This window comes from Pacificibacter marinus (genome assembly GCF_018860505.1).
Classification (GTDB): domain Bacteria; phylum Pseudomonadota; class Alphaproteobacteria; order Rhodobacterales; family Rhodobacteraceae; genus Celeribacter; species Celeribacter marinus_B.
On record NZ_JAHKPU010000032.1, the window covers coordinates 115344 to 285519 of the forward strand.

The window sequence follows — 170176 nt, forward strand, 5'->3', positions numbered from 1 at the left end:
GGTTCCGAAAATGGATCCAGCCACCAAGGCCACAGCGATTGTGGCACCATACAGTAGACGGTCCCCATTCAAACGCGCCAACATTGACAGCCCTTTATAGCTTGCGATGATCGTTGTCATGACTGACCTCTTGTCGTTTTGTCGATGCCTTAGGGTATGCCAAAAAAATTAGTTGGGCTTGCACCCTGATCAAGAGGAATACTGACTGAATATGGCAAGATTAGGGCCGCACTTGGCGGCCCTTAAAGTTTTATTCATCTATTGCAGTCTTGGCCTGTGCCTATTTGCAAAATAAATCACTGCCAAGCCCCAGCACCATCATCGATAATATCAATGCCATACCCACCATCATCATCACGTTGACGGCTTTTTCAGGCAAAGGTTTACCGCGCACAGCTTCATAGGCGTAGAACACCAAATGCCCCCCATCCAAAACGGGAATAGGCAATAGATTCAACAAGCCGATGGCGACAGAAATAAAGGCAATTTTTCCAATATAGTCCGCGATCGTCGGCGCACTGCCCACGAATTGCGCCATGCCAATCGCCCCGGACATATTGCAGGTCGAAATCGCGCCCGTGATCATATGGCCGATCCCAGACAGGGACATCACGATGATGGTCCACACCTGCTCAACCGACGTCACGATGGCTTTGCCAAGGGGCATGGTTTCCGTTGCGGGCGAGAAAAAGTAAGTACCTTCAATCCCAATCAACCAGCGTTTTTCGAACCCGCCCTCTGGTAAGGGAATATCGCGTGATAAGGCGGCGAGCGTCATCTGTAACACTTCACCATCGCGCCAAACTTCCAGCGCGATATCTGCCCCCTCTTTGGCTTTTACAGCGTCTTGTAGGTCGAAAAACGTTGGCAAAGACTCGCCATCCGCGGTCATGATCACATCACCCGCTTCAATACCTGCGCGTTTTGCTGCGGATTTAATCTGAACGGTATTGACCAGCACAGGGAATGGGTGCGGCGCTGCCACAGTCTGCTCAACGCCATCGCGCAACACCGTATATTCAAGCGCATCCTTGCGAGGCAAGTCTTGGAAAAAGCTTCCAACGCCAGAGACATCGGGCACATCAAGCCCCTCAATGGTCAGCAATTCATCGCCGGCCATCAAACCAATTTCACTTGGTAAATCGGTGATGTCGTCAACGATCAAACGGTCTTGCACTTGGCCGTAGAACATCATCAAAAACACGAAAATAATCGCAGCCGAGATAAAATTGAACATCGGACCAGCCAGCACAGTCAACGTGCGTGCCCACAAGGGGGCGCCGTGCATCGTGTGACGTCGTTCTTCGTCAGACAGACCCTCTGTTGAGGCACTATCAGGGGCCGAAGCCGCATTGGCATCGCCCGCAAATTTCACATAGCCGCCCAAAGGAATGGCCGCCAATTGCCACACAGTGCCGCGTTTGTCAGTGCGTTGATAAAGCGGTTTGCCAAAGCCGATTGAAAACACATCCGCTTTGATGCCGCTCCAACGGCCAACAATATAGTGACCATATTCATGGATCGCGACGATGATCGACAGCGCGATGATGAACACCACCACCGTGAAAAGACCGCCACCGAAGAGAGATAAGAGACTGCTCATTGTCTAAAAACGTCCTGTATTACTGTAATTGGGGCTCTTTTGACCCGTTATATTGCGTCGAACGCTATGCGTTTAGGCCCCAGCCTGCAAGGACAGCACCCGTGCACGGGCTTCTGCGTCGGCTTGATACACCATATCAAGAGTGATTTGGACATCTTGATGGCCCAAATCAGGTGACATTTGCGCGAGGACGCGTTCGACCATGACCGCCATATCAGTGAACCCGATGTCTCCTGCGATAAACAGATCGAGCGCGGTTTCTTTGGCGGCGTTGAACACGGTCCCTGCCAATCCACCCGTTTGCATCACCTCGCGCGCAAGGCGCAGCGCAGGAAAGCGAACCTCATCGGGGGCTTCAAACTGCAATGATCCGAGCTTGGCCAGATCAAGGCGTTCCACTGGCAAATCACGGCGTTCAGGCCAGTGCAGCGCGTATCCGATGGCGTGACGCATATCAGGCGCGCCCATATGCGCCATCAGCGCGCCATCGTTAAACCCGACCAATGCATGAATGTAGGAGCCAGGATGAACGATGACTTCGATTTGGTCAGAAGAAATCCCAAAGTATTCTTTTGTTTCAATGATTTCCAATGCTTTATTAAACATAGAAGCGCTGTCAATCGTGATCCTTTGTCCCATATCCCATGACGGGTGTTTGCAAGCCTGCGCCAAAGTCGCGTCTTTGAGTTGCTCGGCTGACCACGTGCGAAACGGGCCACCTGAAGCTGTAATGATCACCCGTTCGACCTCAGAAATCTGTTCGCCAACCAAAGCTTGGAACACAGCGGAATGCTCGGAATCCACTGGCAGGATTCGGGCCTTATGTTTTGCGGCCTCAGCCAGCAACAGCGGTCCAGCCGTGACAAGGCTTTCCTTATTGGCCAAAGCCAGACTGGTGCCATGTTTGAGCGCTTCAAACCCTGGCGCAAGCCCTGCTGCGCCGACAATCGCCGACATGATCCAATCGGCGGGGCGTGCGGCAGCCTCTACCAGTGCCGCCTGCCCTGCGGCCACTTCAATGCCAGTGCCCGAGAGCGCATCGCGCAACGCTGGCAAATGTTCTTCATAGGCCGTGATGGCAATATCAGCAGACAGATCGCGGGCATCTTGAGCCAATTGCGTGATATTTGCGCCCCCTGTAAGCGCAATAACGTCATACGAGGCTTTATCACGCTTAATCAGGTCGATGGTGGATTGGCCGATCGAGCCCGTTGCACCGAAAATAGAAATCCGTTTCAAGACGCGCCCCACATGGTCCATGTCACAAGGCGCAAGAAAAACAACACAGCCCCGACAGCCAAAAGCGCATCAAAGCGGTCCAAAACACCGCCATGACCAGGGATGATGTTTGAACTGTCCTTGACCCCCATCCGGCGTTTGATCGCACTTTGCGCGATGTCACCCAATTGAGATGCAAAAGACAAGATGATTGCAAACCCTATGATTATTAAGCCTTCGCGCAGATCTAACCGTAAAAACAAAACAGCAATCAAGGCGATCAAGGCCGCGCCAACCCAACCGCCAAGCACGCCTGACCATGTTTTTTTAGGGCTAACACTTGGCCAAAACTTTTTGCCACCAAGAGTACGCCCTACAAAATAGCCCATGGAATCTGTGGCCACCACCAAAGACACGACGAAAATCAATCCCGCTGGTCCAGTGAGAAATGACACAGCCCAAAGCCCAGCAAGCCCTAGCACAAAAAGAATAAAATAAGCCCCGAGGGCATAGAAATCCTCTGCAATCAAACCTGTCACATCGGCTTTAAATCGTGCCATTTTGTAAAATTCCCAAACGCCGATAAGCGCGAGAACCGCCAAAAGTAATTCAAAAGCGATATGGCCAGAAATGATCACAAGAATGCCAACGCCAATCATCACGGCGGCAGAGGCCACACGCGGTCCGAGGTCACGCCAATTGCGTGCGGGCTTTGGGCTTTGCGCGCTCATGCTTTCACGCCACCAAAGCGGCGGTCCCGCACGCCGTAACGCGCGATACAGTCAGCAAATACGTCTTTGGTGAAGTCAGGCCAAAGCGTGTCGATAAACTCATATTCAGAATAGGCCGATTGCCAGAGCAAAAAGTTGGAAATACGCGCCTCGCCCGAGGTGCGGATCACCAAATCAGGGTCGGGTAAAACACGCGTGTCGAGATAGCCAGCCAAGGTGGTTTCATCGACAGTTTCTGCATCAAGTGTGCCCGCAGCCGCATCACGCGCCATTTCTTTGACAGCACGCGCCACTTCATCACGACCGCCATAGTTCAAGGCAATGGTCAAATGAACCTTATCATTTTGTGATGTCGCCTCTTCCAAACCATCCATAAGTTTGATCAGTTTCGCGTCTAAGCGCGGGCGATCCCCGATAAAGCGTACGCGTACGCCTTCAGCGACGAGGTCCTTCATTTCGCCGGTGATATAACGGCGAAACAAGGACATAAGACCAGAAACTTCGGTCTGGGTGCGTTTCCAATTTTCTGTCGAAAAGGCAAATATCGTCAGATATTTCACACCCACATCAGGACAAGCCCGCACGATTTCTTTCACGCGCTTGGCACCTGCATGATGCCCAAACAGTCGGGGTTTCCCCTTCATCTGGGCCCAGCGACCATTGCCGTCCATGATAATGGCGACATGTTTTGGGCCAGTTTGACTGTTGGACATCAACCTAAGGTCTCCTAAAGTGTCCAGTGAGGCCGTAATTGACACCGTATGGACATAAAACCAAAGACCCGCACTGATATCCAGCCCCTGCGCAGATCCAAGAAAAATACACTAAAGCGCGTTAAACCTGCATAATTTCTGCTTGCTTGGTTTCAACGGTCTCGTCCACTTTTTTGATGTGGATATCGGTCATCTCTTGGACTTCGTCTTCCCAGATTTTTTGATCATCCTCAGACATGCCATCGTTTTTGGCTTTCTTAATCTGATCCATGCCATCACGACGAATGTTGCGCACAGACACACGGGCGCTTTCGGCGTAGCCAGCGGCCACTTTGGTCAATTCGCGGCGGCGTTCTTCGTTCAATTCAGGGATTGGCAGCATAATAATCGTGCCGTTGAGCTGCGGATTGATGCCCAAACCACTTTCACGGATGGCTTTTTCCACTTTACCCACAAGACCTTTGTCCCACACATTGATGGTGACCAAACGTGGCTCTGGCACATTGACTGTGCCCACTTGGTTGATCGGCGTCATAGATCCGTAAGCATCGACCATAATCGGCTCAAGCATAGAACCAGACCCGCGTCCGGTGCGCAAAGACGCCAGTTCGACACGCAAGTTGGCAATCGCGCCATCCATACGTTTGGACAGATCATCGGTATCAAGCATGAAATCTTCGGACATAGTGTTCGCGGCCTCGGTTGTAATGGTATGTGTTTCGTGTGGTTCAGCGGTCTGAATGATGTTGTATAGAGGCTGCGCGTTCAGGGCAAGCTGCGCATATCGCGCAACATCGCCCTAGACCATCACAGCCTCTCAATCTGTCAAATCAATCAATTGACGATTGTATAGGTGCCTTCGCCTGCCAAGATACCTTTGAACCCACCGGGTTCATCCAAAGAGAACACGATGATTGGCAAATCGTTGTCGCGGGCCAATGCGATGGCAGAGGCATCCATAACATTCAAATGCTGGGCCAAAACTTCATCGTAAGTGACGTTATCATAGCGTACGGCATCGGCGTGTTTGGCTGGGTCTTTGTCGTAAACGCCGTCGACTTTGGTGCCTTTCAAAATCGCTTCACAGGCCATTTCATTGGCCCGCAGCGTCGCGGCAGTGTCGGTGGTGAAATACGGGTTGCCTGTGCCAGCGGCAAAAATACAAACGCGGCCCTTTTCCAAGTGGCGCACGGCACGGCGGCGAATGTAGGGTTCGGCAACCTCATTCATCGTAATCGCGGAAATCACCCGTGTGTGGATGCCCAAATCTTCCATGGCGGCTTGCATTCCAAGCGCATTCATAACGGTGGCCAGCATGCCCATGTAATCGGCCGTGGTGCGCTCCATACCCTGCGCAGAGCCCTGCAGCCCACGGAAAATATTGCCGCCGCCAATGACCATGCAGATCTCGACGCCCATATCATGAACCGTTTTCACTTCGCGTGCGATACGTTCAACGGTTGGCGGATGCAGACCAAACCCTTGGTCCCCCATCAGCGCCTCTCCAGAGATTTTAAGCATCACCCGCTTATATTTCTTGCTGGTTTGGCCTTGATCCTGATCGCTCATGAGGTATCCCCTAATGTGTCCGCTGATTTTTCGCAAAATGCGCCAATTCTCAGCAATATTCAATGAGCCAGTGCCAAAAAGTTGATGGTCTCGCACATAAATATCGCGGACCGGCCTTTGGCGGCCTGTCTCGTCTTAACTTTAAGGGCTTCGCATGTCTTTATCCGCGCAAATATCAAGGCACTTGGCAAACATGTCCCCCGATCAACCCGTGTTGATTGCAGGGCCAACGGCCTCTGGAAAATCCGCTTTGGCGCTTGAGATTGCCGAGACCCAAGGGGGCGTGATTGTCAATGCCGATGCGCTGCAAGTCTTTGATAATTGGCGTGTATTATCAGCCCGCCCCAGCACAGACGACGAATCCCGCGCCCCTCATGCGTTATATGGTCATGTAGACGGCACCTTTGGCTATTCCGTCGGTCATTGGCTGCGTGAAGCTGTGCCCTATTTGTCTGGCCCTCAACGCCCTATTTTTGTCGGTGGTACAGGGCTATATTTTTCAGCGATTACAGAAGGCTTGGTCGAAATCCCCCCCACGCCGGACGACATTCGCGCCACAGGCAATGCGCGGCGCGCAGATGAAGGCGATCATTTGGGGCTTTTGGCCGATTTGGACGCCGAAGACCCTGAAACCGCGCAAAAGATCGATCGCTTGAACCCCATGCGGGTGCAGCGCGCGTGGGAAGTTTTGCGCGCCACGGGCTGTGGTTTGGCCGCATGGCAAGCCATGACACCGCCGCCCGCATTGGCTTTGAACAGCGCCTACCCCATCGTTATGGATGCAGATAAAGACTGGCTGAACGCACGAATCGCGCGGCGGTTTCAGATGATGCTTGATGAAGGCGCTCTAGAGGAAGTTGAGGCCAATTTGGCAACTTGGGATCCAAAACTGCCGTCCTCAAAGGCCATCGGCGCGCCTGAATTGATCGCCTATCTGCAAGGAAAGATGACGTTGCACGCCGCGCAAGAGGCCGCAACCATTGCAACGCGTCAATTTGCCAAGCGTCAGCGCACTTGGTTTAGAGCGCGCATGAAGCAATACCACAAGATATCGCTGCCCTAACAACCTATTGCGGCACACAAGATAAAGACCATATCGCATTGTTTTAAAAGAAAAACTTGATTGACCTTATGAGGTCACGGTCTAAACTGACGCCAGTGAATAAGAAAACAGGCATGTAGCGTCCTTATGGCGACAAAAATTTTCCAGACAGCGCCCATTGGTGAGGTTGAGTCAAAATCACACCCGCGCTTAGCAAGCGCGCGCAATCAGTCTAACGATGCGCCGGACATCCCGATGCCTGCCGCCTATCGCGTGACCCCTTTGGCGCGCATGTCAGCGCCGAACACCAAATGGCGTACAGAAGCGATGCGCAGCCACCGTTCGCCAACATTACTGTGGTTCACACGCGGCCAAGGGCGGCTCACTGTTTCAGGAGTCACCCGTGGGTTTGGTGGACACAATCTGATATTTTTACCGAAGCATACGATGTATGGCTTTGAACCTATTGGCCAAGTGTATGGATTTATCGTACATCTTGCCGATGATCCCGCGCTCAATCTGCCCGAGGAACCACTTCACATGCGGTTTTCGGACTTGGCGCAACAAAACGAAGTCACTCATATGATCGAAAATCTCGCCCGCGAGATAGATCACGATGGGTCCAACAAAGATCGCGCCCTGTTTTTACAAGCGGGTTTGATTTCTGTTTGGCTTGAGCGCCAGATCGAAAACATGCCCGATTACGATATGACGCCTGATGCCTCGCGGCGTTTGGCGGCGGCCTTCACAGCTTTGGTGGAACAAGATTTCAAACAAACGCACAGTGTAAGCGATTACGCTGCGTCCTTGGGTGTAACGGCCACGCATTTATCGCGAGCCTGCAATATTGCTTCTGGGCGTCCGGCTTCGGCCATTGTTGCGGATCGGGTGTATTTTGAAGCGCGTCGTATGCTTAAAGAAACAAAATATCCTGTGAAAGCCATCAGCGAAAGCCTTGGGTTTCACTCGCCTGCTTACTTCACGCGGGCGTTTCAAAAGCAAACAGGCCTGACACCAAGTGCTTTTCGCAAAGCAGATTAAAAGGTGGTTACGGCCTAAGCCAGATAGGGCAACATGCTTGGCGGTATGATACTAGCTGCCCCAGATCACACGCACATAGTTTTTGGTTTCTTTATAAGGCGGCACGCCACCGTATTTTTCAACAGCGCCCGGCCCCGCGTTATAAGCGGCCAAGGCCAAACGCCATGTGCCGAATTTATTGTACATCTGACGCAAATACCGTGCGCCACCTTCTAGGTTTTGATGCGGATCATTTGGGTTTACGCCCAAGGTTTTTGCGGTTTGCGGCATCAGTTGTGCCAACCCCAACGCGCCTTTGTGTGATTTTGCCTGTGGATTCCAGCCGCTTTCTTGCTGAATGAGGCGCAAAAACAGATCGGGCGGAACGTTGTTACGCTGCGCGATACTGCGCGCGACAGCCAAATATTCACCTTTATAAGATCCAGAATAGGGCAAGCCCGATGCCCCAGGAATCATGGCGGTCGTGGGCCTAAGGGACACTGATCCAGAATACTGTTCGCTGGCACGCCCATCTAAGACACTCAATTGAAACGCATAAATCGACCCGCGCGATTTTGTGCCAAAGATCAGATCTTCGGCTTGTGCAGAGGTGCCAACCAAAACACTGGCAAAAAAACTCGTCACAGCTATAGAAGTGGCGCAAAGCTTGGTCGCAAGGGTCATATAAAATCGTCCACCATAAGTACCGGCGCAATATAGGACGCAGCACGTCACATTCCAAGCCCAGACATCGGCAAAGAGCGCCGATCCGCCGCTTTTTCCCTTTCAAACTGCCGCGTGGGATGGTGTAACAGACCAAACGAGAATCTAACGGGAGACGCGATATGGCGGGTTCGGTCAACAAAGTGATCATCATTGGCAATTTGGGACGCGATCCCGAAGTGCGTAGTTTCCAAAACGGCGGCAAAGTGTGCAACCTGCGCATCGCGACATCCGACACTTGGAAAGACAAAACCACAGGAGAGCGCAAAGAGCGCACCGAATGGCACTCTGTCGCGATTTTCCAAGAAGGTCTTGTGCGCATCGCTGAACAATATCTGCGCAAAGGTTCAAAAGTTTACATCGAAGGCAAATTGCAAACCCGCAAATGGCAAGACCAATCTGGCGCTGACCGCTACTCAACAGAAGTGGTTCTGCAAGGCTTTGACGGTGTTTTGACAATGCTTGACGGACGCAGCGAAGGCGGCCAAGGGGGCGGCGGTAACTATGGTGGCGGCTCTGGCGGTTACGATCAAGGCGCGTCCTCAGGCGGCTATGGTGATGGTGGGTCTTCTGCGCCAGCCGGTGGCGGTCGCTCCAGCATGGATGACGACGAAATTCCGTTCTAAAAGCAACGCGCTTGATCACTTCAAATCGATATCTTGAAAATAGGGCTGGCATACGCTGGCCCTTTTTTAGTGTGCAAGGATATTGTGAAAGGCACACAGAACGCACAGATATGTGAACGCCATAGGGGTTGTGATGGCCTGTGATGCGCCCTTTATCTAAGGCAACAAAAGGAACACGCACATGACAGCACAAAGCCAAGACCGCCAACAGCCCAAAGCCGTTCTTCACCGTATGGATTTGCCGAATTACACCTGCGGCTATGGCACTGCGGCGTTAAATCTGCTTCAAAGCAACGGTTTTGACGTCGAAGACCATGTCTTACGCACGCGTCATGAAACAGATGCCTTCAAAGACAAACATCACATCACGACAACACCGCTGATCTTTATCGATGGCGTCAAAATTGGCGGTTTCACAGATTTGCAAAAACACATCAAAGCGCAAAAACCGAAACGAAAAGGGCTTTTCTCGCGCTAAGTCTTGTTAAGGCTTGGCTCTTTCTTGTTAAGTTTCGGCACTTTAAAGGCCTAACGTGCGCGCAGACCGTCCTCGATTACCTTGAGAACAGCCTCGCGTGGAACGTCCGATGTCACAAAGCTTTCTCCGATGGAACGTGCCAAAATAAAGCGCAACTGACCATCCAGCACCTTTTTGTCTTGCGCCATCAGATCGACCAGTGCCTCGGCTGACGGTAAATCACCCTCGATGTCTTTTAGATCGCATTTCATGCCCATAGCCTTGATCTGTGCGCGCACGCGACTTGGGGCTTCCTGCGAGCACAGCCCCAGACGCGCGGACAGTTCGTAAGCCAAAGCGCAGCCAATCGCCACGCCTTCGCCGTGCAGCAATCTATCAGAGTATCCCGTGGCGGCTTCCAAAGCGTGACAAAAGGTATGTCCCAAATTCAATAGAGCCCGATCACCCTGCTCCGTCTCGTCGCGTACAACAATTTCAGCCTTCATTTCAACGGATCGTTTCACCGCATAAGTACGCGCGGCGATATCGCCAGAGGCCATTAGAGGCCCATTTGCCTCAAGCCATTCAAAAAACGCCTCGTCGCCTAGCATCCCGTATTTCACAACTTCACCGCAGCCCGATAGAAAATCGCGGGACGTCAAAGTGCCAAGAACGGACACATCGGCCAAGACCAATGACGGCTGATGAAAAGCACCGATCAAGTTTTTGCCCGCATCGGGTGAATTGATACCGGTTTTGCCACCAACAGAGCTGTCAACTTGGGCCAAAAGAGAGGTCGGAATTTGAACAAAGCGCACGCCGCGCCGCAAAATAGAGGCCGCAAAGCCCGCCAGATCACCAATCACACCACCGCCAAAAGCAACCACAACATCGTTACGTTCGACCTTTTGCGCGAGTAACCATTCGACGGATTTGGTCAGTTCAGCCCAGCATTTCGTGCTTTCACCCGCAGGCAAAACAAGCGCTTCCATTTCGATGCCCGCCGCAGCCAAACCGCTGCGCAATGTGCCCAAATGCAAAGCAGCGACATTTTCTTCGGTGATCACACAAACACGTTTTTTCTTACCCAAAAGCGGTGCAATATGTGCGCCTGCCACGGCCACCAAGCCCTCGCCAATGCGCACATCATAGGCGCGATCTCCAAGCGGCACATGCACGGTTTGAAAAGTTCCCAAAGTCTCGATTGATGCGATATCGCTCATTTGCTGTCCTTTACAATTCCGCCATGCGCCACCAATGCATCCACAACTTTTTGGGCCATTTGTTCGATACTTAAACTGGGCTCGGCATCCACAACGATGCCCGCCATTGCGTAAATTGGATCACGCATTTCGGCCAATGATTTAAGCGTCTCGAACGGATTATCCGTTTGCAGCAAAGGCCGCGTGTTTTTATGGCGTACACGCTGCCATAGAATATCCACATCGGCCTTCAGCCATACAGCAACCCCTTGGGCTGCTATGGTTTCGCGGTTCTCAGCGCTCATAAACGCGCCGCCGCCGGTGGACAGAATGCAGCGCTCGTCTTCCAACAAACGCGTGATCACTTGGGTTTCTTTGCTGCGAAAAAACGCCTCGCCATCGCGTTCAAAAATTTCTGCAATGGTTCGGTCAGCGGCACGTTCGATCTCAGCATCCGAGTCCAAAAATGGGACCTCAAGGATCTGTGCGATCGCTTTGCCAACAGCCGTTTTTCCTGCGCCCATCATCCCCACGAGTGCAACTGTTTTGTCCAACCCTTTGTACATGTTTTCCCCAGTGTCTTTGCGGGTGCGCCGCATGGCAAATTCTTGCTCACATTCATTTGTATGCCTCAATGACGTGATATTGTCGGAAATTCCATATATAAATATAGGAAAACATGTCATAGCGACAAAAAACCAGTCATACTAAATAAAAGACTGGGCAAAAGGAGGCAATCGATGCGAAAATTTTTAGGACGACTTTTGATCATGACGCTGGCGTTATGTACAATCGGATTTGTGGCCTTTGCCTATGTCGGGGATTTATCACCAACCCGCGCAGACGTCAGCCTGCCCGTGACGCTCTCGTTGCAATAGGCATGGCAATGACCATCTTTGGGGGCCAAGCGACCGCAGTTCACGCGCGCGCTGTGACACCATCACGCGGGCCCTTGTCACGTTGGACGCTTTTGACCGGCACAGCTTTGGCCTTGCTGCTGAACCTTGGGGGCCCCACAAAAGGGATCGCCCAAGACGCTGTTTCGGATAAGCCTCTGTCGGCCATCAACTGGCTAACACAGTCGCTTGACGCGCCCCGCGCCACACCAACCGCTCTTGTGCCGACCCCATCGACGCGTGATGATATTTCCGAAAACGCACTGCCAGAGGACGTCACATCAGGCCCGATAGATGCGCCGCGCATCGACGCTGTTGGCTTGCTCAGCACCGCCCAAACTGGATTGCCACGCGATCTTTGGGGGGCGTCCAAAGCTTTGGATCTCAGCCGCAGATTGACGTCTATTTCCCAAAATTCCGATCTGTTGCCAGCCTCAAGACGGTTGTTGAATACGCTTATCTTGGCCGAGCTCGACCCGCCTTTAGGGATGCAAAATGATGGACGATTGTTTCTCGCGCGCGTGGATGCTTTGTTGTCGCAAGGCTTGATTGAGGAAGCCGACGCATTGATGCAGCGCGCTGGATCAGATGAACCAGAAGTCTTTCGACGCGCATTTGACGCCAAACTGTTGATGGGCACCGAAAGCGAAGCCTGCGCACAGCTCAAAACCACGCGCGGGCTGTCCCCCGCTTTGCCGACACGGATTTTTTGTCTTGCGCGAGACGGTGATTGGCGCGCCGCCGCGCTGACACTGGAAACCAGCACCGCCTTGGGGCTGATTTCTATAGACGACGGCAACCTATTGGCGCGGTTTTTAGACCCCGAACTGTTCGAAGGCGAGCCCGCCTTGCCGATTCCTGACGCCCCGACCCCGCTGATATTTACGATGATGGATGCGATTGGCGAACCTATCCCCACGCAATCCTTGCCGCTTGCCTTTGCGCAATCGGATTTGCGCCAAACCGCAGGCTGGAAAGTACGCGCAACCGCTGCCGAACGTTTGGCCCGCGTTGGCGCGCTGACGCCCAATCGCTGGCTTGGTATCTGGTCAGAACATTTGCCCGCTGCATCGGGGGGGATTTGGGATAGAATTGAAGCATTACAACGGTTTGAGACCGCGCTGAACACAGGTGATCCCAACGGCGTTTCGCATAGCCTTGGTCGTGTCTGGACTGAGATGGGCGAATCTGGGCTGCAAATCGTTTTTGCCGATTTGTTCGCGCAAAAACTTAGCGATGCACCGCTTGCGGGAAAGGCCGCCGATGTTGCATTTGAAGTGGCGCTGCTCTCGCCGTCTTACGAAATCATCGCCGCCAACTGGGACAAGCCTTTGTCCAAAAACGCCGCATTCGCGCGCGACATTGCATTGGGAGAAGTTCCCTCAGAACGCATATTTGAGGCGCGCAAACGTGCTATCGTTGATGGGTTTCGCAATACGGGTATCCCAGTGCGCCTAAGCGGGTTGGTGCAAAGCAATCGATTGGGCGAGGCAATTTTGCGCGCCATCGAATTGCTTGAAGGTGGGGCCACTGGCGATTTGGACGAGTTGACGGATGCGTTGCAGTTTTTCAGGGCTGTCGGGTTAGAGGCCACGGCACGCCGCGCAGCGCTTGAGATATTATTATTGGAACGCCGCGGATGAGTGCAGACCACAATTGGATTTCGCTTTACGCCGAAGCCCAAGCGGCTGAACTTGGGGCCGCCGAGAATACGCGACTGTCTTACGGGCGTGATTTGCTCGGGTTTTCTGACTGGCTTGGGCGTCAAGGTCGCTCATTTGAGACAGCGGAACGCGCCGAGATAGAATCCTATTTGGTCGCTTGCGAGGCAGAAGGTTTAGCGCAATCCACACGGGCGCGCCGTTTGTCATCTATCAAGCAACTGTACCGTTTTGCCTTTGAAGAAGGCTGGCGCACAGAGAATCCCACGTTGCAAATTCGCGGACCAGGGCGCAGCAAACGCCTGCCCAAAACCCTATCCGAAGATGAGGTATCGTCGCTTTTGACGGCGGCCCGCAGCATGGGCAAAACCGCTTATGATCGTGCGCGCAATACCTGTTTGATCGAAGTGCTTTACGCAACGGGTCTGCGGGCGTCAGAATTGGTCGAGTTGCCGATATCGGCCGTACGCGGCGACCCACGAATGATTTTGGTACGCGGCAAAGGCGATAAAGAACGGATGGTGCCCTTGTCTGCACCAGCACGCAGCGCGTTGACGGATTGGTTGGTCCACCGCGACGCAGCAGAAGACATCGCACGCCTTGAAAAGGGTAAAAAGCCATCCCCATTTGTCTTTCCCTCACGCGCCAAATCTGGGCATTTAACACGCGTGGGCTTTTATCAACTGATTAAAGAGATCGCGATACAGGCTGGCCTGTCGCCAGACAAAGTCACCCCACATGTGATGCGACACGCATTCGCCACGCATCTACTGGCACATGGGGCCGATTTGCGGGCGATCCAGACACTTTTGGGTCATGCGGATCTGTCGACCACTGAGATTTATACCCATGTGTTGGATGAGCGTCTCAAGGAATTGGTGCTGACCCATCACCCTCTAGCTGACACATAAAAATATTGATCGAATTTGCGTCTGAGACTGGCCCATCCCTTGCGCGTCGTGCGGTGCGGCCCCATAACGATGCACAACACCTTGCACCGACATTGCACCTTGTCGCCCCCTGTGAAAATTGGAGCCTGACCTATGGACATCACCATGCTTGACGCCGCCTTTTGGATGACATCCGCTGCCATCTTTGGCTTGCTTGTGTTGTCAGGGTTCTTTTCGGGGTCTGAAACGGCTTTGACGGCTGCCTCGCGCGGGAAACTGCGCGCGCAAGCCGATAAAGGCGCAAAGGGGGCGCAAAAAGCCTTGGATGTCACCGAAGACAACGAACGTCTGATCGGGTCGGTTTTGCTGGGCAATAACCTTGTGAATATCCTTGCGACCTCTTTGGCGACGGCGCTGTTCACACGGGTGTTCGGCGAAAGCGGCGTGGCATTGGCGACCTTAGTTATGACCGGCCTTGTGCTTGTTTTTGCAGAAGTTTTGCCCAAAACCTATGCCATCACCAATCCTGAAACAGCGGCCGCTCGGGTGGCAAAACCCATTTCGGCTGTTGTGTTGATCTTTTCGCCAGTGGTGAGCTTTGTGCGCATGTTGGTGCGTGGCATGTTGCGTTTGTTTGGCGTTCAAACCGACCCGGACAGTCATTTCTTGGCGTTAAAAGACGAAATCGCGGGCGCGATTGCATTGGGCCACGTCGAGGGCGCTGTTGAGAAAGAAGATCGGGATCGCCTGCTTGGTGCGCTGGATTTAGGCGAGCGCACTGTTGAGGAAATCATGCTTCACCGTTCGAAAATCGAAATGATTGATGCAGATACCCCGCCACGTGATGTGCTTGAGGCCTGTTTGAAATCGCCGCACACACGTTTGCCGCTTTACCGTGATGACCCTGAAAACATCGTCGGCGTGATCCATGCCAAAGACCTGTTGCGTGGCATGTATGCCGAACGTGTCGATGCGATGGGCGATACAGAATTTGCGGCATTCGATGTCATGGGCGTAACGATGGAGCCCTATTTCGTACCCGAGACCACAACGCTTGATGATCAAATGCGTCAATTTTTGCGTCGCCAAACCCATTTTGCGCTCGTCGTTGATGAATATGGCGCACTACAAGGCTTGATCACATTGGAAGATATTTTGGAGGAAATCGTCGGCGAAATAACAGACGAATTTGACCAATCCGAAAATGCGCCCGTTAAATCCAAGGAAGGCGGCTGGGTCGTCGACGGTGGAATGACCATCCGCGACTTTAATCGCTCCACAGAATGTAACCTGCCAGATGACGAGGCCAACACCATGGCAGGTCTGGTCATCCACGAGGCTCAAATGATTCCCACAGCTGGACAAGTTTTCTCGTTCCACGGACACCGCTTTGAAGTGGTCGCACGCAAAGACAATCGCCTTTCAACACTGAAAGTGCGCCCTTTGCGCCGAGGTTTATAATGCTGTCGTATCAGCACGGGTTTCACGCGGGCAATTTGGCAGATGTGCAAAAGCACGCCTTATTAGCGGTGATGATCGAATACCTCACCCGCAAAGACAAACCGCTGTCCTATATTGAAACGCACGCGGGGCGCGGTCTGTATGATCTGCAAGGTTCACAAGCGCAAAAGACAGGCGAAGCAGAGGCTGGCATCTTAAAGGTCGCCAAATGGTTCAAGCCTGACCATCCTTATAGCCGCGCGCGCGAAACCATTTCAGACGCTCAAGGCAAAAGCATATATCCAGGGTCGCCCGCACTGGCACAGGCCTTGTTGCGCGATGATGACAATATGCATCTGGCCGAACTGCATCCTGCGGAATTTGAACTTTTACAGACATCGATGCGCAGCTCGAACTCATATGTGGGTCTGCATATGCTCAAACAGGACGGCATGGCTTTCGCGCAAAGTGTCTGCCCGCCTACCCCGCGTCGGGGCTTGTGCCTGATCGATCCGCCCTATGAAATGAAATCCGATTACAACATTTTGCCGAGCTTTATTGAAAAGCTGCACCGCAAGTGGAATGTCGGCATTATTGCACTGTGGTATCCGATCTTAGAGGGCGGCGCGCACAAACCCATGACGGATATGTTGCTAGGGCTCGATCTGCCAGACGTGCTGCATCACGAGGTGCGTTTCCCCCCAGCACGCGAGGGGCATGGCATGATCGGATCAGGTATGTTTATCGTGAATACGCCTTGGGGATTGGCCGATGAGGCACAGCGTCTGAGCAAACTGTTCAACACACTGTAATCCTGAGGCAGCAAAATCGCATAGACATGTAAAATATGCATACATTCTATGCAGTCTTGGTTGTTTATTTCCAAATTTTAAATCGATACCCATCAAAAGATTCATTCTTCGCAGTACCGCTTTGAATCTTATATCTATTTATCACAAGGAAATCACACATGGATCGCCGTTCTTTTTTGAAAACCTCAGCTCTTGGTGGCGCGTCCGCAGTAGCAACCACAACATTGGCAGCCCCCGCATACGCACAAGGCAAACGGACTTTATCAATGGTCACAAGCTGGCCACGCGGTTTTGCGGGCGTTTGGGACGCTGTTGAAGCCTTTGCAAAATCCGTCACTGACATTTCCGACGGCCAACTGACGATTGAACCCAAAGCGGCTGGCGAATTGGTCGGCGGTCTTGAAGTCTTCGATGCCGTCACAGCCGGTCAAGCCGACATGTACCACAGTGCGGATTACTATTTCGTCGGCCAACATCCAGCTTGGGCTTACTTCACAACTGTTCCATTCGGCATGTCTACACCAGAAATGACGACGTGGTATTACGGTGCTGACGGCATGCAAAAGCACCACGAGCTTGGTGAAATATTCGGCTTGAAACCGTTCATTGCTGGCCAAACAGCGGCGCAAGGTGGCGGTTGGTTCCGCAAAGAAATCAATTCTGCAGATGATTTCCTAGGCCTAAAATTCCGAATTCCTGGTCTTGGCGGCGAAGTACTCTCGAAACTCGGCGCCTCTGTACAAACCATTCCGGGCGGTGAAATCTACCAAGCGCTTTCCACTGGCGCGCTCGACGGCACAGAATGGATCGGCCCTTGGGCAGATGAAAAGCTCGGGCTTCAAGAAGTCTGTGACTTCTACTACCCAGCGGGATTCCACGAGCCAAGTGCTGCGATGACCATTGCTACGAACTTGGACGTCTTCAATGATCTGACTGCAGGGCAACAGCGGGCCATCGAAGTGGCTGCAAGTTCCGCTCATCAAAGTAGCTTTGCTCAATTCATGGCGAACAATGGCCCCGCACTAGAGCGTCTTATCGCTGGCGGAACACAAATCATGGCGTTTTCTGACGATGTTTGGGATGCCTTCGGTTCAGCGTCTAAAGAGGTTCTTGATGGTTACATGGACGACAGCCTTTTCGCTGATATCCGCGCATCGGCAGAAGCCTCTATGGAGGCAACATCTGGTTGGTCTGGCCGCTCAGACAACATTTACACCGCACAGCGTGACCGCGTTCTCGCAAACATGAAGTAAATCACTGAACACATTGAAAATATAAAGATGCGCGCCTGTTAAGCTGCGCATCTTTTCATTTTGGCCGTTCGATTTATGGCTGTCAGTTTCTGGCTGCCATTCGTCTGACAGATAAGCCTCAACGTGCCTTAAAGAGCCCGCCCAAGATACCGCGTACGATGCGCCGGCCTGTGGTGCCTTTTAGCTCCTTAATCACCAAATTGGCGACAGATTCCCCAATCGAATCCGATGCAGAAGACCGACGCGATGACGATTTCCCATAGGATTTGGTCTCGTATCGGCGCGCTTTTTTGAACTCGCGCTCCAGATCTGCGCGGTGTTTTTCCTCGGCTTTGGCCTCTTTGGCTGCGCGTTCTGCAGCCTCTTCTGCTGCCTCTGCCTCTTGTGCGGCTTTTGCGGCCTCATCAGCACGTTTGCTCAAAAGCTCAAACGCGCTTTCGCGATCCAAAACGGTCTCGTATTTGCCCGCTATCGGTGAAGTGGCAATCACCCCTGCCCGCTCCAGCGCACTCAAAGGTCCAAGCTGTGACGACGGAGGACGAATAAGCGTGCGTTCCGCAATTGATGGCACACCTTTGGCTTGTAGCATCGATGTTACAGCCTCGCCGGTGCCAACCGATTTGATCGCCTCTTCAATGTCAAAGCGTGGATTGATCCGATATGTTTCGGCAGCACGCTCAAGATTCTTTTGATCGCGCGCTGTAAACGCCCGCAGCGCATGTTGAACGCGATTGCCCAATTGGCCCAAAATATCATCCGGCACATCGGCGGGGTTTTGTGACACGAAATAAACCCCAACGCCTTTGGACCGGATCAAACGCGCCACCTGTTCCACTTTATCGACAAGCGCTTTGGGCGCATCATCAAACAGCAAATGTGCCTCATCAAAAAAGAACACCAATTTGGGTTTATCAGGATTGCCGATCTCTGGCAGCTCTTCGAACAGCTCAGACAAGAGCCACAGTAAAAACGTCGCATAAAGACCTGGCGAAGACATCAATTTATCCGCTGCCAAAACCGAAATACGCCCACGCCCGTCGGCATCAGTGCGGATGATATCGGACAGGTCCAGCGCCGGTTCGCCAAACAATTTATCACCGCCTTGGTTTTCAAGCACCAAGAGACCACGTTGGATAGCGCCGATGGAACTTGATGAGACATTGCCATACCGCAGGCTCAGATCATCAGCGTTTTGACCACACCAAACCAATAAGGCTTGCAGGTCTTTAAGGTCCAGTAATGGCCAGCCTTGCTCGTCGGAAACCCTAAACGCGATGTTGATCACGCCTTCTTGGGCATCGGTCAGTTGTAACATCCGTGACAACAAAAGCGGGCCCATTTCGGCAACGGTGGTGCGAATGGGATGGCCTTGCTCACCAAAGAGATCCCAAAAAGTGACGGGAAAACTCTCATATAGGAAGGACGTGAAATTGATCGTCTCATTGCGTGCCAAAAATGGAGCGTGCAGCTTGCCCTCTGCTGACCCAGCTTTGGCAAGTCCCGACAGATCCCCTTTGACGTCAGACAAGAAAACAGGAACGCCCGCGTTAGAGAACCCTTCTGCCAGAATTTGCAACGTGACGGTTTTTCCAGTGCCGGTGGCCCCTGCAATCATCCCATGGCGGTTGCCGTATTTCAGCAAAAGCTGTTGCGGTTCTTTGTAATCGATCCCGCCACCGCCGATAAAAATTCCGTCGCTCATCTTACTGTTTCTCCAACTGATTCCGCACCTGTTGCGGGTCACTATATCCATCGTTGCGCGCAACAATACAATTTTAACCAAATGGTGTCAGTATGATCGGTGTTCAGACCATGTCCTTCCTAGGTCTGAATTGACTTCCTCCCTGTCAGACTGGCCGCGCGTGACGCAAATCACCGCGGCCTCTTTTTTTGTCAAACCTCAAACTCAGCAAGTTTTCATCTAAATTGTCGTTGACGCCCTAAATTTTCTTGCCTAGATTTTTCATCAATGCGTCGGCCATGTCCGACAGGGAGCAAATTGATCTTACACAATGACAAGATCACCAAAGGGGTGCCACGCGAAAGCTGGCGCCCTTTTGAGACTCTTGAAGTCCGGTCACCTGTCACTTCCCTACGCAAGCAAGAGTTTGCCTGTTTTGCCAATAACCATTGTTTTCAGACGAAACCTGTAAAATCCGCCTGACACCCCAAGATCATCATGATAGAAAATGTACAAATTGACTCAAGAATTTATGGATTTCATATGAACTTCGCGAACAGCACGAAAACGTTCACCCTGAGCACCGTCATTTCATTTGGATTGTGTTTTGCTGCGACGGCGCAAGACGCAGAACCTGCCGCACCAGAGACCACCGCAACGGTTCCAGGCCTCAGCACAGGCACGCCCCTTGATGAAACTGGCGGCATTGGTCAACCTTACACGCTTGAGCAACACGGCGATTGGAACATCAATTGCCTCAAAGCGCCAGAAGGCCAATCAGACCCCTGTTCCATGTTCCAACTGTTGCAAGATGAGCAAGAAAACCCAGTGGCTGAAATGTCTTTATTCCACCTTGGCAATGGCGGCATCGACGGTGCAGCCACAGTCACCGTGCCTTTAGACACTTTGCTCACAGAGCAACTGACACTGACTGTTGATGGGGCCAATGGGCGTCGTTACCCATTCTCAGTATGCGCACCAACAGGATGCCAAGCACGCATTGGCCTAGCCACAGCAGATATAGATCTGTTTAAAAAAGGCTCCAAAGCCACATTGACGATCGTGCCTTCTGCAGCGCCTGACGTACAAGTTCCTGTATCCGTATCTTTGACCGGCTTCACTGCGGCCTATAACCGCGTGACCGAACTCAACTTGGCAGCGCGTGCCGCGGCAACACCTGCCGCAGAATAAACCACCTGCACATTAACAAAACGACCGTCGCAGATGATGTGACGGTCGTTTTTTATGGCTCATCGCATTTTAAACTAAGAGGCTTTGCGCAGGGCAATCACCGCATTCAAACCACCAAAAGCAAAAGCGTTTGACAGAGCGACGTCCACATCCGCATCGCGGGCCTCATTAGGCACCACGTCCAGCGCACATTCGGGATCGGGCTCTTCATAGTTGATCGTGGGCGCGATCACCCCATCTTTGAGCGCCATGATACAGGCCAAAAGCTCAACAGCACCAGTACCGCCAATCAAATGCCCATGCATCGATTTGGTCGAGGACATCATCACGGTATCCGCATGATGTCCCAGCGCATCCGCCACGGCAGCGCATTCGGTTTTATCGTTGGCAGCCGTGCCAGTGCCATGGGCATTGATATAGCCGATATCTTCGGGGGTGATCTGCGCATCAGCCATCGCGCCAGCAATGGCCCGCGCTGCGCCCTGCTTGGAGGGCATCACAATATCAGAGGCATCCGAGGTCATAGAAAAACCGATCACTTCGCATAAAATCTCAGCACCACGGGCTTTTGCGTGCTCATATTCTTCGAACACAAACACCGCAGCACCTTCGCCTTGTACCATACCGTTACGATTGAGACTGAACGGACGACAGGCGTCTTTCGACATCACCCGCAAACCTTCCCATGCTTTAACGCCGCCAAAACACAGCATGGATTCCGATCCGCCCGTGACCATCGCCGTCGCCATGCCGCAACGCACCATGTTAAACGCCTGCCCCATCGCGTGATTGCTTGAGGCGCAGGCCGTGGCCACGGTGAAGCTTGGCCCTTTAAGGTTGTATTCCATCGAGACATGCGAACAGGACGCATTGTTCATCAGCTTGGGCACCACGAAAGGGTGAACGCGGTTTTTGCCCTCTTCATAGACCATGCGGTAATTGTCATCTTGGGTGTTCAAACCGCCACCAGATGTACCAAAAATCACCCCTGACTTAGCTGCAAGATCACCGATAAATTCCAAACCCGATTGCTCGATCGCTTCTTTCGCTGCCGTCAACGCAAACTGCGTGAAACGGTCATACAAAGCGATTTGCTGACGGTTGAAGCGGTTTTCAGTGGTCCAGCCATGAATTTGACCGCCAATTTTGATCGACAGCCTGTCCACATCACGAAATTTCAGTTCTGATATGCCGCAGCGGCCTTCACGCATAGCCTCTAAGGTTGAAGGTACATCTAGCCCCAAAGCGTTGACTGTCCCCGCCCCCGTGATGACGACGCGTTTCATGACGATTGCTCAGCTATCAATCCTTGAACAGCTTTGACAATCGCCGACACAGAAGAGATATCAAAATCCGATTGATCTGGCTCGTTCGCGTTGAACGGCACAGAAATATCAAAGGTTTCCTCAATGGCAAAAATACATTCGACAAGGCCGAGACTGTCGATTCCAAGGTCATCTAAGTCTTGGTCGTCGCGCACGTCACTGGGCTCAAGCACGGCTTGCTCGGCGATGATCGCGATAATCTTTGTTTTGATCTCATCAGACATTTCGGTGTCTCCATCTTTCACGGCCTGTATAGAATTTAGACCGAAGCATTTGGCTGTAAAACAGAAAAATATGACAGTGGGGTGTCAAAAACGTCGCCTGATCTTAGCCCCCCTTCTTTGAGGCCAGATCTTTTAAAGCACGTGGCAAGCGCCGTAAAGATTTATACATATCAATATGGGTTTGCATAGCGACCGCAGGATAGCCCATCATCGCCTTGCCTTTCGGGACATTCGACAACACACCGGACCCCGCACCGATAATGGCACCCGATCCGATTTTGATATTGTCGGCGGCTCCTGCTTGGCCACCCATGACGCAAAAATCGCCCAAGACGGTAGAGCCCGCAATACCAACTTGCCCGCACAGCAAACAGTGCTGGCCGACAATCACATTGTGACCGATGTGCACTTGGTTATCGAGCTTGCTGCCCGAGCCGATTTGTGTGGCCCGAATGGTGCCTTGATCGATGGTAACATTGGCCCCAATCTCAACATCATCGCCAATGATTACACCGCCAATTGAGGCGATGCGCAGCCAGCTTTGGCCCTTGGCCTCGACATTGGCCCCAAGGCTTTCACGCGCTTGCTCAACGGCTGAGACCTCTTGAGTGACAAAAGAAAACCCATCCGCACCAATCACAGCCCCGGGCTGAATATAAATGCGTGCGCCAACCTGTGCCCGCGCACCAATCCGCACACCGGAATGGATCACGGCGTCAGGTCCGATGTGAACCCCTGCCCCAACAGTCACTTGTGGCGCAATCTGACAACAATCACCGATGACAGCGCCAGCGCCAATCACAACCAGCGGACCGATTGACACATCAGCGCCAATGATCGCCGTAGGATCGACCACGGCGCTGGGGTGAATGCCTTTTGCAAGGCCAAGACCTGCATCAAAACTGGCTGTGATCGTGGCCATTGCCAAACGCCCACGGCGTACCAAAATGGCTGCCTCCAATCCGAAAGACTTCCAATCGGCCCCCTCCCAAAGCACTGCCGCACGCGCAGACCCATTGGCCAGTTCTGGTGCAAACTTCGGGTCCATCGCCAAAGCGATGTGATCGGCATCAGCGGTTCTGGGTTCACTGGCAGACGTCACAAGCAATGCGCCATTGCCCTCAAATGGCGCGCCGATGCGCTGTGCCAAGTCTGAAATTGTGATGCCTGTCATGATGAAACCTTTGAGAATACATGTGTTCCTTTGACATAATGCCTCAAGACACGCATGGAAAGGACCGAGGCCAAACTTGGCAGCAAGTTTTATCGTCTCGCTTGCGCCACAAACGATAAAGGGCGCCCCGCAGGACGCCCCTTAGATCTGACAGAAACCTTAATTTAGCTGCCAACTGCGCGCAGTTGAACACCACGTTTTTGCAAAGCAGACCAAATCTTCGCATCGCGACCGTAAACATCGCGACGGTACTCCATGCCGCCTTTCGCAACAGTCGACGCTGTGCGGTAAACGATGTGCACAGGCACTTGCTCGTCCAAACCGACAACAGATTCAACGCCAGATTTCAAACGTGACTGAAACAGCCCCACTGGGTCGTTGGACTGTTTGGCAAGCAAGGCGTAGGCAAAATCAAACGGATCTTGCAAACGCACACAGCCATGTGAAAACGCGCGGGCTTCGCGTGCGAATAGGCTCTTGGACGGTGTGTCGTGCAGGTAGATATTGTATTTGTTTGGGAACATGAACTTCACCAAACCCAAAGCATTGCCGTCAGACGGTGGCTGTTTCAGGTTAAACGGAAAGGTTCTTGATGTGTATGAATTGAAGTTCACATTGGCGCGGTTCACTGTGCGACCACGAGAATCCACCAAACGCAAATGCCCTGCAGCCCCTGGGTTCTTTTGCATCAAAGGCAAGTATTCACGAACAGCAATAGAGCGAGGCACATTCCAAGTTGGGTTGATCACCATGTGCTCCATGACGTCTGAAAACTCTGGTGTGCGACGGTTTGAATCATTGGCACCAACGACAGAACGCGTTTGAAACGTCACACTGTCATTGTCGATGATCTTGGCTGAAAAATCTGTGATGTTCACCCAGATATGGCGTTTGCCGCGTTCGATATTCATCCAACGTTCACGTTCCAGCGCCACATGAATCAACGCGAGGCGCTGCTCAGGCTCGACATTCAACTCTTTCAATGTCCCTGCACCCGCAACACCATCAGCAGACAAGCCATGACGCTGTTGGAACAATTGCACAGCTTTTTGAATGTTCGCGTCATAAACAGTGCTTGCGTTGCGCTTGAGGTATCCCATCGCGATCAAACGATCACGCAAAGCAACAACATTTGCGTTGGATTGACCAGGTTCAAGCGTCTTGCCGTTGACCTGTGGTCCCCAGCCGCCTTTGCCAAGCGTTTTTTCCAGCACAAGTTTTTCTTTAAGCAACCGCGTATATTCTGGCGACTTTGGCATCAAACTTTTCAAAAAAGCGGATGGTGTAGACTTTGCGAAACTGTCCATCAGCGACACACCATCACGGTACGGAACTTGGCGCACAATTTCGCCGTCGATACGTGATGGGATCAATTGACCCGTTTGCATGTCTCTGGCGTAATCCAAAAACAATGTCGCCATTGCCACTTCAGCGCGGCCCAAATCACGTTCGGATTTGATCGCACGCATATTGGCTTTCAACAAACTTGTGTCATAGGGCGCAATACCATGTTCAGGGGCAGAATCCAGCGCACGCAATAAAGCCTGACGACGATTGCGTGCACGACCTGTATTGTCTGCAAAGATCGGCTTATAGCCCGTCGCACGATAATACTCCGACAGCTCTTTGGATTTGGAGGCCGCCTCAGCGATGGACTGCATCATCGCAGTCACTTGCTGGGCAGACGCCTTATCAGGGGCGGCAGCAATAAAGGCCATCGAAAAAATGGCAATGAAACCGAGTCGCAAACTCTGCGACGCGGCAGACGCTAAACGCGCCGCGAGCGTTGTGCGTGGTGCTAAAATGGAAAACATGATCATCCTCAAAAAAGACAGGAAACTAGCGTTCAAAGTACACGATTTCCCTTACTGTGTGAGGGGGAAACTGGCCAGAAATGCCCCGTGTGGTCACCAAGGCACACATTTTATCGTGATCAAATGCCCCCACAGTTCCCCTTGATTTTTCCCAACACGCACTAGCGCTCGGCCGTATTTTTCAATGCCTATCGAGAATTTTCAGCCAAAATGCGCAAATTCTTGCCTACTTTCGGCCATTTAATGCCACTCAAAAAAGCGAGGCTTGGAGGGTGATTCACTTTATGACATAAGACCTACAGGCATATCAGTGAACTCAGACTGACGAATGGGGTTGATCGAAGCAAAGCTTTGAAATTGTTTTGGTCCATCAACTGTTTCATCAGCGAGACTATGGTTTGCGTCCAAGACCTCTTTGAGGCAAAGCCCTGACCTTTACGTAGCCCTCTTTTGGGGACGATTTAGGTCAATATTGAAGACAGTGAATGCGTTAGAATGTCGCAAAACGGCACAAACGAACAAACCGCGTTGAGGCGGGAATGATAGAAACGGGACGCTTGAGATCATGACGACAGACAAGTCCAGTACACTTACACGGCGCACACTTTTGCGCAGCTTTGCAGCCGCTAGCCTTTCTGCTGCTCCAGTTTACGCCAATGCAGCAGGGTTTCTGCGAGGGTCTGGCGACATTCGCAGATTGCGCATGTATTCAGGTCGTACTGGGGAAAGCATCGACACCATTTATTGGGTCGAAGGCAAATATATCAAAGAAGCCCTTAAAGAAGTCACCTATTTCTTCCGTGATTGGCGCAACAATAAAGTGAAATCCATTGACGCCCGCACCATTGATATTATGGCCGCTGCGCATGGATTGATGGACGTGAATGAGCCTTATATGTTGCTCTCCGGCTATCGCTCACCCGAAACAAACAACATGCTGCGCTCTCGCTCAAGCGGGGTTGCCAAAAAATCCTTACACATGCAGGGCGAAGCTGCGGATTTGCGCCTTAAATCTCGCTCCGTGAGCCAAATGGCATCTGCTGCCAAGTCCTGCTCTGCTGGCGGCGTTGGATCCTATCGCGGCTCTAACTTTGTACATATGGATTGCGGTCCCATCCGCACTTGGAACGGCTAGACAGGCCCTCCCACTGCATCACAGCCTCAACAAGTATTGATGTCAAAAATGAAAGCCGCCCAAAGGGCGGCTTATTTATTTGTCGAAAAGTCCAGTTAGGCAACTGCGCTCATTCACTAACCAGCTCAGGCAATTCCAACTCCAGAATATCACGCACGGCATTTGCGGCCTCGGCGCCCTTTTTCACAAAATGTTCTGTATAGAACTTGATGTGATCTTCTGTGGAATGAAAATGATGCGGCGTCAAAGACACCGAGAACATCGGAACTTCTGTTTCCAGTTGCGCTTGCATTAACCCTGACACCACAGCGTCAGCAACAAAGTCATGACGGTAAATGCCGCCATCGACGACCAAGGCCGCGACAACGATGGCATCATATTTGCCAGTTTTGGCCAAACGTTTCGCCAAAAGCGGTGCTTCGAATGCACCGGGGACATTATAGACATCTGTTGTGGCGTTTGGCGCATGCTCTGTCATTTGTGCGAGAAAACCAACATGGGCTTGATCCACAATATCGGCATGCCAACGGGCACGAATGAACGCGATGCGAGGAGAAGATGTTTCGAAATTTGAAGTCATATTTGTCATTTTGGAACCCTTGAGTTTACACTGTTAGGTCCCAGAGCTCGAAGGAACGCGCACGACGAGCCAAAGCCCCCTGCCCGCATTCCATTCTCTACCATCCGGACTTTAACCGTCGGTTCTGGAATTTCACCAGATCTGCTGACCCAAGCCTTTTTACGTGCGAGGCGCTCGCGGACTATAACCGCCGGTGGGGAATTACACCCCGCCCTGAGAACTGATTTGAATTTAGGGATCGTCAAGAAGAAGGTCAAGAGCAAGAAACTGTATCCCCCACCAATAACGCAGGGTCGTTTAACATGGAAAAGGCTCGCTAGGTTTCCCCAGCGAGCCTTATTAACAATGATTGAACGAGCTAAACTTGAAGGAACTTTACAAGGTTTCTCGTTGATCCGTCTTTATCAGCGCCATCCTCAGCGCCAGCCAAAACAGGTTGCAACGCAACAGCAAGCTCTTTGCCAAGCTCAACACCCCATTGATCGAAAGAGTTAATCCCCAGGACGACACCTTCGACAAAGACGCGGTGTTCATAAAGGGCCACGATTTGTCCCAATACAAACGGGGTGAGGCGCTCGTAAGCCAATGTTGTTGTTGGGCGATTGCCCGGGAACACACGGTGGCGCGCTTGGCGTTCCAGTTCCGCCCCTTCAAAGCCTTTGGCACGCATGATGGCACGCGCCTCATCCAAGGATCGGCCACGCAACAACGCCTCGGATTGCGCCAAGCAATTGGACACAAGCAATTCATGTTGATGCTCAAGACCCGCTTCATGACCGTATTTTCCAACCATAAATTCACAAGGGACAACCCGCGTGCCTTGGTGAATCAACTGATAAAACGCGTGTTGGCCATTGGTGCCAGGTTCCCCCCAAACAACAGGGCCAGACTCGAAGGGCAAATCTTCGCCATCCATTGACACCCGTTTGCCGTTACTTTCCATTTCCAGCTGCTGCAAATAGGCCGGCAGTCGCACAAGACGTTGTTCATATGGCAAAACGGCACGCGTAGCGTGACCGCAGACTTGATTGTGCCAAATTCCCGTCAAAGCCAAAAGCGCAGGCAGGTTTTCGCCCCAAGTTGCGGTGCGAAAATGTGTGTCCATCGCTTGCGCACCACGCAAGAAATCCGCGAAATGTTGTGGACCAATCGCCAGCATCAAAGGCAGACCGATAGGGCCCCAAACAGAATAACGACCACCAACCCAATCCTCGAATCCGAACACAAGATCAGGATCAACGCCAAAGGCAGCCGTTTTGTCACGCGCTGTGGACAGTGCTGCGAAATGACGTGAAATACCCTCTTCGCCGACATGTTCAACAAGCCAATCCCGTGCGGTTTGGGCGTTGGTCATAGTCTCGATTGTTGTAAAGGTTTTAGAGGCGACAATAACCAATGTGGTCAAAGGGTTAAGCCCCTTCAACACATCATAGATATGCGCGCCGTCAACATTGGATACAAAATGACACTGCGGCCCGTCGGCGTAAGGGCGCAAGGCCTCATAGGCCATCACAGGGCCAAGATCAGATCCACCAATCCCGATATTAACGATGTTTTCAAACGGCGCATTGGAGGATGATGTGATGTCGCCGCGGCGCACACGATCGGCAAAATCATCCATACGAGCCAAAACATGACGCACATCTTTCATGATGCCCGCGCCATCGACCGTGATGTCATCGCCATCAAGATTGCGAAGCGCCGTGTGCAAAACAGCGCGCCCTTCGGTGTCGTTGATTTTTTCACCACTGAACATCGCATCGCGTTTGCCTGCCACATCGGCCTGCTCGAGCAGATCAATCAACGCAGTCTTTTGCGCTGCATCGATATTGGTTTTCGAGTAGTCAAACAAAAGCCCGTCCGCTTCGACAGAAAACGACCGAGCCCGCACGGCATCATCGGCAAACAGATCAAGAATGTGGCGATCTGCAGCCGCTGCGTTCAATGCTTTCAATCCGGAAAAATCAACGGACATGGTATCTCCTATCAGGGGGTGACCCCATTTTAGTCTTAAACAGTTTATCTGTCCCTAATGGGATGAGGCGAAATTGGCGCATAGTTTGGGCCATCTGCCACGCGTTTTATGCGGCCCAGTGCACAGTTGCGCCTTGCAAGAAAGCTGCAATCGGCGCGTCGAAAGGCTGCAATTTACGCGCTCGTTCCAAAGCGTCGCGTTTTTCGGTGCCTGTGATCAAAATATGCGTAGACACGGCTGATTTCAAAGCCTTAGCAGACAGGGTGATCCGCGGCTCAGGCGCACCGGGCGCACGCATCGCAAGCAATGTCGGTGCATCATCTGATAGACCAAGTGCGAGTTGATCGGCACCGGGGAACAGGCTCGCCGTGTGCATATCAAGCCCCATGCCAAGCACTAAAACATCAAGCGGCAATGCGGCGTCGACAGCAGGCATCAAGCCATCCAAACCCTCTTCAGGTGTTGGCACGTCCGTGTGCAACGGAATCAAAGCCGCCTCAGAGGCATGCCCAGTGACCAAGCGCCGCTTAAGCAGCGCCGTGTTAGACCGATCAGAGGTTTCAGGCACCCAGCGTTCATCATTGAGCAAAATATCGATCCGATCCCACGCCAAATGTACCCCCGACAAGGTGTCGAAAATCGGCCCTGGCGTGGTGCCGCCCGGCACACATAAAGAGGCACGATCAGAGTGATCCAGCGCCGCTCTCAATTCCCCTGCGATGATATCCGCCAAATCAAGCATCAATGCATCGCGGTCTGCATACTCTACAAAGTTCATTCTTTGATCTCCCGCCAAGCACGGTTTTCACGTTTGAGCATCAAAGCCGCGTCATCAGGCCCAGCAGAGCCAACATCATACAGCTTTGGCACATCGTTGCGCGCGGTCCAGCCGTTGATCAGCGGATCGGTCCACGCCCAAGCGGCCTCGACTTCATCGCCACGCATAAACAGCGTTTGGTTGCCACGGATCACATCCATGATCAAACGTTCGTAGGCATCTGGCACATCATCTTCATCACCCAAAGCATCGGCAAATGACATATCCAGCGGCACATCGACCAAACGCATCCCGCCAGGGCCAGGTTCTTTGATCGTCACCTGCAAAGTCATGCCCTCATTGGGTTGCAACCGAATGCGCAAGACATTGGCGTGTGTACCAGCCTCTTCGCCAAAAATCGAATGCGGAGTCTCTTTGAACACAACAGCAATTTCAGAGGCGCGCGCTTTGAGTTTTTTGCCCGTACGGATGTAAATCGGCGTATTGGCCCACCGCCAGTTGGCGATTTGACAGCGCAACGCGATATAGCTTTCGGTGCGCGATTTCGGATCGCCCGCGTCGTCGCGGTAGGATTGCTCGGTCTCGGTCGCGTCATATTGACCGCGTACGATGTGATGCGGCGCAATAGGTTCTAAGGCACGGATAACTTTTAGCTTTTCATCGCGCACAGCGTCAGGGTCGTATTTACTTGGCGGCTCCATCGCGATCAAGCACAACAGCTGCATCAAGTGGTTTTGCACCATATCGCGCATGGCACCCGCACGGTCATAATATTCACCGCGCCCGCCCACACCAACAGTTTCCGCCACTGTGATCTGGATATGATCGATGTATTGTGCGTTCCACAACGGTTCGAACAAGATATTGCCAAACCGTACAGCCATAAGGTTTTGCACGGTTTCTTTGCCAAGGTAATGATCGATGCGGTAGATCTGCGTCTCGTCGAAATGAGCCGCCAAATCGCCGTTCAACGCCTTAGCTGTCACCAAATCACGCCCGAATGGTTTTTCAACCACGATACGGCTGTCAGCATCAGAAATACCGTTCATGTGCAACCGCTCTGCAATCGCGCCGAACAGGCTGGGCGCGACTGAGAAATAGAAGGCTTTGACAACATCGTTGCGCATCATGGCTTTCAACTCAGACCATCCGCCCTCGCCTTTCGCATCGATGGTGACGTAGTCCAACTGCGCCAAAAATTCTTCGATGTTACATTCGTCGCAATCGTTCTTTTCAGAGAACTCATGTATGGCATCACGCACGAGATCACGAAACTCTGATGTGCCAAAGTCAGAGCGCGCAGCACCAATGATGCGGGCATCGCTGGGCATTTGACCAGAACAAAAACGACGGTACAAGCCAGGTAAAATTTTGCGGCGGGCCAGATCGCCCGTGCCACCAAAAATAACCAAATCGAAGGTTTCGACCGGAATGACGCGTGACACCATGATGTGTCTCCTTTGTGTGTTCAGGCGGCGCTGTTTGCGCGGATCACCTTCACCATTGTATTTCACCGCAACGACAGCTTTTTCCAAAACATCGTTAGCGCTAACGCGCAAGGTTTAACGCCCTAATTCTGCAAAGTCTAGCACCCGATGCCTCATTCGTCTGCCACTCTTTTGGCATACCACTTGCCCCACAAATAGTGACATGATCACAATACGGTAGCATGGCACAAGATGCTTTTTTAACAGGTTACAAACGCATATCACAGATAGTTCACGTCGCAACGGATGGCCCTATGAAAGACTTTAACGCCCCCACCCGAAATGGCACTATGGTGAAAAATTCATCGATCCTAATGTCATCGCCAAAAATGACAGCCGCGGGACGGCTTTTTCACCAATTTGCTAAAGCTTTGGCTCAAGACTGGCACCTTGCGTAACATCACGCCGCTCCCGCATTGCCTTGGGTCGTGAGCATGAGACATAGATTCTGTCACGCACCCTGTTCAGCGTAGACGCAGGCTTAGGCTTCCAACTCCGAATCCCAATACAAAAAGTCGATCCAACTGTCATGCAAGTGATTTGGCGGAAATTTTCGTCCGACATTGCGCAATTGCTCGCATTCCGGCGCGCGCGGCGTTTTGCGCAGCTGCATGCCGATTTGACGCAGAGATTTCGATCCTTTGCGCAGATTACATCGTTGACAGGCTGCAACGACATTTTCCCATGAAGTGATACCGCCCCGTGCACGTGGAATAACGTGATCAAAGGTCAAATTGCCCATCGAACCGCAGTACTGACAGCAAAATTCATCCCGTAAAAACAAATTAAAGCGCGTGAAGGCCACGCGCTTTTGAGGTTTGACATAATCTTTCAGGACAACAACAGACGGGATCTTAATCTCATGTCTGGGACTGCGCACCACTTGGTCGTATTCGGCAACGATTTCGACGCGATCCAACCAAACTGCTTTGATTGCTTCCTGCCATGGCCACAAAGACAGAGGATAATAGGACAAGGGGCGGTAATCCGCATTGAGCACCAAAGCGGGATGCGCCTTGCGAATATTCGGTTCTCTGACGAAATCGGTTCGAAACTCACTGTCCATCTGTACTTCCAATCGCACCTCTTGCACATATGCCAAGGCTCGGGCGTCTTTGGTCAGGCGCGCGTCCTAGACATACCCTCACTATATATCGGGGATGATAGCTGGCAAGACCCCTGTATATATGATCCGTATGGGGTGCATAATAAGGCGTGTGTGATGACGTCTGTGTGACAGAGTGCATAAAAAAAGATCGCATGGTAATCCATACGATCTTTCATTTGGTACGGTGTGACCAAAATCGGCACACCAGATATATCAAACGAACCTAAAGCTGTTCGCAGCTAAATTTTAGCGACGCTTGTCTTCGACGCGGACGCGAATTTTACGTGGCTGCTGCTGAGGGACATACGCGACGCCAGCAATCAGTAAAACAGATAGGGCGCTCAAAGTGATAATCAGGTCCATGGGACTCTCCTCCAACTGGTTCTTAACAAAATGGTAACAATGTGGCGCAGATCGTCAAGCGGTTCTGAATGTAATCGGCGAAAAACCTAAAATTATAGTCAATAACGTTAGGTCACTTGAAAGCGCGTGGCATTTCCATGTCACAGCGCCCCCACACCAACAACCTTGTGTTACGTTTATTCGTATCCAAGCCGTTCGCGCAAGAAAGCCAAAGCCACGGAAAGCCCTTCTGGGTCGATTCCATGAGCCGTGCCTTCCATAGAATGCGCATAGACTTTCTCAAATCCTGCGGCCTCCAATGCTTGCACAGCATCCGGCATAGACTGTGGCGGCACAACATTGTCTTCATCGCCATGGGCCAACAAAATTGGCATTTTCACGCGCAATTCATCTTCAAGCATCTCAGGTTCTAGCAAACGGCCCGAAAAACCAACGACACCCGCAACAGCATCTTCGCGGCGCGGGGCGACATGCAGCGCCATCATGGTGCCTTGTGAAAAACCAACCACGGCCATCTGTGCAGGTTCAAGATCAAGATCGACAAGAATATCGTCCAAATAGGCGTTCAATTCATGGGATGCACGCTCCATACCGATCCGCGATTCTTCCTCAGAAGAGCCATCGATCCAAGGAATAGGAAACCATTGGAACCCACCAGGCGCGCCAGCACACAGTTCAGGGGCATCAGGCGCATAAAAAATCGTGTCGGGCATATGTTCGGCCATGGGGTCAGCCAGCCCTAAAAGGTCCGCGCCATTGGCCCCGTAACCATGCAAAAACACCACAACGGAGTGGGCCGAGCCAGATTGGCTTTCTTTCATTTTATGGTCAAGCACAGACATCAACGTATTCCTTCACGGGTTTTCTCAACACGGTAATAGGCCCATAGAAGCCGCGCTGCAACAGATCTATAGGGAGCCCAATCTGCGGCCATGGCGCGCATCTGTGTCTCGGTTGGGCGGGCGTCCAATTCAAACAGAATTTTTGCGGCCTCTTGCAAAGCCAAATCATTGGCAGCAAAGACATCCGCATGGCCAAGCGAAAATTTGGCGTAGATTTCTGCCGTCCAGCGCCCAACGCCTTTGACTTGGGTCAGCACAGTTATGACCTCATCCGTTGAGGCATTGCGCAGCGCCTCAAAATCGATCCGCGCCTCAGCTAAAGCTCTGACATATTTCACTTTAGGCCGCGACAATCCACAAGCACGCAATTCGTCATCTGTGGCGGCGCACACAGCGGATTCGGTGTGTAACTGCGCATCTACAACCCGTTGCCAGATGGCCTTGGCTGAGGCCACTGAAACCTGCTGAGAGACAATCGCCGACATCAATTCTTCGAAACCGTCTTGGCGCAACCGCAAAGGCAATGGCCCAGTTAAATCGTAAGCCTTGGCAAAGTGTGGGATTGTTGCTGCCAAAATAGCAGCATCCGCATCCACATCTGCCTGACAGGTGATGCGCCTCATGCGAATTGCTCTGCCCATTCCAGCGCATCGCAAATCTGTTCGCGCCGCTCAATCCCTTCAGGCGCTTCGGGGCGTGTCATCATCGCCACTTGAATACCCAAAGCGCGTGCGGCGGCCAGTTTGGTTTTACCACCTGCCCCGCCTGCGTTTTTCACCACAAGCCAATCAGGTTTGAGCCGCGCGAACATGTCGCGTTCATGCGCCTCAGAAAACGGCGGGCGCCCGATGATCCATTCGCCAGTGCCTAACGGAAACGGTTCTGTCGGCGCATCAATCACCCGACACATCAGATGACGATCTTGCAACGGCCCGTAATGTTCTAGACTTTGACGCCCCGTCGCCACAAACACTCGCGCCCCTTTGGGGATCAATTGATCTAAATCTGCATAGCTGTCAGCACGATGCCAAGCATCACCTGTGCGCGAAATCCATTGGGCACGTTCAAAACGCAAATACGGCAGGGCGCGGTCTTTACAAATCTGCGCTGTGCGGGCGGTGATTTTATCGGCAAAAGGATGAGTGGCATCGATCACGGCTGTGATGTTTTCACCGATCAAAAAGGCCTCAAAAGCCTCAGCCCCGCCAAAACCGCCGATGCGCGTGGGCACACCCAAATCAATCGGATTGCGCGTTGCCCCCGCCAATGAAGCGATGCAAGCAATGTTCGCATCCTTCAAGTAGCCTGCCAAATTGCGCGCCTCAGCGGTGCCCGCGAGAAGTAGGATCATAGCATTGGTCTTTCTTAAGAAGCTGTGGCCAAAATGGCCCCTGCGCGGTCGATCACCACGATGTCATACTGAATTGTTGCGCCATCACAACCTGTTTTAAACCGCGCATTGACGGTGTCTAAGGCTGTTTCAGCCACGGTTTTTGCAAAAATAGGGCCTGCGATCTGGCTGGCCTCAAGGGCCGTATTGGCAGAGGCAATGTCAGGCAGATCAAGACGGTCTGCCCAAAATTGCAAGTCCACTTGGCCGCGTTTGGAATGCAAATCCATCTCGCCTTGGGCAAGCTTTGCGATTTTGCCGATACCACCGCCAATGGTCACGCGTGGCACAGGGTGTTTGACGATATATTTCAACATCCCGCCAACGAAATCGCCCATATCCAGCATAGCTGCATCTGTCAGCCCATGGTGCGCCTGAACAATGCGTTCAGACGTGGCGCCTGTGCAGCCAGACAGATGCGACAGACCTTCGGCACGGGCCACATCAACACCACGATGAATAGAGGCGATCCAAGCGGCACATGAAAACGGCCTCACGACACCTGTGGTGCCCAAAACGGACAAGCCGCCCAGAATACCGAGGCGCGGGTTCCATGTTTTCAGGGCGATCTCAGCACCATCAGGGATAGAGATCGTGATCTCGACATCAGGGCTTTGCCCCAAACGTGCGGCCATCTCGGTGACTTGCGCTGTCATCATTTCGCGCGGGACAGGATTGATCGCGGGTTCACCCACGCCAATCGGCAGGCCTGCTTTGGTCACGGTGCCCACGCCCTCGCCCGCTTTGAACACGACACCACCAGTTGAGCGCGATACTCTGGCGCGAATTTCAGCCCCATGGGTGACATCGGGATCATCGCCTGCGTCTTTGATGATACCCGCCTCGGCCCAACCCGCGCCCTGTTCAGTCCCTGTCGCTGTATAAGATAGAGCAAATTCAGGCCGCTCGCCCTTTGGCAAAGTGATGCGCGCCTTATCGGGAAAGCCCTCGCCCCACAGCTGCATCAAAGCCGCGCGCGTGGCGGCGGTGGCACAAGCGCCCGTGGTCCAGCCCCGGCGCAATGGTGTGGGTGTATTTGTCATTGTGCCGACTATAAAACGGGCCTGTGACGAATTGCTATGCGTTTTCTTGTCCAAAGGCGACACAAGTGCTTCTGACGGGCCTTTCCTAGCTCCGCCCGCTGCGTCATAAATCGATTATGACAGAATCAACACTCACCACACTTCCCTTGCCCAATGGCAATTGGCCCGCCATCGAACCCGGATGGGTTTGGCTCTGCGGCGCAGGCCCCGGCGACCCCGGTCTTATGACATTGCATGCGGTGAATGCGCTGCGCCAAGCGGACGTGATTGTATATGACGCACTGGTTGCGCCTGAAATTTTGCAATGGGCGCGTGATGACGCTGAAAAAATATATGCAGGCAAACGTGGTGGCAAACCGTCTGCCAAGCAGATCGATATTTCTCTGACCTTGGTGGAATTGGCACAACAAGGCAAACGGGTGATGCGGCTCAAAGGTGGCGATCCTTTTGTCTTTGGTCGTGGTGGCGAAGAAGCGCAGACCTTGATCCAACACGGGATCAATGTGCGCATTGTCCCCGGCATTTCCGCGGGCATCGGCGGTTTGGCCTATGCGGGTATTCCTGTGACCCACCGCGATGTGAACCAAGCCGTCACCTTTGTCACGGGCCACGATCAAACCGGCGAAGCGACGAAGACGCTTGATTGGGATGCTTTGTCACGCGCCTCAGGTGTCTTGGTCATCTATATGGGCATGAAACACGCGCCCTCTATTCGTGCAGGCCTGCTTGGGGCAGGACGCGGGATGGGTGAGCCGGTCGCTATTGTGTCCCAAGCGACGACACCAAACCAAAAGGTGTTAGAGACCACTTTGGGCGCAATGCTGGGCGACATCGCCAATACCGACATGGGGCCGCCTGCGATTATCTGCGTGGGGCGTTCCGTTTTGATGCGTCAGGTATTGGATTGGCAGGCTTTGGAGCGGGGCGAAAAACCACGCAATCTTGACCCTTTGGGACGCGGAAAACCCGCTGAGTTGCGCGATTGACCCGTGCCGTCTTGATCGCCGCTCCCAGCTCTGGATCCGGCAAAACCACTTTAACTTTGGGAATTTTGCGCGCGCTGACGCGACGTGGTCATGCTGTACGTGGCGCAAAATCAGGCCCTGATTATATTGATCCACGCTTTCATGAAGCTGCCTGCGGGCAGCCCTGTTTCAATCTTGATGCATGGGCGATGGGCGATGGTCGTCTGAAATCCATTGCGCAATGTGGCACTGACACAACGTTGGTCATTGAGGGTGCGATGGGATTGTTTGACGGTGCGCCAAGCCTTGATCCTGCATTGGATGGCAAGGGGGCTTCGGCTGATCTGGCGCGGCTTTTTGATATTCCGGTGATCTTGGTGATTGATGCCGCGCGTATGGCGCAAAGCATTGGTGCAGTTGTGGCGGGATTTATCGCGCATGATCCACGTATCAACATAGCGGGAATCATCTTGAATAAGGTCGGATCACAGCGTCACCGTGATATGCTTGTGCGTGCTTTGGCCCATGTGAATGTGCCAGTTTTGGGCGCTGTGCCGCGCAGCGCTGATATTATTCACCCAGATCGTCATCTTGGATTGGTTCAAGCCCAAGAGCGCCATGATTTGGATGCTTATCTAAACACTGTGGCTGACAGCCTTGCCGCTCATGTCGATCTGGAAGCTATTTTGACATGCGCGGGTGAGGTCGCCCCTGCCCCGAAACATGCCGCTTTGACGCCTCCTGCGCAAACCATTGCCGTGGCACAAGACGCCGCCTTTGCCTTTGCCTATCCGCATCTTTTGGCAGATTGGCGCTCTCAAGGCGCTGAGGTTTCGGTCTTTTCGCCTCTCGCAGATCAAGCACCGCCGCCAGTCGAATTGACCTATTTGCCCGGTGGCTACCCCGAATTATACGCGGGCCAGTTGGCAAGCAATCATCACTTCATGCAAGGCCTACGCGAAGCCGCCGCACGTCGTGCCGTTTATGGCGAATGCGGTGGATATATGGTTTTGGGCGATGGCATGATCGACGCCACAGGCCATCGGCATAAGATGGCGGGGCTTTTGGGGTTAGAGACATCCTTCGCAACACGTCAGCTGCATTTGGGCTACCGTGCAGTGCAATCTGAATGCGGGATTTTCCAAGGATCGTGGCGCGCGCATGAATTTCACTACGCCACCACATTGAAAGCCACAGGCAGACCTTTGTTTAAGGTCAAAGACGCTATGGATCAGGAATTGCCTGACACAGGATTGATCAACGGATCGGTGTCAGGGTCGTTCATGCATTTGATCGACCGCGCATAACGCCGAATGATCACAATTGTGGTGCCCCATGCGCACAATTTGTCGCGTGTTTTTTGCGCATAAAAACGTTACACACATAGGCCTGACGCCTTGGCCAAAAGAAGTTTCATCATGACAAGCCCGATTTTACCTGCCGATCACGCCCGCGCCAAACGCAATGTCTATATCTTGGTGGCGGCGCAAGCCTTTTTGGGCGCGCAGATGGCGATGATTTTCACCATCGCTGGGCTTGCGGGGCAATCTTTGGCATCGAACCTGTGTTTCGCGACTCTGCCAATCACGGCCACTGTACTGGGATCGATGTTAACGGCGACGCCGATGTCGAACATCATGCAAAAACATGGGCGCAGGGTCGGGTTTTTCATCGGCGCTGGCGCTGGCGCGCTGGGCGCGGCCATTGGTGCCATCGCTTTGCTGCAACAAAACTTTTGGTTGTTCGTTGTCGGTGGTTTGTTCACCGGCGTATATCAATCCTCCCAAGGTTTCTTTCGCTTTGCAGCCACCGACACGGCCTCAGAAGAATTTCGCCCCAAGGCGATTTCTTATGTGATGGCGGGCGGATTGGCCTCTGCCATCATCGGACCTCAATTGGTTAAACTCACATCGCAAGCCATGGTCGTGCCGTTTCTGGGCACTTACTTGGCAGTGATTGCAATCAATATCATCGGCTCGTCGCTGTTTTTATTCCTCAACATCCCCAAGCCCCCTATTGCGAAAGCGGGTGAAAGCCTTGGGCGGTCGAAATGGCAACTGTTGAAAACGCCGCGTATTGCCGTGGCGATCATCGTTGGCATGGTGTCTTACGCCTTGATGAACCTAGTAATGACCGCGACACCTTTAGCAGTTGTGGGCTGTGGCTTCACCCAAAACAAAGCCGCCGACGTGGTGTCTTTTCACGTGTTAGCGATGTTCATTCCCTCATTCTTCACCGGTTCCTTGATTGCACGTTTTGGGGTCGAAAAAATCATGGCCATCGGTTTGGCGATTTTGGGTATGGCTGGCCTCGTGGCACTGTCGGGCATTTCACTTGGCAACTTTTTTGTCGCTCTTGTGTTCCTTGGGATCGGTTGGAATTTCGGCTTTATCGGAGCCACAGCGATGCTGTCATCGTCGCATGAGCCATCAGAGCGCGGACGCGTTCAAGGCATGAACGATCTTTTGGTGTTCGGTGGCGTGACTTTTGCCTCGCTCGCATCAGGTGGGTTGATGAACTGCTCTGGCGGCACACCGCAAGACGGGTGGAGCGCCGTGAACCTTGCGATGATCCCGCTTTTGACCTTGGCGGGGGCAGCTCTGATTTGGCTGTGGATGCAGCCGAAAAAGACTTAGCCGCTTATCATTAAGAAAAAATAGGCCGAAACTACGTTTGGTCTAGCCTGTCTTTGTGACGGGCCAGCCAAAGCGCTGACACCATCAAAGGCCCCGTGTCCAACGCGCCTTGATCGGCCAAAGACATCAATTCATCAAAGCTTAAAAGCAGACTGGCGATGTCTTCTTGCTCAGATGCCAGACCACCAACGCCAACCACGGTATCAGGCAAATCAGCGATGCCCACGTATGAAGTGATGTATTCCGTCAACGCGCCTGGGGATGGGTAATAGCCACTGACAAGATGCAAATCCCGCAAGGCAATCCCCGCCTCTTCCATGGCTTCGCGCCGTGCCGTTGTGACCTCTGTTTCACCAGCATCGACGCGACCGGCAATGGGTTCAAGCAACCATGGCTGTGTGTCACCACGCACGAACGGAGCAATCCGAAATTGTTCAACCAACATCACGCGTTGGCGGATAGGATCATAGGGCAAGACAGTTACAGCATCAGCAGACACAAAAGCTGCGCGATCCATCGTGGCAGAGGTGCTGCCATCAAAACGTGTGTGTCTTAGTTTCAAATCCTCAACAGCGAAAAAATCGGAATACGGATAGGCTTTAGCGTGAACATCGACTGCATCCAGTCCACGACCACGTCGCCGCAAAGATGTGCCCTGCCCCATTGGACGCCCCATGCCAGCTCTCAGTCGACTGTCGGCGCGCACCAAAATCATGCCGCGTCGTTGGGCGACTTCTTTGGCGGGCTCAAACGGCATATACGCAAGAACTTCATGCGCGGCTGCAGTGATCAAATCAGCCGTTAGCGCGGGTTCTGATCCATCCAAGACTTCACAAAGATAAGCAATCTCGTCGTCTGCAAAACGCCCTTTGAGCGTTTCAAACGCTGAATTTACGACCATTTGCGTCCTACTTTTTCGACAATCCAGCCCCCGAACAGGCCGCCAAAGATCAACACGATCAGAATATCCCATTTCAACATTAACAAAAAGTGTTCCCCCATAAGTGCGACACAATTCGTCACCGCATGGATCGGGCCGTCATAGCGATTGCGCATCGAGCGGCGGATCATTTCTTCGAATGAGAAGTAAAACACACAGTATAAGACCAGCAAAAAGATTGCCGTCAGACCATATCCGTAGGCTGCACGCATCGAATCGCCTGCCCGCTTGCCCGCAAAGGTCCAGCCAACAAAGCCGCCGAAGCCCGCGCTGATCAAAAGCAATTTCCCAACCTGCGATCCCTCAGGAAGATAGGGAATAACCAATTGCGCCGAGAACCAGCCAACGAGGGCATACCAAAAGAGAGCTGCGAGTTTGGGCGCTGTAGGCATATGTTACCGATCCAGTTTGGACATTGTGATCTGTGTTACGTCGCAATTTCCACTGTGAAACGTCGCAGCGCAAGAGGTCAGATAAAAATTCCACATTTTACGGAACTCTGTGTCAAATCCGAGCGGTTCAATTTGATCCCAGTTGGCGTTGAAAGCCTCATACCACATGCGCAGTGTCTTGCTGTAGCTTTCGCCGAACTCTTTTGATTGCTCGAACGTCAAACCAGAGTCAGCAATCTGTGCCCGTAAGACGGTCGGGCATGGCAACATACCGCCCGGAAAGATGTGTTTTTGGATAAAATCAACGGACTTGCGGTAAATTTCAAACCGGCGATCCTGCACGGTGATGATTTGCAACGTGGCGCGGGCTTTCGGTTTCAAACACCGCCGGACCGTCTCAAAATAAACCGGCCAATATTTTTCTCCAACGGCTTCGAACATTTCAATCGACGCGATCCCGTCATACTGGCCGGTCTCGTCGCGGTAGTCTTGTAATTTCAGCGTCACCAAATCAGATAGTCCAGCCTTTTCAATACGATTCATCGCAAAGTTAAACTGTTCTTGCGAAATGGTCAGCCCTGTCACTTTCAAACCGCGATGCTTGGCTGCATATTCCGCAAAGCCGCCCCAACCACAGCCGATTTCCAACACATGATCCCCAGCTTTCACACCCATTTCATCGACCATGGAGCGATATTTGGCGATCTGGGCCTCAGACAGGGTTTCTGAATTGGTTTCAAACAAGGCCGAAGAATAGGTCATGCTGTCATCCAGCCACAGTCCATAAAACGTATTGCCCAAATCATAGTGATGCGAGATGTTTTTGCGGGCTTGGCGCTTGGAATTTGAATTTAACCAATGGCGCAGACGCTCATAGGCGCGCACCAGCTTCATACCAGGAAAGCTGTCATACATGTCGTCATTGTCGGCATGAACCAAATCCATGAATGCCTGCAAATCAGGCGTGTCCCAACCACCTTGTACGTAATCTTCACAAAATCCCAGATCACCTTCACGGATGAGCCGCGCAAAAACATCGTCATTTTTCAGCACAACAACAGCGTGAGGTCCATCGGCAAGGCCTTTGGCACGAAAAACACGCCCATCTGTCAGTACAAAATCAAGCTGCCCGCGTTCCAATCTGCTGATCATCGCAAAGGCTTGAGCAAAATAACGTGGCAGATTGCTTTGCCCCTGTGTGCTGGTCAAAACCTCGGTATCGTCAAGCGGTGTTGCAGCATAATCAAGCATAATAGCCCCTTTATCGGTTGTCGGTCCCACCTGTTTTTCAAAGGATGTCCCGTCAAATTTATCATATTTTGCGCGACTCGTCGCGTGGCAGCCCTAATTTTAGGCGGATTTTGGCAAAACACTGTATGCGTCAAGCGCACGTAATCGCCCTTCGTTCAAAGTCGCTATGGGTTTTGGGTAGCTGTCTTGCGGTGCCAAAGACCATGATTTTGGAATGGCGTCATAATAGCTAAGTGCCGTTTCACTGGGATGAACTTGACCTTCTGCAAGCCATCGGCCCAAGTACACGCCCTGCTTGTCGAATTTCTCGATCTGCCCGTCTGGATTAAAGATACGGAAATAGGGCGACGCATCTGGCCCGCAGCCTGCAACCCATTGCCACCCCATCGCATTCGCGGCGGGATCCCAATCAATCAAACAGTCCTCAAACCAAGCGCGCCCCAGACGCCAGTCCGTCATCAAATGTTTGGTCAAATATGAGGCAACGATCATCCGCGCGCGGTTGTGCATCGTGCCCGTCACATAGAGTTCGCGCATGGCGGCATCGACAAATTTGATACCTGTTTGTCCACGCCGCCAACGTTCGACGTCAGGACGCGACGCATCCGTATTCCACGGGAAATCCCCCCAATGCGATCGATAATTCTCTGTCGGCAAATCTGGTCTGTGATACAATAAATGATAGGCAAACTCGCGCCAGACCAGTTCTTTCAAAAAATGCTCTGCCCCTGCGGCGCCCTCTTCCAGCGCCCTTTGAGCTGCACGCCAGATTTGGCGGGGGGAAATTTCGCCATAAGTCAGGTTTTCAGACAGGCCAGAGCATACAGGCTCTGCCGGAAAATCACGGCGGGCTTTGTAATGGCCTATGTGGTCTTCGATAAACCGTGCAAGACGCGTTTGGGCTGCGGTCTCACCCACGTGAACATGGTGGATTACGACATCTGCCCCGCGCTTCATCGCGGCCCCAAGTTGCCAGTCTTCTAGCGCTTCACTTGCTGGCATAGGCGCAAATTTCAAAACTGGAATTGACAAGGCCGCATCTACGTCGCGCTGTTTGACCGCGTTCCAATAGGGCGTGTAGACCTTATAAAATCCGCCCTGTTTGGTCTCAACGGACCACGGCTCAAACAATAAATGCCCAGCAAGGGATTGAGCCTCGACATCATGAGCCTGCAGATTGGATTTCACATCGGTGTCACGCGCAATACATCCTGCATCATATAAGCGCGACCAAAACACCGATGTTGCGCCTGTCTCTTGGGCAAGCTGAACCAAAACATCGCGCGGCTCACCACTGCGCAGCACCACGTCACCGCCAAGCGCTTTCAGTTGATCTTGCAGGTGCTCAAGGCCCAGCCCCATGCGCCACTTGGGCGCGGCCCCCAAAGCGTCAACAATGCCATCACGAATGAACACAGGGATCACATCGCCAGCACGCACCGCCGCACATAGTGCTGGGTTGTCCGCAAGCCGCATATCGCGCCGTATCCACCACAGTGCCGTCATCAATCGCCCCAGTCGTAACCTGTTGTTTTAAAGGTTACGCAAGGGTGATGTGATTGGATCACTTTGACAAGAGATTCAGGTCATTAAGACCCAAACGGGTTGAAAACACTAAGCAACGTCTTCACGATCTTCGGCCTGTGCCGCCCACATGGCACTGTATTTCCCGTGACGTTCCAGCAACTCCTCATGCGTGCCGCGCTCTGTCACCTGCCCTTTTTCCAGCACCACGATCTCGTCTGCATCGGCCACAGTGGACAGGCGGTGCGCGATGGTTATGACAGTACGCCCCTCGCCTGCTGCTTTCAAAGCCCCCAAAATATCGCGTTCTGTTTGGGTATCTAGCGCCGACGTGGCCTCGTCCAGCAGCAAAATCGGCGGATCTTTCAACAGGGTGCGCGCGATGCCCACCCGTTGTTTTTCACCTCCAGAAAGTTTCAGCCCGCGTTCCCCAACTTGGGTCTCATAGCCATTGGGAAGGCTTAAAATAAAGTCGTGGATTTGCGCTTTTTTGGAGGCCGCAACAATTTCATCAAATGTCGCATTGTCTTTGCCATAAGCGATATTGTAGCGCACGGTGTCATTGAACAAAACTGTGTCCTGCGGCACCACACCGATGGCAGCGTGCAAAGAAGTTTGCGTCACATCGCGCACATCTTGGCCATCGATCAACAAACTGCCGCCAGAGATATCATAAAAGCGAAACAGCATGCGCCCGATGGTGGATTTACCCGCACCCGACGGGCCGACCACAGCGACCTTTTTGCCAGCAGGCACAGACAGGTCTAGCCCGCGCAAAATGGGACGTTCCGCGTCATAAGCGAAATCAACATTTTTGAATTCAAGCGCGCCGCCTGAGACGTTCAAAGGTTTCGCATCGGGCGCATCCACCACTTCCGCAGGTTGCTCTAAAAGGCCGAACATTTCTTCCATATCCACCAAAGACTGGCGAATATTGCGATACATAGACCCAAGGAAATTCAACGGCATGGTGATTTGGATCATATAAGCGTTGACCATCACAAAATCGCCCACGCTCATTGTCCCGTTTTGCACGCCCATTGCGGCCATAACCATCACACTGACCAAACCAGAGGTGATGAACACAGACTGGCCAAAATTCAAGAACGCCAAAGAATATTCGGTTTTGACCGCCGCTTTCTCATAGGCCGCCATCGCGGTGTCATAACGAGCGATTTCGCGGGCATCTGCGTTGAAATATTTGACCGTCTCATAGTTTAGCAAGCTGTCGACGGCTTTTTGATTGGCGTCATTGTCTTGGTCGTTCATTTCCTTGCGTATTTTGACCCGCCATTCAGTGACCTTAAATGTGTACATCACATAGGCCGCAATCGTAATTGCGACGACCGAAAGATAGGAAAACCCAAAAGCGCGCCACAAGATGATCAACACCATGCTCAGTTCTAGGATCAACGGAAACACGCCGAACAGCATGACGTTGAGCAAAAAGGCAACGCCTTTGACGCCGCGCTCGATAATTCGGCTCAAACCGCCGGTTTTACGGGTCAAATGATAGCGCAGCGACAGGGCGTGAATGTGCTGGAACGTCTGCAAAGCCAATTGGCGCAGTGCAGCTTGGCCTACAGGGGCAAAAATTGCATCGCGCAACTGTTGAAACCCGTTGGTCATCAATCGCGCAAATCCATAAGCGACAGTCAACCCGACAGCACCGAAAACGAGCATCATTTCAGGCTTATCCGCGACATCACCGCTGAGGACATCCACCGCCAATTTATACAAATAAGGGGCCGTGACAGAGATGACTTTTGCCGAAATCATCACCAGCAAGGCCAAAATCACGCGCACACGCGCAGGGCGATTGCCCTTGGGCCACAGGTACGGCGCCACTTGTTTGACCACGGACCATCCGTTTTCTGGACCTTTAGAACTGGTGATCGACGGACGTGGAGACATAAAGCGGCCTTTAAGAATAAGATGACATATGCGACGATAAACCTGAATTCAGGCTTAAAACCAAACAAGAAGAGGTATATAGGCGCTGACCCAATCTAAAAACAGGGGCAAATGACATGCCTGCCCCTGTTTTATTGAAATCCCGATATGTAAAACCTGCAAACTTTATTCGTCAGGTAAAACAAACACCTGTCCAGGGTAGATCAAATCAGGGTCACGGATTTGAGCCACATTGGCGTTGAACACGCGCGCAAACAAGAAACCATCGCCGTAAGTTTCAGAAGCAATGCCCCAAAGTGTATTGCCTGGCTGCACAGTGATGGAGGCAATGCGAGGTTGCGGCGCCTCTTGCGTTTTTGTTGTAACGGCCGCTGCCTGTGCCGTTTCGGACTGTGCTATTTCGGGCTGTGTGCTCGCCTCCGTCGCTTCAGAAGCCGCCGTTTGCTCTGCAACAGGGTCTGCCCCTTGTGCCAAGCGTTCAAGCACGGCGACATCTTCGCGTTTGAATGGGATTTCCACACGGCTGAGCACCTTACCAGCCTCATCCACCATATCTGCACGCAAAGAATAGATGCCCGTCGCGACATCCATCTGCGCCCGCCACTGACCATCAGTGCCGACAGATGTATCCATCAAGGCTGCATTGTTCAGATACAACCGCACAGTTGCGCCTGCCATACCGCGCCCAGATGCAAAGACAGCACCATCAGGATCATAGGTGATCGCATCGATGCTGACGCCTGTGATCGGCGCTGCCGATTGCAAGATTTTCACACCGGTCTCATCGGCCACCATAACCATTGGCGCTGCGGGCGTTTCGTTTGAAACTGTGGTGCTGACAGGCGGGGTCTCTGGTAAGGTTTGCGTTTTTGCCGTCTCAGTTTCGGTCACTTCCGCAACATCAGAATTAGCCTCAGTGTCAGGATCAATCTGCGCGGTTTCGACAGGTTCCGGTGCCCGAACAGCCTTGAAGGGGGCGATAACGATTGAACTGCTGGCAAAAACGCGGGTCTCGCCCCTTTGCGCTGCGATCTGCATCTCGCGTGGGTGATCCACTGCGGGGATATCAAACAGTGCCACGTAGTCGCCGCTTGCACCGGTTTTGACACGGGTCAATTCGCCCCCATCAATAAAGATCAAAATATCCACGCCAGCATCCGCACGTCCTGCAACGGTGGAAATGCCCTCTGGCGGAATACGCACAATATCCACCGTTGGCACAGACAAGGCATGCACAGCAGAATCTAAAGTGCTGTCGTCCGGCTTTGATGTCGAATCTTGTGCGACCTCTTGAGGCGTCTCGACAGGAACTGCGGCGGTTGTCGTTTCACGTGCAGGCGCTTGATCAACGGCTTCGGGTTCAATGTCGGGCGCAGTTATGGCGAGCGCTTCTGTCGGCGTGGTATCAACAAAATCTTCTTGCGCGGGAGCCTGCGTGGGCTGAACAGGAGTCTCCATAGGCTGCAACACAACGGGTGGTTCAACAGGTTTAGACGCCACAACCGCAGGGTTTGGCGCCGAATCTACGTTGTGACCTTCCTCGTTGCCATCTTCAGTGGTGATTGCACTTACGTCAGGCACCGTCATATCAACCAATGCATCACCAGTGGTTTCGTCAACGCGTGGCGGTGCAGACATGCTGACCGTTTCGACCTCACGTGGTACGGCAGCGTCGTCGCTTGGCGCGGCAATATAGATGACATATCCTATTGCGACTGCAATCGCGATCGCAGACGCCCCCGCGACAGGCAAAGCCGCCGACCCAAAGGCCTGTTTGAAAGGCATAGTGTTGTTCCCGTTTCCCTAAGTCCCCTCATCTTTTAGAGGGGTTGAGCCACGGTAACAATGCGCCTAACAAGGGTCAAAGACTTCCTGACCCAATCTATTGCCAAAGGACCGTAAAATGGCTGATTTTTCCCTTTCTGTCTGTGTTTTTTGCGGTGCGCGCTCTGGCGGTGATCCTATTTATGCCGAAGTCGCGGCACATCTTGGACGCACGATTGCAGATCAGAACTGGCGTTTGGTCTATGGGGCCGGCGATGTTGGACTGATGGGCACCGTTGCGCGAGCCACTCAAAAGGCTGGCGGGGCGACCTTTGGCGTGATTCCTGTGCATTTGATGAAGCAAGAAGTCGGCAAGTCTGATTTGTCGACATTTGTTGTCACTGAAAATATGCATGAGCGCAAAAAAGTCATGTTCATGAACTGCGATGCCATTGTGGTCTTGCCTGGTGGAGCTGGGTCTTTGGACGAGTTTTTCGAGGTCTTAACATGGAAACAAATCGGCTTGCACGACAAGCCGATCTATTTGTTGTCTGTGAATGACTACTGGGCCCCGCTTGAGGCTTTGATTGATCATGTGATTGCAGAAGGCTTTGCCTCTGATATCAACAAAAGTTATTATAAAACAGTCTCTTCCGTCGAAGAACTGACAGCAGACCTTTTGTCAACGCGCGCCTGACGTTCGACACGCCACGCCGTCCATGTGAACAGAGCAAGGCCTGTCCAAATCATCGGCAAAGCGATCATATGCGACGACGTCACCACTTGGCCGAATACCCAAACGGCGATGATCATCTGCAATGTAGAATTGTGGTAATTGCCAAGCCCAAGCACGATCATAGACATACGGCGCGAAGCGATTGAGAACAAAATCAACGGCACGCCCGTGACCGCTCCTGCAAGAATCAACAAAATTGTATCGCGGATCGTCACCCCGAAAGCGCCAGCGGCCTGCGTCTCTGTGCCGCCCCAGCCCCATATTTCAATCCCGATCAAATAAATCAAAGCAAATGGCGCCAAAAGCGCGGCCTCGGCGGCCATAGAAATCACAGCGCCCACAGCCAAGTCTTTTTTAATCGTGCCATAAATGACAAAACTGCCTGACATTGTCAGAGCAAGCCAAGGTGCCGCGCCAAGGCCAATCGTCAATACGACAACCGCGGCCAATCCCAACAACATCGAGACATACTGTAGCCCCTTTAAGTGCTCGCCATAAACCACAACCCCAACGCCAGCCGCCATCAACGGAAAGATGTAATAGGCCAAAGAGGCCTCAAGTGTTTGATCGGATTGAATGGCGTAGATGAACAAGAACCAGTTGAGCGACACGAGTATCGCGGCTGGCGCGATCCGGTACAGACCCTGCGCGCCGCTTTTGGGATGCAGCAAAAACAGCAGCTCGCGCGTGCGCCCTTGCAAGACAATAATAGCACCGAATAAAACAAAAGACCAAAAGGTACGATGCGCCAAAACCTCAAGCCCCGGGACGTGATTCACCTCGCGGTAATACAGTGCTGAGATACCCCATAGGGTGTAGGCCAAGAAGAGTGCGAGGAATCCGGTTTTGCGATCAGTCATGACATCAATTGGCGTGAAAGACTGCCGGCATGCAAGAGGAAATGGTATACCAAAACAACCCAGATACGCACAGCACTTCTGTAAAAAAAGTGCGACATAGGACGTCGACAAAATCCTCTGACACCTGTTTTACGCGCTCTTGTATAAGCCTAGAGAGACATCCAAAACGTCATGAAATCGTATCTAATGCGCTAAACTGGGCTCGTCAAAATTGCCAAATGCACCATTTCTATCCGCACACCTCGCAATTTAAGTTATTGTATTTAAATACCTAAACCTCCAAACCAATCGAAAGCCTAAACCGGTATTGGCGTCGTTTCTGTCTGAACACGCTCGCTCAGCAAGGCCTGCGGTGCTTGCGGTATTTGCGAGAGCAGAGTGTATTTTTATAACAAAACACCTAAACCATCTATCTTTTAAAAGGCGTTCTCATAACCTTCTATGCCAAATTGCAAACGGGTCATCAAAACCAAAAAGGACGCCCCAAGGCGCCCTTTTCTTTTATCATATACGTCAGAGCTTAGCCCAAACGGGATGCAACGTTTTCCCAGTTCACGAGCTTCTCAAGGAAGTTTGTAAGGTACACAGGGCGTTTGTTGCGGAAATCGATGTAATAGGAATGTTCCCACACATCACAGCCGAGCAATGTCGTTTGACCGAAACACACAGGGTTCACGCCGTTTTCAGTCTTAGTGACTTTCAACGCGCCGTCCGTGTCTTTCACAAGCCAAGCCCAGCCAGAACCGAATTGACCAGCACCCGCGGCACAGAATTGCTTTTTGAACTCATCGACGGAACCGAAAGATTCAACAAGCGCTTTTTCAAGCTCAGTTGGCATCGCGTTGCCATCTGGGCCCATCATTTCCCAAAACTGGTTGTGGTTCCAAAGTTGTGAGATGTTGTTGAAGATGCCGTTTTGCGCGACAGAAGATTTGTCGTATGTGCCAACGATGATTTCTTCCAAAGATTTGCCATCCCACTCCGTGCCCGCAATAGCAGCGTTGCCATTGGTCACGTAAGCGTTGTGGTGCAAGTCGTGGTGAAATTCGAGCGTCTCAGCGGACATGCCGAGATCGGCAAGAGCATCGTGAGCGTATGGAAGATCTGGAAGTGAAAAGGCCATGATGAAGGCTCCTCTATTTATCTGGTGCGTTTGACTGGCCTATACGTGATCCGATGCACGCGCGGGGTCAAGGGCAGACAGGCCAAGTTGTGCGAATTTAGCGCAAGTGGGGGCAAAGTTTAGCACGAAACGCCCCCGCGATCAGATCACCAACAGGCCATAGCGTCACATCTGCTTGATAAGGCCTTTCGTAAGCGGCACGCGCGGTCTACATCTGTGGCCAGATACGACCTGACACTGACCTAGCGCGGATACACCTTATGACCTTTTGGATCATCGCCACGATCATTGCCCTTCTTGCCACAGCGCCTTTGGTGCTGGTGTTGCTGCGGACACGTGGCTCGACCGCAGATGACATCGGCAATACAGCCATCGAATTGCGCGTCTATAAAGATCAACTGAATGAGGTGGATCGCGATCTGACGCGTGGAATGCTGACCGAAGATGCAGCAAAACGCGCCCGTTTGGAAATTTCGCGCCGGATGTTAGAGGCGGATAGCAAAAAAGACCAACACACCACCAAAGACGCCGCCCTGCCCCTTTGGGCAGCTTTGCTGATCGGTGCGATAGTTTTTTGGGGGGGCGTTTGGCTTTATACCGTCGAGGGCGCGCCAACTTATCGAGATTTACCATTGGAAACCCGCTTGGCACTGGCGCAAGAAATCCGCGAGACACGGCCCACGCAGGCCATCGCCGAAGATAGCGCGCCTGCGTCGCCACCGCTTGAGACACCGAATCCAGAACACCTAGAGTTGCTCGATCAATTGCGTGCAGCATTGGAAACCCGCCCTGATGATCTGCAAGGTCACATGCTTTTGGCGCGGAATGCTTCTGTTGTTGGTGAATACCGTGAAGCCTATGCCGCGCAAACCCGTGTGATTGCCATCAAAGGCGATGCCGCTACGGCCGAGGATTATGCCACTTTGGCTGACTTTATGATCTTGGCTGTCGGGGGGTATATCTCTCCCGAAGCCGAGGCCGCGATCACGCAATCTTTGGCCCGCGATGCAGGCAATGGCACAGCCAATTATTACGCAGGGTTGATGTTCGCCCAAACCGGACGCCCAGATATGACGTTTCAACTTTGGTCGCGCTTGCTCAGCAACAGTGCGCCAGATGATCTTTGGGTGGCGCCTATTCGGGACCAAATCGAATCCGTCGCCTTTGCCGCAGGCGAACGCTATACCTTGCCACCTCTGCCCTCTGCTGAGCTCAAAGGCCCAACAGCGGACGACATAGAGGCCGCTGCAGATATGGACACAGGCGACCGCATGGCCTTTATTCAATCCATGGTCGATCAGCTGTCGGCGCGATTGGCGAATGATGGCGGTACGCCAGACGAATGGGCGCAGCTCATTTCGGCCTTGGGCGTATTGGGTGACACCAGCCGCGCGCGTGCTATATGGGGCGAGGCACAGGTCATCTTTGGACCTGACGCCGCAGCCTTAGCCACGGTTCGCAACGCCGCCCAATCAGCAGGAATTGTTCAATGAGCGCCCAAATTTTCGAAGACATCGCTGAATTCGCGGCAACGCTACCCATGATGACATCCATTGCCGGACTTGATTTTGGTGACAAAACCATTGGCGTGGCGGTCTCTGATCGCTTTCGAACGATTTCCTCATCTGCCATGACAGTGCGTCGCAAAAAATTCACTTTGGACGCGCAAGAGCTGATCAAAGTCTTTGGCGAGCGCGAAATCGGTGGTGTTATCTTGGGGTTGCCCCGCAATATGGACGGATCCGAAGGCCCGCGCTGTCAAAAAACCCGCGCCTTTGCCCGCAATTTAAGCCAATTGATCGAACAGCCGATCACCTATTGGGACGAACGCCTGTCCACTGTGGCGGCTGAACGTGTGATGCTTGAGGCAGATATGTCGCGCGCCAAACGCGCCGAAAAAATAGATCAGGTTGCAGCAGGGCTAATTTTGCAAGGCGCGTTGGATCGTTTAGCGCATTTGAAAACCCAAGCCTGACATAAAGTATTTGATCTAAAACACATGACAAACAACACCGACAATATTTGGACGCGTGCAGAAATCGAAAGCCCCTGCACCAAAGTCTGCCAAATTCATCCTGAAACACGGATGTGTTTGGGCTGTGCGCGCTCCATTGATGAAATCGGTGGTTGGTCAACCATGTCACCTGCCGAGCGCGCCGCCATAATGGCAGACCTGCCCAATCGCGCAGCCGCCCCAACCACGCGGCGCGGCGGACGTGCTGCGCGCCTCAAACGCAAGTTCGACTGACATCGGTCAGTTGCTCAGTGTCATTCAAGCTAAAAGGTCGCCCCTATTGGAGCGACCTTTTCTTTTTGGAAACAACTATGCCAAGCGCCTTTGGCCTCAAGTCATTGAGACAACGACACGCCCTTTGACTTGCCCACTCAAGATATCCGCCCCAAGCTGCGGCACGTCCTCAAGTGTTGCTGGCACGATCATGTCTTCAAGCTTGTCCATCGGCAAATCCGTAGCAATCCGCGCCCAAGCTCGGTTACGATTCTCATAAGGCTGCATCACGCTGTCTATGCCCAACAGATTTACCCCGCGCAACAAAAACGGGATCACGCTGGCCGGCAGGCTTGCGCCGCCTGCAAGACCAATCGCCGAAACAGATCCGCCGTATTTCAACTGGCCTAAAATGCGTGCCAGCATCTCACCGCCAACGGCATCAATACATCCCGCCCACGTTTCCGCCTCAAGCGGGCGCTTCACAGTCTCATTGATCTCGGAGCGAGCAACAATCTGTGACGCCCCCAAAGATGTCAAATACGCTGCCTGCTCTGGGCGACCAGTTACACCAGCCACTTCATAGCCCAAATTGGCCAATATCGCCGTGGCAACAGACCCGACACCACCGGCAGCGCCCGTGACCAAAACAGGGCCTTTTGCTGGCGTCAAACCGTGATCTTCCAGCGCCAAAACCGCCAGCATGGCTGTGAAACCTGCCGTTCCGACAGCCATCGCTTGGCGCGTTGTCAGACCTTGCGGCAAAGGCACCAACCAATCGGCTTTCACTCGTGCTTTTTCGGCATATCCGCCCCAATGCACTTCGCCCACACGCCAACCGGTCAATACAACCTTATCACCTGGGGCATAGCGCGCATCCTCAGATGCCTCGACAGCGCCCGCAAAATCGATGCCAGGCACATGGGGGTAGTTTCGCACAAGACCGCCACCCTTGGGCGAAAGACACAGACCGTCTTTGTAATTGAGCGTTGAATATTCGACTCGTACGGTCACATCTCCGGCGGGCAATAAGCTCTCGTCGATGTCTTTGATCCGAGCCTCAGCCAGACCATCAGCCCCCTGTTCCATCACCAATGCCCGCATTGTATCCTCCCATAATCCGATGAAATTCGCATCGATTGTCCCGTTGCAGGCAAGTGTCAGGCAATTGGATATAGAGCGCAAGTCAGATATTTTGTGACGCGGCGATCACGCCCGTTCAACCATTGTTATAGCCTCGCCCCCCCTTGCAGCCTGCGCCCAGACTCCCTATATCTAATGCGTCGGGCTTGCTCGACTATGGACATAAACGCGCTCGTAATACACGGATCGGACCAGGGGGCGGTACCCTGCGTCTCCACCAATCACTCCTGTATCAACTCTCATTTGGGGTATGATGACAGGGCACATGGGGACGAAATAGGATCGACGGACGTCTAAAGGGGTTAGCTTTGTTTCGGTGAGTTACCACCGTTATCGGTACAAACTGAGTAGTTGCAAATGACAACAAAGCTCCAATGGCTCTCGCAGCGTAAGCTGTGCGAAACATTGAAATCTTAAGCCCTGTCGCCTAGCAGCGTCAGGCGGGGTTCGCAGGTACCTGGCAACAGAAACCTGCACTTAACACCCCTACATATTAGTGCCTTTTCCGCATACGACAATCACGCAGCAAATGTATGTGCCTCACCTCATTGAATCGTAAGTCTTTATTTACACCTCAATGAGTATGATCATTCAAATGTGAGCAACTGGAGTGACAAGATGACTGGCGTGGAAATTCTAAAGGCCTGGTATGCACGCGTTTGGGAACAAAACGACTTGGACGCAGTAGCCGAATACTTTGACGTTGACGCAATGGCCAATGGCCTGATGACGGATTTAGCCGCCGAACTCGAAGACTTCCAAACTATTGTGCCTGCGGTCATGCGTTTGGTTCGAAATGTCAAAATCACCATCACGCACAGTATGGAAGATGGCGACAAAGCATGGGCCCATCTTGAAATATCGGCCCTAAATGCCGAAAATCTGTCACCTGTAGCTTGCTCTGGTCAGGTTATGATTAGAACAAAAAACAATAAAATTATCGAAGCCTACAACCATTTCGACTTTATGAGTTTCTTCGAACAGCTCGGCTTTCTACCGAAAGACACGATTGCGTTGTGCTTATCAGGCGAACAGCTCTCCTGACGGCAAACCCGTTACAGGCGGATGCCACATTTTTAACCCAAAATGCCGTCCTGATTGGGCAAAGCCCCTCTTTCCTTTGGCATAGAATCCCTTATGCTAAGAGCACTACATCTTGGAAGGATGCATAAGATGGCAAAATCCATTGACTACGGAAATCTAATGCACAACGCGATGCGTGGCTTGATCCGTCAAGTTCTCGAAAACGTGCGCAAAGAGGGTTTGCCCGGCGATCACCATTTTTTTATCACCTTTGACACAATGCATCCTGATGTTGAATTGGCCGACTGGCTGTCAGATCGCTACCCCGAAGAAATGACCGTGGTGATCCAGCATTGGTTTGATAATCTTGAAGTCAATGAAGACAGCTTTTCTATCACATTGAATTTCGGCGATAGTCCAGAGCCGTTGTTTATTCCATATGATGCAATCCGCACCTTCGTGGATCCTTCTGTGGAATTTGGCCTGCGGTTTGAGACGCAAGAATCCGATGAGGATGAAATCGAAGTAGAGGATGACCACGAAACGGTCGATGCCGATGTTTCTGAGTTTTCAGCGAATCCAGCCAAAACTTCAGACGAAGCCTCCTCTCGCGAGTCCGCTCCCAAAGAAGCCGAAATCGTCTCTTTGGATCAGTTCCGCAAATAACGCTCAGACTTAATCCACACCATAACCAGCTGGTCCTTGGCACAACATGCGCCAAACCGATACGTGTATCCAGCGCTAGTGTCTGCCCTACACAATATAGTGCCTGCGCACCATACATTTCGTATGCTGCTAAAAATTTAGCGCTAACACTGGCATGTATGCAACCGTATACATTGCAAGCCCTCCTGCAAAAGCGTATATCCAACACAAATTATGGCTTCGCACCAAGGGAGAGCCCCCATGACCACCACTCGTACAGAAACCGACAGCTTTGGCCCATTAGAGGTCCCTGCAGACAAATATTGGGGGGCGCAAACGCAACGTTCCATCATGAACTTCCCTATTGGCTGGGAAAAACAGCCCGTGCCAATCATTCGCGCACTTGGTGTTGTGAAAAAGGCCTGTGCGATGGAAAACTTCGCCCAAGGCAATCTCGACAAAAACCTCGCCGACGCGATCATCGCTGCTGCCACCGAAGTGATCGACGGCAAATTCGATGATAACTTCCCTCTCGTGGTGTGGCAAACGGGGTCAGGCACACAATCCAACATGAACGCCAACGAAGTGATTTCGAACCGCGCGATTGAAATGTTGGGCGGCGAATTGGCCTCTAAAAAACCAGTTCACCCCAACGATCACTGCAACATGGGTCAGTCGTCTAACGACACATTCCCAACAGCCATGCATGTCGCCATCGGCATGCAAGCGCGTGATGTGTTGCTGCCCGGTCTCGACAAATTGGCCTCAGCTTTGGAAGCCAAATCAGAGCAATTCAAAGACATCATCAAGATTGGTCGCACACATACACAAGACGCAACCCCTTTGACCCTGGGCCAAGAATTCAGCGGCTACGCGCATCAAGTGCGCAAAGGCATCGAACGCGTCAACGCCTGCTTGCCTGATATTTATGAACTCGCTCAAGGCGGCACAGCCGTTGGCACAGGTCTGAACACGAAAAAAGGCTGGTCCGAAGCCGTCGCCAAACATATGGCCGACATCACTGGTCTGCCTTTTGTAACTGCACCAAACAAATTTGAATCCTTGGCTGCGCATGACGCGATGGTCATGTTCTCTGGCGCTTTGAAAACAGTTGCCGCGTCTTTGTTCAAAATCGCCAACGACATGCGCCTTTTGGGCTCAGGTCCACGTTCTGGTCTTGGCGAACTGATCTTGCCAGAAAATGAACCAGGTTCATCCATCATGCCAGGCAAAGTGAACCCAACCCAAGCTGAAGCGCTCACTATGGTCTGCTGCCATGTTATGGGCAATGATGCGGCGATTGGCATGGCCGGTTCGCAAGGCCATTTTGAGTTGAATGTTTACAATCCGATGATGTCTTACAACGTCTTGCAATCTATGCAGCTTTTGGGGGACAGCGCCTCTGCCTTTACAGACAACATGGTTGTGGGCACCGAAGCCAATATCGATCGCATCGACAAGTTGATGAAAGAAAGCTTGATGCTGGTGACAGCCCTTGCGCCAACCATCGGCTATGACAATGCGACCAAAGTGGCCAAGACCGCGCATAAAAACGGTACGACCCTTAAAGAAGAAGCGATTGCTTTGGGCTTTGTAGACGCCGAAACCTTTGACGCTGTTGTGCGTCCTGAGCAAATGATTGGTCCAAAAGACTAACTCATCATTTTGTTCACTCTGTTACAGGGCGGCCCACGGGTCGCCCTTTTGCATGAAACTATATCTGTTTTCTTTAGACGTCTTAAAAACACTGGCATCGCCATCAATCAATGGTATCATTGCACCCCATGAGTACAGTTATAAATCTAAATCAGTTTCGCAAACAAAAAGCGCGTGCCACCAAGCGCGCGCAAGCCGATGAAAATTCTGTGAAATTCGGGCGCACAAAAACGCAAAAGGACTTGGAAAAGGCCGAGAAAGCCAAGGCGAAGGCCTTGCTCGATGGGCATAAAACGGATCACATCGAATGACCGAGGCTTTAATCGGACGCCCCGTCAAACGCTCCCTGACCCTGCATGGTCATCGCACATCGGTGTCACTAGAAGATCCGTTCTGGACAGCCTTTCGTGACATAGCCCGAGAAACAGGCAAGCCAATCAATGTCTTAGCGGCAGAAATCGATAACATGCGCGGTGTCGAAAGCGGATTGGCCTCAGCCATTCGCGTCTACGTCTTAAGCTACTATCAAACAAAGGCCCAAGACGGTACCTGAGACACAAACGTCAAACGCAAAGACTGGCGCAAATGCGTCATGCTCAATCGTCCATCAATGACGGCGCTTGGGTCTTTGACAACGACCTTCAACAGCGGCAGATGGGTCATCGCATCATTCAACGGCGCGCGAGCGGATTTACTCAAACCTGCCAAGACGCCCCCAGAACCGCGCACAGCGTCAAGCGCTTCGGCGGCAAGGTCTGCAACGGCACTCAAGCGGCCGTCAATAAGCGGCACGCGACCCATCTCTTGCAGCTTTGGAACAGCTGCAAAATAGCGTACCAGTGCACCGGCATATCCCATATTTACCAATATGTTACAGGCCTCACTTGAAGCCCCCAGCAAGCGAGAGGCTTGCACCAAAGGCAGCGCGTAGCTGTTGGTCAAATAGATTTTAAATGCATCTATATCGTCATGCGGGTCTTTATAAATATCCCACTGGCGTGCGGTGACTGTCGCATCCAAGGCCTGTGCCGCCTCTGCATCTAAAACCCCAGCCAAAGGCCGCGCAACCTCGTGAGCGCGCGGGTCTTTGCCGTCAATTTTCTCTTGCAAAACATCGCGCCAAAACTGCAATCGCATCTCGGCGATCATGCTTTCTTTGGTCAGCCACGGTGCTTTTGCCACTTCCAAGCAAAAGGCATGAATTGGAAACAACACGTCACGGGCAGGCACAGGTGCGGCCATGGTGGCGCGAAAACGTTCTTGATCGGCGGTTTTCACCAATTCAGCACAGGCTTGGATGTCTTGCGCTTGCGCCATTATTCTGCACCAAGGGCTTGCGCCCCGTCACGCACAAGTTTCCAATTGATCGCATCAAGAAGCGCCTCAAAGGACGCGTCTATGATGTTCGACGACACGCCCACAGTCGACCAACGCCGCCCGATGCTGTCCTCGTGATCAATGATCACGCGCGTGCGCGCCTCTGTGCCACCTTGGGTTATTCTGACTTTATAATCAACAAGTTCCATGTCTTCTATCAGGCTTTGATATGGCCCAAGATCTTTGACCAAAGCTTTAGCCAAGGCGTTCACGGGTCCACCGTCAGTGCCATCCGCCATGATGCCTTCCGAGACCGACAGCAACCGTTCGCCGCCTATGTTGACCACCACAGTCGCCTCGGACAGGTGGTTCATCTCTCCACGAGAATCCAAGCGCCGCTCGACTGTGGCGCGGTAACGTTCAACAGAAAAGAACACAGGCAGCAGGCCGATTTCTTGACGCGCGAGCAATTCAAACGAGGCCTGCGCAGTGTCAAAGGAATATCCAACACCCTCTAAACCTTTGATACGATCCAAAATACGCCCCATCGCAGGGTCGCCCTTGGGCAGGTTCAACCCCATATCGCCAAGACGTTTGCGCAGATTCGATTGCCCCGCTTGGTTCGACATCGGCACGATCCGCGCATTGCCAACCAGTTCTGGCGGCACGTGTTCATATGTGGTCGGGTCTTTCAAAATCGCTGAGGCATGCAGGCCCGCTTTATGCGCAAAAGCCGACGCCCCAACATAGGGCGCGGAGCGTTGCGGCACGCGGTTTAAGATATCATCCAACATGCGCGAGACCTGCACGAGACCTTCCAAAGCATCCATCGTCACGCCGGTTTCCAGCGTCGATTTATAGGGTTCCTTGAGCAGCAATGTCGGGATCAGCGAGACCAAATTGGCATTGCCACAGCGTTCGCCCAAACCGTTCAGCGTGCCTTGAATCTGACGTGCGCCCGCATTGACCGCCGCCAAAGAATTGGCGATGGCATTGCCTGTGTCATCATGGGTGTGAATGCTCACATGATCGCCCGGAATGCCGCTTGCGATCACGTCCAAAGTGATTTTGTAGACCTCGGCGGGCAAGGTGCCGCCATTGGTATCGCACAGCACAATCCAGCGTGCGCCCGCGTCATAGGCCGCTTTCAGGCATGACAGCGCGTAGTCAGGGTTGGCTTTGTAGCCGTCAAAGAAATGTTCAGCATCAAACAACGCCTCGCGGCCATGTTTGACGAGATGTTTGAACGACGCCGAAATGTTTTCAAGGTTTTCGTCTAACGTGATGCCAAGAGCTGTGGTCACGTGGAAATCATGGGTTTTGCCGACCAAGCAAACAGCATCTGTGCCCGCGTTCATCACACCCGCTAGCACTTCGTCATTTTCAGCCGAGCGCCCTGCCCGTTTGGTCATACCGAACGCAAGAAACGTGGCTTTGGTTTTAGGCGCATTTTCGAAAAATTCGGAATCTGTCGGGTTGGCACCGGGCCAGCCGCCTTCGATATAATCCACCCCAAGCGCATCCAGCGCATCGGTGATCATGTATTTCTCAGGTGTCGAAAACTGAACGCCTTGGGTCTGCTGACCATCGCGTAATGTGGTGTCGAAAAGGTAGAGGCGATCTTTGGTCATCAGAGCAGCCCTTCTAATTTCGAAGCATCGAATTTGGGACCTGCTTCAAGTTCAACGCCCGTTTTGGAGATACGGACCTCAACGCCAGCGTCTAAGAGTGCGGTTTTGAGCGCATCGACAGGAGTGAAGTCTTTGGTTTCCATGGCTGAAGCGCGCAGGGCATGAAGTTTGCTCTCCAATTTACCAAGGTCAGGAGTAATAATCCGTTCCATGGCATTCGAAAAAGAACGATTTGCACTCATATTACCTTGGTTCAACCCAAGAAGCTCCAGTGAAGCTTTAAATACTGATAGCATTCTTTCATCACTTTGAGCTTCTTTAAACAGAGTGTGAAGTCTGGCGATAGCTAAAGGTGTGTTCAAGTCACTCGCTAAAGCCGCCACGACTTCAGGATCGGGATCGCTTTCATCTAGATTTTTGAGTACTATCCCTACTGAGGTCAAAGCGGCTCCCCACTTTTCAAGCGTCTTTCTAGCCTGATCCGCCTTTTCCTGTGTCCAGTCCATCGGCTTGCGGTAATGCGTGCTGAGAAACACAAAGCGAATGACATCGCCGGACACGCCTTGATCGAGCAAATCCCGCACGGTGAAAAAGTTGCCCAAAGACTTAGACATCTTCTTGCCTTCGACCTGTAGCATTTCGTTGTGCAGCCAGTAGTTGGCAAATCCGCCACCGTCCTCTGCGTGGCCTGACGCACAACAGCTTTGGGCTATTTCGTTTTCGTGGTGTGGGAACATCAAATCGTTGCCGCCGCCATGAATATCAAAGGTTTCGCCCAGCAAGTCCTGCGCCATGGCAGAACATTCGATATGCCATCCAGGGCGACCTTTGCCCCATGGACTGTCCCACCCAGGAGTGTCGGCATCAGAGGGCTTCCACAGCACAAAATCCATAGGATCGCGTTTATTGTCAGCAATCTCGACCCGCGCGCCAGCAATCATGTCGTCTGTGTTGCGGCCAGAAAGATCACCATAATGCGGATAGCTGTTCACGGAAAACAACACATGACCAGCGCCGTCCGCATAGGCGTGCCCTTTGGCGATCAAATCTGCGATCATCGTGATCATTTGATCGATGTATTCTGTCGCACGGGGCATGTGATCAGGGTCCATCGCGCCAACGGCTTGCATGTCGTCGAGATACCACTGGGTTGTCTCATCCGTGATGTCGCGAATAGATCGGCCTGTTTCGGCGGCCTTGGCGTTGATTTTATCATCCACGTCGGTGAAATTGCGCACATAGGTGACGTGATCAGCCCCGTAAACATGGCGCAGCAAGCGGTTGAGCACATCAAACACAATCACTGGCCGCGCATTGCCAATATGGGCGCGATCATAGACCGTCGGCCCACAGACATACATCCGGACATTTTGCGCATCGATGGGTGTAAACACCTCTTTCTTGCGGGTTTTCGTGTTCGTCAAACGGATGACTGTGTCGGTGTTCGCGTTGGTCATAGCTCTTCCTTCGGGTGTCCCCGCGGGCATATCAGCTTCATTCAATAGAGAAAAGAGACCAGAGACCCGCGTGACAATGTCAGCGGATAATGCAGCAAATAATAAGGGTGCAGTTTTGGGTCATGACATTTGTTTAGCAGCGCAAACTGGACTTGCAAAGCCCCCTATTTGACCGCAACTTAGCGCCATGACACAAAATCCAAATCGCGATCCTATTTTCGAGGTGCCCGAGGGCATCGAACAATTGCTTGAAATTATGAAGCGTCTGCGCGACCCAGAGGGCGGCTGCCCGTGGGATATTGAGCAAACGTTTGAAACCATAGCGCCCTTTTCGATTGAGGAAGCCTATGAGGTCGAAGATGCGATCAAACGCGGCGACATGACCGATTTGCAGTCAGAGCTTGGGGATTTGTTGTTTCAATCGGTGTTTCAATCGCAAATCGCCGCCGACAAAGGCCTATTTGATTTCCAAGATGTTGCCAAAACCATCGCCGCAAAAATGATTGATCGGCATCCACATGTGTTTGGCGATCAAAGCAATAAAAAGTCGTCAGAGCAACAAACCATTGACTGGGAAGTGCAAAAAGCCGCCGAACGCGAGCGCAGAGGCGAAACGCGGGTGCTGGATGGGGTTGCCATGGGCTTGCCCGCCTTGATGCGCGCGCAAAAATTGCAAAAGCGCGCCGCCCGTGTCGGTTTTGACTGGCCTGATGTCAGCCATGTGATCGACAAAATTGTTGAGGAATCCGCCGAACTGGTCGAGGCCCGCGACACCAAAACACCCGAAGATGTCTATGAAGAATACGGGGACATGCTGTTTGTGATGGTCAATTTGGGGCGCCATCTGGGAATCGAGACAGAGGAAGCCTTGCGTGCAGCAAATGATAAATTCACCAGACGTTTCAATGCCGTAGAAGACAGGCTTAAACAAATTGGCAAAACGCCATCTGACAGTGACTTGGCTGAAATGGATCAACTTTGGGACGAAGTTAAGGTGATCGACAAGCAGGGGCTTTTGTAGCGACATTTCACCACAAGCGACAATACCCGATTTTTATAATCAGGTATTGACCCGAGCAATTTTGTCAGATTAAAAGTCCCCAACAACATTGGAGCCTTTTATGACACTTCGGACAACAATCTTAGCCACGACACTTTTGGCAGCCACCCCTGCGCTTGCTGACGTAAACGTCTATTCTTACCGCCAGCCTGAGCTGATTGCCCCTTTGACAGATGCGTTTACAGCGCAAACAGGTATCCCTGTAAATGTTGCTTTTCTTGATTCAGGCCTCACTGAGCGCCTGAAAGCCGAAGGTGATCGGTCCCCTGCGGATGTGATCTTAACCGTGGACATTTCGCGCATTGCCGAAGCTGTGGACGCAGGCGTGACCCAACCCATTGAGACAGAGACACTGAAAGCCAACGTCCCCGCCGCCTACCATGATCCAGCGGGTCACTGGTGGGGTGTAACCACCCGCGCACGTGTGGTTTACGCGTCAAGAGAAGCTGTCGCAGATGGCGAAATCACAACTTACGAAGATTTGGCTGACCCTAAATGGGCAGGCCGCATTTGCACCCGTTCAGGAACAAACTCTTACATGATCGGTCTCACATCGGCCTATCTCGTCCATCACGGTGCAGAAGAAACCAAAACATGGCTCGAAGGTTTAAAATCAAACCTTGCACGCAAACCACAGGGCAATGACCGCGCGCAAGTGAAAGCGATCTGGGCTGGCGAATGCGACATCTCAATCGGCAACACATACTACATGGGCCAAATGCTGGCCGACCCAGAGCAAAAAGAATGGGCAGATGCAGTGCGTCTTGAATTCCCAGTCTTTGAAGGCGGCGGAACCCACGTGAATATCTCTGGTGTAGCTCTCACAAAAGCATCGAAAAACATCGAAGAAGCCACTCAATTTATTGAATATTTGACATCTCCAGAGGCACAGGAAATCTACGCGGAAGCCAACAGCGAATATCCAATCGCGCCGGGGTCGAAGCCAACCGATTTGGTTGCGAGCTGGGGATCGTTTGAACCCGATGATCTGAACTTGATGGCCATTGCCAACGTGCGCGCAGAGGCTCTGCGCTTGACCCAAGAAGTCGACTACGACGGCTAAGTCAAACACAGGCATCTTTGAAATGAGATGAAAGCCCGTCTTGTGTAAAAGCACGAGGCGGGTCTTTTTTTGGCTTGACCTGCCCTCGATCCTTGGGCAGGTTCGGCGCATGAAAACACCATTCGCCACAACGCAGTATTATTTCCGTTCCTCATAGGGTGCGGCTATGTGACATAACAAAAGCCGCCGCAGCAGGGCGGCTTTTGTATTTTTGGGCTCTTGCATGCGGCAATAGGAGACCAAAATGATTGAGACTTTAGAACGCAAGACCGCAGCTTCAGACATCACCATTCGCCCTGCCCGACGATCCGATTGTCGTGCCGTTGCGCGGATGATCGAAGAACTGGCCAAACACCACGGCGACGTGCCATTGATTTCCGAAGACGCCCTACGCGCCAGCGTGTTCACGACAGAACCTTGGTTGACAATCCTTGTGGCCGAGCGCGAAGAACGACTGGTGGGCTACGCTGGTTTGGTGCGCGGCTTTAAACTACACTTCGGGCAACGCACATTGGACCTGCATCACCTTTTCATTGCGCCCAACATGCGCGGTAAAGGTGTTGGTCGCCAGCTGATTGACGCATCCATCAGTACGGCTCGCGCGCTTGACTGTGTGGAATTGACCGTAGGCACGCAAAGCCACAATACAGCCGCGCAAGACGCATACGCCGCCTGTGGATTTGCTAAAGTACAGCGCGCGGGCGATGTTCAATTTGTAATGAATCTGTAATCAGGCAAGTAAAAAGGCGCAAAACCGTCAGACAGTCACCGATTTTGCGCCTTTCAAATATCGAATAAAAACGCTGCTGTTAGAGCGCGATAACATCAACCTTTTGGCCTTTGACAGCCAAGCCAATCTCGCCTTTGCACAACCGCATAGCATCATCGCCAAACACTTCAGCACGCCAACCACTGAGCGAGGGCACATCGCGCTTACCAGCTGCGATCATATCCAGCTCAGCGGATGAGGCGATCATTTTAGCCGCCACATTGGCATTGTCGGATTTGGCTTTCAGCAACACCCGCAGCATATCGGCCAAAGCAGGGTTCACTTGCAATTTGTCGCGGTCCATATCCACTTTGGGCATTTGCTCAGGAGTGTATTTGGCCGCTGCCGAGATGGCCGTAATAATACCGTCAGCGATGTCACCCTTACGGGCTTCGCGTAGCAACAGACGAGACCGTGATAGATCCTCTGCATTTTTGGGCTTGGTCGAGGCCAATTCCAGCATCGCATCGTCTTTGTAAACACGGTTGCGAGGAATGTCGCGTGTCTGCGAATACTCTTCGCGAAAAGCGGCCAGTTCTTTAACAGCCGCCAAGAATTTACCAGAGCTGGTGCGTGTTTTCACACGCTTCCAAGCGTCTTCAGGTTTGACCACATAGGTGCCAGGCGTCAACAAGATCTGCATCTCTTCGTTGACCCACTTCTCGCGATCCGCCTTTTTGATCTCAGCGGATAAAAATTCGTAAATCATCCGTAAATGCGTCACATCAGCCAGCGCGTATGTTTCTTGTGCTGGCGTCAACGGGCGGCGCGACCAGTCGGTAAAACGTGATGTTTTATCAAGACTTTGCTTGGCAATTTTGCGCACCAAAGTCTCATAACCAACTTGTTCGCCAAAGCCACAGACCATCGCCGCAACTTGGGTATCAAACAATGGCTTGGGGATTACGCCGCCTTGAATGTAGAAAATTTCCAAATCTTGGCGCGCGGCGTGAAACACTTTGACCACGTTTTCATCGCGAAACAGCGTGTAAAGCGGTTCCAAATCGATGTCTTTGGCCAGAGGGTCCACCAAAACGGCGTCTTCTTCGTTGTCGCCAGTGACCGCCAACTGTACGAGGCACAGTTTGGAATAATAGGTCCGTTCTCGAAGGAATTCAGTGTCCACAGTCACAAAAGGATATTTTTTGGCGTGGTCGCAAAAGGCTTGAAGCGCCTCAGTCGTTTTGATGGTGATCATGATGTCTTTTCTAAAGTATACGGGGTCATCCCGCAGATCGTTCCCAATTTCTACGCAACTCGGACCAGAATGAAAAGCAGATAGGTCTCGATGTCGAAAACGCGCCCTGATATAGCGCGCGTTTGCCTAAACATCGACCCGTGTGCGATCCCCCGACACAAAGCGCCGCAAAGTCTCAGGATAGAGCCTGTGCTCAACCGGCAAGACCCGTGCGGCCAAGGCATCAGCCGTATCACCTGCCAAGATAGGAACGCGGCCCTGCGCCAAAATAGGCCCGCCATCGAGTTCGGCGGTCACCTCATGCACGGAACACCCCGCCGCCTCATCGCCCGCGTCAATCGCGCGTTGATGAGTGTGCAAGCCTTTGTATTTGGGTAACAAAGATGGATGAATATTCAGCATCTTACCGGCGAAATGCGAGATAAATTCAGGCGTAAGAATACGCATGAACCCAGCCAACGCCACCACATCAGGATCATAAGGTGCGAGCGCCTCCATGACCGCCGTATCAAAAGCTGCGCGATCGCCTTTGTAGTCTTTATGATCCACAACCACTGTCGGAATGCCCAAGGCCTCAGCCTTGGCCAGCCCTCCTGCATCGGGGCGATTGGACAGCACAACGCAAGGCCGCGCAGGGTGATCGCCGGTCATAGACTGCGCCAGCGTCACCATATTAGAGCCACTGCCAGAGATCAGGATCGCAACTTTTTTCACGAAGCCTGCCCTTTTAGACCAATTTGCCAGAATAGCGCACGCCCGCACCTGCCGTCACTGTACCAAGGGTGTAAACGGTTTCGCCCTCACCTTGCAGCAATGCGATGATCGCGTCAGCTTTGTCCGCATCAACAGACAAGACCATACCAACACCTGCATTGAACGTCTTGAGCATTTCAGATTCAGCCAAACCGGCCACATCCGCAATCCAAGCAAACACAGGCGGCAAAGTCCAAGACGACAAATCGATATCTGCGCCTAAACCCTCAGGCAAAACCCGTGGCAAGTTTTCGGTTAAACCGCCGCCCGTGATATGCGCCAGCGCGTGAACGCCACCAGCACGGATAGCCGCCAAAGTTTGTTTCACGTAAAGACGCGTCGGTTTCAAGAGTTCTTCGCCCAAAGACGCCTCGCCGAATGGCGCTTTATCGTCCCAAGCCAGACCAGAGACTTCAACCGTTTTGCGCACGAGAGAATAGCCGTTGGAGTGCACGCCATCTGACGCCAAACCGATCAACACGTCACCTTCTTTGACGCCCGCAGGCAAGTCTTCGCCGCGCTCCATAGCTCCAACGGAGAACCCCGCGAGGTCGAAATCGCCGTCATGGTACATGCCAGGCATCTCGGCAGTCTCGCCGCCGATCAACGCACAGCCGGACAGCTCACAGCCCTTGGCTATACCGTTGATGATGTCTGTCGCTTGATCCAGCTCAAGTTTGCCCGTGGCAAAGTAGTCGAGAAAGAACAAAGGTTCCGCGCCCTGACAGACCAGATCGTTCACACACATGGCCACCAAATCGATGCCGATGGTGGCCATATTGCCCGTGTCAATCGCGATGCGCAGCTTGGTGCCAACACCGTCGGTTGCCGCCACAAGGATCGGATCGGTGTAGCCTGCCCCTTTGAGGTCAAACAAAGCACCAAAACCGCCCAAGCCCGCCATCACGCCTGAACGCGCAGTTTTCTTGGCTGCGGGTTTGATCCGTTCAACAAGCGCATTGCCCGCGTCAATATCCACACCGGCGTCTGCATATGTTAGGCCGTTTTTTGCGTCGCTCATGATCTATAGTCCCCAAACTCACCTGCGGCGTGTGCGTGCTCTCTGTCAGAACACACCGCTTTGTCATCATTTGCCCCGCGCTTTATCGCAGTTCTTGGCGTAAGGAAAGCAAAAGCACCGATTGCTTGTCATAGTCACGCGCGCGGGCTTTACTTAAGGTCAGCGCTGTTTCCATTTTGGCGCTATGATCACAGCCAGTATGTTCAATTTTTTAGCGGCCATAAATACAGTTTTGACGCACAGAGCTGGCAGTGTCCTCGCGCTTTTGGTTTTTATTGCATTCGTGTTGGGCGTATTCGTATTGATCGTACACGTCTTAATCATAAAATTGATCATAAACCTGCGCCTCCCCACGGCGAAATCACAACACATCCCCATCAGACTGCTAATACGAAACACTCAAGCGGATGTTTCGAGCCAGCGACTTTTCGACTGTTATAACTTTATGTCCTGTGCAGGACGGAACATCGTGACCGCAATTAATTGGGGTTCCCCGAACTTTTCTGTCTTCCCCCCCCCTTGACCCGCCTCGCAACTCGCCATATTCACGTCCTCGGCGGGCCTGTAGCTCAACTGGTTAGAGCAGAGCGCTCATAACGCTTTGGTTGCGGGTTCAAGTCCTGCCGGGCCTACCAAACATCCTGTTTACTCCTTATTTTCTAAGGGGTGAAAACAAAACCTGACGCATCGTTTAAAACAGTTCGTCACGTTTTGTTTTAATATAAATCGCTTTGCGTCCCTCCCTGCGATGAACACAGCGCGGACTTTGGCTCGATGAAAAGCTGATAGATTCGGGTTGCGTTTCCAAACTGCTGTAAATCCGCAATTGACCTTATGCCATTCTCATGGCACTCGCTCCCCATGCTTAAAATTCAAGACATCACATATTCGGTTGAAGGGCGCACCCTGTTTGAAGGCGCCACTGTCACCATCCCAACGGGCCACAAGGTTGGTATCGTCGGTCGCAACGGTGCGGGCAAGTCCACGCTGTTTAAATTGTTGCGCGGCGAGATGCCCTTGGACAACGGATCAATCGAGCTGCCCACTCGGGCGCGCATCGGTGGTGTCGCCCAAGAGGTGCCCGGCAACGAGGTGTCTCTTTTGGATACGGTGTTGGCCGAAGACAAAGAGCGCGCATCTTTGATGATCGAATCCGAAACAGCCACAGACCCGATGCGCATCGCAGAAATCCAGACTCGTCTGGCGGATATCGACGCTTGGAGTGCCGAAGGGCGTGCCGCATCTTTATTGCGCGGTCTGGGATTTACCGAAGAAGAAATCTACATGCCCTGCTCTGCCTTTTCTGGTGGCTGGCGGATGCGTGTGGCTTTGGCGGGTGTTTTGTTCTCGCAGCCTGACTTTTTGCTGCTCGACGAGCCGACCAACTACCTCGATCTTGAGGGCGCTTTGTGGCTTGAAACCTATTTGGGCAAATACCCGCATACAGTTTTGCTGATCTCGCACGACCGTGCTCTGCTCAACCGTGCTGTGGACTCGATTGTCCATTTGGAAAGCAAAAAATTAACACTTTACACAGGCGGATATGATGACTTTGCCAAGACCCGCGCCGCAAAGCGCGCTGTCATTGCGGCAGCCGCCAAAAAGCAAGATGCAGCACGTGAGCACCTGCAAAGCTTTGTGGATCGGTTTAAGGCGAAGGCCTCGAAAGCGAAACAAGCCCAGTCTCGTGTAAAACAGCTTGAAAAGATGGAAAAAATCACCGCCCCCGAAGATGCGGCGCGCGTGGTTTTCACCTTCCCAGAGCCCGAAGAATTGTCGCCCCCCATCATCAACATGGAAGGCGCCTCTGTTGGTTATGACGGCAAACAGATTTTGGGCAAACTTGATTTGCGTATCGACCAAGACGACCGTATCGCACTTCTGGGCCGCAACGGTGAAGGCAAATCGACCCTGTCAAAGTTGCTGTCAAATGCGTTGGAGCCCATGGGTGGAAAACTCAAGCGGCACAACAAGTTGCGAATCGGGTTCTTTGCGCAGCACCAAGTCGAAGAGTTGAATTTTGACGAGACCCCGTTGCAGCATTTGGCCCCCGCCATGCCCGGTGTCTTTGGTCCAAAATTGCGCGCAAAACTGGCTGGGTTTGGTTTGGGTGCGGATCAAGCGGACACCAAAGTGGGGCGTCTGTCGGGCGGTCAAAAGGCGCGCTTGTCTTTGTTACTTGCGACACTAGATGCGCCGCATTTGTTGATCCTCGATGAGCCGACCAACCACTTGGACATTGAAAGCCGCGAAGCACTTGTTGAGGCGCTGACCGCTTATACGGGCGCGGTGATTTTGGTCACACACGACATGCACTTGCTCAGCCTTGTGGCGGACCGTTTGTGGTTGGTCAAAGATGGGCGCGTGACCCCTTATGACGACGATTTGGACACCTACCGCAAGCTTTTGCTGCAAGGGGATGACAAAAACAAAGTCGGGCGTAAACCAAAGGCCAAACCCAAGCCTGCGGCCCCTGCCAAACGCGTGTTCACCCGTGATGAAATTCTTGCGCTGCGCTCTGAGGCACGCAAATGTGAACAACGCATGGCCAAAATCAACGAGATGGCGAAAAAGCTTGAAATCAAACTCGCTGATCCTGCACTGTATGATGACAAGCCCTCTGCTGTCTTATGGCAAAAAAAATACAACGAAGTCTGCGATGCCAAAGATCGCGCCGAAGAGTTGTGGATGGCCGCATTGGAGAAACTTGAAAAAGCCGAAAGCTAACCATGGACCTGAACTTCCTGCTGACAGCCTTTGTGACACTTTTTGTGATTATTGATCCAATTGGATTGATGCCTATATTTGTGTCGCTGACAGCAGGATCGAACAGGCAAGCACGCCGCACGATTGCAGTGCGCGCGATTTTAGTCGGGTTCGGTGTACTGATTTTGTTTGGTTTTTTCGGCGAAGCTGTCTTGGGCTTTGCGGGTATTTCCATGCCAGCGTTTCGCATGGCTGGCGGGATTTTATTGTTCCTAACAGCGCTGGATATGTTGTTTGAACGCCGCACCAAACGCCGCGAAGATCAAGCCAACCAACCCGATATTTCCGAAGATGACCCATCTGTTTTCCCACTTGCTACGCCATTGATCGCGGGCCCTGGAGCCATTGCGTCGATGATTTTGTTGACAGGGCAGACAGAGACGACGTTGGCTTTTGCTTCCGTTTTTGGTGTGCTTGCAGTGGTTTTACTGATCGCATTTGCACTGTTTATCATGGGCGGCTTGTTAGAACGCGCTTTGGGGCCGACGGGTGTCAATGTGATCACTCGTATTCTTGGCATGTTGCTTGCGGCCCTGTCTGTGCAATTTATTTTAGATGGTTTGCGTGAGGTGGGCGCATTGCCCTACTGACATCTGCCATCAACGCCCCTATCTATGGGGAATGGACAGTTTTGACACCGCACGTTTTTTCTATCTCGCGATCCTGCTTTGCACAGTGACCGTTTATACGCTTGTGGCCTACAGACGGGCATTGGGGCAAATGCTGCGCCACATGATTTTATGGGCACTGATTTTCATCGGCGTGCTGGCGGGCTATGGCTTATGGCAAGACATTGCGCCACGTCTTGCGCCAGTGCAAATCACCCATGGCAATGGCGTTATTGAAATTCCCAAAGATAGCAGTGGGCAGTTTGTGTTGATCGCAGAGGTGAACGGAACGCCTATCGAATTTCTGGTCGACACAGGCGCGTCTAATGTTGTTTTGTCTCATGCGGATGCTGAAAAAGCAGGGGTCAAGATTGATGATCTGACCTATACGGGCATCGCAAATACAGCAAATGGAGCGGTCAAAACTTCGGTTGTGTCAATTGACACGCTGAATGTTGGTGGCGTGCAAGACAGCGATGTGCGCGCCTATGTGACCGATGGGGATTTGTTTGGATCTTTGCTGGGTATGGATTATTTACACCGGTTCGAAAAGATTGAAATATCACGTCAGAAACTCACTCTAACACGTTGAAGTATCACTCTTCTTTAGGCTTAGGGTGCTGCGCTTTCATTTGCCATTTTCCGCTTTCCTCGGACCAATATTGCGCCTGAGTGCCTGCGGCCGTCAGGCTTTTCCATTGACCGCGCGCATGTTCCAATGCTGCCCCGTCATGACCGTCAAACAAGATACAAACGCGATCTGCTGCGGCGATGTCTTCGGGGGAAATTTCAGCGCCGCCCACACACATAATACAGCGCGCATCATTGCCCTCACTTGCCCCGTCAACAGCAGTCGTGAGCAAGATCGGCTGCGCCGCGTCATGCGCACCGCCCGCCAAACCGTGCGGAAGAAACCCCTCGTGCAGCCACAAGGCCGCATCGAGGGATTTCAATTGTGCTTCAGAGCGGCCTCGCACCTCGACACGCCACCCTGCCCCAAGCGACTTTTCGGCCAAACTTGCCAAAGTCACGGGCAAAGGATTGCGTGTGAGGTGATAGAAAAAGGCCGCCCCCATGATTTAAGCCTCGCCTGCGGCTGTCAGATCATCGATCAGGCGATTGAGCGCCAAAACACCCCATCCAGTCGCACCTTTCGGGGACAAATCTGTCGGCGCCTTAACCGAGGCCACCCCAGCAATATCGAGGTGAATCCAAGGCGTGCCATCTTTGACAAAACGCTGCAAGTATTGCGCGGCCGTGATAGACCCGCCTGCCCGCGTGCCAACGTTTTTCATATCCGCAATGTGAGATTTCAGTTGATCATCATAGGCTTGCCCCAAAGGCATGCGCCATGCGCCCTCGGATTCCGTTGATGCAGATTTGAGGAAGGCATTACAAAACGCATCATTGTTGGAAAACACACCTGCGTTTTCATGGCCAAGTCCAACGATAATCGCCCCTGTCAGGGTCGCCAGATCGATCATGCCACTGGGCGCAAAACGCTCTTGTGTGTACCACATGACATCACACAGAACCATGCGCCCTTCGGCGTCGGTGTTGATGATCTCGACAGTATCGCCTTTCATGGATTTGATCACATCACCGGGGCGGATCGCATTGCCATCGGGCATGTTTTCAACGATGCCGACCAAACCAACCACATTGGCCGGCGCTTTGCGCAGGGCCAGTGATTTCATCACGCCAGAGACAACGCCAGCGCCGCCCATATCCATGGTCATGTCTTCCATGCCACCAGCGGGTTTGATCGAGATGCCGCCTGTATCAAAGACAACGCCTTTGCCAACAAGCGCCAAAGGCGCCTCGTCTTGGCCGCCTTTCCACTGCATCACCACCACCTTGGATGGGCTGCGCGAGCCTTGGCCAACAGCCAGCAAAGTGCGCATGCCGAGGGCTTCCAAGTCGGATTCCTCTAGCACTTCGACCTCGACACCGAGTGTTTCCAAGTCTTTAAGGCGACTTGCGAATTCTGTGGTGGTCAAAACATTTGCCGGTTCGGACACCAGATCACGCGTGAAAAATACTCCTTGTGCCAAAGCCGTCACAGCATCTGCGTCGATGTCTTCGGGTTTGCTCACAGCAAATGTCACCGTTGGCACCTCAGCTGCCGGACCTTCAGATTTGTGATCTGTAAAGGCATAGGCTTTAAGCAAAGCCCCTAGCGCCACATCAGAGGCGCGTTTGACTGAACCGGACAAAACCAAGGCATCTTTTTTATTCAACGCAGCGCCAATCGCAGCCCCAGCTTTGCGGGCCAATTGCGTGCCAGCCGTGCGGTCCAATTTAATGATAAGCACGGCTTCGGCCTCTAAACCCACAGGAAAAGCGAGTTCTTGCAGACCGCCTTCGGCCAGCGCCTCAAAGGCATCACTTGCAACGAACCGCTTCACCGCGCCTTTGGTCAGCTTGTTCACCCGCTGCGCAGGTGCGCTCAACTTGCCATCGGTTGGCACGATCACAGCCACGCGGCCATTGAAGGTTGCGATTGCGTCCAGATCAAGATGGGTCACCGAAAGTGTTGCGGGGGTTGTCATGGGCGTGCTCCTGTTTGGATCTTTGAATAGATATCTTTTGTCTGGCCGCTTCGCGCCCAAACCATTCCTTTTCCCATTAGGTAGCGATCCTTTGCGCGCATTGCCAGAGGAACAAGCGCGGCTTTTTACGCGGCGCTCCGCTTGTCGGCAAAATTATATGAGCGCATTATGGGTTTCGGACAACGCGTTGTGCAGATAAAGTCATGTCACTTAAAGGCGCCTTGGGGAATATTTTGGGTAGATTCGACAAATACTTGCTCCACCAACTCTTGATGTTGTTTGGACTGTTTTCCCTAATCCTTGTCTTGGTATTTTGGGTCAATAAGGCTGTCATTCTTTTGGATCGCCTCATGGGCGACGGACAATCGATTACGACCTTTTTACAAGTGACCACCCTTGGTCTGCCCTCACTCATCTCAGATGTCTTGCCCATCACCGCGTTCATTGCGGCCGTATTCGCGATCAATCGCATGAGTTCGGAATCTGAATTGGTTGTTGTCCAAGCGACCGGTTATAGCCCGTGGCGGCTGGCGCGCCCTGTTTTGGTGTTTGGGATTCTCGTCACCTTGATGGTGGCAAGCCTCACCCACGCCCTTGCGCCACTGGCGCAGCGTGAATTGTCGCTGCGCTCCGCAGAAATTTCACGCGACATCACTGCAAAACTTTTGACCGAAGGCTCTTTTGTGCATCCCATCAAAGGGGTCACATTTTATGTCAGAGAAATTCCCCCCTCGGGCGAATTATTCGATATCTACTTGTCGGATAACCGCACGGACGGTGTCCGCAGAAACTTTTTGGCCCGCCGCGCTTTGATTGTCAAAGAAGACGACGGGCCCGTTTTATTGATGTTTGATGGCGAGTCTCATGAATATGATCGCGTCAGTAAAAAGCTATCCGTCACCACGTTCAAAAGCTTTGCCTATGGGCTTGGCGGCTTTTTAAATACCACCTCCACATCGCAACGCGCTTTGCGTGCGATTTCAACCTATGAAATGATGACATCTCGCAGCGCGGTTCTGACAGAAACAGGTGAAGACCCCGCAGAAATGCGCAAAACAATTCATGACCGAACCGCCAAAGCTTTGCTGTCGATTGTCGCGCCGCTTATAGGATTTGCCGGTTTGATTGTCGGCGGGTTTTCGCGCTTTGGCCTGTGGCGTCAGATTTTTCTGTCCTTTGCATTGTTAATTTTTGTCAAATCAATCGACAGCGTAGGTATTTCAGCCACGCGCCGCGATCCGAATGACTGGCCACAGCTTTATATGGCTGTTGGGGCTGGCTTGCTCATCACGGCTGCCTTGCTATGGTATTCTGCAAATCCAAATGTGTTTCGCAAAAAATTACCCAAAACCAAAGCGGAGACATCGCAATGATTTTGCATCTGTATTTCGCGCGCAAAACGCTAATGGCTTTGGCCACAGTCGCAGGCATTTTATGCACGATCACTTTGATGATTGAAATGATTGAACAGATCAGAATTTTCGGGTCAGCCGAGCTATCGCTTGGCACTTTGTTCTATCTATCCGTGCTGCGCATTCCATTTACACTGTACAAAATTTTTCCGATTGTCATCATCATTTCAACCTTGGTACTGTTCTTAGGTTTGGCCCGCTCGTCAGAATTGGTTGTCACCCGCGCGGCAGGTCGCTCGGCGATGCGCGCCTTAAAAGCGCCTTTGCTTATGACGTTTCTCATCGGCGTTTTGGTCGTTGCGATTTTAAACCCGCTCGCGTCTGCAACTTCACGCGAGTTTGACCGTCTCAAAAGCCAATACCTTGAAGAAAATAGCCAAATATTTTCTGTCTCTGACGAAGGTCTATGGCTGCGCCAAGGCAGTGAAGATGGTCAAATCGTTGTGCGCGCCAGCCAATCAAACTTGGATGGATCGACTTTATTTGACGTCACGTTTTTGGGCTTTTCCAATGATGGCGCGCCTGAGTTTCGGTTAGAAGCTTCCAGCGCGCGCTTGGAACCCGGCGTTTGGAAAATTAAAAACGCAAAACGCTGGCCGTTGAGTGAAGGCGGCAATCCCGAGGCATTGTCTGAAAATTTAGATGAGTTTGACTTACCCACAACCTTAACGCTTGATGAGATTCACGATACATTCAGCACCCCCTCCGCCGTGCCAATTTGGGAAATTCCCAGTTTTATTGACCGCTTAGAGAAAGCTGGCTTTTCGGCGCGGTCCTATAAGATGTGGCTACAATCTGAACTGGCCTTGCCACTGACATTGGTGGCGATGATGCTCATCGGCGCAGGGTTCACGATGCGGCACACCCGTTTTGGCAATACCGCGAGCCTTGTGGTGACAGCATTGCTTTTGGCTTTCGCGTTTTTCTTCCTACGCAATTTTGTCTCTATTTTGGGCGAGAACGGCGAAATCCCTGTCATGCTGGCCGCTTGGGCCCCGCCGATCGCCGTGATTTTGGCCGCATTGGCGCTTTTACTACATTTGGAGGATGGGTGACCGTGACCTTTGTCAATTGCCGCAAAACAACGCAAATGCTGCGCCATGCCGTCACAAACGGGCTATCGGTGCTGGCCCTGACCGGCTCTTGCTTTGTTGCCATGACCACTCCTGCTTTGGCGCAAAATGTGACATCCACACGCCCTGTGGCGCAAGACACAGCGACACAAAATGCTGCACTATTGGCGGACGCTGTGAATTTCACAGGCACGGAACTGATTGCCTCTGGCAATGTCGAAGTCCACTATGGCGATATACGGCTCTCTGCTGAGCGCCTTACATATGATCGCACCACAGGCGCCCTGTTGATCGATGGCCCGATATATCTGTCACAAAATGGCGGCGACACGGTTGTGCTGGCTTCTGCAGCCGAACTCAGTTCCGACTTGCGCAACGGCATTTTGACCTCGGCGCGGTTGGTCATTGATCAACAGTTTCAATTGGCCGCCGCCAGTATGGAGCGCATCGACGGGCGCTACACACGCTTGGCGCGCACGGTGAGTTCCACTTGTAAAATTTGCGAAGGATCATCTGTCCCACTGTGGCAAATTCGTGCATCAGAAGTGATCCACGACAGCGAAGCACGACAGATATATTTCACCGACGCCCAACTTCGTTTGTGGGATGTTCCTGTCTTTTTTCTGCCGAGATTACGCTTGCCAGACCCCACTTTGGAACGTGCAACCGGTTTTTTAGTCCCTGTTTTTAGTGACAGCTCGACCCTTGGAACGGGCCTTGAGATGCCCTATTTTATCACTTTGGGGGATCAACGGGATCTGACCATTTCGCCCTTTATCGCGACCGAGGCTCGCTCTTTGGATCTTCGCTATAGACAGGCTTACAGCAATGGCACGCTCGAAATCAACGGCGCGCTGAGCACGGATGAGACCGACAACGGGCTGCGCGGATATATGTTCGTTGATGGCCAATGGGACGTTGGCAATGATTTACAGTTTGGCATCGATCTACGCGCGACGTCAGACATTTCATACTTGTTGGACTATGACATATATGATGGCGACAGGCTGACATCGCGCATCTGGCTGGAACGGTATGGGGCAGACACGGCCTTCGATGCGCAATTGATTCACATTCGTACCCTGCGCGAGTCAGAAGTTGATATCGAAGACACGCTGCCCTTCTTGATCGGTGATACATCTTACAAACATTACTTTTCGCCTGAAACATTGGGTGGCACGGCTTGGGTGGAGCTATCCTCAAGCGCGTTTTACCGAGAATCTGACACAGATATAGATGGAATGGATGTTCTGCGCACAAGTGCGGAGCTCGGCTGGAAAGACAGTGCCATTTGGGGGCCAGGTATTCGCGTTGACGGGCAAGTCTCAGCCGTCGTGGATGCCTATTCCATTTGGCAAAGCTCCGAATACAACCCTCATGTCGGGCGTATCACACCTGCGGCACTGCTGCGGTTAAGCTATCCCTTGGAGCGTTTCACCAGCACCGGCGCATATCAAATGATTGAACCTATTGTGCAACTGTCGTGGTCGCAAAGCTATGGCGATGATGTGCCAAACTCAGACAGTATTTTGACCGAATTCGATTCTGGAAATTTGCTAGCCTTGTCACAGTTTTCAGGCAGCGACCGACGCGGCCTTGGCGCGCGTGGGGCCATTGGCGCTAAATTTTCGCATCAAGGTCCGGCCTTGTCCTACGGGGTCACTGCCGGACGCATCATCGCCGATGAAAGCGACCCAGATTACACAGCCGTGTCAGGACTGTCAGGTATCACATCGGATCTGTTGGTCGCAGCCTATGCGCAGCTGGACAGTAACCTATACCTAAGCAGCCGCGCCTTATTGGACAGCGATTTGTTCGTTAACAAATGGGAAACACGGCTGGATCTTTTACGCGAACGTTATACGTTGGGTTTGGTGCATTCTTATGTACAGGCCGACGCCGATGAAAACCGTGATACAGATTTGTCAGAACTGAGTTTAGACAGTTCAATCCAATTGAATGGCAATTGGACAGCCAGCCTAGATTACCGATATGACTTTGACCAAACACAAGCCGCCTCAGCAGGTTTAGATCTGGAATATTCCAATGAATGCGCCCGCATAAAACTGGGCATTTCGCGACGTTACACCGATACGGATTCACTTGATCCGACTATAAACTATTCAATTTCAGTCGGTTTTGGCGCCTATGGCAATCAAACAACATCATCACAGGGAACGTGCGGGTTTTAGCGTATAAATTATGCGCTTCAATTGGCCGCTTGGCGCGCAGGCACAAACCGCTTATGAAAGACAAAATGACCCAATTACAAGACGCGAGGGCGGGTATGAAACCGAAGAGCATTCGATCCAAGATCACAGGCATTGTCCATGTAGCATGTCTTTGTGCTGTGCCATTTGGCGGCAGTGTCTTACCCGCTGTTGCGCAAAACCTGTTCGCGCCAGTGGCGCAGGTCAATGACTCTGTTGTGACAGCTTACGAGTTGCAACAACGGGTCCAATTGATGAGTGTTCTCGGTGGCGGCGTGACAGAGAAAGTGGCGCTTGACGCTTTGATCGACGAACGATTGAAGGTCGATGCAGCCAAACGTGCGAATATCAACCCTGATGACAAGGCCATCGCACAGTCTATCAACGACTTTGCCTCCCGTGGGAGCCTTGCGCCGGAACAATTTTTGTCTTTGCTGAACAAAAATGGCGTGTCCAGTCAAACCTTTCGCGATTTCGTCGTGTCCGGTCTGGCGTGGCGCGACTATGCACGCGCACGCTTTGTATCCCGCATCAATGTGAGCGAAGCTGACATCGACCGTGCATTGCGCGACAACGGCCCCTCAGGTGGGTTGCTTGTGTCCATGTCTGAAATTTTCCTGCCTGCACGCACTGATGCAGAACGTGCAACCTCTGAACGTTTGGCAAAACAAATCGCAGCCAATCCATCTATTGCGGCTTTTGCGGCTGCCGCACGTGAATATTCTGTTGCGCCGAGCGGTAAAGACAAATCTGGCCGTATGACCCCCACGCCCCTTGGCAACCTGCCTGGGCCGCTGCGCGCAGCTGCGACCACTTTGAAACCCGGAGAAATCACTGCGCCCCTGTCCACAGGCAATGCCATCGGTATTTTCCAACTGCGCGGGCTGTCCGAAATTGACACCCCTACTCCACGCGCCACAAGCATTGAATACGCAGCCTATTACATCGCAGGCGGGCGTTCCGAGGCGGGCCTGAAAGCGGCAGCAAAACTGCGCGCGCGCGTTGACACCTGCGACGACCTTTACGGTGTTGCAAAAACATTGCCAGAAAGCGTCTTGGACGTCGACAGTTTGCCAATGAACGAGATTCCCAGTGATGTGGCCAAAGAACTCGCGCAGCTCGATCCAGGAGAAAGCTCGGTCGCGTTGACACGCTCTAACGGCGAAACCTTGGTGTTTTTGATGCTCTGTGAACGCAATTTTGAAAAATCCGCGAGTGCAGATCGTGAAACGGTCAAAGCGGGCCTGCAAAGTGCGCGCATTGCAGCCATGGCGGAAAGCCATTTGGCCGAGCTGCGTGCTGATGCCACCATCGTTCGCAAATGACCCAAGTGCCCCCGATTGCCCTCACCTGCGGTGAACCCGCAGGTGTTGGTCCCGAAGTTGCGATCAAAGCCGCACATGTGATGCAAGGGCGTGTGCCTTTTTTTTGGATCGGCGACCCTCGACATTTGCCCGCTGGCACGCCCTTCGCCGAAATTGCGCAGCCCCAAGACACGTTTAACACCCCCAAGGGCATCTTGCCGGTTTTATGCCATGCCTTTGCAGCCCCTGCGGTGCCCGGCGAAGCCAATTTCGCCAATGCCCAAGCGGTGATTGATGTGATTGCACGCGCCGCTCAACTGGTGCAATCGGGTCAAGCCAGCGCCATGTGTACAGCGCCTATTCACAAAAAAATTCTGCAAGACGGGGCTGATTTTGCCTATCCCGGTCACACTGAATATCTGGCAGACCTTGGCAATACAGATCACGTCGTGATGATGTTGGCCTGCCCTGAATTGCGTGTCGTGCCTGCGACCATCCATATCGCGCTTAAAGACGTGCCGACGCAGTTCACCCCCAAAGTTCTAGAAGACACCATCCGCATCACCGCTCATGATTTGGCGCGTCATTGGGGGATCACAGCCCCCCGTATCGCCATCGCAGGGCTGAACCCTCACGCTGGCGAAGGTGGCGCGATGGGCCATGAGGAACTTGATTGGATGACGGCATTGATCTCGCGCCTGCGCGGTGAAGGCTTTGATCTGAAAGGTCCGATGCCGCCTGATACGATGTTCCACGCCCGTGCGCGTGCAGGTTATGACGTGGCCATTTGCGCCTATCACGACCAAGCGCTTATACCGATCAAGACGATCGATTTCGACGGCGGCGTGAACGTCACACTCGGCCTGCCTTTCATTCGGACCTCGCCGGATCACGGCACGGCGATGGATATTGCAGGCCAAGGCATCGCCAACCCCACTTCTCTTATTGCCGCGCTGGATATGGCGTGGGACATGGCTGTACGCTGCGCTCAAGGACCCAAATCATGAAAAGTTTCGATGGGCTTCCGCCCCTGCGCGATGTGCTTCAAGCTCATAATTTGGTGCCAAAAAAGTCTTTAGGGCAAAACTTTTTGCTCGATCTCAATCTCACATCCAAGATCGCGCGCCAAGCCGGTGATCTGACAAAATGTGATGTGCTCGAAGTCGGCCCCGGCCCTGGTGGTCTGACCCGTGGGTTGCTGGCCGAAGGCGCACGTAAAGTTTTGGCCGTTGAAAAAGATAGCCGCGCTATGGGGCCTTTGGCCGAGATTTCAGCCGCCTACCCAGGGCGCTTGGAAGTGATCAACGCCGACGCATTAGAAATCAACCCGCTCGAGCAACTCACCGCGCCCGTGCGTATTGTGTCGAACCTGCCCTATAATGTGGGCACTGAATTGCTGGTGCGCTGGTTGACCCCGCCCGCATGGCCGCCCTACTGGGCGTCGTTAACATTGATGTTTCAACGCGAAGTGGCCAACCGCATTGTCGCAAAGCCGGGCAACAAAACCTACGGACGTCTTGCGATTTTAAGTCAATGGCGCACCAATCCGCGTTTGGTCATGGAGCTGCCGCCAGAGGCCTTTACCCCGCCACCAAAAATACACTCTGCCGTGGTCCATTTTGAAGCGTTGGAAAAACCGCGCTTTGAAGCAGATGCCAAAGTGCTTGAACGTATTGTTGCCGCAGGGTTCAATCAACGTCGCAAAATGCTGCGCGCCTCTTTGAAGGGCGTCAAACCTGACATCGAAGACCACTTGAACGCCGCCGGTATCAAACCCACTGACCGCGCCGAACAGGTGCCGTTGGAAGGCTGGTGTGCTTTGGCACGCGAAATCGCCAAATCTTAAGGCAATTCACCAAGAGTTCGATCCAGTGCCAATTGTCATCGGCGCTGCGATTGTCGGTGCGTCGATTGAAAAATTGAAGCCGAATAAGGCCGACCCGAGGTCGTGCTCAAATTCACCACGTAAAGTCTGCATCCCGCAGCGATGTTGCCGATAGCTGTCATCTGTAAAGCAATACAATAACCATGAAGCAATCTGCCCTCAGTTCAAACATGGCATAAAAAAACCCGCCAAATATGGCGGGTTTCATATCTCAGACAAAGATAGGTCGCTTATTCAGCGGCTTCTCCAGTGGGCTTTGGCGCTTCTTCAGCCTTATCTTTGGCCTGTTTTTCAACCTTAGGCTCGGCAACGGCATCCGCTTTTGGCGCACGTGGGGCGCGCGGTTTACGTGGTGCGCGTGCGCGTTTTGGCTTGGGAGCTTCTTCAGGTGTTTCTACAAGACCAGTGTCTGTGTCTGCCGGTGTCTCGACAACAGCGGCTGTTGCTGGTGCCGAAATGTCAGGCTGATCCCCCTCACCAGGAATAGCAGCAGCGCGAGGGGTCTCTATCGCGTTCGTGTCGTTATGATCTTTACGTGGACGGCGCGCAGGGCGTTCGGAACGCTCAGGGCGATCCCCTTGTTCGGCACGTTCATTTTGATCAGAGCGTTCAGACCGGTCACCACCACGATCGTTACGTTCACCGTTGCGCTCAGCACGCGCGGCACGTTCAAGACGTTCGGCCTCTTGGCGTTCACGGCGTTCTTGTTGTTCGCGTTCTTGTTGTTCGCGCTGCGCCTCAATTTCTTTTTGAGCGGCCCCAAGCAAACGTGTGTAATGCTCAGCGTGTTGCTGAAAGTTTTCAGCGGCAACACGGTCATTGCTCAACTGCGCATCGCGCGCCAATTGATTGTATTTTTCGATGATCTGTTGCGGAGTGCCGCGCACTTTGCCCTCTGGCCCCGAACTGTCATAAGTCCGGTTGACGATATTGGTCGCAGAGCGGTTGTTGTTGCGATTGTTCGGCTTTGACCGCGAACGATTTTTCGAAGATCTCATATGTTTTGACTTTCGCGCCTATTTGCGCCGGATCTTTGGCCCGGCTTGCCTAAAATTTGGCCTATAAACTGGCCCGTAACGCTGCTTAAGCTGCATTGGGTCCGAAGGATCCAAGATGAGCACCAGCAGAGTTTTGGGTGACTGCGAGGGGGAAGAAATCCCATCCTGCGCATGTGTGAGTAAACATGATTGGTATTTTTTTACAAGTCGTTTTGTGTGAAATGACCCTATTTATAGGACAATTGGGGCAATTTCCCCCAACTTAGAGATCAAATCCTAATGTTTTCCTTATAGAATTGAATTTGAGTGAGGGGCCACAGCACACACGATGCGATCGCGACCATCAAGATCAGGCACGATCCGCACCGCTTTGAACCCTTGCGCCAAAAGCATATCGGCGACAGCGGACCCTTGGGTCGGGCCAATTTCTAGCAATATTCGCCCACGAGGCCGCAGATGCGCCAAGGCGCCTGCGGTGATGATGCGGTAAGCTTGCAAACCATCCGCCTCATCCGTCAGGGCCATACGCGGTTCAAACGACAGCTCTGGTGACAGGTCTGGCATTTCATCCAGTGCAATATAAGGCGGGTTAGAGACAATCAGATCGAATAGACCTGTGATGTTTTCAAACCAGTCGGATTGGCTGAACCGCACACGACTGCTTAGACCCAATTGATCGGCATTGCTTTGCGCCACGGCAAGCGCCTTGGCGGATAGATCACTGCCCTGCCCTTTGGCCAAGGGCTGCTCTGCCAATAAACTCAGCACGATCGCGCCAGACCCGACCCCCAAGTCTAATACGGAAGAGAACGGTTTTTTTAAAGCTTCCGCGATCAAAACTTCGGTCTCTGGTCGTGGGTCCAGCACATCAGGGGTGACCGTGAAATCATGGCCATAGAAACTGCGACGCCCTAAAATGTGACTAACAGGTTCGCGCGCACATCGACGCGTGATGCAGGTGTCAAATGCTGTTTGCGCGCCTGTATCCAACGCCTCAGGCGCAACCAAAGTGATCCGGCTGGCATCGATTTGCAAAACATGGGCCATCAAGAGCCGCGCATCGCGCGCAGCCCCATCGAGACCTGCCTCAGTCAAACGCCGCGCAGCCAAAACAAGCGCCTGTTGCACTGTCACTTGCACGAGGTCTATTGACCCATCTCAGCCAAAAGCGTCGCTTGGTGGTCGGAAATCAAGGCATCAATGATTTCGTCCAAATCGCCCCCCATAACCGCGTCCAATTTATAGAGCGTCAGATTGATGCGATGGTCAGACAAACGGCCTTGTGGGAAATTATAGGTGCGAATGCGTTCGGAACGATCACCGGAACCAACCTGAGACTTGCGATCCGCAGAGCGTTCGTCATGAATTTTTTGCCGCTCCATATCGTACAGGCGTGCTTTGAGCACATTCATTGCGATCTCGCGGTTGCGGTGCTGGGATTTTTCAGCTGACACAACGATGATACCTGTGGGCAAGTGGGTGATACGCACAGCGGAATCTGTGGTGTTGACGTGCTGCCCCCCCGCGCCCGAGGCGCGCATGGTATCAATACGAATGTCGTTGGCTTGAATATCGATATCGACATCTTTGGCTTCGGGCAAAACCGCAACTGTGGCCGCAGAGGTATGCACCCGCCCGCCGCTTTCGGTTTCAGGCACCCGTTGCACGCGGTGCACGCCAGATTCGAATTTCATCCGCGCAAAAACACCATCGCCAACCACATTGGCGGTGACCGATTTAACACCGCCCAATTCGCCCTCAGACAGTTCGATGATGTCGAATTTCCATTTCATGTTTTCTGCATAGCGTTGATACATGCGCAACAGGTCGCCTGCGAAAAGCCCCGCTTCATCGCCACCGGTACCTGGGCGAATTTCCAAGATGGCCGAGCCATTGTCAGCGGCATCTTTGGGCAGCAAAGCAATTTGCAGCGCCTCTTCGATGACAGGCAGTTGGGCTTTTAGATCTGGCAACTCAAGCTCGGCCAGCTCTTTCATGTCAGGATCATCCAACATGGCAGTGGCATCTTCGATGTCTTGGATGACCTGAATATAGGCGCGGACTTGATCGACAACCGGGCGCAGCTCGGCATATTCGCGGCCCAAAGCCACGATATCGCCTTCGCCGGTCGACATGGAAGCTTCGATAAACTCAAAGCGCTGGGTGATTTGATGTAGGCGTTCTTCTGGTATCATGGGAAAGGTGTTGCCCGCTCAGGGCCACAGGGTCAAGGGGCCAAGGCCACCTGACCGATAAAATACATAGCGATCACTGTGCCTGCTCGACCTTTGCGCGCCATGCCGTCACGCGTTTGCCATTCACGCCCAGATCGCTTTTGCCAAAGCGCAGCCTTGCAAAAATCGCGACATCAACACTGTCTGCGGTCTCTCGCACAGCAATCGTCGTCACATCGGGGAAACCCCACAGTGCTGTGCGTGTGACAAACGACATACGACCCTCTGAGGGGGAGCCAGCCAAAACAACCGTGCGCGGTGTCGCCAAAGCCGCAGTTTTGTAAGCCTCCAAGGTCGCTATCGCGCCCATTTGAGATGAAAAACGCTGCAACACCCCGCCTTCTTTTGGAGGATCAATTTCAAATGGATCGACATGCCAACGATCTACAACCATGGGCGACAAACGCACATAGGCCAAAGCAGCGAGAAAAACGATGATAAGACAATAGATTACAATTTTCATTTCGAAGTCCTCACAGCGCCAAGGGGCGCAGATTGATGCGCGATGATGATTGTCACGCAAGATCGTCTCATCACACATGAAGTTCTGCATTTGATTTGGCGAGAGCTAAAGTGTCGATCAACGTAAAAATGCAAAACCCCCGACCCAAAAAGGACCGAGGGCCATGTGTTCTTCAGGGTAAGATATTTACCCCACAGTCACTTTAGAAGCGGTAAGCGATTTTGGCGCCCACAGTTGTTGCAGACAGGTCAGAACCGCTGTCGTCAAATTCGTTGAAGTCGTTTTGCAAAACTTCAAAGCCAGCAACAACAGCGTCAGACAAGGCGTAATCCGCACCCAGACCGTAGCTTACGCCTGTGTCGGAATAATCTGTGCCGCCGATGGTCGCGTTGGCGTAGTTTGCGCCAACGATGCCGTAGACAACAACTTTGCCAAGGTCATAACCCGCACGAAATTTCAAACGTGTCATGTCATCAATTTCGGCAGTACCGTTGTCCAAGTCTGTTTTTGCGTACTCAAGTTCGCCGCCCAAAACCCAGTTGCCGAGGTCATAGTTGTAACCACCGAACAGACCGTATGTTGCGTCGTCTGCATCATCGGCAACCTCGTCGCCCCAACCGTAGCCCGCGGACAGACCGCCGTAAAAGCCAGTCCAGTCAGTGCCAGCTGTTTGAACTGGAACGACAGCTACTGCGACAGGTGCTTCCATCGGTGCTGGATCAAGGTTTCCGGCGAATGTAGGGGCCGCCAAAGTGAGGGTTGATGCGGATGCGAGTGCAAATGCGAAACGGTTCATATCTATCTCCTGTATGCCTCTTGAGTGAGGTCATTGTGATCGGCACAGAGCGTCTTGCCCTGTGCGTCTATGGCGGAGAGATAGACTTTATTTTTCAATTGACTAGAGCCAATTTGTTCACAGTCCCGTGAGAATAATTTGATCTACGCAACCCTGCACAGTGGCTTCACACTGGCTGCACATTCGAGCTGTTTCAGAGCAATATGTCGGCCAATTTTAGCGCATCGCAAGCGGATTTCAGCCTGCGTTGCGTTCTTCCAAATCGATCCATTCTGCCTCAGCTGCCTCAAGGGCCGCTTGCCGCTCTGCCAGCACTTCGGTGGCTTTGGCAAATTTGACCGGATGATCCGTGAAAAGCTTTGGATCGGCCATCAGCTCGCCCAGCTTGGCGATCTCTGCTTCGATGCGTTCGATCTCTGCTGGCAACGCCTCTAGGCGGTGCTTCTCAGTGAACGATAGCTTTGATTTCGCGGCAGGCGCAGGTTCAACAGGTTTTGCTGATCCCTTTTGCTTGGACTTCATATTGACCGTCGTGGCCGTTTTCTGTGCTGTGGCTTTACGCTGGCGTTGGTAATCGGTCCAACCGCCCGGATAGACAGTCGCCAGCCCGTCACCTTCCATGGCGATGGTTTGCGTGGCGACACGGTCGATGAAATCACGATCGTGCGACACCAGCAAAACAGTGCCAGAAAACTCAGTCAAAAGTTCTTGCAGCAAATCCAGTGTTTCGATGTCCAAATCATTGGTCGGCTCATCGAGCACCAATAGGTTAGACGGTTTCGCCATGATTTTTGCCAAAAGCAACCGCGCCTTTTCGCCGCCAGACAGCGCAGATACGGGCGCACGCGCTTGGGAATCGGAAAACAGGAATTCCTTCAGGTAGCCAACAACATGTTTTGGATGGCCCCGCACCATGATTTGATCAGCTCGACCAGAGACGGTCAGGTTTTTCTCAGACAGTAAGGCTTCCCACAGGGTCAAATCCTCGCGGATATTGCTGCGGGTTTGGTCAAAAATCGCCACATCCAACTTGGTGCCCAGTTTGATCTCGCCCGCGTCGGGTTCAATTTCACCTGTCAGCATTTTCAACAAGGTGGTTTTGCCAACACCGTTCGGCCCGACGAAGGCGATACGATCCCCACGGCCGATCTTGATGTCAAAATTGCTGAGAATTTGTTTGTCGCCAAAGGATTTTGACACGCCGATGGCCTCGACCACGCGTTTGCCCGACACTTCGGAGACCTCCAGATCCATAGCCGCCGTACCTTGGCGATTGATCTGTGCCGATTTTTCAGCCCGCAAATCTTGCAAGGCACGCACGCGACCTTGGTTGCGTGTGCGCCGCGCAGAGATTCCTTCGACAGCCCAACGGGCCTCGGCCTTGATCTTGCGGTTCAACTTATGGCGCTGCTCGTCTTCTTCTTCCCACAGCTTATCACGCCATGCTTCAAAGGCGGCAAAGCCTTCTTCTTGGCGGCGCACTTGACCGCGATCCACCCAAAGCGTCGCCTTGGTCAAACGGTTCAAAAACGCCCTATCGTGTGAAATGATCACGTAAGCCGTGCGGGTGGTTTTCAATTCTTCTTCGAGCCATGCGATGGCTTGAACGTCCAAGTGGTTGGTCGGTTCGTCCAGCAACATCAATTCAGGTGCTTCTGCCAGCAATTTGGCCAAAGCCGCACGACGGCGTTCGCCCCCTGATGCGGTCGCGATCAAGCCTTCTGGATTGAACTTCAACCCTTCGGCGACCATGTCGACCTTATAGCTTTCCATTGGATCAAGCTGAGAGGCGGCAAATTCACCTAAAGTGGTGAAGCCATCCATCTTAGGCTCTTGTTCCATGTAGCCCACCGTGGTGCCAGGCCCAAGGACGCGGGTGCCTTTGTCGGCCTCCATCAGTCCGGCCATGACTTTCATCAAGGTGGATTTCCCCGATCCGTTTCGCCCCACTAAAGCGACACGGTCGCCTTGTTGAACCACAAGATCAAGATTGTCGAATACCGGATCGCCGCCGAATGTCAGGGAAATACCGGAAAGTTGAAGTAAGGGTGCTCTAGCCATGGCAATCCGCTACTGCGCTTGCTGGCAAAGGTCAACTGGGATTGCGCGGCTGACCTGTTTTAGCCTGCCGCTTTAAACAATGGCATCAGTTCGCCACAGTGGAAACACTCGCCATCATCCCGCAACAGCGCGCAGCAGTTTTTTGCGCGCAGGTGGAATCGCACTGATTTCCACACCCGTGAACACATGCATGGTGCCAAGATCGCGATCCACCACAGCGTGATCAGACACCCAGCCGCCCATCATCAAATAGGTCTTCAACAGCGGCGGCATCGCCAAAGCGGCGCGTTTCGCGTTGGGTTTGCGTCGCAAGCGCGCGGCAAATTTAAACACATTGGGCGCTTTGACATGGGGTAAAAGGCCTTTTGGTCCCAAATGACGGTGTTTGAGCATCGCCAAAGCATCGGCATGCACCGCCCAATCAGTGCCATGAAACGACGAACACCCAAACAGCATATCCACGGCGTTATCATCGACATAGGTGGTCATAGCCCCCCAAGCGACGCGCAAAATATCGGCATCGCGCCATTCAGGATGCACACAAAAACGCCCCATCTCGACCATCCGGCCCTTGTAAGTGGCAAGCTTATCCAAACCATAATACTGCGCGGAATAGCTTTTGCCGATATCGCCACCGTCTTTGAGGTCCAAAAACCGAAAACAGCAGACAAGCTGGCCAGATTTGCGGTCTTCAATCAAAACATGGTGGCACAACGCGTCAAAATCATCCGCGTCCAATCCGTCTTCGCGCAACTGCGCGCCTGCCTCGGACACGAACGCCATGTACCGCAAGCGCTGAGCGGCTGCGATGTCTTCTCGGTCATTGGCGATGCGGACAGTGTACCGTGATTTGCGCAAATTCAACATGGGTCGGCCTTTTTGTATAATCCGCATGTCGCGGTATGATTTAACTATGGGTGTCTTAAGAGTAGCCTACAAGGTATGACAAAAGTTTGACGCCATGTGATATCCCTACGCGCTGGTGGTTTTGGCAAAAGATACTAAGTTTAAAGCAACACGCACACTTATTATTCAGGAGACCTCATGTCCGACACACCACTCGACACCCCAAAGGTCAACAAATCTGACGCCGAATGGAAACAGGTTTTAGACCCCGACGCCTACCGTGTCACCCGCGAACAGGGCACAGAGCGCGCGTATTCACACCCCGGATTTCCAAAAGAGCCAGGTACATTTCATTGTGTGTGTTGCGGGGCAGAACTGTTCACCCAAGACACAAAATATGAAAGTCACTGCGGTTGGCCAGCCTTTTACGCTGCAAAAGACGATGCGCCTGTCGGCGAAACGCATGACACCAGCCACGGGATGATCCGCACAGAGGTGCATTGCGACGATTGTGGTGCACATTTGGGACATGTTTTTCCAGATGGCCCCAAACCTACAGGGCGCCGCTACTGTATCAATGGTGTGGCGCTGCTGTTCGAACCCAGTGACAACGCAAGCCAAGACGATTGAACGGAAACATCACGGCTAAAACGAAAAACGGCGGCCTGTTCGGGCCGCCGCTTTCATATCAAAACGCTGAAACCTGTTATTGAAGCAGCTGATCCGCAGAGACACGCCCCAAATTGCTGAACAGCTGGCTCAAGAACGTTGTGCCCTGCACATTCGAGGTCGTCACACGACGCGACAAAGCAATCACGCGCCCGTTTTCCAAGCCAAAACGTTCCACATTTGTCACAACACCGCGATCGTTGAATGAAATAGCTAAGACTTGGCGATCAATTTCTTTTGGCTCGAATGCGCCTAGATGTTGAAATTTGGAGCGCACATAGTACCAGCCCGAATCCTCTAATATGCCCTCAGCCTGCGGCGTACCAACCACTTCGCGTACGGTTTCTTTTGTATCGCGTCCCACAACGATTTCGGCCAACGTGTCGTCAGACGGCATATAGCCATGATGGCGAAACTGTGAGACACAAGCACTTAATGCGCAAACCCCCACAAGCATCAAAGCGCCCTTTGCCATGCGGCCAATCCATGATGTCGTCCGGTCGATCTTGGTCATTTTGAGCATAAGCCCCTCTTGCGTTGTGCCGTCTTGCCTTTTAATCGGCTTATACGACCACCGCGCGACGATCAAGGAGAACGCATCCATGTCTAAAGATGGTACGAAAATCAGCCTAAACACTTGGGGCGCATCTATTCGCCTCTCCGATCTGTCTAGCACACGGGAGCACAGCTTCACCTTGGTGCCAGACGCGGCGCAATTAAAGGCCTTGCGCGACGACCTTGGTCTGCTTGGTCTTAAAAAACTGCGATTTGAAGGCAGCTTTGCCCCAGCTTCCAAACGCGACTGGCATCTCAAAGCCAAACTCGGCGCCACCGCATCGCAGGCCTGCGTGGCCACACTTGAACCTGTGACCACCCGCGTCGATGTTTTTGTAGAGCGGCTTTATACCGCTGACTTCAATGATCCTGCTTTGGCCACCGCCGAAAACGAATCTGAGATCGAAGTGCCCGAAGATGACACTGTTGAGCCGATTCCCGTATCGCTCTCATTGCGAGATGTCGCCTCTGAAGCCTTGGCCTTGGCTTTGCCTGATTATCCCCGCGCACCCGATGCAGAGCTGTCAGAGACCCAATTTACACAAGAAGGCAGTGATGCAATGACAGATGAAGACACAAAACCTTTCGCTTCATTGAAAAGCCTACGTGACAAGCTGGAAAAAGGCGACTAAGACGGGCCATCAATTCGCAGCAAACAAAGGCCTTGCAACATACGCATTTCTCAGTATGTTCCCGGCCTCAATTGCATGTTGGGGTTCGACCGTTTTGCATCACGCAAAATGATGCCGGATTGCCGATTAATTCAGGGGCGACGCCCCACAGTTCGGGGCGCTTGCCCCCATAAATTCGAGGTTGTGCCAATGGCAGTCCCAAAGAGTAAGATTACACGTTCACGCGGCGGCCAACGTCGTTCACATGATTCATTGGTTGCAGGCAACCCAGCAGAATGCCCAAACTGTGGCGAGCTGAAACGCCCGCACCACGTTTGTGGCGCATGTGGTCACTACGCTGATCGTGAAGTTGTCGCGCAAGCAGACGACATCGATTACGACGAAGACGCTGCATAAGCGCGATCAATAGAGTATCAGCATGAGTGCACAGAACCCCACCGAGGCCCCTTCGGCTACACCCGAAGATGCGGATAAGGTCATGGGGCGTCTGGGCGCTCTCGCTGGCACTCAGGTCACTTTATCTATCGACGCTATGGGCGGAGATCGTGGACCGGCAGCCATTGTTGCCGGTATTTCGCGTTCTGCATCTAAAAATGACAGCGTGAACTTCATCATTCATGGTGATGCGGCTGTGCTGAAAAAACTCGTCAAAAAACACAAACGTCTTGAGGGTCGCGTCGAAATACGTGATGTGCAAGGCGTTGTTTCTATGGACGAAAAGCCATCGCAGGCCATGCGTCGGTCTGACACATCTATGCGCTCTGCCATTGATGCGGTCAAAAATGGCGAAGCACAGGCTATCGTGTCTTGTGGCAACACAGGCGCGTTGATGGCGACATCAATGATCCGCCTGCGCAAGATCGAGGGCGTCAACCGCCCCGCGATTGCCTGTCTGTGGCCGTCACGCAACCCGCAAGGGTTCAACGTGATGCTGGATGTTGGTGCAGACATCCGTGCTGATGCACGCGATCTGCTGCAATACGCAATGATGGGCGCCTCTTATGCGCGCAATGGCCTTGGGTTGGAAAACCCGCGGATCGGCTTGCTGAACGTCGGCACAGAAGACCACAAAGGCCGCGCAGAACTCAAAGACGCGCAAGAGTTGATCTTAAAGGCGGCAGGCATTGGCGGGTTCCAATATGAGGGTTTCGTTGAAGGCGGCGATATTCCAGGCGACCGCGTTGACGTCATTGTCACCGATGGTTTCACCGGCAATATCGCTTTGAAAACTGGCGAAGGCACCGCGAAACTTGTTGGCGATTTCCTTAAAGAAGCGTTCAAGGCCACGCCCTTGTCGCGCATCGCCGCCCTGCTCGCTTTGACCTCTTTGCGTCGCCTGCAAAAACGAATCGATCCCCGCCGTGTGAATGGTGGTGTTTTTCTTGGTTTACGCGGAACTGTCGTGAAATCGCATGGGTCTGCAGATGCTACGGGCGTCTCAGCCGCGATTAAACTGGCCTATGAATTGGCAGCATCTGGCTTTTCTGACCGCTTGGCAGCGCGGGTTGCATCCGCCGCAGCCGCAGCGCAAACTGACCAATAACAAATAACAAATGTGAGCAGACGCTATGACCGTTCGGGCAGTTATCAAAGGTGTAGGCCATTATCTTCCCGAGCGTGTGGTGCCAAATTCGGAATTTGAGGCAACCCTAGACACCTCGGATGAATGGATTCGCACCCGCTCAGGCATCGAGCGTCGCCACTTTGCCGCCGAGGGCGAAACCACGTCACAATTGGGCGCCCATGCGGCCCGCGCGGCCCTCAATGATGCAGGTTTAGAGGCGGATGACATCGATACGATCATCGTCGCCACCTCAACCCCAGACCTCACCTTCCCGTCTGTGGGCACGATGATCCAAAAAGAGCTGGGCATGACCAAAGGCTTTGCCTTTGATGTGCAGGCGGTTTGCGCTGGGTTCGTCTACGCCCTGTCCAACGCCAACGCGCAAATTGTATCAGGTCAAGCCAAACGCATTTTAGTGATCGGGGCTGAAACCTTTAGCCGCATCATGGATTGGACAGATCGGTCCACCTGCGTCTTGTTCGGCGATGGCGCTGGCGCGCTTGTACTTGAGGCGCAAGAGGGCACTGGCACCTCCGAGGATCGTGGCATTCTCTCTGTAGATCTGAATTCTGACGGCAATTATCGCGACATGCTTTACGTTGATGGCGGCGTGTCCACCACGGGCGAGTCAGGTAAATTGCGTATGCAGGGCAATGCTTTATTTCGCCAAGCGGTCTCGAAACTCGCCTCTACCGCTGAAACGGCTATGGACAAAGCCGGTATAATAGCCGCCGACATCGATTGGGTTGTGCCGCACCAAGCCAATATTCGTATCATCGAAGGCACCGCCAAAAAGCTGGGCCTATCCATGGATAAAATCGTTGTCACAGTGCAAGACCATGGCAATACGTCTGCGGCGTCCATTCCTTTGGCTATGTCAGTCGGAAAAGCGCGCGGTCAAATCAAGCAAGGCGACATCTGCGTGGCAGAGGCCATCGGTGGCGGTCTTGCATGGGGCGCTGTCGTTCTACGCTGGTAAGAACCGCCATTCACGCAATGCGCTATTTTGCACCTGAACGGTGCTGCCCAAGTCATTGATATTGACGGATGCTTTGCGACCTGCCACTGTTATTTCAAATCAACCTTGGGGGACAATTATGAGCAAGACTTTGACACGTATGGACCTAAGCGAATCCGTTTTTCGTGAAGTGGGCCTCAGCCGCAATGAATCTGCACAGCTTGTTGAAAGCGTGTTGCAGCATATGTCAGACGCCCTCGTTAAAGGGGAAACAGTTAAAATTTCATCCTTTGGCACCTTTTCGGTTCGGGCCAAATCTGCCCGTGTTGGCCGCAATCCCAAAACCGGTGATGAAGCGCCCATTCCAGCGCGTCGCGTGATGACCTTTCGCCCATCCCACCTCATGAAAGACCGTGTCGCAGACGGCAACAAAAGCTAAGGCACTGTTGTTAAATGAATAAATCGCCCGACGCTTTTCGTACGATCAGCGAAGTTGCCGATTGGCTCGGTACGCCCGCGCATGTTTTGCGTTTCTGGGAAAGTCGCTTTTCACAAGTCAAACCCGTCAAACGCGCAGGCGGACGCCGGTATTACCGCCCGTCCGACATGGTGCTTCTCGGTGGCATTAAAAAGCTTCTTCACGACGATGGTATGACCATTCGCGGCGTTCAAAAACTGCTGCGCGAACATGGTGTGCGTTATGTTGCGTCGATGTCTCCACAAATCGATGGTGTTGATCCCGTTGCGCCGTTGCGCGAATCTATAGGCCCTGTGCCCGCAGCCCCAATGGCCGAAAACGTGCCAACCGGCGCATTTGATCAGGTACCAGAGACGCCAGAAGAAAGAATTATTCCGTTCTCCAGACCGGATGTTCCTGCACAATCGGCCCCCAAAGCGCCATCTTCTGCTGCACCGCTTGAAGCCTCAGTTGAAGCGACACCAATCAAAGCAGAACGTCCCACGCTTGACGATGAGACCGCGCAGGATGTACCGACTGCTGCCCCTGCACAGGTCACCTTTGATTTCGGATTTGAAACAGAATCTGATGCAGTCGAAGCACCTGTGGCGGCCCCACTTATCGACGACGCAGCTTTCGAAACGGCATTGCAAGAGGCCTTGTCAAACCCTGACACTGCCCCAGACACGAATGATGACGAAGAAGAAGACGGCGCTGAAGAAACAGCTCCCATCCCAACCGTCGGATCAGAGACAGAGAACTTAGAACCTGCGCAAGATCACGTCGCACATATCATAAGCCCGTTCGAAACTGACACGGTTGTACCTGAGCCGATGATCGGATCTGCCCCTGAGGGAGAAGACCAGCCTGCACCAGCAGCGGAGTACACCACTGATGACGTGGATACGGCCCGTGATGTCGCGGAAAATAACCTGTCATCAGAGACTTTTGCCGATATCCCCGCAGCCACTGATTTTGAGGTAGATCCAACAGAAACGATTGTTCCAAATATCGAAGATGTTGCGGCTGTTGAGCCAGTCAATGATGACGTTGTGATCACTGCGACAGGCACTCACGTTGATGATGCTGATGCGCCGCTTGCCCCTTCTGACCTGCCAGAGCCTCAGGACAAGGCAGCATATGAAGACGCATCCCTTGAGCCGATTGCCGACACTCCGCAAGATCACGTCCAACCTATTGCAATGGAAACGATTCCTGATGATTTAGAGGATGACGCCTTGGGGCTTAACCTGCCCGATGGCGTCGTTGGGCGCCTCAACAAAGACGCATTGCAAATGGCCGATGCAAAGCATGTTCAAGCTATTTTTGACCGCGCGATGGCACTCAAAATCAAACTCTCGCAAGCTGGATAGGCCTTTGCGACAAAATTCAACAAGTGCGGCATGTAAATGGTCATTTCGCGCTTGCCCCGCCTGACAAAATCCTTAGAAAGGCGACAGTTCGGGCTATAGCGCAGCCTGGTAGCGCGTCCGTCTGGGGGACGGAAGGTCGCAGGTTCGAGTCCTGCTAGCCCGACCACTAAACCCCACAAAAATGCCCGCTTGCGACTATCGCAGCGGGCATTTTTGCGTTAAGCACAAGAACACTCAAAGACGGCAGAGATTGGGATAAATGATGGGCGTACTCGCGGATCAAGCAATTCAAAACATGATCGAAAACGGGGCAATATCGGCTGCACCCTCTGTCATTCCTGAACAGATTCAACCCGCCTCATTGGATTTGCGTCTTGGTAATCGCGCATGGCGCGTGCGGGCCTCGTTTTTGGCCGGCGCGGGCAATTCTGTTGCCGATCGCCTGTCCGAATTCGAAATGCATCAGATCGACTTGACCGATGGCGCCGTTTTGGAAAAAGGCTGTGTCTATGTCGTGCCTTTGATGGAAAGCTTGGATCTACCTAACACCGTACAGGCCGTAGCAAACGCGAAGAGCTCCACAGGACGCCTTGATCTGTTGACCCGCCTGATCACTGATGAGGGTGTCGAATTTGACCGCATTGCACCGGGTTACACAGGGCCGCTGTTTGCTGAAATTTGCCCTCGGTCGTTTTCAGTTCTTGTGCGCCCCGGCATGCGCCTTAATCAAATTCGCTTTCGTGAAGGCCAAGCGGTTCTGAGTGATCCAGAACTGCACGATCTGCACATGAAAAGTCCGCTCGTAGACGGTGAAGCGGTGATCGATCAAGGTCTCGGATTTTCCGTCGATCTGCGCCCTCTTGAGGGCGATCTCGTTGGTTACCGCGCCAAACCACACACAGGCGTGATCGACCTTGATAACATCGGATATTATGATCCTGCCGACTATTGGGAACCGATCCATACCAAAGACGGGCGGATCATTTTGGACCCCGGCGCATTTTATATTCTGGTTAGCCGTGAAGCTGTCCATATCCCACCAGAAATGGCGGCTGAGATGGCGCCATATTTGGCGATGGTTGGCGAATTTCGCGTGCATTACGCCGGCTTTTTTGATCCCGGCTTTGGCCACGAAAATGCCGGGGGTGCAGGGTCGCGCGGCGTTTTGGAAGTCCGCTGCCACGAGGCGCCCTTTGTTTTGGAACACGGGCAAATTGTCGGTCGCTTGGTTTATGAGCGGATGAATGAGGTGCCAGAGCGATTGTATGGTGCGGATTTGGCGTCGAATTACCAAGGGCAAGGCTTGAAGCTGTCCAAACATTTCAAATCACCAGCCTAAGCCATCGCGCACAAAACCATCGCGCCCAACAGGCATAAAACCTGTGGCGTGGTCTGTGCACAGTGTTAAATTGGCCTATTCGTTAATGAATTGCACGGCTTAACAACACATCACTGGCCACGTCTTGCGAGATTGGTTGCGACAAATCTCCGTAAAGAATCACGCGATTTCGCCCACGGGATTTGGCCACATAAAGCGCATGGTCGGCATCTTGCAGGGCCACCTCAAGCGTTTTACCAGATTTTTCATTTATAGCCGTCACACCGATTGACAATGTCACAGGCTCAGGCTGCCCATTGTTTGACCATGTGACGTTGGTTGCCACGGCGACGCGTAACACTTGGGCCACCTCCATCGCCTTATCATGGGGCAAGTCAGGTAAAAGGATCAAAAATTCTTCGCCCCCCCAACGCGCAACCACATCAAGGCCACGCACACGTTCGCGCAACACCCGCGCGATGTTGCGCAGCACCTTATCCCCTTCACAATGCCCCGCGATATCATTGATACGTTTAAACATATCGACATCGGCCATAATAACCCCAATGTAATCCACTTTAGGCACGCGCCCTTCATCGTTTCCGGTGGGACCCAAAAGCTGCATTTCACGTACAGCGCGCCGATTCAACAGACCGGTAAGCGGATCGATATTCGCCTTTCGCGTCAACTCACGTTCCAATGCACGCCGGTCGCGGTCAACGCGTTCAAACAGAGGCCCCGTGATCAGCATTGTCACCAAAAACAACCAAATCACACCACCAACAACAACTTCAGCTGCGCCATCAAAATCAGAACGAGTAGCCAGAATACCAATAAGCCAAGCACCACAGATGACGATAAGCAATTGCAACCGCGCCATACGCCCCCAAGACGACGTGGTTAAAAAATGCCGAAGCAATGGCGAACGCACGAACAACAATAGCTCAGCACCCCCAAGCGTCAACAAAAGCACAGTCGTCGCTAAGGACATTTGCCCATACAGGCCTTGGTGCTGATATGAAAACCCCAAGGCCGACACGCTTGGAAAGACCAGCCCTGTCAAAATCATCACGATGGAGAGTGATGGCGCGCGGTGCCGCATGAAGGCCCCTGTGCTCAGTAAAAACAAGCTGACTGCCGTATTCAGCCCCATCGGAATATGTTGATCAGAGGTCAATCCTAATAGGGCGTCAACACCTGATGAAAACATCAAACTGTTCCAAAAGATCGCCTCGTAAATGCGCAAAGCTGCAAGACTGGCGATCAGCGCGAAAACCATGTCACGCATATGTGTCGGCTTGCGAAAGCCCCGTCGCCCCATCACAGAAAGAGCCAGCAATACCAAACACATAGAGGTCAGTCCATGCATCTCGTTCGCGTTTAAAACAGTCGGCATAAAGTGCACATCTGCGTTGAGAAAGAAAACCAAACCGATGGTTCCAGCTGCGCCCAAAGTTACCAAAAATTTTTGGAGTTTCAGCGCCACAAGCGCAGGTCCAAACCCGACAGATCCAACGTGATCAAATCCGAATATGAGTTTTCCCATGCGCCTCATTAAAGGTCGCCTTTCACACATAACATTTTGACCACAGCTCCACATTAAGACTAAACTCACAAAGCAATATGAGATCAGTGCAGTCAAAAAGTTAACAAAGCGTAAACGTCTGGGATACTAGAATCCCCCGCCGTCAAACAGGCAAAAGATCGCTTATATTCGCAGTTTGCGATTTCAAACCTTGGGTATAAAGGCCTTAAAGACGCCGACCAATCTTTGCTGCTTGGCGCGCACGCTTAGCAGCCAATTTGGCCGCTTGTTGTTGTTCAATATCGGCAGGCGTGTTCGCTTGTGTGTTCTGTTGGTCTGCGCCACGCCCCTTTGTCACTGCGCTGATACCAGCACCAATGCCTTTATTGACAAGACGGCGCATCACTTGGTTGATCACCATATTCAAAAGACGTTCGATATTCATCTGCCACTCCGTTTGTTTCACACCACTGTGCAAAGATAGCACTTCTGGTCTGTTTTAAAGGTCTTTACACGGGCAATACGCCATAAAGATGGCGTTGAATCTACAGGCCCTGATTTTAACTTTCATCTTCGAACAAATCATCTTGCTCGTCGATGTCTTCCTCAGACATGCCTCCTATATCAGGCATTGGCCGACTTTCCAAAAGCCCTGCGGCGCGCAGCTCTTTCAGCCCCGGTAAGTCACGCGCACTCTCAAGACCAAAGTGGTCCAAAAAATTGGGCGTCACGATATAAGTCACAGGGCGTCCCGGCGTCATACGTCTGCGTCCGAACCTGATCCATTCCATCTCGATCAGTTGATCGATCGTCCCGCGAGACACGGACACGCCACGAATTTCTTCGATTTCAGCACGCGTGCAAGGTTGATGATAGGCAATGATCGCCAAAGTCTCAACTGCGGCACGCGACAGTTTGCGCGTCTCGACAATTTCCTTTTGCATCAAGAACCCAAGATCAGGTGCCGTGCGAATGGCCCAAGCCTCGTTCACGCGCACCACGCGCACGCCCCGCCCTTCGTAGCGACGTTGCAACTGTTCGACAGCAATTTTTGGATCACATCCATGCGGCATACGTGCGGTCAAATCGGCAATGCTGACAGGATCAGCAGAGCCAAACAGCACCGCTTCGACCATACGCTCTTGTTCGGCCAAAGGCGGTGCCTCAAACAGGCTTTCGCGCGGGACTTGGTCCTGTGTTGCGTCTTCGGAGACATCGTTTGTGAGATCTTGGCTCATCTGTTGTTCACGCTTCTAATTTGAATAGGGGCGAAAGTGTCGCCTTGGCGGATTTCGATCTTGCCCGCCTTTGCAAGTTCCAGCGACGCAGCAAAAGTGGCAGCGGTGGCGGAGCGGCGTTTTTTAGGATCGAGTTCCCAGCCTTCGGGTAAATAAGACGACAAATCGGTCCAGTCGCCCGCAAATGAAATCAGCCCCCGCATCCGCTCAAGCGCTTGTTCCATCGACAAAATAGACTCGCGATCCAAGACAAACGGGCGAAATTCATCCTTGGTACGAATGCGCGCGTAGCCTTGCATCAAATCCAACAGCGACGCCGTATAAGTGACATTGCGCACGCGATCCATGGTTTCAGGCACACCCCGTACAAAAAAATCACGGTTCTTTTGGTCTCGCGCCATCAATTTTGCCGCCGCCTCGCGCATGGCCGACAGTCGCGCCAATTGAAATGCCAGATGTGCGGCAAGCTCTTCGCCTGACGGGCCTTCATCTGTCGGATCAGGCGGCAATAACAAGCGCGATTTCAAAAAGGCCAGCCATGCGGCCATCACCAAGTAATCAGCCGCCAGTTCGATACGCAACTCTTTGGCTTTTTCAACAAAGGCCAAATATTGATGCGCGAGCTGCAAAATCGAAATGGTGCGCAGATCGACCTTTTGCGTGCGCGACAGGGTCAGCAGCAAATCCAGCGGCCCCTCAAAACCGTCCACGTCGACGATCAAGGCCTCGGCGGCAAGCCGTTCCTCGACACTCAGCACTTCGCTCAGTTCAAATTGATCGTCTTGTGGCATGGGCGCAGACAGGCTCCAGTTGATCGAAAACGCTTATAGAGACTGAAATTCAGCTTCCAGCCCCTTAATGTCAATGGTCTGTGTCTTTGAGCATGGTTCTGGAGGGCGCGCGGCGGCGGCAGAATCTGCACGTTTCTGCGCCCTATCGGTCATAGCACCAAGTTCAGCAACACTTTGCATCTCAATCAAATCACCATTGCAATGCAGCACGATATCACATCCCGCCTCAAGCGCTTTGTCACCGCGTTCAAACACGTTTCCCTTTAGCGCTTGCATAGACAGATCATCCGTCATGAGCAAACCGCCAAAGCCAATCTCGTTGCGGATCACATCAATACAGGCAGGGCTTTGCGTGGCCGGATGGTTCGGATCAATCGCCTCCATAACAATATGCGCAGACATCCCCATAGACAGATCATTCAAGGCTTTAAAGGGCGCGAAATCGATCTCAAGTTCCGCCTTAGAGGCAGATACACGCGGCAGGTTTTTGTGACTGTCCGCCGTACCGCGCCCATGCCCTGGGATGTGTTTCATCACCGCAGCCACACCACCAGCGGCCATTCCGTCCACCATCGCGCGGCCCATGTCGGCCACTGTAACAGGATCTGTACCATAACAACGATTGCGTAAAAACGGATGCGTCAGATCATTGGCCACATCCAAGGTTGGTGCGCAATTCACATCGATACCCACGCTCAAAAGATCATCGGCAATCAAACGCCCACGCAACCACATGGCGCGTTTAGGATCAGATTTTGACAAGATATCATCAAGCGGCGGTTCAAATTCACGCCAAATCGGGCCGCGCATGCGTTGGACGCGCCCGCCTTCTTGGTCGATCAAGATCGGCGCGTGCCAGCCCACTGAGGCGCGCAAATCATTCGCTAGACGACTTAGCTGTTCTTTCGTCTCAACATTTCGTGCGAATAGAATGAACCCCCAAGGGTTTGCATCGCGGAAAAACTGTGCCTCAAGCGGCGAAAGCGTCAAGCCCTCGCAGCCAAAGATATAAGCACCCTGCCCCATCAGCGACCGTTAGCGTTGGCGCGCGGGCACACAGGCCGCATTGCTTGCGGTCAAAGCCGCACAGAACCGGTTGCTGTCCGCCGCGTCAGCAAAGCCAAGGGCACGCAGACGATAAAATGTGCGGCCACCGGATTCGGCTGCTTCAATGATGCGGGTTTTATCTTTCATCAAAGCATCAAACTTCGACACCAGACGATCCCATTCGGCCCGTGCAATGTCTTCGTTTTGGAACGCACCGAACTGAACCAAAGGCGTGCCAACAGCCACCTGCGACGTGGGCACTTCGCCTTCTGACCCCAGAGCCGCCAAGATATCGCCAGCCACATTGTTCAAACTCGCGTCCGAAACTACAGCAGACGCAGTTGCATCTGTCGCAGCCACTGCGGCCAAACGAACGGGGCGTGCTTTTGGCACAGGTGAGCGTGTGAATGCGCCCGCCTCAGAGGCCAAAACGTCCAATTCAACGTTTGCATCCGCCGCCACAGGTTCAACATTGGACAGCTCAAGCGGCTCAGGCACGATAGGATCAGGCACAACCACTTCAGCCGACAACGGGGCGAGAACTGGTAAAGGATCTGCCGGCTGGGTGTAGGCGTTGTCTGGTTGATAATTGGACACGATTGTCACACTGTCGCCCATGGGGCGGTCTTCGTCAGTCAAAGCCATCGGACGCGGTGCCAGAGTCAAAGTATCCGCGGGCGCACCCGCCGATCCGTCTGCCGTCACAGAGTTGACAGATAGGCCTTGGTGCATCGCCAGTTGACCACCAGGGTTTTCAGGTACCAAACGCGCGCTGCCAGACATGTCGCGGATCACAGGCACACCAGAAACATCTCGGGCCATCAAATTATAGCCCCAAATGCCCAAACCAAAGATAAGTGCCAAAGACACAGCCGCCCCGCCCCATTGCGCAACCCCAAGTTTGGGGCGCAGCGGCGTGCCGTCCGTGGCAAATCCACGCCCAGAAGCGTCGTAAGTATAAGCAGGCTGCGGTACAGGAGAAGCTTGCTCATAACCGTAAGCAGCGTGCTCTTGTGCGTAAACCTGTGGCTGAGGATCACCAAAGTGATCATTGCCGTATTGATCATATGAGGGGTACTGGCCCATATGCGTGCCAGCTTGCGTGCCCGTTGAATAAGCGTCCGCCTGCGGGGCATAGCCCTGCTGCGTGCGCGCTGAATAGGTCTGCGCCATATCTTTGCCTCTACCGCTTCCCGCTTTTAAACAACGGGTTATCGTCTGCTCTTGGAGAATTTTGGAAACTAACGTCCCAATTCATTCCCCCGATTTCCGGCACAGGTGCTTATTTTTAACGCATCTCTTGTGCCGGCGTTACGCCTAGAATACCCAATCCTGCAGAAATAACAACGGCAACGGCCCGTGGCAGGGCAATTTTTGCCGATGATGCATTTAGGTCATCTTGCAAAAAGCGCAGTTCCGGCTTGTCATTGCCCTTATTCCACAGCGCGTGGAAATCTGATGCCAATTCGTACAAGTAAAACGCAATACGGTGCGGTTCATGTGATTTTGCCGCGATTTCAACCTGGCGCGGCCAATCAGCCAATTTGCGTGCCAATGTGATTTCAGCTGGATCATCAAACTGTGGTGTATCCGTCAAAACCACGCCAGCGGCCTCGGCCTTGCGCAATACAGAACAGACCCGCGCGTGCGCATATTGAACGTAGAACACAGGGTTGTCTTTGGATTGTTCCAGAACCTTGTCAAAATCGAAATCAAGCGAAGCGTCGTTTTTGCGTGTCAACATGATGAAACGGGTCACATCTTTTCCAGCTTGCTCGACCACATCATTCAAGGTCACGAACGTCCCTGCCCGTTTGGACATTTTGAATTCTGCGCCGTTTTTGAACAGTTTCACAAGTTGCACAAGCTTGATGTCGCAGGCCACTTTGCCATCAGACAAAGCCGACACAGCCGCTTTCATCCGTTTGACATAACCGCCGTGATCCGCGCCAAAGATATCAATGATCTCATCATAGCCGCGCTGCACCTTATCATAATGATAGGCAATATCAGGCGCGAAATAGGTCCAAGCGCCATCAGATTTTTGAATTGCGCGATCCACATCATCGCCGTGGTCTGTGGATTTAAACAGAGTTTGTTCGCGGGGCTCCCAATCGTCTGGCATCTGGCCTTTTGGCGGCTCAAGCGTGCCGCGATAGATCAAGCCTTTGTCTTTCAACTCAGCGATAGCGCTCTCGATCAGACCTGTATCATACAGCGCCTTTTCAGAGAAAAAGTTGTCCATCTTGACGCCAAGCATCGCCAAATCCGCACGGATCATATCCATCATCGCGTCGGTTGAAAATAAACGGAAATCGGCCAGCCAGTCTGATTCAGGTTTGCCCAGCAGGCTGTCGCCGTATTTTTCTTTCAAGGCTTGCCCGACTGGCACCAAGTAATCACCAGGGTACAGACCTTCGGCGATCTCAGGCGACAGACCGTTGGCCTCACGGTAGCGTTCATAAACAGAGCGCGCCAAGGTATCCACCTGCCCGCCACCATCGTTGATGTAATATTCGCGGGTCACGTCATAGCCAGCATAATCTAAAAGGCTCGCCAAAGCGTCCCCGAAGACAGCACCGCGTGTGTGTCCTACGTGCATAGGCCCCGTCGGGTTGGCGGACACATATTCAACATTGACTTTTTTGCCGGCGCCAAGCGCGCTTTTGCCGAATGCCGTATCGGTCAAAATAGAGGTCACCAACCCACCCCAGATGTTTTTGCTCAGGCGCAAATTGATAAACCCAGGGCCCGCCACATCCACAGTGTCAATACGCGGGTCCGCAGACAATTTATCCGCCAAAGCCTGCGCGATGGCACGCGGGTTGGACTTGGCTGGTTTGGCCAAAACCATCGCCGCATTGGTCGCCATATCACCGTGCAACGCATCGCGTGGTGGCTCAACAGCGACATTGTCAAAGGACAGACCGTCAGGCAGCAAGCCCTCGGCGGTCAATTCAGTGAGGCTATTGATGACAAGGGCGCGGATATCGGCGAATAGGTTCATGGTCTCTGTCTCTTCTGGTGAGTTGGCACGGGTTTATCATTCCCCGCGCTCAGGTCAACGCCCCAAAGCCGCACATATCCACGAGTTGCGCCCGATATAAAGACGATCCCATGAAAGTCATGCGATGCGGATCAAGTGGTCTCAGGCGGAATCAAACCGATCACACGAATGGGGGCAGCCAGACGCGCGCGCGCGGCGGCCAGTTTGGCGTCACTCATGCGGCGCATCAACTCTGATTTGGCGGTGGCGCGCAAATCCTCTGGCAAAGCGTCGATCTTGGCCTTTGCTCTATTGGGGAACAACAGCTCTACCTCGTCTGGAGATAGACGCTTGACGCTGCCATCTTCTGACAGAAGCCCTAAAATCTTGGCCTCTGGATGCATGGCTTTCCAATCGTCAAAGCCGAATTCTTTCGTCAGACCGGTGATCCGCAGCGCCCAGCCATCTGTCATAAGATCTTCGAAATCACGGAAATTCCGCCCACTCCCAAAGGGTCTGCCGCCAAGCTGCGTTGGCAAAGCGTGCTTGGCTTTGTCGCCTTTATGTGGCGCAATTTGCCATATATGTTCGCGGCCCAGCTCAGCCCCCAGATCCGTGGCCACCAGCGTATTATAGGCATCGTTTTCACTGGCCGCGATCACGGTTTCATAGGACAGTATTTCCACAGAATGTTCTGCGGCTTCAGACAAAACATCGCCATAAAACACTGGCACGCCATGCGCACGGGGTCGAATAAGACGGGCGTGATTGGTGTCAGCGACAATCACCGGTACGCCTTCTTTTTGCAAAGCCTCGCCCAAAGCCGTCGTAAACCGCGACCCGCCGACCAGCATGACCCCCGGCGTGCCTGTTGCTGCCAGTCCCAAAAGCCGCGCGAATGGCGCAAGCGTGAACCCGTGCAGCACGACCGTGACCATGACCAAAGCAAAGGCCAACGGGCCGATGAGCGCTCCGTCCGCAATACCCGCTGCGGCAAGCCGTTCACCGAACAGCCCCGCCACAGCAACCAAAACCACGCCGCGCGGGCCGGTGAAGGCGATCAAAATCCGCTCGTTACGGGGCAGCTTGGTGCCGATCAACGATATGAACACCGTCAAAGGCCGCGCCACCAAGACGATCAGTCCAACAAAAACCCCCGCGCGCCATGTCAATTGCCCTAAAGAGGCAAAGTCAAGCGAGGCGGCCAACAAGATAAACACGCCCGACACCAAAAGGATTGTCGCGTGCTCCTTGAAGCGGCGCAGTTCAACAAAGGACGGCAGGTCGGCATTGGCGATCACCAAACCCATCACCGTTACGGCCAAAAGCCCACTTTCGTGCAACAGCATATCGGGCACAGCAAAGCAGACCAAAAGTGTTGCAAATAGCACCGGAACCTTCATGTATTCAGGCACTTGTCCACGCTTAAACATGCGCGCAAGACCAAGCCCAGTGATCAACCCCACGATCAAAGCTACGATAAATCCAACCGCCAATTGCCCCAAAGCATCGCTCAGGCTTTCGGCCTCGTGAAACACCAACACGAATTCGAAGGCAAACACGGCAGCTAAAGCGCCGATGGGATCGTTCACAATAGCTTCCCATTGCAACAGGCTTGCGGGGCGTTTATCAAGCTTGGCTTGGCGCAGCAGTGGCGCGATCACAGTTGGCCCTGTGACCACCATAATGCCGCCAAAGACAGCCGATGTTTCCCAGCCAAGCCCTGCCCCGAAATGCAGAGCCAAAGCCGACAAAAGCCACCCCAAAGGCGCGCCGATACAGACCAAGCGCTTGACCCCTTGGCGTGCATCGCCCAATTTGTGCAGCTCAAGCGTCAGCCCGCCTTCAAACAAGATCACGGCCACCGCCAAGGATATCAAAGGCTGCACAATAGGTCCGATATCGCGGGCCGGATCGAACAGGCCAAACACAGGCCCGATCAACAACCCGACAGCCAGCATCACCACAATCGCAGGCAGTTTCAACCGCCAAGCAAGCCATTGCGCGCCAACGCCCGCAGCGCCGACAAGTGCAAAGGCTTGGATCGTCGTCAATCCAGCGAGGTGTTCCGTGGCCATGGCATGGCGCTCCTTTTAGGTGTCCACAATAGGGACAGCATCGCATGGGTCTTTCACAGTTGAAACTGACTACGCAGCGTCAAACAACCGCTCGTATTCTTGAATGGCAAAACGATCTGTCATGCCTGCCACATAATCCAAAACGATACGCGCCAAGTCGGTGTCGCTTTGCGCGACAGCCACCTCTTGACGCCATTCTTTTGGCAAAAGTTCAGGTTTTTCCATGAACAGCGGAAACAAAGCATTGACCATCGCCGTCACGCGCTTGCGCTCAACAATCACAGAAGGTGCGCGGTACATGCGCTTGAACAAGAACGATTTAATCGCTTTCAAGTTCTGAAAGAACGGCTTGGAAAAGCGTATAATCGTCCGGTCCATATCGCGAATATCTTGCGCCGTTTCCGGCATGGCACTGCTCAATCTGTTGTTGGCGATGGTGATCACATCCTCGACCATATAGCCGAAAATGCGCCGCAAAGCCTCATGGTCGCGCCTATTGCGATCAAGATCAGGATAAAGGCGATCCACCTCTTCATAAGCTGGCCCCGTCAAAGGCAGCTCCATCAAATCCTCAGCCGTGAACAGGCCTGCGCGCAGACCGTCATGTAAATCATGGTGATTATACGCGACATCATCGGCGATGGCCGCGACCTGCGCCTCGGCTGAGGCAAAAGTGTGCAACTCCAGATCAAACTGGTCGTTCACATCTTTCAGCGCATAAGGAACAGGTGCGTCGCTTGGGTGCTTTTTCGGGTCTGAGTTGGGGCCAATGATGGGCCCGTTGTGCTTGGCGATGCCCTCCAAGCTTTCCCATGTTAGGTTCAGCCCGTCAAAATCGGCGTAGTGTTTTTCCAACTTGGTGACGATCCGCAAGGCCTGCGCGTTGTGATCAAAACCACCGTAAGGCGCCATAAGGTCCACCAAAGCGTCTTCGCCTGTGTGGCCGAAAGGTGAATGGCCCAAGTCATGCGCCAGTGCGATGGCCTCAGCCAAACCTTCATTCAACCCCAAAGCCCCCGCGATGGTGCGCGCAACTTGAGCCACCTCGATCGAATGCGTCAAACGTGTACGATAGTAATCGCCTTCGTGTTCGACAAAAACCTGTGTTTTATGTTTGAGGCGGCGAAAGGCCGAAGAGTGAATGATCCGGTCGCGATCCCGTTGAAAAGGCGAACGAAACGTCGAAAGCGTTTCGGTATAAAGCCGGCCGCGAGTTTCCATCGGTTGGCTTGCATAGGATTTGAGCATGGACTGTCCTTGTCGTGCGTCGTTACCCACCTTATATTGAAAAATGTACACCGCGACAAACACCGAAACCCGTTCCCTTAAAGGTTTCGTCGAAATTGTCGCCAAATAAGAGCGCCGCACAGACCATGACCCTTACTTTGCCCCCCCAAGTTACCCCACGCGCCTTTGCACGGCTTGCCGAAATCAACGCCGAGCTTGGCGATGTGAAAGCATTGCGAGTGGCCGTTGATGGCGGCGGGTGTTCGGGGTTTCAGTATGACATCACGCTTGATGATCCTGCCGAGGATGATGTTGTGCTTAAAAGTGAAGGATCATCTGTGGTGATTGACCCTGTGTCTTTGCCGTTTTTAGAAAATGCTGTGATCGACTTTACCGAAGAATTGATCGGTGCGCGGTTTGTGATTGAAAACCCGAACGCCACCTCGTCTTGCGGATGCGGCACGTCCTTTTCTATGTAATATCTCATAGTGATGCGAGGCGCATGGCGTACAACGCCGTCCTGCACTTCAGGCAACCCAAACATACTAGACGCTGCGGGCCTTATATGCGCCTCACGCCTCGTCTATTCGGGGATGAAATTTATCCTGTTTAAGAAGTTGGCGCTCGACACGTGATAGGTGCTGCTTCGCTTCTTCAATATCGCCATTGTAAGTCTGTAACGACTTCTTCCAAGACCGTAGCACCGAACGCGGCGACCACGGTAACGCTGCATGCATAAGCCAAGATCGCAACTCAGTTGGCAGTTGATCATAAGCCGCCATAGAATCTCCTTTTCGCACGCGCCGCTTTAAACTGCTTTGAGCATTTCGCCTCCGCCGTGAACGCTCCATCACGCAGCCCATGGCGCGACGCGTCGATGGCGAAGCCTGTGCGATGCGCTAATCGCCTTGATGCCTATTGCCGCTAAGAACTGCATTTATAGTCTCCATCTTCTTTATGTTGATGGCCAAGTTAATATCGCCATCAAGATGGTATGTAATAACATCACATCAACAACTCAAGCAAGCACATCAAATGCGTCACATACATCACGCTGTGATGCGCGAGCCAGTTGCGTGCAAACACAATGCACAGACATCAAACGTTACACTCGTTGTTTTCAGTCTGTGCTTTTTCGCGCTCAATATGTGCATTTAAACACTCACGGAATTGTCAAATTTTGCTCTTTTTCTTGTGAACAATCAGGGTCTTACAATTTGATCCAGAGAGGCTATTTCCAGTGACAAGGCAGCAATGAAGCCACTAAGGCACGCCGCCAGACACACAAATTAATTCGTCTTGAAAGGACACACCATGTTTAACACTTCCGTAAAAACACTCGCAGCCGCAGCCGTTCTGATTGCAGCAGGTTCTTCCGCTTTCGCATCCGACCACATCTTTGCAGATCGCTCACAAGACCTGACATCATTTGTTGAACTCGATCTCGTACGTGCCTCAACAGACGGCGTTGTTGATATCTACGAATTGACAGCTGACGGCCAAGGCAAATTGCTCGGATCACAAGCTGTACACGCTGGTGCAAACCAAGATGTGCGTGTGAGCTTTAACACAATCACCAATCAAGACGTTATCGCGGTTCTCACAACAAACGGCTCAGTTGCTGCCACTCAAGATATCGACGTTTCTGTAAACTAAGAACCGCTTCAAATCTCCTCCTCCTGAAAAGGCGGCCCTCACGGGTCGCCTTTTTGCGTTTATAAGACCCGGCTTATAGGACCTGACAATGAGCCTTAGTTGATTGTGCCGTCCGGCGGCGGATCAATCCGGCAAAGCGCTATCTCCCTAGAGATGCTTTGTACGCACTCCCCCCTCAGTCTTACAAAAAGCCGAAAACCTTACACACAACCGAAGTGATTTTTGGGCTGCTTTGGTACTGCTGTGCTCAGCACAAAGCCATCACAATCAATTGGCCTAAAATCACGCTCTCTCCCCTTTTTGGCAATCACAGATTTGCCTCGTGTTTGAGTCTAAAATCTGATGACACCACCACGGTCTCACAGCAAAACTCGTTTGGGGGTATCAAAAACAATCTGCAAAGCCGCTTCAAGACCTGTCGCAAGATTCGATTAAAGTATTGAGATCTTTTTTTGGATTTTCCATGCCTTTTTTGCAGTTTTTCTCGCTCTCTTTTACTCTCTTTTTCGTGAGTATTTTGGCTTTGTTACGCACGATATTACAGTCGTATTACAATTCTGTTTCACAAGGCTTCAACGCAGCTTTCCAGCCCCCCCCATTTCGCAATATCAGTGCCGCCTCCATGCCTCTGCATCTGTAACTTTGTCCTGAAACCATCCCAGACACGCATGCCTAACCTATGGAAAACACCGTATAATTTAGCAAAGTGGCCACATCGTACACTGTGTCACATATCCATCTGCGCGCAAATGCAGGGTTTTCTCAGCATATAAGCACTCACTAAGCTGTGAGCTTTAGCTCTTTTTTTCGTGAATTATCAGCCCCTTACAATCCTCTGAAATTGGAATAGATCGTTTGGCAAGGCAGCAATGAAGCCACCAAGGCACGCCGCCAGACACACAAACTAATTCGTCTTGAAAGGACACACCATGTTTAACACTTCCGTAAAAACACTCGCAGCCGCAGCCGTTCTGATCGCAGCAGGTTCTTCCGCTTTCGCATCCGACCACATCTTTGCAGATCGCTCACAAGACCTGACATCATTTGTTGAACTCGATCTTGTACGTGCCTCAACAGACGGCGTTGTTGATATCTACGAATTGACAGCTGACGGCCAAGGCAAATTGCTCGGCTCACAAGCTGTACACGCTGGTGCAAACCAAGATGTGCGTGTGAGCTTTAACACAATCACCAACCAAGACGTTATCGCGGTTCTCACAACAAACGGCTCAGTTGCTGCCACTCAAGACATCGACGCTTCCGTAAACTAAGAACCGCTTCAAATCTCCTCCTCCTGAAAAGGCGGCCCTCACGGGTCGCCTTTTTGCGTTTCTTGAAGGCATGAAACACTTGCCTCCTTAAGCGATTTGATATTTTACGCCCCTATGAACACACAGATCCAATCCCACTATGACACGATCATTCTCGGCGCGGGGGCCGCTGGGCTGATGTGCGCTGGATTTGCAGCAGCAAAGGGGGGGCGCGTTTTGGTTGTGGACCATGCCAAACGCGCTGGCGACAAAATTCGTATTTCTGGCGGTGGGCGTTGCAATTTCACCAATATGTTTGCTGGTCCTGAAAATTTCATAAGCCAAAACAAACATTTCGCAAAATCGGCTTTGGCGCGTTACACGCAATGGGATTTCATCGAACTGGTCGCAAAATACGGCATTGCCTATCATGAGAAAACCTTGGGGCAGTTGTTTTGCGACGACAAGGCAACCCAAATCATCGATATGTTGCTGTCTGAGGCCAAAAACACTGAGATTGCTTTAAACACATCAATTGATACGATTGCGCATGATGGTATTGAATTTCGCGCAACCCTATCGGGGCGCAACGTGACAGCGACCAATATCGTTGTGGCTACGGGGGGGAAATCAATTCCTAAAATGGGCGCTACAGGGATTGGCTATCAGATTGCCAGCCAATTTGGCTTACCTCTGATTGATACACGCCCTGGCTTGGTGCCGCTGACTTTTGGCCCGCAAGAGCTGGATTGGATCGTGCCTTTGGCTGGCACGGCTTTAGAGGGCCAACTAGAGGCCAATGGCACCTCATTTAGGGAAGCGCTTTTATTCACCCATCGAGGCATTTCTGGTCCCGCTGTGTTACAGGTGTCGAACTATTGGGTTGAGGGCGATACAGTGCACGCCAACCTGATGCCAGATGCGTCGATTTTTGAAGCGCTGCGCGTTGAGCGTTCCGCAAATGGTCGCCGTCAAATGGGCACAGCCTTGGCGACGCTTTTCCCCAAAAAACTTGCCACAACTTTGGCTGAAAACCTGAAACTATCTGGCAATCTCGCGGATCAATCAGACAAGGCATTGCAGGATCTCAGTGATACCTTGCACGCCCTGCCCCTGAAACCTACGGGCTCCGAAGGCTACCGCACCGCCGAAGTGACCCTTGGCGGGGTTGATACAGATGCCCTGAGTTCGAAAACTATGGAAAGCAAACAGCTCAAGGGTCTGTATTTCATCGGCGAAGTTGTCGATGTGACTGGCTGGCTTGGGGGGTATAATTTCCAATGGGCTTGGTCATCCGCCGCCGCCGCTGGGCGCGCTATTGCAGATCAAGCCTGATCAGCGCTTTCCCTTGTGGGTTTGCGCGTTTAAACTTGGTCGCATAAAGACCAACACCACAAACACAACGGATGCGTCATGAAAATTGCCAGCTTTAACATCAACGGTATCAAAGCCCGCATCGACGCGCTCACAGATTGGCTTAAAGAATCTGATCCAGATGTGGTGGTCTTGCAAGAAATCAAATCCGTGGACGAAAATTTCCCTCGCGCGCATTTCGAAGACATGGGCTATATTGTTGAAACTCATGGTCAAAAGTCATTCAACGGCGTGGCAATTCTATCGAAAATTCCACTAGAAGACGTCACCCGTGGTTTGCCAAATGGCGCAGGCATGGGCCGAGATGGTGCGGATGATATCGAGGCGCGCTATATCGAAGCGACAGTGATTGGCGAAACGACATCACTGCGCATTTGCGGCCTGTACCTGCCCAACGGCAATCCCGTCGATTTGAACAGCGATGGCACGCCTGTTGAGGGATCGAAATATGATTTCAAACTCAAATGGATGCAAAGGTTACACGATCGCGCACAAGATTTGTTGCAGCTCGAAGAACCCTTTTTACTGGCCGGTGATTTTAACCTGATCCCGCAGTCCGAAGACGCCAAACGCCCTGATGCGTGGCGCAAGGACGCGTTGTTCCGCCCTGAGAGCCGCGAAAAGTTCCGCATATTAATGGACCTTGGGTTTACGGACGCCTTGCGGGTGAAAAACAGCGCGGATGAAACCTATACGTTTTGGGATTATCAAGCGGGTGCCTTTGATCGCAATGATGGCATTCGAATCGATCACTTTTTGCTTTCGCCACAAGCGGCGGACAGGCTGCAAGACTGCCAAATAGATGCCTATGCACGGGCCAAATCCAAACCATCAGACCATGTGCCCATTTGGATCGAAATCGATCTGTAAAAAATTTATCGAACATAACAGAAACGCGCCCGATATCTGTAGCACGCTCACATTTAGATCACGCCAACGGAATCATGCAGGGTGCATTCGGTTCAGATAAAAAAACATGAGCACAGTATGGATTGCGCTCGATCGCTCTGTTTTTATCCCTAAAATCGAAAAACGCCCACAGAGTGATCTGCAGGCGTTTTTATTTAAATCAGACACGATCAAAGCGTGTTCATTACCATTTCTTTTTATCGTCAGCCCGTGCTTTGCCAAGGTGTTTGCGCAAGCGCGAGGGCACCGATTTGGTGTTATTCTTATACGGATTGGCGTCACCTTGATCACGGAACCACAAACGAATGGGGGTACCTGGCATATCAAAGTCAATCCGCAAGCCATTGATAAGATATCGCTTATAGCTTTCGTTCAATTTGTCAGCATGGGAACACATGACAACGAAACCCGGCGGACGGGTTTTGGCTTGGGTCATGTAGCGCAGCTTGATCCGACGACCGCCTGGTGCGGGTGGTGGGTGCGCCTCACACATAGCTTTAAGCCAACTGTTCAAACGTGCAGTTGGAACGCGGCGGTTCCAAATTTCATGCGCCTTCAAGATCGCTTCTTGCAACTTATCAAGATTCTTACCTGATTTGGCTGAGACCGTCACAAGCTGCGCACCTTTGAGCTGCGGCAACAAACGCGCAAATTCTTCACGCAAGAACTTAGCTTTATTGGATTTATCGGTTTCTTCGTCCCATTTGTTCACAGCAATGACAACAGCACGACCTTCGCGTTCGGCCAAATCGGCGATGCGCAAATCTTGCTGTTCAAACGGAATGGACACATCCAGCAAAACAACCACGACTTCGGCGAATTTCACCGCGCGCAGACCATCAGATACAGATAGCTTTTCAAGCTTTTCTTGCACCTTGGCTTTCTTGCGCATACCGGCTGTGTCGAACACACGTACAGGCGTGTCGTTCCAATTCATCGTCACAGAAATACTATCGCGGGTGATGCCCGCCTCAGGACCGGTAAGTAGACGTTCTTCGCCCAAGAGCTTGTTAATCAACGTGGATTTACCAGCATTCGGACGACCAACGACGGCAATCTGAAGCGGCTTCTCGAAGGTGAACTCACGTGAAGACCCTAAAGTGTCGCCCTCTTCATCAAAATCCTCATCGGTCAAAATCACGTCAACATCAGGCGTGTCGCGCTTGGCGCGTTCTTCGAATTCCTCAGAGATCGGCAACAACATATCGTAGAGGTCAGACATGCCCTCGCCGTGTTCCGCGGATAGACGTACAGGTTCGCCAAGCCCCAAAGAATAGGACTCCAAGAACCCCGCCTCGCCCGCGTGCCCTTCGGCTTTGTTCACGCCCAAAATCACCCGCGCAGATTTGCGACGCAAAATGTCAGCGAACACTTCATCAGCCGGTAAAATGCCTGTGCGACCATCCACAAGGAACAAGCACACATCGGCCATGCCCACTGCACGTTCGGTGAGCGCACGCATTCGGCCTTGCAGGCTTTCATCGGTGGCTTCTTCCAAACCGGCGGTGTCGATGACGGTAAAGGGCATGCCTTGCAGCTTGGCCTCGCCTTCGCGCAGGTCACGGGTCACGCCGGGTTGGTCGTCAACCAAAGCCAGACGGCGTCCAACCAAACGGTTGAACAGGGTCGATTTGCCCACATTTGGACGGCCGACAATTGCAAGTGTAAAACTCATGGGTGATCCCGCTTTTCATCTCAAGTCGCCCCGATACACCCAAAGAGCCTTTGGGGTAAAGGGGCAAAGCTCAGGTCGTCGTGATGAGGGCTTAGTTCAAAGCCGCCAAATCGCCAGTTTCAAGCAAGACATACATGACACCGCCCACAACGATCGGATCGCTGGCAGCGCCAGCTGGCAAGCTCACTTGTGTAACCAAAGCGCCAGAGCTCGGCGCGAACCCACGCAGCATCCCATCAGAGGAAGCGACCCAAAGTTTGCCACCCGCCGCGATAGGTCCGTAATGTGCATAGACATCTTTACGCTTTTTCACCTTATCCGTGGTGAACAGGGGCAATTGCTGCCCCCAGATGCGTTTGCCAGTCGAGGCAGACAAACGCACCAGCTCTGCTGCATCCGAAACGATAAAGACAGACCCGCCGACAACAGATGCCGGACTATAAGCGCCCTCGCGGGCTGTCCAGCGGCGCTCACCTGTCTCCATGTCAAAGGCAGCAAAGCGCCCAGCCTGATTGCCCATGTAAGCTGTGCTACCAACGATCACAGGATCAGAGGTGATATCAGAGACATTGGCATAGACCAGCCCTGCACGTTGCCCAGCAAGCGAGGCAGACCAAAGACGCGTGCCACCTTTGCGGAACAGCCCGTAGACGTCACCCGCAGCAAAAGGCACAACGGCCAAGCGATCATTCACCGCAGGCGCAGGTGCGCCAACCCGTGAGGCAATCGTTTCAGGGCCGCTGATTTGCCATTTGACCAAGCCTGTCGTCAGATCGATGGCCCAAACTTGCGAATCGCCGCCGACCACATAGACCAGACCTCGATGCACTGTCAGGCCAGACCCGCCAGCCGCATCGATGCGCTGGGTCCAAGCGCGTGCGCCTGTGGCCAAATCAAACGCAATGATGTCACCATAAGCGGTCGCCGCCAACAATGTTGACCCAGAGATGGCCAAAGACCCGCCAGAGGCATCGCCCTGATGTTCACTGGCAGGTGTAATATCTTGGGTCCACACAGCCGCCCCTGTCGAGGCAGACACCACGGTCACATGAGACCCCGCATCAAAGGCCGCGACATACCCGTTAGCTGCCACAGGAGCAGAAGCCATACGCAATTTGCGCGTATTGCCTTGGCCGATGGGCGCGGCCCATGCCACGGTCGGGGTGGTCGCGGTAAATGCGTTATGGCCAGAGGCATGGCTGGCAGAGCCACCGGTTTGCGTCCAATTTGCCCGCGTCACCTGCGCGCCAAGTGAGATCGCAACAGAGCTGTTCGCCACATTAGCATCGCTTGCACTCGAAATGGCCAAGCCATCACGCAGATCAAGACGCTCTCCGGGCAAGATCACCTCTTTGTCACCGCAAGCCGACAGGCTGACGGCCAAAAGAAAAAGCCCTGTTTTACCAAACTGCGCGATCATATTGATGATCCCCTCGTCAAATGTCGTTTTCTTACGCTCATATTTTACAAAGCGCCCAAGCCTAGCCAGTAGACCCGTGTTATTTGGCCCTGACAACGTGCATGGCCGCAAAATCATTTACCTTGGCTTATTGTGCGATTGGATCGGCCCCAAGTGCAACTATCATCTGAAGGCTTCGGCGACGAAGCGCCTCTGTGGCGTCAACGTCTTGTGCAATCGCACGCAACCCTGCCACAGCGGCCTCTATATCGCCCAGCTCGACCTGCGCTGTTGCGATTTGCTCTTCGGCCAACAAACGATACGGCGCACCAGGGGAAGCGATGCCCGCCAATTGCGCGATACGGTCCTCAGGCGGAATGTCTGCTGCGCCGATCATTGCCGTTTTCAAAATCGCCAAATCGCGGAAAATAGCGTCGAGCGTGGCGTCAACCGTATAGGGTGCTAAAGCTGCGATCGCACCAGAGGTGTCACCCGCGGCATGCAATTCACCGCTGCGCACCATGTCTGCTATAATCCGTGCAGACCCCGTAACGCCAGCAGTCGCCAAAGCATCGGCCCGCGCCGCTGCATCATCGCCGCCTGCGGTCAAAGCCGCCGTGATCGCGTCGCCGTTGGCTTGGGCCACAGTTGCCGCTTTTGCCTTGGACCATTCATTATAGGCAGCACCGCCCACAATCGCCACAACGACAACAATCCCGATCCAGCCATACTTGCGTAAGGCCGCGTAAAGCTTGTCGCGCTGGACCTCTTCGGTCACTTCGTCGATGAAACTGTCAGTATTGCTCACATTGGCCCCCGGATCGGTTCAAACTTTGATCTATGCCCCTCATATGAGGTCGCACATATTTATCGTGTTGGCCCTCTCTTACCCCGAACCACGAACCCTTGCCAAGAGGATGTGAAACATTGCGTTGATACGACATGCCATCGCATATGAAACAGAAAACAGGACACCACAAACAGCGTAACCTTTATTAACCTCCTTCAGTTACTCCCCACGATCCTTTCGCTTCGATACAATCCCAGTACAAGAGAGACAAAAATTGCCTCTCCCGATGCTATTTTCAACACTATTTTTTACAAATATGCCCAAGGTCAGACTAAAATGGTCGAAATTGCGCCAAAGCCATCTAAATAACGATGAAAGAGACGTATAATTAAAAGGTTCAACGACACACACGCCTGCTTTGCACAGATAAGTGATGAAATGTGATCTCTCATCTTGCGAAACACATCCCTCTTCCCCATCTTGACCACAATGTTAATCTCTTTAAGACCGACGTAAGATTTGGAGCCTGACGATTGAACAGACCCAAAACAGTTACTCAATCTGCAGGCTTTCGCACACTATTTTCACCGATCAAGCCTAATATCTAAATCCGGCTCGATGCCGCCTAAGACCAACGGACACAGAAATTACCCCATGCGTATTATGTCAATCCTCATCGCCCTGCTTGTTTGTGTGGCTCTGTATTTCTTTATTTTTGAACGCGACCGTCTTACCGCTGGAGCTGGCGCGCCTGTCGTCGTGGAAGCCGCCGAAACCGAAGTGGATGCCTTTGCACCGCCCGGCTTAAAGGAAGAAGCGCAGACAAAAGCCGTACATGTGGTCGCCACACATTCTGTTGCACGTGAGTTGGACAGCGCGGTTATTTTGCGCGGCGAAACACAGGCAGCGCGCCAAGTGACCGTCGCGGCGCAAACTGCCGGTCAAGTGATTTCAGAACCCCTGCGCAAAGGCGCTTATGTTAAACAGGGGCAGATGCTGTGCGAACTTGATCCTGGAACACGCGCTTCAACATTGGCTCAAGCCCGTGCTGGTCTGGCAGAAGCGCAAGTTGGTTTGAACAATGCGCAAACCCTTTCTGAGGGCGGTTATGCGTCTGAGACCAGAGTTCTCTCTGCCGAGGCCGCATTGGAAAATGCGCGTGCCTCAGTGGCGCAAGCGCAAAAAGACATCGAACGCCTTGAAATCACAGCGCCTTTTGCGGGCCTTCTGGAAACAGACACGGCAGAATTCGGCACATCACTGCAAGCTGGTGCTGAATGCGCGACAGTCATTCAACTTGATCCGATTAAATTGGTTGGCTTTGCCCCTGAAACCGAGGTCGACAAAATCGAAGTTGGCGCTTTGGCGGGCGCGCGGTTGATCTCTGGCACAGAAGTCACAGGTCGCGTGACATTCCTCTCGCGCTCTGCAGATCCTGAAACACGCACCTTCCGCGTTGAAGTCGAAGTGCCCAATACAGATTTTGCCATCCGCGATGGTCAAACCGTTGAAATCGGCATTTCCTCTGCTGGACGTTTGGCGCATCTGGTGGCGCAATCGTCTTTGACGCTCAACAATGATGGCGTCATCGGGTTACGCACTGTGGGCGCAGATAATGTTGTTGACTTCATGCCCATCGAAGTGATCCGCGACACCCAAGACGGTATCTGGGTCGCGGGCTTGCCCGAAAACGTGGACATCATCACAGTCGGTCAGGAATATGTCAGCAAAGGCGTTTTGGTTGATCCGCACTTTGAAGGAGCAGCCAAATGACGGGAATCGTTGATTGGGCCGGTGAACGCGCCCGAATGATTATGGCTTTCATTGCGCTGACCCTAGTTTTGGGGACAACCGCATATGTGAGCCTGCCCAAAGAGGGCGAACCGGATATCGAAATTCCAGCTTTGTTTGTATCTGTGCCCTTCCAAGGCATTTCTGCTGAAGACAGCGAACGTCTGTTGGTCAAGCCGATGGAAACCGAACTGTCCGATCTTGATGGGCTGGATGTGATGACAGGCACAGCCTCAGAAGGCTATGCAGGTGTCGCGTTGCAGTTTGAATTCGGCTGGGACAAGACCAAAATCATGGCCGATGTGCGCGATCGTATGAACCGTGCTGAGGGCAAATTTCCTGCGGGCGCAGATAATTATTCGATTAACGAGATCAACTTTTCCGAATTTCCTATTCTCATCGTCAATCTGACCGGCAACGTGCCAGAGCGCACGCTGGTGCAATACGCCAGCAAGCTGCAAGACCGTCTGGAAGGGCTTGAACCCATTTTGGAAGCGGCCCTGACAGGGGATCGCGCCGAAATGCTCGAAGTGATTATCGATCCCTTGCGCCTTGAATCCTACAATGTCACCGCCGCTGAGTTGATCCAAGTCGTCACACAGAACAACCAACTGGTGGCCGCTGGCGAAGTGTCCACAGCGACGGGGACGTTTGCGATCAAAATCCCTGCCTCTTTCAATGACCAAAGCGATGTCATGGGGCTGCCTGTCAAAGTAAACGGCGACCGCGTCATCACGCTTGGCGATCTGGCATCTATTCGCCTGACGTTTGAAGACCGCGAAGGCACGGCGCGCTTTAACGGCGTTGACAGTGTCGCGCTGCAAGTTGTCAAACGCAAAGGCTTTCCGATCATCGATACGGTCGAATTGATTAAAACCGAGGTCGATGCAGAAGTCGCCACATGGCCGCAAGCCTTGCAAGAAGCGATCAATGTCGGCACCTCAAATGATCAATCCACGCAAGTGGCATCGATGGTGAGCCAACTTGAAGGCTCGGTTTTGACCGCTGTGGCCTTGGTGATGATCGTCGTTTTGGCCTCTTTGGGCATTCGGTCTGCTTTGCTGGTTGGCTTTGCGATCCCCACATCTTTCTTGCTGTGTTTCATCCTGCTTGGCCTCATGGGCATCACCATTTCCAATATCGTTATGTTCGGTTTGATTTTGGCTGTGGGGATGCTGGTGGACGGCGCGATTGTTGTCGTGGAATATGCCGATCGTAAAATGGCCGAGGGCGAAGGCCCGATGGCGGCTTTTATTGAAGCCGCAAAACGCATGTTCTGGCCGATTGTATCCTCGACCGCGACCACGCTTTGCGCCTTTTTGCCGATGCTGTTTTGGCCCGGTGTTGCGGGCGAATTCATGGGCATGTTGCCGGTTACGATTATTTTCGTGCTTTCTGCATCCTTGATCGTGGCCTTGATCTATCTGCCTGTTATGGGCGGTGTTTCGGGCCGTATGTCACGCCTGTTTGATCGCAGCTCGGCCGTTCTCAAAGCGCATCTGCCATGGCTTGTGCGTGCCGCTTTGGTTGTCCCCTCGACCTACATGGTCTTCGTAGGCTTGCGACAATTGATGAACCCCGGCTACCTGTTTGGCGGCACAGCCCCTGATGGCCCCGTGGGTCTTATTGCTGGCGCTGGGGTGTTCCTTGTAGGCTCTGCATTGTCTGGTATTACTTTGGCCGCAGCAGGTCGCGAGAAAAAGGAACAGAAAATCCGCGCCGGATACAAGCGCTCTGCCTTTGGCTGGTTCACCTATGCCATCGCGGGCAATCCGGTGATGCCTGTCGTCACCATCGCTGCGGTTATTATAAGTGTTGTGAGCATTTTCGGCTATTACGGCGCCAACAACAAAGGAGTCGTGTTCTTCGCCGACACCGAGCCAGAGCAGGCGATCATTTATGTGCGCGCCCGTGGCAACTTGTCGTTGGACGAAAAAGACGCGCTTGTGCGCCAAGTTGAAGATGTGGTTTTGACCCAAGTCGGCGTCGACAATGCCTTTGCCTTTGCAGGCTCTGGCGGATTGAACGCCAACACAGGTGGCGGCGAAGGTCCGCGGGACACCATCGGTCAAATCCAAGTGGAACTGATTCCATGGGCCGAACGTCCCACAGTGACTGAAGATGGGTTCTTGTTCTTTGAAGACACTCATGTGGCCGAAGAATACAACGGCAACACTGTGCTGGATGAGCTGCAAGAACGCCTAGACCAAATCCCTGGCATCTACGCAGAAATCCTTGCCTTGTCGGGCGGTCCTGCTTCGGCCAAACCTGTCCATTTGCGCCTTGTCGGTGACGACTTTGAGGTGCTGGATGAGGCAGTGCAAACGGTACGCAACAAATTTGAGGTCACCCAAGCCCTGACCGAAATCGAAGACACCCGCCCCCTGCCCGGCATCGACTGGAAGATCAATGTCGATGTGGCCAAAGCGGGCCGTTACGGTGCGGATGTGGCCACTGTTGGCGGTATGGTGCAACTCGTGACACGTGGGATCACCCTCGACACGATGCGGGTGCCAAGCTCGGATGAAGAAATCGACATCCGCGTGCGCTTGCCTGAAAAAGACCGTGTGATGTCCACCCTCGACAATCTCAAAGTCCGCACTTCGGGCGGCCTTGTACCTCTGTCCAACTTCATCACCCGCGAACCTGTGCAAAAGCTGGCACAAATCGACCGCGTGGATCAAAAACGTTATTTCGATGTGAAAGCGGGCGTGGCCTCAGAAACGACCACAGATGACGGCATCGCCATCACCCCAGCAGAGCGCATCGCGCTTTTGACAACTTGGCTTGAAAACGACACGCCTTTACCCGACGGTGTCACGTGGGAATGGACGGGCGATGACGAAGAACAACGCGAAACCGGTGCCTTCCTTGGCAAAGCGTTTGCCGCCGCTTTGGCCTTGATGTTCATCATTTTGCTGGCCCAATTCAACTCGTTCTACAACTCGGTTCTGGTGCTATTGGCGGTGGTAATGTCTGTCGCTGGCGTTCTGGTGGGCCTTTTGGTGATGGATATGTCTTTCGGCATGATCATGACCGGCACGGGGGTTGTCGCGCTCGCGGGGATTGTGGTGAACAACAACATCGTGTTGATTGACACCTATCAAGAATACTCGCGGATCATGCCCCGCATTGACGCCATTGTACGCACAGCCGAAGATCGTATTCGCCCCGTGCTCTTGACCACCATCACCACTATGGCGGGCCTGACGCCGATGATGTTTGGTCTGTCTTTGGATTTCATCAATGGTGGCTATTCTTTGAACTCACCCACGGCGGCATTCTGGACCAACTTGGCCACGGCTGTGGTGTTTGGTCTTGGCATTGCGACAGTTTTGACTCTGGTTTTCACGCCCGCGATGCTTGCACTTCGCGTTTGGATCTGGGTGATCTTACGCTACGTTGTGACGGTGATCGCCGCAGCCCTTGGACGACAGGGACAAACCGCGCGTGATTTCACCTTGGCACGCGAAGCCAAACGGGCCACCAATCCTGAGTTTATCTGGGATGTTGCCCCCTATCAGGCTCAGCCATTTGCTGGATTGGCCGCAGATGATCAAGCGGAGGAGGCTTCACCAAGGCCGAAAGCAATAGATCAAAAACCACCTGCGAACAGTGGCAAACCCGCATCCGCCGCAGAATAAAATAAACGCCCCCAGTTTTGGGGGCGTTTTCATTTGGGCCAGATTGTATGCAGCGGATTGGGTCAGATCACAAAACTTGTTTTAAAGATCATCCATCGCGGCCAAAGCCTCGCGCACCAATTTAAAATCAGCCCCCTCTTTATAGCCCCCTTCTGACAAGATGCGTTTCCACCGGCGGGCTCCGGGTTGGCCCGCAAAGATCCCCAGCATGTGGCGTGTGATTTGCGCCAGTTTGCCGCCTGCTGCCACATGCCGCCCGATATAGTCTTCCATCGCCAACACGATTTCGCGGCGGCTTAAAGATGTGCGCGTATCATAGTACACCAAGGCATCTGCATTGCCCAAAATATCATAGGGTTGGTGATAAGCCGCACGCCCCACCATCACCCCATCCATCACGTCGAGCTGAGACAGCATCGTCGCCTCATCCGCGATGCCGCCATTGATCGACAGGTGCAGATCAGGAAACTCAGCTTTCATCCCGTGCACCAGATCATAATCAAGCGGCGGAATATCGCGATTTTCTTTCGGGGACAGACCTTGCAGCCAAGCTTTGCGCGCATGGATGGTTAAGCGTTTGACGCCCGCGTCCTGCATTTTGGCAAGAAAAGCAGGCAGAACATCATGCGCCTCTTGCTCATCCACACCGATGCGGCATTTCACAGTGACCTCAACACTTGAGGCCTTGATCATCGCTTGCACGCAATCAGCAACAAGATCAGGCGACTTCATCAACACGGCCCCAAAGGCCCCCGATTGCACACGATCAGAGGGGCAGCCGACATTGAGATTTACCTCGTCATAGCCCTCGTCCACGCACATCTTCGTCGCCAAAGCCAGTTCAGCCGGATCAGACCCGCCAAGCTGCACCGCAACAGGATGTTCAGCCTCGTTGTAATCCAACAAATGCGCGGCACCGCCTTGGACCAGCGCGGGGGCTGTGACCATTTCAGTGTACAACAACGCGTGATGCGACATCAGACGGTGAAAATACCGACAATGCCGATCCGTCCACGCCATCATGGGTGCAACGGATAGCCTTGATGCCATGTAAGCATCTGAATTTAAATAACTATTACTCAAAGTGGTCTCCGCATTGCATCGCACATTATTGCTTATTTTCGCTTGTTTTTGCCCGTTTTTTACTGTTTGAACAATACAAGTTGTTCAAATATCCTAAAAATGTTGTTCAGATATGCCCCAGATTGTAGAACGCGAACGTAAAGATGGTTCTATCGCCTATGTTGCACAAATCAACATCAGACGAAATGGCAAATGGGCGCACCGCGAATCTCGAACTTTTGACAAGCATTCTTCAGCCGCAGCTTGGTTCAAGAAACGAATGAAGGAAATATCCGCAGCGGGCGCAGACCTGTCTAGCGTGAAAAGCAAAGGCAGAACCCTAAGCACTGCCATCGACCGCTACATCACTGAAAGCGTCAAGGAAATTGGCCGCACCAAAGCCCAGGTGCTGAGGTCAATTCGCGAGTATGACATCGCATCTATGAGCTGTAATGAAATCCAAAGCCATGACATCGTTCAGTTTGCCAAAGAACTTAGCGCGACACGATCACCAGCCACCGTTGGAAACTATATGTCCCACCTTGGGGCAATCTTTGCCGTTGCTAGGCCAGCATGGGGCATTCCACTGAACCAGCAAGCGATGAAAGATGCGTTCGTGGTTTGCAATCGCCTTGGAATAACCGGAAAAGCGAAGAAGCGTGACCGCCGCCCTACCCTAGACGAACTTGATGCATTGTTGACCATGTTCGAAGACAAGCACCACCGACGCCCAAACTCACTGCCAATGCATCGCGTGGTGGGGTTTGCGCTATTTTCGACGCGACGGCAGGAAGAAATCACAAGGGTGGCGTGGAAGGGGTTGGACCAGACGCACAGCAGAGTGTTCATCAAAGATATGAAACACCCAGGTGACAAGATAGGCAATGATGTATGGTGCGATCTGCCTTCCCCAGCCATGAGTATCGCGCTTGCGATGCCAAAAAAGAACCCGATGGTATTCCCTTTTCAGAGCGATACCATCAGCGCAGCATTCACACGAGCATGTAAAGTTTTGGAAATTCAAGACCTGCGCTTCCACGACTTACGCCATGAAGGTGTCACGCGATTATTCGAAATTGGAGAAACGATTCCTCAGGTTGCAGCCGTGTCAGGTCATCGCTCCTGGTCTTCACTGCAGCGATATACCCACATCAAACAAACAGGTGACAAATATGAAGGCTGGAAGTGGCTGGCCAAATTGTCCGATAGATAACCGAAGTAGCCATTTCCTTCACCCCATCAAAGCAAAGGGTGCGTCCTTAGTATAATCCCCGGCTAAATACGACTAAGCGATTTAGCTAAGTGATTACGTAGCGGATTGCCAAATGCTGCGCTGCATTCAATGTCGGGTTAGAGCCCAGAGTCACACATGCTGCGTGACGCATGAATGTCCGCTTTTGCAAGACAGCCAAAAACCTTCAATAACTCCCTTAGTTTTGAACGGGGTTTGTGGAGGCAGCAGGCAAAGCCTTCTCGGGACGTGCCAAAAAGGAGCGTTTTAGGAACGATTTTAGAACTGTGGCCGTTCAAATACCGTACTTCCGAAAATTATCATTTGTCTGACTAAATTTAACAGCCCAGCACATTCATTCCCAAGAATGAACGTATTAATGCTGCATTTGACTGCCAGAGACTACCAACGAAAGTAAACATCAAAACAGAGAGAATTTCATGAAAAAAACAATTTTGGGCATTTCTTTGGCAATGCTAGCAACAACGTCTGCTTTTGCAGGATCTGCATGCACACAAGTCGGCATTAATACAATTTGTAGTGACAGTAATTCAGGCACTACCAGCACTTGCACCCGAGTTGGCAGTACTGTCATCTGCAACTAAAGAAATGACCTACAAACGCCGCCCCTGTTGGGCGGCGTTTGTAGGTAAATATTCAAAAACGACCATTTTTGAACGATTTGCCAAACCAGACATTGAAGCAGTGCGGCGCGCGGCAGCTTTGTCCCGCAGAGCCACCTCTCGCCCATTTATTTGGCATTGATTTTGTTTGCAAACGCAGAGAAAGTCGGCAATGAGCCCAGACCAACTGATGCTTTGCGCAACACAAATGTCAGTTTTGTCAAATTTACGAGCATCCAAGGATTTCTTTTTGAGTGCCAGTGACAAACTTGAGAGACCTCCTTCGCGTTGCAATAAATTACATACCGTTTCGGCGAACAATGTCTTGACGATGCGTCAGACTGGTATCCGCCCTGAATAGTTTTTCTGAAAACCGACCACCATTGGTGAACTTCCAAATTTGCAGAGCAATAGACACTTTGCCATTGATCTGCATGGTCGTAGTCTTGCCGACATCATATGGCCACTCGACCCTCTGAACATGCAATGTTTGACCTGAGGACAGTTGCTTGAGAAGTCTTACTGCGGTGTTAGACCCCACGCACCCGGTCTCATCGGTGCGGATTAACTGGTAACCCTCGACGCGGACTGCAGCTGCTCTCCCAGGGAAGTCATGCCTCATCACACATGCAGCGGTGGCCCGACCGTTTGGTGCTAATAAAATTTGAAGATTTGAGAATCCGATATTCATGAAGCACAAGTTGCGCCCGCTTATCCGGTCTCGTCGGCAATTTACGAAGACACTTTCGACCGAATTGTCCGGATCAACAAATACGCTCCGATCCGAGCCGTACTTGTACCCATAGCGCGCGTTCTGCAATGTACCAACTCGGTGCGTTGAAGGTCGAACAATGCCTGACGTATCTATCCAGATTTGCTCTCCATGGCTAAAGCCATCGTCTCTGGCAGCATCTGTGACGACTGTATTGCGATCAATACGCGCCAGCACTTCGTCGGCATCAGCCGATTCCGGCTCGACCAGTGCGAGCACAAATGTAAGCATTAGCAACAACTTGTACATAAACGACATACCCCTCATACAGTTTGCTTTAGCCATCTATGATGATTGCAGCCAGATAATGTCGAGAATGTGAAGTTATGTAGACATTTGGAACCAGAGGGCAAATGTCCGCAAAGGCCGTTCACATCGAAAAGCCCCGCCTATTCTGCGCGATTTTGATCTCTCAATGTTTCTGATATGGCGGCGATTTTGGCATTGGCGCATCGGGCCGTGCCCAAGTGTTCGATTGCCAGGAGTGCCAGTTCGTTAGCCGTCGCAACCTTGCGGCTTGATATTGAACAGGGCTGCAAAAGCTCTTGATCGATCACAGGCCGGACCTCAACCAGAACCTCGCGCGGCTTAAACGCGTCACAGCCCGTTAATGAGATCAGCGAGATCAGGATGCAAAGGCGCATCTGGTATCCCTTCAATGGCTTGGCTGTTTTCAAGCAAATTGGCGTCACGCGCAGCTTGATCCGTTCGAAACTGCGCAGCTACGGCCTGCGCATGCGCCGCCGCATAGATTTGGCGTTGCGAGATCTGCCAGTTGCGATCGAGGCGCTGATTTTCGACCCGCAGCCCCGAAAGATCGGATTGCAGCGTGCTAGCCCATGCGAACAAGCATGCGCAGGCCACGATCAAAGCACAGCCCACCCATAGACCCCAAGACTTCATCACAGCGCTCCGATGCACAAATCGAATTCAGCCGCGCGCCGGTTCGTTAGACCGCGCACAACGCGGCCGCCTGCCCTGTTCCAGCGTGGCAGCTGCGCGCAGGCCCCGACGAGATCGCCGGCATTGAGCTTGCGCACCAGCGTGGATCCGCAGGCGGCAGTCACGCCCACATTGTAAGTCCATGAGATCAGCGCCACCGCCGTATCGCGCGGGATTGCCTTTTCCACATCGTCCGCGATACACGCTGAGAGCCCCGCCGCATGCGTCCGCAGTTCTCGCGCTAAAAGCTGATCGCATTCCGCGTTCGTGGCCGTATCGCCCATCCGCACACCAAGCGTCACACCGTCACAGATCGTCGCGACACCAACAACATCGCGGTATGCGTTTAAACTGCGCCCCTCAAACTGAGACACCACCGGCACCGCCGCCGCAAGCGATGCAGCAGCCATGATCCCAAACACACCACGCCGCCCGACAAAGCCGTCATCCGCCCGGTGATAAGCCTGCCAGTTTTTGCGCGCGAAGGTCACGATCTGCACAAGCAGCCAGAGTGCAGATAAGATCGGCACCAACAATACAGCCACATTGCTTGCCCCCTCTAACGTTGGCCACCAAGCTGGTAACGTCACCCCAACGGCTGAAATCCCTGTCGTTGTCTTTGTCATCATTGCCTCAAGTTTTGTCATGGTTTTGCCCTCTGCTCCTGTTTCAAGAACCTGCGCATTTGGTCGATGTGATTGAATTTCTGCCCGTTTGGTCTTTTGCGACAGCGCGCGCCGGCGCAAAAAGAATCTCGTTCAACATGCGTTGTCCTCATAAAAAAGCCCGCCGTTTCACCGGCGGGTGTGGTTGATGATTTGAGAAACTGGTTTCTAAGAAATGTGAGGTTTTGTACCTGCTAGTGACACTAGTCATCCGGAGGGTCGCGTCACCCCAAAACCCTGTTTTTGTGTAGCGTTCTGTCACGGACATGCAGCGCAAACTGAGCAGCCAGCGCGCCATATGCGAATTTGTAGAACGCAGCGTTCGGGTGGTTGTGTTGGATTAGTCCGGTTCCGTCCCCGTCTATGGTGGCGTCAGCGCGAAACATCGAATTTGGTAAAGTCGCTTCTGTGAAGTTACCGGAGGCCCACGCGAGGTCGTAGTATCGGTATTGCATCGCTTGCAAGTCCCAGAGCATTGCCCCTGCATCAGTACATGCCTGACCGATACGGAAGTTTTGTTCGTCGTAAGTGCGCCAGCCGTAATGCTTCACGCCACTGCCTGTGCGATCCATTTTCACCAGACGCTCACTGTTGGCGGGCCAAATGACACGTTCTTCGTCAACGGTAGTATTTTGGATTCTGACAGAATAGGTGCTGGTGACTGGGATTGTCTCGCTTACCGTCACAACACCAGTCGTCCAATCGATTGCGGCGATTGTGTAAACACCGGCATTGTCACCCGAAAGAACACTCAGCTTGTCGCCAACAGCCAATGTGTACCCATACGTGTTGATGGCAAGCAGTGTAATAGTGCCAGCGACAGCATCGAATGCATGGTCATCGGTGACAGCATAGGTTGTGTTGCTGGTCGGCCAAGATGAGCGGTAGCTATCAGGGAATTGCTGAGGGTCTCCACCGCCAGACAAGAAGTCTGTGTGCGGGTGGAAAGTATTTGTAATGATCGGCATAGCATTGCGGTCAACACCGCGAATGGCCGCAATCAGTTCGATATAGTCATCGTACACACTTTCCATCGTGGCAGCGCCAGAACTACTGGCAATACCACCGCTGTTCATATTGTTGAACCCGACGATTAGGTCGTAGTCGCCAGCATCCGTGCCTGTTAGTTGGGCCATAAACTGATCAACGGTTTCTCCGCCAACAGCGTTCACCTCAGCAGAGAACTCGACGTTACGCATGTAACCAAACGTCTCGTTCAGACAGTCTCGCAAAATCCGAGAAGGTGCTGACGCCCCGCCATCATCCGCACCAGCGCCAGTGTCGATAGATGATCCCAAGCCAAGAATTTTTAGCTCTAAAGGTGCGTCTTGGGTTCGAACGCCTTCGGACCAAGTGAAGAAGTTGTTCGGGTTCCGTTCACTTGTAGACCAATCAGTATCACCCGACGATGGGCCGTTGATCTTCTCAGATAGTGCCAAGGCTTCCGCTTCAAAAGACCCAGATGATCCAGAAGCACCTTCCAGGACGGTAACACGGGTATCCAATGCATCCACACTATCCGAGACTGTTTTCAGATCACCTAGGGTTATACCAGACGCCAACAAGACCCAAGGATTGCCGCCACTTGCATCATACCGCACTAAATGCAATCGGCCTTGTTCAATGTCACCTGCCGCCAAAAGCCCACCATCCGCATGACGAATTGTAGAAGCACCAATCCCATTTACATTGAGCGTCGGGCTTGTAATCGTGTTGGTCGCCACAGCCCTAAAGATCAGGATGGACCCGTTGACACGAGCAAAGTCTGTCGTCACCTCAATGGCATTCGCCGTGCCCCCAACCACGCTCGGGATCAACGACGAATTATTTGCCTTTGAGATATATTGATCTGCAATATTCAAAAGCTTGAACGCGTTTGAGGGCGCACCGGACCAGACGAGATCATAGGTCCAACCTGACTTGATCGCGCCTACACCCGGATTGCCGCCAGTTTGCAATTTCAGGTTATACGTTCCGCCGCCGTTCACTTGGATCGTCACGCCAGCCGTTGTATTTGTGGCTGTCGCGGTGAAGCGCAAGCTCAATCCAGCTACCAAGTTTGGAACGTCTGTATTCGTCAGGGTGATAGCGTTTTCTGTGCCGCCCACTGCGCAATGGAAAGACATGGCTGAAAGTATAGTTTTATCGACTTTCAGTGATAGCGGACTTTCGCCTGTGTCGGACCAATCGGTGCCGTCATATTTCCAAACATAAGTAGTGTCTCGGACCAGCGCAGTATTACCATCAACCATACCAGTCAAAGCAATAAGATCCGCGTAATTGTTTGGAGCAAAATCCCAGAGCCCCATCGCAATGAGGGCGTCAAGAGAGGCGGTCGCACTTAACGCTGACTGTGCAGCTGATGTCGCGCTCTCTTGGGTTGCAACACGGTCTTCAGTGACCAACTCAACCAATGCCAAAAGCTTCGACAGATCCGCACTGGTGCCAAACAGCTCAGCTGCGCCATCTTCGACTTTGTAATAATCAAACAGGCCGTCTTCATCCAACGACGGCACAGAAAAGACACCGCCGTTTGGCGTTACCTCAAACCCGTCCTCAACAGAGCCAAAGGCGTTGCCTGCAGAGGCCAATTCGAGCGCTTGCGAGAACAGCGCCTTAAATCCCGCATTCACGCCATCTTCCAAATCTTTAAGGCGTGCGATTTTTGGCCCGCCACCGGACACGGTGACGGAGAGTTGTGGTGCTGGCATATCTGCCTCCAATGATTAAGGATCTGTGGTTGCTGTGACGCTTGCGCTCAGTGGTGATGCGCTGGCGTAATCACCGCGTGAGCGGGCAAAATAAAAGCGCGTGGTTGCGGCTGCTAAATCGATTTCTGTGATGCTGACGAGCGTATTGGGCGACGTGTAAATTGCCGAGCCAAGCAAACTCGCAGCCGCGCCATTGTCCGTATCGGCGCCATAAAACTCGATCGCTTTAAAGTCAGCGTCATTGGGCGTGGTGAATGTGACCGTGATTTCACCAGCACCGCCAATCGCCGCGCCATCAATTGGCAGATCAAGATCAAGCGCCACCACAGGTGTGATGCCACTGATGTCGACCCAATCAGAATGCGCGCCAGATGCCAAAGCGCGCACGCGCAAATCATAGAGCTGGCCCGAAACCCCCGTCAGATATCCAAAGACATTATCCGAGCCATCACGCACTTCGCCATCGATGTAGCCACCCGTGGTGTAATCGCCGCCATCTTGACGATATTCCCATTCATAGCTGGACACGCCCGAGGACAATGACGGAGCGACCGCGAACAAAATGCGCGGGATAATCGTGCCGCCAACGTCCTGATTGACCGCCTCGCCTGTCGTGATGCTGATCTCTCCGGGTGGCAAAATGCCCGTGCGCGTGTCATCGTAGAATTCATCAAAGATGTCTTCTTCATCCGTAGCCGGGTTCCAGGCATAGATATCTGCTGAATGTTTCGTCAAAGACGCGGGCAGCCGCATCGCGACTTCGCCGCTTTCCCCAATCGGATCGAGCCCCGGATGAATTGAGCCGATTTCATAGACGCCATCCAGCGCATCATAAGGGCTCGGCAAAGCAATCTCAGCCGTGGCCCCGCCGATTAAATCAAAGGCCTCAGGCGGCAGCGTGCCCCCGATGATCTTTTCTTGCCGGCGCAACCGCAACCCGATGATTTTGCGCACGCGCATGGCTTGGGTAGCCGAGGCACAAAAAGGCAGATCCAATGTTTTGACCGCCGCCAAGCCACCATCCGCCTCAACTGCGCCAGGAATGTCCCAAGGTTGCAAATCCGCTGTCTGGTACCCGCGCGACGATGACAGATAGGACACGCGCAATTGGTTCACCAGCTGATCGCCCGGCACCATATCTGGAAACTGGAAGCCATCGCCCAAAAGGTAGTCCAGCCGCACCGTTGGCGCGCGGTAGACCCCTGAGGCATATCCCAATTTGCCTCCCACACGAATGAAGTCCGCAGCCGCAGAGACCATCATGGGAATGAGCAAATCTTCGATCTCCCCCTCTGAGAACCGAATTGTGCCCGCGCAAGTATACCGCGCCTCTTGGCCTCCGGACTTGAGCGATATGATCTCATCACATTCAGAGGCCGCATCAATAAACGAGCTGTGCAACTGATCAGACCGATATTGCCGGATCGGATTTTGCGTCAAAGCATCGCGCACGCACAGCGCATGCGTGTCAGACCATGCCCAAGTCGCTTCATCCTCTTCAGACTGAGACAGATCGCGTGGATCATAAACCTTTGACCACTTGCCCTCGACCTCAACCAAAGGCGGTGCTGAGGGCCAACGTTCGGCGCGGCTCCCACTGCTCCCCGCTTTTAGGCGCAGAAAAATGACCGTCAGACCACGCCACCCATCCGTGGTTTTCCAAAGATGCTCTGCAGCCTCAACAATGCCGTCTGGAAATTCAGGGAAACCATCAAACGGCCCACCAGGTAGAGAGTTCGCTTCCTCCTCACTGGCAGCCGCATCTTCTGAACTCACAAACGGAGCCTCATCAGTAAAAGCTGCAGGCGGCGCAACTTGATCGCCGCGCCCCACCCATGCCGTCACATGGTTTTCAAAAGGGGACTCTGTCGCGGTGGCCCCAGAGCCGTCGAAATCAAAGGCATCGCCGGTAAGTTTCACATGGCGCTTATCGAGGTAGAGATCAAAATCAGAGAGCTCCGACACGCGCGAGTTTAAGATCCAAACCCCGTAAATGAAGTTGCCTTTGATTGGCGTGCCAGCAGGCGTGCCTGTTGCGCGGCACTCGCCATAAACAAACCTATACGCAGGGCTTGTGGTCGCTTGCGCCAATTCCCGCCCCACATCTTGAGCCGATGGCGCACGCCCCATCAGCGCACTCGCCGCAAGGTTCAAAAGGTAAGATCCTGCGATTTTCAGAACAGCGCTAGAGACTGCCAACGCGCCCCCGTAGCCGATCCCCAAAGCCAATGCCCCACTCACGATCGATGCGCCAATGGCATTTACCGCCGCGACTATGAAGGGCATCGCCAAGCCCCCAAAACTTTAGAGCGCACAATGATCATGCCTGTCTCCGTCTTTGCGGCGTACTCGCCAGATTGAATGCAAATTGAAAGCGCTGCCCCAAGCGGGCCAGAGCATTGGATCAAAACCAGATCACCCGCTTGAGGCGTCTCAGTTTCCTCGATGTCAAAAATAGACCGGCACCATGCCAGATATCCGCCGGCACGCTTTAAGATCAGACAGGCCTCAACCGAAGATGTGTATGCCTGGTCAAAATGCGCCAACGGATCCACGCCGTGCAATGCCTCAAAGACCACACAGGCAGCGGTGCAATCGCGCCCTGCACGCCACTCGAACAGCTCGGACAAATGCAATCGCGCAACCGCGAACACGCGCGCTGGCGTAATCACCCTCGCCATATTACTCAGGCCTCATTACTCAGGCCACTGCTGTGCGTTAAACACGCGATTGATCGCATTTTGCACGTGACGCCCCGCAGTATCATTCGGATATTTGGACACTTGATCCTCATAGCCATGCGTGATCGAGGCCGAGGCCCGCGCACTCGGCCCGATGCCAAGCCCCAGAACCATATCATGCGACAGATTTTCATCGGCGCGCGCCAAAGATCCCGTCCGGCTGTCAAAATAACCCGCGAAGAAGTCCACGGGATCATCTTGCAAGACATTCCCTCCAGGCGTTGTGGTCGTGGCGAACCACACTTTGACCATTCGGTTGCGAATGACCTTGCCACGCTCTGCCAAGATATCTTCGATCGAGGCAGCGACCTTGATCGACGCCTCAGATGTGGCCAAGCCGCCCGCTTCTTCTGGCGCTTGAAACTGCACCAGCCAAGACGATCCCAGCCAAACCGCGCCATCCCAAACCAAATCGCCCGTGCCCGTGTGCAAGCGCACCATGCCATCCGGCCAATCCGCCTCGATGAGCAACACCGGGCAAAAATGCCCCGCCATCGTGGCCAGCATCTCAGGAGATGCGCCCCGCCTCAGCTCCATGGATCAACCACCGCGAACCCATCGGAATATTCATCCTCGAACACTTCGCGAAACTCCCATACATATTCAAAATCAGAGCTCAGACCTTGCACGGATCGTGGCACATCAATGGTTTCAAACGTGATCACCTCAGCCTCGCCGATGCTGACAACACCAGACGCGGTAAACGCCTCTGCGCGATCCGTGCGCACCAGCGCCATGCCATCCGCATCAGAGCGCACAACAGACAAGCAATAGGCACTTTGAGGATCCGCATCGCCAACGCCGACCTTGATCACATCAGACGGCCGCGCAACCAAAGTGTTTGGCGGCAAGCCTGTGACCTCGAGCCCATGCCACATCCCGTCTGCCATCGGCACACCTTGCAAAGGATAGCTGCCATAGAACCAATCCAGTTCGTCAGCATCCACGCTCCAAAGCAGATCATCATTGCCAGCCGACCATTCCAAAACCGTATTGCGCAGATCAAGATTGCCCTTTGCGCGAAACCACAACGTTGGCAAACACGTGACCCGCACCAATCGAGGCCCACCACCCCAAAGGCGATTGAGCATCCGCACATATCCCGCGCCAGCCTTGTCTGGACCAATGCCGCGCACACTGGCTTTGGCAACGCGGCGCGATCGCAAAGCAGACGATGTGCGCGCCCGTCCACCAATCAAACCGACAGAGCGCGATTGCGGGTGCAGTTCAGCCAGTTCCCACTTGGTAATCCCAAACGGAGGCCATGCAATCACATCCGTCATGCCGGCTGCCCAAACGATTTGGTGCTGCGCATTTTTGAGGACACCACGGACACGGCTTGATCGACCGACTGTCCCGCCAAAACTTGAACCCGCGCCATGATCTGCCCGCCATCCGTTAAGGTTAGATCGCCGCCGGTCACGCGTATTTCTTGCGTGCCGCTGTTAGAGGCCACGGATTGCCCCTTGGTGAAATCAATAACGCCCTCATTGGGGTGCATCATCGCCAGGAAACCGCCTTTGCCATCCAGCCCGCCCATGCGCGATCCAGATGGCGTTAGCCCGCCGCCATCAAACGAAAGAAGGCCTCCCAAGAACTTTCCCAGTCCACCTGAGCCACTTTGAGAATTGCCCAGAGCGGATTGGCCAACACTCCACAATGAGTTGAATGCCTCATCAAACTTCGCGCTGGCCATTTTTTGCAGCAACCCGCCGATTGCATCCCCAACAGATTTAGCCCCAAAGACCGCTTCCGAGAATGCGCCCCGCCAAGCATCACGCGTGGCGTCAATCTTATCCGTCAGTTTTTCAACCTTGGATATCGCATCTGTCGCACCAGTCCCTGAGCTGCCAATAATGGCGGTATCTATCGTTTCGCCCAAATCTAAAGCGGCATCTGTCGCATCTCGCAAAGAGGTTTCGCCCTCATCGCCCACGTCAGCCACAGCATCCTTCAAACGTTGAACAGAGGCCAAGGGCAAGCTTGCCAAATTGCGCAAAGCATCTGCGGTATCATAATGAGATTGCGCCACATCTTTGGCGCTTTTTGCAACATCACTCATGGATGCGGCCCAGGTCTTTGTTCCCTCAACATCAACCGTAATATCGGAACCAACGAGATCAGAAATCTTATTAATAGCTGGACCAATAAAGCCAATAAAGTCAGACCATTTTTCAGCAAGATATGCGATACCACTGACCCAAATACCTTTGATGCCACCAACGGTACCTCGAAAGTCTTCTTTGAATGCATGGGCTTGCAACTGCATGTTGACCCAAACCTCACTGGCCACGTCTTTCAAAACAGCCATCGCACCGCCAAAGCTGCCCGTTACGCGAATAAGATCTGCAAAGATGCCAATCATGCGGTACGCACCAGTGGCAACACGGACAATTGGCGCGATCATTTTATCAATACTGGCCGACAGGTCTGCAACCCATCCATCCGCATCTTTGGCACGCTTAAACGCCTCAAAAACCGCGTCAACAATGACCCCAAAGTCTTTGAAAATACTAATATAATGCCCAACTCTGGTACCGATGAAGTCTATGACCGTAGACAGTGCGCCACCAGATTTCAGCCCTTCAGTGAAGCCCGAGGCCATATCGCGCAGTGCTGGCGCGAAAGCCACGGCAATACGGTTTCCCAGTGCTTCGGTGCCAAGTTTCATGCGGCTCATTGCATCATTGGCAACTTCGACTTTTGCAGCATCAACTTCCGAAAGCGACAGCCCTAAATCCACAACCTCTTTGCGCGCTGCACGAATGGCATCGCCACCTCCGGACATCAGCAAAGCCATGTCTTTGCTGCGCACGCCCATATCCATCAAAAACTGAGACGTCTGCGCAGAAGTGAACCCCAGTGTTTTCATGCGATCGGCTATCGTCGCCACACGCTCATCGACATCCAATTTGGACAAGGTTTCCGCACTGAGCCCCACGCGCTCCAAAGCATCCGCAGATGCCCCTCCTTTCAAAGCGGCCTCCGCAAGTCGCGCGCTCATCATCTGTGCAGATTTATTCACTTCAGATGTCGACACCCCTGCATCACTTGCCGCCATTTGCAATGACCGCAGCCCGTCAATTGTACCATCGACTGAGCGCGCCATTTTCGCCTGCCCATCCACAAAAGCCAAAGAGTTGCGCGTCATAACACCCACACTGGCAGCGGCTGTCGCAGTAATGGCCGCAGCTGCCAAAGCCATGTTTCGCCCAACAGCTACCGCGAATTTCTTCGTCCGGCTTTGTGATTTATCCATACCTCGATTGAATTTTGTCGCATCCAATCCAAGCTGCGCTTTGAGCCGGCCAACTACACTCGACATTGCATCACTCTCCTTTCTTGAATTTCTTGAGGTATTCGGCCTTGGTCATCGTGGGGTGTTTGGAGGTGGCTGAGCGCAACGCGCCCTCCAAAGCTTCAGGTGGCAACTGAATCGGTGCGTCGCCTCGCAAATCCGTGATGTATTTGCGCACTTCATCCGCATCATAGTTATGCGCCACCCAAATGGCCTCGGTTGCGCGGGCTTGCTTTATGTCCTCACGCTTTTTGGCAGCCATCATGCGCTGCACAAACAAACGCGGTGTGAGCCGCCAAAAACTGTCCGCGTCAAACCCTGCGATCATGTATTCTGAGTGCAGCGCAAGAATATCTATTCCTGCGCTGCTTCGCCTTCCCCCAGCGCATCTCCCGTGCTCCCATCTTGATCTGCGCCTTCAGACTTTGAAGTGTCCTCAGAATCTGGGAAAGCCGCGCCGACTGCGTTCATCAATGCGTTAGGGGCCACAGAAATGATGCGCCCCGCATCTCGCAATGTGGCGTCTGGATGACTTTGCACCAGGCATGCCCAGATGAATTTACGCATGAGAGGCATCAATGTTGCCATACTCGGTGCATCTTTCGCGCCCCGTTGCTCAAGTTTCTCCAGAAACTCTGTCGCGTCTTGGCCCGTCTCCTCTTGGAAATCGATCATCGCGTTGAAGTCACACAACAGCGTCCAATTGGTCCCATCGACAGTGACGTTGATGGCGCCGGTTTTAAGTGTCTTAGTCATAGCCACCCCCTAAGCGACGATTTTGGCTTGAACGGTAAAGGTCGACTTGGCCATCATAATCCCCTTTGGAGAAACGCCCGTTGGCACATAGCCATTCAGGTAGGCCACGTACTCCACAGGATCCGCGCCGATGGCTGTGATCTCGAGAATGAAGGTTTCGCCACTGGCTTCCACCGCCGACAAGGCGACATCCATGTCGCTTTTGGGAACGTAGTGATGCGACAAGGCCCAAACCGCGACCTTTTTCATATCCTTAATCGCCTCTTCCGTATCATTGGGAGAGGTCAGGCAAGTGGCATCGAGGTTGTCACGCGTTTGATCTGGAAACTCGAATTCGCCAATGCCGACAATCGATGTCACCACGGGTGTTTCGCCGACTTTGATTTTGACGGTTGAGCCGTAGCCCCGCACCGCACCGCTGCTTGCTGACATGTTACCAGCCTCCTTAAGTGTTCAAGATTGAAAGAGTGAGATCCGCCACACGCTACTGCGCGACCGGATCCTCAAGTGATGTGATGACCGTGAACTGAAGGGACAACGTGCCAATACGGCTGCCCCCTTGCCCATCAACGGATGTGGTCGTGTTTTGCAAATCACAGTCCACTGAAGCCGTTCCAAGTGCCGTGATAATTGCCACTTCAACGGCATCACTCAGCACATCCAATTCGTCCTCAATGTCATCTCCCCCGAGGGTTTTGAGAACAACAACGAGATTTGTGCTGCGCATTGAACTGGAATGGCTTTCGCGTTCTTTTGCTTCAGTCGGTGTGGCCACGCCAAAGATAGGCAGCGTGTCCGCATCGATGTTTTGTGACCACGCCGACATTGATTTGAACTCAGCCAAGGCCGACAGATCAACCAAAGCCGCACGCGCCGCCGCACGGTATTCAGAGCGATAATGGGTCATTCTCGAAAAGCCTCAAGCTCGCAGACAATCATCGCATCACTTGCAGGCGAGCCGTTCGGCAAGCGGTTGATTACGAAATAAACATCGCTTGGATTGGCCACGCTAGAAACACGATCCCCACGCGCTATGTTTGGCAAAACAGTCTTAGGCACCTGAAGTGTCGGGTTCATGATCAAGATCGGATGACCATCGCCTCCCGCCACCTCAATTGGCCCTTCGCGCAAAGAGGCCTGCACTGTTGAAGGCTCCCCCTCAACAGGCTGGTAAAGCACCGGCGCACCAAAGGCCGCGTTCATAACGCCAGCCATGCCATCAAAAACCGATGTCATCAGGTCGACGTGAGAGCCGCAGGCGACGCCCCGTTCAGCCGCACGCTGCCAGTCGTATCCGCGCTCAACTGATCACTCAACGCGACACCGACGAAAAGATTGCCAGTGCCTGAGGTGGTCGTGCACGCCGTGCCATTCCAATAGAGCGCATCCCCAACGGCCCATGCTGATCCCGTCGCCTTGGCAAGTGTGAACACGCCCGTCACCGTGATTTCCAAGTCATCGCCGATCGCAGCATCATGCGCAGCAACACCGAACAAAACACCGACGCGCACGCCTGCACCACTTGTGATCGCAGCTGCTGCAACGATGGAAACCGTGTTGCCCGGTTGAAGGAAGTTTTTCATAGTCTTTTCCGTTCTTTATTCGAGAGAGTTAAAACGACAAAAGGGCGCCCGAAGGACCGCCCTTTTGTCAAATCGACATATGGTTTTTGATCTTATGCGCCGGGGTTTTTATAGCCGCCGCGATAATCAACAGCTCCCATACCAAAGTCATGCTCCAAAGACATCGCCATGCCTTGTTGGCCAAACGCTTCCTCGGTGCGCACGCGCGGAGCCTCGGCCCCTTCAAGATACCCGTGCACCCAGCAAGACCCACCGGGGCGATCCGCGCCAGCCAAAAGATGCCATGCGTTGCCTGTGATCTGTGCAGACACAATTGGCGTCAAACGGCCTGTGAAGGGATTAACATTCCCCGCCTCTTGTGGCTGAATGGTCGCCACCAGCTGCTCGGCTTCGGTTTCTTTGTCTGGACCGACAAGAATAATGGAAGGCGATAGGTTCAGTTTCTTTTTGTCGATCGACATTTGCTTACGCATCGCCGCACGGCCTGCCCCAACGCTGGCCACAGTGATGGCAGCAGCTGTGCCGATGTTGTCGTGATCGGCATGGAAAACGGTTTTCCCATCTGACAACTTGGCAGACAGCGCAAAAGCATAGAATGTTTCTTCCTCAAAATCTGCAACGGACTGACCGTAATCAGACAGCAATTCATCAATCGCCCCCAGCTCATCGTTGATCATCATTTGGCGGCTGATGCGCAACGCGACACCATAGCTGTTCAAGACAGCGGTTTCGCGAGACTCGCCAAAGCTACCGTATTTGATTTCACCGTTCTCTCCGATCGGCCGTAACTTCGGAAAGTCGCCGGCACGCACCTGAGGATGTTCGCGGAAATCCGAAAAGTTGCGTTTGCGCGAGATCTGCTTAAATGTCGGCTCTGACAGCTGGTACCGTTCAAGCAAAACTTTGTTCAAAGCATTCTCAAAGATGCCAGGGAAGTCAGATGTGGAATGGCTGGCATCCGCAAACACTTGCAGCTTTTGACCAGAGTTGCGCATCGGGCCACGATGATCGATGCACTGCGCCGCCATTTCAACCAAAGACATATCCATAAAGGGACGTGCAATGCTGGCAACAGTCCCTGCACCGGTGATTTGCGCCGTAATCGCTTGCATCATACCGGTACGGCGAGTTGTGCGTTCATCGCGGATAATACGAGCGGTTGGACCGCCATTGCGTCGTGAGGTCACGGGGCTCTCCTTACTGCGGTTTGATGTGATTTCGGCCACGGCTTGTGCCAGCGTCAGGCCGCGATTGATGTAATCACGCGCTTCGGCATCGGGACGATTGGTTGCGGCACAAATATCGAGAATTTGGACAGCAACAGGTGTGCTGTCATCACTCTGATTTTCGCCATTCGCATCCGCATCATCGCCCGCGGATGCTTCAACGTCATCATTTAGCGCCACAGCGTCATCTTCAGGTGTCTCTGTTTGATCATCCGTTTGATCGTTGTCGTTAGGCATAGTGCTCTCCTTGAGGTTTGGCGCGGGGAAACCGGCCATCATGGCCATGACGGCCTCTCTGCTTTGCTGTGCGGGAAATGCCCCGCCAGCAACGCGCAGTACTTGTGGGGCATTGGCATAAACGCGGTAATCAAACCGCGCGACAGCCGCCGCTTGTGTTTCGAGATCAGTGTGGGTGACAAAGCCAGCCTCTAAGGCTGCATCGCCATCAAAGAAGGTTTCCGCACGCATATAATCGCGCGCCTCTTCGACAGAAATATTGGCGCGCGCGGCGTATACTTTTGCATAGGCGGTGCTGATAACACTCAGGCCTTTCGCGGCATTCAAGTGATCTTGCTCTGTGCCACGTCCCTCAACCCAAGGGCTGGCAGGATCATGGATCATCAAAATCGCCCCCGTTGGCATGACGATTGTATCTCCAGCCATTGCAATCAAACTGGCAGCACTGGCGGCCACGCCATCAACCACGATTTCCACCGTATCAGGGTAATCACTCAGCATTTGATAGATTGCCTGCCCCTCACTTGCGACACCGCCGCCAGAGTTGAGACGGACGGTTAAAGGCCCACCACGCCCTTCAAGCGCATCACGCACAGATTGCGCTGTGAAAAAATCTTCATCACCAAAAAAGCTATTGCCGACGGTGCCGTACAGGTAGATCTCATTCGTCATTTTTGCTGTCCTTCGTTTCTGCTTCATCCTCAGGTGTATTGGGTTGAACAACACCGGCGCTGGAAACCGCAGCCGCATCGCTATCAAACATCAGGCCAGCAGCCGCAGCGTTCTTGGCATCTTCGGATTGCTCTTCTAGCAACCGCTCTGGATCATGGCCGAGCTTGCGCACCACGCCTTGTCGGCTTTCAAATCCGGCACGCACCGCAGCATTGAGCGCTGGTATTTCACGAGCAGGATCGACCAACATCCGATGCGGAGGCACCCAATTGAACGAACAGGCCATGATTTGATGCATGTGTTCAGCATCACACAGCGCCCATTCTTCTTTGATCCAAGTGCCAATGGGGTTCATCATTTGCGGGATCAACATCAGCCATTGCCAGCTCGACACGTTTCGATCCATTTTCATCCGCCCCATCCGGCCAGACGAAAAGTTCACATTCAGCAAATCCCCAACAAATTCCTCATATGTGATACCCAAACCTGCTGCGATCGACAAAAGCCCCTGCCGCATCACTTGGTCATAGCCACCGACATCCGGCGGATTGGCAAAGGTGATTTCTTCATCGCTGGCGATTTCTTGAATAAGACCAGGACCAAGTGTCCCTCCAAGACCCTCAAGTTGAGTTTCGCCCTCTCCGCGCGCTGTGCTGCGCCTGTGAAACGCTGAAAAACACGCGGCCACCTTTTGGCGCATTTGCTGTGCATCTTGGTATTCGCCGAGATCTTGCAAGGCGAGTGTGATCGGCGCAAACCACGTCACACCCCGTTGCTGTCCAGGGCGATCTTGGCGAAAAATGTGCAATACGTCTGCTGCCGGCACACGTCGAGATTTGCTGTTCCACCCCACGCCTCGGAACCATTCAGCCCCTGGGTGCTCATCATACAAATGATACGCGGTCCGCTGGCCTGTTTTGTCGTATTCGATGCCGTTGCGGATATAGCCGCCATCAGCAAAAGCCCGATCCTGAAGGTCATCAAGATAGTCAGGTTCTATGACGCGCAGTCGCAGATTGAACGTCTTTTTCCCGCGCGGTGCATTCTTAAACTCGCGCAAAATCAACACCTCGCCAGCATCAACAATGCAGTTCATCGCCAAGCGTTGAAGCCCGTAAAGGTTTTGACGCCCAAGCGCATCAATGCAGGTCGTATCGATAAAGTCCTCGATGAGCTTAAGGCCGCGCTTGCGCAGATCCTCACTGCCCACCATCCCTTCGGAGCACGTTATCTTTGGGATAATCCCATCACCAACCGTGTTGTTGACGATGACTTGCTGGCCACTGAGGGCAAAAGGATTATTGCGCACCATATCGCGCGACACGAATGACATGCGTTCGCGCTTGGATCCTGCAGCATCTGCATCGGTGCCCCGTGAGCGCCATGATGCCCCACGCCTGCCCACCGTTGCGGCGTCATAATGCATGATCGACAGTCTTGCTCGCGCACGATCTGCACCGATGCGCGGCGCAACCGCAGCGATTGCCCGATCTAGAAAGTTCATCCGTTCAAGTTCCCTTGCTAAACGTCGGGAAATGCTGGCGCGCACGTGGTTTTGAGGCCAATGCGCGTTCCATGACGGCGATTTGTGTGTGCATTTCTTCCAGTGATCGATAGGTGATTTCTTCACCCACGGAATTGCGCAGTTTGGTGACGCCCTTGGCAGCCGCTGCCCGCAGATCATCCAGCTGTGTTTGTGTGTACTGTGTCAAAACCAGTTTTTCCTTGGGTTGATCCAATCAGAGGATCCGCGTGATTTGCGGGCCCCATGCGTTTCAGAGTGCATTGGCGTTGGCGTTTCAAAAGTCTCAGGTTCAATCGGCTCAGGCGCGCCGGTCCAAACCGCCACCGGATTGGTCACGGCAAGAACGGCCCAACTTGGTGGATGCTTCCAGTTGATCCGCTCACCCTTGATCCAGATGTGTTTGGCGCGTGCCATAACGAGGTGATCAAGGCTTTCATTTCGCACCATGCCAGGGCGCTTTTCCCACCCTTTGGTCGTGCGCCGCTCCGCTGTGAATTCCAGCAGTTCAGCTTCACTCATCCATTCCGCAATGGCGCAGTGATTTTGCCCTGCCTCGGTCAAACGCAAAGACGTGGCCACCGCATCTTTGATCCGGTCTGTTGCCATGTTCAGTGTCAAAATATCTTTGGCCACACGTCGCTTGCCGCTGGCACTTTCAGGCGCTTTCAACCAAACGCGATCTTGCATATTGGCCCCGGACCGACCTCGCGTGATAAACCAACGATCCTGTTGCCCTGCGCGTTTGCGCCCTCGATAAAAGGAATAAGCATTGTCAGTTGTCGCGCCGCCACCTTGTTGGTCCACACTCAATGCGATTGCCTTTAAGGACCAATCACTGTCCTCAATCGGCCAAGACATATCCCCCAGTGCAATCAGCACATCCCAATCTTCGGCCACTTCAAACGGCTTTAGAGTGCGCCCTTTTCCAGAAACGCCAACACCCGGTGCAGTTGCCGGCGGTGTATTCAGCTCAAACCTGTCGATCGGCTGGTGCCGGCCCATTTCGCCCCATGCCGTTGCTCCGACAGAAAAGTAGGTCCCTTGCACATCGACTTCGACGGTCACGTATTTGGTCCACGTCGGCGCAATCCCTTTTGGCACTTTGTTCCCACGCGCTTTGTCTTTGAGGCCTTGCAACGTGACCTCCATGTCAGAGGTCGCGCCACGTGGTTGATATGGCCGCGCCTGCCCTGTGTTCATGGCCGTTTTCAGGCTCTCTTCGTCGCCCGTAAGTTTGAACTTTCGCACCGCGCTCTCATATTGCGTCACAAGCTCTTTCCAGCTTGAGAATGATGCCGCAGCCCCGTCCAACCAGTAACTCAACAGATCCGCACGGCGCACTTTGCCACTTGCCAAGGACGCTGTTTTCCCGTCATCCGTTTCATGCAACCAGCTGCCATGTTCATTGAGTTCACGCTTGAGCACATGCTCGAACACATTCGCGCAATGTGGGCACCGCATAACCGCAGCTTCACCCTGTTCCACCGGATCAAGACTGTCAGGATAGACAAGCAGATCAAACGTTGGCTCAAACAAAACACCGCAGCATGGGCATGGCCAATACCAACGGCCCCGCGTGCCTTCTGGATACAAAGACAGCACGCCGTATTTCACCGGCGGACAATCGTGTGGCGTTTGAGGTCGCCACGTCTCATCTGTCAACGGCGCGCCAGGACTGCTTTCCACAACAACCATGCCGCGCGACAGGAATGATCGCGCCCGCGCGCGCATCAACGTATAGGCATCCCCTTCGCCATCGATGCTTTCAGGGAAGTGATCGTAATCCGTTCCCAACACCAAACGGATCGATGTCGAAGACAGTTTCGTAATTGTCGGCCAATCCAGCGTGAGTTGCGTGCCGCCCGAAAACAGCTTTTGGTACATGTTGTCAGCACCGCGCCCCGATGAGAGGCGCTGCCTCAGCTCCGGACTGTTGCGAATTGTCGGCGCCAGCTTATTGCGTTCGAATTCTGCTGCCGCATCCCGCGTCATCTGAAACAAAGCCACGCGCCCCGGATCACTCGCAATCGTATAGGCAATGGCAGCTTGCAGCATTTGCGTTTTACCCGATTGCGACGGGCCGCAAAATGCAAGGCCGCGGTACCGGCGCGAGGCAATCATATCGGTCGGCTCAACCATATATGGCGTCACATCGCGGCGAAACGGTTGCCATTGGCCAGACACATTCACGCGCATATAACGCTCGGCAGCTGCTGTAACGCTGATTTGCTCCGCAGGTCTTAGCGATGGCAGCGCAATTTTGAGAGCAGATCGTGGATCTGTATAGGGTGGCAGTGGCTCATAGTCGTGACGCATATTCATGATCACCGCCCCTTTCAAATGGTCCACTGCCGTTGCACCTCAACATCTTCAACGTCGCGTTCACTCAGTTCCTTTTCCTCAATTATTTCACCCAAAGACGAGAGTAGATCTGCGCCAATCCGTTGCACTTTATCCACCTCGGCAGGCTTCAAAGACAATTCACGCTCAAGCACATCCGGCATCCCTTCGATCTTGTCTCTGACCATCGAAAATATGGACTCGATCATCTCAACAACATCATCCAGTTGCACCAGTTGCCGGCGCATATGCATGGCTTTGCTGTGCGCAATATCAGCCTGCGCCAGGGCCGCGCGTTCCTTTGCCGAAAGAGCCGCACGCGGATCTGAAACATCGAGACCTAAAAAGCTCGCTTGCAGTGCATTGATTTGATCTGCGCTGTGGGCTCGGCGTTGATGTTCTTCATGGTCACGCGCACATTTCCACGCCCAACAATGAGACAACCGCAGCACATAGGCTTTGCCGTTTTTGCCCTCTTGAACTACAGGCATATTCTCAGAAGAGATCCACTTTGAAATGCTGTTGACCGATGTGTTCAATGCCGCTGCCATCTCTGACTGGTTCATGTCGGCATCGCTGACACCTTCCGGCAAAGGATGCTTTTCGAGCAAAACAGCAAGGCCAGCATCAAGGTCGATCGACATCATTTTTGGAGCGTCATTGTCAGACTGGCCACGATCAGGGACATCTGGCACGTTCAGGTTCCTTTCACAGTGACAACCACAACAACAACCCATTCTCCAAGCGGCGCGCCGAAAAAAAACGCGCACAAATCGGGGTGCGAATTACCCCTGTACGCGGCTTTCTATGGAAGGACCCGCGTGTTTAGCTGCGGGCCATAACCTTGTGAAACGTGCGCTCAAAGTGAATAGGAAACCGTTTTTCAAAGACCTCTTCGGCCCCATCGTAAAAGCCAAGCCGAGGATCATACTTCGGCATCGCAGTCGTAAAGTTTAAGATTTTGGTCAAGTTGCGCTTGGCGTCACGCTTCCAAACACCCGCCGACAGGTTTGATCCTGACCTCGGCACGAAATACCCAACGCGGCTCTTTCGTTTTGCCTTTGATGTAACCGTGCTGTTGCTGCGCGCATCTCGTTGCGATTGAACCGCCGAGAGCACTTGATTGCGCTCGCCTGCGGACCACTTGCCATATGAAACCCTCTTGGCATCCTTGGTCGGAATGACACCGTGAATTTGTCCGTCATACGCCAGCTTGGCAGACATCAAGGTCTCAAGCCCTGTTTGAGGCCGCACGCCGCCAGATTCTTGGATTTTCAAAAAGTGACGTTTACCAACCGAAGGCCGCTCTTTGACCTCTGCCAGCATTGTGGATTTCGTGGCCCGCCAAACCATAAACGCATTGAGCGCCCATGGCGTTGGATCATCGAACACGACCTTCATTCGGTCTTGGATATGTTCAAGCGCATCAGCCGCCGCATCATTCAATGCCCACATCGCAGCCGTTGGCACATGCTCTTTTTGTGCTCGGCTCATACCGCGTGACAGATCAGACGCATCTACATTCATTGTAAACACAGCCACCTCCACCAATGTTAGAAAGCACCACAAACAAAAACGCCCTATCGTTTCCGATGGGCGTTGCCTATGCGCGCTGGTCGCATTGAGTGATGATGATGTATCTGTAGTATTTCGTTGACCAAACCGTCAACACCTATTTTTGCCCTTAGCCTCTAAAGCCCTGCATCCGATCCAGAGCGCCGCGCAGCGCCACCCTAAGGGCCAACAAGTTACGTGAGCTTTTTGACCAATCATATTTGCCCAAAACCTCACTCAGCGACAGCCCGTGCAAACACACCATGCGCACCACATCCAAGTCAGAGATCATCTTGCAAGCGCGCCCGTCACCCCGCTTGGATGGCCGCACTTTGCGCAAAGCCATCGCCACACCGCGACCAACCCTGCGCTCAAGTGCCTCGAACTCTTGCCGCGCAGCCAGACGCAGATCAACAGCATCTAAGCCACCGCCACCACCGGACACACGATCCTCAGCATAGGATGTGCCGCAAACGCCCCCGCTGTGCAGGCTCTCGTGCAACCCAGCATAGTAGCGCGCCATCGACACCTGCCCTGCGTTGAATGGGTCCTCAAACACAGCTTTCACATCTTTTGCTTTCGCCCTGGCATGCACGTTGAGCGCCTTTGCTCGCATCATGTCGAACACATCGCAGCGATGCATCACCGAGCGCTTTTGCCAGCCCGCATGCTGGAACTTGTCTGTTGTCCCTGGCACAAGCTCTTTCGGATTGCTGATCCGCACGGCCCCGCGTGCTGGCGCGCTTGGCACCTCAGGCCCGCATTGCGCAGGCACGGCCCCAGCCGCCTTGATCTTAGCCACGCGATCCGCCTCAGCGCGCAACCGTGCTGTGCCATCACTCCCGACCACAATTACCGACGTGGTTTGGTTTGTCTGTGCCTTCAAAGTTCTTGCCATCAACATCTCACCACCCTGCCCTCTATCCATCGCCCTGTTCATTGTCCTGATTTCAAGCTGCGCCAACTTCGGACGCTTCGCTATTTGCTAGGCTCTCGCATTTGCGCATCGCCGCGATCCGCTTGTCGCGCCATCCTGCATCGAGGGCAGAGACGGCCTCAGCCCGCGCCAGCTTCCGCTCGATGCTGTGTTGGCGATCCCGTGCGCCTTTGGCGCTCTCCAAAATGCGTTTCAAAGCAAACTCGGTCGGCCAGCGCCGCGACTTGCGCAGATCCACCAGCAACTCAGGCGCCCAATCATCGCGCACCGCGCCCCTGCCCAACTCATGCGCGAACACCGCGCGGATCAGGGGCGAATTGCTTTCATCAGGACGCTGGATCACAGCCGCCCATTCCAGCATCTTATTTGCGATCGGAAACCTGTCGTGGTCTTTGCCGCTGGGGCTGGCCGCTGCCTGTTCTTCCAACGCAGCCAAGTTCACATCGCTCATATAGGCAAGCCGCGCGCAGAGATCTTGCACCATGTCCTCGAACTGATCTTTCGTCATGCTGGACGGTTTCACCAGCCCGCGCCGCAACAGCGGCATGACCAACTGTTCCCTCACACGCTTTTCGCCTGCCGCCTGTTTTGCACTGTTCATTTTGACACCTACCCTTTTCTCAGCAATTCCGACTTATCCACAGCCTCTGCGCCTCAAATGGAGCGCAACTGCCAATTTCTTTTTCTTTGTCTTTGTCTCTATCCCTATCGTAGAGGACACTTTGGAACTGTCCGAAGACTGTCTGAGACTGTCTTGAACTGTCCTCAGGACACTTCTGGGACAGATTGAATTTAAGGAATTACGGTCGCCGCATGCCAAGATCGAGCATATGATCGGACCAAGACCGCAAGGCCTCCTCAACGACGCTTGAGGTGCGGTAAGCCACGCCTTGCTTGACCAAATACTCGTCGATCCAGCGCACAGCGGCATCATTCTCAACAAGCTTGGCATCATATCCCGCCAGCGTGGATCGCAGACGTTGCAGCCGCTTGGCGGCGTTGGCCGCCTCATTCTTGGCGCGATTGTCTTCGCGCCGCGACATCGCCTCATTGAGCGTGCGCAAAACCTGACTGTGCATCAAGCGCACTTCGCCGCCATCGCATTCGCATTGCACCCAATTGTGCAGCGGCCCAAACGGCAGCTTGCACAGAGCCTCAAAGTGGCCGCGATCCACCATCAGGATCTTGGCCAGAATAGCAGGATCTGTCGGCAATGTGCCGACCGGCGCTTGATCGTAAGAGATCCAGATCAAATCGAGGTAGAGCGCGCGGCACTCTGGCGTGCCTTGTAAGCGCATCCCAGAATTGAGCCACCGCCGGCGTTCCCAAGCCACAAAGAAATGGCTGTCGAGACGGTTCTCAGCACCGTAGGGATATAATGGCAGCTCAGAACCCGATGTTCCGCCGACGACTTGAAAGGCATTCATGGCGTCGCATCCTCCCCAACCTGCGCCAGCCGCTCGAACTCGCCCTCAGGAAACAGCATTGCGCAGGCGTCTTGCAGATCCCGCAACTCGCGCATCATGCCGGTAGAAAGCTCGAGCCGCGTATCCAAAACGACGAAGCCGCTAAAGCCCTTCAACACAAAGCTGGCCCCGCTGGCCTGCACAAATCGCATCACTCCAGTGCCGTAAATCAGCGCCCCGCGCCGCACGGCATGTGCTGGCGTCAGCGCCCCGCAGCGATCCCGTGCAAAACGTTCATCCGCCGCCCGCCCGACAACAAAGGCGACATGCCGCCCCTGTGCTGCGACCCGTGCGCAGGTTCTCAACTGCTCTTCAAATGTCATTGCAAAGCCTTTCTGACCCGCGCGGATCAAATAAAAACAGGCGCGCGCCTCGCCCACAACGCGCGCGCCCTATTTCAGCCATCGGGAGGAGATAATGGCCGAAATTCAAAAACTGTGAGAAAACAAGGTCCGTCATCGCGTGCCCTCGACCGTCCGGCGCAGCGCAGCGCGGAAACTCACCGCCACGGCGATCAGCTCATCCAATTCGACAAGCTGTTCGCTGGCTTCTTTAGTCGTGTAACAACTCGGATTTTCCGAGGATACAGAATGCGCCTCAGCATCCTTGGTCAACACATCCGAAAACTCTTTGGCGATGCGGTACATGTCCGATGAGGTGACGCCAGCCAGATCAACAGGCTGAAACACCCCGCCCGCGAGCATCGCAAAATGCTGTGCGATCGGCGTTGCGGCACGCGGCTCGATCCGCCCCAAACTGTCGAGATAGTTCACCCCGATCCCACCTGGGCGATGTTCGCTGCGCTCGGTGCCGTAAGATAGCGTCGACACACCAATCCCGAGATCGATCGATGCATTTTCCAAACCGCCAACCGCGCCATAAGCTTCGCGCACAGCGTTCTGAATGCTGCCGGGTCTAGTGTAGCGCATGTGAGAACTCCCTTGGGCATTTCACAAGACGCGGGCCGCGCCGCGTGGCAATTTGGGGATAGGCACCAAACATCATGCGACCTCCTCTGAACAAGGCAGCAAAGACACGAACGAAAACAAAGAACGCGGCGGTGGAGATTGACCGGTCTCAACGGACAAGTCGCACAAGGCACAATACCAAGCGGCCGGAAGCACCCCCGCCTGCATATGTGTGTGGACCGTGGTTGGTCGTTTCCCAAGCCGAACAGCGACGGCTTTGTAGCCGTCTAAATTCGAAATCAAACTGCGAACATCATTTTCCATCATACCGCACATTAAGTACGGATATTTCGGACTGTCAATAATATTACACTAACTTCTGTTCGATTTTTTCGGACCAAGGTATAAATGAGCCCATGGATATCAGTGCAAAAAACCTACTTTTCAGAAAAGATGACGGGACAGCAGAAGCGGTCTCAGTACGGATAAAGGCTGCACGCATAGCTGCGGGCTTTGTGAAGCAAACCGATTTTGCAAAAGCCTTAGGTATTTCTAAGACAACGTACAATACACAAGAAAAACTAGGAAAACCTGCTATTTCAACTATTCGTTTCCTATATGTAAACCATCGAATTGATTTCAATTATGTCTTCAATGGTGACTTTAATCATCTTCCTGGTGATGTGCAGCTCGCCTTAGAAACGGCTCTCGCCGCTTAAGTGCGACAGTCGGTGAGATCAGCCAGTTACAGTTGAATCCTATTTTTCTTAAAAATCTCAAAATTAGAATCATGCTTAACTCGCTAATCTAAAATGATTTGTTCTTTTTTTGTTCCGAACGATACCGCGCAAGGGGTTTCGTTGCAACAATTATACGTCCGACTATTTCGGACAAAATGCTTTACAGTACGGAAAAATCGGACTACCAATCTCACCATCAACCGCAGAAGACGCCACAGGCAGATCGCGGAATTTCATGATGGAGAGACCGATGTCAAAACTTCAACACAAAGACTTTTCGCTCAAAGGTACCAAAGCACCTGACTGCCCGTATTTCGTCAATAATCTTATTTTCGGCCTTGATCCTTTGCGCATCGATCACGCACAAATCATCGTGGACACGCCGCAAAACCATCCCAAACTGCGCCGCGCATTGGCATTCCGCACCCTCAAAGAAGCACGCGGCGAAACGGTGAATTCACAACGCCTGATCTTATCTGCGCTCACATCGGTTGAGGGCACGGCATGACATTCACACCTGCTGAAAAGCGCGCCCTGCCCCTGCTCACGCAGCCCGAAAAGATCGCGGCCTACCGTTTGGGCGTCAGCCAAGCGACATTCAAATTTCACAAGGCCAACATCATCCGCAAAACAGGCACGGCAAACCTATGCTCGGCAGTTGCGACACTGGCAGCGCAGGGCCAAGCCTTTGAATGCGTGGAAGCGCGCGCATGAACATGGTCACCAAAATCAATCGCCCGCGCCGCATCTATGCCACCTGTGAAAGCCAAACGCCTGCGGGTGCCGTATTTATAGGCCCCAAATCGGAATGGTACCCAAAAGGGACAGTTCATGACAGCACACCAGCGCATGACCGCGAACTTTACAGGCAGATGATCAACGCCCCGCGCCACTGGCGCAAGCGCATCGCGATCCGCAACGAGCTGCGCGGCAAAGACATCGCCAGCGCCTGCCCGCCTGAACAAGAAAGCTTTGTCGACGTGCTGATTGATGTCGCCAACAGCGATGAAATCGCATGACCCGTTTCAATCGAATGCCCCCTGCGCAGCAGGCTGGCATCCTGTGCAACGATCCGCAGTTTCAAAAGTTCGCAGCCATCCGCAGCGGCATGCCCGACACCAAATTCTGCGCCAGCGCCGCTGCCCAATACCTGCGCGACACATGCAAAATCGACAGTCGCCGTGAGCTCAACACAGACACGGCAGCCCAATCAAACTTCGCAGCCCTGCGCACAACATTCGACGCATGGGCCGGACGTGTAGCATCGCCTATCCATTGAAAGGATTCCACCAGTGATGGCCAACAGAAAACCACCGACAGAAACCGCAAACGTGGAAAGTCACGACCCCTACAAAATGCGCTCACTTGAACAAATCTTAGCGCTCTTTGATGGCGGCGAGTTCTTAACCGAGATCATGGACGGTCATAAAAAGCTCCAAATTGACCTGCTAGAACACAACGATCTGCACGGATCGAAAAAGTGCCAAGGCTCAATGACGATCAAGGTCGACTATGCGCTTGGGAAATCCGGCGATGTGTCTATGGGCGCAGCTGTCAGCTTCAAATCGCCACAAAAGCCAGCAAGCAGCGCTGCAGCTTATCTAAACGATAACGGCGAATTGACACTCTACAGCCCCTTTATGGCGCGGATGCACCAACCAGTCCGCGATGTATCAGACCACGATCCTGAAACCGGCGAAATCCGCGATATCGACTAACCCAAAGTAACCAAAACAACGAAAGAAAACCAATGTCAGATCAAACTGTTCTCGAAAACCCCGTTCAAACCATGCGTGACGCGATGGAGGAACTTGGTGCACATGCAGAAATCAAGGCCCCAGCAGAGTTTAATGCAGCGGCTGTGCACCTTGTTTCCGTGCCCACCAACCGCGACATCGAAGACCTTTCTCCCCACTACCGCGAGGCAGCAGAATACCTAAAACCCCTACGTCGCCAAGGCACAGCACAGCTTGAAGATCTGCAAAGCCTGATCGACTGGACAAATCGATTTAAGGACGAAACGTCAGCGCTATTTGCGCAGCCTGATATGGAAAAACCATCTTTGATAAGCATCGCAGATTATCACGCAGAAGGCCCAAAAGACGACACAACCCCAACAGGCGACGCAACAGCCCGTCATTGCAATCATCGCGCCACCTATAACTTTCCACTTTCAAACGAGTGGAAAGACTGGATGAAAATTTCCGGTGAACTTCTCGACAAAGACGACATGGGTGAATTTATCGAAGCCCAAGCCAAAGACATCCTGGACCCAACACCCAACATCCTCTCAAACAAAGAGGCTGACAGCAATGAGCCATGGGAAAACCGCCTAATCCGCACAGCCCAACAAATCGAAGGGCGCTACGGCCAACTCACACAATTGCTCGCCATGTCAAAGCAATTTCAGGTCTTTGAAACAAGCGACATCAAAGTATCGACAAACCGCGACACGGGCGAAAGTGAGATCCAATTCCTTGATGAACACAAAGGCCCAGACGGTCGACCACTCAACATTCCAAACCTGATCATCATCGCGATCCCTGTGTTTGTCGGCGGTGCGCCTTACCGCATGGCTGTGCGCTTCCGCTACCGCAAACTGGGCGGGGTGATCAAGTTCATCTTGAAAATCTACAATCCAGAAAAGGTGTTCGAAGCTGCATTCGATGAAGCTATCGAGAACGCAAAAGACCAAACCAACCTGCCCTTGTTCAAAGGCACGCCGGAAGTGTGACGCATTGGTCTGGGCCGACAATCGCGCGGCCCCATCCCATGAGTCGGAAAAATGGGAAGAACTAGAGCCATGACAACCCCAATGCTGCCAATCCCTATCAAAGAGGTTACGACATGAACACTGCCTTTCTCCTAATGGCTCAATATGAAGGGCAAGCGGTCATTCCGGCGGACAAGGTGCGCGCTGACTATTTTTCGCACCTGACACTGCCCACATTCATGCGCAAGATAAATGAAGGCCAGTTGGCGCTGCCCCTTGTCCGCATGGAAGCCAGCCAAAAATCAGCCAAAGGCGTTCACTTGCAGGATTTGGCTGACTACCTAGACGCCAGACGCGCCGAAGGCCAACGCGAATTCAAGCAGATGTATGGCTAGGGATAGGAAGTTGGTGCTTTTTGTAGAAGAAAGGGCGGATAGCTGCCGCTCGCAACAACTTACGCTATGGTCTGCAATATCCAGAAAGTGGATTCCTAAAGCCCTAAACGTGGAACATTGCTGATAGAACAGATATAATGCAACGCTAAGGCGACAAGGGAAAAAAGATTACAACCCGTTGCACCTCAGATCCAGAATTCCCCTTTTGGCATCGCATCCACTTTAACATCGTTGAGGTTCTGAAAGCTGAATTGCAACGTAAGCCAAAACTTAATAAATTCCTAAAAATGATGTGAATTCCACCATCAAAGAATAAATAGGTAAGTTTTGGCGTAAATCGGTTCTATTTTTATGATATCGGGTGACTTTCCTTACTATCGGTTTATTATCATTCTGAGTTGAAGTTGAGGAAAGTAAAACTTGATGGCGAGAAGCGATCTGATAATCGATCTAGTAAAAGCTGGTATATCTGGTGATCAGGGATCGGTCCGTGTGACAGCTGAGGCGATCGCAGCGGATGAGCGGCAGAAGAAGCATACAGGGGTCGCTGATAGAATAGCAAAGGCTCTTGTTGCCACGCCAAAGCCTGGAGCCAACGGAAAATCCACACAACCTGCAATGCGTTTGAAGGATGGTTCAGGAGGAATTCAAAGAAAGGAACCAGATCGATCAATTGACAGTCTATTCCTTGAAAGACAGACACGCATCGCGTGTAGTGAACTTATTGAGGAGCAACAGCGGGCGGACGTCTTGCGCGCTCATGGTCTTGAGCCACGTCATCGTTTAATGCTGGTCGGCCCCCCCGGCAATGGAAAAACGTCTCTTGCTGAGAGCCTGGCATATGAGTTGGCACTGCCTCTTTTTGTAGTCAGATATGATGCGATTATAACAAGCTATCTTGGTGATACCGCCACACGTCTTCGCAGGTTGTTCGACTTTGTAAAAACAGAGCCATGCGTTTTGTTCTTTGACGAGTTCGACGCGATCGGAAAAGAACGCGGAGATGTACATGAGACGGGGGAGATAAAACGAGTAGTCACGACGTTGCTCTTGCAGTTAGACGACCTACCTTCATACTGTGTTTTAGTTGGGGCAACGAACCATCCAGAGTTGCTCGACAGAGCAACTTGGCGGCGTTTTGAAATCAGGCTAGAATTAAGTAAGCCGAATGATGATCAAATGATTGAATTTTTCGCCCAAAAAATGAAAGATTTTAATGGCAATTTTGGGTTTACAGCAAAACGTTTGAGATCCGCCGTCGACCCAAAGAACTTTTCTGAAGCAGAAGACTTTTTTATGGATATTCACCGAAGGCACGCATTAGCTCAGGGCGCAATAACCTTCCGTACACTAGTCAAAGATCGCGTGAGCGCTTGGGCTTCGCAACATGGAAGAATAACATTAGATGACAGATCGACCGATCCTTCGGCTGTTTGATCCGACAGCAACAGTACGACTTAAAGGTAAGCAAGATAAACGTCGCCGGCCGAAGGGTATCGGACGTCAAGGTCAAGGCGCACGGATGGGCGATAAGTTTCGTCGATTGGATGAGGCCTTTCGCGGAGAGAACGCTGAAATTTTTCTGAGGCAAGATCCTGGCGGAATTGCACCAGAGCGCGCACTGGTTTTTGAAACCATTCTCCCTATCCATAACTTTCAGAAAGCCGCAACAAAAATTGGTTTTGAACTTCTCATAGAAGATCGACTAGACGATGGCTATGATATCCCAGAGGCACTGATCGACGATAATATCGGAAACGCCACTCCAACTCTTTATGCAACCATGCCGACGACCGAGGACCTGCAGCGCTTGCTTCAGCTATGGAAGGCTTATCAAAAGGGAGAAAACGCGCCGTACGGCCTTGCACCGTGGTGGAATTTATTCGGAATGCTATTAAACCTTCGCTTGTGGGGGCCTCAAGACAGGCTAACGCCAGAAGCAAAGGCTGAATTCCTTCAGAGATTATCATACGATGAAGGTGAGACTATACGCCTTGAACTCGAAATTTGGCCCACCGCAAACGCGGCAACGCGCGTAAGGTGGCATGACGATACCCGGGCGAGAGTGGAAGCGCTCAATGGCCGGTTGGTATCGCGTAGCTCAATCGATCAAGACGGCTTCATCTATGAAGCAATTCTCGTTGAAATGTCATGCGAGTCTGTCCGTACGATGTTGGCCAATCCCTTTGCTCCAAACGGGCTTGCTACAATTGAAGGCCTTCAGTTTATTTTGCCTCATACAATAGGTCAGTCGTTTCCAGACTTAACCGACGATGATCCTGCAGCTGAAAATGCTGAACAATTTGAACCGTTCGACACAATGGCACCGATAAGAGTTGTGCTTCTCGACGGAACACCGATTGCCGCCCATCCAGCACTTAATGGCGGGGTAGTCATAGAAGATGTCCATGACCTTGTACGCCTCTCCCAAGTTCAACATCGCCGACATGCGACATCAATGGCATCGCTCATTTTGCGTGGTGATTTGGGTGCAGACCGTGCTCCAATAAGAAATGCTCGCCTTCTTTCTATCCCTGTTCTTGTTGACAGCGAGCATGGTGCCACATCACCCGATGACCGCTTGTTTGTAGATCTTGTTCATGTCGCATTGGTACGAGCATTCCTTGGTGAAAATCCATTAGCTCCAGACGCATTTGTAGTAAATTTCTCAATTGGCGTAAAAGGTGGCCATTTTGCTGGCCGGATTAGCTCTCTTGCACGGTTGCTCGATTGGTGGGCGGACCAACAAGGTATCCTGTTCATGGTGTCTGCAGGAAATGTGCCGGATGATCTTATTATACCAAGTGTCACTTCGACGGCATTTGAAGACGGTTCTGAGGTCGAACGCCAAGCGCACGTGAGTGAAGCCGTTCGAAACGCTCGTCATTTACGAACTTTGATGGCGCCTGCTGAGGCTATGAATGCTCTGACAGTAGGTGCAATGTCGCGCGACCTCGTGGAACCAGCTGGGCCGCAGCAGGCTGGATTTGTGAGTTTGGGAGATGATGAAACGTTGCCCGCATTATCATCCGCTGTTGGCCTCGGTGCATTCAAGTCGATCAAACCCGATTTTATTAATACCGCCGGCGAACACGAGATCAGAATATATCCGTCTGGGTCAGATCTTAGATTAAGAGTTGTTGATCGCACCCAACGAACAGGCTTGGTCACGGCGACAGTACAAAGAGGTGTACCCTCCACATACCGAACGCGGGGCACAAGCTGCGCCAATGCGCTGTCGACGCGCGCGCAGCTTTCAGCCGCAGCGGCACTGACTGAAGAAGGCGGGCCTTACCATGATCAAGAGTTAAGTACGCGCGACTTGGCCTTACTGACAAAGGCATTAAGCGTAAATGCTTCGCGTTGGCCCGAAAGTGCGCATCGTTTATACGAGTCAGAAAAGGCGCGACTTAATGGAAACTTCAGCCAGGCTAAAGAGGAGGTCTGCCGGTACTACGGTCACGGTGCTTTGAATGAGCGGCTTATGAGTGAGGCACCAGAACTTGGTGCAACAATGATCGGCGCTGCGACCATTCGAAAAGACAAAGCAGCAATATTCAATATCCCGCTGCCTTTATCCCTCTCAGGAGAACGCGTTGGGCGCTCCATGCGAGTATCAATTGCGTGGTTTTCTCCTGTCTTGGCGACACGTGCACGTTATCGTTTAGCGTTACTTGAAGCTGTTCCCCATGGTATGGACCTCACTGGAGAGTTGATAGTCGATGATGGCTGGTGCTTGGATATGACTGCGCATCAACTTGATTCAAATATTATTAAGAGAGGTACTGTATGGTCTCGGCGGTTGATCAACGGTGGAGCAGTCGTACCACAATACGGCGATGGGAAGGTTTTGCCGGTTCGGGTGCAGTGTCGAGATGGCTCGGGGGGCGGCTTGAGTCCTGATGAGGACATTCGATTTGCCATTGCCATATCGCTAGAACTGGAGGCAGAGACTTTGTTCAATATTCATCAAGAGATCCAAAATCGTCTAAGTCTTAGAGTTCTGGCTGGGCAATAAGCTATGTAAGAAACCACGGGTATGCGCGATTTGTGTAGTTTGCAAGGCCTGAGGATGGCTCAGATTAGACCTGCGCCAATGGCCGAATACGCTATAGCGCAAACGGCCACTAGACCCAATCAGGTACCCGATGTGAATTCTTAGGCTGGGATCATAGGCAGGCGGCGCAACGCTGCACCAAACAATCTAACGTGCAACATCTTTGAGTTTCCTCGTGTAACTATTATTAACTGAATCGCTGGTGAGATCAGTGACGGTCAGCTTGTAAAAGTTTAGCATTTTCTGAACGCGGGTGGATGACAGGTCTGCAAAGTTTTGGCTTTGGAACGATTTAAAAAAGTCTCGGACTGCTGTGACCAGACGCTTCAAATCCGCTTCTCGAACGCCTTCGACCTCATGCGTCAGCGCAGCTGCACTTTCAAGTTTTCCTGCTGGGTGGATGATCAACCGCTTTACAGACATACCTTTGTAATGCTTTTCGAACCATGCGCATGAACGGTTCATTTGCTCAGTCTCTCGTTTGTTTATCTCAGCTCGCAAAACGTCAACTTCATTTTTGCATTCGACAAGTAAATACGTTTGAGTATCCAATGCCCAAAGGTTGTCAGGGCCTTCTTTCCATTCTTTGTCAGGACGTTCACCTGCAAAGCCTAACGCTCGGCTCAGTTCATCAAGCGCTCCTTCGAACTTGTCTGCCTTCACCCCGAAAGCCAACCGGCTACATATGTCAGACACTGCGATATCGAGATCGTTGTAGTTGCCCTTCTGTTGCACCCAATCAATGATACGCTCAACTCTACCGTGACTTACCACAGTGAGCTTAGAGACAGTTACGCCACTTGTGGGTTTCAGCAACAAACGATCCTTACTGTGGGCCGCCACTTGAAGGTTTTGCGCCTCGATGCGATCAAATTCGTATAGGTATCGCGCCCTTTCTTGCAGATACCAACCTTTGTCCTCGGCACTGACTTTGCCACTATCCAACATTGTCTGAATTTTCTCGCTCGCTTCACCGCCGCGGCCCAACATTGCAAGCTGTTCAGCTTGTAGTTCGACCTCAAAGCGTTTGAGTGTGTTCAAATCCGCAGACTTTGTAGAAATATTTTTCATATTATCAATATAGTAGGCTTTCCAACCATCATTCCTGATCAGGCATTGATTGATGAGCCCGTTTAGGGCCTCATTTGGAGCATCGCCTTGCGAGATGTCATCTTTCGCCCATGAGGATATCTGCAAACCAATTTCAATTTGCATAGACATTTGTGGTGAAAGGTATTTTTTGGTCGCAGGGTCTCGCACCAATCTTACCAACTCGGGACCTACTACGATAATAACTGAGTAGTCTTTCTCGCCTCGAACACTACGGCCCAATCCTTGCTCAATGGAACGTATGGTGCGCATGAGTGTGGCTTCGCTGTTTGGGCGACAACTCTCTTGGTAAACATCCGACAAATTCTCAGAGAATGGCTTTGAATCAAAGATCAAAATTCGACACGAATTATCTGGCAAATCTATCCCGTCGTATCGATTTACGAGTACGACCGTTTGCTCGTATTTGCCTTGTTTCAGGGTCTGGACGCTTCCAGCAAGTGTATCTTTATCGGCGACCAAAGAGCCATACGACTTCCAGTCTTTGGATTGTGCAAAACTCGGTGAAAGTGCGACGACGCCACTCCCTCGATTAGCATTTTTTCCAGCGTAAGCTTGAACAATGTCAGCTCGCCTTAGGCTCTCATCTATCAAGGAGGGTAGTAATATCATTTTCTCGCCAGACCATGTCTCCTTATCGTAGACCAGCGGGCTAGCTATCGTTTCAGGTTTGAGTTGGAGGCCCTTAATAAGGAACGAGTCATCCGTAACGGTAGCAGACATGAAAATTCTCTGCTTGGCGTTATGGAAAGAGCCAAACGCTTCAAGTGGCGCTAGGTGGGGTTCGATTTCGATAGCTTCGCCAGATATCATATATTGGCAATGGTTAAGAATATTTTTGAGTAACGGCCAAGCAAATTTTATTGATTTTCGTTCAACGTTTGCGGCAAGAATTTTTGCAATTTCGGCATTTCTTCCTGAAATGGCCCAATAGGGCACCGGCAAAATTGAATCTCGCGCGCCATTCTCTATTTCAGCGTATGTACCGACGCCTTGGGCTTCTAAATCAGTTGAGAAGAGCGTTTTGAGTGCTGCATATGCCGGTTCGTCTTTTGGAATTCTTATTCTACATGCGTCCCTTATGCGATCAGAGCAGATGTGAGAGTCATCCATGAGTACAGCACCCACGGAAATTGAAGCGCTGTTAAGCCCAAATTTTGTTCGTCCGTTGAACATTTTCTGAACTGAAGTGACAAGAATTGAGGTTCCATTAAGAAATTCGTCAGGTAAGTCGCCATCCGCCTTGCAGGTTTTTACACCAAATTGTTTAGCCTGTTCACATGTCTGTTCGATCAGATAATTGTCAGGACATAGATATAGGGCAGGTCCTAGGCCTTGGTTTAGGCGTGATTGGAGCATCAAGAGTCCGATGAGAGTCTTACCCTGACCGGTATGAAGTTTAACGATTACATCTTTGGTGCCTTGAAGGTCTGAAAACCACGTTGCTAGAACACCTTCTTGTGCAGGACGTAATGGCCCCTTGTCATGCGCGCGATCTAGACTGTCGTAAATGTCGGATGGATTGGCGGGCTTTACTACTGTTTTACCTGCTAGGCGGCTTCTAAAATCAACCAAATTAAATCTCCAGAATCACGTAATGTTATAATTACTTAACCTTGCGTTAACTGGAATAATAACTCAACCGCGAGTGACGATTTATAGAGAGCCGAAAAGCGATTTTCGTTTTATGCTGGGAATGGTCATTAGGCGCGATCCGCAGAAAAATCCGTTTATGGCCGTATTGACTTCGTCATATCGCATTGCTCCAGTGCTCTTTAAACACACGGCACTTCTCGTGATATTCACTTTCGGAGTGCCAAGTCACCTCGTAGAGGTTCTGAATTTGCTCCGACGTATACCAAGTGTTCTGAGGCAAGTTCAATTCTAACTCATCACATAATTGACGCGAAGCGGCAACGAGCCTTTCTATTGTGGCCCCCAAGTGAACCAAGCCATGTTTCGACGCAGCATTCCAGCGGAAAGTAGGGGCGTGCTGGAACCTAATGCGCAGCATTATGAGGTTTTTCAGTCTTTCTATTTTTTCGGCTCGGAGCTCCGAGGAGTCCGGACATGAGAACCAGAGGAACTCATCAATCATCCGGTAATCCGAGAGGATGGCAAGGCTTTCGAAAGCCTTTGGAGACGTTCCTTGTATTTGACGTCCGCCAATTTCTCTATCAATAAAGATGCGTGAGCCCTTGCCAGAACCCTCCAACTGAGCAGCTCTTGTTACGGCGTTCCCGCAAATGAACTGTCCCATTCTCTTGTTCGTTTTGTTCGGCTCGATGATCTGCCCGTAGGTCATACCACCTCTAGCAAACACTCCGCTTTCGGCATTTCTTTCGAAAAGCGTCTTGGCTGCGTCAACAACTACACTTTCATTTCTTGACCATAAAAACGCACAATCAGAAAGTTGCGCAATCTTCAGATTCGTTGTTTTACATTTGCGAAGGTTCTCGCGAAACTTTGACAGCAGAAGAGCGCAAAAAAACTGATTGCCACCCGACTTTTTAGAGCACGGGTTTAGTGCTCTGAAGTCAATTTCCTCGACTATCGAAACGGATGAAGTGGTCAATGCGCTGATGCCTAGGATATCAACGAACAATACAGCCCCCTCATACTCCTTCATGAAACAACCTCTTCAAAACTTGAATTTTTGTAGATATACATTGATGTCCGCATGTCGAAGAAGCAAGGCTAATTCCAGAGATCACTCCAATCTCGTTCGGGATTGGCCTAGGAGGTGCGATGGTGGGCATCTGCTTTGACGAAGCTGTTGTACAGAAATGTAAGTCGCTCCCAAGGTCCGCATAGGGCCGTTCACTCTATTTCTGGAGTAAGATGATTGCCTAATAACCAATCTCTTTTCGCATTTCAGTCCGCACTGAACAACACGCTGAACAACATACGTATTTAATCACCATAGGGCGTTGAATATAAATGAAATTAACTGTGATCCGTCCACGCCATCATCGGTGCAACGGACAGGCGGGCAGCGGTGTTAAGATCGGGCTTGGGCATCATCGTAAACCATCCTTTGAAGCGCAGCTATTTGACCGCTGCGCTCGCTGGCGTCAAGTCTTGACGCAGGCCTTAGCTGATAATCTCAAATTTATGCACATCCACCATCCCGCGGTCGGTGATTTTTAGCGCAGGGATCACCGGCAAGGCCAGAAACGCCAATTGCAAAAAAGGCTCTTCCAGAGTGACGCCCAAAGATTTCGCCGCCACGCGCAGATCAATCAACGCATCGCGCACCACTTCAAACGGTTCAAGGCTCATCAGTCCGGCCACAGGCAGCGCCAATTCGGCCAAAACCTTGCCGTCTGAGGCAACAACAAATCCACCTTCGATTTCGCTCATCCGATTGGCGGCCAGCGCCATGTCGTCGTAATCCACGCCAACGCAAGCGATGTTGTGATGATCATGGCAAACGGTCGAGGCAATCGCACCAGATTTCAGCCCAAAGCCTTTGACAAAGCCGCTGGCGATGTTGCCGTTTTTGCCATGTCGCTCTATCACTGTGATCCGCGTCAAGTCACGCGAAGGGTCCGGCTTTTTATCGCCATCTTCAATCGGGATCACATCTTGCAGGTGCTCGGTAATGATCTTGCCTTCCAGAATGCCGATCACATCGGTGTCTTCGCGGTTGCCGGTGGTGCGAAAATCCTGCGCAGTCACCCGAGGCGCTTTCACCGAATTACGGGCCACAGGTGCTATCTTGGCACGGGCCTCAAATGCCTCAGAATTCACCTCAACACCACCACAGAACACTTTGGATGCATTGCAGTTTTCCAGACTATCGATGACAACAATGTCGGCGCGTTTACTGGGCGCGATCATGCCACGATCTTTCAAACCAAAGGCCTCAGCCGCAGACAGGCTGGCGGCGCGGTACACCGCCAAAGGCGAACAGCCAAGCGCAATCAAGGTCCGGATCATGTAATCTAAATGCCCGTGTTCGCCGATATCCAAAGGATTGCGATCATCGGTACACAGGCACATATAGGCAGAGGTGATATCGGTCAAAAGCGGCTGCAAGGCGTGCAGGTCTTTGGACACAGAGCCCTCGCGAATAAGCACCCGCATGCCCTTACGCAGTTTTTCACGCGCCTCATCAAACGTTGTAGCCTCATGTTCAGTGCGAATGCCCGCCGCGATATAGGCGTTAAGATCACGCCCTGACAGCTGCGGACAATGGCCGTCGATGTGCTGATCTTCGAACAGTTTGATCTTGGCCATGGCGCTTGGGTCGCGAAACATCACACCGGGGTAGTTCATGAACTCAGCCAAGCCGATGCTTGAGGCATGCCCCATGACTTGTTTCAGATCATCTGCCAGTAATTCTGCCCCAGCGGTTTCCATATGGGTCGAAGGCACGCAAGACGACAACTGCACGCGAATGTCCATCAATGTATGCTCTGACGCCTGTTGGAAATAGCGAATGCCATCAAGGCCAATGACATTGGCAATCTCATGCGGATCACAGATCGCGGTTGTCACCCCGCGCGGTGTCACGCAGCGGTCAAATTCAAACGGCGTCACCAAAGAGCTTTCAATGTGCAAATGCGTATCAATAAAGCCCGGCACAAGGATTTGTCCCGTGACATCAATCTCTTGTTTGCCTTCATATATCTCAAACACACCTGCGATGCGGTCGCCACAGATGGCGACATCCCCCTCAAGCAGATCCCCTGTCATCAGGTCAAAAATGCGCCCGCCTTTAAGGACGATATCTGCGATATCATCGCCTTTGGCTTGCGCAATACGTGTTTCAAGATCGGACATATTGCTCTCCTAAGACATCACGGCAGGAATGATTTCCACGGGGTGATCAAAGCCCATGACAGCGCGGTCTGCATCGCGGGCAGGCACCAGCCATACAACACGCGCGCCGTTTTCACAGTCATCAAGCGCAGCTTTGCGTTGATCAGACAAACGCCACGCGGCGGTGCCGTGGTCTTTGCCAACGACAATTCGATCCGCATCACGGCGGGCCAGCTCAAATATAGACGCAAAAGCGGGGTCTGCGGCGATGATCAAATCAGCCTCTTGCATCCGCTGCACAGCGCGCAAGGTCATCAGATCGGCATCCATCGCCCCAACGCTGACCACGGTGATTTGCCCTTGGCCCGCATCATCGGGCGCGCCACCAGCATGAATGACGGATTTGATCAGCTCGGCGGCCTCACGTTCGGCACCGCGCGCGTGCAACTGACGCGGCTTGTCAGCATAGACCCAACGCCAAAAGGCGCGCCGTTTGTCTTTGTGAACGTGTTGAGCAGCGGCAGAGCGCAATCGCCCGCCGAGCGCCACAAGGTCACCCAATTTTGGTTCAAGCACCTGTTCTAAATGCGTTTTGATCTGACGTGCCAGCACAGGGGCGGCCCCTTCGGTGCCAATGGCCACAACCAAAGGATCACGGTCCACAAGACTCGGGGTATTGGCCTCACACAGATGCGGTTGATCGACAACATTAACCAAGGCTCCAGACACACGCACCAACGTATGAATCGAGGCATCCAGCCCCGGACAACCAGAGCCGACAAACACCAAAGCAGCGCCTTTAAAAGTCTCAGGTGTGATCGCCCCGCGATCATGGCGGGCACGCCCCTCGTTCACCAGCGCTTGCAATTCATCATCTAGGCTAGGCGCAACAAAGGTGATCCGCGCCTCAGATTTCAGCATCAAACGTGCTTTTTGTGCCGCTGTTTCGCCGCCGCCCACGATGATCACATCGCGGTCCACCATCCGAAGGAACATCGGGAAGAATTTCATATGTGTCGTCTCTTTTGGTACGCGTTTAGATCGAATTATAGATCTCGTATCAAAGTGATCTAGGACCGCGTGCCAAAAGACAAGGGGGCGTCCCGAGAAACGCCCCCTTTGATGAATTTACAGTCACATGGCTGATGCCTAAAATCAGCCCTTAGTGACTGTCTTTACCAACATCATTGCCGCGACAGCCCTTGAGAAAATCAAGGTCCGCGCCGGTATCAGCCCCTTCAACATGGGTATGATGCAAGTAGGCATAGCCAGAGGTTGGCGCGCTTGTCGCGGGCGCCCATGCTTTCAAACGCGCCGCCAATTCTGCATCGGAAATATCCAAACGCAGCACACGGTTTTCCACATCCATCTCGATCATATCGCCATTTTGCACGACAGCCAAAGGTCCACCCGCGGCGGCTTCAGGCGAAGTGTGCAAGACAACCGTGCCGTAAGCCGTACCAGACATACGCGCATCTGAAATACGCACCATATCGGTGATGCCCTTTTTCAGAACCTTTGGCGGCAAGCCCATGTTGCCCACCTCAGCCATGCCGGGATAGCCTTTGGGGCCACAGTTTTTCATGACCATCACGCAGGTTTCATCGATATCCAAATCAGGGTCTTCGATTTTGGCTTTATAGTCGTCGATGTCTTCAAACACCACGGCACGCCCTGTGTGTTTGAGCAAATGTGGCGAGGCGGCTGAGGGTTTGAGAACGGCACCTTTGGGGGCCAAGTTGCCACGCAAAACCGCGATGCCACCTTGTTGTGTCAGCGCCTGATCAAGCGGCAAAATCACGTCTTCGTTGTGGTTTTCGACGTCTTTCACTTCGTCCCAAATGGTTTCGCCGGACACGGTCAAACAGTCTTTATTCAATTGACCACCCTGCCCCAAACGTTGCAAGACAACAGGTAAACCACCAGCATAATAGAACTCTTCCATCAGGTACTTACCAGATGGCATCAGGTTCACGATGGTGGCGACATCGCGCCCGCAACGGTCCCAATCGTCCAATGTAAAGTCGACCTCGACACGGCCCGCCAGCGCCAGCAAGTGCACGACCGCATTGGTCGATCCGCCAATTGCGCCATTGGCGCGCACAGCGTTCTCGAACGCGGCTTTGGTCATGATGTCAGATGGCTTTAGGTCATCTTTGACCATTTGTACGATTCGACGACCAGACATTTGCGCCATCACACGACGACGCGAATCCACTGCTGGGATGGCCGCATTGCCAGACAAAGCCATACCTAAGGCTTCGGCCATAGAGGCCATCGTCGAGGCCGTGCCCATGGTATTGCAGGTGCCTGTTGAGCGCGACATGCCCTGTTCGGCTTCCAAAAATTCCTCTTGGGTCATCTCGCCCGCTTTCACGGCTTCCGAGAATTTCCAAAGATGGGTGCCAGACCCGACACGTTCACCTTTGAATTGACCATTCAACATAGGTCCGCCCGTGACGACAATTGATGGAATATCGCAAGAAGCTGCCGCCATCATCAAAGACGGTGTGGTTTTGTCACAGCCGACCAAAAGAACAGCACCATCAATAGGTTGTCCGCGAATGGTTTCTTCGATCGATAAAGCCGCCAGATTGCGAAACATCATCGCTGTGGGGCGAAAGGTGTTTTCTGAGGCTGAGAATACAGGCACTTCCACTGGAAAACCGCCTGCTTCCCAGATACCCGCTTTGACCTTTTCAGCCAGCTCTTTCATATGGCTGCCGTTACACGGTGTTAATTCTGACCACGTGTTCAAGATGCCGATAATCGGACGACCATCGAACAAATCATGCGGGTAGCCTTGGTTTTTCATCCAGCCACGATGGTAAATCGTGTCACGTGAATTGCCGCCGTACCAAGATTGCGAACGCAGTTTGCGGGGCCAAGGTGCTGGTGTAAATGTCATGGGATACCTTACAAAACTTTAACGGTGACGGTGCCAGCCACAGCAGGCTGCTGGATCAATGGATTGCGCAAAACCAAGCCAAACTCAGGGGCTTCAATTTCGAACACATCGCCATCTTGGGTGGAAATGCTATCGGCAAACGACAGTGTTGCGGTGCCAAAGAAATGCACATGCACTTCACCGGGCTGACGGAAAATGTCGTATTTAAAATGATGATGCTCAAGGTTCGCCACGCTGTGCGACATGTTGTTTTCACCTGACAGGAACGGTTTTTCCCAGATCACAGCCCCATCACGCAAGATACGCGACATGCCTTGCACATCGCCAGGCAGTTCGCCGACCAACAGTTCAGGACCGAAAGACGCAGGGCGCAATTTGGAATGCGCCAACCACAGGTAATTGCCACGCTCTGTGATGTGGTCTGAAAACTCATTGGACAAAGCAAAGCCAACACGGAACGGCGTGCCATCGGCAGAGTTCACATAAATGCCAGCGATTTCGGGCTCTTCGCCCGCGTCTTTTGCAAACCCTGGGGATGTCAGCGGCGCGCCTGCGGCAACAGCCTGTGTGCCATTGCCTTTGTAAAACCATTCAGGCTGCGCACCTTCAACATTATCAGCAGGCTTACCGCCCTCAATCCCCATTTGAAACATCTTCATTGTGTCAGTCACAGGCGCATCAGTGTTGGCTTTGGCATGCATGGAGGATCGTGTCGAGGCAGACCCCAAATGGGTCAGGCCTGTGCCTGTCAAATGGCAATGGGCTGGGTCTTCGTGGTGGATTGGCAACATCATCCGCCCCTCGGCATAAGCCGCATTCAAATCAATCGCCTCACCAAACCCATGGGCTTGGATCACCTCAGCCAAAGACTTGCCCGCCTCAGCCGCTTCCATCGCCAAAGCATAGGTTGATGCAGCCTCTTTCACAGCGTAGGCTTCAGACCCCTCGCGCGCGACAACAGTAATGCCCCCAAGGGCGTTTTGAATTTGTGAAAGCAGCATGATGTTCATTCCTAAATGTGTTAATCCCACCACAAAGCGCAAAGTACATCTGCGAGATCCTCGTGATAGCAGGGCGTCAAAGGCTGTTTGTCGTGTCTCGACACAGCCAAACATTGGCGCAAGTGTTCATTTCAGTACGTTGCATTCAAAACTTTTGATTCATCTCAGTCAAATTATATTATAAGATACAATTATACCATTTTTAGCATATCAAATTTCACCAGTTCACAGTGACTATGCGTTCAAATTTTACTATAAGGCCCCTCTCACCCAATGGATAGATTACTCAAAAAAGGATTAAAAATCAGCCACCTAAGACTGGCAGAGGCCTTGATGCGCGAAGAACAACTCTCCTCAGCAGCGCAGGTTATCGGCATTGCGCAACCTGCGGCATCGCGACTTGCCTCAGAGGTCGAGCGCATCATCGGCGCACCGCTTTATACGCGCGCGGGTCGCGGAATCGAGATGACTCCAGAAGGCTTGGCCTTGGCCCACCGCGCGCGACGGATTTTGCATGAAATTTCAGACGCGGATCGCGAAATAACGGAATTGAAATCGGGGCTAACGGGCAAGGTTTCAATCGGCGCAGTCACTGGCCCTGCCATTGAACATGTACTGCCCGCCCTCAGACAGGCGCGCATCGCTTTGCCAAACATCCAGATCGAAGTGGAAGTTGGGACATCAGACACCCTTGGCCCCATGCTGCAAAGCGGGCAACTTGATTTCGCTTTGGCGCGTTTGCCAAAAGGCCTAGATCCCTCAATGTTCAATATGACTGTGGTGAGTAAAGAGCCGCTCAGCCTTGTGGCGCGGCATGGCCACCCAGTGCTGCAACGCAGTGGACAGCCCCCAAACAGTGCTGTTCCTGTGGCCGAACTGTTGAAATATGACTGGGTTATGCCTGACGCTGGCGCAATTTTGCACAACACCGTCAGCCAAGCTCTGACACGCCGAGGGTTTCCACTTCCCGAACGTGTACTTAGAACCTCATCGTTTTTACTGGTTCTGGCGACGATTTCACAAACCAACGCCGTGGCCCCGGTTGCGACCTCTGTGGCGCAGACCTTTACATCTTATCAAGGCGACGACAGTGGGACATCTGATACGCCTGGATTGGTGCAAATTATTAAAACCGATATTGATTTCGAGGTCGAAGATTATGGCCTGATCACCCGCGCAGGCAGTCTTTTACCCCCTGTGTCGCAGTCTGTTTTGCGGTTGCTATGCGACGGTATTGGCATTGCCCCCCCGACGACGGCCTAGCGATAAAGGCTATGTCTCATCTGATAGGTATAATTAGCCAGAGCTCCAGTCACGGCGGCCCAATAAACACAAGGCCGCCATGAAACAGATCGCTGTGTTGAAAAATCAAACGGAACAGCAGTTTAACCGAATTGCACATTCTTATGCGACAATGCTTTGATCACGCCACGCATTTCAGCCAATCCACGCATACGACCAAGCAAAGGATAGCCCGGATGTGTACCCGATCCGATATCATGCAAAAGCTCATGCCCATGATCAGGGCGCCACACCAATTCCCAATCGGCACGGCCCGCCGCTTTGCGCGCTTGTTCTTCGCCCAACAAAACCGACACCAGTTCCACCATATCAGTGTCACCTTCCAAATGTGCGGCCTCTTCAAACGATCCATCAGGATCTTTGGCCACATTGCGCAGATGCGCGAAATGAATACGATCCGAAAACTTGCGCGCAATCGCGGGCACATTGTTGGCAGGATTGGCCCCGAGCGACCCAGCGCAAAGCGTCAATCCATTTTCCACAACATCTTGTTGTGCAAACACCCAAGCAATGTCTTCGGCATTTGACATCACCCGCGGCAGACCGAAAATATCGCGGGGCGGATCGTCAGGGTGCACAGCAAAGCGCATCCCCAAATCTTGCGCGGCGGGAATGACTTCGGCCAAGAACCGTGCGTAATTGTTGCGAATATCATCGCGGCCAATACCGTCGTAAAGCTTCAGGGCTTCTTTCATCGACGCCACATCATAGCGCTCATAAGCCCCCGGCAGGCCCGCCATGATCGCAGCCACCAATGCTGTTTGGTCATCTTCCGATGAGTGATCATACCACTGTTTTGCTTGCGCGATGATCTCGGGCGTAAAGTCATTTTCGGCCCCGTCGCGTTCCAACATGAACATTTCCAGCGCGCAAATTTGGCGCTGCTCGAACCGCAAGGATGTACCGCCATGCTTTAACGGTTGGTCCAATCGCGTGCGCGTCCAATCGATCAAAGGCATGAAGTTATAGCAGATCGTCGTCAGCCCTTCGGCAGCGAGATTGGCCATGGATTGACGATAGCTGGCAAAGAGGTCCGTCAAATCACCCTCACCGCGTTTGATCCGCTCGTGGATCGGCAGGCTTTCCACGACATGCCATTTTTGACCGTGCCCTGCCTGCGCGATCATAGTTTGGCGTGCAGCAATGGCCTCGCGCGTCCAAACCTCGCCGTAGGGGATTTCATGCAAAGCATTGACGATGCCAAGCGCGCCTGTTTGGGCAATTTCGCCAAGCTCGATTTTATCAAGAGGTCCGTACCAGCGCCAAGATTCAATCATTATATACCTCGATCATTTTATACGCGCCCCGTGTGACAAGCCCTTCATAGGCGGCTGTGACTTGAGCTACAAAGTTAGAGTTATTCTGCAAGGATGTCGGAAAAACTTCGCTGACAGACAGCAATGCTTGTACTTTTCGAACATTTGTATCGGCCGCATCGCTTAGGCTCTTCAAACGCTCGGCCATAGGATCGCGCACATCAATTGAGGTGCCTTTTTCATCCACAGCACCAACATAACGCATCCACCCCGCAACAGCCAAGATCAACCCTGACATAGGACGTCCAGCGTTCAAACCGCTTTCCAATTGTTTCAAAATCCGTTGCGGTAGTTTTTGCGAGCCATCCATCGCAATTTGCCATGTAAGGTGGCGAATGGATGGGTTTTGATACCGCGCGAATAACGCATCTGCATAGGCTTGCAAATCAACACCCTTAGGCGGCGTTAGACCGGGAATAATTTCATTTGCCCAAAGCGATTTCACGAAACGCGCGAATGCAGGCTCGCCCACGGTGTCAGAAATGGTGGTCAAACCAGCCAGATACCCCAAATAGGCCAGACTGGAATGCGTACCGTTTAAGCAACGCAGCTTCATGTCTTCAAATTCGGTGACATTCTCAACCAATTGAACACCAACGGCCCCCAAATCAGGTCGCAGATCATCAACAAAATCATCCTCAATCACCCATTGGCGAAAAGGTTCCATCATCACCGGCGAGGCATCATATTTGCCGATCAAATCGCCAAGTGTGTCGATGTCTTCGGCTTTGGTGGCAGGGACAATCCGGTCGACCATGGTGCAGGGAAACTTGACCTCAGAGGCGATCCAAGACGCCAGATCGTCCGAGATCAGTGCAGCCAATTCTAGCACAACACCGCGCAAAACATGACCATTCTCTGGCAGGTTGTCACAGGTCATGACAGTGAACGGACGCTGGCCTTTCTGGCGGCGGATGTCCAAAGCGCGCACCAGAAACCCTAGAGCAGAGGCAGGCGCGCTGGGGTCTGCGAGGTCTTGAATAACATCGGGATGATCTTGCAACAACTTACCGGTGGAGGGTGCGTGACAATAGCCTTTTTCGGTCACCGTCAGTGTGACGATTTTAACCGCCTCATCACTCATCGCGTCCAAAACGGCGGCAGGATTCTCAGGCGCGACAAGCACGTCTTGCACCACTTCAATGTGATGCGGGATCGGGCCGGATGGAGCCAGTTCAAGTGCCGTATACGCGCACCCCTGCGGGGCTAAATTGTTGCGTTGATTTGGTGATTTCAACGACACACCAACAATACCCCAATCGCCGCCAGATTTTTCCATCGCCTCAGCGATATAGATTGCGGCATGGGCGCGGTAAAAAGCACCAAGCCCAAGGTGAATAATGCCAACACCGGGTTTGTCCGCATCTGTACGGCTCAGGCGGGGTAATAAACTGCTGTCTGTCATGATCTCTGTGTCCTTAACCAAGAGCGGCTTTGTTGCGGGAGACAGGCGCGACCCAGCCGCGCCCG

General features: G+C 52.7%; 161 protein-coding genes, 2 tRNA genes, 1 other RNA gene and 1 riboswitch (1 of these 165 running past the window's edge). Of the genes, 66 read left to right on the forward strand and 98 right to left on the reverse strand.

The features are described from left to right. The 7 genes from KO503_RS17925 to pyrH all read right to left on the reverse strand — a co-directional run. Positions 1–120: the 5' portion of a hypothetical protein gene (locus KO503_RS17925; protein WP_290122940.1), read on the reverse strand. The gene continues 12 nt to the left of window position 1, outside the view; 120 of the gene's 132 nt are visible here — the first part of the coding sequence; its start codon is at positions 118–120; its stop codon lies off the left edge, out of view. 160 nt (positions 121–280) lie between these two features. Continuing rightward, a complete protein-coding gene (gene rseP / locus KO503_RS12310; protein WP_215991847.1) occupies positions 281–1603 on the reverse strand; it encodes an RIP metalloprotease RseP in 1323 nt (440 codons plus the stop codon). 72 nt (positions 1604–1675) lie between these two features. Continuing rightward, complete coding sequence (dxr, locus tag KO503_RS12315; protein ID WP_215991848.1) at positions 1676–2842, reverse strand: 1-deoxy-D-xylulose-5-phosphate reductoisomerase; 1167 nt, start codon at positions 2840–2842, stop codon at positions 1676–1678. After that, the gene (locus KO503_RS12320; protein WP_215991849.1) at positions 2839–3552 is read right to left on the reverse strand and encodes a phosphatidate cytidylyltransferase; all 714 of its coding nucleotides are present in this window, start codon (positions 3550–3552) and stop codon (positions 2839–2841) included. The genes dxr and KO503_RS12320 overlap by 4 nt, the downstream gene beginning before the upstream one ends. After that, complete coding sequence (locus KO503_RS12325; RefSeq protein ID WP_215991850.1) at positions 3549–4265, reverse strand: isoprenyl transferase; 717 nt, start codon at positions 4263–4265, stop codon at positions 3549–3551. The genes KO503_RS12320 and KO503_RS12325 overlap by 4 nt, the downstream gene beginning before the upstream one ends. A gap of 121 nt (positions 4266–4386) precedes the next feature. Beyond that, positions 4387–4950, reverse strand: coding sequence for a ribosome recycling factor (frr, locus tag KO503_RS12330; RefSeq protein WP_215991851.1), 564 nt, complete (start codon positions 4948–4950; stop codon positions 4387–4389). A gap of 149 nt (positions 4951–5099) precedes the next feature. Then, positions 5100–5834: a UMP kinase gene (gene pyrH, locus KO503_RS12335; protein ID WP_215991852.1), complete on the reverse strand. Its 735-nt coding sequence runs from the start codon at positions 5832–5834 to the stop codon at positions 5100–5102. Between the two features lie 154 nt (positions 5835–5988). Between pyrH and miaA the strand changes: the two genes are divergently transcribed. Together miaA and KO503_RS12345 are read left to right on the forward strand one after the other, a co-directional pair. Beyond that, on the forward strand, positions 5989–6897 hold the full coding sequence (gene miaA, locus KO503_RS12340; protein ID WP_215991853.1) for a tRNA (adenosine(37)-N6)-dimethylallyltransferase MiaA: 909 nt from the start codon (positions 5989–5991) through the stop codon (positions 6895–6897). A 234-nt stretch (positions 6898–7131) separates the two neighbouring features. Then, on the forward strand, positions 7132–7917 hold the full coding sequence (locus tag KO503_RS12345) for a helix-turn-helix domain-containing protein (RefSeq protein WP_252731065.1): 786 nt from the start codon (positions 7132–7134) through the stop codon (positions 7915–7917). A gap of 51 nt (positions 7918–7968) precedes the next feature. On the opposite strand, the gene KO503_RS12350 is transcribed toward KO503_RS12345, so the two are convergent. Continuing rightward, positions 7969–8580, reverse strand: a complete 612-nt coding sequence (locus KO503_RS12350) for a lytic transglycosylase domain-containing protein (protein WP_215991855.1) — start codon at positions 8578–8580, stop codon at positions 7969–7971. Between the two features lie 161 nt (positions 8581–8741). Here KO503_RS12350 and ssb point away from each other — a divergent pair, with 161 nt between their 5' ends. Both ssb and KO503_RS12360 read left to right on the forward strand, forming a co-directional pair. Then, positions 8742–9245, forward strand: coding sequence for a single-stranded DNA-binding protein (gene ssb / locus KO503_RS12355; RefSeq protein ID WP_215991856.1), 504 nt, complete (start codon positions 8742–8744; stop codon positions 9243–9245). Between the two features lie 181 nt (positions 9246–9426). Continuing rightward, complete coding sequence (locus KO503_RS12360; protein ID WP_215991857.1) at positions 9427–9723, forward strand: glutaredoxin family protein; 297 nt, start codon at positions 9427–9429, stop codon at positions 9721–9723. A gap of 50 nt (positions 9724–9773) precedes the next feature. Here the strand turns inward: KO503_RS12360 and aroB are convergent, their stop codons facing one another. Together aroB and KO503_RS12370 are read right to left on the reverse strand one after the other, a co-directional pair. Continuing rightward, entirely contained in the window at positions 9774–10925 is a 1152-nt protein-coding gene (gene aroB, locus KO503_RS12365) for a 3-dehydroquinate synthase (RefSeq protein ID WP_215991858.1), read from the reverse strand. Further along, positions 10922–11503, reverse strand: coding sequence for a shikimate kinase (locus KO503_RS12370; protein WP_215991859.1), 582 nt, complete (start codon positions 11501–11503; stop codon positions 10922–10924). Before KO503_RS12370 ends, aroB begins: the two co-directional genes overlap by 4 nt. A 141-nt stretch (positions 11504–11644) precedes the next feature. Between KO503_RS12370 and KO503_RS12375 the strand changes: the two genes are divergently transcribed. From KO503_RS12375 to KO503_RS12400, 6 genes are all read left to right on the forward strand, one after another. Beyond that, entirely contained in the window at positions 11645–11782 is a 138-nt protein-coding gene (locus tag KO503_RS12375) for a hypothetical protein (RefSeq protein WP_215991860.1), read from the forward strand. Positions 11783–11790: 8 nt separating this feature from the next. Next, positions 11791–13443: a hypothetical protein gene (locus KO503_RS12380; protein ID WP_215991861.1), complete on the forward strand. Its 1653-nt coding sequence runs from the start codon at positions 11791–11793 to the stop codon at positions 13441–13443. After that, positions 13440–14372 (forward strand): site-specific tyrosine recombinase XerD, encoded by a 933-nt coding sequence (locus tag KO503_RS12385; RefSeq protein ID WP_215991862.1) that lies wholly within the window; start codon positions 13440–13442, stop codon positions 14370–14372. Before KO503_RS12380 ends, KO503_RS12385 begins: the two co-directional genes overlap by 4 nt. A gap of 132 nt (positions 14373–14504) precedes the next feature. Next, positions 14505–15812 carry an HlyC/CorC family transporter gene (locus tag KO503_RS12390; RefSeq protein ID WP_215991863.1) on the forward strand — a complete coding sequence of 436 codons (1308 nt, stop codon included), beginning with the start codon at positions 14505–14507 and terminating at the stop codon, positions 15810–15812. Continuing rightward, positions 15812–16603, forward strand: a complete 792-nt coding sequence (locus KO503_RS12395) for a 23S rRNA (adenine(2030)-N(6))-methyltransferase RlmJ (protein ID WP_215991864.1) — start codon at positions 15812–15814, stop codon at positions 16601–16603. Before KO503_RS12390 ends, KO503_RS12395 begins: the two co-directional genes overlap by 1 nt. Positions 16604–16761: 158 nt before the next feature. Beyond that, positions 16762–17856: a TRAP transporter substrate-binding protein gene (locus KO503_RS12400; protein ID WP_215991865.1), complete on the forward strand. Its 1095-nt coding sequence runs from the start codon at positions 16762–16764 to the stop codon at positions 17854–17856. A 118-nt stretch (positions 17857–17974) separates the two neighbouring features. On the opposite strand, the gene KO503_RS12405 is transcribed toward KO503_RS12400, so the two are convergent. Further along, positions 17975–19558 carry a helicase HerA-like domain-containing protein gene (locus tag KO503_RS12405; RefSeq protein ID WP_215991866.1) on the reverse strand — a complete coding sequence of 528 codons (1584 nt, stop codon included), beginning with the start codon at positions 19556–19558 and terminating at the stop codon, positions 17975–17977. A gap of 522 nt (positions 19559–20080) precedes the next feature. Here KO503_RS12405 and KO503_RS12410 point away from each other — a divergent pair. Continuing rightward, the gene (locus KO503_RS12410) at positions 20081–20728 is read left to right on the forward strand and encodes an invasion associated locus B family protein (RefSeq protein ID WP_215991867.1); all 648 of its coding nucleotides are present in this window, start codon (positions 20081–20083) and stop codon (positions 20726–20728) included. A 74-nt stretch (positions 20729–20802) separates the two neighbouring features. Here the strand turns inward: KO503_RS12410 and KO503_RS12415 are convergent, their stop codons facing one another. The 4 genes from KO503_RS12415 to KO503_RS12430 form a co-directional block, all read right to left on the reverse strand. Next, on the reverse strand, positions 20803–22014 hold the full coding sequence (locus KO503_RS12415) for a beta-ketoacyl-[acyl-carrier-protein] synthase family protein (protein WP_215991868.1): 1212 nt from the start codon (positions 22012–22014) through the stop codon (positions 20803–20805). Beyond that, positions 22011–22277, reverse strand: a complete 267-nt coding sequence (locus KO503_RS12420) for a phosphopantetheine-binding protein (protein WP_215991869.1) — start codon at positions 22275–22277, stop codon at positions 22011–22013. Before KO503_RS12420 ends, KO503_RS12415 begins: the two co-directional genes overlap by 4 nt. 103 nt (positions 22278–22380) lie before the next feature. Further along, positions 22381–23451: a UDP-3-O-(3-hydroxymyristoyl)glucosamine N-acyltransferase gene (gene lpxD / locus KO503_RS12425; protein WP_215991870.1), complete on the reverse strand. Its 1071-nt coding sequence runs from the start codon at positions 23449–23451 to the stop codon at positions 22381–22383. A 164-nt stretch (positions 23452–23615) separates the two neighbouring features. Continuing rightward, positions 23616–25265 (reverse strand): L,D-transpeptidase family protein, encoded by a 1650-nt coding sequence (locus tag KO503_RS12430; RefSeq protein WP_354667589.1) that lies wholly within the window; start codon positions 25263–25265, stop codon positions 23616–23618. A 565-nt stretch (positions 25266–25830) separates the two neighbouring features. Here KO503_RS12430 and KO503_RS12435 point away from each other — a divergent pair. Next, on the forward strand, positions 25831–26400 hold the full coding sequence (locus tag KO503_RS12435; RefSeq protein ID WP_215991871.1) for a YcbK family protein: 570 nt from the start codon (positions 25831–25833) through the stop codon (positions 26398–26400). A 109-nt stretch (positions 26401–26509) separates the two neighbouring features. Here the strand turns inward: KO503_RS12435 and KO503_RS12440 are convergent, their stop codons facing one another. The 9 genes from KO503_RS12440 to KO503_RS12480 form a co-directional block, all read right to left on the reverse strand. After that, on the reverse strand, positions 26510–26980 hold the full coding sequence (locus KO503_RS12440; protein ID WP_215991996.1) for a 6,7-dimethyl-8-ribityllumazine synthase: 471 nt from the start codon (positions 26978–26980) through the stop codon (positions 26510–26512). 88 nt (positions 26981–27068) lie between these two features. Continuing rightward, positions 27069–27205: riboswitch (FMN riboswitch) on the reverse strand. Between the two features lie 133 nt (positions 27206–27338). Beyond that, complete coding sequence (pgi, locus tag KO503_RS12445) at positions 27339–28955, reverse strand: glucose-6-phosphate isomerase (protein WP_215991872.1); 1617 nt, start codon at positions 28953–28955, stop codon at positions 27339–27341. A 106-nt stretch (positions 28956–29061) separates the two neighbouring features. Continuing rightward, entirely contained in the window at positions 29062–29733 is a 672-nt protein-coding gene (gene pgl, locus KO503_RS12450) for a 6-phosphogluconolactonase (RefSeq protein ID WP_215991873.1), read from the reverse strand. Further along, positions 29730–31181 carry a glucose-6-phosphate dehydrogenase gene (gene zwf, locus KO503_RS12455; protein ID WP_215991997.1) on the reverse strand — a complete coding sequence of 484 codons (1452 nt, stop codon included), beginning with the start codon at positions 31179–31181 and terminating at the stop codon, positions 29730–29732. The genes pgl and zwf overlap by 4 nt, the downstream gene beginning before the upstream one ends. A 520-nt stretch (positions 31182–31701) precedes the next feature. After that, the gene (locus KO503_RS12460; RefSeq protein ID WP_215943028.1) at positions 31702–32286 is read right to left on the reverse strand and encodes an HNH endonuclease; all 585 of its coding nucleotides are present in this window, start codon (positions 32284–32286) and stop codon (positions 31702–31704) included. A 581-nt stretch (positions 32287–32867) separates the two neighbouring features. Continuing rightward, a complete protein-coding gene (locus KO503_RS12465; protein ID WP_215991874.1) occupies positions 32868–33533 on the reverse strand; it encodes an alpha/beta hydrolase in 666 nt (221 codons plus the stop codon). Next, entirely contained in the window at positions 33533–34156 is a 624-nt protein-coding gene (locus KO503_RS12470) for a DNA-3-methyladenine glycosylase family protein (protein WP_215991875.1), read from the reverse strand. The genes KO503_RS12465 and KO503_RS12470 overlap by 1 nt, the downstream gene beginning before the upstream one ends. Next, positions 34153–34884 carry a cobalt-precorrin-6A reductase gene (locus tag KO503_RS12475; protein ID WP_215991876.1) on the reverse strand — a complete coding sequence of 244 codons (732 nt, stop codon included), beginning with the start codon at positions 34882–34884 and terminating at the stop codon, positions 34153–34155. Before KO503_RS12475 ends, KO503_RS12470 begins: the two co-directional genes overlap by 4 nt. A 14-nt stretch (positions 34885–34898) precedes the next feature. After that, a complete protein-coding gene (locus KO503_RS12480; RefSeq protein WP_215991877.1) occupies positions 34899–35966 on the reverse strand; it encodes a cobalt-precorrin-5B (C(1))-methyltransferase in 1068 nt (355 codons plus the stop codon). Positions 35967–36082: 116 nt separating this feature from the next. Here KO503_RS12480 and cobA point away from each other — a divergent pair, with 116 nt between their 5' ends. From cobA to KO503_RS12495, 3 genes are all read left to right on the forward strand, one after another. Further along, positions 36083–36952: a uroporphyrinogen-III C-methyltransferase gene (cobA, locus tag KO503_RS12485; protein ID WP_215991878.1), complete on the forward strand. Its 870-nt coding sequence runs from the start codon at positions 36083–36085 to the stop codon at positions 36950–36952. Further along, positions 36949–38238, forward strand: coding sequence for a cobyrinate a,c-diamide synthase (locus KO503_RS12490; RefSeq protein WP_215991879.1), 1290 nt, complete (start codon positions 36949–36951; stop codon positions 38236–38238). Before cobA ends, KO503_RS12490 begins: the two co-directional genes overlap by 4 nt. Positions 38239–38349: 111 nt before the next feature. After that, complete coding sequence (locus tag KO503_RS12495; RefSeq protein ID WP_215991880.1) at positions 38350–39567, forward strand: MFS transporter; 1218 nt, start codon at positions 38350–38352, stop codon at positions 39565–39567. 31 nt (positions 39568–39598) lie between these two features. On the opposite strand, the gene KO503_RS12500 is transcribed toward KO503_RS12495, so the two are convergent. The 6 genes from KO503_RS12500 to KO503_RS17810 all read right to left on the reverse strand — a co-directional run bounded on the left by KO503_RS12500 (position 39599) and on the right by KO503_RS17810 (position 47373). After that, positions 39599–40468, reverse strand: coding sequence for an NUDIX domain-containing protein (locus KO503_RS12500; protein WP_215991881.1), 870 nt, complete (start codon positions 40466–40468; stop codon positions 39599–39601). Continuing rightward, the gene (locus KO503_RS12505) at positions 40459–40899 is read right to left on the reverse strand and encodes a TrgA family protein (RefSeq protein ID WP_215991882.1); all 441 of its coding nucleotides are present in this window, start codon (positions 40897–40899) and stop codon (positions 40459–40461) included. Before KO503_RS12505 ends, KO503_RS12500 begins: the two co-directional genes overlap by 10 nt. Before the next feature lie 3 nt (positions 40900–40902). After that, positions 40903–42150: an SAM-dependent methyltransferase gene (locus KO503_RS12510; RefSeq protein ID WP_215991883.1), complete on the reverse strand. Its 1248-nt coding sequence runs from the start codon at positions 42148–42150 to the stop codon at positions 40903–40905. A gap of 99 nt (positions 42151–42249) precedes the next feature. Beyond that, positions 42250–43656 (reverse strand): cryptochrome/photolyase family protein, encoded by a 1407-nt coding sequence (locus KO503_RS12515; protein WP_215991884.1) that lies wholly within the window; start codon positions 43654–43656, stop codon positions 42250–42252. A 108-nt stretch (positions 43657–43764) separates the two neighbouring features. Next, a complete protein-coding gene (locus KO503_RS12520; RefSeq protein ID WP_215991885.1) occupies positions 43765–45588 on the reverse strand; it encodes an ABCB family ABC transporter ATP-binding protein/permease in 1824 nt (607 codons plus the stop codon). Positions 45589–45753: 165 nt separating this feature from the next. Then, on the reverse strand, positions 45754–47373 hold the full coding sequence (locus KO503_RS17810) for a LysM peptidoglycan-binding domain-containing protein (RefSeq protein ID WP_252731066.1): 1620 nt from the start codon (positions 47371–47373) through the stop codon (positions 45754–45756). 118 nt (positions 47374–47491) lie between these two features. On the opposite strand from KO503_RS17810, the gene KO503_RS12530 reads away from it, so the two are divergent. Beyond that, on the forward strand, positions 47492–48049 hold the full coding sequence (locus KO503_RS12530; RefSeq protein ID WP_215991886.1) for a TIGR00730 family Rossman fold protein: 558 nt from the start codon (positions 47492–47494) through the stop codon (positions 48047–48049). On the opposite strand, the gene rarD is transcribed toward KO503_RS12530, so the two are convergent. Beyond that, positions 47989–48948 carry an EamA family transporter RarD gene (rarD, locus tag KO503_RS12535; RefSeq protein ID WP_215991887.1) on the reverse strand — a complete coding sequence of 320 codons (960 nt, stop codon included), beginning with the start codon at positions 48946–48948 and terminating at the stop codon, positions 47989–47991. The two genes, KO503_RS12530 and rarD, sit on opposite strands and share 61 nt — an antisense overlap. 520 nt (positions 48949–49468) lie before the next feature. Next, positions 49469–50071, reverse strand: a complete 603-nt coding sequence (locus KO503_RS12540) for a superoxide dismutase (protein ID WP_215991888.1) — start codon at positions 50069–50071, stop codon at positions 49469–49471. Between the two features lie 260 nt (positions 50072–50331). Between KO503_RS12540 and ccmI the strand changes: the two genes are divergently transcribed. From ccmI to KO503_RS12555, 3 genes are read left to right on the forward strand one after another with little or no spacing between them, the layout of a single operon-like run. After that, positions 50332–51564, forward strand: coding sequence for a c-type cytochrome biogenesis protein CcmI (gene ccmI / locus KO503_RS12545; RefSeq protein WP_215991889.1), 1233 nt, complete (start codon positions 50332–50334; stop codon positions 51562–51564). After that, on the forward strand, positions 51561–52046 hold the full coding sequence (gene ruvX, locus KO503_RS12550; RefSeq protein WP_215991890.1) for a Holliday junction resolvase RuvX: 486 nt from the start codon (positions 51561–51563) through the stop codon (positions 52044–52046). Before ccmI ends, ruvX begins: the two co-directional genes overlap by 4 nt. A gap of 24 nt (positions 52047–52070) precedes the next feature. After that, a complete protein-coding gene (locus tag KO503_RS12555; RefSeq protein WP_215991891.1) occupies positions 52071–52319 on the forward strand; it encodes a DUF1289 domain-containing protein in 249 nt (82 codons plus the stop codon). A 96-nt stretch (positions 52320–52415) separates the two neighbouring features. On the opposite strand, the gene KO503_RS12560 is transcribed toward KO503_RS12555, so the two are convergent. Then, the gene (locus tag KO503_RS12560; RefSeq protein ID WP_215991892.1) at positions 52416–53402 is read right to left on the reverse strand and encodes an MDR family oxidoreductase; all 987 of its coding nucleotides are present in this window, start codon (positions 53400–53402) and stop codon (positions 52416–52418) included. A 139-nt stretch (positions 53403–53541) separates the two neighbouring features. Here KO503_RS12560 and ssrA point away from each other — a divergent pair. The 6 genes from ssrA to KO503_RS12590 all read left to right on the forward strand — a co-directional run bounded on the left by ssrA (position 53542) and on the right by KO503_RS12590 (position 57318). Beyond that, positions 53542–53919, forward strand: a transfer-messenger RNA (tmRNA) gene (gene ssrA / locus KO503_RS12565). 140 nt (positions 53920–54059) lie between these two features. Beyond that, complete coding sequence (locus tag KO503_RS12570) at positions 54060–54485, forward strand: ester cyclase (RefSeq protein WP_215991893.1); 426 nt, start codon at positions 54060–54062, stop codon at positions 54483–54485. Between the two features lie 129 nt (positions 54486–54614). Next, a complete protein-coding gene (locus KO503_RS12575) occupies positions 54615–55130 on the forward strand; it encodes an SspB family protein (protein ID WP_215991894.1) in 516 nt (171 codons plus the stop codon). 240 nt (positions 55131–55370) lie between these two features. Next, on the forward strand, positions 55371–56765 hold the full coding sequence (gene fumC, locus KO503_RS12580) for a class II fumarate hydratase (RefSeq protein ID WP_215991895.1): 1395 nt from the start codon (positions 55371–55373) through the stop codon (positions 56763–56765). Between the two features lie 128 nt (positions 56766–56893). Beyond that, positions 56894–57076, forward strand: a complete 183-nt coding sequence (locus tag KO503_RS12585; protein ID WP_215991896.1) for a DUF4169 family protein — start codon at positions 56894–56896, stop codon at positions 57074–57076. Then, positions 57073–57318, forward strand: coding sequence for a ribbon-helix-helix domain-containing protein (locus tag KO503_RS12590; protein WP_215991897.1), 246 nt, complete (start codon positions 57073–57075; stop codon positions 57316–57318). The genes KO503_RS12585 and KO503_RS12590 overlap by 4 nt, the downstream gene beginning before the upstream one ends. Here the strand turns inward: KO503_RS12590 and KO503_RS12595 are convergent. From KO503_RS12595 to cysS, 3 genes are read right to left on the reverse strand one after another with little or no spacing between them, the layout of a single operon-like run. Continuing rightward, complete coding sequence (locus KO503_RS12595) at positions 57291–58082, reverse strand: squalene/phytoene synthase family protein (protein WP_215991898.1); 792 nt, start codon at positions 58080–58082, stop codon at positions 57291–57293. The genes KO503_RS12590 and KO503_RS12595 overlap by 28 nt on opposite strands. Beyond that, positions 58082–59713 carry a citramalate synthase gene (gene cimA / locus KO503_RS12600; RefSeq protein ID WP_215991899.1) on the reverse strand — a complete coding sequence of 544 codons (1632 nt, stop codon included), beginning with the start codon at positions 59711–59713 and terminating at the stop codon, positions 58082–58084. The genes KO503_RS12595 and cimA overlap by 1 nt, the downstream gene beginning before the upstream one ends. Then, positions 59713–61170, reverse strand: coding sequence for a cysteine--tRNA ligase (gene cysS / locus KO503_RS12605; RefSeq protein WP_215991900.1), 1458 nt, complete (start codon positions 61168–61170; stop codon positions 59713–59715). The genes cimA and cysS overlap by 1 nt, the downstream gene beginning before the upstream one ends. Before the next feature lie 187 nt (positions 61171–61357). On the opposite strand from cysS, the gene mazG reads away from it, so the two are divergent. The 3 genes from mazG (at position 61358) to KO503_RS12620 (ending at position 64023) form a co-directional block, all read left to right on the forward strand. Continuing rightward, positions 61358–62191: a nucleoside triphosphate pyrophosphohydrolase gene (mazG, locus tag KO503_RS12610; protein WP_215991901.1), complete on the forward strand. Its 834-nt coding sequence runs from the start codon at positions 61358–61360 to the stop codon at positions 62189–62191. A 100-nt stretch (positions 62192–62291) separates the two neighbouring features. Further along, positions 62292–63293 carry a Fe(3+) ABC transporter substrate-binding protein gene (locus KO503_RS12615; protein ID WP_215991902.1) on the forward strand — a complete coding sequence of 334 codons (1002 nt, stop codon included), beginning with the start codon at positions 62292–62294 and terminating at the stop codon, positions 63291–63293. Positions 63294–63537: 244 nt separating this feature from the next. Continuing rightward, entirely contained in the window at positions 63538–64023 is a 486-nt protein-coding gene (locus tag KO503_RS12620; protein ID WP_215991903.1) for a GNAT family N-acetyltransferase, read from the forward strand. Between the two features lie 79 nt (positions 64024–64102). Here KO503_RS12620 and rnd read toward each other — a convergent pair whose 3' ends face one another. The 3 genes from rnd to purM form a co-directional block, all read right to left on the reverse strand. Next, positions 64103–65260, reverse strand: coding sequence for a ribonuclease D (gene rnd, locus KO503_RS12625; protein WP_215991904.1), 1158 nt, complete (start codon positions 65258–65260; stop codon positions 64103–64105). A 126-nt stretch (positions 65261–65386) separates the two neighbouring features. Beyond that, on the reverse strand, positions 65387–65974 hold the full coding sequence (gene purN, locus KO503_RS12630) for a phosphoribosylglycinamide formyltransferase (protein WP_215991905.1): 588 nt from the start codon (positions 65972–65974) through the stop codon (positions 65387–65389). Positions 65975–65987: 13 nt separating this feature from the next. Beyond that, complete coding sequence (gene purM, locus KO503_RS12635) at positions 65988–67034, reverse strand: phosphoribosylformylglycinamidine cyclo-ligase (RefSeq protein WP_215991906.1); 1047 nt, start codon at positions 67032–67034, stop codon at positions 65988–65990. A 558-nt stretch (positions 67035–67592) separates the two neighbouring features. Between purM and KO503_RS12640 the strand changes: the two genes are divergently transcribed. From KO503_RS12640 to KO503_RS12655, 4 genes are all read left to right on the forward strand, one after another. Further along, a tRNA-Ile gene (locus KO503_RS12640) sits at positions 67593–67669 on the forward strand. Positions 67670–67895: 226 nt separating this feature from the next. Continuing rightward, complete coding sequence (locus tag KO503_RS12645) at positions 67896–69761, forward strand: ABC-F family ATP-binding cassette domain-containing protein (RefSeq protein WP_215991907.1); 1866 nt, start codon at positions 67896–67898, stop codon at positions 69759–69761. Between the two features lie 2 nt (positions 69762–69763). Next, positions 69764–70390 (forward strand): MarC family protein, encoded by a 627-nt coding sequence (locus tag KO503_RS12650; RefSeq protein ID WP_215991908.1) that lies wholly within the window; start codon positions 69764–69766, stop codon positions 70388–70390. A 31-nt stretch (positions 70391–70421) separates the two neighbouring features. After that, the gene (locus KO503_RS12655) at positions 70422–71000 is read left to right on the forward strand and encodes a retropepsin-like aspartic protease family protein (RefSeq protein ID WP_215991909.1); all 579 of its coding nucleotides are present in this window, start codon (positions 70422–70424) and stop codon (positions 70998–71000) included. Positions 71001–71004: 4 nt separating this feature from the next. On the opposite strand, the gene KO503_RS12660 is transcribed toward KO503_RS12655, so the two are convergent. Further along, positions 71005–71484 carry a DNA polymerase III subunit chi gene (locus KO503_RS12660; RefSeq protein ID WP_215991910.1) on the reverse strand — a complete coding sequence of 160 codons (480 nt, stop codon included), beginning with the start codon at positions 71482–71484 and terminating at the stop codon, positions 71005–71007. A 3-nt stretch (positions 71485–71487) separates the two neighbouring features. Beyond that, positions 71488–72960, reverse strand: a complete 1473-nt coding sequence (locus KO503_RS12665) for a leucyl aminopeptidase (protein WP_215991911.1) — start codon at positions 72958–72960, stop codon at positions 71488–71490. Between the two features lie 203 nt (positions 72961–73163). On the opposite strand from KO503_RS12665, the gene KO503_RS12670 reads away from it, so the two are divergent. The 6 genes from KO503_RS12670 (at position 73164) to rsmA (ending at position 80805) form a co-directional block, all read left to right on the forward strand. Further along, positions 73164–74333, forward strand: coding sequence for an LptF/LptG family permease (locus KO503_RS12670; RefSeq protein ID WP_215991912.1), 1170 nt, complete (start codon positions 73164–73166; stop codon positions 74331–74333). After that, the gene (gene lptG / locus KO503_RS12675) at positions 74330–75427 is read left to right on the forward strand and encodes an LPS export ABC transporter permease LptG (protein ID WP_215991913.1); all 1098 of its coding nucleotides are present in this window, start codon (positions 74330–74332) and stop codon (positions 75425–75427) included. Before KO503_RS12670 ends, lptG begins: the two co-directional genes overlap by 4 nt. Beyond that, a complete protein-coding gene (locus KO503_RS18035) occupies positions 75424–77637 on the forward strand; it encodes an LPS-assembly protein LptD (RefSeq protein WP_215991914.1) in 2214 nt (737 codons plus the stop codon). The genes lptG and KO503_RS18035 overlap by 4 nt, the downstream gene beginning before the upstream one ends. 95 nt (positions 77638–77732) lie before the next feature. Then, on the forward strand, positions 77733–78980 hold the full coding sequence (locus KO503_RS12685; protein ID WP_215991915.1) for a peptidylprolyl isomerase: 1248 nt from the start codon (positions 77733–77735) through the stop codon (positions 78978–78980). Beyond that, positions 78977–79966: a 4-hydroxythreonine-4-phosphate dehydrogenase PdxA gene (gene pdxA / locus KO503_RS12690; RefSeq protein ID WP_215991916.1), complete on the forward strand. Its 990-nt coding sequence runs from the start codon at positions 78977–78979 to the stop codon at positions 79964–79966. Before KO503_RS12685 ends, pdxA begins: the two co-directional genes overlap by 4 nt. Next, positions 79963–80805 carry a 16S rRNA (adenine(1518)-N(6)/adenine(1519)-N(6))-dimethyltransferase RsmA gene (gene rsmA / locus KO503_RS12695; RefSeq protein ID WP_215991917.1) on the forward strand — a complete coding sequence of 281 codons (843 nt, stop codon included), beginning with the start codon at positions 79963–79965 and terminating at the stop codon, positions 80803–80805. The genes pdxA and rsmA overlap by 4 nt, the downstream gene beginning before the upstream one ends. A 269-nt stretch (positions 80806–81074) precedes the next feature. On the opposite strand, the gene KO503_RS12700 is transcribed toward rsmA, so the two are convergent. The 7 genes from KO503_RS12700 to KO503_RS12730 all read right to left on the reverse strand — a co-directional run bounded on the left by KO503_RS12700 (position 81075) and on the right by KO503_RS12730 (position 88263). After that, a complete protein-coding gene (locus KO503_RS12700) occupies positions 81075–81842 on the reverse strand; it encodes a DUF4167 domain-containing protein (RefSeq protein WP_215991918.1) in 768 nt (255 codons plus the stop codon). Between the two features lie 288 nt (positions 81843–82130). Continuing rightward, positions 82131–82976: a peptide chain release factor N(5)-glutamine methyltransferase gene (prmC, locus tag KO503_RS12705; RefSeq protein WP_215991919.1), complete on the reverse strand. Its 846-nt coding sequence runs from the start codon at positions 82974–82976 to the stop codon at positions 82131–82133. A gap of 11 nt (positions 82977–82987) precedes the next feature. Continuing rightward, positions 82988–84037 (reverse strand): peptide chain release factor 1, encoded by a 1050-nt coding sequence (prfA, locus tag KO503_RS12710; RefSeq protein WP_215991920.1) that lies wholly within the window; start codon positions 84035–84037, stop codon positions 82988–82990. A gap of 73 nt (positions 84038–84110) precedes the next feature. Then, complete coding sequence (locus KO503_RS12715) at positions 84111–84539, reverse strand: DUF1499 domain-containing protein (RefSeq protein ID WP_215991921.1); 429 nt, start codon at positions 84537–84539, stop codon at positions 84111–84113. Positions 84540–84741: 202 nt separating this feature from the next. After that, positions 84742–85335: an outer membrane protein gene (locus tag KO503_RS12720; RefSeq protein ID WP_215991922.1), complete on the reverse strand. Its 594-nt coding sequence runs from the start codon at positions 85333–85335 to the stop codon at positions 84742–84744. A 237-nt stretch (positions 85336–85572) separates the two neighbouring features. Further along, complete coding sequence (locus tag KO503_RS12725; protein WP_215991923.1) at positions 85573–87396, reverse strand: ABC-F family ATP-binding cassette domain-containing protein; 1824 nt, start codon at positions 87394–87396, stop codon at positions 85573–85575. Positions 87397–87510: 114 nt separating this feature from the next. Then, positions 87511–88263, reverse strand: a complete 753-nt coding sequence (locus KO503_RS12730; protein ID WP_215991924.1) for a GNAT family N-acetyltransferase — start codon at positions 88261–88263, stop codon at positions 87511–87513. 177 nt (positions 88264–88440) lie between these two features. On the opposite strand from KO503_RS12730, the gene msrB reads away from it, so the two are divergent. Next, positions 88441–88872, forward strand: a complete 432-nt coding sequence (gene msrB / locus KO503_RS12735) for a peptide-methionine (R)-S-oxide reductase MsrB (RefSeq protein ID WP_215991925.1) — start codon at positions 88441–88443, stop codon at positions 88870–88872. A 76-nt stretch (positions 88873–88948) separates the two neighbouring features. Here msrB and KO503_RS12740 read toward each other — a convergent pair whose 3' ends face one another. After that, positions 88949–89434, reverse strand: a complete 486-nt coding sequence (locus KO503_RS12740) for an outer membrane protein assembly factor BamE (RefSeq protein ID WP_252731067.1) — start codon at positions 89432–89434, stop codon at positions 88949–88951. 79 nt (positions 89435–89513) lie between these two features. Between KO503_RS12740 and KO503_RS12745 the strand changes: the two genes are divergently transcribed. From KO503_RS12745 to KO503_RS12780, 8 genes are all read left to right on the forward strand, one after another. Beyond that, on the forward strand, positions 89514–90098 hold the full coding sequence (locus KO503_RS12745; RefSeq protein WP_215991926.1) for a YceD family protein: 585 nt from the start codon (positions 89514–89516) through the stop codon (positions 90096–90098). 189 nt (positions 90099–90287) lie between these two features. Beyond that, positions 90288–90494, forward strand: a complete 207-nt coding sequence (gene rpmF / locus KO503_RS12750) for a 50S ribosomal protein L32 (protein ID WP_215991927.1) — start codon at positions 90288–90290, stop codon at positions 90492–90494. A gap of 82 nt (positions 90495–90576) precedes the next feature. Beyond that, the gene (gene plsX / locus KO503_RS12755; protein WP_215992000.1) at positions 90577–91641 is read left to right on the forward strand and encodes a phosphate acyltransferase PlsX; all 1065 of its coding nucleotides are present in this window, start codon (positions 90577–90579) and stop codon (positions 91639–91641) included. Between the two features lie 25 nt (positions 91642–91666). Further along, positions 91667–92641, forward strand: coding sequence for a beta-ketoacyl-ACP synthase III (locus KO503_RS12760; protein WP_215991928.1), 975 nt, complete (start codon positions 91667–91669; stop codon positions 92639–92641). A gap of 115 nt (positions 92642–92756) precedes the next feature. Beyond that, a complete protein-coding gene (ihfA, locus tag KO503_RS12765; protein WP_215992001.1) occupies positions 92757–93059 on the forward strand; it encodes an integration host factor subunit alpha in 303 nt (100 codons plus the stop codon). Positions 93060–93073: 14 nt separating this feature from the next. Then, entirely contained in the window at positions 93074–94450 is a 1377-nt protein-coding gene (locus tag KO503_RS12770) for a MerR family transcriptional regulator (RefSeq protein WP_215991929.1), read from the forward strand. Positions 94451–94539: 89 nt separating this feature from the next. After that, positions 94540–94616, forward strand: a tRNA-Pro gene (locus tag KO503_RS12775). A gap of 93 nt (positions 94617–94709) precedes the next feature. After that, positions 94710–95789, forward strand: a complete 1080-nt coding sequence (locus KO503_RS12780; RefSeq protein WP_215991930.1) for a 2'-deoxycytidine 5'-triphosphate deaminase — start codon at positions 94710–94712, stop codon at positions 95787–95789. Positions 95790–95871: 82 nt separating this feature from the next. Here KO503_RS12780 and KO503_RS12785 read toward each other — a convergent pair whose 3' ends face one another. The 9 genes from KO503_RS12785 to KO503_RS12825 form a co-directional block, all read right to left on the reverse strand. Next, a complete protein-coding gene (locus tag KO503_RS12785; protein WP_215991931.1) occupies positions 95872–97314 on the reverse strand; it encodes a GGDEF domain-containing protein in 1443 nt (480 codons plus the stop codon). Between the two features lie 205 nt (positions 97315–97519). Beyond that, entirely contained in the window at positions 97520–97738 is a 219-nt protein-coding gene (locus KO503_RS12790; RefSeq protein WP_215991932.1) for a hypothetical protein, read from the reverse strand. A 115-nt stretch (positions 97739–97853) separates the two neighbouring features. Then, complete coding sequence (scpB, locus tag KO503_RS12795) at positions 97854–98531, reverse strand: SMC-Scp complex subunit ScpB (RefSeq protein ID WP_215991933.1); 678 nt, start codon at positions 98529–98531, stop codon at positions 97854–97856. Beyond that, positions 98528–99322 carry a segregation and condensation protein A gene (locus tag KO503_RS12800; RefSeq protein WP_215991934.1) on the reverse strand — a complete coding sequence of 265 codons (795 nt, stop codon included), beginning with the start codon at positions 99320–99322 and terminating at the stop codon, positions 98528–98530. The genes scpB and KO503_RS12800 overlap by 4 nt, the downstream gene beginning before the upstream one ends. Before the next feature lie 33 nt (positions 99323–99355). After that, positions 99356–100348, reverse strand: a complete 993-nt coding sequence (locus tag KO503_RS12805; protein WP_215991935.1) for a glycoside hydrolase family 3 N-terminal domain-containing protein — start codon at positions 100346–100348, stop codon at positions 99356–99358. A gap of 9 nt (positions 100349–100357) precedes the next feature. Further along, entirely contained in the window at positions 100358–101542 is a 1185-nt protein-coding gene (locus KO503_RS12810) for an SPOR domain-containing protein (protein WP_215991936.1), read from the reverse strand. A 115-nt stretch (positions 101543–101657) separates the two neighbouring features. Next, on the reverse strand, positions 101658–103376 hold the full coding sequence (gene argS / locus KO503_RS12815; RefSeq protein WP_215991937.1) for an arginine--tRNA ligase: 1719 nt from the start codon (positions 103374–103376) through the stop codon (positions 101658–101660). Between the two features lie 131 nt (positions 103377–103507). Beyond that, positions 103508–105433 carry a cation:proton antiporter gene (locus KO503_RS12820; RefSeq protein ID WP_215991938.1) on the reverse strand — a complete coding sequence of 642 codons (1926 nt, stop codon included), beginning with the start codon at positions 105431–105433 and terminating at the stop codon, positions 103508–103510. Between the two features lie 69 nt (positions 105434–105502). Continuing rightward, complete coding sequence (locus KO503_RS12825; protein ID WP_215991939.1) at positions 105503–106681, reverse strand: deoxyguanosinetriphosphate triphosphohydrolase; 1179 nt, start codon at positions 106679–106681, stop codon at positions 105503–105505. Positions 106682–106806: 125 nt separating this feature from the next. On the opposite strand from KO503_RS12825, the gene KO503_RS12830 reads away from it, so the two are divergent. After that, positions 106807–107139: a HesB/IscA family protein gene (locus tag KO503_RS12830; protein WP_215991940.1), complete on the forward strand. Its 333-nt coding sequence runs from the start codon at positions 106807–106809 to the stop codon at positions 107137–107139. Between the two features lie 93 nt (positions 107140–107232). Here KO503_RS12830 and KO503_RS17820 read toward each other — a convergent pair whose 3' ends face one another. Then, positions 107233–107523, reverse strand: coding sequence for a DUF6525 family protein (locus KO503_RS17820; RefSeq protein WP_354667590.1), 291 nt, complete (start codon positions 107521–107523; stop codon positions 107233–107235). Positions 107524–107974: 451 nt separating this feature from the next. Between KO503_RS17820 and KO503_RS12835 the strand changes: the two genes are divergently transcribed. From KO503_RS12835 to xth, 4 genes are all read left to right on the forward strand, one after another. Then, the gene (locus tag KO503_RS12835) at positions 107975–108316 is read left to right on the forward strand and encodes a hypothetical protein (RefSeq protein WP_215991941.1); all 342 of its coding nucleotides are present in this window, start codon (positions 107975–107977) and stop codon (positions 108314–108316) included. A 929-nt stretch (positions 108317–109245) separates the two neighbouring features. Next, positions 109246–109587 carry a hypothetical protein gene (locus KO503_RS12840; protein ID WP_215991942.1) on the forward strand — a complete coding sequence of 114 codons (342 nt, stop codon included), beginning with the start codon at positions 109246–109248 and terminating at the stop codon, positions 109585–109587. A gap of 114 nt (positions 109588–109701) precedes the next feature. Next, positions 109702–110901 (forward strand): NAD(P)/FAD-dependent oxidoreductase, encoded by a 1200-nt coding sequence (locus tag KO503_RS12845; RefSeq protein WP_215991943.1) that lies wholly within the window; start codon positions 109702–109704, stop codon positions 110899–110901. Between the two features lie 78 nt (positions 110902–110979). Beyond that, the gene (gene xth / locus KO503_RS12850) at positions 110980–111810 is read left to right on the forward strand and encodes an exodeoxyribonuclease III (protein WP_215991944.1); all 831 of its coding nucleotides are present in this window, start codon (positions 110980–110982) and stop codon (positions 111808–111810) included. A gap of 223 nt (positions 111811–112033) precedes the next feature. Here the strand turns inward: xth and der are convergent, their stop codons facing one another. From der to KO503_RS12865, 3 genes are all read right to left on the reverse strand, one after another. Continuing rightward, positions 112034–113524: a ribosome biogenesis GTPase Der gene (gene der / locus KO503_RS12855; RefSeq protein WP_215991945.1), complete on the reverse strand. Its 1491-nt coding sequence runs from the start codon at positions 113522–113524 to the stop codon at positions 112034–112036. 91 nt (positions 113525–113615) lie between these two features. Then, a complete protein-coding gene (locus tag KO503_RS12860; protein ID WP_215991946.1) occupies positions 113616–114944 on the reverse strand; it encodes a PQQ-like beta-propeller repeat protein in 1329 nt (442 codons plus the stop codon). 127 nt (positions 114945–115071) lie between these two features. Further along, positions 115072–115731, reverse strand: coding sequence for a hypothetical protein (locus tag KO503_RS12865; RefSeq protein WP_215991947.1), 660 nt, complete (start codon positions 115729–115731; stop codon positions 115072–115074). 636 nt (positions 115732–116367) lie between these two features. Between KO503_RS12865 and KO503_RS12870 the strand changes: the two genes are divergently transcribed. Together KO503_RS12870 and KO503_RS12875 are read left to right on the forward strand one after the other, a co-directional pair. Continuing rightward, entirely contained in the window at positions 116368–117486 is a 1119-nt protein-coding gene (locus tag KO503_RS12870; protein ID WP_215991948.1) for an efflux RND transporter periplasmic adaptor subunit, read from the forward strand. After that, positions 117483–121148: an efflux RND transporter permease subunit gene (locus KO503_RS12875; RefSeq protein ID WP_215991949.1), complete on the forward strand. Its 3666-nt coding sequence runs from the start codon at positions 117483–117485 to the stop codon at positions 121146–121148. Before KO503_RS12870 ends, KO503_RS12875 begins: the two co-directional genes overlap by 4 nt. Positions 121149–121229: 81 nt before the next feature. Here the strand turns inward: KO503_RS12875 and dusA are convergent, their stop codons facing one another. Further along, the gene (gene dusA, locus KO503_RS12880; protein WP_290122943.1) at positions 121230–122231 is read right to left on the reverse strand and encodes a tRNA dihydrouridine(20/20a) synthase DusA; all 1002 of its coding nucleotides are present in this window, start codon (positions 122229–122231) and stop codon (positions 121230–121232) included. A gap of 112 nt (positions 122232–122343) precedes the next feature. Here dusA and KO503_RS12885 point away from each other — a divergent pair, with 112 nt between their 5' ends. Continuing rightward, positions 122344–123423, forward strand: a complete 1080-nt coding sequence (locus tag KO503_RS12885) for a tyrosine-type recombinase/integrase (protein WP_215991950.1) — start codon at positions 122344–122346, stop codon at positions 123421–123423. Positions 123424–124362: 939 nt separating this feature from the next. Here KO503_RS12885 and KO503_RS12890 read toward each other — a convergent pair. The 27 genes from KO503_RS12890 to KO503_RS13015 form a co-directional block, all read right to left on the reverse strand. Further along, a complete protein-coding gene (locus tag KO503_RS12890; RefSeq protein ID WP_215991951.1) occupies positions 124363–125085 on the reverse strand; it encodes a hypothetical protein in 723 nt (240 codons plus the stop codon). A 140-nt stretch (positions 125086–125225) separates the two neighbouring features. Beyond that, positions 125226–125480, reverse strand: coding sequence for an Rz1-like lysis system protein LysC (gene lysC / locus KO503_RS18090; RefSeq protein WP_436836516.1), 255 nt, complete (start codon positions 125478–125480; stop codon positions 125226–125228). Beyond that, positions 125434–125739, reverse strand: a complete 306-nt coding sequence (locus KO503_RS12895; RefSeq protein WP_215991952.1) for a hypothetical protein — start codon at positions 125737–125739, stop codon at positions 125434–125436. Before KO503_RS12895 ends, lysC begins: the two co-directional genes overlap by 47 nt. Continuing rightward, positions 125739–126425, reverse strand: coding sequence for a lysozyme (locus KO503_RS12900; protein WP_215991953.1), 687 nt, complete (start codon positions 126423–126425; stop codon positions 125739–125741). Before KO503_RS12900 ends, KO503_RS12895 begins: the two co-directional genes overlap by 1 nt. 242 nt (positions 126426–126667) lie before the next feature. Next, positions 126668–129154, reverse strand: coding sequence for a hypothetical protein (locus KO503_RS12905; protein WP_215991954.1), 2487 nt, complete (start codon positions 129152–129154; stop codon positions 126668–126670). Positions 129155–129169: 15 nt separating this feature from the next. Next, positions 129170–131440: a phage tail protein gene (locus KO503_RS12910; RefSeq protein WP_215991955.1), complete on the reverse strand. Its 2271-nt coding sequence runs from the start codon at positions 131438–131440 to the stop codon at positions 129170–129172. Then, positions 131428–131835, reverse strand: a complete 408-nt coding sequence (locus tag KO503_RS12915) for a DUF6950 family protein (protein WP_215991956.1) — start codon at positions 131833–131835, stop codon at positions 131428–131430. Before KO503_RS12915 ends, KO503_RS12910 begins: the two co-directional genes overlap by 13 nt. Positions 131836–131850: 15 nt before the next feature. Continuing rightward, complete coding sequence (locus KO503_RS12920; RefSeq protein ID WP_215991957.1) at positions 131851–132432, reverse strand: hypothetical protein; 582 nt, start codon at positions 132430–132432, stop codon at positions 131851–131853. Continuing rightward, complete coding sequence (locus KO503_RS12925) at positions 132423–133178, reverse strand: hypothetical protein (protein ID WP_215991958.1); 756 nt, start codon at positions 133176–133178, stop codon at positions 132423–132425. Before KO503_RS12925 ends, KO503_RS12920 begins: the two co-directional genes overlap by 10 nt. Continuing rightward, complete coding sequence (locus KO503_RS12930; RefSeq protein WP_215991959.1) at positions 133175–135220, reverse strand: hypothetical protein; 2046 nt, start codon at positions 135218–135220, stop codon at positions 133175–133177. Before KO503_RS12930 ends, KO503_RS12925 begins: the two co-directional genes overlap by 4 nt. Positions 135221–135224: 4 nt before the next feature. Next, on the reverse strand, positions 135225–135521 hold the full coding sequence (locus tag KO503_RS12935) for a hypothetical protein (protein WP_215991960.1): 297 nt from the start codon (positions 135519–135521) through the stop codon (positions 135225–135227). A 26-nt stretch (positions 135522–135547) separates the two neighbouring features. Continuing rightward, a complete protein-coding gene (locus KO503_RS12940; protein WP_215991961.1) occupies positions 135548–135949 on the reverse strand; it encodes a hypothetical protein in 402 nt (133 codons plus the stop codon). 9 nt (positions 135950–135958) lie between these two features. Continuing rightward, a complete protein-coding gene (locus KO503_RS12945) occupies positions 135959–136381 on the reverse strand; it encodes a phage tail tube protein (RefSeq protein ID WP_215991962.1) in 423 nt (140 codons plus the stop codon). A 52-nt stretch (positions 136382–136433) separates the two neighbouring features. Beyond that, positions 136434–136856, reverse strand: coding sequence for a cytochrome P450 (locus KO503_RS12950; protein WP_215991963.1), 423 nt, complete (start codon positions 136854–136856; stop codon positions 136434–136436). Beyond that, positions 136853–137185, reverse strand: a complete 333-nt coding sequence (locus KO503_RS12955) for a head-tail joining protein (protein WP_215991964.1) — start codon at positions 137183–137185, stop codon at positions 136853–136855. The genes KO503_RS12950 and KO503_RS12955 overlap by 4 nt, the downstream gene beginning before the upstream one ends. Then, a complete protein-coding gene (locus KO503_RS12960) occupies positions 137185–137532 on the reverse strand; it encodes a DUF2190 family protein (protein ID WP_215991965.1) in 348 nt (115 codons plus the stop codon). The genes KO503_RS12955 and KO503_RS12960 overlap by 1 nt, the downstream gene beginning before the upstream one ends. A gap of 92 nt (positions 137533–137624) precedes the next feature. After that, positions 137625–139667, reverse strand: a complete 2043-nt coding sequence (locus KO503_RS12965; protein ID WP_215991966.1) for a head maturation protease, ClpP-related — start codon at positions 139665–139667, stop codon at positions 137625–137627. Then, complete coding sequence (locus tag KO503_RS12970; RefSeq protein WP_215991967.1) at positions 139657–141171, reverse strand: phage portal protein; 1515 nt, start codon at positions 141169–141171, stop codon at positions 139657–139659. The genes KO503_RS12965 and KO503_RS12970 overlap by 11 nt, the downstream gene beginning before the upstream one ends. A gap of 4 nt (positions 141172–141175) precedes the next feature. Beyond that, complete coding sequence (locus KO503_RS12975) at positions 141176–141379, reverse strand: phage head-tail joining protein (RefSeq protein ID WP_215991968.1); 204 nt, start codon at positions 141377–141379, stop codon at positions 141176–141178. Continuing rightward, complete coding sequence (locus KO503_RS12980; protein WP_215991969.1) at positions 141376–143514, reverse strand: phage terminase large subunit family protein; 2139 nt, start codon at positions 143512–143514, stop codon at positions 141376–141378. The genes KO503_RS12975 and KO503_RS12980 overlap by 4 nt, the downstream gene beginning before the upstream one ends. Before the next feature lie 14 nt (positions 143515–143528). Then, positions 143529–144227: a terminase small subunit gene (locus KO503_RS12985; RefSeq protein WP_303507098.1), complete on the reverse strand. Its 699-nt coding sequence runs from the start codon at positions 144225–144227 to the stop codon at positions 143529–143531. A 130-nt stretch (positions 144228–144357) separates the two neighbouring features. Further along, entirely contained in the window at positions 144358–145059 is a 702-nt protein-coding gene (locus KO503_RS12990; RefSeq protein ID WP_252731082.1) for a hypothetical protein, read from the reverse strand. Between the two features lie 157 nt (positions 145060–145216). Next, the gene (locus KO503_RS12995) at positions 145217–145984 is read right to left on the reverse strand and encodes a hypothetical protein (protein WP_215991970.1); all 768 of its coding nucleotides are present in this window, start codon (positions 145982–145984) and stop codon (positions 145217–145219) included. A 52-nt stretch (positions 145985–146036) separates the two neighbouring features. Next, complete coding sequence (locus KO503_RS13000; protein ID WP_215991971.1) at positions 146037–146624, reverse strand: hypothetical protein; 588 nt, start codon at positions 146622–146624, stop codon at positions 146037–146039. 199 nt (positions 146625–146823) lie between these two features. Continuing rightward, the gene (locus KO503_RS13005; protein WP_252731070.1) at positions 146824–147450 is read right to left on the reverse strand and encodes a hypothetical protein; all 627 of its coding nucleotides are present in this window, start codon (positions 147448–147450) and stop codon (positions 146824–146826) included. Beyond that, positions 147447–147812 carry a hypothetical protein gene (locus KO503_RS13010; RefSeq protein WP_215991972.1) on the reverse strand — a complete coding sequence of 122 codons (366 nt, stop codon included), beginning with the start codon at positions 147810–147812 and terminating at the stop codon, positions 147447–147449. The genes KO503_RS13005 and KO503_RS13010 overlap by 4 nt, the downstream gene beginning before the upstream one ends. Before the next feature lie 132 nt (positions 147813–147944). Beyond that, positions 147945–148418, reverse strand: coding sequence for a hypothetical protein (locus KO503_RS13015; protein ID WP_215991973.1), 474 nt, complete (start codon positions 148416–148418; stop codon positions 147945–147947). Positions 148419–148813: 395 nt separating this feature from the next. Between KO503_RS13015 and KO503_RS13020 the strand changes: the two genes are divergently transcribed. The 10 genes from KO503_RS13020 to KO503_RS13065 all read left to right on the forward strand — a co-directional run bounded on the left by KO503_RS13020 (position 148814) and on the right by KO503_RS13065 (position 156263). Next, entirely contained in the window at positions 148814–149116 is a 303-nt protein-coding gene (locus tag KO503_RS13020; RefSeq protein ID WP_215991974.1) for a helix-turn-helix domain-containing protein, read from the forward strand. 271 nt (positions 149117–149387) lie between these two features. Beyond that, positions 149388–149645, forward strand: coding sequence for a hypothetical protein (locus KO503_RS13025; RefSeq protein WP_215991975.1), 258 nt, complete (start codon positions 149388–149390; stop codon positions 149643–149645). Next, positions 149642–149851 carry a LuxR C-terminal-related transcriptional regulator gene (locus tag KO503_RS13030; protein ID WP_215991976.1) on the forward strand — a complete coding sequence of 70 codons (210 nt, stop codon included), beginning with the start codon at positions 149642–149644 and terminating at the stop codon, positions 149849–149851. Before KO503_RS13025 ends, KO503_RS13030 begins: the two co-directional genes overlap by 4 nt. After that, positions 149848–150156: a DUF4326 domain-containing protein gene (locus tag KO503_RS13035; protein ID WP_215991977.1), complete on the forward strand. Its 309-nt coding sequence runs from the start codon at positions 149848–149850 to the stop codon at positions 150154–150156. The genes KO503_RS13030 and KO503_RS13035 overlap by 4 nt, the downstream gene beginning before the upstream one ends. Continuing rightward, a complete protein-coding gene (locus tag KO503_RS13040) occupies positions 150153–150416 on the forward strand; it encodes a hypothetical protein (RefSeq protein WP_215991978.1) in 264 nt (87 codons plus the stop codon). Before KO503_RS13035 ends, KO503_RS13040 begins: the two co-directional genes overlap by 4 nt. 16 nt (positions 150417–150432) lie before the next feature. Next, on the forward strand, positions 150433–150855 hold the full coding sequence (locus KO503_RS13045) for a hypothetical protein (RefSeq protein ID WP_215991979.1): 423 nt from the start codon (positions 150433–150435) through the stop codon (positions 150853–150855). 32 nt (positions 150856–150887) lie between these two features. Then, entirely contained in the window at positions 150888–151871 is a 984-nt protein-coding gene (locus KO503_RS13050) for a DUF2303 family protein (protein WP_215991980.1), read from the forward strand. Positions 151872–151984: 113 nt separating this feature from the next. Continuing rightward, positions 151985–152245: a pyocin activator PrtN family protein gene (locus tag KO503_RS13055; protein ID WP_252731071.1), complete on the forward strand. Its 261-nt coding sequence runs from the start codon at positions 151985–151987 to the stop codon at positions 152243–152245. Between the two features lie 423 nt (positions 152246–152668). Next, positions 152669–153682, forward strand: a complete 1014-nt coding sequence (locus tag KO503_RS13060) for an AAA family ATPase (protein ID WP_215991981.1) — start codon at positions 152669–152671, stop codon at positions 153680–153682. Further along, on the forward strand, positions 153651–156263 hold the full coding sequence (locus KO503_RS13065; RefSeq protein ID WP_215991982.1) for a S8 family serine peptidase: 2613 nt from the start codon (positions 153651–153653) through the stop codon (positions 156261–156263). The genes KO503_RS13060 and KO503_RS13065 overlap by 32 nt, the downstream gene beginning before the upstream one ends. A gap of 186 nt (positions 156264–156449) precedes the next feature. On the opposite strand, the gene KO503_RS13070 is transcribed toward KO503_RS13065, so the two are convergent. From KO503_RS13070 to araD1, 6 genes are all read right to left on the reverse strand, one after another. Then, positions 156450–158987, reverse strand: a complete 2538-nt coding sequence (locus KO503_RS13070) for a DEAD/DEAH box helicase family protein (RefSeq protein WP_215991983.1) — start codon at positions 158985–158987, stop codon at positions 156450–156452. Positions 158988–159162: 175 nt separating this feature from the next. Continuing rightward, positions 159163–160041, reverse strand: a complete 879-nt coding sequence (locus tag KO503_RS13075) for a hypothetical protein (protein WP_215991984.1) — start codon at positions 160039–160041, stop codon at positions 159163–159165. Between the two features lie 464 nt (positions 160042–160505). Continuing rightward, positions 160506–162200: an adenine deaminase gene (gene ade, locus KO503_RS13080; protein ID WP_215991985.1), complete on the reverse strand. Its 1695-nt coding sequence runs from the start codon at positions 162198–162200 to the stop codon at positions 160506–160508. A 9-nt stretch (positions 162201–162209) separates the two neighbouring features. After that, complete coding sequence (locus tag KO503_RS13085) at positions 162210–163190, reverse strand: siroheme synthase (protein WP_215991986.1); 981 nt, start codon at positions 163188–163190, stop codon at positions 162210–162212. 151 nt (positions 163191–163341) lie between these two features. Continuing rightward, on the reverse strand, positions 163342–165087 hold the full coding sequence (gene araD / locus KO503_RS13090) for an L-arabinonate dehydratase (RefSeq protein WP_215991987.1): 1746 nt from the start codon (positions 165085–165087) through the stop codon (positions 163342–163344). Positions 165088–165095: 8 nt separating this feature from the next. Then, complete coding sequence (gene araD1, locus KO503_RS13095; protein WP_215991988.1) at positions 165096–166088, reverse strand: AraD1 family protein; 993 nt, start codon at positions 166086–166088, stop codon at positions 165096–165098. A 273-nt stretch (positions 166089–166361) separates the two neighbouring features. Between araD1 and KO503_RS13100 the strand changes: the two genes are divergently transcribed. Then, on the forward strand, positions 166362–167351 hold the full coding sequence (locus tag KO503_RS13100) for a LysR family transcriptional regulator (protein ID WP_215991989.1): 990 nt from the start codon (positions 166362–166364) through the stop codon (positions 167349–167351). 122 nt (positions 167352–167473) lie between these two features. Here KO503_RS13100 and uxuA read toward each other — a convergent pair whose 3' ends face one another. Further along, complete coding sequence (uxuA, locus tag KO503_RS13105; protein WP_215991990.1) at positions 167474–168667, reverse strand: mannonate dehydratase; 1194 nt, start codon at positions 168665–168667, stop codon at positions 167474–167476. Continuing rightward, positions 168660–170111, reverse strand: coding sequence for a mannitol dehydrogenase family protein (locus KO503_RS13110; protein WP_215992007.1), 1452 nt, complete (start codon positions 170109–170111; stop codon positions 168660–168662). The genes uxuA and KO503_RS13110 overlap by 8 nt, the downstream gene beginning before the upstream one ends. Between the last annotated feature and the right edge of the window lie 65 nt (positions 170112–170176).

Coding starts and splice junctions, on each gene's coding strand:
- rseP (WP_215991847.1), bottom strand. CDS start 1,603: ATGAGCAGTCTCTTATCTCTCTTCGGTGGCGGTCTTTTCACGGTGGTG.
- KO503_RS12320 (WP_215991849.1), bottom strand. CDS start 3,552: ATGAGCGCGCAAAGCCCAAAGCCCGCACGCAATTGGCGTGACCTCGGA.
- KO503_RS12325 (WP_215991850.1), bottom strand. CDS start 4,265: ATGTCCAACAGTCAAACTGGCCCAAAACATGTCGCCATTATCATGGAC.
- frr (WP_215991851.1), bottom strand. CDS start 4,950: ATGTCCGAAGATTTCATGCTTGATACCGATGATCTGTCCAAACGTATG.
- pyrH (WP_215991852.1), bottom strand. CDS start 5,834: ATGAGCGATCAGGATCAAGGCCAAACCAGCAAGAAATATAAGCGGGTG.
- miaA (WP_215991853.1), top strand. CDS start 5,989: ATGTCTTTATCCGCGCAAATATCAAGGCACTTGGCAAACATGTCCCCC.
- KO503_RS12345 (WP_252731065.1), top strand. CDS start 7,132: ATGCCTGCCGCCTATCGCGTGACCCCTTTGGCGCGCATGTCAGCGCCG.
- KO503_RS12350 (WP_215991855.1), bottom strand. CDS start 8,580: ATGACCCTTGCGACCAAGCTTTGCGCCACTTCTATAGCTGTGACGAGT.
- ssb (WP_215991856.1), top strand. CDS start 8,742: ATGGCGGGTTCGGTCAACAAAGTGATCATCATTGGCAATTTGGGACGC.
- KO503_RS12360 (WP_215991857.1), top strand. CDS start 9,427: ATGACAGCACAAAGCCAAGACCGCCAACAGCCCAAAGCCGTTCTTCAC.
- aroB (WP_215991858.1), bottom strand. CDS start 10,925: ATGAGCGATATCGCATCAATCGAGACTTTGGGAACTTTTCAAACCGTG.
- KO503_RS12370 (WP_215991859.1), bottom strand. CDS start 11,503: ATGCGGCGCACCCGCAAAGACACTGGGGAAAACATGTACAAAGGGTTG.
- KO503_RS12375 (WP_215991860.1), top strand. CDS start 11,645: ATGCGAAAATTTTTAGGACGACTTTTGATCATGACGCTGGCGTTATGT.
- KO503_RS12380 (WP_215991861.1), top strand. CDS start 11,791: ATGACCATCTTTGGGGGCCAAGCGACCGCAGTTCACGCGCGCGCTGTG.
- KO503_RS12385 (WP_215991862.1), top strand. CDS start 13,440: ATGAGTGCAGACCACAATTGGATTTCGCTTTACGCCGAAGCCCAAGCG.
- KO503_RS12390 (WP_215991863.1), top strand. CDS start 14,505: ATGGACATCACCATGCTTGACGCCGCCTTTTGGATGACATCCGCTGCC.
- KO503_RS12395 (WP_215991864.1), top strand. CDS start 15,812: ATGCTGTCGTATCAGCACGGGTTTCACGCGGGCAATTTGGCAGATGTG.
- KO503_RS12400 (WP_215991865.1), top strand. CDS start 16,762: ATGGATCGCCGTTCTTTTTTGAAAACCTCAGCTCTTGGTGGCGCGTCC.
- KO503_RS12405 (WP_215991866.1), bottom strand. CDS start 19,558: ATGAGCGACGGAATTTTTATCGGCGGTGGCGGGATCGATTACAAAGAA.
- KO503_RS12410 (WP_215991867.1), top strand. CDS start 20,081: ATGAACTTCGCGAACAGCACGAAAACGTTCACCCTGAGCACCGTCATT.
- KO503_RS12415 (WP_215991868.1), bottom strand. CDS start 22,014: ATGAAACGCGTCGTCATCACGGGGGCGGGGACAGTCAACGCTTTGGGG.
- KO503_RS12420 (WP_215991869.1), bottom strand. CDS start 22,277: ATGTCTGATGAGATCAAAACAAAGATTATCGCGATCATCGCCGAGCAA.
- lpxD (WP_215991870.1), bottom strand. CDS start 23,451: ATGACAGGCATCACAATTTCAGACTTGGCACAGCGCATCGGCGCGCCA.
- KO503_RS12430 (WP_354667589.1), bottom strand. CDS start 25,265: ATGTTTTCCATTTTAGCACCACGCACAACGCTCGCGGCGCGTTTAGCG.
- KO503_RS12435 (WP_215991871.1), top strand. CDS start 25,831: ATGACGACAGACAAGTCCAGTACACTTACACGGCGCACACTTTTGCGC.
- KO503_RS12440 (WP_215991996.1), bottom strand. CDS start 26,980: ATGACTTCAAATTTCGAAACATCTTCTCCTCGCATCGCGTTCATTCGT.
- pgi (WP_215991872.1), bottom strand. CDS start 28,955: ATGTCCGTTGATTTTTCCGGATTGAAAGCATTGAACGCAGCGGCTGCA.
- pgl (WP_215991873.1), bottom strand. CDS start 29,733: ATGAACTTTGTAGAGTATGCAGACCGCGATGCATTGATGCTTGATTTG.
- zwf (WP_215991997.1), bottom strand. CDS start 31,181: ATGGTGTCACGCGTCATTCCGGTCGAAACCTTCGATTTGGTTATTTTT.
- KO503_RS12460 (WP_215943028.1), bottom strand. CDS start 32,286: ATGGACAGTGAGTTTCGAACCGATTTCGTCAGAGAACCGAATATTCGC.
- KO503_RS12465 (WP_215991874.1), bottom strand. CDS start 33,533: ATGTCTGTGCTTGACCATAAAATGAAAGAAAGCCAATCTGGCTCGGCC.
- KO503_RS12470 (WP_215991875.1), bottom strand. CDS start 34,156: ATGAGGCGCATCACCTGTCAGGCAGATGTGGATGCGGATGCTGCTATT.
- KO503_RS12475 (WP_215991876.1), bottom strand. CDS start 34,884: ATGATCCTACTTCTCGCGGGCACCGCTGAGGCGCGCAATTTGGCAGGC.
- KO503_RS12480 (WP_215991877.1), bottom strand. CDS start 35,966: ATGACAAATACACCCACACCATTGCGCCGGGGCTGGACCACGGGCGCT.
- cobA (WP_215991878.1), top strand. CDS start 36,083: ATGACAGAATCAACACTCACCACACTTCCCTTGCCCAATGGCAATTGG.
- KO503_RS12495 (WP_215991880.1), top strand. CDS start 38,350: ATGACAAGCCCGATTTTACCTGCCGATCACGCCCGCGCCAAACGCAAT.
- KO503_RS12500 (WP_215991881.1), bottom strand. CDS start 40,468: ATGGTCGTAAATTCAGCGTTTGAAACGCTCAAAGGGCGTTTTGCAGAC.
- KO503_RS12505 (WP_215991882.1), bottom strand. CDS start 40,899: ATGCCTACAGCGCCCAAACTCGCAGCTCTCTTTTGGTATGCCCTCGTT.
- KO503_RS12510 (WP_215991883.1), bottom strand. CDS start 42,150: ATGCTTGATTATGCTGCAACACCGCTTGACGATACCGAGGTTTTGACC.
- KO503_RS12515 (WP_215991884.1), bottom strand. CDS start 43,656: ATGACGGCACTGTGGTGGATACGGCGCGATATGCGGCTTGCGGACAAC.
- KO503_RS12520 (WP_215991885.1), bottom strand. CDS start 45,588: ATGTCTCCACGTCCGTCGATCACCAGTTCTAAAGGTCCAGAAAACGGA.
- KO503_RS17810 (WP_252731066.1), bottom strand. CDS start 47,373: ATGCCTTTCAAACAGGCCTTTGGGTCGGCGGCTTTGCCTGTCGCGGGG.
- KO503_RS12530 (WP_215991886.1), top strand. CDS start 47,492: ATGGCTGATTTTTCCCTTTCTGTCTGTGTTTTTTGCGGTGCGCGCTCT.
- rarD (WP_215991887.1), bottom strand. CDS start 48,948: ATGACTGATCGCAAAACCGGATTCCTCGCACTCTTCTTGGCCTACACC.
- KO503_RS12540 (WP_215991888.1), bottom strand. CDS start 50,071: ATGGCCTTTTCACTTCCAGATCTTCCATACGCTCACGATGCTCTTGCC.
- ccmI (WP_215991889.1), top strand. CDS start 50,332: ATGACCTTTTGGATCATCGCCACGATCATTGCCCTTCTTGCCACAGCG.
- ruvX (WP_215991890.1), top strand. CDS start 51,561: ATGAGCGCCCAAATTTTCGAAGACATCGCTGAATTCGCGGCAACGCTA.
- KO503_RS12555 (WP_215991891.1), top strand. CDS start 52,071: ATGACAAACAACACCGACAATATTTGGACGCGTGCAGAAATCGAAAGC.
- KO503_RS12560 (WP_215991892.1), bottom strand. CDS start 53,402: ATGCGGGCATTGGTGATGGAACAGGGGGCTGATGGTCTGGCTGAGGCT.
- KO503_RS12570 (WP_215991893.1), top strand. CDS start 54,060: ATGACTGGCGTGGAAATTCTAAAGGCCTGGTATGCACGCGTTTGGGAA.
- KO503_RS12575 (WP_215991894.1), top strand. CDS start 54,615: ATGGCAAAATCCATTGACTACGGAAATCTAATGCACAACGCGATGCGT.
- fumC (WP_215991895.1), top strand. CDS start 55,371: ATGACCACCACTCGTACAGAAACCGACAGCTTTGGCCCATTAGAGGTC.
- KO503_RS12585 (WP_215991896.1), top strand. CDS start 56,894: ATGAGTACAGTTATAAATCTAAATCAGTTTCGCAAACAAAAAGCGCGT.
- KO503_RS12590 (WP_215991897.1), top strand. CDS start 57,073: ATGACCGAGGCTTTAATCGGACGCCCCGTCAAACGCTCCCTGACCCTG.
- KO503_RS12595 (WP_215991898.1), bottom strand. CDS start 58,082: ATGGCGCAAGCGCAAGACATCCAAGCCTGTGCTGAATTGGTGAAAACC.
- cimA (WP_215991899.1), bottom strand. CDS start 59,713: ATGACCAAAGATCGCCTCTACCTTTTCGACACCACATTACGCGATGGT.
- cysS (WP_215991900.1), bottom strand. CDS start 61,170: ATGACCAACGCGAACACCGACACAGTCATCCGTTTGACGAACACGAAA.
- mazG (WP_215991901.1), top strand. CDS start 61,358: ATGACACAAAATCCAAATCGCGATCCTATTTTCGAGGTGCCCGAGGGC.
- KO503_RS12615 (WP_215991902.1), top strand. CDS start 62,292: ATGACACTTCGGACAACAATCTTAGCCACGACACTTTTGGCAGCCACC.
- KO503_RS12620 (WP_215991903.1), top strand. CDS start 63,538: ATGATTGAGACTTTAGAACGCAAGACCGCAGCTTCAGACATCACCATT.
- rnd (WP_215991904.1), bottom strand. CDS start 65,260: ATGATCACCATCAAAACGACTGAGGCGCTTCAAGCCTTTTGCGACCAC.
- purM (WP_215991906.1), bottom strand. CDS start 67,034: ATGAGCGACGCAAAAAACGGCCTAACATATGCAGACGCCGGTGTGGAT.
- KO503_RS12645 (WP_215991907.1), top strand. CDS start 67,896: ATGCTTAAAATTCAAGACATCACATATTCGGTTGAAGGGCGCACCCTG.
- KO503_RS12650 (WP_215991908.1), top strand. CDS start 69,764: ATGGACCTGAACTTCCTGCTGACAGCCTTTGTGACACTTTTTGTGATT.
- KO503_RS12655 (WP_215991909.1), top strand. CDS start 70,422: ATGGACAGTTTTGACACCGCACGTTTTTTCTATCTCGCGATCCTGCTT.
- KO503_RS12660 (WP_215991910.1), bottom strand. CDS start 71,484: ATGGGGGCGGCCTTTTTCTATCACCTCACACGCAATCCTTTGCCCGTG.
- KO503_RS12665 (WP_215991911.1), bottom strand. CDS start 72,960: ATGACAACCCCCGCAACACTTTCGGTGACCCATCTTGATCTGGACGCA.
- KO503_RS12670 (WP_215991912.1), top strand. CDS start 73,164: ATGTCACTTAAAGGCGCCTTGGGGAATATTTTGGGTAGATTCGACAAA.
- lptG (WP_215991913.1), top strand. CDS start 74,330: ATGATTTTGCATCTGTATTTCGCGCGCAAAACGCTAATGGCTTTGGCC.
- KO503_RS12685 (WP_215991915.1), top strand. CDS start 77,733: ATGAAACCGAAGAGCATTCGATCCAAGATCACAGGCATTGTCCATGTA.
- pdxA (WP_215991916.1), top strand. CDS start 78,977: ATGACCCAAGTGCCCCCGATTGCCCTCACCTGCGGTGAACCCGCAGGT.
- rsmA (WP_215991917.1), top strand. CDS start 79,963: ATGAAAAGTTTCGATGGGCTTCCGCCCCTGCGCGATGTGCTTCAAGCT.
- KO503_RS12700 (WP_215991918.1), bottom strand. CDS start 81,842: ATGAGATCTTCGAAAAATCGTTCGCGGTCAAAGCCGAACAATCGCAAC.
- prfA (WP_215991920.1), bottom strand. CDS start 84,037: ATGATACCAGAAGAACGCCTACATCAAATCACCCAGCGCTTTGAGTTT.
- KO503_RS12715 (WP_215991921.1), bottom strand. CDS start 84,539: ATGAAAATTGTAATCTATTGTCTTATCATCGTTTTTCTCGCTGCTTTG.
- KO503_RS12720 (WP_215991922.1), bottom strand. CDS start 85,335: ATGAACCGTTTCGCATTTGCACTCGCATCCGCATCAACCCTCACTTTG.
- KO503_RS12725 (WP_215991923.1), bottom strand. CDS start 87,396: ATGGCTAGAGCACCCTTACTTCAACTTTCCGGTATTTCCCTGACATTC.
- KO503_RS12730 (WP_215991924.1), bottom strand. CDS start 88,263: ATGTTGAATTTGCGCAAATCACGGTACACTGTCCGCATCGCCAATGAC.
- msrB (WP_215991925.1), top strand. CDS start 88,441: ATGTCCGACACACCACTCGACACCCCAAAGGTCAACAAATCTGACGCC.
- KO503_RS12740 (WP_252731067.1), bottom strand. CDS start 89,434: ATGCTCAAAATGACCAAGATCGACCGGACGACATCATGGATTGGCCGC.
- KO503_RS12745 (WP_215991926.1), top strand. CDS start 89,514: ATGTCTAAAGATGGTACGAAAATCAGCCTAAACACTTGGGGCGCATCT.
- rpmF (WP_215991927.1), top strand. CDS start 90,288: ATGGCAGTCCCAAAGAGTAAGATTACACGTTCACGCGGCGGCCAACGT.
- plsX (WP_215992000.1), top strand. CDS start 90,577: ATGGGGCGTCTGGGCGCTCTCGCTGGCACTCAGGTCACTTTATCTATC.
- KO503_RS12760 (WP_215991928.1), top strand. CDS start 91,667: ATGACCGTTCGGGCAGTTATCAAAGGTGTAGGCCATTATCTTCCCGAG.
- KO503_RS12770 (WP_215991929.1), top strand. CDS start 93,074: ATGAATAAATCGCCCGACGCTTTTCGTACGATCAGCGAAGTTGCCGAT.
- KO503_RS12780 (WP_215991930.1), top strand. CDS start 94,710: ATGATGGGCGTACTCGCGGATCAAGCAATTCAAAACATGATCGAAAAC.
- KO503_RS12785 (WP_215991931.1), bottom strand. CDS start 97,314: ATGGGAAAACTCATATTCGGATTTGATCACGTTGGATCTGTCGGGTTT.
- KO503_RS12790 (WP_215991932.1), bottom strand. CDS start 97,738: ATGAATATCGAACGTCTTTTGAATATGGTGATCAACCAAGTGATGCGC.
- scpB (WP_215991933.1), bottom strand. CDS start 98,531: ATGAGCCAAGATCTCACAAACGATGTCTCCGAAGACGCAACACAGGAC.
- KO503_RS12800 (WP_215991934.1), bottom strand. CDS start 99,322: ATGCCACAAGACGATCAATTTGAACTGAGCGAAGTGCTGAGTGTCGAG.
- KO503_RS12805 (WP_215991935.1), bottom strand. CDS start 100,348: ATGGGGCAGGGTGCTTATATCTTTGGCTGCGAGGGCTTGACGCTTTCG.
- KO503_RS12810 (WP_215991936.1), bottom strand. CDS start 101,542: ATGGCGCAGACCTATTCAGCGCGCACGCAGCAGGGCTATGCCCCGCAG.
- argS (WP_215991937.1), bottom strand. CDS start 103,376: ATGAACCTATTCGCCGATATCCGCGCCCTTGTCATCAATAGCCTCACT.
- KO503_RS12820 (WP_215991938.1), bottom strand. CDS start 105,433: ATGGCCACGGAACACCTCGCTGGATTGACGACGATCCAAGCCTTTGCA.
- KO503_RS12825 (WP_215991939.1), bottom strand. CDS start 106,681: ATGCTCAAATCCTATGCAAGCCAACCGATGGAAACTCGCGGCCGGCTT.
- KO503_RS12830 (WP_215991940.1), top strand. CDS start 106,807: ATGACCCTTACTTTGCCCCCCCAAGTTACCCCACGCGCCTTTGCACGG.
- KO503_RS17820 (WP_354667590.1), bottom strand. CDS start 107,523: ATGGGCTGCGTGATGGAGCGTTCACGGCGGAGGCGAAATGCTCAAAGC.
- KO503_RS12835 (WP_215991941.1), top strand. CDS start 107,975: ATGTTTAACACTTCCGTAAAAACACTCGCAGCCGCAGCCGTTCTGATT.
- KO503_RS12840 (WP_215991942.1), top strand. CDS start 109,246: ATGTTTAACACTTCCGTAAAAACACTCGCAGCCGCAGCCGTTCTGATC.
- KO503_RS12845 (WP_215991943.1), top strand. CDS start 109,702: ATGAACACACAGATCCAATCCCACTATGACACGATCATTCTCGGCGCG.
- xth (WP_215991944.1), top strand. CDS start 110,980: ATGAAAATTGCCAGCTTTAACATCAACGGTATCAAAGCCCGCATCGAC.
- der (WP_215991945.1), bottom strand. CDS start 113,524: ATGAGTTTTACACTTGCAATTGTCGGCCGTCCAAATGTGGGCAAATCG.
- KO503_RS12860 (WP_215991946.1), bottom strand. CDS start 114,944: ATGATCGCGCAGTTTGGTAAAACAGGGCTTTTTCTTTTGGCCGTCAGC.
- KO503_RS12870 (WP_215991948.1), top strand. CDS start 116,368: ATGCGTATTATGTCAATCCTCATCGCCCTGCTTGTTTGTGTGGCTCTG.
- KO503_RS12875 (WP_215991949.1), top strand. CDS start 117,483: ATGACGGGAATCGTTGATTGGGCCGGTGAACGCGCCCGAATGATTATG.
- KO503_RS12885 (WP_215991950.1), top strand. CDS start 122,344: ATGCCCCAGATTGTAGAACGCGAACGTAAAGATGGTTCTATCGCCTAT.
- KO503_RS12890 (WP_215991951.1), bottom strand. CDS start 125,085: ATGTACAAGTTGTTGCTAATGCTTACATTTGTGCTCGCACTGGTCGAG.
- lysC (WP_436836516.1), bottom strand. CDS start 125,480: ATGCGCCTTTGCATCCTGATCTCGCTGATCTCATTAACGGGCTGTGAC.
- KO503_RS12895 (WP_215991952.1), bottom strand. CDS start 125,739: ATGAAGTCTTGGGGTCTATGGGTGGGCTGTGCTTTGATCGTGGCCTGC.
- KO503_RS12900 (WP_215991953.1), bottom strand. CDS start 126,425: ATGACAAAACTTGAGGCAATGATGACAAAGACAACGACAGGGATTTCA.
- KO503_RS12905 (WP_215991954.1), bottom strand. CDS start 129,154: ATGCCAGCACCACAACTCTCCGTCACCGTGTCCGGTGGCGGGCCAAAA.
- KO503_RS12910 (WP_215991955.1), bottom strand. CDS start 131,440: ATGCCCTTCATAGTCGCGGCGGTAAATGCCATTGGCGCATCGATCGTG.
- KO503_RS12915 (WP_215991956.1), bottom strand. CDS start 131,835: ATGGCGAGGGTGATTACGCCAGCGCGCGTGTTCGCGGTTGCGCGATTG.
- KO503_RS12920 (WP_215991957.1), bottom strand. CDS start 132,432: ATGGAGCTGAGGCGGGGCGCATCTCCTGAGATGCTGGCCACGATGGCG.
- KO503_RS12925 (WP_215991958.1), bottom strand. CDS start 133,178: ATGACGGATGTGATTGCATGGCCTCCGTTTGGGATTACCAAGTGGGAA.
- KO503_RS12930 (WP_215991959.1), bottom strand. CDS start 135,220: ATGTCGAGTGTAGTTGGCCGGCTCAAAGCGCAGCTTGGATTGGATGCG.
- KO503_RS12935 (WP_215991960.1), bottom strand. CDS start 135,521: ATGATCGCAGGGTTTGACGCGGACAGTTTTTGGCGGCTCACACCGCGT.
- KO503_RS12940 (WP_215991961.1), bottom strand. CDS start 135,949: ATGACTAAGACACTTAAAACCGGCGCCATCAACGTCACTGTCGATGGG.
- KO503_RS12945 (WP_215991962.1), bottom strand. CDS start 136,381: ATGTCAGCAAGCAGCGGTGCGGTGCGGGGCTACGGCTCAACCGTCAAA.
- KO503_RS12950 (WP_215991963.1), bottom strand. CDS start 136,856: ATGACCCATTATCGCTCTGAATACCGTGCGGCGGCGCGTGCGGCTTTG.
- KO503_RS12955 (WP_215991964.1), bottom strand. CDS start 137,185: ATGACATCGGTTTTTGATGGCATGGCTGGCGTTATGAACGCGGCCTTT.
- KO503_RS12960 (WP_215991965.1), bottom strand. CDS start 137,532: ATGAAAAACTTCCTTCAACCGGGCAACACGGTTTCCATCGTTGCAGCA.
- KO503_RS12965 (WP_215991966.1), bottom strand. CDS start 139,667: ATGACGAATGAGATCTACCTGTACGGCACCGTCGGCAATAGCTTTTTT.
- KO503_RS12970 (WP_215991967.1), bottom strand. CDS start 141,171: ATGAACTTTCTAGATCGGGCAATCGCTGCGGTTGCGCCGCGCATCGGT.
- KO503_RS12980 (WP_215991969.1), bottom strand. CDS start 143,514: ATGAATATGCGTCACGACTATGAGCCACTGCCACCCTATACAGATCCA.
- KO503_RS12990 (WP_252731082.1), bottom strand. CDS start 145,059: ATGAATGTAGATGCGTCTGATCTGTCACGCGGTATGAGCCGAGCACAA.
- KO503_RS12995 (WP_215991970.1), bottom strand. CDS start 145,984: ATGGCAAGAACTTTGAAGGCACAGACAAACCAAACCACGTCGGTAATT.
- KO503_RS13000 (WP_215991971.1), bottom strand. CDS start 146,624: ATGAACAGTGCAAAACAGGCGGCAGGCGAAAAGCGTGTGAGGGAACAG.
- KO503_RS13005 (WP_252731070.1), bottom strand. CDS start 147,450: ATGAATGCCTTTCAAGTCGTCGGCGGAACATCGGGTTCTGAGCTGCCA.
- KO503_RS13010 (WP_215991972.1), bottom strand. CDS start 147,812: ATGACATTTGAAGAGCAGTTGAGAACCTGCGCACGGGTCGCAGCACAG.
- KO503_RS13015 (WP_215991973.1), bottom strand. CDS start 148,418: ATGCGCTACACTAGACCCGGCAGCATTCAGAACGCTGTGCGCGAAGCT.
- KO503_RS13020 (WP_215991974.1), top strand. CDS start 148,814: ATGGATATCAGTGCAAAAAACCTACTTTTCAGAAAAGATGACGGGACA.
- KO503_RS13025 (WP_215991975.1), top strand. CDS start 149,388: ATGTCAAAACTTCAACACAAAGACTTTTCGCTCAAAGGTACCAAAGCA.
- KO503_RS13030 (WP_215991976.1), top strand. CDS start 149,642: ATGACATTCACACCTGCTGAAAAGCGCGCCCTGCCCCTGCTCACGCAG.
- KO503_RS13035 (WP_215991977.1), top strand. CDS start 149,848: ATGAACATGGTCACCAAAATCAATCGCCCGCGCCGCATCTATGCCACC.
- KO503_RS13040 (WP_215991978.1), top strand. CDS start 150,153: ATGACCCGTTTCAATCGAATGCCCCCTGCGCAGCAGGCTGGCATCCTG.
- KO503_RS13045 (WP_215991979.1), top strand. CDS start 150,433: ATGGCCAACAGAAAACCACCGACAGAAACCGCAAACGTGGAAAGTCAC.
- KO503_RS13050 (WP_215991980.1), top strand. CDS start 150,888: ATGTCAGATCAAACTGTTCTCGAAAACCCCGTTCAAACCATGCGTGAC.
- KO503_RS13055 (WP_252731071.1), top strand. CDS start 151,985: ATGAACACTGCCTTTCTCCTAATGGCTCAATATGAAGGGCAAGCGGTC.
- KO503_RS13060 (WP_215991981.1), top strand. CDS start 152,669: ATGGCGAGAAGCGATCTGATAATCGATCTAGTAAAAGCTGGTATATCT.
- KO503_RS13065 (WP_215991982.1), top strand. CDS start 153,651: ATGACAGATCGACCGATCCTTCGGCTGTTTGATCCGACAGCAACAGTA.
- KO503_RS13075 (WP_215991984.1), bottom strand. CDS start 160,041: ATGAAGGAGTATGAGGGGGCTGTATTGTTCGTTGATATCCTAGGCATC.
- ade (WP_215991985.1), bottom strand. CDS start 162,200: ATGTCCGATCTTGAAACACGTATTGCGCAAGCCAAAGGCGATGATATC.
- KO503_RS13085 (WP_215991986.1), bottom strand. CDS start 163,190: ATGAAATTCTTCCCGATGTTCCTTCGGATGGTGGACCGCGATGTGATC.
- araD (WP_215991987.1), bottom strand. CDS start 165,087: ATGACATTTACACCAGCACCTTGGCCCCGCAAACTGCGTTCGCAATCT.
- araD1 (WP_215991988.1), bottom strand. CDS start 166,088: ATGCTGCTTTCACAAATTCAAAACGCCCTTGGGGGCATTACTGTTGTC.
- KO503_RS13100 (WP_215991989.1), top strand. CDS start 166,362: ATGGATAGATTACTCAAAAAAGGATTAAAAATCAGCCACCTAAGACTG.
- uxuA (WP_215991990.1), bottom strand. CDS start 168,667: ATGATTGAATCTTGGCGCTGGTACGGACCTCTTGATAAAATCGAGCTT.
- KO503_RS13110 (WP_215992007.1), bottom strand. CDS start 170,111: ATGACAGACAGCAGTTTATTACCCCGCCTGAGCCGTACAGATGCGGAC.